At 65.7% G+C, this 227485-nt stretch carries 228 protein-coding genes, 5 tRNA genes and 3 pseudogenes (2 of these 236 only partly in view); 172 read left to right on the plus strand and 64 right to left on the minus strand.

What is annotated here, in order from left to right; genetic code table 11:
- The 3 genes in view from TBD_RS01045 to cysC are tightly spaced (at most 56 nt apart) and all read left to right on the plus strand, a layout consistent with a single transcriptional unit that may run on beyond the window.
- On the plus strand, positions 1–1040 hold the final stretch of the coding sequence (locus TBD_RS01045) for a VanZ family protein (RefSeq protein ID WP_011310721.1). It extends 1282 nt beyond the left edge of the window; only the last 1040 of its 2322 coding nucleotides appear in the window; its start codon lies beyond the left edge, outside the window; the stop codon is at positions 1038–1040.
- The gene (locus TBD_RS01050; protein ID WP_011310722.1) at positions 1027–1986 is read left to right on the plus strand and encodes a hypothetical protein; all 960 of its coding nucleotides are present in this window, start codon (positions 1027–1029) and stop codon (positions 1984–1986) included. The genes TBD_RS01045 and TBD_RS01050 overlap by 14 nt, the downstream gene beginning before the upstream one ends.
- A 56-nt stretch (positions 1987–2042) precedes the next feature.
- Positions 2043–3677, plus strand: coding sequence for an adenylyl-sulfate kinase (gene cysC, locus TBD_RS01055; RefSeq protein ID WP_011310723.1), 1635 nt, complete (start codon positions 2043–2045; stop codon positions 3675–3677).
- Positions 3678–3753: 76 nt separating this feature from the next.
- Here cysC and TBD_RS15030 read toward each other — a convergent pair whose 3' ends face one another.
- From TBD_RS15030 to ubiE, 5 genes are all read right to left on the minus strand, one after another.
- Entirely contained in the window at positions 3754–4500 is a 747-nt protein-coding gene (locus tag TBD_RS15030; protein WP_011310724.1) for a PEP-CTERM sorting domain-containing protein, read from the minus strand.
- A gap of 202 nt (positions 4501–4702) precedes the next feature.
- On the minus strand, positions 4703–6130 hold the full coding sequence (locus tag TBD_RS01065) for a sodium:solute symporter family protein (RefSeq protein WP_011310725.1): 1428 nt from the start codon (positions 6128–6130) through the stop codon (positions 4703–4705).
- Between the two features lie 9 nt (positions 6131–6139).
- Positions 6140–7708: a ubiquinone biosynthesis regulatory protein kinase UbiB gene (gene ubiB / locus TBD_RS01070; RefSeq protein ID WP_011310726.1), complete on the minus strand. Its 1569-nt coding sequence runs from the start codon at positions 7706–7708 to the stop codon at positions 6140–6142.
- Positions 7705–8283, minus strand: coding sequence for a ubiquinone biosynthesis accessory factor UbiJ (locus TBD_RS01075; protein ID WP_041432173.1), 579 nt, complete (start codon positions 8281–8283; stop codon positions 7705–7707). Before TBD_RS01075 ends, ubiB begins: the two co-directional genes overlap by 4 nt.
- Positions 8280–9014: a bifunctional demethylmenaquinone methyltransferase/2-methoxy-6-polyprenyl-1,4-benzoquinol methylase UbiE gene (gene ubiE, locus TBD_RS01080; RefSeq protein ID WP_011310728.1), complete on the minus strand. Its 735-nt coding sequence runs from the start codon at positions 9012–9014 to the stop codon at positions 8280–8282. The genes TBD_RS01075 and ubiE overlap by 4 nt, the downstream gene beginning before the upstream one ends.
- Positions 9015–9148: 134 nt before the next feature.
- Here ubiE and phoB point away from each other — a divergent pair, with 134 nt between their 5' ends.
- Both phoB and phoR read left to right on the plus strand, forming a co-directional pair.
- A complete protein-coding gene (gene phoB / locus TBD_RS01085) occupies positions 9149–9841 on the plus strand; it encodes a phosphate regulon transcriptional regulator PhoB (protein ID WP_011310729.1) in 693 nt (230 codons plus the stop codon).
- A gap of 28 nt (positions 9842–9869) precedes the next feature.
- Positions 9870–11219: a phosphate regulon sensor histidine kinase PhoR gene (gene phoR / locus TBD_RS01090; RefSeq protein WP_011310730.1), complete on the plus strand. Its 1350-nt coding sequence runs from the start codon at positions 9870–9872 to the stop codon at positions 11217–11219.
- On the opposite strand, the gene TBD_RS01095 is transcribed toward phoR, so the two are convergent.
- From TBD_RS01095 to nadA, 4 genes are all read right to left on the minus strand, one after another.
- The gene (locus TBD_RS01095) at positions 11182–11610 is read right to left on the minus strand and encodes an HIT family protein (protein WP_011310731.1); all 429 of its coding nucleotides are present in this window, start codon (positions 11608–11610) and stop codon (positions 11182–11184) included. The genes phoR and TBD_RS01095 overlap by 38 nt on opposite strands.
- A gap of 164 nt (positions 11611–11774) precedes the next feature.
- Positions 11775–15554 (minus strand): DUF3683 domain-containing protein, encoded by a 3780-nt coding sequence (locus TBD_RS01100; protein WP_011310732.1) that lies wholly within the window; start codon positions 15552–15554, stop codon positions 11775–11777.
- A gap of 141 nt (positions 15555–15695) precedes the next feature.
- Positions 15696–16631 (minus strand): DUF808 domain-containing protein, encoded by a 936-nt coding sequence (locus tag TBD_RS01105; RefSeq protein ID WP_011310733.1) that lies wholly within the window; start codon positions 16629–16631, stop codon positions 15696–15698.
- Positions 16632–16644: 13 nt separating this feature from the next.
- Positions 16645–17733: a quinolinate synthase NadA gene (gene nadA, locus TBD_RS01110; protein WP_337998336.1), complete on the minus strand. Its 1089-nt coding sequence runs from the start codon at positions 17731–17733 to the stop codon at positions 16645–16647.
- A gap of 113 nt (positions 17734–17846) precedes the next feature.
- Between nadA and hda the strand changes: the two genes are divergently transcribed.
- On the plus strand, positions 17847–18500 hold the full coding sequence (hda, locus tag TBD_RS01115) for a DnaA regulatory inactivator Hda (protein ID WP_011310735.1): 654 nt from the start codon (positions 17847–17849) through the stop codon (positions 18498–18500).
- On the opposite strand, the gene trxA is transcribed toward hda, so the two are convergent.
- The 5 genes from trxA to lptM form a co-directional block, all read right to left on the minus strand.
- Positions 18501–18878: a thioredoxin gene (gene trxA / locus TBD_RS01120; RefSeq protein ID WP_011310736.1), complete on the minus strand. Its 378-nt coding sequence runs from the start codon at positions 18876–18878 to the stop codon at positions 18501–18503.
- Positions 18879–19057: 179 nt separating this feature from the next.
- The gene (locus TBD_RS01125; RefSeq protein WP_011310737.1) at positions 19058–19324 is read right to left on the minus strand and encodes a hypothetical protein; all 267 of its coding nucleotides are present in this window, start codon (positions 19322–19324) and stop codon (positions 19058–19060) included.
- 359 nt (positions 19325–19683) lie between these two features.
- A complete protein-coding gene (locus tag TBD_RS14395) occupies positions 19684–20400 on the minus strand; it encodes a hypothetical protein (RefSeq protein ID WP_011310738.1) in 717 nt (238 codons plus the stop codon).
- Positions 20401–20700: 300 nt separating this feature from the next.
- A complete protein-coding gene (gene lysA, locus TBD_RS01135; RefSeq protein WP_011310739.1) occupies positions 20701–21945 on the minus strand; it encodes a diaminopimelate decarboxylase in 1245 nt (414 codons plus the stop codon).
- Positions 21942–22157, minus strand: a complete 216-nt coding sequence (lptM, locus tag TBD_RS15265; protein ID WP_425314936.1) for an LPS translocon maturation chaperone LptM — start codon at positions 22155–22157, stop codon at positions 21942–21944. Before lptM ends, lysA begins: the two co-directional genes overlap by 4 nt.
- Between lptM and cyaY the strand changes: the two genes are divergently transcribed.
- Together cyaY and TBD_RS01145 are read left to right on the plus strand one after the other, a co-directional pair.
- Positions 22093–22416, plus strand: coding sequence for an iron donor protein CyaY (cyaY, locus tag TBD_RS01140; protein WP_041432844.1), 324 nt, complete (start codon positions 22093–22095; stop codon positions 22414–22416). The genes lptM and cyaY overlap by 65 nt on opposite strands.
- A 6-nt stretch (positions 22417–22422) precedes the next feature.
- Positions 22423–23001: a MarR family winged helix-turn-helix transcriptional regulator gene (locus TBD_RS01145; RefSeq protein ID WP_011310741.1), complete on the plus strand. Its 579-nt coding sequence runs from the start codon at positions 22423–22425 to the stop codon at positions 22999–23001.
- Here TBD_RS01145 and argH read toward each other — a convergent pair.
- Positions 22998–24389, minus strand: coding sequence for an argininosuccinate lyase (argH, locus tag TBD_RS01150; protein ID WP_011310742.1), 1392 nt, complete (start codon positions 24387–24389; stop codon positions 22998–23000). The two genes, TBD_RS01145 and argH, sit on opposite strands and share 4 nt — an antisense overlap.
- A 17-nt stretch (positions 24390–24406) precedes the next feature.
- Between argH and TBD_RS01155 the strand changes: the two genes are divergently transcribed.
- The 4 genes from TBD_RS01155 (at position 24407) to TBD_RS14705 (ending at position 27757) form a co-directional block, all read left to right on the plus strand.
- Positions 24407–25483, plus strand: coding sequence for a sensor histidine kinase (locus tag TBD_RS01155; protein WP_011310743.1), 1077 nt, complete (start codon positions 24407–24409; stop codon positions 25481–25483).
- Positions 25410–26174: a LytR/AlgR family response regulator transcription factor gene (locus TBD_RS01160; protein ID WP_011310744.1), complete on the plus strand. Its 765-nt coding sequence runs from the start codon at positions 25410–25412 to the stop codon at positions 26172–26174. Before TBD_RS01155 ends, TBD_RS01160 begins: the two co-directional genes overlap by 74 nt.
- A gap of 281 nt (positions 26175–26455) precedes the next feature.
- Positions 26456–27013 (plus strand): NUDIX domain-containing protein, encoded by a 558-nt coding sequence (locus tag TBD_RS01165; protein ID WP_011310745.1) that lies wholly within the window; start codon positions 26456–26458, stop codon positions 27011–27013.
- Between the two features lie 48 nt (positions 27014–27061).
- Entirely contained in the window at positions 27062–27757 is a 696-nt protein-coding gene (locus tag TBD_RS14705; RefSeq protein WP_148202990.1) for a hypothetical protein, read from the plus strand.
- Between the two features lie 55 nt (positions 27758–27812).
- Here TBD_RS14705 and metH read toward each other — a convergent pair whose 3' ends face one another.
- Positions 27813–31496 (minus strand): methionine synthase, encoded by a 3684-nt coding sequence (gene metH, locus TBD_RS01170; protein WP_148202991.1) that lies wholly within the window; start codon positions 31494–31496, stop codon positions 27813–27815.
- Between the two features lie 95 nt (positions 31497–31591).
- Between metH and TBD_RS01175 the strand changes: the two genes are divergently transcribed.
- Positions 31592–31978 carry a rhodanese-like domain-containing protein gene (locus tag TBD_RS01175; protein ID WP_011310748.1) on the plus strand — a complete coding sequence of 129 codons (387 nt, stop codon included), beginning with the start codon at positions 31592–31594 and terminating at the stop codon, positions 31976–31978.
- A gap of 85 nt (positions 31979–32063) precedes the next feature.
- Here the strand turns inward: TBD_RS01175 and TBD_RS01180 are convergent, their stop codons facing one another.
- Genes TBD_RS01180 through TBD_RS01190 form a run of 3 tightly spaced genes read right to left on the minus strand, consistent with a single transcriptional unit; the run spans position 32064 to position 34847 of the window.
- Positions 32064–33095: a VIT1/CCC1 transporter family protein gene (locus tag TBD_RS01180; RefSeq protein ID WP_011310749.1), complete on the minus strand. Its 1032-nt coding sequence runs from the start codon at positions 33093–33095 to the stop codon at positions 32064–32066.
- Positions 33092–34579, minus strand: a complete 1488-nt coding sequence (locus TBD_RS01185; protein ID WP_011310750.1) for a YifB family Mg chelatase-like AAA ATPase — start codon at positions 34577–34579, stop codon at positions 33092–33094. The genes TBD_RS01180 and TBD_RS01185 overlap by 4 nt, the downstream gene beginning before the upstream one ends.
- A 4-nt stretch (positions 34580–34583) precedes the next feature.
- Complete coding sequence (locus tag TBD_RS01190) at positions 34584–34847, minus strand: accessory factor UbiK family protein (protein WP_011310751.1); 264 nt, start codon at positions 34845–34847, stop codon at positions 34584–34586.
- A 234-nt stretch (positions 34848–35081) separates the two neighbouring features.
- Here TBD_RS01190 and TBD_RS01195 point away from each other — a divergent pair, with 234 nt between their 5' ends.
- The 3 genes from TBD_RS01195 to TBD_RS01205 all read left to right on the plus strand — a co-directional run bounded on the left by TBD_RS01195 (position 35082) and on the right by TBD_RS01205 (position 37672).
- The gene (locus tag TBD_RS01195; protein ID WP_011310752.1) at positions 35082–35852 is read left to right on the plus strand and encodes a TorF family putative porin; all 771 of its coding nucleotides are present in this window, start codon (positions 35082–35084) and stop codon (positions 35850–35852) included.
- Positions 35853–35916: 64 nt separating this feature from the next.
- Positions 35917–36255 (plus strand): P-II family nitrogen regulator, encoded by a 339-nt coding sequence (locus TBD_RS01200; protein WP_011310753.1) that lies wholly within the window; start codon positions 35917–35919, stop codon positions 36253–36255.
- Between the two features lie 10 nt (positions 36256–36265).
- Positions 36266–37672: an ammonium transporter gene (locus TBD_RS01205; RefSeq protein ID WP_011310754.1), complete on the plus strand. Its 1407-nt coding sequence runs from the start codon at positions 36266–36268 to the stop codon at positions 37670–37672.
- A gap of 112 nt (positions 37673–37784) precedes the next feature.
- On the opposite strand, the gene folE is transcribed toward TBD_RS01205, so the two are convergent.
- Entirely contained in the window at positions 37785–38405 is a 621-nt protein-coding gene (gene folE / locus TBD_RS01210; RefSeq protein WP_011310755.1) for a GTP cyclohydrolase I FolE, read from the minus strand.
- Positions 38406–38828: 423 nt separating this feature from the next.
- Here folE and TBD_RS01215 point away from each other — a divergent pair, with 423 nt between their 5' ends.
- The 9 genes from TBD_RS01215 to TBD_RS01255 all read left to right on the plus strand — a co-directional run bounded on the left by TBD_RS01215 (position 38829) and on the right by TBD_RS01255 (position 46156).
- Entirely contained in the window at positions 38829–39218 is a 390-nt protein-coding gene (locus TBD_RS01215; protein ID WP_011310756.1) for a DUF4398 domain-containing protein, read from the plus strand.
- Positions 39219–39234: 16 nt separating this feature from the next.
- Positions 39235–40230: an OmpA family protein gene (locus TBD_RS01220; RefSeq protein WP_011310757.1), complete on the plus strand. Its 996-nt coding sequence runs from the start codon at positions 39235–39237 to the stop codon at positions 40228–40230.
- 128 nt (positions 40231–40358) lie between these two features.
- Positions 40359–41210, plus strand: coding sequence for a hypothetical protein (locus TBD_RS01225; protein WP_011310758.1), 852 nt, complete (start codon positions 40359–40361; stop codon positions 41208–41210).
- Between the two features lie 2 nt (positions 41211–41212).
- Positions 41213–42262 (plus strand): homoserine O-succinyltransferase MetA, encoded by a 1050-nt coding sequence (gene metA / locus TBD_RS01230; protein WP_011310759.1) that lies wholly within the window; start codon positions 41213–41215, stop codon positions 42260–42262.
- On the plus strand, positions 42259–43353 hold the full coding sequence (locus TBD_RS01235; protein ID WP_011310760.1) for an MlaE family ABC transporter permease: 1095 nt from the start codon (positions 42259–42261) through the stop codon (positions 43351–43353). Before metA ends, TBD_RS01235 begins: the two co-directional genes overlap by 4 nt.
- A complete protein-coding gene (locus TBD_RS01240; protein WP_011310761.1) occupies positions 43353–44120 on the plus strand; it encodes an ABC transporter ATP-binding protein in 768 nt (255 codons plus the stop codon). Before TBD_RS01235 ends, TBD_RS01240 begins: the two co-directional genes overlap by 1 nt.
- Positions 44110–45057 carry an MlaD family protein gene (locus TBD_RS01245; protein ID WP_011310762.1) on the plus strand — a complete coding sequence of 316 codons (948 nt, stop codon included), beginning with the start codon at positions 44110–44112 and terminating at the stop codon, positions 45055–45057. The genes TBD_RS01240 and TBD_RS01245 overlap by 11 nt, the downstream gene beginning before the upstream one ends.
- Positions 45054–45731, plus strand: a complete 678-nt coding sequence (locus TBD_RS01250) for an ABC-type transport auxiliary lipoprotein family protein (protein ID WP_011310763.1) — start codon at positions 45054–45056, stop codon at positions 45729–45731. The genes TBD_RS01245 and TBD_RS01250 overlap by 4 nt, the downstream gene beginning before the upstream one ends.
- Positions 45728–46156, plus strand: a complete 429-nt coding sequence (locus tag TBD_RS01255; RefSeq protein WP_011310764.1) for a DUF4426 domain-containing protein — start codon at positions 45728–45730, stop codon at positions 46154–46156. The genes TBD_RS01250 and TBD_RS01255 overlap by 4 nt, the downstream gene beginning before the upstream one ends.
- Here TBD_RS01255 and TBD_RS01260 read toward each other — a convergent pair.
- The 3 genes from TBD_RS01260 to TBD_RS01270 are packed head-to-tail and all read right to left on the minus strand — an operon-like array spanning position 46147 to position 49005.
- A complete protein-coding gene (locus TBD_RS01260; protein WP_011310765.1) occupies positions 46147–46818 on the minus strand; it encodes a sulfite exporter TauE/SafE family protein in 672 nt (223 codons plus the stop codon). The two genes, TBD_RS01255 and TBD_RS01260, sit on opposite strands and share 10 nt — an antisense overlap.
- Positions 46815–48203: an AmpG family muropeptide MFS transporter gene (locus tag TBD_RS01265; RefSeq protein ID WP_011310766.1), complete on the minus strand. Its 1389-nt coding sequence runs from the start codon at positions 48201–48203 to the stop codon at positions 46815–46817. The genes TBD_RS01260 and TBD_RS01265 overlap by 4 nt, the downstream gene beginning before the upstream one ends.
- Before the next feature lie 22 nt (positions 48204–48225).
- Positions 48226–49005 carry an exodeoxyribonuclease III gene (locus TBD_RS01270; RefSeq protein ID WP_011310767.1) on the minus strand — a complete coding sequence of 260 codons (780 nt, stop codon included), beginning with the start codon at positions 49003–49005 and terminating at the stop codon, positions 48226–48228.
- 30 nt (positions 49006–49035) lie between these two features.
- Between TBD_RS01270 and pyrE the strand changes: the two genes are divergently transcribed.
- Positions 49036–49674 (plus strand): orotate phosphoribosyltransferase, encoded by a 639-nt coding sequence (gene pyrE / locus TBD_RS01275; protein ID WP_011310768.1) that lies wholly within the window; start codon positions 49036–49038, stop codon positions 49672–49674.
- Entirely contained in the window at positions 49613–50260 is a 648-nt protein-coding gene (locus tag TBD_RS01280; protein ID WP_011310769.1) for a DUF4124 domain-containing protein, read from the plus strand. The genes pyrE and TBD_RS01280 overlap by 62 nt, the downstream gene beginning before the upstream one ends.
- Positions 50261–50311: 51 nt before the next feature.
- Here TBD_RS01280 and gatB read toward each other — a convergent pair whose 3' ends face one another.
- From gatB to gatC, 3 genes are read right to left on the minus strand one after another with little or no spacing between them, the layout of a single operon-like run.
- A complete protein-coding gene (gatB, locus tag TBD_RS01285; protein ID WP_011310770.1) occupies positions 50312–51739 on the minus strand; it encodes an Asp-tRNA(Asn)/Glu-tRNA(Gln) amidotransferase subunit GatB in 1428 nt (475 codons plus the stop codon).
- Complete coding sequence (gatA, locus tag TBD_RS01290; RefSeq protein ID WP_011310771.1) at positions 51736–53193, minus strand: Asp-tRNA(Asn)/Glu-tRNA(Gln) amidotransferase subunit GatA; 1458 nt, start codon at positions 53191–53193, stop codon at positions 51736–51738. The genes gatB and gatA overlap by 4 nt, the downstream gene beginning before the upstream one ends.
- Positions 53194–53229: 36 nt before the next feature.
- The gene (gene gatC / locus TBD_RS01295) at positions 53230–53517 is read right to left on the minus strand and encodes an Asp-tRNA(Asn)/Glu-tRNA(Gln) amidotransferase subunit GatC (RefSeq protein WP_011310772.1); all 288 of its coding nucleotides are present in this window, start codon (positions 53515–53517) and stop codon (positions 53230–53232) included.
- Between the two features lie 101 nt (positions 53518–53618).
- Between gatC and TBD_RS01300 the strand changes: the two genes are divergently transcribed.
- The 12 genes from TBD_RS01300 to TBD_RS01355 all read left to right on the plus strand — a co-directional run bounded on the left by TBD_RS01300 (position 53619) and on the right by TBD_RS01355 (position 64354).
- The gene (locus tag TBD_RS01300) at positions 53619–54662 is read left to right on the plus strand and encodes a rod shape-determining protein (protein WP_011310773.1); all 1044 of its coding nucleotides are present in this window, start codon (positions 53619–53621) and stop codon (positions 54660–54662) included.
- Between the two features lie 31 nt (positions 54663–54693).
- The gene (mreC, locus tag TBD_RS01305) at positions 54694–55539 is read left to right on the plus strand and encodes a rod shape-determining protein MreC (protein ID WP_011310774.1); all 846 of its coding nucleotides are present in this window, start codon (positions 54694–54696) and stop codon (positions 55537–55539) included.
- Positions 55536–56036, plus strand: a complete 501-nt coding sequence (gene mreD / locus TBD_RS01310) for a rod shape-determining protein MreD (protein ID WP_011310775.1) — start codon at positions 55536–55538, stop codon at positions 56034–56036. Before mreC ends, mreD begins: the two co-directional genes overlap by 4 nt.
- A 96-nt stretch (positions 56037–56132) precedes the next feature.
- Entirely contained in the window at positions 56133–58025 is a 1893-nt protein-coding gene (gene mrdA / locus TBD_RS01315) for a penicillin-binding protein 2 (RefSeq protein ID WP_011310776.1), read from the plus strand.
- Positions 58012–59112: a rod shape-determining protein RodA gene (gene rodA / locus TBD_RS01320; protein WP_011310777.1), complete on the plus strand. Its 1101-nt coding sequence runs from the start codon at positions 58012–58014 to the stop codon at positions 59110–59112. The genes mrdA and rodA overlap by 14 nt, the downstream gene beginning before the upstream one ends.
- Positions 59113–59129: 17 nt before the next feature.
- The gene (locus TBD_RS01325) at positions 59130–59990 is read left to right on the plus strand and encodes a septal ring lytic transglycosylase RlpA family protein (RefSeq protein WP_011310778.1); all 861 of its coding nucleotides are present in this window, start codon (positions 59130–59132) and stop codon (positions 59988–59990) included.
- A gap of 14 nt (positions 59991–60004) precedes the next feature.
- Positions 60005–61120, plus strand: a complete 1116-nt coding sequence (locus tag TBD_RS01330) for a D-alanyl-D-alanine carboxypeptidase family protein (RefSeq protein WP_041432191.1) — start codon at positions 60005–60007, stop codon at positions 61118–61120.
- Positions 61117–61965, plus strand: a complete 849-nt coding sequence (locus TBD_RS01335) for a D-amino acid aminotransferase (protein ID WP_011310780.1) — start codon at positions 61117–61119, stop codon at positions 61963–61965. Before TBD_RS01330 ends, TBD_RS01335 begins: the two co-directional genes overlap by 4 nt.
- On the plus strand, positions 61962–62228 hold the full coding sequence (locus tag TBD_RS01340; protein ID WP_011310781.1) for a YbeD family protein: 267 nt from the start codon (positions 61962–61964) through the stop codon (positions 62226–62228). The genes TBD_RS01335 and TBD_RS01340 overlap by 4 nt, the downstream gene beginning before the upstream one ends.
- On the plus strand, positions 62225–62881 hold the full coding sequence (gene lipB / locus TBD_RS01345) for a lipoyl(octanoyl) transferase LipB (RefSeq protein WP_011310782.1): 657 nt from the start codon (positions 62225–62227) through the stop codon (positions 62879–62881). The genes TBD_RS01340 and lipB overlap by 4 nt, the downstream gene beginning before the upstream one ends.
- Before the next feature lie 49 nt (positions 62882–62930).
- On the plus strand, positions 62931–64046 hold the full coding sequence (locus tag TBD_RS01350) for an anthranilate phosphoribosyltransferase (protein ID WP_011310783.1): 1116 nt from the start codon (positions 62931–62933) through the stop codon (positions 64044–64046).
- Positions 64046–64354, plus strand: coding sequence for a non-heme iron oxygenase ferredoxin subunit (locus tag TBD_RS01355; RefSeq protein ID WP_011310784.1), 309 nt, complete (start codon positions 64046–64048; stop codon positions 64352–64354). Before TBD_RS01350 ends, TBD_RS01355 begins: the two co-directional genes overlap by 1 nt.
- Here TBD_RS01355 and TBD_RS01360 read toward each other — a convergent pair whose 3' ends face one another.
- Together TBD_RS01360 and TBD_RS01365 are read right to left on the minus strand one after the other, a co-directional pair.
- The gene (locus TBD_RS01360; protein WP_011310785.1) at positions 64355–64903 is read right to left on the minus strand and encodes a TlpA family protein disulfide reductase; all 549 of its coding nucleotides are present in this window, start codon (positions 64901–64903) and stop codon (positions 64355–64357) included.
- Positions 64890–65453 (minus strand): hypothetical protein, encoded by a 564-nt coding sequence (locus tag TBD_RS01365; RefSeq protein ID WP_011310786.1) that lies wholly within the window; start codon positions 65451–65453, stop codon positions 64890–64892. The genes TBD_RS01360 and TBD_RS01365 overlap by 14 nt, the downstream gene beginning before the upstream one ends.
- A 38-nt stretch (positions 65454–65491) precedes the next feature.
- Between TBD_RS01365 and lipA the strand changes: the two genes are divergently transcribed.
- Positions 65492–66427: a lipoyl synthase gene (gene lipA, locus TBD_RS01370; protein WP_011310787.1), complete on the plus strand. Its 936-nt coding sequence runs from the start codon at positions 65492–65494 to the stop codon at positions 66425–66427.
- Here lipA and TBD_RS01375 read toward each other — a convergent pair.
- The 6 genes from TBD_RS01375 to TBD_RS01400 form a co-directional block, all read right to left on the minus strand.
- On the minus strand, positions 66424–67215 hold the full coding sequence (locus tag TBD_RS01375; RefSeq protein ID WP_011310788.1) for a PEP-CTERM sorting domain-containing protein: 792 nt from the start codon (positions 67213–67215) through the stop codon (positions 66424–66426). The two genes, lipA and TBD_RS01375, sit on opposite strands and share 4 nt — an antisense overlap.
- A gap of 149 nt (positions 67216–67364) precedes the next feature.
- Entirely contained in the window at positions 67365–68150 is a 786-nt protein-coding gene (locus TBD_RS01380; protein WP_011310789.1) for an ABC transporter permease, read from the minus strand.
- A complete protein-coding gene (locus tag TBD_RS01385; protein WP_011310790.1) occupies positions 68143–69048 on the minus strand; it encodes an ATP-binding cassette domain-containing protein in 906 nt (301 codons plus the stop codon). Before TBD_RS01385 ends, TBD_RS01380 begins: the two co-directional genes overlap by 8 nt.
- Entirely contained in the window at positions 69042–69644 is a 603-nt protein-coding gene (locus TBD_RS01390) for an alpha/beta hydrolase (RefSeq protein WP_011310791.1), read from the minus strand. Before TBD_RS01390 ends, TBD_RS01385 begins: the two co-directional genes overlap by 7 nt.
- A complete protein-coding gene (locus tag TBD_RS01395) occupies positions 69641–69958 on the minus strand; it encodes a (2Fe-2S) ferredoxin domain-containing protein (RefSeq protein ID WP_011310792.1) in 318 nt (105 codons plus the stop codon). The genes TBD_RS01390 and TBD_RS01395 overlap by 4 nt, the downstream gene beginning before the upstream one ends.
- On the minus strand, positions 69955–70350 hold the full coding sequence (locus tag TBD_RS01400) for a nucleotide pyrophosphohydrolase (RefSeq protein ID WP_011310793.1): 396 nt from the start codon (positions 70348–70350) through the stop codon (positions 69955–69957). The genes TBD_RS01395 and TBD_RS01400 overlap by 4 nt, the downstream gene beginning before the upstream one ends.
- A 201-nt stretch (positions 70351–70551) precedes the next feature.
- Between TBD_RS01400 and TBD_RS01405 the strand changes: the two genes are divergently transcribed.
- The 17 genes from TBD_RS01405 to TBD_RS01485 all read left to right on the plus strand — a co-directional run bounded on the left by TBD_RS01405 (position 70552) and on the right by TBD_RS01485 (position 91417).
- Complete coding sequence (locus tag TBD_RS01405; protein ID WP_011310794.1) at positions 70552–71175, plus strand: XrtA/PEP-CTERM system exopolysaccharide export protein; 624 nt, start codon at positions 70552–70554, stop codon at positions 71173–71175.
- Between the two features lie 91 nt (positions 71176–71266).
- Positions 71267–72790, plus strand: a complete 1524-nt coding sequence (locus tag TBD_RS01410; protein ID WP_238376475.1) for an XrtA system polysaccharide chain length determinant — start codon at positions 71267–71269, stop codon at positions 72788–72790.
- 8 nt (positions 72791–72798) lie between these two features.
- The gene (locus TBD_RS01415; protein ID WP_011310796.1) at positions 72799–73719 is read left to right on the plus strand and encodes an XrtA-associated tyrosine autokinase; all 921 of its coding nucleotides are present in this window, start codon (positions 72799–72801) and stop codon (positions 73717–73719) included.
- A 73-nt stretch (positions 73720–73792) separates the two neighbouring features.
- The gene (locus tag TBD_RS01420; RefSeq protein WP_041432194.1) at positions 73793–75226 is read left to right on the plus strand and encodes a TIGR03016 family PEP-CTERM system-associated outer membrane protein; all 1434 of its coding nucleotides are present in this window, start codon (positions 73793–73795) and stop codon (positions 75224–75226) included.
- Between the two features lie 74 nt (positions 75227–75300).
- Positions 75301–76326: an XrtA/PEP-CTERM system-associated ATPase gene (locus tag TBD_RS01425; protein WP_011310798.1), complete on the plus strand. Its 1026-nt coding sequence runs from the start codon at positions 75301–75303 to the stop codon at positions 76324–76326.
- Positions 76327–76342: 16 nt separating this feature from the next.
- Positions 76343–77458, plus strand: a complete 1116-nt coding sequence (gene wecB, locus TBD_RS01430; protein WP_011310799.1) for a non-hydrolyzing UDP-N-acetylglucosamine 2-epimerase — start codon at positions 76343–76345, stop codon at positions 77456–77458.
- Positions 77455–78288 (plus strand): XrtA system polysaccharide deacetylase, encoded by an 834-nt coding sequence (locus TBD_RS01435; RefSeq protein WP_011310800.1) that lies wholly within the window; start codon positions 77455–77457, stop codon positions 78286–78288. Before wecB ends, TBD_RS01435 begins: the two co-directional genes overlap by 4 nt.
- Positions 78285–79349: a FemAB family XrtA/PEP-CTERM system-associated protein gene (locus TBD_RS01440; RefSeq protein ID WP_011310801.1), complete on the plus strand. Its 1065-nt coding sequence runs from the start codon at positions 78285–78287 to the stop codon at positions 79347–79349. The genes TBD_RS01435 and TBD_RS01440 overlap by 4 nt, the downstream gene beginning before the upstream one ends.
- Before the next feature lie 4 nt (positions 79350–79353).
- Positions 79354–80574 (plus strand): TIGR03087 family PEP-CTERM/XrtA system glycosyltransferase, encoded by a 1221-nt coding sequence (locus TBD_RS01445; protein WP_011310802.1) that lies wholly within the window; start codon positions 79354–79356, stop codon positions 80572–80574.
- Complete coding sequence (gene xrtA, locus TBD_RS01450; RefSeq protein ID WP_011310803.1) at positions 80571–82118, plus strand: exosortase A; 1548 nt, start codon at positions 80571–80573, stop codon at positions 82116–82118. Before TBD_RS01445 ends, xrtA begins: the two co-directional genes overlap by 4 nt.
- Positions 82115–83263, plus strand: coding sequence for a TIGR03088 family PEP-CTERM/XrtA system glycosyltransferase (locus TBD_RS01455; RefSeq protein ID WP_011310804.1), 1149 nt, complete (start codon positions 82115–82117; stop codon positions 83261–83263). The genes xrtA and TBD_RS01455 overlap by 4 nt, the downstream gene beginning before the upstream one ends.
- A gap of 24 nt (positions 83264–83287) precedes the next feature.
- The gene (locus tag TBD_RS01460; protein WP_011310805.1) at positions 83288–85207 is read left to right on the plus strand and encodes an XrtA/PEP-CTERM system amidotransferase; all 1920 of its coding nucleotides are present in this window, start codon (positions 83288–83290) and stop codon (positions 85205–85207) included.
- Entirely contained in the window at positions 85204–86424 is a 1221-nt protein-coding gene (locus TBD_RS01465; protein WP_011310806.1) for a TIGR04063 family PEP-CTERM/XrtA system glycosyltransferase, read from the plus strand. Before TBD_RS01460 ends, TBD_RS01465 begins: the two co-directional genes overlap by 4 nt.
- The gene (locus TBD_RS01470; protein ID WP_011310807.1) at positions 86417–87658 is read left to right on the plus strand and encodes a glycosyltransferase; all 1242 of its coding nucleotides are present in this window, start codon (positions 86417–86419) and stop codon (positions 87656–87658) included. Before TBD_RS01465 ends, TBD_RS01470 begins: the two co-directional genes overlap by 8 nt.
- Positions 87655–89040: a phenylacetate--CoA ligase family protein gene (locus TBD_RS01475; protein ID WP_011310808.1), complete on the plus strand. Its 1386-nt coding sequence runs from the start codon at positions 87655–87657 to the stop codon at positions 89038–89040. The genes TBD_RS01470 and TBD_RS01475 overlap by 4 nt, the downstream gene beginning before the upstream one ends.
- The gene (locus tag TBD_RS01480; protein ID WP_011310809.1) at positions 89037–90134 is read left to right on the plus strand and encodes a hypothetical protein; all 1098 of its coding nucleotides are present in this window, start codon (positions 89037–89039) and stop codon (positions 90132–90134) included. The genes TBD_RS01475 and TBD_RS01480 overlap by 4 nt, the downstream gene beginning before the upstream one ends.
- On the plus strand, positions 90131–91417 hold the full coding sequence (locus TBD_RS01485) for a putative O-glycosylation ligase, exosortase A system-associated (protein WP_011310810.1): 1287 nt from the start codon (positions 90131–90133) through the stop codon (positions 91415–91417). Before TBD_RS01480 ends, TBD_RS01485 begins: the two co-directional genes overlap by 4 nt.
- An 18-nt stretch (positions 91418–91435) precedes the next feature.
- Here the strand turns inward: TBD_RS01485 and TBD_RS01490 are convergent, their stop codons facing one another.
- Entirely contained in the window at positions 91436–93256 is a 1821-nt protein-coding gene (locus TBD_RS01490) for an asparagine synthetase B family protein (RefSeq protein WP_011310811.1), read from the minus strand.
- 123 nt (positions 93257–93379) lie between these two features.
- Here TBD_RS01490 and TBD_RS01495 point away from each other — a divergent pair, with 123 nt between their 5' ends.
- Genes TBD_RS01495 through TBD_RS01525 form a run of 7 tightly spaced genes read left to right on the plus strand, consistent with a single transcriptional unit; the run spans position 93380 to position 100272 of the window.
- The gene (locus tag TBD_RS01495) at positions 93380–94303 is read left to right on the plus strand and encodes a sulfotransferase family protein (RefSeq protein WP_011310812.1); all 924 of its coding nucleotides are present in this window, start codon (positions 93380–93382) and stop codon (positions 94301–94303) included.
- Entirely contained in the window at positions 94303–95496 is a 1194-nt protein-coding gene (locus TBD_RS01500; protein WP_011310813.1) for a hypothetical protein, read from the plus strand. Before TBD_RS01495 ends, TBD_RS01500 begins: the two co-directional genes overlap by 1 nt.
- Positions 95493–96422 (plus strand): glycosyltransferase family 2 protein, encoded by a 930-nt coding sequence (locus TBD_RS01505; protein ID WP_011310814.1) that lies wholly within the window; start codon positions 95493–95495, stop codon positions 96420–96422. Before TBD_RS01500 ends, TBD_RS01505 begins: the two co-directional genes overlap by 4 nt.
- Positions 96423–96426: 4 nt before the next feature.
- The gene (locus tag TBD_RS01510) at positions 96427–97578 is read left to right on the plus strand and encodes a glycosyltransferase family 4 protein (RefSeq protein ID WP_011310815.1); all 1152 of its coding nucleotides are present in this window, start codon (positions 96427–96429) and stop codon (positions 97576–97578) included.
- Positions 97571–98434 carry a glycosyltransferase gene (locus TBD_RS01515; RefSeq protein WP_011310816.1) on the plus strand — a complete coding sequence of 288 codons (864 nt, stop codon included), beginning with the start codon at positions 97571–97573 and terminating at the stop codon, positions 98432–98434. The genes TBD_RS01510 and TBD_RS01515 overlap by 8 nt, the downstream gene beginning before the upstream one ends.
- A gap of 36 nt (positions 98435–98470) precedes the next feature.
- Positions 98471–99232, plus strand: a complete 762-nt coding sequence (locus TBD_RS01520) for a hypothetical protein (protein ID WP_011310817.1) — start codon at positions 98471–98473, stop codon at positions 99230–99232.
- A 14-nt stretch (positions 99233–99246) separates the two neighbouring features.
- Positions 99247–100272: a glycosyltransferase gene (locus tag TBD_RS01525; RefSeq protein ID WP_011310818.1), complete on the plus strand. Its 1026-nt coding sequence runs from the start codon at positions 99247–99249 to the stop codon at positions 100270–100272.
- A gap of 17 nt (positions 100273–100289) precedes the next feature.
- On the opposite strand, the gene TBD_RS01530 is transcribed toward TBD_RS01525, so the two are convergent.
- The 9 genes from TBD_RS01530 to TBD_RS01570 form a co-directional block, all read right to left on the minus strand.
- Positions 100290–103388: a sulfatase-like hydrolase/transferase gene (locus TBD_RS01530; protein WP_041432199.1), complete on the minus strand. Its 3099-nt coding sequence runs from the start codon at positions 103386–103388 to the stop codon at positions 100290–100292.
- Positions 103385–104350, minus strand: coding sequence for a sulfotransferase family protein (locus tag TBD_RS01535; protein WP_081429984.1), 966 nt, complete (start codon positions 104348–104350; stop codon positions 103385–103387). The genes TBD_RS01530 and TBD_RS01535 overlap by 4 nt, the downstream gene beginning before the upstream one ends.
- The gene (locus tag TBD_RS01540) at positions 104347–105276 is read right to left on the minus strand and encodes a glycosyltransferase family 2 protein (protein ID WP_011310821.1); all 930 of its coding nucleotides are present in this window, start codon (positions 105274–105276) and stop codon (positions 104347–104349) included. The genes TBD_RS01535 and TBD_RS01540 overlap by 4 nt, the downstream gene beginning before the upstream one ends.
- Positions 105277–105402: 126 nt before the next feature.
- Positions 105403–106359 (minus strand): glycosyltransferase family 2 protein, encoded by a 957-nt coding sequence (locus tag TBD_RS01545; protein ID WP_011310822.1) that lies wholly within the window; start codon positions 106357–106359, stop codon positions 105403–105405.
- A gap of 1 nt (position 106360) precedes the next feature.
- Positions 106361–107158 (minus strand): polysaccharide deacetylase family protein, encoded by a 798-nt coding sequence (locus TBD_RS01550; RefSeq protein WP_041432854.1) that lies wholly within the window; start codon positions 107156–107158, stop codon positions 106361–106363.
- On the minus strand, positions 107155–108621 hold the full coding sequence (locus TBD_RS01555; RefSeq protein WP_011310824.1) for a lipopolysaccharide biosynthesis protein: 1467 nt from the start codon (positions 108619–108621) through the stop codon (positions 107155–107157). The genes TBD_RS01550 and TBD_RS01555 overlap by 4 nt, the downstream gene beginning before the upstream one ends.
- A gap of 139 nt (positions 108622–108760) precedes the next feature.
- Positions 108761–109411, minus strand: a complete 651-nt coding sequence (locus TBD_RS01560; protein WP_011310825.1) for a class I SAM-dependent methyltransferase — start codon at positions 109409–109411, stop codon at positions 108761–108763.
- Positions 109408–110436 carry a glycosyltransferase family 2 protein gene (locus TBD_RS01565; RefSeq protein ID WP_011310826.1) on the minus strand — a complete coding sequence of 343 codons (1029 nt, stop codon included), beginning with the start codon at positions 110434–110436 and terminating at the stop codon, positions 109408–109410. The genes TBD_RS01560 and TBD_RS01565 overlap by 4 nt, the downstream gene beginning before the upstream one ends.
- A 4-nt stretch (positions 110437–110440) precedes the next feature.
- On the minus strand, positions 110441–111550 hold the full coding sequence (locus TBD_RS01570; RefSeq protein ID WP_011310827.1) for a glycosyltransferase: 1110 nt from the start codon (positions 111548–111550) through the stop codon (positions 110441–110443).
- Positions 111551–111787: 237 nt separating this feature from the next.
- Between TBD_RS01570 and aroB the strand changes: the two genes are divergently transcribed.
- Positions 111788–112867, plus strand: coding sequence for a 3-dehydroquinate synthase (aroB, locus tag TBD_RS01575; RefSeq protein WP_011310828.1), 1080 nt, complete (start codon positions 111788–111790; stop codon positions 112865–112867).
- Between the two features lie 10 nt (positions 112868–112877).
- On the plus strand, positions 112878–114008 hold the full coding sequence (locus tag TBD_RS01580; RefSeq protein WP_011310829.1) for a deoxyguanosinetriphosphate triphosphohydrolase: 1131 nt from the start codon (positions 112878–112880) through the stop codon (positions 114006–114008).
- A 60-nt stretch (positions 114009–114068) separates the two neighbouring features.
- Here TBD_RS01580 and TBD_RS14930 read toward each other — a convergent pair whose 3' ends face one another.
- Positions 114069–114761 carry a ComF family protein gene (locus TBD_RS14930; RefSeq protein WP_011310830.1) on the minus strand — a complete coding sequence of 231 codons (693 nt, stop codon included), beginning with the start codon at positions 114759–114761 and terminating at the stop codon, positions 114069–114071.
- Positions 114762–114815: 54 nt separating this feature from the next.
- On the opposite strand from TBD_RS14930, the gene TBD_RS01590 reads away from it, so the two are divergent.
- From TBD_RS01590 to TBD_RS01645, 13 genes are all read left to right on the plus strand, one after another.
- A complete protein-coding gene (locus tag TBD_RS01590; RefSeq protein WP_011310831.1) occupies positions 114816–115283 on the plus strand; it encodes a hypothetical protein in 468 nt (155 codons plus the stop codon).
- A 53-nt stretch (positions 115284–115336) separates the two neighbouring features.
- Entirely contained in the window at positions 115337–116290 is a 954-nt protein-coding gene (bioB, locus tag TBD_RS01595; protein ID WP_011310832.1) for a biotin synthase BioB, read from the plus strand.
- Entirely contained in the window at positions 116287–117447 is a 1161-nt protein-coding gene (bioF, locus tag TBD_RS01600; RefSeq protein ID WP_011310833.1) for an 8-amino-7-oxononanoate synthase, read from the plus strand. Before bioB ends, bioF begins: the two co-directional genes overlap by 4 nt.
- A complete protein-coding gene (bioH, locus tag TBD_RS01605; RefSeq protein WP_011310834.1) occupies positions 117434–118177 on the plus strand; it encodes a pimeloyl-ACP methyl ester esterase BioH in 744 nt (247 codons plus the stop codon). Before bioF ends, bioH begins: the two co-directional genes overlap by 14 nt.
- Positions 118174–119094: a malonyl-ACP O-methyltransferase BioC gene (gene bioC / locus TBD_RS01610; RefSeq protein WP_011310835.1), complete on the plus strand. Its 921-nt coding sequence runs from the start codon at positions 118174–118176 to the stop codon at positions 119092–119094. Before bioH ends, bioC begins: the two co-directional genes overlap by 4 nt.
- A complete protein-coding gene (gene bioD / locus TBD_RS01615) occupies positions 119091–119774 on the plus strand; it encodes a dethiobiotin synthase (RefSeq protein ID WP_011310836.1) in 684 nt (227 codons plus the stop codon). Before bioC ends, bioD begins: the two co-directional genes overlap by 4 nt.
- Before the next feature lie 117 nt (positions 119775–119891).
- Positions 119892–120377: a DUF2244 domain-containing protein gene (locus TBD_RS01620; protein WP_011310837.1), complete on the plus strand. Its 486-nt coding sequence runs from the start codon at positions 119892–119894 to the stop codon at positions 120375–120377.
- 57 nt (positions 120378–120434) lie between these two features.
- Complete coding sequence (gene coxB / locus TBD_RS01625) at positions 120435–121583, plus strand: cytochrome c oxidase subunit II (RefSeq protein ID WP_011310838.1); 1149 nt, start codon at positions 120435–120437, stop codon at positions 121581–121583.
- 21 nt (positions 121584–121604) lie between these two features.
- Positions 121605–123185, plus strand: a complete 1581-nt coding sequence (ctaD, locus tag TBD_RS01630; protein WP_011310839.1) for a cytochrome c oxidase subunit I — start codon at positions 121605–121607, stop codon at positions 123183–123185.
- Complete coding sequence (locus tag TBD_RS15200) at positions 123182–123304, plus strand: hypothetical protein (RefSeq protein ID WP_011310840.1); 123 nt, start codon at positions 123182–123184, stop codon at positions 123302–123304. Before ctaD ends, TBD_RS15200 begins: the two co-directional genes overlap by 4 nt.
- 3 nt (positions 123305–123307) lie before the next feature.
- On the plus strand, positions 123308–123856 hold the full coding sequence (locus TBD_RS01635; RefSeq protein ID WP_011310841.1) for a cytochrome c oxidase assembly protein: 549 nt from the start codon (positions 123308–123310) through the stop codon (positions 123854–123856).
- Entirely contained in the window at positions 123849–124046 is a 198-nt protein-coding gene (locus TBD_RS01640) for a DUF2970 domain-containing protein (protein ID WP_011310842.1), read from the plus strand. The genes TBD_RS01635 and TBD_RS01640 overlap by 8 nt, the downstream gene beginning before the upstream one ends.
- A gap of 30 nt (positions 124047–124076) precedes the next feature.
- Positions 124077–124943 carry a cytochrome c oxidase subunit 3 gene (locus TBD_RS01645; protein WP_011310843.1) on the plus strand — a complete coding sequence of 289 codons (867 nt, stop codon included), beginning with the start codon at positions 124077–124079 and terminating at the stop codon, positions 124941–124943.
- A gap of 28 nt (positions 124944–124971) precedes the next feature.
- Here TBD_RS01645 and TBD_RS01650 read toward each other — a convergent pair whose 3' ends face one another.
- Complete coding sequence (locus TBD_RS01650; RefSeq protein ID WP_041432202.1) at positions 124972–125172, minus strand: twin transmembrane helix small protein; 201 nt, start codon at positions 125170–125172, stop codon at positions 124972–124974.
- Between the two features lie 108 nt (positions 125173–125280).
- Between TBD_RS01650 and TBD_RS01655 the strand changes: the two genes are divergently transcribed.
- The 13 genes from TBD_RS01655 (at position 125281) to ccoS (ending at position 135522) form a co-directional block, all read left to right on the plus strand.
- On the plus strand, positions 125281–125958 hold the full coding sequence (locus tag TBD_RS01655; RefSeq protein ID WP_238376477.1) for an SURF1 family protein: 678 nt from the start codon (positions 125281–125283) through the stop codon (positions 125956–125958).
- A gap of 28 nt (positions 125959–125986) precedes the next feature.
- Entirely contained in the window at positions 125987–126550 is a 564-nt protein-coding gene (locus TBD_RS01660) for an SCO family protein (RefSeq protein ID WP_041432858.1), read from the plus strand.
- A gap of 8 nt (positions 126551–126558) precedes the next feature.
- Positions 126559–127542 carry a COX15/CtaA family protein gene (locus TBD_RS01665; protein ID WP_011310847.1) on the plus strand — a complete coding sequence of 328 codons (984 nt, stop codon included), beginning with the start codon at positions 126559–126561 and terminating at the stop codon, positions 127540–127542.
- Position 127543: 1 nt separating this feature from the next.
- Positions 127544–128440 (plus strand): heme o synthase, encoded by an 897-nt coding sequence (gene cyoE, locus TBD_RS01670; RefSeq protein ID WP_011310848.1) that lies wholly within the window; start codon positions 127544–127546, stop codon positions 128438–128440.
- An 84-nt stretch (positions 128441–128524) separates the two neighbouring features.
- Complete coding sequence (locus TBD_RS01675; RefSeq protein WP_011310849.1) at positions 128525–128989, plus strand: RrF2 family transcriptional regulator; 465 nt, start codon at positions 128525–128527, stop codon at positions 128987–128989.
- A complete protein-coding gene (locus TBD_RS01680; protein ID WP_011310850.1) occupies positions 128986–129579 on the plus strand; it encodes an SCO family protein in 594 nt (197 codons plus the stop codon). The genes TBD_RS01675 and TBD_RS01680 overlap by 4 nt, the downstream gene beginning before the upstream one ends.
- Positions 129580–129706: 127 nt before the next feature.
- Positions 129707–131161: a cytochrome-c oxidase, cbb3-type subunit I gene (gene ccoN, locus TBD_RS01685; RefSeq protein WP_011310851.1), complete on the plus strand. Its 1455-nt coding sequence runs from the start codon at positions 129707–129709 to the stop codon at positions 131159–131161.
- A 17-nt stretch (positions 131162–131178) separates the two neighbouring features.
- Positions 131179–131925, plus strand: coding sequence for a cytochrome-c oxidase, cbb3-type subunit II (gene ccoO, locus TBD_RS01690; protein ID WP_011310852.1), 747 nt, complete (start codon positions 131179–131181; stop codon positions 131923–131925).
- A 23-nt stretch (positions 131926–131948) separates the two neighbouring features.
- Positions 131949–132134, plus strand: coding sequence for a cbb3-type cytochrome oxidase subunit 3 (locus TBD_RS01695; protein ID WP_011310853.1), 186 nt, complete (start codon positions 131949–131951; stop codon positions 132132–132134).
- Entirely contained in the window at positions 132131–133051 is a 921-nt protein-coding gene (ccoP, locus tag TBD_RS01700) for a cytochrome-c oxidase, cbb3-type subunit III (protein ID WP_011310854.1), read from the plus strand. Before TBD_RS01695 ends, ccoP begins: the two co-directional genes overlap by 4 nt.
- 73 nt (positions 133052–133124) lie before the next feature.
- Positions 133125–134561, plus strand: a complete 1437-nt coding sequence (gene ccoG, locus TBD_RS01705) for a cytochrome c oxidase accessory protein CcoG (protein WP_011310855.1) — start codon at positions 133125–133127, stop codon at positions 134559–134561.
- Positions 134558–135340, plus strand: coding sequence for a FixH family protein (locus TBD_RS01710; RefSeq protein WP_011310856.1), 783 nt, complete (start codon positions 134558–134560; stop codon positions 135338–135340). The genes ccoG and TBD_RS01710 overlap by 4 nt, the downstream gene beginning before the upstream one ends.
- Positions 135337–135522 carry a cbb3-type cytochrome oxidase assembly protein CcoS gene (ccoS, locus tag TBD_RS01715; protein WP_011310857.1) on the plus strand — a complete coding sequence of 62 codons (186 nt, stop codon included), beginning with the start codon at positions 135337–135339 and terminating at the stop codon, positions 135520–135522. Before TBD_RS01710 ends, ccoS begins: the two co-directional genes overlap by 4 nt.
- A gap of 205 nt (positions 135523–135727) precedes the next feature.
- On the opposite strand, the gene rpoH is transcribed toward ccoS, so the two are convergent.
- Both rpoH and TBD_RS01725 read right to left on the minus strand, forming a co-directional pair.
- Complete coding sequence (rpoH, locus tag TBD_RS01720) at positions 135728–136573, minus strand: RNA polymerase sigma factor RpoH (protein ID WP_011310858.1); 846 nt, start codon at positions 136571–136573, stop codon at positions 135728–135730.
- Positions 136570–137277 (minus strand): hypothetical protein, encoded by a 708-nt coding sequence (locus tag TBD_RS01725; RefSeq protein WP_049750200.1) that lies wholly within the window; start codon positions 137275–137277, stop codon positions 136570–136572. The genes rpoH and TBD_RS01725 overlap by 4 nt, the downstream gene beginning before the upstream one ends.
- A 740-nt stretch (positions 137278–138017) precedes the next feature.
- Between TBD_RS01725 and TBD_RS01735 the strand changes: the two genes are divergently transcribed.
- Positions 138018–139037: a recombinase family protein gene (locus TBD_RS01735; protein WP_011310860.1), complete on the plus strand. Its 1020-nt coding sequence runs from the start codon at positions 138018–138020 to the stop codon at positions 139035–139037.
- Here the strand turns inward: TBD_RS01735 and TBD_RS15205 are convergent.
- On the minus strand, positions 138994–139416 hold the full coding sequence (locus TBD_RS15205; RefSeq protein ID WP_337998339.1) for a winged helix-turn-helix domain-containing protein: 423 nt from the start codon (positions 139414–139416) through the stop codon (positions 138994–138996). The two genes, TBD_RS01735 and TBD_RS15205, sit on opposite strands and share 44 nt — an antisense overlap.
- Positions 139402–139671, minus strand: a pseudogene (locus TBD_RS15210) (response regulator); the annotation flags it as partial. The pseudogene TBD_RS15210 and the gene TBD_RS15205, both read right to left, overlap by 15 nt.
- A gap of 88 nt (positions 139672–139759) precedes the next feature.
- Between TBD_RS15210 and TBD_RS01745 the strand changes: the two are divergent.
- Positions 139760–139951 (plus strand): DUF3562 domain-containing protein, encoded by a 192-nt coding sequence (locus tag TBD_RS01745; protein WP_041432208.1) that lies wholly within the window; start codon positions 139760–139762, stop codon positions 139949–139951.
- 317 nt (positions 139952–140268) lie between these two features.
- Here TBD_RS01745 and TBD_RS01750 read toward each other — a convergent pair whose 3' ends face one another.
- Positions 140269–142089 carry a GGDEF domain-containing protein gene (locus TBD_RS01750; protein WP_011310863.1) on the minus strand — a complete coding sequence of 607 codons (1821 nt, stop codon included), beginning with the start codon at positions 142087–142089 and terminating at the stop codon, positions 140269–140271.
- A gap of 69 nt (positions 142090–142158) precedes the next feature.
- Here TBD_RS01750 and epsA point away from each other — a divergent pair, with 69 nt between their 5' ends.
- From epsA to TBD_RS01810, 12 genes are all read left to right on the plus strand, one after another.
- Positions 142159–142992 carry an XrtB/PEP-CTERM-associated transcriptional regulator EpsA gene (epsA, locus tag TBD_RS01755; protein ID WP_238376479.1) on the plus strand — a complete coding sequence of 278 codons (834 nt, stop codon included), beginning with the start codon at positions 142159–142161 and terminating at the stop codon, positions 142990–142992.
- 224 nt (positions 142993–143216) lie between these two features.
- A complete protein-coding gene (locus tag TBD_RS01760) occupies positions 143217–144074 on the plus strand; it encodes a PEP-CTERM sorting domain-containing protein (protein ID WP_011310865.1) in 858 nt (285 codons plus the stop codon).
- 66 nt (positions 144075–144140) lie between these two features.
- Positions 144141–145550: a hypothetical protein gene (locus TBD_RS01765; protein ID WP_011310866.1), complete on the plus strand. Its 1410-nt coding sequence runs from the start codon at positions 144141–144143 to the stop codon at positions 145548–145550.
- 182 nt (positions 145551–145732) lie between these two features.
- Positions 145733–147385, plus strand: a complete 1653-nt coding sequence (locus TBD_RS01770; RefSeq protein ID WP_041432861.1) for a ShlB/FhaC/HecB family hemolysin secretion/activation protein — start codon at positions 145733–145735, stop codon at positions 147383–147385.
- Positions 147386–147491: 106 nt separating this feature from the next.
- The gene (locus TBD_RS01775) at positions 147492–157868 is read left to right on the plus strand and encodes a filamentous haemagglutinin family protein (protein WP_041432862.1); all 10377 of its coding nucleotides are present in this window, start codon (positions 147492–147494) and stop codon (positions 157866–157868) included.
- A gap of 194 nt (positions 157869–158062) precedes the next feature.
- Positions 158063–160030, plus strand: coding sequence for a bifunctional metallophosphatase/5'-nucleotidase (locus TBD_RS01780; RefSeq protein WP_011310869.1), 1968 nt, complete (start codon positions 158063–158065; stop codon positions 160028–160030).
- Positions 160031–160193: 163 nt separating this feature from the next.
- Entirely contained in the window at positions 160194–161861 is a 1668-nt protein-coding gene (locus TBD_RS01785; protein WP_011310870.1) for a DUF2341 domain-containing protein, read from the plus strand.
- A 10-nt stretch (positions 161862–161871) separates the two neighbouring features.
- Complete coding sequence (locus TBD_RS01790; protein ID WP_011310871.1) at positions 161872–162279, plus strand: ExbD/TolR family protein; 408 nt, start codon at positions 161872–161874, stop codon at positions 162277–162279.
- A 3-nt stretch (positions 162280–162282) separates the two neighbouring features.
- The gene (locus TBD_RS01795) at positions 162283–162951 is read left to right on the plus strand and encodes an energy transducer TonB family protein (protein ID WP_011310872.1); all 669 of its coding nucleotides are present in this window, start codon (positions 162283–162285) and stop codon (positions 162949–162951) included.
- 19 nt (positions 162952–162970) lie between these two features.
- Positions 162971–164557: a putative porin gene (locus tag TBD_RS01800; RefSeq protein ID WP_011310873.1), complete on the plus strand. Its 1587-nt coding sequence runs from the start codon at positions 162971–162973 to the stop codon at positions 164555–164557.
- A gap of 4 nt (positions 164558–164561) precedes the next feature.
- Positions 164562–165350 carry an ankyrin repeat domain-containing protein gene (locus TBD_RS01805; RefSeq protein ID WP_238376481.1) on the plus strand — a complete coding sequence of 263 codons (789 nt, stop codon included), beginning with the start codon at positions 164562–164564 and terminating at the stop codon, positions 165348–165350.
- An 89-nt stretch (positions 165351–165439) separates the two neighbouring features.
- Positions 165440–166018, plus strand: a complete 579-nt coding sequence (locus tag TBD_RS01810) for a hypothetical protein (RefSeq protein WP_238376482.1) — start codon at positions 165440–165442, stop codon at positions 166016–166018.
- A 443-nt stretch (positions 166019–166461) separates the two neighbouring features.
- On the opposite strand, the gene TBD_RS15270 is transcribed toward TBD_RS01810, so the two are convergent.
- Positions 166462–166560: a DUF1232 domain-containing protein gene (locus tag TBD_RS15270; protein WP_202943210.1), complete on the minus strand. Its 99-nt coding sequence runs from the start codon at positions 166558–166560 to the stop codon at positions 166462–166464.
- A gap of 551 nt (positions 166561–167111) precedes the next feature.
- Here TBD_RS15270 and TBD_RS15060 point away from each other — a divergent pair.
- Positions 167112–167618 carry a hypothetical protein gene (locus tag TBD_RS15060; RefSeq protein WP_238376525.1) on the plus strand — a complete coding sequence of 169 codons (507 nt, stop codon included), beginning with the start codon at positions 167112–167114 and terminating at the stop codon, positions 167616–167618.
- Positions 167588–167800, plus strand: a complete 213-nt coding sequence (locus TBD_RS15065) for a hypothetical protein (RefSeq protein ID WP_238376512.1) — start codon at positions 167588–167590, stop codon at positions 167798–167800. Before TBD_RS15060 ends, TBD_RS15065 begins: the two co-directional genes overlap by 31 nt.
- A 155-nt stretch (positions 167801–167955) precedes the next feature.
- Here the strand turns inward: TBD_RS15065 and TBD_RS14415 are convergent, their stop codons facing one another.
- Positions 167956–168465, minus strand: a complete 510-nt coding sequence (locus tag TBD_RS14415; RefSeq protein ID WP_011310879.1) for a hypothetical protein — start codon at positions 168463–168465, stop codon at positions 167956–167958.
- Positions 168466–168615: 150 nt separating this feature from the next.
- Between TBD_RS14415 and TBD_RS01830 the strand changes: the two genes are divergently transcribed.
- The 4 genes from TBD_RS01830 to TBD_RS01845 all read left to right on the plus strand — a co-directional run bounded on the left by TBD_RS01830 (position 168616) and on the right by TBD_RS01845 (position 173111).
- On the plus strand, positions 168616–170538 hold the full coding sequence (locus TBD_RS01830; RefSeq protein ID WP_011310880.1) for a hypothetical protein: 1923 nt from the start codon (positions 168616–168618) through the stop codon (positions 170536–170538).
- Positions 170531–171250 carry a PEP/pyruvate-binding domain-containing protein gene (locus tag TBD_RS01835; RefSeq protein WP_011310881.1) on the plus strand — a complete coding sequence of 240 codons (720 nt, stop codon included), beginning with the start codon at positions 170531–170533 and terminating at the stop codon, positions 171248–171250. Before TBD_RS01830 ends, TBD_RS01835 begins: the two co-directional genes overlap by 8 nt.
- Before the next feature lie 134 nt (positions 171251–171384).
- Entirely contained in the window at positions 171385–172119 is a 735-nt protein-coding gene (locus TBD_RS01840; RefSeq protein ID WP_202943211.1) for a hypothetical protein, read from the plus strand.
- A 668-nt stretch (positions 172120–172787) separates the two neighbouring features.
- Positions 172788–173111 (plus strand): hypothetical protein, encoded by a 324-nt coding sequence (locus TBD_RS01845; RefSeq protein WP_041432217.1) that lies wholly within the window; start codon positions 172788–172790, stop codon positions 173109–173111.
- Between the two features lie 251 nt (positions 173112–173362).
- Here the strand turns inward: TBD_RS01845 and TBD_RS15275 are convergent.
- The 5 genes and pseudogenes from TBD_RS15275 to ftsY all read right to left on the minus strand — a co-directional run.
- Positions 173363–173443 (minus strand): annotated as a pseudogene (locus TBD_RS15275) (hypothetical protein); the annotation flags it as partial.
- Between the two features lie 8 nt (positions 173444–173451).
- Positions 173452–173856: pseudogene (locus TBD_RS15280) on the minus strand (antitoxin Xre-like helix-turn-helix domain-containing protein); the annotation flags it as partial.
- 929 nt (positions 173857–174785) lie between these two features.
- Positions 174786–175712 (minus strand): permease-like cell division protein FtsX, encoded by a 927-nt coding sequence (ftsX, locus tag TBD_RS01850; protein WP_011310887.1) that lies wholly within the window; start codon positions 175710–175712, stop codon positions 174786–174788.
- Positions 175709–176371, minus strand: a complete 663-nt coding sequence (gene ftsE / locus TBD_RS01855) for a cell division ATP-binding protein FtsE (protein ID WP_011310888.1) — start codon at positions 176369–176371, stop codon at positions 175709–175711. The genes ftsX and ftsE overlap by 4 nt, the downstream gene beginning before the upstream one ends.
- Positions 176372–176377: 6 nt before the next feature.
- Positions 176378–177421, minus strand: a complete 1044-nt coding sequence (gene ftsY / locus TBD_RS01860; protein WP_041432218.1) for a signal recognition particle-docking protein FtsY — start codon at positions 177419–177421, stop codon at positions 176378–176380.
- Positions 177422–177544: 123 nt separating this feature from the next.
- Here ftsY and TBD_RS01865 point away from each other — a divergent pair, with 123 nt between their 5' ends.
- From TBD_RS01865 to TBD_RS01885, 5 genes are read left to right on the plus strand one after another with little or no spacing between them, the layout of a single operon-like run.
- The gene (locus tag TBD_RS01865) at positions 177545–178906 is read left to right on the plus strand and encodes a M16 family metallopeptidase (protein ID WP_011310890.1); all 1362 of its coding nucleotides are present in this window, start codon (positions 177545–177547) and stop codon (positions 178904–178906) included.
- A complete protein-coding gene (locus TBD_RS01870; RefSeq protein WP_011310891.1) occupies positions 178896–180203 on the plus strand; it encodes a M16 family metallopeptidase in 1308 nt (435 codons plus the stop codon). The genes TBD_RS01865 and TBD_RS01870 overlap by 11 nt, the downstream gene beginning before the upstream one ends.
- Positions 180193–180765 carry a 16S rRNA (guanine(966)-N(2))-methyltransferase RsmD gene (gene rsmD, locus TBD_RS01875; RefSeq protein ID WP_011310892.1) on the plus strand — a complete coding sequence of 191 codons (573 nt, stop codon included), beginning with the start codon at positions 180193–180195 and terminating at the stop codon, positions 180763–180765. Before TBD_RS01870 ends, rsmD begins: the two co-directional genes overlap by 11 nt.
- Before the next feature lie 2 nt (positions 180766–180767).
- The gene (gene coaD, locus TBD_RS01880) at positions 180768–181250 is read left to right on the plus strand and encodes a pantetheine-phosphate adenylyltransferase (protein WP_011310893.1); all 483 of its coding nucleotides are present in this window, start codon (positions 180768–180770) and stop codon (positions 181248–181250) included.
- Positions 181251–181267: 17 nt separating this feature from the next.
- Positions 181268–181519: a YfhL family 4Fe-4S dicluster ferredoxin gene (locus TBD_RS01885; RefSeq protein WP_011310894.1), complete on the plus strand. Its 252-nt coding sequence runs from the start codon at positions 181268–181270 to the stop codon at positions 181517–181519.
- Between the two features lie 15 nt (positions 181520–181534).
- Here TBD_RS01885 and TBD_RS01890 read toward each other — a convergent pair whose 3' ends face one another.
- Together TBD_RS01890 and mutM are read right to left on the minus strand one after the other, a co-directional pair.
- Entirely contained in the window at positions 181535–183493 is a 1959-nt protein-coding gene (locus tag TBD_RS01890; protein WP_011310895.1) for a dynamin family protein, read from the minus strand.
- A 69-nt stretch (positions 183494–183562) separates the two neighbouring features.
- Positions 183563–184375, minus strand: a complete 813-nt coding sequence (gene mutM, locus TBD_RS01895) for a bifunctional DNA-formamidopyrimidine glycosylase/DNA-(apurinic or apyrimidinic site) lyase (protein WP_011310896.1) — start codon at positions 184373–184375, stop codon at positions 183563–183565.
- A gap of 195 nt (positions 184376–184570) precedes the next feature.
- On the opposite strand from mutM, the gene TBD_RS01900 reads away from it, so the two are divergent.
- The 55 genes from TBD_RS01900 (at position 184571) to TBD_RS02165 (ending at position 224402) form a co-directional block, all read left to right on the plus strand.
- Positions 184571–186349: a tetratricopeptide repeat protein gene (locus TBD_RS01900; protein ID WP_011310897.1), complete on the plus strand. Its 1779-nt coding sequence runs from the start codon at positions 184571–184573 to the stop codon at positions 186347–186349.
- A 14-nt stretch (positions 186350–186363) separates the two neighbouring features.
- A complete protein-coding gene (lolB, locus tag TBD_RS01905) occupies positions 186364–186909 on the plus strand; it encodes a lipoprotein insertase outer membrane protein LolB (RefSeq protein ID WP_238376483.1) in 546 nt (181 codons plus the stop codon).
- Positions 186906–187742 carry a 4-(cytidine 5'-diphospho)-2-C-methyl-D-erythritol kinase gene (gene ispE, locus TBD_RS01910; RefSeq protein WP_011310899.1) on the plus strand — a complete coding sequence of 279 codons (837 nt, stop codon included), beginning with the start codon at positions 186906–186908 and terminating at the stop codon, positions 187740–187742. Before lolB ends, ispE begins: the two co-directional genes overlap by 4 nt.
- Positions 187743–187749: 7 nt before the next feature.
- A tRNA-Gln gene (locus TBD_RS01915) sits at positions 187750–187824 on the plus strand.
- 70 nt (positions 187825–187894) lie between these two features.
- Positions 187895–188845, plus strand: coding sequence for a ribose-phosphate pyrophosphokinase (locus TBD_RS01920; protein WP_011310900.1), 951 nt, complete (start codon positions 187895–187897; stop codon positions 188843–188845).
- Between the two features lie 90 nt (positions 188846–188935).
- On the plus strand, positions 188936–189541 hold the full coding sequence (locus TBD_RS01925) for a 50S ribosomal protein L25/general stress protein Ctc (RefSeq protein WP_011310901.1): 606 nt from the start codon (positions 188936–188938) through the stop codon (positions 189539–189541).
- Between the two features lie 38 nt (positions 189542–189579).
- Complete coding sequence (gene pth, locus TBD_RS01930) at positions 189580–190188, plus strand: aminoacyl-tRNA hydrolase (RefSeq protein WP_011310902.1); 609 nt, start codon at positions 189580–189582, stop codon at positions 190186–190188.
- Positions 190185–191276, plus strand: a complete 1092-nt coding sequence (ychF, locus tag TBD_RS01935) for a redox-regulated ATPase YchF (RefSeq protein WP_011310903.1) — start codon at positions 190185–190187, stop codon at positions 191274–191276. Before pth ends, ychF begins: the two co-directional genes overlap by 4 nt.
- A 71-nt stretch (positions 191277–191347) precedes the next feature.
- Positions 191348–191432 (plus strand) — tRNA-Tyr (locus TBD_RS01940).
- A gap of 79 nt (positions 191433–191511) precedes the next feature.
- Positions 191512–191585, plus strand: a tRNA-Gly gene (locus tag TBD_RS01945).
- A 36-nt stretch (positions 191586–191621) separates the two neighbouring features.
- A tRNA-Thr gene (locus TBD_RS01950) sits at positions 191622–191696 on the plus strand.
- Between the two features lie 157 nt (positions 191697–191853).
- Entirely contained in the window at positions 191854–193044 is a 1191-nt protein-coding gene (gene tuf / locus TBD_RS01955; protein WP_011310904.1) for an elongation factor Tu, read from the plus strand.
- 65 nt (positions 193045–193109) lie between these two features.
- A tRNA-Trp gene (locus tag TBD_RS01960) sits at positions 193110–193185 on the plus strand.
- Between the two features lie 30 nt (positions 193186–193215).
- Positions 193216–193563, plus strand: a complete 348-nt coding sequence (gene secE, locus TBD_RS01965; protein WP_011310905.1) for a preprotein translocase subunit SecE — start codon at positions 193216–193218, stop codon at positions 193561–193563.
- Positions 193560–194129 carry a transcription termination/antitermination protein NusG gene (nusG, locus tag TBD_RS01970; RefSeq protein WP_187147200.1) on the plus strand — a complete coding sequence of 190 codons (570 nt, stop codon included), beginning with the start codon at positions 193560–193562 and terminating at the stop codon, positions 194127–194129. Before secE ends, nusG begins: the two co-directional genes overlap by 4 nt.
- Before the next feature lie 91 nt (positions 194130–194220).
- The gene (gene rplK / locus TBD_RS01975) at positions 194221–194652 is read left to right on the plus strand and encodes a 50S ribosomal protein L11 (protein ID WP_011310907.1); all 432 of its coding nucleotides are present in this window, start codon (positions 194221–194223) and stop codon (positions 194650–194652) included.
- Position 194653: 1 nt separating this feature from the next.
- Positions 194654–195349, plus strand: a complete 696-nt coding sequence (rplA, locus tag TBD_RS01980) for a 50S ribosomal protein L1 (RefSeq protein ID WP_011310908.1) — start codon at positions 194654–194656, stop codon at positions 195347–195349.
- A gap of 277 nt (positions 195350–195626) precedes the next feature.
- Complete coding sequence (gene rplJ / locus TBD_RS01985) at positions 195627–196148, plus strand: 50S ribosomal protein L10 (protein WP_011310909.1); 522 nt, start codon at positions 195627–195629, stop codon at positions 196146–196148.
- Between the two features lie 65 nt (positions 196149–196213).
- Complete coding sequence (gene rplL, locus TBD_RS01990) at positions 196214–196597, plus strand: 50S ribosomal protein L7/L12 (RefSeq protein ID WP_011310910.1); 384 nt, start codon at positions 196214–196216, stop codon at positions 196595–196597.
- 228 nt (positions 196598–196825) lie between these two features.
- Positions 196826–200905: a DNA-directed RNA polymerase subunit beta gene (gene rpoB / locus TBD_RS01995; protein WP_011310911.1), complete on the plus strand. Its 4080-nt coding sequence runs from the start codon at positions 196826–196828 to the stop codon at positions 200903–200905.
- Between the two features lie 21 nt (positions 200906–200926).
- On the plus strand, positions 200927–205123 hold the full coding sequence (gene rpoC / locus TBD_RS02000) for a DNA-directed RNA polymerase subunit beta' (RefSeq protein WP_011310912.1): 4197 nt from the start codon (positions 200927–200929) through the stop codon (positions 205121–205123).
- A 165-nt stretch (positions 205124–205288) separates the two neighbouring features.
- Positions 205289–205666, plus strand: a complete 378-nt coding sequence (gene rpsL, locus TBD_RS02005; RefSeq protein ID WP_011310913.1) for a 30S ribosomal protein S12 — start codon at positions 205289–205291, stop codon at positions 205664–205666.
- A gap of 88 nt (positions 205667–205754) precedes the next feature.
- Positions 205755–206225, plus strand: coding sequence for a 30S ribosomal protein S7 (gene rpsG, locus TBD_RS02010; RefSeq protein WP_011310914.1), 471 nt, complete (start codon positions 205755–205757; stop codon positions 206223–206225).
- 30 nt (positions 206226–206255) lie between these two features.
- On the plus strand, positions 206256–208346 hold the full coding sequence (gene fusA, locus TBD_RS02015; protein WP_011310915.1) for an elongation factor G: 2091 nt from the start codon (positions 206256–206258) through the stop codon (positions 208344–208346).
- A gap of 28 nt (positions 208347–208374) precedes the next feature.
- A complete protein-coding gene (gene tuf / locus TBD_RS02020) occupies positions 208375–209565 on the plus strand; it encodes an elongation factor Tu (protein ID WP_011310904.1) in 1191 nt (396 codons plus the stop codon).
- A 13-nt stretch (positions 209566–209578) separates the two neighbouring features.
- Positions 209579–209887, plus strand: a complete 309-nt coding sequence (gene rpsJ, locus TBD_RS02025; protein ID WP_011310916.1) for a 30S ribosomal protein S10 — start codon at positions 209579–209581, stop codon at positions 209885–209887.
- 126 nt (positions 209888–210013) lie between these two features.
- Positions 210014–210658, plus strand: coding sequence for a 50S ribosomal protein L3 (gene rplC, locus TBD_RS02030; protein WP_011310917.1), 645 nt, complete (start codon positions 210014–210016; stop codon positions 210656–210658).
- The gene (rplD, locus tag TBD_RS02035) at positions 210658–211275 is read left to right on the plus strand and encodes a 50S ribosomal protein L4 (protein ID WP_011310918.1); all 618 of its coding nucleotides are present in this window, start codon (positions 210658–210660) and stop codon (positions 211273–211275) included. Before rplC ends, rplD begins: the two co-directional genes overlap by 1 nt.
- Positions 211275–211580, plus strand: coding sequence for a 50S ribosomal protein L23 (rplW, locus tag TBD_RS02040; protein ID WP_011310919.1), 306 nt, complete (start codon positions 211275–211277; stop codon positions 211578–211580). Before rplD ends, rplW begins: the two co-directional genes overlap by 1 nt.
- 11 nt (positions 211581–211591) lie before the next feature.
- On the plus strand, positions 211592–212419 hold the full coding sequence (gene rplB, locus TBD_RS02045) for a 50S ribosomal protein L2 (RefSeq protein WP_011310920.1): 828 nt from the start codon (positions 211592–211594) through the stop codon (positions 212417–212419).
- A gap of 15 nt (positions 212420–212434) precedes the next feature.
- Positions 212435–212710 (plus strand): 30S ribosomal protein S19, encoded by a 276-nt coding sequence (gene rpsS, locus TBD_RS02050; protein WP_011310921.1) that lies wholly within the window; start codon positions 212435–212437, stop codon positions 212708–212710.
- A 10-nt stretch (positions 212711–212720) separates the two neighbouring features.
- Positions 212721–213050, plus strand: coding sequence for a 50S ribosomal protein L22 (gene rplV / locus TBD_RS02055; protein ID WP_011310922.1), 330 nt, complete (start codon positions 212721–212723; stop codon positions 213048–213050).
- Positions 213051–213061: 11 nt separating this feature from the next.
- Positions 213062–213766: a 30S ribosomal protein S3 gene (gene rpsC, locus TBD_RS02060; protein WP_011310923.1), complete on the plus strand. Its 705-nt coding sequence runs from the start codon at positions 213062–213064 to the stop codon at positions 213764–213766.
- Positions 213750–214166 carry a 50S ribosomal protein L16 gene (gene rplP / locus TBD_RS02065; RefSeq protein ID WP_011310924.1) on the plus strand — a complete coding sequence of 139 codons (417 nt, stop codon included), beginning with the start codon at positions 213750–213752 and terminating at the stop codon, positions 214164–214166. Before rpsC ends, rplP begins: the two co-directional genes overlap by 17 nt.
- Before the next feature lie 3 nt (positions 214167–214169).
- Positions 214170–214364, plus strand: a complete 195-nt coding sequence (gene rpmC / locus TBD_RS02070; protein WP_011310925.1) for a 50S ribosomal protein L29 — start codon at positions 214170–214172, stop codon at positions 214362–214364.
- On the plus strand, positions 214361–214624 hold the full coding sequence (rpsQ, locus tag TBD_RS02075; RefSeq protein WP_011310926.1) for a 30S ribosomal protein S17: 264 nt from the start codon (positions 214361–214363) through the stop codon (positions 214622–214624). Before rpmC ends, rpsQ begins: the two co-directional genes overlap by 4 nt.
- Positions 214625–214806: 182 nt before the next feature.
- The gene (gene rplN / locus TBD_RS02080) at positions 214807–215175 is read left to right on the plus strand and encodes a 50S ribosomal protein L14 (RefSeq protein ID WP_011310927.1); all 369 of its coding nucleotides are present in this window, start codon (positions 214807–214809) and stop codon (positions 215173–215175) included.
- A 9-nt stretch (positions 215176–215184) separates the two neighbouring features.
- Positions 215185–215508: a 50S ribosomal protein L24 gene (gene rplX / locus TBD_RS02085; RefSeq protein WP_011310928.1), complete on the plus strand. Its 324-nt coding sequence runs from the start codon at positions 215185–215187 to the stop codon at positions 215506–215508.
- Between the two features lie 2 nt (positions 215509–215510).
- A complete protein-coding gene (gene rplE / locus TBD_RS02090) occupies positions 215511–216050 on the plus strand; it encodes a 50S ribosomal protein L5 (protein ID WP_011310929.1) in 540 nt (179 codons plus the stop codon).
- Between the two features lie 7 nt (positions 216051–216057).
- The gene (gene rpsN / locus TBD_RS02095) at positions 216058–216363 is read left to right on the plus strand and encodes a 30S ribosomal protein S14 (RefSeq protein ID WP_011310930.1); all 306 of its coding nucleotides are present in this window, start codon (positions 216058–216060) and stop codon (positions 216361–216363) included.
- A 12-nt stretch (positions 216364–216375) separates the two neighbouring features.
- Positions 216376–216771 (plus strand): 30S ribosomal protein S8, encoded by a 396-nt coding sequence (rpsH, locus tag TBD_RS02100; RefSeq protein ID WP_011310931.1) that lies wholly within the window; start codon positions 216376–216378, stop codon positions 216769–216771.
- 12 nt (positions 216772–216783) lie between these two features.
- Entirely contained in the window at positions 216784–217314 is a 531-nt protein-coding gene (rplF, locus tag TBD_RS02105; RefSeq protein ID WP_011310932.1) for a 50S ribosomal protein L6, read from the plus strand.
- A 17-nt stretch (positions 217315–217331) separates the two neighbouring features.
- Positions 217332–217685 carry a 50S ribosomal protein L18 gene (gene rplR, locus TBD_RS02110; RefSeq protein ID WP_011310933.1) on the plus strand — a complete coding sequence of 118 codons (354 nt, stop codon included), beginning with the start codon at positions 217332–217334 and terminating at the stop codon, positions 217683–217685.
- A 15-nt stretch (positions 217686–217700) separates the two neighbouring features.
- The gene (gene rpsE / locus TBD_RS02115; protein WP_011310934.1) at positions 217701–218216 is read left to right on the plus strand and encodes a 30S ribosomal protein S5; all 516 of its coding nucleotides are present in this window, start codon (positions 217701–217703) and stop codon (positions 218214–218216) included.
- A 3-nt stretch (positions 218217–218219) separates the two neighbouring features.
- Entirely contained in the window at positions 218220–218405 is a 186-nt protein-coding gene (rpmD, locus tag TBD_RS02120) for a 50S ribosomal protein L30 (RefSeq protein ID WP_011310935.1), read from the plus strand.
- Positions 218406–218840, plus strand: a complete 435-nt coding sequence (gene rplO / locus TBD_RS02125; protein WP_011310936.1) for a 50S ribosomal protein L15 — start codon at positions 218406–218408, stop codon at positions 218838–218840.
- An 18-nt stretch (positions 218841–218858) separates the two neighbouring features.
- On the plus strand, positions 218859–220172 hold the full coding sequence (gene secY, locus TBD_RS02130) for a preprotein translocase subunit SecY (RefSeq protein ID WP_011310937.1): 1314 nt from the start codon (positions 218859–218861) through the stop codon (positions 220170–220172).
- Positions 220172–220390, plus strand: coding sequence for a translation initiation factor IF-1 (gene infA, locus TBD_RS02135; protein WP_011310938.1), 219 nt, complete (start codon positions 220172–220174; stop codon positions 220388–220390). Before secY ends, infA begins: the two co-directional genes overlap by 1 nt.
- A 44-nt stretch (positions 220391–220434) precedes the next feature.
- Positions 220435–220548 carry a 50S ribosomal protein L36 gene (gene rpmJ, locus TBD_RS14425; protein ID WP_026240735.1) on the plus strand — a complete coding sequence of 38 codons (114 nt, stop codon included), beginning with the start codon at positions 220435–220437 and terminating at the stop codon, positions 220546–220548.
- A gap of 90 nt (positions 220549–220638) precedes the next feature.
- A complete protein-coding gene (gene rpsM / locus TBD_RS02140; protein ID WP_011310939.1) occupies positions 220639–220995 on the plus strand; it encodes a 30S ribosomal protein S13 in 357 nt (118 codons plus the stop codon).
- A gap of 9 nt (positions 220996–221004) precedes the next feature.
- Positions 221005–221397, plus strand: a complete 393-nt coding sequence (rpsK, locus tag TBD_RS02145) for a 30S ribosomal protein S11 (RefSeq protein ID WP_011310940.1) — start codon at positions 221005–221007, stop codon at positions 221395–221397.
- 15 nt (positions 221398–221412) lie between these two features.
- Positions 221413–222042: a 30S ribosomal protein S4 gene (gene rpsD / locus TBD_RS02150; RefSeq protein WP_011310941.1), complete on the plus strand. Its 630-nt coding sequence runs from the start codon at positions 221413–221415 to the stop codon at positions 222040–222042.
- Positions 222043–222084: 42 nt separating this feature from the next.
- Positions 222085–223065: a DNA-directed RNA polymerase subunit alpha gene (locus tag TBD_RS02155; RefSeq protein ID WP_011310942.1), complete on the plus strand. Its 981-nt coding sequence runs from the start codon at positions 222085–222087 to the stop codon at positions 223063–223065.
- Positions 223066–223148: 83 nt separating this feature from the next.
- On the plus strand, positions 223149–223538 hold the full coding sequence (rplQ, locus tag TBD_RS02160; protein ID WP_011310943.1) for a 50S ribosomal protein L17: 390 nt from the start codon (positions 223149–223151) through the stop codon (positions 223536–223538).
- A gap of 135 nt (positions 223539–223673) precedes the next feature.
- A complete protein-coding gene (locus TBD_RS02165; protein ID WP_011310944.1) occupies positions 223674–224402 on the plus strand; it encodes an SAM hydrolase/SAM-dependent halogenase family protein in 729 nt (242 codons plus the stop codon).
- Positions 224403–224478: 76 nt separating this feature from the next.
- On the opposite strand, the gene TBD_RS02170 is transcribed toward TBD_RS02165, so the two are convergent.
- The 4 genes from TBD_RS02170 to uvrA form a co-directional block, all read right to left on the minus strand.
- Complete coding sequence (locus TBD_RS02170; protein WP_041432239.1) at positions 224479–225741, minus strand: glycerate kinase type-2 family protein; 1263 nt, start codon at positions 225739–225741, stop codon at positions 224479–224481.
- 88 nt (positions 225742–225829) lie between these two features.
- Positions 225830–226129 carry a hypothetical protein gene (locus tag TBD_RS02175; protein WP_011310946.1) on the minus strand — a complete coding sequence of 100 codons (300 nt, stop codon included), beginning with the start codon at positions 226127–226129 and terminating at the stop codon, positions 225830–225832.
- A gap of 115 nt (positions 226130–226244) precedes the next feature.
- Positions 226245–226982, minus strand: coding sequence for a pseudouridine synthase (locus tag TBD_RS02180; protein WP_011310947.1), 738 nt, complete (start codon positions 226980–226982; stop codon positions 226245–226247).
- A gap of 1 nt (position 226983) precedes the next feature.
- On the minus strand, positions 226984–227485 hold the final stretch of the coding sequence (gene uvrA, locus TBD_RS02185; protein ID WP_011310948.1) for an excinuclease ABC subunit UvrA. The gene runs 2321 nt beyond the window's last position; only the last 502 of its 2823 coding nucleotides appear in the window; its start codon lies off the right edge, out of view — the gene reads right to left on this strand; its stop codon occupies positions 226984–226986.

The raw sequence follows: 227485 nt of genomic DNA on the forward strand, positions 1-227485 counted from the left end.
CGGACTGGTTCCTCGCGTGGGCCGGTGGTCTGGCCGGTTACGCGCTGGCCCGCCGGTTTGCCCGCGCGCCGCGCGTCGTGGCCGCGCCGCATGTCTCGCGGGGCGAGGAAGCGCACACGAATCCGGCGAGCCAGCCGGTCGGCTGGCATTTCGTGTTCTCGACCGCCGGCCTCGCACTGCTCCTGTGGCTACTCGGCCAGGCCGCCTTCGTGCCGTACAACGTGCGCGAGCTGTTGCAACACGATAGCCCGGTACTCTCGGCGCTGCTTCTCGCGGTCGCCTGCTACTGGCTCGCGGTCTGGCCCCTGTGGCTCGCACGCCGCCGCGTCTCGGCGCTTGCGCGTCTGCTTCAGTTGCCGTTCGGCTTGTTCGTCTACGGGCTCGTCGCCTTTCTGCTGCTGCGCTTCGCCGTTCCGGAGGAGAGCCTGCACGATCTGGTCGGAAGCCCGATTCTCGGGTGGGGCCAGTGGGAAACCGGCGTCCGATGGATTGCGCTCGCAAGCGTGCCCGGTGCCATGCTGTATCTCGCCGCGCAGAGCATTCGGCGCTGGCGGGGGCGGACGCTCGGCGCAATCCATTTCTGCGCCGTGCTCCCGGTGCTGGCCATCGCCTACTGGGCTGTCGTTCACCGTGCCGCCACCGACAACCTCGTCGAACTCATCGCCACGCCGCGGCCACTCGCTTTCGCCGCACTTTGCGGCGCGCTCTGGCTGCTGTTTTTCGCGGCCGCGTCGGTCGCATCGCCGCAGTCCGCGTCCATGCGCTTCGGCAGGCCCATCGTGGTGGCGCTTTCGCTGCCGCTCGCCGCGTTACTGGTCCATTTCGGTCTCGCCGACGAGATCGACAAGTATGGTCAACGGTTCTCTGCGCTGCAGTTCCTGTTAAGCGCGGACCGTCAAAATTACGCGGCGCCGGCCTACATCTGGTTGCGCTATGCGGGCGTGCATGTGCTTGTCATCGCCGGGCTTGCGTTCATACAATGGCCGCACTTCAGAACCGCCCGACGAACTCACGCCCAAGGCTCCGATGTCCCTTATTGACGTTTTCAACGGCGATGCCGACGGCATCTGCGCGCTTCACCAACTGCGCCTCGAGCAACCGGGCCAATCCGAGCTCGTGACCGGCCCCAAGCGCGATATCAGTCTGCTCAAGCGCGTGACCGCAGACACGGGCGACCAGATCACCGTGCTCGATATCGCGCTGTCGAAGAATCGCGAAGCGCTCGACCGGCTGCTCGCCGTCGGGGCCCGCGTGCGCTACTTCGACCATCACCAGCCGGGTGACGACCTGCCTCGCCATCCCGGCTTCGAACCGCACATCGACACCGACGCCAACGTCTGCACGAGCCTCCTGGTCAATGCGTACTTGCACGGCCGACGCCTGCCCTGGGCGGTGGTGGCCGCGTTCGGCGACAACCTGGCGGACGCGGCACGGCAGGCAGCCGCGCCGCTCGGGCTGGGCGAGGCGCAGTTGCAAAGCCTGCAGTCGCTTGGTGAGTGCCTCAATTACAACGGTTACGGCGAGACGCTCGACGACCTCTTTTTCGACCCCGCCGACCTCTACCGCCAGCTGCGGCCCTTCGACGACCCTTTGGCCTTCGTCGCCGAATCGACCGCCTACCGGACGCTGAGGACGGGCTTCGACAGCGACATGGCGCAGGCGCGCGCGGTGGGCGCCGCCGAGGACCGCGCGGCGGGGCGCATCTTCATGCTGCCGGCCGAGAAATGGGCACGACGCATTTCCGGCGTCTTCGGCAACGCGCTCGCCACCGCGTCGCCCCGACAGGCCCACGCCGTGCTCACGGCCAAGCCAGGCGGCGGCTACGTCGTCAGCGTGCGCGCGCCGCTTGCGAACAAGACCGGCGCCGACCAGTTGTGTAGCCAGTTCGAGACCGGCGGCGGGCGTAAAGGCGCGGCCGGCATCAACCACCTTCCCGAGTCGGAACTCGACCGATTCATTGCTGTTTTTTTCCAGATTTACAACTAGCTCGTGCGCCTCCTCCCCACGAGCGTGCGCCCTATTCCATCGGACCTTGGAGCAGCATGGTGAATCAACTGATCGAGCCCTACGGCGGCACCCTCGTCAATCTGATCGATCCGGAGAAGCGTGAAGCTCTCAAACACGAGGCGCTGAGCCTGCCGTCGCTCGACCTCGATTGGCAGCAGCAGTGCGAGCTCGAAATGCTGATGACCGGCGCCTATTCGCCGCTGACCGGTTTCATGACGCGCGCGCAATGCGCTCGCGTCGAGTCGGCGCAGCAGCTGGACGACGGCAGCTTCTGGCCGTCTCCGATCACACTGACGAGCCGGGATCGCGCGCTCGCCGACCGTCGGCCGGGCGAGCGCCTCGCGTTGCGTGACGGCGAAGGCTACATGCTCGCGATCCTGACGCTCAGCGATGTGTGGAAAGACGGCGAGCGCTGGCATCTGGCGGGCGAAGTCGAGGGCGCGGCCTTGCCTCCACATCCCGACTTCGTCAGCCTGCGCGCGACGCCCGCCGAATTGCGCGCGCTATTCGTTCGCCGCGGCTGGCGCCGGATCATCGCCTGGCAGGCGCGCCAACCGATGCACCGTGCGCAATACGAGTTCTGTCTGAAGAGCGCGATCGAGAACGAGGCCAACCTGCTGCTGCATCCGCAGGTCGGCGGCGACATCACGGAGGCGCCAGCGTATTTCGGCCTGGTGCGCAGCTTTCTCGCGATCCGCGACCGCTTTCCGGCGGCGACCACGCAGCTCTCATTGTTGCCTGCGCCGCCACCCGAGGCGAGCGGGCGCGCACTGCTGTTGCGCGCGATCGTCGCGCGCAACTTCGGCTGCAGCCTGCTGATCGCGGGCGGCGAGCATCAACCCGACGGCGGCGATTGCCGGCGCGGCGAGGACCTCACGCAGAACCGGGTCGATCCCTCGGTCGCCGAACGCGCGGAAAAAATCGGCGTGCGGCTCATCGCCTACCCACGCATGGTCTACGTCGAGGATCGCGCCGAGCATCTTCCGGAAGCCGAAGCCCCGCAGGGCGCACGCTTGCTCACGCTTTCCGGCGAGGAATTCCAGCGCCGCATGCGCGCCGGCCTCAAGATCCCCGAGTGGTACAGCTTTCCCGAAGTGCTGGCCGAACTGCACCGGCAGACGCCGCCCCGCGAGCGCCAGGGGTTCACGGTGTTTTTCACCGGCCTGTCGGGCGCCGGGAAATCGACGCTCGCCCGCGCGCTGGCCGCGCGGCTCATGGAAATGGGCGGGCGCTGCGTGACCTTGCTCGACGGCGATATCGTGCGCCGGCATCTGTCGTCGGAGCTGGGCTTTTCGAAAGCGCACCGTGACGTCAACGTGCGCCGGATCGGTTTTGTCGCGAGCGAGATCACCAAGAACCGCGGTATCGCGATCTGTGCGCCCATCGCGCCTTACCGGCAGACGCGCCGTGACGTGCGGGCGATGATCGAGGCGGTCGGCGGCTTCGTCGAAATTCATGTCGCGACGCCGATCGAAACCTGCGAGTCGCGCGATCGCAAAGGTCTCTACGCCAAGGCGCGTGCCGGCCTGATCCCGGAATTCACAGGGGTGTCCGACCCCTACGAGGTGCCCGAGACGCCCGAACTCGCGATCGATACGACGGGGCTTGCGATCGATGAAGCCGTGCAGCAGATCCTGCTCAAGCTCGAACACGAAGGCTATCTGCGCTGAATCGGCGCGAGACGACCCGGTGAAAAGAAGACGGCGACCCGCGGGTCGCCGTCTTCTTTCTGGGCCAGCGTGAGACTTAGACGCGGGTCTTGCGGCGGCGTGCGGCGGCGAGTCCGGCCATGCCGATGCCGAGCAGCGCGAGCGAAGCGGGCTCGGGCACGCCAGGCAGGCTGCCCTGCTCGAGCAGCGCGTAGTGGATCGTCCCGCCGGCGTTCAGCACCTCGCCGAAGCCGTCGCCCCAGAACTGCACTTTCGTGAAGTTGCCCGAGTCGTCGAAGGCGGCGACGAAGACACCGGCGCCGCCGTTGGTCAGGTAGCCGTCCCCGAGGGTGGTCGAATGACCGACGAGAATAGGCGCGCCGTCGTCGAACGAAATGTAAAGATCGGACGGCTGGCAGCAGGTCGACCAGTCACCGACTTCGAAGCCGATCGCGTTGACCGCGGTGTCGAAAGTCAGCGTCATGCCGCTGCCGATCGCGCCGATGCCCGGCCCGGAGCCGGCTGGGTCGATGCTGACCATATGGCCGCTGGTCTGCCGGCTCGGACTCGAGTTATAGAGCGTGTAGACCGACGAGAACATGGAGCTACCGTCGTTCATGCTCACGACATAGTCACCCTGATCCGAGGACGTCCCGCTCAAGGCGCTCGACCAGACGTCGTGGGTGGCAGTGCCGCCCGCGGCGGCAACCGTGCTGTTGAAGTTCGCAAGGCCGCCGTCGAAGTCGTCGTAGACGGTCACGATCGTCGCATTGGCGAGACTCGCGGCCACCGACGACGCGGCAAACAGGGCGATCGGGGCGAAGCGCTTGAAGCTTGGTTTCATTATGGCCTCCTTGAACGATGGGAAAGACGGGCAACTCAGGCGGGGCTCATGGAGCGCACGACCCCTTGCACATCTGGCTCAAAGCATCACGCGTGCCATGTCCTGTAGCGCGCGGCAATGTCCAGTCTAATCAATGACCTATGTGGAGTCAGCGGCAGGTGTGGCGGCGCGGATGGGCCGGCCTTGTAAAAACCGCCGACAGTCAGTGACGGCGTTTGGGGACGGCCAGGCTGCCCAGCACCATGCCCAGCGCGCTCGCGATCAGGCCGGCGAACTGCGGTGGCAACGCGGCGTCCGGCGCAACGAACTCCACCGCGACCCAGACGACGAAACCGAGCGCGATCGCAAGCCCGGCGCCGACGTTGCTCGCGCGTCGCCAGTAAAGCCCGGCCACGAGCGGAACGAAGGCACAGGCAAGCGTGACCTTGTAGGCGTTCGCGACCATTTCGTGAATGCTGGTGCTCGATTGCAGCGACCACAGCGAGTAGGCGACGACGAGTACGCTGAAGGCGACAACGACGGCGCGCGTGATCCACAGCAGCTGCGTTTCGTTCATGCCGTGCCGGGGCATGAATTCCCGGATGACGTTTTCCGAAATCGTGACCGAAGGCGCGAGCAGCGTGCCCGACGCGGTCGACATGATCACCGACAGCAGCGCGCCATAAAAGATGATTTGCGCATAGAGCGGCAGATGGCTCTTGACGAAGGCGGGCAGCACGCGCTGCGCGTCCTCGGCGAGCGCCGCCTGCGTCATCGCCGGATCGACCAGCGTCGCGGCATAGGTGAGATAGATCGGTACCGCGGCGAACAGGAAATACAGCAGGCCACCGACGAGCGTGCCCCATACCGCGATGCGCTCGGTTTTCCCGGCGTTGGCACGCTGGAAGACGTCCTGCTGCGGAATCGATCCGAGCCCCATGGTAAGCAGACCGGCCACGAAGGTCAGGATCGCCGCCCATTCCAGCGGTGGCCAGAATTCGAACTTGCCCGCCGCTGCGGCGTGCGCGACGACCGGGGCGACGCCGTCGACCTCGGGCATGTCGCCGACGAGCTTCGCGATCCACAGCAGACCGAGCACGATGACGGTCATCTGGACCAGGGTGGTCAGCGCCACCGACCACATGCCGCCAAACAGCGTGTACAGCAGCACGACCGACGCACCGATCACGATGCCCTGCGGCTGGGTGACGAGGCCTTCGGAGAGCACGTTGAACACCAGCCCCAGCGCGACCACCTGTGCCGACACCCAGCCGAGGTAGGACAGCGCGATCGCGGACGAAATGACCACCTCGACCGGGCGGTTGTAGCGCTGGCGAAAGAAGTCGCCGAGCGTCAGCAGTTGCATGCGGTACAGCGGACGCGCGAAGAACAGACCGAACAGGATCAGTGCGAGCGAGGCGCCGAAGGGGTCGGCGATCGTCGCGCCGAGGTTCTCGTCGAGGAAGGTCGCCGGAATGCCGAGCACGGTTTCGGCGCCGAACCAGGTCGCGAAGACCATCGCGACGACGACGACCATCGGCAGGGCCCGTCCCGCGGTGATGTAATCGCCGGCGCCATGGACCTTGGTCGCGCCGTACAGTCCGATACCGATCGACACGACGAGGTAGAGAGCGACAAAACCGATCAGCACGCCTTGCCCCTACTGCAGGATGGAATAGAGCACGAGCCCCGACAGCACGGTGAGCAGCACGGCGATCGCCCCGAGCCATGTGTTGCGCGTCTGCTGCTGGCGCAGCATCAGCACGAGATCCGCTTCCACCAGCGCGAGACGGTTGTCGGCGAGCGCGGCGTGAGCCAGCCGCGGCAGCTGCGGCAGCAGGGTCGCCCATTTCGGCGCCTCGGCTTCGAGGCTCTTGAGCAGCGCCCGCCAGCCGATCTGCTCGTTCATCCAGCGCTCGAGGAATGGCTTTGCGGTCTTCCACAGATCGAGATCCGGGTCGAGCTGACGCCCCAGTCCTTCGATGTTGAGCAGCGTCTTCTGCAGCAGCGCGAGCTGCGGCTGGATTTCCACGTTGAAGCGGCGCGAGGCCTGAAAGAGCTGCAGCAGCACGCGGCCGAACGAGATGTCCTTGAGCGGCCGATCGAATACCGGTTCGCACACGGCGCGCACGGCCGCTTCGAGTTCGTCGACGCGCGTGTCGGGCGGAACCCATCCCGATTCGAGATGCGCGAGCGCGACGCCGCGGTAATCCCTGCGGAAGAAGGCGAGGAAATTGCGCGCGAGGTACTGCTTGTCGATCTCGGTGAGCGTTCCCATGATGCCGAAATCGAGCGCGACATACTGGTCGACGCGCGCGACCTCGCCGGCCGCCGGGCTGCCGGCGAGGTCGCGAGCCGGCCGTACGAGGATGTTGCCCGGATGCATGTCGGCGTGGAAAAAGCCGTCGCGGAACACCTGGGTGAAGAAAATTTCGACACCGGTCGCGGCCAGTCGCCCGAAGTCGACGCCGGCTTCGCGCAGGCGCTCGATCTGACTGACCGGAATGCCGTCCATGCGGTCCATCACCATGACGTCCGCACTGCAGTAGTCCCAGTACACCTCGGGCACCGCGAGCAGCGGCGAGTCGCGGAAGTTGCGCCGCAGCTGCGAGCAGTTGGACGCCTCGCGCATGAGGTCGAGCTCGTCGGCCAGATGTTTTTCGAACTCGGAGACGACCTCGCGCGGACGCAGCCGCTTGCCGTCGGCGAACAGCTTCTCGACGAGCGCCGCCGCGAGGTACATGAGCGAGACGTCGTGCGCGATGACCGGCGCGATGCCGGGGCGCAGGACCTTGACCGCCACCTCGGTACCGTCGTGCAGCCGCGCGAAATGCACCTGGGCGACCGAAGCCGAGGCGACCGGGGTGGCGTCGAACTCGGCGAAAGCCGAAGACAGCGGCGTGCGGTAGGCGGCCTCGATCGTCGCGATCGCCTGCACCGAGGGAAAGGGCGGGACGCGGTCCTGCAGGCGCGACAGCTCTTCGACGATGTCCGCAGGCACGAGGTCGGGGCGGGTCGACAGGAGTTGCCCGAACTTGACGAATATCGGTCCGAGCGACTCGAGCGCGCGGCGCAGGCGCACGGCGCGCGGCTCGCGCAGCGGTCGCCAGAACAGCGTGATGCGCACGAGCCAGCGCAAGGGGCGTACGCGCTCGTGTCCGAGGAAGAACTCTTCGAGACCGAAGCGCAGGCCGGTGCGGATGATGCGCGCGAGACGCAGGAGTTTCATCGGGCCTCGGCTTCCAGGCGACGCAGGCGCGCGGCGAGGCGCTCGCTGTCGTCGGCGAGGGCGTCCACCTGCCGATTGAAGCGTGCGACGTCGACGCCCCGGGCCATCACCTCCGCCTCTTCGACGGCATATTCGCCGACATTGCGCCCCAGCGCAGTCGCCGCGTCGCCGAGCGCAGCGAGGGCGCCCCGGCCCAGGTGGTGCAGCCGGGCCGCGGCGACGTCGCCGACCCAAGGGACGAGGTCCGACTCGACGTCCCACTCGAGTTGCCGGAAGACGCGGTCGAGCGTCGCGAGCAGCGCCGGGTCGCCGCGGTAGTCGGCAAAACGGAAGGCTTCGCGGCCGGCGAACGGCAGGCGTGCCACAAGCGCAGCGGTCGGCGCGATGACCGCGTCGGGAGCGTCGATGGCCGCCTGCGAAAAATAGCCGTCGTCGGCGATGCGGGCGTCGTAGCGGACGACGCCGAGGTCGAAGCGCACGCCCGCGCCGGCATGGCGGGCGAGGGCCGCGGGCGCGCCCGGCGACTGACGCAGCAGATGATTGAGGCTGCGTTCGACGAGGCCTGCAGCGATCAAACCTTGTAGCCTTTGTGCAGGGCGACGACGCCGGCCGTCATGTTGTGGTAGCTGACGCGGGCGAATCCCGCGCTTTCCATCATCGCCTTGAGTTCTTCCTGGCCGGGATGCATGCGGATCGACTCGGCGAGATATTGATAGCTCGCGGCGTCGTTCGCGACGAGCCTGCCCATGAGCGGAAGCAGCTTGAACGAGTAGAGGTCGTAGGCGGCCTCGAGCGGCTTCCAGACCTTGGAAAACTCGAGCACGAGCAGGCGGCCGCCCGGCCTCAGCACGCGGTGCATCTCGGCCAGCGCCTGGTCCTTGTGCGTCATGTTGCGCAGGCCGAACGCGACCGACACGCAATCGAAGTAATCGTCGGGAAAGGGCAGGCGTTCGCCGTCGCACTGCACCGCGGGCGGCGTTCTGCCCTCGTTGAGCATGCGGTCGCGGCCTTCGCGCAGCATCGAGAAGTTGATGTCGGTCAGCAAAACCGTGCCGCTCGCGCCGACTTCCTTGAGGAAGAGGCGCGTGAGGTCGGCCGTGCCGCCGGCCACGTCGAGCACCTTCATGCCGGGCCGCAGCCCTGCCTGCGCGACGGCGAAGCGCTTCCAGAGGCGGTGCAGGCCCGCCGACATCAGGTCGTTCATGATGTCGTATTGCGCCGCGACCGAATGGAAGACCTCGGCCACCTTGGCGGCTTTCTCGGATTCGGCGACCTCCTGGTAGCCAAAGTGGGTGGTTTTTTCCATGGCAGTCGGGCTGAGCGGACAAGCCCGCGATTCTACCAGCGCGGGCGCGGGAACGCCCCGCCGCGGCGCGTGACGTCATAAATCAGTCATACTGCCGTCATAGCATGGCCACCATTCAAAATGCTGGAGCGACGATGGCTGCCAATATTCTGCTGGTCGAGGACGAACCCGGGATCCAGGAGCTGCTGAAATTCAATCTCACGCAGGCGGGTCATCAGGTCACCGCGGCGGGGGATGCCGAGCACGCGCTGAAATTCCTCAAGACGACGCTACCCGACGTCATCCTGCTCGACTGGATGTTGCCCGGCATGTCCGGCATCGACCTGTGCCGGCGCCTGCGCGGCGACGCGCGCTATCAGCCGGTTCCGATCATCATGCTGACCGCGCGCGGCGAGGAGCGCGACAAGGTGCTCGGCCTCGACACCGGCGCCGACGACTACATCACCAAGCCGTTCTCGCCGCGCGAACTGGTCTCGCGGATCAAGGCCGTGTTGCGCCGCCGCGCGCCGCAGATGACCGAGGAAGCGGTCGAAGTCGCCGGCCTGCGGCTCGACCCGGTAAGCCATCGCGTCCAGGGCAAGGGCATCGCGCTCGAGCTCGGTCCGACCGAGTTCCGCCTGCTGCATTTCTTCATGACCCATCCCGAGCGCGTCTACACGCGGCCGCAGCTGCTCGATCAGGTCTGGGGCGACGACGTGTTCGTCGAAGAGCGCACGGTCGACGTCCACATCCGTCGCCTGCGGCTCGCGCTCGAGCCCTCCGGGCACGCCGCGCTCGTGCAGACGGTACGCGGCTCCGGCTATCGCTTTTCGACCGAAGTGGGCTGATAATCGCCCCTGTTTCCTTACGGCGATAATGATGGGTTTCTGGTGGCGACCGCTCAGCGTATTGGCCAGCGTGATGCTGGTCGCGCTGATCCTGTGGGCGGGGTCGGGCTGGGTCGCGGCGCTCGGCTTTCTCGCCGGCATCCAGGCCTTCGTCATGCTGCGCCGCCTGTGGCAGGAATACCGTCTGTCGCGCTGGCTCGAAAACCCGGACGAGGTCGATCCGCCCGACGCGACCGGTACCTGGGGCGACATCTTCTACCGCCTGCAGAAACTCCAGCGCCGCCAGCGAGCGAGCCGCAGCGAGCTCACCAATGCGCTCGAACAGTTCGAACACGCCGCGCAGGCGGTGCCCGACGCGATGGTCATCCTCAACGGCACCGAGCAGATCGAATGGTGCAACCCGGCGTCGCGCAGCTACCTGGGGCTCGATTGCGAGCGCGACCAGGGCCAGTTCGTCCGTTACCTGATGCGGCAGGCGCATTTTCTCGACTTTCTCGACGCCGCCGACTATTCGCGCCGCCTCGTCTGCAAGTCGCCGGTCAACCGCGAGCTCACGCTCTCGGTCCAGCTCGTTCCCTTCGGCGAAGGCAAGAAGCTGCTGGTCGCGCGCGATATCACCGACCTCGAGCGGGTCGACGCGATGCGGCGCGACTTCATCGCCAACGTCTCGCACGAACTGCGCACGCCCCTGACCGTCGTCGGCGGCTTCGTCGAAACGCTCGCCGAGACAGACGATCTGCCGCCCGCCGAGAGCCGCCGCTATTTCGACCTCATGCTCGACCACACGCGGCGCATGCAGCGGCTGCTGGACGATTTGTTGATACTCTCGCGGCTCGAAAGCGCCGATCACAGCCTGAGCGACGAGCCCGTCAACGTGCCGGAGATGGTGCAGGCGCTGAAGTCCGAGGCCGAGTCGCTGAGCCGGGGACGGCATCGCGTCAGCGTGCAGGCCACGAGTGGCACGTGGCTCAAGGGCAGCCAGCAGGAAGTCCGCAGCGCATTCGGCAACCTGGTCTCCAACGCGGTGCGTTACACGCCTGAGGGCGGCGCAATCACCCTCGGTTGGCACGAGCGCGACGGCGAGGCGGTTTTTTCCGTGAAGGACACCGGGGAAGGCATCGCCGCCGAGCACATTCCGCGGCTGACCGAGCGTTTCTACCGGGTCGACCGCAGCCGCTCGCGCGAGACCGGCGGCACCGGCCTTGGCCTTGCGATCGTCAAGCACGTGCTGACCCGTCACCACGCGCGTCTCGACATCCAGTCGACACCCGGGCGCGGTAGCGCCTTCTCCGCGATCTTCCCGGCTCAGCGCGTCCTCGCGGCGCCCGAGAACGCCCAAGTCATTCCGTTTCCTGCGCGCGACCAAGGCGCCGCCTGAGCGCCGCGCCAAGCCGCGCGTCCAGGTCGGGCGCTGCGGCGCGCGGCGTATCCCGTTGCCTCACGCCCCACACCGCATTCGGGAAATGCGGGTCGTCGGTAAAACGCGGGATCACATGCCAGTGCAGATGCGGCACCAGGTTGCCGAGCGAGGCGAGATTGACCTTGTGGGGCGCCACGACCTCGCGCAGCGCGGCTTCGGTCGCGAGTACGACCTGCAGCAGGCGCTGCTGGTCGGCTGGCGCGAGATCGCTCATTTCCTTCACGTGGGCGGCGAGGATCACGCGGAGGAAGCCGGGATAGTCCGGCTCGTCGGCGAGGACGACGCGGCAGAAATCGTCCTGCCACAGGATCGTCCCGCCCGGGGTGTCGCATAGCGGGCAAGCGGGCATGTCGGGACTCCACAAACAAAACGCCCCGCATCATGCGGGGCGTGAACAGGACTGGCAAGCCTTAGGAGTATCGCCGGCGTGCCCGCCACCGACCAGCGCCAGGCGGCCAGCAGCATCGCCGACTCTCGGGCGCCGCGATAACACTCGATCAGCCGCGTAGAAGCTTACAGCAGCACCCGCTCGATCCCGCCGTTGCCGACGCGGGCGAGGTAGTTCGTCATCCAGTTCTCGCCGAGCAGCCTCTTCGCGAGTTCGATCACGATGTAGTCGGGTTCGACGTCGGCGTCTTCGGTGTAGCGCGACAATCCCTGCAGGCACGACGGGCAGCTGGTGAGAAGTTTTACCGGCGTCGTGGTGCGCTGGCCCGCTTTGATCGCCGCGACCCCGGCGCGGATTTCCTCTTCCTTGCGGAAGCGGATCTGGGTCGAGATGTCGGGGCGGCTGACGGCGAGCGTGCCGGACTCGCCGCAGCAGCGGTCGGACAAGACGACGCCGTCGCCGAGCAGCGCGTTGGCGACTTTCATCGGCGCGTGGGTCTTCATCGGCGTATGGCAGGGGTCGTGGTAGAGATATTTCTCGCCGGCGACGCCTTCGAGCTTCACGCCTTTTTCCATCAGGTATTCGTGGATGTCGAGCAGGCGGCAGCCGGGGAAGATTTTCTCGAATTCGTATTTCAGCAGCTGATCCATGCAGGTGCCGCAGGACACGAGCACGGTCTTGATGTCGAGGTAATTGAGCGTATTGGCGACGCGGTGGAACAGCACGCGGTTCTGCGCGGTGATCGCGTCGCCCTTGTCTGACTGGCCGCCCGCGATCTGCGGGTAGCCGCAGCAGAGGTAACCGGGCGGCAGCACGGTCTGCGCGCCGAGCTCGAACAGCATCGCCTGCGTCGCGAGCCCGACTTGCGAGAAGAGGCGCTCGGAGCCGCATCCCGGGAAGTAGAAGACTGCGTCGGACTCGTCGGAGAGCTTGGCCGGGTTGCGCAGGACGGGGACGATCGAGGGGTCCTCGAGTCCCAGCAGCGCGCGCGAGGTCTTCTTCGGCAGGCCGCCCGGCATCGGCTTGTTGACGAGATGGATGACCTGCGCAACCGCCTGGGAGCGACCGGTGGTCGCCGGCGGATGGCGGGTCTGGCCCTGGATCAGTCCCATGCGCTTGAACAGCTTGTGGCCGACGCGCTGGCTGCTGTAGCCCCACTCGATCAGCGGCTTTCTGAGCGCCTTGATCGTCGCCGGGTCGGTCGCGTTGAGGAAGGCCATCGACGCCCAGGTGCCGGGGTTGAATTTCTTCTTGCCCTGGCGGCGCAGCAGGTTGCGCATCGCGATCGAGACGTCGCCGAAGTCGATGTCGACCGGGCAGGGGTACTTGCACTTGTGGCAGATCGTGCAGTGGTCGGCGACGTCGCCGAACTCGTCGAAGTGCTTCAGCGAAACGCCGCGCCGAGTCTGCTCCTCGTAGAGGAAGGCCTCGATCAGGAGCGAGGTGGCGAGGATCTTGTTGCGCGGCGAATAAAGCAGGTTGGCGCGCGGAATGTGGGTGTTGCAGACCGGCTTGCACTTGCCGCAGCGCAGGCAGTCCTTGATCGAATCGGCGATCGCGCCGGTCTCCGAGGCCTCGAGGATGATCGATTCGGCCTCGAGCAGGTTGAACGAGGGCGTGTAGGCGTTGCGCAGGTCCGCCCCGGGCATGAGCTTGCCCTTGTTGAAGCGGCCGGCCGGATCGACCTTGTTCTTGTAGTCGACGAAGGTCGCGATCGTCGCGTCGTCGAGGAACTCGAGCTTGGTGAGGCCGATGCCGTGCTCGCCCGAGATCACGCCGCCGAGTTCGGTCGCGAGCGCCATGATGCGGGCCACTGCTGCGTTGGCGGTCGCGAGCATCGCGTAATCGTCGGAGTTGACCGGGATGTTGGTGTGCACGTTGCCGTCGCCGGCGTGCATGTGCAGCGCGACGAAAACGCGGCTCTTCAATATGTCCTTGTGGATGCTGTCGCAGGTTTGCAGCACCGGCGTGTATTCGCGGCCGATGAAGAGCTGGTGCAATTCGCGCCGCACTTCGCGTTTCCACGACACGCGAACTTCCTTGTCGCGCAGCGCGGTGAACACGGTGCCGGCCTCGTAGGGCGCGTCGAGATCGGCGAGGTAGCCCGCCCAGCGCTCGCGGACGGCGGCGAGCAGTGCCTGTGCCTGGCGCTGCTTTTCGGCTGTCTGTACCGGGTCGGCGACCGTGTCTTCGTCCTCATGCAGGGGGAGCGGGGCGGCGAAGAATTCGGCGAGGGCGTCGATCAGCGCGAGCTTATTGCGGATCGACAGCTCAATGTTGATGCGCTCGATACCGTCGGTGTAGTCGCCCAGCCGCGGCAGCGGGATGACGACATCCTCGTTGATCTTGAACGCGTTGGTGTGCGCCGCGATCGCGGCGGTGCGGGCGCGGTCGAGCCAGAATTTTTTGCGCGTCTCGGCCGACACGGCGATGAAGCCTTCGCCGCCGCGCGCATTGGCGATTCGCACGATCCGCGACGCCGCTTCGCCGACGGCGGTTTCGTCGTCGGAGACGACGTCGATCAGCAGCACCATGTTCGGCCGCGCGGCGCGCGGCGACTTGGTCGCATAGCCGACGGCCTTGAGGTAGCGGGCATCGAGGTGCTCGAGGCCGGCGAGCAGGACGTCGGGATGGGCGTCGCAGTAATCCTTGATTTCGACGATCGCGGGCGTCGCCTCGCGCGCGTTGGCAAAGAATTCCAGGCAGAGCGTCCGGGTGTGCGCCGGCATCTTGTGCAGGATGAAGCGCGCCGAGGTGATGAGCCCGTCACAGCCTTCCTTCTGGATGCCGGGCAGTCCGGCGAGGAACTTGTCGGTGACGTCCTTGCCGAGCCCCGCCTTGCGGAAGCGGCTGCCGGGAATCGTGAGGATTTCGGGCGAGCCCTTGGGCGTCGCCCCGTCGGCCGCATAGCGGCGGACCTCGAAGGTCGCCGCCGGGGCGTCGTGGATCTTGCCGCGGTTATGGTTGAGCCGTGTCACTTCGAGCCAGTCCGCCTCGGGCGTGACCATGCGCCAGGACACCAGGTTGTCGAGCGCCGTGCCCCACAGCACGGCTTTCTTGCCGCCCGCGTTCATCGACACGTTGCCGCCGATGGTCGACGCGTCGGCCGAGGTCGGATCGACGGCAAACACGAGGCCAGCCGCGTCGGCGGCTTCCATCACGCGCTTGGTCACGACGCCCGCGCCGCAAAGGATCGTCGGCACGCCGAATTCGCAGCCGGGCAGATGCTGCATCTCGACGCCGCTCATCACTTCGAGCTTTTCGGTGTTGACGACCGCGGCCTTGTCCGTGAGCGGCACCGCGCCCCCGGTATAGCCCGTGCCGCCGCCGCGCGGGATCACGGTCAGCCCGAGCTCGATCAGCCCGGCGACGATGCCGGCGATTTCGGCCTCGGTGTCGGGGGTGAGTACGACGAAGGGGTATTCCACGCGCCAGTCGGTCGCGTCGGTGACGTGCGAGACGCGCGCGAGACCGTCGAAGGAAATATTGTCGCGGCGCGTCACGCCGACAAGGCGGCGCAGCGTGCGGGCGCGCAGGTCGGCCGTGTCGTCGAACCACTCGGCGAATTCCCGCACCGCGCGTTCGGCAGCCGCGAGCAGTTGGCCGACCAGTTCGTTGCCATGACGCCGCAGCTCGATCTCGTGCAGCCGGTGCCGCAGCGCGTCGATCAGCATCTGCCGGCGTTTCGGATTGGCGAGCAGGTCGTCTTCGAGATAGGGATTGCGCCGCACGACCCAGATGTCGCCGAGCACCTCGAACAGCATGCGTGCCGAGCGTCCGGTCCGGCGCTCGCTGCGCAGCGTGTTCAGCCCGTTCCACGCGTCGGCGCCGAGCAGGCGGATGACGATCTCGCGGTCGGAAAACGAGGTGTAGTTGTACGGGATTTCGCGGAGGCGGGAATTCATGGCGGGGCGGTGCTGCAAAACCGGTATTTTACGGGATATCGACGGCCCCGTCGGCCTGCACGCGGCGTCAGAAACCCTGTCGGACGCAGGGTGGGACTTCGCTTCGTCGAATGCGGGCGCGAATTTTCGCCGCGTGAACGCTCAGGCGGCCGACCGGCGCCTGAGGCGGCGCACGATCGTCACGACGCCGAGAATCAGGGCCCCCGCGAGGATCCCGACCAGTGCGTCGATGACGAGGGGAGCGAGGACGCCCAGCGCCCCGCCGATCCCGGGCAGCGCCGAAGCCTGATGGGCGAGCGCCTCGACGCCATGGTGCGCGGCCGGAATGCCATGCACGAGGATGCCGCCGCCGACCAGGAACATCGCGGCCGTTCCGACGATGGCGAGCGTTTTCATCAGGTAGGGGGCCGCGCGCAGAATGCCGCGCCCGAGCGCTCGCTGAAGGCCGCCCGTTTTTTGGCTCAGGTGGAGGCCGGCGTCGTCGAGCTTGACGATGCCGGCCACCAGACCGTAGACGCCGACGGTCATCAGCAGCGCGATGCCGGCGAGCACGGCGACGCGGGTGCCGAACGCCGCCGCGGCGACGGTGCCCAGCGTGATGACGATGATCTCGGCCGAGAGGATGAAGTCGGTGCGGATCGCGCCCTTGATCTTGTCGCGCTCGAGCGCCACGAGGTCGACCGCCGGGTCGGCGAGCGCCTGCGTGAGTTCGGCATGGTGGGCCGCGTCTTCACTTCGGCTATGGAGAAACTTGTGCGCGAGTTTCTCGAAACCCTCGTAGCAAAGGAAGGCGCCGCCGAGCATCAGCAGCGGGGTGATCGCCCAGGGCGCAAGCGCGCTGATCGCGAGTGCGGCCGGGACGAGGATCAGCTTGTTGCGGAAAGAGCCCTTGGCCACGGCCCATACCACCGGCAGTTCGCGTTCGGCCTTGAGGCCCGCGACCTGCTGCGCGTTGAGTGCGAGGTCGTCGCCGAGCACGCCCGAGGTCTTCTTGGCGGCGACCTTGGTCAGTACCGACACGTCGTCGAGGACGGTGGTGATGTCGTCGAGCAGGGCGAGAAGGCTGGTTCCGGCCATACGCTGTCTATGCTCAGTCGCCGAGCTGGATGCGGCCGGCTTTTTCGGCCGCGGCGAAGTCCAGCATTTTCTGGATCGAGCGCCGCGCGCGCTGGCCGACCGATTCTTCGACGTGGATCTCGTTGGCGCTGCGCTTGCCGACTGCCGCGGATTCGAGCACGGCGGCGAGTTTTCGCAGGCCGTTCATCGCCATCCACGGGCAGTGCGCGCACGAGACGCAGGTCGCGCCTTCGCCGGCCGTGGGCGCCTCGATCAGCGTCTTTCCGGGCGCGGCCGCGTGCATCTTGTGAAAGATGCCGTTGTCGGTCGCGACGATGAATTCGGGGTTGGGTAGCGTGCGCACCGCTTCGATCAACTGCGTGGTCGAGCCGACGATGTCGGCCAGCGCGATCACCGACTCGGGCGACTCCGGATGCACGAGTACCGCGGCCGCCGGGTGCGCCGCGTGCAGCGATTTGAGGGCCTCGGCTTTGAAGGCCTCGTGCACGACGCATGAGCCCTGCCACAGGATCATGTCCGCGCCGCTGACGCGACGCACGTATTCGCCGAGGTGGCGGTCGGGCGCCCACAAGAGTTTGTGGCCCTGCTGGTGCAGGTATTTCACGATCTTGACCGCGATACCAGAGGTCACGACCCAGTCGGCACGCGCTTTGACTTCGGCGCTGGTGTTGGCGTAGACGACCGAGAGACGATCGGGGTGGGCGTCGCAGAAGGCCGTGAATTCGTCGGCCGGACAGGCGAGGTCGAGCGAGCATTCGGCGCCGAGATCGGGCATCAGGACGCGCTTCTCGGGGTTGAGGATCTTCGCCGTCTCGCCCATGAATTTCACGCCCGCGACGGTCAGCGTGCGCGCCGGGTGGGCGTGGCCGAAGCGCGCCATCTCGAGCGAATCGGAGACGCAGCCGCCGGTTTCCTCGGCCAGATCCTGGAGGTCGGCCGAGGTGTAGTAGTGGGCGACGAGCACCGCATCCTGCTCCTTCATCAGCGTCTTGATGCGGGTCTTGAGCGAGGCGCGCTCTTCGGCGTCTAGCACTTCCTCCACCATGGGCGGGGCTTGAATGACGGGTTTCACCGGAACAGGAAAGGCGGGAGTCACGGGCACGGCCTGGCGTTCGACAAACGAAGAATCGCAAGTATAGCCTTGCGTCGCCGACGCCTTCACGTTGCGGCGTCGCGGTTTTTGCAGCCGCCGCTTTTGCCTTATCCTTCGGCCCCATGCAGCAGCTTCTCCTCGATGTCCGTCCGCCCGCGCGTCCCGACCTCGGCCACTTCGTCGTCGGGCGGAATGCCGAGTTGATGAACCAACTCGCGGCGATGATCGAGGGCGCCGCTGTCGAGCGTTCGGTCTACGTCTGGGGGGCGCCCGGCACTGGCAAGACGTACCTGTTAGCGGCGTGGGCGCGCGCCTGCGAGGCGCGCGGCCTCACGGTCGACTACGGCGCGCAGCAGCCGGCGCAGGCCGTCGTCGCCGATCAGCTCGAATCCTGGGACGCCGACCGCCAGCACACTGGGTTCGCGACCTTCAACCGGGTGCGCGAGGCCGGGGGGCTATGGCTCGCGGCAGGATCCGTCCCGCCGGCCGAACTGCCGGTTACGCCGGAACTGCGCACGCGCCTCGGCTGGGGGCTTGTGTTTCAGATCCACGGCCTCGACGACGCGGAGAAGCGCGCCGCACTCGTCCACCATGCCGAGACGCTCGGTTTCCGTCTCGATACGCAGGTCGCGGATTACTTGCTGAACCACACCTCGCGCGATATGCAAAGCCTGCTACGCGTCCTCGAGGCGCTGGATCGCCTCAGCCTCGAAACGCGTCGAGCGATCACGCTGCCGCTGCTGCGGCAACTGCTTGCCGCAGTCCCGCGGTCCTGATCAGGCTTCGCCCTGCTGGGACTGCTGGTCGGCGATGTCCTTGTGGACCTGTGCCATGTCCAGCCCCATCACCTGTTCGATCAGGGAATCGAGCGCGTTCGCCGGCAGCGATCCGGCTTCAGAGTAGAGGATGACCTGCTCGCGAAACACCATCAGCGTGGGGATCGAGCGGATCTGGAAGTACCCGGCGAGATCCTGCTCGACCTCGGTGTTGACCTTGGCGAAGACGATGTTGGGGTGCTTTTCCGACGCTGCTTCGAAAATCGGCGCAAAGCCGCGACACGGGCCGCACCACGGCGCCCAGAAGTCGACGATCACGACGTCGTTGCCGTTGATCGTGGTTTCGAAGTTGTCCTTGGTGAGTTCGATGACAGCCATGGGGATTCCTGCAGAATTTTGACGATGCCGGGACGGCAAATAAAAAGCGCGAGGACGAAACCTCGCGCCGAGTGCCACCCTATCACGGATGGCGGGCCTCCGACAATCGGAGGCGGATTATCGGGTAGGGCGACCCTGCGGCCCTACCCTAGGTCCAGCCGAAGCCGGCTGGCCTGAAATCATTTGGCGAACACCTGATCGAAAGGGCCCGGCTTCGCTGCCGCAGGCCGTTCGTGGCGCGCCATGTTGTGGCTCTGCCTGAGATTGCTCCGCACTTCGGCCCGGTTCACCGCCATGATGAGTTCGGTGGCCAGCACGCGCGCCTGATGAGGGCTCAGGTTGAGCGTGCATTCATGCCGCTGAAGTGACAGCACGATGCAGTCACGGCCTTGGGCATCCTCTTGCAAGGTGATGTCCAGGACGCTGCCGGGTTCCAGTTCGATCATCTCAAGCTCTCCTCATTGTTTTGTACGGATACCAGCAGAGTCCGTGCCAAGCGCGCCTGGCGCCGGCCTGCCCGAAAAGCCATTCAAATCAGGTGGTGGAAAAGCCGATGTTGACCAAGGCAGGCGCTCGCGTGATGAGGCTTCGTCAGAGCCGGCAGCAAAGTCGTCAATCCGGAATGCGCGGCGCGGGAAGTCGCCGAGCAACGGACCTTAGAGCTGGAGCGGCGTATGCGTGAGTGGGGTGGATAGGCGATACAGGCGAGGCGGTTTGTGGCACGAGGCCGAACGCGGGCCTTGGGTGCGGGCAATAAAAAACGGGGGACGCGCCCCCGTTTCAGATTGGGCAGTGCCCGACCTGTTTAAAGCCCGAACGGCTTGATGACCGGTACCGCCGGTGCGGGAGCAGGCGCGGGCGCAGGGGCCTGTGCGGGCTTGGCGGGAACCGCCTTCTTCGCAACAGGCTTCTTCGCCGCCGGTGCTTTTTTGGCGACCGGCTTCGCGGCTGGCTTCTTGGCAGCGGGTTTGGCGGGCGCTTTCTTTGCCGGTGCCGCTTTTTTGGCCGGTGCAGCTTTCTTGGCTACGGGCTTTTTGGCCGCTGCGGTTTTTTTGGCCGGTGCTGCCTTTTTAGCCGGTGCAGCTTTCTTGGCTACGGGCTTTTTGGCCGCTGCGGTTTTTCTGGCCGGTGCTGCCTTTTTGGCCGGTGCAGCTTTCTTGGCTACGGGCTTTTTGGCCGCTGCGGTTTTTCTGGCCGGTGCTGCCTTTTTAGCCGGTGCGGCTTTCTTGGCTACGGGCTTTTTGGCCGCTGCGGTTTTTCTGGCCGGTGCGGCTTTCTTGGCTACGGGCTTTTTGGCCGCTGCGGTTTTTTTGGCCGGTGCTGCCTTTTTAGCCGGTGCAGCTTTCTTGGCTACGGGCTTTTTGGCCGCTGCGGTTTTTTTGGCCGGTGCTGCCTTTTTAGCCGGTGCAGCTTTCTTGGCTACGGGCTTCGCGGCTGCCTTCTTGGTTGCGGGCTTAGCGGCAGACTTCGCTGTCGCCTTCTTTGCCGCGGGTTTGGCGGCGGGTTTCTTGGCTGTTGCCATCTAACACTCCTTAGAAGTTGAACACATTCAGTTACCACTACAGCTTGATGCCACGTGCAGTCAGAATTTGCACTTCCAAAGCGTGGTACCGACAGGCAACCAACCTGCCCGAAACCCGCGAGAGACGGGCGATACCGAGGCTCCGCTTGGTGAGCCTCATTCTAGTTACTTTTGCAAGTGGTTCAACGGATAGTCAAGACCCGGCCGAAATAATCGGCCGGTCGCTGTAGCGGTCAAGCAAACAGTATCGGGTCGATACGAAATTGCGGCGCCGGACGTTGTCGTCCATGCCGCGGAAGCTCAGTCCAGAAGCCGCTCTCCGGCCATCAGGCCTTCCTGCGTTTCGCGCTCGCGAATCAGATGAATTTCTTTCTTGTCGACGAGAATTTCCGCCGCGCGGGGGCGCGAATTGTAGTTCGACGACATGCTCATGCCGTATGCGCCCGACGAAAGCAGCGCGACGAGGTCGCCCTCGTCGAGCGAAAGCTCGCGTGCGGATCCCAGGAAATCGCCGGTCTCGCAGATCGGGCCGACGACGTCGTAGCGCCGCTTGGGCAGCGGGCGCGCGATCACCTCGACGATCTCGTGATAAGCCTCGTACAGTGCGGGCCGCATGAGGTCGTTCATTGCGGCGTCGACGATCGCGAAGTTCTTGTCTGCGCCCAGCTTCAGGTATTCGACACGCGCGAGCAGAAGGCCGGCGTTGCCGACGAGCGAGCGGCCGGGCTCGACGATCAGCGTTTCTCGCCGGCCGGCAAAGCGTTCGGCGAGAACGCGGCCGTAGCCGGCGAGGTCGGGCGCGGTTTCTCCGCGATAGGAGATTCCGACGCCGCCGCCGAGGTCGATGTGTTCGAGCGCAATGCCTTCGGCCGCGAGCGCGTCGACGAGTGCGAACACGCGGTCCGCTGCGTCGGCAAGCGGGGACAGGTCGAGCAGCTGCGAGCCGATGTGGCAGTCGATGCCGGTCACCCTGATGTGCGGAAGTGCGGCTGCCGTGCGATAGAGCGCCGGGGCCTCCGCGATCGGGACGCCGAACTTGTTCTCCTTGAGCCCCGTCGAGATATAGGGATGGGTCTTCGGGTCGACGTCCGGATTGACGCGGAAGGAGACCGGCGCGACCTTGCCGAGCTCTCCCGCCACGCGGTTCAGCCGGTGCAGCTCGCTCGTCGATTCGACGTTGAAGCAGAGAATGCCCGCCTCGAGCGCGGCGCGCATCTCGTCCACGCGTTTGCCGACGCCCGAGAACACGACTTTTCGCGGATCGCCCTGCGCCGAGAGTACGCGGGCGAGCTCGCCGCCGGAGACGATGTCGAAACCGGCGCCCATCCGGGCGAACAGGTTCAGGAGGGCCAGGCTCGAGTTGGCCTTGACTGCGTAACAGATCAGATGCGGCGTCGCGGCGAACGCTTCTTCATAGGCGCGGTACGCGGCTTCGAGGGCGGCACGCGAGTAGACGTAGAGGGGGGTTCCGCAGCGCTCGGCGAGCGTGTCCAGGGCCACGCCCTCGAGATGGAGGCGGCCGTCGATGCGATGGGGAGCGTTCAAGGTGAAGTCCGTTGCGGGGCGGGAGGATTTTCGGGAAGATACAGGTCACCCTTGGAGCCGCAGGCCGACAGACCGAGCCCGCAGAGCAACAGGGACACTATATATAAGGTGCGCAGCTTCATGCGCGAGATGGTAGCACGGGGCATCATGACGGAAATTGAATCGAACGAAGCCGAGTTCAACCACGCCGCGGCGGCGACGCTGGCGCGCATCGAGCGCGCCCTCGAGGATGCCGATCTCGATTTCGAAACGCCTGCCGACGGGATCGTCGAAGTCGAATTCGACGACGGCAGCAAGATCATCATCAACCGTCACGGCGTGGCACGTGAGATCTGGGTCGCCGCGCGCTCGGGCGGTTTTCATTTCAAGCGGCAGGCCGGCGACTGGATCGACACCAAGAGTGGCGAGCCGCTTTACGACAAGCTGGCCGCGCTCGTAGCCGCTCAAGGCGGGACCACGATCCGCTTCTGAGGCGCCTTGAAAAGCCAGGCGCTCACCCTGTTCGATCTGGTCGAGCGGCTCTCGCTGCTGACCCGTGCCGATCTCCGGCAGGCCGGGGCGGCACAGGGGCTGCAGCCCGTGCACCTGCAGGTGTTGTTCTATCTGAATCAGGCCAACCGTTTCAGCAACACGCCGCAAGCGCTCACCGAGTATCTCGGCCTGACCAAGGGCACTGTGTCGCAAACCCTTCTGGTACTCGCTCGGCGCCGGCTCATCTCCCGTTACGCCGATCCCCGCGACGGCCGCGTGGTCCGCCTGATCCTGACCGAGGGCGGCACGACCCTGCTGAAGACGCTCAGTGCCGGGAGCGCCTGGCGCGACATCGTCCAGACCGCAAGCCCCGCGCGCGTCAGCTCGGCGATGGTCGTGCTGCGTCAGGTGCTGTCGCAGGTGCAGGCGCAGAGCGGCAAGCGCACCTTCGGTCTATGCGGAAGCTGCCGCTACAACCGGCGGCTCGGGCCGCGCAGCTATTTTTGCGAACTGATGCAGGAAAAACTCGGCAGCCCCGAGGTGCGGCGGATCTGCCGCGAGCACGCGCCGCCGCCAGCCGATTAAAGTCGCCCGCGGGCGCGCGCGACCGCTGCGCGGACCTGCGCGGGCGCGGTGCCGCCGAAATGGTCGCGGGCGGCGAGCGAGCCTTCGAGGGTCAATAGTGCGTAGACGTCGTCGCCGATGATCGGGCTGAACGTCTGCAGTTCGTCGAGCGGCAAGTCGGCCAGGTCGCGCCCGGATTCGTCGGCGACGCGCACGGCACGCGCAACGACTTCGTGCGCATCGCGGAAGGGCAGGCCTTTCTTGACCAGGTAGTCGGCGAGGTCGGTGGCGGTCGCGAAGCCTTGCATCACGGCCGCGTGCATCGCGTCGGGCTTGACCGTCACGCCGCGCAGCATGTCGGCGTAGATCGCAAGCGTGTCGGCCAGGGTGTCGACCGTATCGAATAGCGGTTCCTTGTCTTCCTGATTGTCCTTGTTGTATGCGAGCGGCTGGCCCTTCATCAGGGTCAGCAACGCGACGAGGTGGCCGTTGACCCGCCCGGTCTTGCCGCGCACGAGTTCGGGCACGTCAGGATTCTTCTTCTGCGGCATGATCGACGAGCCGGTGCAGAAGCGGTCGGCAAGGTCGATGAAGCCGAAGCGCGGGCTCATCCACAGGATCAGTTCTTCCGAGAGGCGCGACAGATGCGTCATCACGAGCGCCGCCGCGGCCGCGAATTCGATCGCGAAGTCGCGGTCGGAGACGGCGTCGAGCGAGTTCTCGCACACGGCCTCGAAGCCGAGTTCGCGCGCGACGTAGGCGCGATCGATGGGGTAGCTCGTGCCCGCGAGCGCCGCGGCGCCGAGCGGGAGGCGGTTGACGCGCCGTCGGCAGTCGGCCATGCGCTCGGCGTCGCGGGCGAGCATCTCGAAATAGGCGAGAAGATGGTGGCCGAAGGTCACCGGCTGCGCGACCTGCAGGTGGGTGAAGCCCGGCATTACGGTGTCGGCGTGCGCCTCGGCAAGGTCGACGAGCGAGGTCTGGCACGCCTTGAGGCCCGCGAGGATGCGGTCGATCGCGTCGCGCAGATAGAGCCGGATGTCGGTCGCGACCTGATCGTTGCGGCTGCGTCCGGTGTGCAGGCGCTTGCCGGCGTCGCCGATCTTCGCCGTCAGCGCCGCCTCGATGTTGAGGTGCACATCCTCCTTATCCAGCGACCAGGCGAAGCGCCCGGCGCGTATCTCTTCGAGCAGCTCGCCCATGCCGCCGCGGATCGCCGCGAGGTCGTCGGCGCTCAGGACGCCGACGTGGTGCAGCATCGCCGCGTGCGCGAGCGAGCCCTGAATATCGAACTCGGCGAGCCGATAATCAAAAGGAATCGACGCCGTGTAGCGTTTGACGATTTCGGAAACAGGCTCGGAAAAGCGGCCCGACCAGGCGCCTTGCGGCGGCGTCGACGACGTGCTCATGGGGACAGAAACGCACAGTGAAAAGAAGGAATCATAACAACCGCGAGGTCGAACTGCCGAACTTCTGCCGCCTCGGGGTCAGCCTGCGGATCGCACTGACCGCCGAAGCGGCGCTGGCCGCGAGCGTCGCAGCACGGGCCGCCGACGCCGCGGCCTTCGCCGCCGAATTCGTCGCGCTCTCGGCCTTCGCCCAGCCGGCACTGCTGCTTGCGCTGCTTGCGCTGTGTGGCGCCGGACGCGGGCTGCGCAGCCAGCCCTATCGGCGTGGCGTCGTGATGGCGCTCGGACTCGGCGCCGCGGTGCCTTTCCTGGTCGCGCTGTGGCTCGCACCGATACTCGCGGGGTCGGTACCCGTCTCGCCGCTCGGTGTCCTCGTGTTTGCGCTGGGGGTCGGCGGGGGGCTGCTTGGCTATTTCAACCTGCGCGCCCGCGCGCTGTCGCCCGCAGTCACCGAGGCGCGGCTGCAGGCGCTGCAGGCGAGGATCCGCCCGCATTTCCTGTTCAACAGCCTCAATGCAGTGCTCGCGCTCGTCCGCAAGGACCCGCGGCGCGCAGAGCATGCGCTCGAAAACATGGCCGACCTGTTCCGCGCCTTGATGGGCAACGCGCGCCAGCTCGCGCCGCTCGAGGACGAGGTCGCGCTCACGCGTGCCTATCTCGAACTCGAACAGTTGCGCCTCGGCGACCGCCTGCGCGTGGTCTGGCACACCGGGAAGATGCCGGCGGACGCACTGATTCCGCCGCTGGTCATCCAGCCCCTGGTCGAGAACGCGGTGTATCACGGCATCGAGCCGCTCGCCGACGGCGGCGAAATCAGCCTCAATCTTTACCGCAGCGCCGACAAGGTCCACGTCGTCGTGCGCAACCCGATCGCCTCCGACGGTAGCCATCACCGCGGCAATCGCATCGCGCTCGCCAACATCCGCGAGCGCCTGCTGCTGCACTTCGACCTCGATGCCCAACTCAAGTTGAAGCCGCTCGGCTCCGTTTATCAGGTACACATCGTCATCCCCTATACCCGTGAACGGACCCAACCCGCCACTTCGCGTCCTCATCGTCGACGACGAGGCGCCGGCACGCGCGCGGCTCGGTGACGTCCTGGCCGACTGCGCCGGGCGTCTGCCGGTCGAGGTCGTCGGCGAGGCCGAGAACGGTCTCGCGGCGTTGGCGCTGGCGCAGCAGACCGCGGTCGACGCCGTGCTGCTCGATATCCGCATGCCGGTCATGGACGGCCTCGAGTGCGCCGCGCATCTGAACCGGCTCGCCGCGCCCCCCGCGATCATCTTCAGCACGGCCTATGACGCCTACGCCTGCCAGGCCTTCGACCTCAATGCCGTCGACTATCTGCTGAAGCCGGTACGGGCCGAGCGCCTCGTTCGCGCACTGTCGCGCGCGCATCGCCTGAGCGCGAAGACTCTCGATCAGTTGCGCGAGGCGCACCCCAAGGCGCGCACCCACCTGTCGCTGAACGAAAAAGGCCGCATCGTGCTGATTCCGGTCGCGGACATCCTTTACCTCAAGGCCGAGCTCAAGTACGTCACCGTGCGCACGGCCGCCCGCGAGTTCCTGATCGAAGAATCGCTGACCCAGCTCGAAGCCGAGTTCGGCGAGCGTTTTCTGCGTATCCATCGCAACTGCCTCGTCGCGCGCGACCGCGTCCGCGAGGTCGGCAAATCACCGGGCGAAGACGAGGGCCACTTCCTGCGGCTCGACGGGCTAGACGAGCGGCTCACCGTCAGCCGTCGCCAGTACACGGCGCTGCGCGAAACGCTCCGAGCTTTCTGAGCGCGCTGCCTCGTGGGGGTTGCGGGCGAGATCGACGACCCGCGTCCGTACCGCCGGATTTAGCACCACGGGAAAAATAAAAACCCAGTTAAATCAACGGCGTGTTGTCCATCTACAACTAAAGTTGTATAGCCAGTCAGTTGCGTCCCTCGTAGGATGAGCGTGCTTGCAGTTCAGGCTGCAGGCAGGAAGTTCTCCGCAATGAGGGACGTGTGTCCTCACTCTAGCCGGGTTCGCAAGAACCCGGATTTTTTTTGCCCGCTCTGGGTATCATAAGCTGCATGGAAAACGACAGCCCCGACCTCGTCGAGCGCGAACTCGACAGCGAAACGGTATTCAAGGGGCGCTTGATGCACGTCAAGCGCGACCGTGTGCAGCTCCCCGACGGCAAGGAATCGACGCGCGAATACATCGTCCACCCCGGTGCCGTCGTCGTGATCCCCGTGTTCGACAATGGCGACCTCCTGCTCGAACGCCAATTTCGTTACCCGCTCCGCCGCGACTTCATCGAGCTGCCCGCCGGCAAGATCGACCCGGGCGAGGACGACCTCACCTGCGCCAAACGCGAACTCGAAGAGGAAACCGGTTACACCGCGTCCGAGTGGCGCGAGGTTACGACCATCTACCCGTGCATCGGTTATTCGGATGAGCGCCTTGCGTTCTACCTGGCGGAAGGGCTGCGGGACGGCACCCACGGCCGTGACCACGACGAATTCCTCGAAGTGTTCCGCCTGCCTTTCGCCGAAGCGATGCAGTGGGTGAGGGACGGTCGCATCTGCGAGACCAAGACCGTGATCGGGTTGTTCTGGCTGGAGAAGATGCTGGAGCAGGGATGGTAAAACACGTTCTAGTTGGTTTCCCGTTTCTTTCTTGGCGGTCTTCTCTCTATGACTAAATATCTTCTAGCAGTGCCGTTGCTGTGGGCATGCAGTGCGCTGGCAAGCGACATTGTCGTCTATCCACACGGGACGGCGAATCCGGGAATCTACGTTCCGGGATTCAGGACGTACTCAACAGACTCGTACATCACCTCGCGCCAAAACGTCTCGCTACTAAAAGAACTTGGGCACGTTATCCCGCAATTGCGAATCGCTGGATTTAGCTCGGCATCGCCGGGTGAAACCGCCTTGCTCTGTCGTTTGAGCTTTCCGGTGTATCTCCCGGGGAAGGTTGCTCACGAGGTTTATCTAGCCGAGTCCATGCGTGCCGAGCTGTCGGAGGCTGGTCTTTACGCTGACACAGCTCCAGTTGCGTTGCTTGGACACTTGGTCTCGATGGATTTCAATTCATTTGGGACGGGGAAATGGGTGCTTGAGGCTCGATTTTTTGTCGAAGGTAAAGAGCCTGTAACCATCAAATATGAGCACGGCTTTCCTCTCGGAGTACTGGCTGTTCAAGCATGCCGAGATGTCACCCATGCTCTGGTTCCTGCAATGCAGGGTTTTTTGTTCACTGTATACAGCGATCCGAAGTTTCAAAATTTGTTGCGTCCCACGGGTAGCCCCACGACCACATTGGGTCGCCCGCAAGAAGAACTTGCAGGTTCCCTACAGTCCTCAGATTCCGGCGGCCAACGACCTTAACGCCAGCGAAATGCGTGTTCGGTTCGCTGGAGAAGCGGGCTGACAAGCCTGTGCTTTACTCCGGCTGGTAGCCGAGGTTCGGCCCCAGCCACCGTTCCGCCGTCTTCACATCCCATCCCTTGCGCCGCGCGTAGTCCTCGACCTGATCGCGCTCGATCTTCGCCACCGCGAAATACTGGCTGTCGGGGTGCGAAAGGTAGAAGCCCGACACGGCAGCGCCCGGCCACATCGCGAAATTTTCCGTCAACTCGACGCCGATCGCGTTCGTCGCGTCGAGCAGTCCGAAGAGCGCCGCTTTCTCGCTGTGCTCCGGGCAGGCCGGGTAGCCGGGCGCCGGACGGATGCCGCGGTACTTCTCGGCGATCAGGTCATCGTTGGGCAGCGCTTCGTCGGCGGCGTAGCCCCAGAATTCCCGGCGCACGCGCAGATGCAGGTGCTCGGCGAAGGCTTCGGCCAGGCGGTCGCACAGCGACTTGAACAGGATCGCCGAGTAGTCGTCGTGCGCGGCCTCGAAGGCCTTCGCCCGCTCGTCCTCGCCGATGCCGGCGGTCACGACGAAGGCGCCCAGATAATCCTTTAGCCCACTCGCCTTCGGCGCGACGAAGTCGGCGAGACACAGGTTGGCGCGACCCTCGGGCTTCTTCGCCTGCTGGCGCAGGTTGTGCCACGTGGTCAGGGCTTGCGAGCGAGATTCATCGGCGTACACCTCGATGTCGTCGTCGACGGCGTTGGCGGGAAAGAGGCCGAAGACCGCGCGCGCCTCGACCCAGTTCTCCGCGACCATCCTGTTCAGCATCGCCTGCGCATCGGAGAAGAGCTTCGTCGCCTCGGCGCCGACCACTTCGTCGTCGAGAATCTTCGGATACTTTCCGTGCAGTTCCCAGGACGCGAAGAACGGCGTCCAGTCGATCGTCTCGACCAGTTTCGCCAGGTCGTAGGCCTTCAATACATGCACGCCGGGCTGGTTCGGAACAGGCGGCGTGTAGCTCGCCCAGTCGATGCCGAACTTGTTGGCGCGCGCATCGGCCAGCGTCAGCCGGGCGGTATCCGACTTGTGCTTGAGGTGGCGCGCGCGCGTCTGCGCGTAGTCGGCACGGACCTCGGCCGCGAATGCGTCGCGCAATTCGCCCGACAGCAATTGGGTGCACACGCCGACCGCGCGCGACGCGTCCTTCACGTAGACCACCGGGTGCTCGTAATTCGGCTCGATCTTGACCGCCGTGTGCGCGAGTGACGTCGTCGCCCCGCCGATCAGGAGCGGTATCGTGAAGCCCTGGCGCTGCATTTCCTTCGCCACGTGCGCCATTTCCTCGAGCGAGGGCGTGATCAGGCCGGAGAGACCGATGATGTCGGCCTTGTGTTCGCGCGCGGCGTCGAGAATCTTCTGCGCCGGCACCATGACCCCCAGATCGACGATTTCGTAGCCGTTGCAGCCGAGCACGACGCCGACGATGTTTTTGCCGATGTCGTGGACGTCGCCCTTGACCGTCGCCATGACGATCTTGCCTGCGCTCTGCGAATCGCCGGCGCGCTTGTCGGCCTCGATGTAGGGGATCAGGTGCGCGACGGCCTGCTTCATTACGCGCGCCGACTTCACGACCTGCGGCAGGAACATCTTGCCGGCGCCGAAGAGGTCGCCGACGACGTTCATGCCGGCCATCAGCGGGCCTTCGATCACGTGCAGTGGGCGTTCGGCCTCGAGGCGGGCGGCTTCCGTGTCCTCGACGATGTACTGGGTGATGCCCTGGACCAGCGCGTGGGTGAGCCGTTCGTTGACTGGCAGGCTGCGCCAGGCGAGGTCCTCGACCTTCTCCTTGGCGCCGCCCTTCACGCCTTCAGCGAAGGCGACGAGGCGCTCGGTCGCGTCGGCGCGGCGGTTCAGCAAGACGTCCTCGACGCGTTCCTTCAGCTCCGGGTCGAGGTTCTCATAGACGCCGAGCTGGCCGGCGTTGACGATGCCCATGTCCATGCCGGCCTGGATCGCGTGGTAGAGGAAGGCGGTGTGGATCGCCTCGCGCACCGCGTCGTTGCCGCGGAACGAGAAGCTCACGTTCGACACCCCGCCAGAGACGTGCGCATACGGCAGGTTCTGGCGGATCCAGCGCGTGGCTTCAATAAAATCAACAGCGTAGTTGGCGTGCTCCTCGATGCCGGTCGCAACCGCGAAGATGTTGGGGTCGAAGATGATGTCCTCGGCCGGGAAGCCGACCGTCTCGGTCAAGAGCTTGTAGGCGCGGGTGCAGATCTCGGTCTTGCGCGCATAGGTGTCGGCCTGGCCGGTCTCGTCGAAGGCCATCACGATTACCGCTGCGCCGTAGCGCAGGCACAGCTTCGCCCGCTCGATGAATTCGGCTTCGCCTTCCTTCATGGAAATTGAATTAACGATGCCCTTGCCCTGGATGCACTTCAGGCCGGCCTCGATGACGTTCCACTTCGACGAGTCGATCATGATCGGCACCCGCGCGATATCGGGCTCCGAGGCAATGAGATGGAGGAAGCGCACCATCGCCGCCTCGGCGTCGAGCATGCCCTCGTCCATGTTGATGTCGATCACCTGGGCGCCGTTCTCGACCTGCTGGCGCGCCACCGACAAGGCGTCGTCATAGCGGCCTTCGAGGATCATCCGCGCGAAGGCCTTGGAGCCGGTGACGTTGGTGCGCTCGCCGACGTTGACGAAGAGCGAATCTTTCCCAACGTTGAACGGCTCGAGCCCCGACAGGCGCATCGCCGGCTCGAGCACGGGCGGCACGCGCGGCGCGACGCCCTCGACGGCCTTGGCGATGGCCGCAATGTGCGAAGGCGAGGTGCCGCAGCAGCCGCCGACGATGTTGAGCAGCCCAGCGCGTGCCCACTCGCCGATGTGCTTCGCCATTTCGGCGCCGTCCATGTCGTATTCACCGAAGGCGTTGGGCAGGCCGGCGTTGGGGTGGGCCGAGATGAAGACCTCGGCCTTGTTCGATAGTTCTTCGACGTATTGCCGCAAGAGATCCGGCCCAAGCGCGCAGTTCAGGCCGATCGACAGCGGGCGCGCGTGGCGCACCGAATTCCAGAACGCTTCGCCGGTCTGGCCAGAGAGCGTGCGGCCGGACGCGTCGGTGATCGTGCCCGAGATCATCACGGGCAGTCGCATGTTATTGATCTCGAAATATTCCTCGATCGCGAACAGCGCAGCCTTGGCGTTGAGCGTATCGAAAATCGTCTCGACCATCAGGATGTCGGCGCCACCCTTGACCAGGCCGTCGATCGCCTCGAGGTAGGCTTCGCGCAGTTGGTCGAACGTAACATTGCGGAAGCCCGGGTCGTTGACGTCGGGCGAGATCGTCGCCGTGCGTGACGTCGGCCCGAGCACGCCGGCGACGAAGCGCGGCTTGGCCGGGTTCTGCGCGGTCGCCTCGTCGGCGGCTTCGCGCGCGAGTTTGGCGGCGGCGAAGTTGAGCTCCGGCACCAGGTGCTCCATACGGTAGTCGGCCATCGAGATCGCGGTCGCGTTGAAGCTGTTGGTCTCGAGGATGTCGGCGCCGGCCGCGAGGTACTTGGCGTGGATTTCCTTGATGATCGCGGGCTGCGTCAGGCATAGCAGGTCGTTGTTGCCCTTGAGGTCGTGGGCAAAATCGGCAAAGCGCTCACCCCGGTAGTCCGCCTCGCCGAGCTTGTACGACTGGATCATCGTTCCCATCGCGCCGTCGAGGACGAGGATGCGCTGGGCGAGCAGGGAATGCAGCAGGTCGGTGCGGGACATGGTCGTGAGGCTGGCAGGGCAATCGCGCATTATATTCGCTTGGCCTGCGGCCCTCCGACGCGCTATGGTGCAGTATCGCGCCGCGGAATCGTCCGATGAAAAACCTCGAACCCAAGGAAGCCTACGCCTACCTGCAGTCCCACCCCGAGGCGGTCTTTGTCGACTGCCGCTCGGAAATCGAATACCTGTTCGTCGGCCATCCTGCCGGCGCCATCCACATTGCCTGGCAGGACAGTCCCGATTGGGATGTGAATCCCGACTTTCTGGGCCATACCCGCATCGCCGCATCGGTGAACCGGCCGGTCGTCCTGATCTGCCGCTCGGGGCGGCGTTCGGCCGACGCGGGGCGTTATCTCGAAAAACACGGCTTCCCCGAGGTCTACAACGTCGCGCACGGCTTCGAGGGCGACATGGACGCGCATCGCCACCGCAATACGGTCAATGGCTGGCGTTTCGATGGCCTGCCGTGGGAGCAGACCTGAGGCGCCGCGGTCACCGCGAATTCCCTCTGCTCGTTGCTCCCGTCTGCTTGCTGGTCGCCTGCGTTCGCGGCCAGCCGCCGGCGATTCAGCCCAGCGTCACCCCCAGCCAGGCGCCGATGAAATACGTCGCGAGCCCGGCGCCGCCGCCGATCGCGAGCATGCGCAAGCCGCTCAGCGGCGCGCGGCGTCCGGTGAAAAGGCTCATGCTCGCGCCGACGGCGAAAAGCCCCAGCGCCGTGAACGCGACCGATAGCGCGAGCGAATTGCCGGCGCCGAGCAGGAACGGGAGCAGGGGTACCGCGGCACCAACGCTGAACGCGGCGAACGACGCCAAGGCCGCGGTCCACGGCGAGCCCAGTTCGTCGGGGTTGAGGCCGAGTTCCTCGCGCGCAAGCGTGTCGAGCGCGCGCTCCGGGTTCTCCATCAGCGTGTCGGCGACCCGCTTCGCCTCGCCTTCGGGCATGCCCTTGGCGGCATAGATCAGCGCGAGTTCGGCCGCTTCTTCGGCAGGATACTTTTCCAGTTCGTCGCGTTCGAGGCCGATTTGATACTCGAACATCTCGCGCTGCGAGCGCATCGACACGTATTCGCCGGCGGCCATCGAAAACGCACCGGCGAGCAGGCCGGCGACGCCGGTCAGCAGAATGACCTCGGACGCCTGCGCGGCGCCGGCGACGCCGTAAATCAGCGCGGCGTTGGAGACCAGCCCGTCGTTGACCCCGAACACGCCGGCACGCAGGGCGTTGCCGGCGGCGCCGGTGCGGTGGCGCTTGCCGATATCGTCGCGTTTGGACGGTGTCGCGTGCGGCGCGTGCTGCGTATACAGACTCATGCCGCGCACCTTCATCGCGGCGAGTACACCGTGCATCGCACGCGGCGTGAACAGACGCGTCAGGGACGCGACGACGCGGGTGCGCAGGTCGGGGCGGAAGGGCGCGGGGGGCGGCGCGCCGTCCGCAGCGAGGACGCGCAACCAGATTTCCGCCTGGTCGTCGGCGGCCTGCGCGAGTTCACCGAACAGCGCCGCGCGCGGCGTGCCCTGCTCGCATTCGGCGACGACCCGGTAAAGCCAGGCCGAACGCTTTTCTTCATGCCACGATTCAAGCGGGTCGCTCATGCCTGTCGCCGGTATTGGATCGCCTCGGCGAGGTGGGTCGTGGTGATCGCGTCGCTGCCCGCGAGATCCGCGACGCTGCGCGCGAGCCGGAGCACGCGGTGATAAGCCCGGGCCGAGAGCTTGAGTCGTGCGATCGCCTGCTTGAGCAGCGCCTCGCCGGCGCCGTCGAGCGCGCAGAAGCGCTCGACGTCCTGCGTGCCGAGCGCGGCGTTGGCCTTGCCCTGGCGCTGCATCTGGCGCGCACGCGCGGCCTCGACGCGGGCGCGGATTTCGGCGCTCGACTCGCCCTCGGCGCTCGCCAACAACTCGTCTTCGGTCAAGGCCGGAACGCTGATCTGGATGTCGATGCGGTCGAGCAGCGGCCCCGAGATGCGGCCGCGGTATCGCGCGATCTGGTCGGGCGTGTCGCGGCAGGCCTGGCTCGGATGGCCGAGATAGCCGCAGGGGCAGGGGTTCATCGCGGCGACCAGCTGAAACCGCGCCGGAAAGTCGGCCTGCCGCGCGGCGCGCGAGATCGTGATGTGGCCGCTCTCGAGCGGCTCGCGCAGCACTTCGAGCACCTGGCGCGGAAACTCGGGCAGCTCGTCGAGGAACAGCACACCGTGGTGGGCGAGCGAAATTTCGCCCGGACGCGGGTTGTTGCCGCCGCCGACCAGCGCGACCGCCGAGGCCGTGTGGTGAGGCGCGCGGTAGGGGCGGCGGCCCCAGTGCTCGGGGCGGAACCCGCCGTTGAGCGAAGCGACCGCCGCAGCCTCGAGTGCCTCGGCCTCGTCCATTGCCGGCAGGATCCCGGGAAAGCGCGCGGCGAGCATCGACTTGCCGGTCCCGGGCGGGCCAGCCATCAAAACCGAGTGGCCGCCGGCCGCCGCGACTTCGAGCGCGCGCCGCGCGCCGGCCTGGCCTTTGACGTCGGCGAAATCGGGATAGGTTGCGGCAGGCGAATCCGCGTCGGCAGCCGCTTCGCACAGCGTGCCCTGACCCGCGAGCCACGCGCAGACCTCGAGCAGGCTCGTCGCGCCATAGGTTTCGACGCCCCGCGCGAGCGCCGCCTCGCTGGCCGACTGCGCCGGCAAAACGAGCTTGCAACCGGCTGCGCGCGTCGCCAACGCCATCGCGAGCGCTCCGCGGACCGGGCGCAGTTCTCCGGTCAGCGCGAGTTCGCCGGCAAATTCGGCCTCCTTGAGTTTGTCGCCCGGCGCCTGCCCGGATGCGGCGAGGATCGCGAGCGCGATCGGCAGATCGAAGCGCCCCGATTCCTTGGGCAGGTCGGCGGGCGCGAGATTGACCGTGATCCGCCGCGCCGGAAACTCGTAGCCGGCGTTCTGGATCGCCGCGCGCACGCGGTCGCGCGCCTCCTTGACCTCGGTCTCGGGCAGGCCGACGAGCGTGAACGCGGGCAGGCCGTTGGCGAGGTGCGCCTCGACGACAACCTCCGGCGCGTTCATGCCGGCGAGCGCGCGGCTCTTGACGACGGCGACGCCCACGGCTTCAGCCTTCGTCCGCCTGCCGCTCGTGTTTTTCCAGATCGGCCAACCGGGCCTCGAGTTGGCCCAGCTTTTCGCGCGTGCGCGCGAGCACCGCGGCCTGCACGTCGAACTCCTCGCGGCTCACCAGATCGAGTTTGGTCAGCATCGACGTCACCCCGGCCTTGAGATTTCGCTCGAAGTCTTGCGCCGGGGACTGGCGCAACACCTCGCCGAGCCGGGCCAGCAGGTCGTTGAGGAAAGGGGAATCGGGAAATTTCGGGTTCATCGGCCACCTCCGTGTGATGCGCGAGTGTAGCAAGCGACGTCGCGCGCCGCGTGCAGCGGGCAATGGCACAGGCACGGTGCAGGGCATTTTGCAGATGCACTTTGCGGGTGCATCGCGTGCCTGAATAATGTGCGCCACTTCTGTAAGTCAATGATAAGTAACATGAAATTGCTCTGGCATGGCTCCTGCTGGATACCCGGTGCAATCCTGCACGCGCCACTCACGGAGAGATAAATGAAAAGACTTGCACACGCCCTGCTGCTGACCGGCCTGTTAGGCATCCCGGCGCTTGCCGCGGCGGCCGAGGACGGCGGGCCGCACAGCCTCAGCGCCAACGTCGGACTCACGAGCAACTACCTGTTCCGCGGGATCTCGCAGACCGGCGGCGACCCGGCCATCCAGGGCGGGCTCGACTACACGCACGCCAGCGGTTTTTATCTCGGCACCTGGGGCAGCAACGTCGGCTGGATCGAGGACTACCAGCGCTACGACTCGGGCAACCTGGAACTCGACCTGTACGGCGGCTTCCGCGGCAACATCGGCGCCAGCGACTTCACCTACGACGTCGGCGCGATCCAGTACTTCTACCCCGGCGAACGTGCGGGCGCGGTCGACGCCGACACCACCGAACTCTATGCCGGCCTGGGCTGGAAGTGGGTCTCGCTCAAGTATTCCTACGCGATCAGCGACGAGGTCTTCGGTTTCGCCGACGCCGACGGCTCCAGCTACCTCGACGTCTCGGTCAACGTCCCGCTCGGCGAAACCGGTCTGACGGCCGGCGCCCACTGGGGGACGTTCAACTTCGAGAACAACGGCGCGCAGGATTACGACGACTGGAAAGTCAGCCTGGCCTACGACATGGGCAAGCTGAGCGAGGTCGCATCGGGCGTGACGGTTGGCGTCATGTACACCGACACTGACGCCGACAGCGACGTGTGGACCGACACCAACGGCGAGTTCCTCGGCAAAGACACGACCACGGTCTGGATTTCCAAGACCTTTTGAACCTGAAGACGCGGGCGATGCACCGAATCGCCCGGTTTCTTCACTTGCCAAACTGGGAGCAGACATGAAATTCGTAACGGCCATCATCAAGCCGTTCAAGCTGGACGAAGTGCGCGAGGCCTTGTCGGCCATCGGCGTCACCGGCCTGACGGTCACGGAAGTAAAGGGGTTCGGGCGGCAGAAGGGACACACCGAGCTGTATCGCGGTGCGGAATACGTCGTCGACTTCCTGCCCAAGGTCAAGCTCGAAGTCGCGATCAAGGCCGATCTGCTCGAGCGCGTCATCGAGGCGATCGAGCACGCGGCGAACACCGGCAAGATCGGCGACGGCAAGATCTTCGTCAGCAGCCTGGAACAGGTCGTGCGCATCCGTACCGGCGAGTCCGGCCCGGACGCACTGTGAGGAGCCGGACATGAAAAAACTCTTTGCTTCGTTCGGCCTGATCCTCGCGCTGCTGGCGCCGGGCCTCGCGGCCGCGCAGGACGCGGCCGTGCCGATGGATGGCGCCGCAGCAGTCGAAACGGCGCCGGCGGCTGTAGCGCCGGCAGCCGCAGTTCCGGCCGAAACAGCCGCGACGCCGGTCCCAGACAAGGGCGACACGACCTGGATGATGGTCTCGACGTTGCTCGTCGTCCTGATGATCGTCCCGGGCGTCGCACTCTTCTACGGCGGGCTCGTGCGCGCCAAGAACATGCTGTCGGTGCTGACGCAGGTGATGGCGATCTTCTGCCTGATATCGGTGCTGTGGGCGGTCTATGGCTACTCGCTGGCGTTCGGCGACGGCGGCGGCATGAACTGGGCGATCGGCGACCTCTCCAAGCTCTTCCTCGCCGGGATCACGCCCGACAGCACCGCCGCGACCTTCTCCGACGGCGTCGTCATTCCCGAATTCACCTTCGTCGCCTTCCAGCTGACCTTCGCCGCGATCACGGTCGCACTGATCGTCGGCGGGCTCGCCGAGCGCGTGAAATTCTCGGCGCTGCTCGTGTTCGCGGTGCTGTGGTTCACCTTCTCCTACCTGCCGATCGCGCACATGGTGTGGGCGACCGGCGGCTATCTGTTCGAGAAGGGCGACCTCGACTTCGCGGGCGGGACCGTGGTCCACATCAACGCGGGCGTCGCTGCGCTCGTCGGCGCGATCGTACTCGGCAAGCGCATCGGCTACGGCCGCGACGCGATGCCGCCGCACAACCTGCCGATGACGATGATCGGCGCGTCGCTGCTGTGGGTCGGCTGGTTCGGCTTCAACGCCGGCTCCAACCTCGAAGCGACCGGCGGCGCGGCGCTCGCCTTCATCAACACGATACTCGCGACCGCCGCGGCAGGGCTGGCGTGGATGTTCGCCGAGTGGATGGTGCGCGGCAAGCCTTCGTTGCTCGGCGTCGCGTCGGGCGTGGTTGCCGGGCTCGTCGCGATCACGCCCGCAGCGGGCCTGGTCGGGCCGATGGGCGGGATCGTGCTCGGCGCGGTCGCCGGCGTCGTCTGCCTGTGGGGCGTCAGCGGGCTCAAGTCGGCGCTCGGCTACGACGACAGCCTCGACGTCTTCGGCATCCACGGCATCGGCGGCATCATCGGCGCGATCGGCACCGGCATCTTCGTCTCGCCGACGCTCGGCGGCGTCGGGGTCGACGGCTACACGCTCGCCGGCCAGGTCATGACACAGGCGAGCGGCGTGCTGATCACGATCGTGTGGTCGGCGGTCGTCAGCTTCGTCGCCTTCAAGCTCATCGACGTGACCCTCGGCTTGCGCGTCGCCGAAGAACAGGAGCGCGAGGGACTCGACACCGCGTCGCACGGCGAGCGCGCGTACTCCGTCTAGCCGTTCTTTCTCCTGCTGGAGGTCTGGGGCGCTCTGCAGGGCGCCCCTTTTTATTGAGTCGGGCAGCGGACGGCGGCACGGCCGAAGCGTGGACGTGCGCGCCGACGATGCCTCAGGTATTGCTCAGCGGCCCCGCGCCGGTGCGGCCGATCATCGCCAGAAACTCGCGGCGCGTCGCAACGTTGGAGCGGAAGACGCCGAGCATGCGGCTCGTGACCATCGCCGCGCCCGGCTTGTGCACACCGCGCGTCGTCATGCACTGATGCGAGCCCTCAATCACGACGGCGACGCCTTGCGGCTGCAACACGTTGTTGAGCGTGTCGGCGATCTGCACGGTCATTCTTTCCTGGATCTGCAGGCGCTTGGCGTAGAGGTCGACGAGGCGCGCGAGCTTCGAAATGCCGACGACGCGGTGCGTGGGAAGGTAGGCGACGTGGGCCTTGCCGATGATCGGCGCCATGTGGTGCTCGCAATGGCTTTCGAAACGGATGTCGGTCATGACGATCATTTCGTCGTAGCCGTCGACTTCGGAAAACGTGCGCGCCAGCACTTGCGCCGGGTCGTCGGGATAGCCGGCGAAGTATTCCTCGTAGGCGCGGACGACGCGGGCCGGCGTGTCGATCAGGCCTTCGCGCGACGGGTCGTCGCCGGCCCAGGCGATCAGCGTGCGCACGGCTTCTTCGGCCGCTTCGCGCGTGGGCCGCTGGGGTGTGTCGGAAGGAGGCTGAGTCATGATGTCCTTTCGCGTGCAGTCTTGTCCGTGGGGGTGGGGGCGTGGCGCGGTGCTGTTTCTTGTAATAGCCGAACCGCTCGGCGCGCGCGGGCAGGCTGCTGGGGCGGCTACCCAGGCATCTTGCCTTCTCCTTATTTATGCTGACGAAACCTCCCGTCTTCCATCGGCGGAGCGATGAAAACACTGTCGGCAAATTCCTAAAATTCGATTTGCTGCCGTTCTGAATCGACGTTACGGATTTCCCGTGTGCAGAGACAATTTCGACGCCCCGTGTCGGCTTATAAGCGTCGGATTGACTGAGAGAAACGCCGGGCCAAAGTCGCGAATTCACGCCGTCATTGCAAAACCCGACTCGGGTGCTAGCTTGATACAGGTGAAATTCGCACAAACACCATGAAAATCCGTGTTCATAGGAGGGTAACTATGAATGACCATGCCTGCCGGACGGGCGCAAGGCCCCGTTCACTTCCTCTGGCCCTGGCGGCGGCGGCGCTGTTCACCGCATGCGCCAGTACCCCTAACCCCAATACGCAGTTCGCGGTCTCGCGCGCCGCGCTCGATGATGCGCGCAGCGCGGACGCGGCCGAGTTCGCGCCGCTGCAACTGAAGTCCGCGATGGAGAAGATGGATTCCGCCGAGCGGGCCCTGCGCGCGAAGGAGCCGGAACTCGCGCGGCGCCTGGCCGAGCAGGCTGAGGTCGATGCGCGACTCGCCGCCGCGATGGCGCGCTCGGCCAAGAGCCAGCGCGCCGCGGACGCCGTGCAGGAAGACATTCGTGTGTTGCGCCAGGAAATCGAGCGCAAAGCGCAATAAAAGTCGGGAGCCGATCATGCAGAAAAATCGACATCACCATGGCCTGTTGCTTGCCCTCGCGCTGCTCGCCGGCTGCGCGACAGTGCCCGAGAACGATGCGCTGACCGAGGCGCGCAGCCTTTACGACAGTGCGCGAACCGATCCCCAGGTCGTGAAACTCGCGCCGGTTGAACTGGACGAGGCGGGCGAGTCGCTGAGCCGCGCCGAGGCCGCCGCCTCGCAGCGCGAGAGCGGCGACGTCATCGAACAACTGGCTTACGTGGCGAAGCAAAGGGCGGCGATCGCGCAGGAAACGGCGAAGCGCAAGGCCGCCGAGATCAGCGTCACCGAGGCGAGCGCCGAACGCGACCGCGTGCGCCTCGAGGCGCGCACCGCCGAAGTCGCCGCTGCCCGGCAGCAGGCGACACAGGCCGAGCTAACGGCGCAGCAGCAGGCGGAACGCGACCGCGCGCTGATCGCAGAGCGTGAGGCCGAAGTCGAGGCCGCACGGCAGCAGGCCGCGACGGCAGAGGAGGCGGCGCGGCAGCGGGCGGATGCCCTGGAAGCAGCCCGCCTCGAGATCCAGCGCGCGCAGACACGGATCGCCGAACAGGAAGAGCAGCTCCAGGCCCTGAACGCGAAGAAAACCGACCGTGGCCTCGTCGTCACGCTCGGCGACGTGCTGTTCGGCGTGAACAAGGCGGACCTCACGCCGGGTGGGATGCGCAACGTGCAGAAGCTCGCCGATTTCCTCAAGCAGTACGAGACGCGCAAGCTTCTGATCGAGGGCCACACCGACAGCACTGGCGGCGACGCGCTCAATCAGGCGCTTTCCGAACGGCGCGCCGAGGCCGTGAAGACCGCGCTGATCGGCATGGGCGTCGACGGCGAGCGCATCGCGACGCGCGGCTACGGCAAGGCCTTCCCGGTGGCGAGCAACAACACGGCAGCGGGCCGGCAACTCAATCGCCGGGTCGAAGTCGTGCTGTCGGAGAACGGCGGCGAGGTGCCGGAGCGCAAGGCCGGCGAGTGACGGCAGGCGGGCCACGGCGCGGCGGCGATTGCGCCGCGCCGGCTCCCCGGCGACGCGTAAGCTCGGCCGGCCTTTTGTATTGCAGGGCTTTTCGGTAGGCTTCGCGCTAGTCCTACAAAAAGCCCGCCATGCACTTCACCCCCGAAAGCTTCCGCGCCTGGCCGACCAAGCGTGTCACCCTGCTGGGCATGTCCGGCGTCGGCAAGACGCACATCTCCGGCATGCTGCGCGGCCACGACTGGTTCCATTTTTCCGGCGACTACCGCATCGGCACGCGCTACCTCGACGAGCCGATTCTCGATCTGATCAAGCAGCAGGCGATGCAGGTGCCCTTCCTGCGCGACCTGTTGCGACGCGACTGGATCGACATCAAGAACAACATCAAGATCCACGATCTCGGTCCCGTCCTCACCTTCGTCGGCAAGCTCGGCGGACCGGAGTGGGGCGGGCTTCCGCTCGACGAATTCACGCGGCGGCAGGCGGCGTACCGCGAAGCCGAGATCGCCGCGATGCGCGACGTGCCGGGCTTCATCCGCAAGGGCCAGGAGATCTACGGCTATCCGCACTTCGTCAACGACGTCGGCGGTAGTCTGTGTGAGCTCGACGAGCCCGGCGTGATCGAACTGCTCGCCGAGCACACGCTCATCCTCTACATCCAGACGACCAGCCGCGAAGAGGAGGAAACGCTGATCCGTCGCGCGCAGTCCGACCCCAAGCCGCTGTATTTCCGACCCGCCTTCCTCGAGGAGAATCTGCCGCGCTATCTCGAGGAAAAAGGCCTCGCCTACGTCGCGCAGATCGAACCGAACGATTTTGCGCGCTGGATTTTTCCGCGCCTGTTTCATTCGCGCATTCCGCGCTACGAGGCGATCGCAGGCCCGCACGGCTACACGGTGACGTCCGAAGAGGCCGCACAGGTGCGTGACGAGCGCGATTTCCTCGCGCTGCTCGAAGCCGCGATCGCGCGCAAGGGGAGCTGACCGTGCCGCTCGTCGCGCACAACGCCCTGCCGACCTTCGAGCGCCTGCGCCGCGACGGCATCACGGTGCTGTCGACCGAGCGCGCCGCCAACCAGGAAATCCGCGAATTGCACGTCGGCCTGCTGAACATGATGCCCGACGCCGCGCTCGAAGCGACCGAGCGGCAGTTCTATCGGCTGGTCGGCGAATCGAACCCGATCGCGCAGTTCTACATGCACCCGTTCACGCTCGAGACGCTGCCGCGCGGCGACAAGGCGCGTGCGCATATCGGGCGCCATTACGAAAAATTCGAGGACATCCGCGCCGCCGGCCTCGACGCGCTGATCATCACCGGCGCCAACGTCAGCCACGCCAACCTTGCCGACGAGGCCTTCTGGCAGCCGCTCATCGAGGTCATCGACTGGGCGTGGGACAACGTCACCTCGACGCTGTGCTCGTGCCTCGCGACGCACGCGGTCATGCAGTTCCGCTACGCGCAGACCCGCGTGCTGCAGCCGCGCAAGATCTGGGGAGTGTTCGAGCATCGCGTGACCGACGTCCGCCACCCGCTCGTCGCCGACGTCAACACCCGCTTCGACGTGCCGCACTCACGCTGGAACGACGTCTCGCGCGCACAGTTCGAGGCCGCCGGCGTCAAGGTGCTGGTCGAGAGCGAAGAGGCGGGCGTCCACCTCGCCGTCAGCGGCGACGGGCTGCGCACGGTGTTCTTCCAGGGGCACCCCGAGTACGACACCGTGTCACTGCTGAAGGAATACAAGCGTGACCTGCTGCTCGCCACGACGGGCGCGCTTGCCGAGCCGCCCTTCCCGCGCCGTTATTTCGATCGCAAGGCGCAGGCGTTTCTGGCCGAATTCGCGCGCCGCACGCGTGTCGGCGAGACGCTCGTCTTCCCCGAAGCGGAGGTCGTTCCGCTGCTCGACAATACCTGGCACGACACGGCCGAAGCGGTGATCGGCAACTGGATCGGCTGCGTCTATCAGGTCACCCATCGCGAACGCGGCCTGCCCTTCATGCCCGGCGTCGACCCCGACAACCCGCTGGGCCTCGCGTGACCGAGGCCCACGCGCACTTCGACGAAGCGGAGGGCGCCCTCGTCGCCCGCGGCGCCTGGCACGCGGACGCCGCGGCGGCGCTTCCCGACCTTTCCGGCAAGCGCGTGCGCGTCATCGACGGCGCAGGGGTAACGCATCTCGACACCAACGGCGCCTGGTTGCTGCTCGCCGCAGCACAGCCCAAGGCCGACGCGCCCGCGCCTGACTTGCGCGACTTCCAGCCGCGGCACCTGAGCATGCTGCGGCTCGTCGCCCAGCATCGCGCCGCGACGCCGCCGCTGCCCGCGCCGCGGCAGGAGGGCGTGCTCGCGCTCACCGGGCGCGGTGCGCTGACCGTGTGGAGCCACCTCGTCGGCCTGCTCGATTTCGTCGGGCGCCTGGCGCTCGAACTGGCGGGCCTCGTCGGCCAGCCCGGGCTCTGGCGCTGGCGCGAACTCGCCGCGCAGGTGCGCGACGTGTTCGTCGGCGCGATTCCGATCGTCAGCGGCATGATGTTCCTGCTCGGCGTCGTGTTTGCCTACCTGCTCGGCGACCAGGCGCGCCAGTTCGGCGCCAACATCTTCGTCGTCGACGGCCTGCTGCTCGCGGTGCTGCGCGAGATTTCCCCGGTCATCGTCGCGGTGCTCGTCGCCGGCCGCACGGGCGCCGCGATCACGGCCCAGCTCGGGACGATGAAGGTCGCCGAGGAAATCGACGCGATCGCGACGCTCGGCCTGTCGCCGCTCGCGGTGCTCGTGATTCCGCGCGTCCTTGCGTTGATCGTGGCCATGCCTTTGCTGGTGTTCATCGGCGACATCGCCGGCCTCGTCGGCGGCATGCTCGTCGTGCAGCAACAGCTCGCGATCTCGCCGCCCATCTTCCTGGACCGCCTCTACGACGTGATCCTGCTGAAGACGCTGATGGTCGGTCTGGGCAAGGCGCCGGTATTCGCGCTCTTCATCGCGCTGATCTCCTGCCGCATGGGCCTCGCGGTGAGCCGCGACGCGCGCAGCGTCGGCGTCAACACGACGTCGACGGTCGTGCAGAGCCTGGTCGCGGTCATCATCCTCAACGCGGTCTTCGCCGTGGCCTTCGTGCGGCTGGGGATCTGATGGACGCGCCCGTGATCGACGTGCGCGACGTCTCCACCACGCTCGGCGGACAGCGCATCCATCGCGGCCTGAGCCTGTCGGTTCGACGCGGGGAGGTCGTCGCCCTGATCGGCGGCAGCGGCTCGGGGAAGTCGGTGCTGCTGCGCGAAATCATCGGCCTCATACGCCCGCAGGCCGGCGCCATCGAATTGTTCGGCCAATCGGTATGCGATGCGAGTCCGTCGCAGATGAACGCGCTGCGCCGCCGTTTCGGCGTACTGTTCCAGGACGGCGCCCTGTTTTCGTCGCTGTCGGTCGAAGACAACGTCGCCGTGCCGCTGTTCGAGCACAGCGACCTGCCGCACGCGACCTGCCGCCAGCTCGCGCGGCTCAAGCTCGCGTTCGCAGGACTGCCGCCGGGCGCCGCGCGCAAACGGCCGAGCGAACTGTCGGGCGGCATGAGAAAGCGCGTCGCGCTCGCGCGCGCCCTCGCGCTCGACCCCGAACTGCTGTTCCTCGACGAGCCGACTTCGGGCCTCGACCCGATTTCCGCACGCGCCTTCGACGACCTGATCCGGCTGCTCGCGGACAGCCTCGGCCTGACCGTGTTCCTCGTCACACACGACTTGGATACACTGTTTTCGATCATCGACCGCGTCATCGTCCTGGCCGACGGGCGCGTGCTCGGCAGCGGAACCATCGACGAACTGAGGACGATCGACGACCCGTGGCTCAAGGATTATTTCGCCACGCGAACGCCTAAGGGAGAAGCCATCCATGGAAACTGAAGGGCGCTACACGCTGGTAGGCAGCCTGGTGCTGGCGGTGCTCGCCTCGATGACGCTTGCGATCGTCTGGCTCGCGGGCGGCGCCGACAAAATCGCCTATCAGAGCTATACGATCTATTTCAGACACCAATCGCTCGATGGCCTCGCGGTCGGCAGTGCGGTCAAGATGCGCGGCATCAAGGTCGGCGTCGTCGAGGGCTTCCGTTTCGCCGACGGCGACGACGAGGCCGTGCGCGTCACCGCAAGGATCGACGAAGACGTGCCGGTCCATGCCGGCGCCGCCGCCTACATCAAACGCAACCTCGTGACCGGCATCGCCGCAGTCGAGATCGACAACGGGCCGGGGAAAGGCCCGTTGCTCTCCGAGCCGCCCGCGGGCGAGCGTTACCCGGTCATTGCCGAAGGCAGTTCCGACCTCGACAAGGTCGCGACGGCGGTGTCGAAGCTCGCGGTGAGCGGCGCGCAGGTGCTCGACAAGATGAATACGCTGCTGTCTGACGAGAACCAGCGCTCGGTCAGCCGGACGCTCGCCAACCTCAACGAGTTGTCGGGACATCTGGCGGCCAACAAGCAGAGCCTCGACGCCGCCGTGCAGGGCATACGTGACGCGGCCGACGAGTTCCGTTTCGCCGGCGCGAGCATCAATCAGGCGGCCACGCGCGCCGAGGGCAGCATCACCGTCGTCGGCGAGAACGCGCAGGCCGCGATCACAGAAGCGCGCGACGCGATCCAGAAACTGGAGCGCGACGCGACCCAGATATCGGATCGCCTCGAGCATTTCACCGAGACCGGAACGCTCGAATTGACCAATGTGAGCCGCGACGTTCGCACGAGTGCCGACACGCTGACGACGACCGGCCAGCGCCTGTCGAACCCGCGCGGCATCCTGTTCGGCCCGAGCGTCGAGCAGCTCGGTCCCGGAGAAGAATTGCCATGAAAAAAATACTCGGCGTCACGGCGCTCGCGCTGGCGCTCACCGGTTGCATCAGTTTCGACGGCCGCGGTAGCGCGGCGCCGACGATCCACTACGTCCTCGACGATGTCGTGCCGGCGGACACGGCGGCACCGCCCGCGGGCAGGGCTGCCGACGCCGGCGTCACGCCACGCACGCTTCTCGTGCTCGACACGACGAGCAGCGGTTTCTATAACAACGACCAGCTCGTCTTCAGCCGCACGCCGGGCACGCGCGGCTACTACCAGTTCGCACGCTGGACCGAGCGCCCGGGCAAGCGCTTCGCCGATCTCCTGCGCAGCAGACTCGACCGGCTCGGAGGCTACCGCGTGGCGGCGGCGAGCGGGCAGGTCCGCGGCGACCTCCTGCTCGATACCGAATTGATCGAGTTCTATCACGATGCGCGCAGCCAGCCGGGGGAGGTCCATCTGTTGCTGCGCGCGGACCTGCTCGACCTCAAGCGGCGCACGCTGCTCGACCGACGCGTGTTCGAGCAGCGCGTTCCGGTCGCCACCTACGATGCCGCGGGGGCCGCTGCGGCGTCGGGCGTCGCGGTCGGCCACACGCTAGACCAACTCGCCGCCTGGCTCGCGAGCTTCGGTCAAACTGCCTACAATCCAGAACGTAACGCCCCAACGATAAGAGGAGAGTCGCCATGAAACGCCTGCTAGCCGCCCTCAGCCTTTCTTTCTTCGCCGCAGCCGCACACGCCGAAATCTCGCAGAAGTTCGGCTCCCTCGAGATCCATTACAACGCCCTCACGACCGACGAGCTCCTGCCGGAAGTCGCACGCACCTACAAGATCGAACGCAGCAAGACGCGCGGGCTGCTGACGGTGTCGGTGCTCAAGCCGAACAAGGTCGGCGTGCGGATGCCGGTGCCGGCAAAACTCAAGGTCTACGCGACAAATCCGTCGCAGCAGTTGACCCACATCGACATGCGTGAGGTCAAGGAAGGCACGGCGGTCTACTATCTCGGAGAATTCCGCGTCAGCCCGCCGGCGACGCTCAAGTTCAACGCGACCGTCGAGGTCGCGGGCGAGCCCAAGCGCGAGCTCAGCTTCGAGCAGAGCTTCTACAGGTAACGCATCACCAGGACAGCGAGCCCCCAGACGCCGAAGCCGGCGACGGTCAGGCCGGCGAGGCGCCGCACCCAGCGCTGCTGCATGAAAGGCTGGATCTGCCGCGCGAACAGGCCCATGCCGAGAAGATTCGGCAGGGTGCCGAGGCCGAAGGCGAGCATCAGCGCGGCGCCCGAGGTCGCGCTCCCGGCGGCGAGCGCCGAGACGAGAATCGAATAGACCAGCCCGCACGGCAGCCAGCCCCACGCCATGCCGGCGAGCACTGCCTGCGGCAGGGATTTCACCGGCAACAGCTTCTGGAACAGCGGCCTGACGCGTTTCCAGACCGCGCCGCCGGCGCGTTCGAACACCAGCACCCACTGATTGAATCCCGCGAGATAGAGACCGAGCAGCACCATGACGAGCTGCGCCAGCACGTAGAGCATCGTTTGCGCGGGCAGGAAGCTCGCGAGCTTGAGCGAGGCGCCGAGCGCGCCGGCGATCGCGCCGAACAGCACGTAGGACGTCACGCGTCCGAGGTTGTAGGCGAGATGAAGACGGAAGGGCGGCGTGCTGCCGTCGGCGCGGAAGGAAAACGCGGCGACGATGCCGCCGCACATGCCGACGCAGTGGACGCCGCCGAGCAGCCCGGCGAGCAGTGCGCTCAACAGGGAAAACTCGATCATGGACGCTGCGCGCCTTCGGCCGCGGGGCGGCTGCGCGCGACCAGCCAGATCAGCAACAGTACCGGCACGCCGACGAGCGCGGTGCCGGTGAAGAAGTTCGCCCAGCCGTAGGCGTCGACGAATTCACCCGAAAAGCCGGCGATGAACTTGGGCAGGAGCAGCATTACCGAGGTGAAGAGCGCGTACTGCGTCGCCGAATACGCCTGGTTGACGAGCCCCGAGAGGTAGGCGACGAAGGCCGAGGACGCGATGCCGGCCGAGAGATTGTCGGCCGACACCGTGAACACGAGCGCGCCCATGTCGTGGCCGCGCCCGGCGAGCCACACGAACAGAAGGTTGGTCGCGGCCGAGAGCACGGCGCCGAGAAACAGCGTGCGCATCACGCCGAGCCGCATCGTCAGCAGGCCGCCGAGCGCCGCACCCGCGATCGTCATGACGACGCCGTAGACCTTCGACACGGTCGCGACCTCGTCCTTGGTGAAGCCCATCTCCTGATAGAAGGGGTTGCTCATGACTCCCATCACGACGTCGGAAATGCGGTAGACCGCGATCAGCGCGAGCATCAGCACCGCCTGCCACTTGTAGCGCTCGATGAAGTCGATGAAAGGCGAAAGCACGGCACCGTAGAACCACGCCGCCGCGGTCAGCAGACCGCCCGACAGGCCGAGCGCTGCGGCCTTGTCCCGTGCATGCGTCTCGCGCAGGCCGGTTTCGCGCGGCACCTCGCGCTCCGGCTCGCGAATGATCAGCGTGGTCAGGATGCCGACCGCCATGAGCGCGGCCATCACGCTGTAGGCGACCTGCCAGGGTCGGAAGTCGTAGTGCGCCTCGGAGGGGTCGACGCTCGCCGCGATCCATAGCGCGCCCGCGCCGGCGGTGATCATCGCGATGCGATAGCCGGCCTGATAGCTTGCGGCCATCGCGCCCTGCTTTTCGGTTTCGACCGCTTCGATGCGGTAGGCGTCGAGCGCGATGTCCTGCGTTGCCGAGGCGAACGCGACCGCCAGCGCGAAGAACACCGTGTGCGTGAGATTCACGACCGGATCGGTGTTCGCCATCCCGAGCAGCGCGAGCGCGATGCAGACCTGCGACAGCAACAGCCACGCGCGGCGCCGGCCGAGCCGCGCCGTCAGCAGCGGCAGCGGCAGCCGGTCGACCAGCGGCGACCACAGGAACTTGAAGCCGTAGGCGAGCCCCACCCAAGACAGATGCCCGATCGTCGCCCGCGCGATCCCGGCCTCCGAGAGCCAGAACGACAGCGTGCCGAGCACGAGCAGCAGTGGCAGCCCGGCCGAGAAGCCGAGAAACAGCATGCCGACAACACGCGGGTGGGCGTAGACCTTGAGCGCGGCGAGCCAGGGGTGGCTGGCGGAGGGGCTGGGCATGGTTGCGTCGGTCTGTGTTCAGCTACAGCGCATGGTCGTAATCGACGACCAGCGGGGCGTGGTCGGAAAACCGCTGTTCCTTGTACACGAAAGCCGAGCGGGCCTTCGCCGCGATGCCCGGCGTCGCGATCTGGTAGTCGATGCGCCAGCCGACGTTCTTGGCCCAGGCCTGGCCGCGGTTGCTCCACCAGGTGTAGGCCTCGCCGGTGTGCGCGGGGTAGAGGCTGCGGTAGACGTCGACCCAGCCGAGTTCGTCGAACAGGCGCGTCATCCAGGCGCGTTCCTCGGGCAGGAAGCCCGAGTTCTTCTGGTTGGATTTCCAGTTCTTGAGGTCGATTTCCTGGTGGGCGATGTTCCAGTCGCCGCAGATGATGATCTCGCGGCCGCATTTGACCAGTTTCTCCAGATGGGGAAAGAAGGCATCGAGGAAGCGGAATTTCGCCTGCTGCCGCTCTTCGCTGCTCGAGCCCGAAGGCTGATAGAGCGAGATGACCGCGAGATCTCCGTAATCGGCTTCGATGTAGCGGCCCTCGGCGTCGAATTCGGGCAAGCCGAGACCTTCGACGATGCGCTGCGGCGCCTGGCGCGTGTAGACGCCGACGCCGCTGTAGCCTTTCTTCTCGGCGCAGTGAAAGGCCCCGCTGAGCCCGTCGCACTGTCGCACTTCCGGCTTGAGGTCGGTCGCCTGGGCTTTCAGTTCCTGCACGCAGACGACGTCCGCGCCCTGCGTCGGCAGCCAGTCGAAGAAGCCCTTGGTGGCCGCCGAACGGATGCCGTTGAGGTTGGCCGATATAATTCGCATCGCGTTTATCTACTCAAGAAAAGTCCGGAAATGTCCGATTACAGAGCCGAGTTCGTCGAGTTTGCCGTCGCCTCGCAGGTGTTGTGTTTTGGCGAGTTCAAGACCAAGGCGGGCCGCTTGAGCCCGTATTTTTTCAACGCGGGATTGTTCAACGACGGCGAGAAGCTCAAGCGTCTCGGCGAATTTTACGCGAAAGCCATCGTCGACTCGGGCATCGCGTTCGACGTGATGTTCGGCCCGGCTTACAAGGGAATTCCGCTCGCCGCGAGCATCGTGATCGCACTCGCCGGAATGGGTCGGAACGTGCCGTTCGCGTTCAATCGCAAGGAGGCGAAGGACCACGGCGAAGGCGGCACGGTGGTCGGTGCGCCCTTGCAGGGGCGCGTGCTGATCGTCGACGACGTGATCTCGGCGGGCACGTCGGTGCGCGAGTCGGTCGACCTGATCCGAGCGTCGGACGCTACACCCGCCGGCGTCGTGATCGCGCTGGATCGGATGGAACGGGGCCAGGGCGACAAGTCCGCGGTCCAGGAAGTGCGAGAGCAATACGATATTCCGGTCGTGGCCGTGGTCACGCTGGACAACCTGGTGGAGTTTCTGGAACGTGATGCGAACCGACGTACGGAATTGCAGGCCGTGGCGAATTACCGCGAAAACTACGGCGTCTAGGCTGCTGGCTGTCGCCCTGGCGCTGGCAGCGGGCGGCGCGCAGGCCGGGATGTACCGCTGGGTCGACGGCAACGGCCGCGTGCAGTACAGCGACACGCCGCCGACGACATTCCAGACGAGCGGCGGCGTCGAGATGAGCAAGCAGGGCAACGTCGTCAGGCGCACCCAGTCCGAAGCCGAGCGCCGCGCCGAAGCCGAGCGCGTCGCCGAGCAGAAGCGCGTCGCGAAGATCCAGCAGCGCCAGGCGCAACTCGATCGCGCGCTGATGTCGACCTACACGAGCGAGGCGGAAATCGACCTCGCCCGCGACCGTGCGCTCGAGCATCACAAGCTGGCGATCAAGGGCGCGCGCATCCGCGCCGAGACGGTCGAGCGCAACCTCGCGGAATTGCGTGCACGGATCGCCGGCATCGAAAAAGCCGGCCGCCCGGTCGGGCCGGGCCTCAAGGATCAGCTGGCGCAGGCGGGCCGGGAAAGCGCGGACCTCGCCCACACGGTCGACAGCAACGAGGAAGCGATGACCAAGGTGCGCGAGAAATACGCCGCCGACAAGGCCCGTTTTCGCGAGCTGACGGGCCAGCCCTAAGGCGCGGCGCCTTCGCGCCCGCGGCAAGCGCGCAGCTCGCCGGGTCGTCCCCTACTGCAGCTTGGCTTTCAGCAGTTCGTTGACCTGTGCGGGATTGGCCTTGCCGCGGCTCGCCTTCATGACCTGGCCGACCAACGCGTTGAACGCCTTGTCCTTGCCCGCACGGAATTCCTCGACCGACTTTTGATTGGCGGCGAGTACCTCGTCGACGATCTTCTCGAGTTCACCTGCGTCGGACATCTGCTTGAGCCCGCGTGCCGCGATGATTCCGTCGACGTCGCCGGCGCCTTCCCACAGCCCTTCGAACACCTGCTTGGCGAGCTTGCCGGAGAGCGTGCCGTCCTGAATCCGGGTGATGAGCGTGCCGAGTTGCACGGCCGAAACCGGGCTCTCGCCGATGTCGAGCTCGGCCTTGTTGAGCGCGGCGGACAGTTCGCCCATGACCCAGTTAGCGGCGAGCTTGGGCTGCCCGGATTGCTGGGCCGCAGCCTCGAAGTAGGCGGCAAGCGCGCGCGAGCCGGTCAGCACCGAGGCGTCGTAGGCCGAGACGCCGTAGTCTTGCTGGAAGCGCGTCCGCATCGCGGCCGGCAGCTCGGGTAGGGTCGTCCGCACGGCGTCGATCCACGCCTCGTCGAGCTTCACGGGCAGCAGATCGGGATCGGGGAAGTAGCGGTAGTCGTGCGCCTCTTCCTTGCTGCGCATCATGCGCGTCTCGCCGGTGTCGGGGTCGAACAGCACCGTGGCCTGCTGGATGCGGCCGCCGTCTTCGAGCGTCTCGATCTGCCAGCGCACTTCGTAGTCGATCGCCTGCTGCAGGAAGCGGAACGAATTGAGGTTCTTGATCTCGCGCCGGGTGCCGAATTCGGCCTGCCCGAGCGGGCGCACCGAGACGTTGGCGTCGACGCGGAAGCTGCCTTCCTGCATGTTGCCGTCGCAGATGCCGATCCAGGTCACGAGCGTGTGCAGCGCGCGCGCGTAGGCGACGGCTTCGGCCGACGAACGCATCTCGGGTTCGGAGACGATCTCCAGCAGCGGCGTGCCGGCGCGGTTGAGATCGATGCCGGTCATGCCGTGGAAGTCCTCGTGCAGCGACTTGCCGGCGTCCTCCTCCATGTGCGCGCGCGTGAGATGAATCGTCTTCTCGACGCCGTCGACGACGATCGTGAGCGCGCCGCCCTCGACGATGGGCTTGGCGAGCTGGCTGATCTGGTAGCCCTTGGGAAGATCGGGGTAGAAGTAGTTCTTGCGGTCGAACACGTTGACGCGGTTGAGCGTCGCGCCGATCGCGAGGCCGAACTTGATCGCGCATTCGACCGCCGCCTTGTTGAGCACGGGAAGCACGCCGGGCAGTGCGATGTCGACGGCGCTGGCCTGGGTGTTGGGCGCGGCGCCGAAGGCCGTGCTGCTGGCCGAGAAGATCTTGGACTGGGTGGCGAGCTGGGTATGCACTTCGAGCCCGATGACGGTCTCCCACTTCATGCGAGCGCCTCCGGTTGGCGCGCGTGCCAGTCGGTGACGCGCTGGTACTGATGGGCGACGTTCAGCATCTTCGCTTCGGAAAAATAATCGCCGACGAGCTGCAGGCCGATGGGCAGGCCCTGCGAATCGAAGCCGCAGGGCAGGCTCATGCCGGGCAGGCCCGCGAGGTTGGCCGGAATCGTGTAGAGGTCGTTGAGGTACATCTCGACCGGGTCGTCGGATTTCTCGCCGAGCTTGAATGCCGTGCCCGGCGCGGTCGGGCCGAGGATGACGTCGCAGGTCTTGAATGCCTCGGCGAAGTCGTGCGCGATCAGGCGGCGAATTTTTTGCGCCTGCAGGTAGTAGGCGTCGTAGTAGCCGTGGCTCAGCACGTAGGTGCCGATCATGATGCGGCGCTTGACCTCCGCGCCGAAACCCTGCGCACGGGTCTTGGCGTACATGTCGTTGAGGTCCGCGTACTCGGGGGCGCGGTAGCCGTAGCGCACGCCGTCGAAGCGCGAGAGGTTGGACGACGCCTCGGCGGGCGCGAGCACGTAGTAGACGGGGATCGCGAGCCGGGAGTTGGCGAGCGAGATCTCGACCGTCGTCGCGCCGAGCTTCTTCAGTTCATTGACCGCGGCGTCGACCGCAGCGGCGACCTCGTTGTTGAGACCCTCGGCAAAAAATTCGCACGGCAGGCCGACGCGTAGGCCCGTGAGCGGGAGATCGAGGTCGCGCGTGTAGTCTTCCTTTTCGCGCTCGAGGCTGGTCGAGTCCTTCGGATCGAAGCCCGTTATCACGTTCAAAAGCCGCGCACAGTCTTCGGCCGACGGCGCCATCGGGCCCGCCTGGTCGAGACTCGAGGCGAAGGCGATCATGCCGTAGCGCGAGACCAGGCCGTAGGTCGGCTTGAGCCCGGTGATGCCGCACAGCGCGGCCGGCTGGCGGATCGAGCCGCCGGTGTCGGTGCCGGTCGCGGCGGGTGCCATCCGTGCAGCGACGCAGGCCGCGGCGCCGCCCGACGAGCCGCCGGGCACGTAGCCGGCGTTCCACGGGTTCTTCACCGCGCCGAAGAACGAGGTTTCGTTCGACGAGCCCATGGCGAACTCGTCCATGTTGGTCTTGCCGAGGCTCGGCATGCCGGCGGCCTTGCAGCGCTCGATGACGTGGGCGTCGTAGGGCGCGACGAAGTTCGCGAGCATTTTCGAGCCGCAGGTCGTGAGCCAGCCGTCGGTGCAGAAGATGTCCTTGTGCGCGATCGGCACGCCAGTCAGCGGTCCGGCGGCGCCGCCGGCGATCAGCGCGTCGGCAGCCGCCGCCTCGGCGAGCGTCTTCTCCGGGTCGACCGTAATGAAGGCGTTGATCGTCGGGTTCAGCGCGGCGATGCGGTCGAGATATTGCTGCGCGAGCTCGCGGCTCGACACCTGTTTCGCCGCGAGTTGTGCAGCGAGGGCGGAAAGGGAGGGTGCGGGCATGGCGTTACGGATTCGGCACGGCGGAATGGGAGACGCTCACTCGATCACTTTCGGCACGAGATACAGGCCGTTTTCGACCGCCGGTGCGACGGCCTGGAATGCGGCGTGACGGTCGATCTCGTCGACGGCGTCGACGCGCAGGCGCTGGTAGACCTCCTGCGCATGCGCCATCGGCGTAACCTGGTCGGTGTCGACCGCCTGCATCGCGGCGATCAGGCCGAAAATCGTGTTGAGCTGGGTCTGCGTCGTGTGCGCCTCAGCGTCGTCGATTTCTATGCGCGCAAGACCGGCGATGCGCTTGACGTCGTCCAGACTGAGGGACATGGAGGCACCTAGATGACTTACGGGAACGAAGCCCGTTAGGGTATCATAGCCCCCTTGTTTTTTCTGCCCTTTTATCCGTTCGAACCGGGATCGCAGCCACTATGTTCAAGTTCTTGACCAGCTATTTCTCGACCGATCTCGCGATCGACCTCGGTACCGCCAACACGCTGATCTACGTGCGTGATCGTGGCATCGTCCTCGACGAGCCGTCGGTGGTGTCGATCCGCACCGACGCGTCGGTCGGCGGCAAGCGCACGGTCCAGGCGGTCGGTGCCGAGGCCAAGCAGATGCTCGGACGCACGCCGGGCAACCTGCAGGCGATCCGGCCGATGAAGGACGGCGTGATCGCCGACTTCACCGTCACCGAGCAGATGCTCAAGTATTTCATCAAGAAGGTGCACGACACGCGCATGCTGCGGCCGAGCCCGCGCATCATCATCTGCGTGCCCTGCGGCTCGACCCAGGTCGAGCGGCGCGCGATCCGCGAGTCGGCGATCGGCGCCGGCGCCCGCCAGGTCTATCTGATCGAGGAACCGATGGCGGCGGCGATCGGCGCCGGCATGCCGGTGGCGGACGCGACCGGGTCGATGGTCGTCGACATCGGCGGCGGCACCACCGAGGTCGGCGTGATCTCGCTCGGCGGCGTCGTCTACGCCAACTCGGTACGCGTCGGCGGCGACCGCATGGACGACGCGATCATCAATTACATTCGCCGCAACTACGGCATGCTGATCGGCGAGGCGACGGCCGAACTGATCAAGAAGAAAATGGGCTCGGCCTTCCCTGGCGCCGAAGTGCTCGAAATGGAAGTCAAGGGCCGCAGCCTCGCCGAAGGGGTGCCGCGCAGCTTCAACGTCTCGTCGAACGAAATCCTCGAAGCCCTGACCGAACCGCTCAACGCGATCGTCAGCGCGGTCAAGCTCGCGCTCGAGCAGACGCCGCCCGAACTCGGCGCCGACATCGCCGAGAAGGGCATGGTGCTGACCGGCGGCGGTGCGCTGCTGCGCGATCTCGACCGCCTGCTGATGGAAGAGACCGGTCTGCCCGTCATCGTCGCGGACGACCCGCTGACGTGCGTGGTGCGCGGGTCGGGCCGCGCGCTCGAGGAAATGGACAAGCTCGCGTCGGTGTTCACCAACGAGTGAAGAAGCGCGCCGCTGCTGACCGGGTCGGCTGATGGCGATGCCGGGCCAGCTCATGTTCGCGCGCCGGCTCGGGCCGACGGCGCGCCTGTCGATCTGGCTGCTGCTGGGTCTCGCCTGTATTGTCATCGACGTCCGCTACCATGCGCTCGAAGGCCTGCGCAGCGGATTTTCCCTGTTGCTCCAGCCCGTGCGTCAAGCCATGCGGGCACCGGTCGACGTCGCGGTCGAACTCGGCGGCTTCTTCACCCGCCACCGCCTGCTGCAGAAGGAACGCGATGCCCTGCTCGACGAACGCGCACGCCTGCGCGTCAGCGAAAACCGGGCGAACGAACTGAGCCGTGAAAACCGCGAGCTGCGCGCGCTGCTGCAGTTGCGCAGCCGCCCGGGCCAGCAGCTGGTCCATGCGGCTCTGCTCTATCGAGGCCACGACTGGTTCGCCCAGCGCATCACGCTCGATCAGGGCGCCGACGCCGGCTTGCGTCGCGGCCTTCCGGTCGTCGACGCCGTCGGGCTGGTCGGCCAGGTCACGCGGGTCTATCCGCACTCGAGCGACGTCACGCTGGTGAGTAGCCCCGATCACCTCACGCCGGTCTACGTCGAACGCACGGGTCAGCGCGGCCTCGCCGCAGGCGGCGGCCGCGGGCGCCTCGAACTGCGCTACATGCCGGTTCACACCGACATCCGCCCGGGCGACCGCCTGCTTACGTCCGGCATCGACCGCGTCTATCCGGCCGGCATTCCGGTGGGCCGCATCGTCAGTGTGTCGCGGCTGAAGACGAGCCCCTATTTGAACATCGAGGGCGCACCGCTGGCCGGGCTCGATCGCTCGCGCGCGGTGCTCGTCCTCGTCGCCCGACCCCTGGAGCGTGCGCCATGAACGTCGCCGCCGAGACGAGCGGCCGCTGGCGCCGCATCCTGGGCAGCCTGACGCTCGCCGTGCTGGTCGAGCAGCTGCCGTGGTCGGGCCTCGCCATGGTATTGCGCCCCGACTTCGTGCTGGTCGCGCTGCTGTTCTGGGTACTGCACCAGCCGCAGCGCGTGGGCTTCGGCATTGCGTTCTTCCTTGGCCTGATCGCGGATTTCCAGGACGGCGCAGCGCTCGGCCAGCATGGGATCGCCTACGTCGTCGGCGTTTATCTGGTGCTCTACCTGCGTCTGCGGCTGCTGCAGTTCGACCCTTTCCGGCAGGCCGCGCAGCTGTTCCCGGTGCTTCTGGCGGTACAGCTGGTCGTGCTGCTGGGTGGCTGGCTCGCGGTCAATCCGCCGGCCGGGCTGGCCATCCTGATGCCGGTATTCGGCAGCACGTTCCTGTGGTATCTGTCTGCCCTCGTTCTGCGGCTGTGGCACGGCAAGGGCGCGCAGGATTCTCACTGAAGCCGGAGTCACGCTGATGCCTCGCCGTATCGCCCGGGCTCCGCTGCACTTCGACGCTTGCGTGCGGTGTCGCGCCCGCCCCTCGCGGGAACGGGCATGAGAATCGTCACCCCGCTGAAGAATCTCGACCGCGAGCTTGCCCGTTTCCGCGGGCGCGTGAAGTTCGGCGCGGCCTTCGCGCTGCTGCTGGCCGGCGTGCTGCTCGCGCGCGCCTTCCACCTCCAGGTCGTCGCGCATGAGCACTACATCGAGCGTGCCGAAAGCAACCGCATTTCGCTGGTGCCGGCGCCGCCGAACCGCGGCCTGATACTCGACCGCAAGGGCCGCGTGCTCGCCGAAAACTATTCGGCGTACACGGTCGAGCTGACGCGCGCGGAGGCCGACGACATGGAGGCCACGCTCGCCGAGATCGGCAAGCTGATCGAGATCACCCCGGGCCAGCTTCGCCGCTTCCGGCGTCTGCTCGCCGAATCGCACGAGTTCGAGACCGTCCCGCTCAAGAGCAAGCTGACCGACGAGGAGGTCGCGATTCTTGCCGCCAACCTTTATCGCCTGCCCGGCGCGGAGGTGCGCGCCCGCCTGTTCCGCAATTACCAGGGCGGGCCGGGCATGGCGCACGTCGTCGGGTTCATCGGCCGCATCAACGACCGCGACCTCAGGCGTGTGCGCGAGTCGGGGCTCGACAAGGACTACAAGGGCACGGTCCATATCGGGAAAACGGGACTCGAGCAGAGCTACGAGACGCTGTTGCACGGCCGCGCGGGTTTCGACCGCATGGAGACCGACGCGAGCGGCCGCGCCGTGCGCATGATCTCGCGCATCCCGCCGGTGCCGGGAAAAGATCTGCGTCTGCATCTCGACGCGTCGCTGCAGGAAGTCGCCGAGCACGCGTTCGGCGACTATCTCGGCGGCCTGGTCGCGCTCGACCCCAACACCGGGGGCGTCCTCGCGCTCGTGAGCAAGCCGGGTTTCGATCCCAATCTGTTCGTCGACGGTATCGATCCGGAAACCTGGAAGTCGCTCAACGAGTCGCCCGAACGGCCGATGGTCAATCGCGCCCTGCGCGGCATCTATCCGCCCGGCTCGACGATCAAGCCGCTGATGGCCCTGGCCGGCCTCGAACTCGGCCTGCGCGAGCCCGACGACAGCATCGACGACCCGGGGTTTTTCCGCCTACCCAACAGCCAGCACCGTTTCCGCGACTGGAAGCCCGGTGGTCACGGCATCGTCGATCTGCGCCGATCGATTTCGCAGTCGTGCGACATCTACTATTACCGTCTCGCGGTCGACATGGGCATCGACCGCATGCACGACTACCTTACGCAATTCGGCCTCGGCCAGAAGACCGGCATCGACCTGCAGGGCGAGTCGTCGGGGCTGTTGCCGTCGCGCGCGTGGAAGCAGCGGCGCTGGAAGCAGCCCTGGTACCCGGGCGAGACCGTGATCGCCGGCATCGGCCAGGGCTATCACCTGACCACGCCGCTGCAGCTCGCGACGATGACGGCCATGCTTGCCAACGGCGGCAAGCGCATCCAGCCCCGGCTGGTCGACGCCGTACGCGACCCGCATACGCGGGCCTGGCAGACGCAGGCGCCGGTCATGCTCGGTGAGGTGGCGATCGACCCGGAGAATCTCGCGGTCGTGCGCCAGGGCATGATGGACGTCACCCGCCCGGGTGGTACCGCGGCGGCGTCGGCGGCCGGCGCCGCGTATGGCATCGCCGGCAAGACCGGCACCGCGCAGGTCGTCGGCATCAAGCAGGGGGCGCGCTACGACGCGACGCGGCTCGCCCGCGAGCACCGCGACCACGCACTCTTCGTCGCCTACGCGCCGGCCGAGAACCCCGTTATCGCGGTCGCCGTGATGGTCGAGAACGGCGGTTCGGGCAGCGGCACCGCAGCGCCGATCGCGCGCGCCGTGTTCGACTACTACCTGACCGGGAAACGACCCGGCACCATGAAGCTGGAGACCGACGATGCAGCGGACTAGGCACTGGATCCTGCGCCGGCTGAGCCACCTCGACCTCATTCTGCTCGCGCTCGTGCTGCTGCTGCTCGGGATCAGCGTCGCGGTCGTCGCGAGCGCGTCGGGGCAGAGCCCGGCGCGCATCAGCGGTCACCTCGTCAACGTCGGGCTCGCGCTGTCGCTCATGATCGTCATGGCCAACATCCCGCCGCACCTCCTGTCCAAGGTCGGGCCGGTCCTCTATGTCGCCGGCGTCGTGCTGCTCGTTGCAGTCGCCGTGTTCGGCGAAATACGCAACGGTTCGCGGCGCTGGCTCAATCTCGGCGTCATGGCGTTCCAGCCGTCCGAACTGCTGAAACTCGCGGTGCCGCTCATGCTCGCCTGGTATTTCCAGCGCAACGAGTCAGGGCTGCGCGGCAAGCATTTTCTCATCGGCGGTGCGCTGCTTGCCGTGCCTTTCGTGCTGATCCTGCGCCAGCCCGACCTTGGCACGGCGCTGATGATCGGCGCATCGGGCTTCTATCTGCTGTTCTTCGCCGGACTTCCGTGGAAGATCATCCTCGGCGGCGGCGTGCTCGCCGGCGCGAGCCTCCCAGTCCTCTGGGGGTTTTTGCACGACTACCAGCGGGAACGCGTCCTCACACTGCTCGACCCTGCGTCGGACCCGCTCGGCGCCGGCTATCACATCATCCAGTCGACGATCGCGATCGGCTCGGGCGGCCTTTTCGGCAAAGGCTGGAGCCAGGGCACGCAAAGCCAGCTCGACTTCATCCCCGAACGTACGACCGATTTCGTCTTCGCCGTATTCGGTGAGGAGTTCGGCTATGTCGGCACGATCCTCCTCGTCGCGCTCTACCTTTCCATCGTCGCGCGCGGGCTCGTCATCGCGGCGCGAGCGCCGACGCTCTTCGGCCGGCTCATGGCCGCCACCCTGAGCCTCAATCTGTTCACCTACGTGTTCGTCAACATGGGCATGGTCTCGGGCATCCTGCCCGTGGTCGGCGTGCCGCTGCCACTGATGAGCTACGGCGGCACCGCGCTCGTCACGCTGCTCCTGGGCATGGGCATCCTGATGAGCGTGGCGACCCATCGCCAGCTCAATAAAACCTGACGGGATAAAATACCGCCATGAAAATCCTCCTGATGTCGGGCGCCGCCGCATTGGCGCTCACGCTCGCAGGCTGCGGCACCACGCCGCCCGCCAGGCAGACGCCGCCTGTGCAGACACCTACCGAGCAGGCACCGAACAAGACCTCGAAAGCCGGGGGCTATTACCTCGACGACGGTCCCGAGGCCAACCCGCCGCCCGATCTCGACGCCGTGCCGGATGCCGTGCCGCGCGCCGAGCCCCTGCACCGTTTCGCCAACCGCACCTATACCGCGCTCGGTGCGACCTATACGCCGATGGCTCAGCGCCGCGCCTATCGCGAGGAAGGCGTGGCGTCCTGGTACGGGCGCCGCTTCCATGGCAAGAAGACCGCGTCCGGCGAGCCTTACGACATGTACGCGATGACCGCCGCGCATCCGACGCTGCCGATCCCGAGCTACGCCCGAGTGACCTCGCTCGCCAACGGCAAGTCGGTCGTCGTGCGCATCAACGACCGCGGGCCCTTCCACAGCAAGCGAGTGATCGACCTCTCGTATACCGCCGCGCACAAGCTCGGTTACGTCAAGCAAGGCAGCGCGCGCGTGCGGGTGGAGAGCCTCGATACTGAAAGCGAGGAAGGCGACGCCCCAGGCGAGGCGCTGCTCGCCCAAGGCATCTATCTTCAGGTCGGGGCGTTTTCGCGTGCCGATAACGCGCTCGCGCTCCTCAACCGCCTGCAGCGCGAACTCCAGCTCGACGCGGGCCTCGGCCGCGTCGTGCTTAAGCGCTCGCTGCACCATGTGCAACTCGGGCCTTATCCGAGCGACGCCGCCGCGAAGGCCGACCGCGCGCGGGTTAGGGAACGTCTCGACCTTTCGGCAGTCCTCGTCAGACGCGAATGATTTTGAAGCCCCCGATGAAATTCCTGTGGTTGACGCTCGCCTGGCTGCTATCCGCTTCGGCAATCGCCGCGCCGACCGGTATTGCGGCCCGCGCGTGGGTCATCGTCGATCAGACGAGCGGGCGAGAACTCGCCTCGCATCAGCCCGACCTGCCGCTCGCGCCCGCGTCGCTGACGCAGTTGATGACGGTCTACGTCTTGCTGGGTGACATCCGCCGCAACGCGCTGCGTCTCGACGCGGAAGTCCGCGTCCCGGACGCCGCCGCCGAGGCCGACGGCGCGCGCGTGTTTCTCAAGCCCGGCGAGCGCGTGCGCGTCGACACGTTGCTGCGCGCGATACTCGTGCAGTCGGCGAGCGATGCGACCGTGACGCTGGCGACGGCGACCGACGGCAGCGAGGCCGCGTTCGTCGAGCGCATGAATCGCGAAGCTGCGCGGCTCGGCATGAAGCGCACGCACTTTGCCAACGCCACGGGTCTCGCCCAGCCGGGGCACGTTTCCAGCGCGCGCGACCTTGCTGTGCTCGGACGCGCACTGCTCCGCGAGCATCCCGCGCAGCAGGCCTTGTTTGCGCAGAAAGAGTTCACGCTAGACGGCCTGACCTACTACAACGCCAACCGCCTGCTCTGGCGCGACGGCACCGTGACCGGGCTGAAAGTCGGCCGCAATCCCGAGTCCGGCTATTCGGCCGTGGCGTCGGCGCAGCGGGGCGAGCAGCGCCGCGTCGCCGTCGTGCTCGGCGCGCGCTCGGATGCCCAGCGCACGCAGGACGCGCTGCGCCTGCTCAACTACGGCTTCGAGAAATTCGATAGCGTGCTGCTTTATCGTGCGCGCCAGCCGGTCAAGGTGGTCCGGCTCTATCGCGGCACCCGCCAGTCGGTGGGCATCGGTTTCGAACAGGATTTCCATCTGCTCGCACCGCGTGGCAGCCTGCCGCGCGTGAAGGCCGAGATCGTGACCCAGCGCCCGATCGTCGCACCGATCCACAAGGGCCAGCGCATCGGACTGCTGCGCCTGACGCTTGACGGCAAGCCGCTCGGCAACCGTCCGCTGGTCGCACTGCACGACGTCGCCGTTGCCGGCATCTTCGGGCGCGGCTGGGATTCGCTGCGTCTGCTCTTCGACCAATGAGCGTCTATCTAAACGGCCGCTTCCAGCCGCTGGCCGAGGCGACGATCCCCGTGCTCGACCGCGGCTTCGTTTTCGGCGACGGTGTCTACGAACTGGTGCCGGTGTATTCGCGCAAGCCCTTCCGGCTCGACGCGCATCTGACGCGCCTGCAGCACAGCCTCGACGGCATCCGTCTGAGCAACCCGCACACCCCGACGCAGTGGCGGGACCTGATCCAGCATCTGATCGCCGAGCAGGACTTCGACGACCAATCGGTCTACATCCAGGTGACGCGGGGAACCGCGCCGCGCGACCATGCCTTCCCCGTGGGCGTGCCGCCGACCGTGTTCATGTTCGCGCAGGCCCTCGTCACCGCGACACCTGCGCAGAAGGCGGTGGGGGTCTGCGCGGTCAGCGCGGTCGACAACCGCTGGCTGCGCTGCGACATCAAGGCGATTTCGCTGTTGCCGAACATCCTTCTACGCCAGCAGGCGACCGATGCCGGCTGCGCGGAAACCGTGATGTTCCGCGACGGTTTTCTGACCGAGGGCGCGGCGAGCAATATCTTCGTCGTGAAAGACGGCGTGCTGCTGACGCCGCCCTCGTCGAACCTGATGCTCACCGGGGTGACCCACGACGTCGTGCTCGAACTCGCCGCGACGCTCGGCGTGCCGGTCGAGATTCGCGCGATCGCCGAAGCCGAGGTGCGCCGCGCCGACGAGCTGTGGATGACATCGTCGACCAAGGAAATCATGCCGATCGTGATGCTCGACGGCGCGCCGGTCGGCGGCGGGGCGCCCGGGCCGCTGGCGCAGAAATTCGACGCCGCCTACGCCGCGTTCAAACGCGAGGTCATGCGCGCATGAGCGAAGAAGAGACCCTGCTTCGCTTCCCGACCGACTTCCCGATCAAGATCATGGGCGAGCGGCGCGACGATTTCGCCCAGGTCATGGTCGAACTCGTGCGTCGTCATGCGCCCGACTTCCGCCCCGAAACGGTCGAGATGCGCGCGTCCAGAAGCGGCAATTACCTCTCGGTCACCTGCGTCGTACGCGCCACCTCGAAGGCGCAGCTCGACGCCCTGTACCGCGAGATCACCGCCCACCCCTGGGTCAAGATGGCGCTGTGAACGGGGCGGCGCCGATCATTCCGGACGTTCGGGTGGAGCCGGACCCCAGCCTCGTCGTGCGCCAACTCGGCCGGGTCGCCTACGAGCCGACCTGGCGGGCGATGCAGGCCTTCGCGGCACAGCGTTCGGCGGGCACGGCGGACGAGCTGTGGCTGCTCGAGCATCCGCCGGTCTACACGCTCGGGCAGGCGGGCAAGCGCGAGCATCTGATTGCCGCGACCGACATTCCCGTCGTCCCGATCGACCGCGGCGGCCAGATCACCTATCACGGTCCCGGACAGGTCGTCGCCTACGTGCTGGTCGACCTGCGGCGGCGTGGCTACGGCATCCGCGAACTCGTCGCGCGCCTGGAGCAGGCGGTGATCGACCTGCTCGCGGCGTCGAACGTCGAGGCGACGCGGCGCGCCGGCGCGCCTGGCGTCTACGTCGACGGCGCCAAGATCGCCGCGCTCGGCCTGCGCGTGAAGCACGGCTGCACCTACCATGGCCTCGCGTTCAATGTCGACATGGACCTCGAGCCGTTCGCCGCAATCAACCCCTGTGGCTATCCCGGCATGGCGGTCACGCAATGCCGCGATCTCGGCCTGAATTGGTCTGTCGAGCAAACGGAGCGGGCGCTCACCGACGCACTGCAGCGCGCGATCTATTCTTGACCGATTTGGTCGACTATTAGTAGTCTATGGACTTCTAATGGAGTGATGCATGAGCACCGACACCCTGCCGTCCGACCCCAAACCGCTGATGCGCTCGATCATCCAGCGCATCGCCACCGGCCCCGACCTGTCCAAGGACATCAGCCGCACCGAGGCGCACCTCGGCACCAAGGCGATCATCGACAACCTCATCGACCCGGTGCAGGTCGGCATCTACTTCATCGCGCTGCGCATGAAGCGCGAGACGCAGGATGAAAACCGCGGCGTGCTCGACGCCGTGCTCGAGACGACCCGCCGCGTGACGGCCGAAGTCGACGAAGTGGTCGACATCGGCGACCCGTACGACGGCTACAACCGCTGCCTGCCGGCCGCGCCCTTCCTCGGCCCGCTGCTGGCCGAGTTCGGCGTGCACGTCGTCAGCCACGGCCTCGACAAGGTCGGCCCCAAGTACGGCGTCACCGTGCGTCACGTGCTCGAGGCCGCCGGCGTGCCGGTCGACCTCGGCCCGGCCGAGGCCGCGGCGCGGTTGGCCGACCCGGCGCTCGGCTGGGCCTACCTCGACCAGGCGCAGTCCAACCCCGGCCTGCACAACCTCACGACCCTGCGCGCACAGATGATCAAGCGCCAGGTGCTGACCACGGTCGAGGTGCTGTCGAAACCGATCCAAGGCAGGAAGAAAACCCATTTCGTCACCGGCTACGTGCACAAGCCGTATCCGCCGGTGTACGCCGACCTCGCGCGCGAGGCCGGCTTCGACACCGCCTGCATCGTGCGCGGCGTCGAAGGCGGCGTGATTCCCTCGCTGCGCCAGATCGGCAAATACTTCCACTATCACGACCGCGGCGCCGAGATCGAGGCGGTGATCGACCCGGTCGCGCTCGGCATCGACCAGCCGGTGCGCGCGGTGCCATTGCCCGGCTCCGTCGCCGGCGAAGCGGGCGAGGACGAGATCGTCGCCGCGATCGACCTCAAGGCCGCGGCGCACGCCGCCGCCGAGGCCGGCATCCTCGCGCTGAAGGGTGACAAGGGGCCGACCTACGATTCGCTGGTGCTGGCGGGCTCGATCGTATTGCACCACATCGGCCGCGCGGCAAGCGTCGCCGACGCCGCGACGCAGATCCGCGCCGTGCTCGATTCCGGCCGCGCCGTCGTCAGGGTCAAGTGATGAGCGGATTCGTCGCCATCGCCGCCGCCGACGAGTTGAAGCCGGCGCAGATGAAGCGCGTCGTCGTCGACGGCAGGAAACTGCTGCTGTGCAATTCGAACGGCACGCATTACGTCGTCGACGAGATGTGCAGCCACGAGGACTACTCGCTGTATCTGGGCTGCATCAAGGACGGCAAGATCAAGTGCTCGTTGCACGGCAGCTACTTCGATCTCGTCACCGGCCAGCCGACCTGCGAGCCCGCCGACGAGCCGATCAAGACCTACGAGGTGAAGGTCGAGGGCGGCCAGGTCTGGGTGAAGGTCTGATCATTTTCTAAGTTGATCGCGGATCACCCGGACCAGGTCGGGGTGATCGAACTCGCGCCCGCCGATCGCGCGGGCGACGATGCGACCGCGCGGGTCGACCAGGTAGGTGGTCGGCAGGCCGGCCACCTTCCACGCCTGCATCGCTCGGCTGGTGGTGTCGAGCAGGATGGGAAAGCTGGGAACCGCCCCGAGCTGGCTGGTGAACGCCTCGATGGTGTCGGCGTCCTCGCCGACGTCGACCGCCAGCACGACGAAGGGCTCGCCGGCCAGCGCCTGTTTCAGCCGCTCCATCGACGGCATTTCGCGGCGGCACGGCGGGCACCAGGTCGCCCAGAAATTGACCAGCACCACCTTGCCGCGCAGCTTCGCCAGATCGTGCGGCTTGCCGTCGAGGTCGGTGAGCTTCAAGGCGGGCGCGGGCTTCGGCGCCTGCATGGTTAGGCTGTGCGCCAGCGGCGGCAGGTCGGCCGCCGTGGCGGGCGGCGCGAGGCCCAGTACGGTGAGGCCCAGCACAGCGAAGCTGGCGGCGAGGGGATTACGAAGCGTCATCGGCACATTGCACCTGTTCGAGGGTTCCAGAAAGCGTCTTTCCGCCGCTGCGCCAGACGAAGCGCAGGTCGAAGCGGCCGCCGCGCGGCACGCCATAGCTCGTCATACCCTGGTTCCAGTCCCCCGGTGCAAAGCTCTGCGTGGCCGGGAACTGCGCCCAGTTGAACGCGATGCGCGCCGGCTCGGCAACGCCGGCCTGCTTCCATAGCCCTTCCCATTGCGCCTTGCTGCGGATCGCGCGCGGCGGCTGTTGCGGCAGCAGGTAGCGCCAGTCGGCCAAGCGGTGTTCGATCGGCGCCTGGCCGATGTTGCGCACCACGGTCATGAACACGCATTCGGCCACGTAGCGTTCCGCCGCCTCCGCCGAAAACCCGCGTGCCTGGTAGAACGCGCGCGCCTGGTCGGGACTGATCTGCGTCAGCCGCACCTGGATGCCATCGGTCTCGGTCTGCCAGGTCGACAACCCGGTTTCGGCGTCGACCTCGGTTTCGGTCGCGGCGAGCGCGCTCGCACTCCACGTCAGCAAGAGGGTCAGGGCGATCCGGTGCATGGGCTAAAATTCCGTTTCAACGCAGGTTCGAGCAGATTATGGCAGACCCCCTCCAGCACAAAGGCGCGGCGAAGACGTCGCGCATCCCGATCAAGATCGTGCCGCAAGAGCGGCAACGCCTGCCGCCGTGGATCCGGGCGAAGGCGCCGAGCCTACCGAACGTCGGACGGCTCAAGGGCATCCTGCGCGAAGCCAAGCTGCACACGGTGTGCGAGGAGGCGTCGTGCCCGAATCTCGGCGAGTGCTTCGGCCACGGCACGGCGACTTTCATGATCCTTGGCGACCTCTGCACGCGGCGTTGCCCGTTCTGTGACGTCGGCCACGGCACGCCCTTGCCGCCGGACGCCGACGAGCCGCGTCATCTCGCCGAAACGATCGCGCTGATGGCCTTGAAGTACGTTGTCATCACGAGCGTCGACCGCGACGACCTGCGTGACGGCGGCGCCGGGCATTTTGCCGAGTGCATCGCGGCCGTGCGCGAAAAATCGCCGGCGACGCGGATCGAGATACTGACTCCCGATTTTCGTGGCCGCCTCGACAAGGCGCTCGCGGCGCTCGACCGTGCCCCGCCCGACGTCATGAACCACAACCTCGAAACCGTGCCGCGCCTCTACAAGGCCGCGCGCCCGGGCGCCGACTACGCGCATTCGCTCAAACTGCTGCAGGATTTCAGGACGCGCCACCCCGACATCCCGACCAAGTCGGGCCTGATGCTCGGGCTGGGCGAAACCGACGACGAGATCCTCGAGGTCATGCGCGACCTGCGCGCGCACGGCGTAGACATGCTGACCCTAGGCCAGTACCTGCAGCCCTCGCGGCACCATCTGGCGGTGCTGCGCTTCGTCACCCCCGAGCGCTTTGCGCAGTTCGAGCAGGAAGCATTGGCGATGGGTTTCCGGCACGCGGCCTGCGGGCCGATGGTGCGCTCGAGCTACCACGCCGACCAGCAGGCCGCCGCGGCAGCGGCAGGTTAGGCCGGGTCGGCCGCCGGCGCGGGGCGGCGGCGCGCCAGCGCGAGTGCTGCGCCGCCGAGCAGCACGAGTCCCCAGATCGAAGGCTCGGGAATAGCGTGCCGCCCGGCGCCGCCGCCATGGGGCATGCCGGCGAACGTATCGGGTGTCACGGTCTCGCGCGGCACGGTGTTGACCGAGGGGCCGGACGGCTCGCGCGATTCAGGCGGCGGTGGCATGTCGGGCGGCGGCTCGCGCGGGATTTCGGGGTCGCGTGAGTTGGTCGTGGTCGGTGGGGGGAGGACGTTCACCTCCGGCCGGCCGGGGCCGTTCGGACCGGCAGGTGCTTGGGGCGGCAGCGGTGACGGCGCCGCTTCCGGCGGCATCGGCATCGGTGCGAGCGGGCGCCGGGGCGCAGGCTCCGTAGGGGCGCCGGGTGCACCGCCTGTGTGCCCGGGGAACGCGAACCCGGGCGGCGGCGACGCGGGTGGCAAGGCGTACGGCGCGGGCTCCGTCAGCGCGACGATCAGGGTCTGGCCGTCGTGTTCGATCGGGATCACGTCGGGCCCGGCGGTCGCGGGACTCGCGGCCTGTGAGGGTCGGGCCTTTGCGGCCGGACGCTGGGGCTTGGATTCGTCCGGCACGTCGAGCGCGGTCCCGACCACGACGCTTCCGACTAGGGCTGCCGTGACGGCCGCCCCGGCGACGATCGTGCCCGCCGGAGTGAGAAGCGTGGAGATCAGCATTGCGAGCATGCCGGCGCGGCGCGCGCGACGACGGGATGCGGTTTTTTTATCGGTTTTGTTTTGCATACGTGGCGTCCTCGAGCTTCCGAGTACGTCGTTGCAATTCGCGTTCCAAAGGCGGCCCGGCGCGGTGCGCCGCGGAAAACCGGGCTTTGCCGCCGCGACGGCAAGTCAGGCCTGTGCTGGAATCGTCGCTATCGTCTGTCGATCGACAGTTATTTGAGCAGGCGCCGGCGTGTCAGCGCGAGCGCGACGACGTAGCCGACCGTGCCGTAGCCCAGCAGCGCGAGCGTATGCAGGACGATGTCGTCCGGCCGGTTGCCGGCCACGAGCGGGCGCGCGAGGTCGATCGCATGGGTCAGCGGCAGCCAAGCCGACACCGCCTGCAGCGCCGGTGGCAGTTGCGAGACGGGGAAGAAGACGCCGCACAGCAGCACCATCGGCGTGATCACGAGCGTGAAGTAATAAAGGAAGAAATCGTAGCTCGGCGAGACCGCGTTCATGACCAGCCCCATGCCGCCGAAGCAGAAGCCGACCAGCGCGACCACGGGGATGATCCATAGCGTCATCCAGAAGTGGCCGTAAAGGCCCAGGCCCCAGATCACCGCGAGGATCGCGAGGCCGGACAGCAGACTTTTTGCCACCGCCCAGCTCAGCTCGCCGAGCATCACGTCGTCGAGCGTGAGCGGCGCATTCATGATCGCGTCCCAGGTGCGTTGCACGTGCATGCGCGAAAAGCCCGAGTACAAGACCTCGAAGGTCGCCGCGTTCATCGTGCTATAGGCGACCGTGCCGGCGGCGAGGAAGGTCAGGTAGGGCATGCCGCCGACGTCGGGTAGCAGGCGGCCGAGTCCGTAGCCGAGGCCGAGCATGTAGAGCATCGGGTCGGCGAGATTGCCGAGGATCGACGGAATCGCGAGCTTTCGCCAGACCAGGTAATTGCGCTGCCATACCGGAATGAAGCGCCACGACAGACGCGGAAGGCGCAGATGACTAGTCACGCAGATCCCTCCCCGTGAGCTTGAGAAACACGTCCTCGAGGTTCGAGGGGCGGTGCAGGTAGCGCAGCGCGGGCGCCTGCTTGAGTTCGGCGATCACGCGTTCGCCTTCGTCCGTATAACAGAAGAGCGTCTCGCCGACGGTTTCGAAGCGTTGGCACACGGCGCCAGCGCGTTCGCGCGTCCAGTCTTCGAGGCCCTCGCCGAAAATCTCGACGACCGCCGGCTCGATGTGCGATTCGATGAGTTCGCGTGGCGCGCCCTCGGTCATGACGCGGCCGTGGTCGAGGATCGCGAGGCGGTCGGTCAGGCGCTCGGCCTCGTCCATGAAGTGCGTCGTCAGCACGATGGTCTTGCCGGCATTGGTCAGGCGCCGCAGGCCCTGCCAGATCAGATGGCGCGCCTGCGGGTCGAGCCCGGTCGTCGGCTCGTCGAGAAACAGGATGTCCGGGTCGTGCACGAGCGCGCGGGCGAGCGTGAGCCGGCGTTTCATCCCGCCCGAGAGCTGCACGATGCGGGCGTCGGCCTTGTTCGCGAGGCCGGCGAGTTCGAGCAGCTCGGGCACGCGCGCCGCGATCGCGGCTTTGCTCATGCCGAAGTAGCGCCCGTAGGCGAGCAGGTTTTCGCGGACCGAAAAGTCCGGATCGAGATTGTCCATCTGCGGCACCACGCCGACTTTCATCCGCGCCTCGCGTGCATGTGCGGGCACCGCGAAGCCGGCAAGCTCGATGCTGCCGCCGTCGGGTGTGATGAGGCCGAGGAGCAGCCGCAGGGTCGTCGTTTTGCCCGCGCCGTTCGGCCCGAGCAGGCCGAAACATTCGCCGCGCCGTACGTGCAGGTCGAGGCCGCGCACGACTTCGACGTCGCCGTAGCGCTTGGTCAGGCCGTGGACCTTCAGCACGGGCAGGCCTCGAGAAAAGCCTGTTTGAGTTCCTTGAGCTTGCCGTGGAAGAAATGCCCCGCGTCGGGGATCGCCTTGGTCGTCAGCTGCTGTTTCTCGGCCCACAGGCGGATCGCGGGTGGCGGGATCAGCTCGTCGGCCTCGCCGAAGATCACGACCGTATCGGCCGGCACCGCGTCGAACTCGTACATCGTCACCGCCGGCGCGACCAGAATCAGGCGTTTCGCCGGCAATTCCTGGCGCAGCCGATGCTGCACGAAGGCGCCGAAGGAGAAACCGGCGAGCGCCCAGGGCAGGCCCGGGTAGCTCGCTTCGACGAAGCGGGCGACGGCCAGCAGGTCATCGGTTTCGCCCATCCCGGCGTCGAAGGCGCCGTCGCTCATGCCGACGCCACGGAAGTTCGGCCGCACGCTGACCCATCCCGCCTCGTTCGCCGCCTTGGCCAGCGTCGTCACGACCTTGTTGTCGAGGCTGCCGCCGTGCAGCGGATGGGGGTGGGCGACGAGCAGCAGCCCCTGGCGATTGTTTTCCGGGTCGTCGATGACCGTTTCCAGCCTGCCCGCAGGCGCCGGAATACGCAGCTTGTAGCGTTTCACCTGAGCCGCAGGCGCTCGACGATCCGCCCTTCCTTGAGGTGGGCCTCGAAGATCTCGTCGATGTCGCTCTCGTCGACGTAGGTGTACCAGACGCCTTCGGGATAGACGACGAGGACCGGCCCCTCGTCGCAGCGGTCCATGCAACCGGCGGTGTTGATGCGGCATTTGCCTTCGCCGTTCAGGTTGGCCTGCTTGATCTTCTTCTTCAGGTAGTCGCGCATGTGCTGGCCGCCGGCGGCGCCGCAGCATTTGGCCCCATCGTCGCGCTGGTTGGTGCAGAAAAAGACGTGGTGCTTGAAGTATGGGTCAGTCATTCCGAAAAGTCCGAATCCCCAGGAGGGCATGAATGTTTGAGGGCGTTGCCGTAGGCCTTGTCGACCGGATATTTGCGCGCGTTGAGCGCGAGCTTGTCGGCGGCTGCCTCGAGCAGGTCGATTTCGAGGACATCCGCGAGCCGCGTCAGGTAGATGAGCACGTCGGCAATCTCCTGCCGCACCGCTTCGTGCTGCTCGGCGCCGAGTTCCCGGCTTTCCTCGGGCGTGAGCCACTGGAAGGGCTCGAGCAGTTCCGCGGCTTCCACCGACAGCGCCATCGCCAGGTTCTTCGGCGTATGGTAGCGGTCCCATGCCCGCGCCTGCGCGAACTCGTGAATGCGCCGGCGCAGCGTGTCGAGGTCGTCGATGTCGTGTTCAGGCATGGGCAGCATGATACCGCGCCGGACGGCGGGCTCACGACACTGCTGTCGAGGCGCCGACGCCGCCCGTCGCGTGCCGAGGCAGCCGGCCTTGTTCGTAGGGGCTTCCTGTGCTGGTCCGTGGTTTGCTAGCAGCCTCTTCCACAAACACCAGTTTTTTTTAATTCGCTGGTGCATAATGCCGGCGAATTAATACCTACAACGGGGATGGAGATGATCACGATCAAAAAGCACCTCTCGCGCGCGAGCCTGCTGCTCGCAGTGGTCGCCGTCGCGGGATGCTCGGGTACGCCGACATACCCGCCTGCGCCCGAGCGCACCGGGCAGTACGACTGGAATTACCTGGTCGGCCCGGGCGATTCGGTCAACGTCTTCGTATGGCGCAACCCCGAAGTCTCGGGCACCTTCCCGGTGCGTCCAGACGGCAAAATGACCATGAACCTCGTCGAGGATCTGCAGGCGTCCGGCAAGACGCCGACGCAGCTCGCGCGGGACATCGAAAAGGCGCTCGGCAAGTACATCCAGGAACCGATCGTCACTGTCATCGTCGGCGGCGGCATCGGGCCGTTCGACCAGCAGATCCGCGTGGTCGGCGAAGCCGCCAAGCCCCAGGCGCTCAATTACCGCGAGAAGATGAGCCTCGTCGACCTCATGATCGCGGTCGGCGGACTCACCGATTTCGCTGCCGGCAACAAGGCCTACATCCTCCGCACCGTCGACGGCAAGCAGGAGCGCCTCGGCGTCCGTCTCGAAGATCTGCTGCGCGGCGGCGACGTCTCCGCAAACGTCGACATGCGCCCCGGCGATGTCCTCGTCGTGCCTGAAAGCCTGTTCTAAACGTGTCCGCGCCGCTCGCGCGGCGCTCGTGCCCGAGCCCACGCTGGCCGGCGCTTTTTGATGGCTGAGGGTCCTGCGTATGGATCAAGTTTTGCAGCAAGTTCTCGGCTACGCCAAGGCGGCGTGGCAACGCCGCTGGTGGGGCATCGCGGTGGCCTGGCTCGTATGTATCGTCGGCTGGACCTGGGTCATGATCATCCCGGACCGCTACCAGGCGTCGGCGCGCGTCTACGTCGACACGCAAACCCTCCTCAAGCCGCTGTTGTCGGGGCTTGCTGCCGAGCCCAACGTCGAGCAGCAGATCAAGCTCATGACGCGCCAGCTGGTCAGCCGGCCGACGCTGGAGAAGGTCGCGCGGATGACCGATCTCGACGTGAGAGCCAACTCGCCCGAGCAGACCGAGGCGATGCTCAACGGGCTCGCGAGCAAGATCTCGATCGCCGACGCTGGGCGCGAGAACCTCTACACGATCAGCTACCAGGACGCGAACGGCGAACTCGCCAAGAAGGTCGTGCAGTCGCTGCTCACGATCTTCGTCGAGTCGAGTCTCGGCAAGACGCGGCAGGACATTTCGAGCTCGCAGCGCTTCATCGAGGAGCAACTGCAGCAATATCAGCAGAAGCTGACCGACGCCGAGAACGCGCTCAAGGAATTCAAGCAGAAGAACATCGGCATGATGCCGGGGCAGGGTGGTGACTACTACGCCAAGCTCGCCGAGGCGAGCGCCCAGTTGCGCCAGGCGCAACTCGACCAGCAGGAGGCGGTCAACCGCCGCAACCAGCTCAAGCGCCAGCTGGCCGATGAGGAGCCCGAGCTGACCGCGGCCGCCGCGGCCGTGGCGACCGACAGCGAAATCGACGGGCGGATCCAGGCCCTGCAGAAGCAGATGGACCAGTTGCGTCTGCAATACACCGAGCTGCATCCCGACATCCAGGCGACCAAGCGCCTGATCGAAAAGCTCGAGGCGCAGAAGAAGGCCGATCTCGCGCAGAAGAAGGCCGATCCGGCCGGTGCGCGTATCCAGAACCCGGTTTATCAGCAGCTCACGATCGCGATCGCCGAAGCCGACGCGACGGTGGCGTCGCTGAGCGCGCGCGTGGCCGAGTACCAGCGGCGCTACGGCGAATTGCGCAACGCCTCCAACATGATTCCGCAGGTCGAGCAGGAATACACCCAGCTGATGCGCGACTATGACGTCTATCGCCAGAACTACGACGCGCTGCTGAAGCGCCGCGAGTCGGTGACGATGTCGGGCGAAGTCGAGAGCAAGACCGATACCGTCGATTTCCGGGTCATCGATCCGCCCTTCGTGCCGAGCCAGCCGGCCTGGCCGAATCGCCCGCTGCTGCTGTCGCTGGTCACGCTGGGCGGCCTCGGAGCGGGTATCGCGGTGTCCTTCCTCTTGAGCCAGCTGCGGCGCACGGTCACCGACCGTCGCGTGCTGCGCGAGCTGACCGGCCTGCCGCTGCTCGGCGCGGTCTCGCGCGTCGAGACCGAGCAGTCTCGGCGTCGCCGGCGCAAGGGCCTGCTGACCTATCTGGCCGCGCTCGGTAGCCTGATTGCGGCTTACGGTGCGGTGATGGTCCTGCAGCTTGTCGTGACGCGCGCGGGTTAGGAGGGAGCATGAGCATTATCGAAAAAGCCGCCGGCAAGATTGGCGGGGGCGCCCCGACCGGCGCGCAGGACGCCAACCTGATCGAAGGCGCGATGGCCAAGCAGCGCAGCAGCAGTCACGCCAATCCCTTCGTCGCCACGCCGGTCGAGCCGATGTTCAGCACGCCTGACCCCGATCCGACGCTCGAGGGCAACAGCCAGGTGCAGTCGATCAACCTCGCGCGGCTGCACCGCATGGGCGTCGTCTCGCCCGATGCGGAAAAAAGCCAGATCGCCGAGGAGTTCCGCATCATCAAGCGGCCGCTCATCGCGAATGCCTTTGGACAGGGCGCCGCGCGCGTCAAGAACGGCAACCTCATCATGGTGACGAGCTCGCTGCCGGGCGAGGGCAAGAGCTTCTGCGCGATCAATCTCGCGATCTCGATGGCGATGGAGATGGACCGCACCGTGCTGTTGATCGACGCCGACGTCGCCAAGCCGCGCGTGCCCGAGTATCTCGGCATCCATGCCGACAAGGGCCTGCTCGACGTGCTGCAGGACAAGGATCTCAAGTTGTCCGACGTGCTGATCAAGACCGACATCGCCAAGCTGACCGTGCTGCCGGCCGGCCGCACCTACAAGCGCGCGACCGAATTGCTCGCGAGCGCGGCGATGACCCGTCTGGTCGAGGACATCGGCAACCGCTATCCCGACCGCATCATTCTCTTCGACTCGCCGCCGCTGCTCGCGACCAGCGAATCGAGCGTGCTCGCTACCCACATGGGACAGATCGTCATGGTCGTCGAAGCGGAAAAGACCTCGCAGGAGGCCGTGCGCGAAGCGCTGAGCCACATCCAGTCCTGCGAAGTGATCGGGATGCTCCTCAACAAGACCACGCCGACCCCGGGTGCCGATTACTACTATGGCTACTATGGCAGCTACGGCAAATAAGCGTCGCTGCCGGGGCCGGCAGGGAGGCGCGCCGCGGGCGAGCCGCGTATGGCTTTGGTCGGCGTGTCTCGCGTTGGGCCACGCGCCGTCGAGCCATGCCATAGACTGGCGCTTCGAGCCGACGCTGACCACGGCGGCGACCTATACCGACAACGCCAATCAAAGCGCGACCGATCCCGACAACGCGCTGATCCTCAGCGGCACGCCTGGCTTCACGCTGCGCTCGGAAGGCTCGCGTCGGGTTCAGGCGTCGCTGCACTACGGGGCGACCGCCGTCATGCGCTTCGGCGACGACGAGAGCGACGACCTCTATCACAACCTCAACGCCGTCGGTAAAGCCGAACTCGTCGAGGATTTCCTGTTCGTCGATGGCACCGCCCGTGTGTCGCAGGAACTGATCTCGCTGCTCGGCTCGCCCGCCGACGCCGAAGTCAACGACGCCAACCGCGCGACCGTCGGCGCCTATTCGATCAGCCCCTACGTGCAGAAGCGCCTCGGCACCTGGGCCTACGCGCAGGCACGCTATACGAAGAGCGGGGCGATGTTCGAGAACGACGTCGCGGCCGATTCGAACTCGAACGCGTTCAAGGCGAGCCTGAGCAGCGGCACGCGCTTCGACGACCTGAGCTGGTCGCTCGACTACTCGATCCGCGAGACCGACTATCGCGACAGCGCCGACACGACCTTCGAACGCACGAGCGCGACGCTCGGCTATGCGTTGTCACGCAAGTTCCGCGTGTTCGGCACGGTCGGCGAGGACAGCAACGAATACCTGAGCGCGACTGACACCGACGGCTCGTTCTATCGCGTCGGTTTCGGCTGGGCACCGACGCGCCGGACCAGCTTCGAAGCCTCGGCAGGCGAGAGCTACTTCGGTCCGACCTTCGGTCTTTCGGCGAGCCACCGGACGCGGGACACACGCTGGGACCTGCGTTACTCGGAGGATGTGAGCGATATTTCGCGGATGGTGACCGATTACAGCAATTTGCAGGCGGTGAACGCGTCCTGCCCGGCCGGGACGGTACTTCCCGAGACCCCTAACCTACTTGATCTCATCAACGCGCGGTGCGACCTGGATCTTTTCTTCGGTAGCTCGCTCGCCAACAACGTATTCATCGCCAAGCAGTTGACCGCGGGGGTGTCCTGGGACGTCGGTCTGCGCACGACGATGTCGGTGCGCCTCTCGGACCTCACCCGCGAGTTCCAGACGACCACTCAGGGCGAGGACCGCGTGCAGTCCGTCTCGGGCCTCGTCAACTATCGCCTATCGCCGAGAACATCCGCGAACGGCGGCCTTTCATTCATTCGCAACAGCCTCGATAGCACTGCCACGGGCGGCGCCGCGCGCGAGGACGACATCATGAGCTTCGATCTCGGCCTCAACCATCGCTTCACCGAGCAGTTCAACGGTGCGCTGACCTACCGTCATATCGAGCGCGACTCCAACGCGGCGAGCGCGGATTATGAAGAAAACCGCATCACGGCCTCGGTCACCATGCGCTTCTGACCGCGGCCCGACTGGTACCCGCGTGCTGCGCTTCCCCGCACGCGCCGGAGTGCCTCACTGAGAAACCGATCGCGATGTACGAAGACTATTACCGCTTCAGCGCCAAGCCCTTTCAGCTCAATCCCGATCCGCGGTTTTTTTACGGCTCCAAGGGGCACAAGCGGGCGATGGCCTATCTCGACTACGGCCTCTCGCTCGGCGAGGGCTTCATCGTCATCACGGGCGAGGTCGGCGCCGGCAAGACGACGCTCGTGCGCAACCTGTTCCGTCAGCTCGAGGCACACAACCTCGTCGCCGCGCAGCTCGTCTCCACGCAGCTCGACGCCGAGGACACGCTGCGCAGCGTCGCCGCCTCGTTCGGGCTCGAGCACGAGGGGCTCACCAAGTCGGCGCTGCTGAAGAATCTCGAAAGTTTTCTCGCCGCGGCGGCGCGCCAGGGAAAGCGCGCGCTGCTCGTCGTCGACGAAGCGCAGAACCTCACGCCGCGCGCGGTCGAGGAATTGCGCATGCTGTCCAATTTCCAGAACGACGAACGCTCGCTGATCCAGACCTTTTTGCTCGGGCAGCCCGAGTTTCGCGGCATACTGCAGAGCCCGGACATGCAGCAGCTGCGTCAGCGCGTCGTCGCCTCGTATCACCTGGGGCCGCTCGACGCGGACGAGACGCGCGGCTACATCGAGCACCGGCTGCGCACGGTGGGGTGGCAAGGCATGCCGGGCTTCGACGACGACGCGTTTGCCGCCCTGCATCGCTTCAGCGGCGGCATCCCGCGCCGGCTCAACACGACCTGCGACCGCCTGCTCCTGTTCGGCTTCCTCGAGGAAAAGCGCCATTTCGGCGAGGCCGAGGTCGACGAGGTGATCGCCGACCTCAGGAGCGAAGTCGCCCACCAGGACTTCGACCGCGGCGCCAAGCCCGACGCGCGTGCGGCTGATGCCTTCTATGCCGAGGACGGCGGGCGGCTCGCCCAGCGCATCGAACAGCTCGAGCGCTCGGTCAATCGCATCCTCCCGATCGTGCGCAAGATCCTCTACACCGTGAGCGAGCGCGAGGCGGCGAACGACGACACGCCGCCGGGCCCGCACGACCCCGCGCGCTGAAGGGCGTGATCCCCCAATGACCCAGATTCTGTGCGTCGCGGGCGCCCGCCCCAATTTCATGAAAATCGCGCCGGTCATGGCGGCGCTCGCCGAAGCCGGCATCGCCGCGCAGTTGCTCCATACTGGCCAGCACTACGACGCGGCCATGAGTGAGGGCTTCTTCGCCGACCTCGGCATTCCGCAGCCCGACCATCATCTCGAAGTCGGCTCGGGCAGCCACGCCGTGCAGACGGCCGAGGTCATGAAGCGCTTCGAACCCGTGCTTGAACGCGTCCAGCCGCAGGCCGTGCTGGTCGTCGGCGACGTCAACTCGACGCTGGCCTGCGCGCTCGTCGCGGCCAAGCGCGGCGTGCGCGTGATTCACGTCGAAGCGGGCCTGCGCAGCTACGATCGGGCCATGCCCGAGGAAATCAACCGCGTGCTGACCGACCAGATTTCGGACCTGCTGTTCACGACCGAGAAGAGCGCGCTCGCGAATCTGCAGCGCGAGGGGATCGACGCCGCGCGCGTCGAATTCGTCGGCAACGTCATGATCGATACGCTGTACCGCAACCTCGAACGTGCGGTGCCCGCGTCGGGCACGCTCGGCGCGCCGCTCGCGGACTACGCCGTCCTGACCCTGCACCGACCGTCCAACGTCGATCACGCGGCGACACTCGCGGCCTTGCTCGACGTCGTCGCCGAGATCAATCGCACGCTGCCGGTGGTCGTCCCGCTGCATCCGCGCACGCGCGGCAGCATCGAGAAATTCGGCTTCACCTCGAAGCTCGACGGGCTCCGGGTCCTGCCGCCGCTCGGCTACCTGGAGATGCTCGGGCTCATGCGCGAAGCGAAACTCGTGTTGACCGATTCGGGCGGCATCCAGGAAGAAACGACCGCGCTCGGCGTCCCCTGTTTGACGCTGCGCACGAGCACCGAGCGGCCGATCACGATAGACGAGGGCACCAATACGCTCGTCGGACCCGATCCCGCCGCGATTCGCGCCGCCTTCGCCGACGTGATCGCGGGACGTGGCAAGGCCGGCCGCATTCCCGAGTACTGGGACGGCCGCGCTGCGAGGCGCATCGCGCACCATCTGCAGGGCTGGCTGCCGCAGCAGAAAGGCGTGCGCGCGGGGGGTGTCGGCCGATGAAGAACGCCCTGTCGGTCGACGTCGAGGATTACTTTCAGGTATCGGCGTTCGCGCCGCACATTCCGCGCGAGCAATGGAACACGCTGCCGTGCCGAGTCGAACGCAACGTCGATCTGATCCTCGACCTCTTCGACGAGAGCCGGTCGAAGGCGACCTTCTTCACGCTCGGCTGGATCGCAGAGCGTTATCCGCAGGTGGTGCGCCGCATCGTCGACAACGGCCACGAACTCGCGAGCCATGGCTACGGACACGAGCGCGCGAGCGACCTTACGCCGGCCGCGTTTCGCGAGGACATCACGCGCGCCAAGCGTATCCTCGAGGACCTCGGCGGGGTCGCCGTGCGCGGCTACCGCGCGCCGAGTTTCTCGATCGACCATCGCAACTGGTGGGCGGTCGCCGAACTCGAAGAGGCCGGTTACGTCTACAGCTCGAGCATCTATCCGGTGCGGCACGACCATTACGGCATGCCCGACGCGCCGCGTTTCCCGCATCGCCCGAACGGCGAGCGCGGCATTCTCGAGGTCCCGCCGACGACGCTGCCGCTCTTCGGCCGCAACCTGCCTGCAGCCGGAGGGGGCTGGTTTCGCCTGCTGCCCTACGAGATGTCGCGCTGGATGCTCAAGCGCGTCAACGCCCGCGACGGCGCGCCGTGCATGTTCTACTTCCACCCCTGGGAAGTCGACCCCGAGCAGCCGCGCCCGTCCGGCGTGTCGATGAAGGCGCGCTTCCGCCACTACGTCAATCTACAGCGCACCGCGGGCCGCCTGCGCCGCCTGCTGAACGACTTCGAATGGGACCGCGTTGACCGCGTGTTCCTTGGCGAGCCGTGAACAGCCGCGCGCAACCCTTCGTGCACGAGGCAGCCGCGCTCTCGGTACGCACCCTCGACGCGGCCGAAGCCGCGCGCTGGGACACCTACGTCGCGGCGCATCCGGGCGCGACCTTCTTCCATCGTGCCGGCTGGAAGCGCGTGATCGAGGACGCCTTCGCGCACCGGACGCATTTCCTGCTCGCCGAGCGCGCGGGGGAAATCGTCGGCGTGCTGCCGCTGGCCGAGATCAAGAGCCGCCTCTTCGGACACAGCCTGGGCTCGCTGCCGTTCTGCGCCTACGGCGGCATTCTTGCCGACGACGACGAAGCGGCGCGCGCGCTCGATGCCGCGGCGCAGGCGCTCGCGACGCGGCTCGGCGTCGGCGCGCTCGAATACCGCAACCAGGTCGCGCAGCATCCCGACTGGCCGACCAAGGATCTCTACGTCACGTTCAAGAAGGCGATCGCGCCCGAGGTCGAGGCGAACATGAACGCGATCCCTCGCAAACAGCGCGCGATGGTGCGAAAGGGCATCAAGGCAGGTCTCGTCGGCGAGATCGACGGCGATACGAGGCGCTTCTTCGAGGCCTATTCGGCGAGCGTGCACCGCCTCGGTACGCCGGTCTTTTCGCGCCGCTTCTTTCGGCTGCTCAAGGACGCGTTCGGCGACGATTGCGAAGTGCTGACGATCACGCTCAAGGGTGAGGTGATCGCGAGCGTGATCTCGTTCTATTTCCGCGACGAAGTGCTGCCGTATTACGGCGGCGGCACCGACGCCGCGCGTGCCGTCGCCGGCAACGACTTCATGTACTGGGACCTGATGCGCCGGGCCTGCGAACGTGGGCTCAAGGTCTTCGACTTCGGTCGCAGCAAGCGCGGCACCGGCGCCTTCGATTTCAAGAAGAACTGGGGCTTCGAGCCGACGCCGCTGCATTACGAGTATTTCCTCGTCGCGGATTCGACCGTTCCCGAGATCAACCCGCTCAATCCGAAATACCGTCTTTTCATCGAGGCCTGGAAGCGGATGCCGCGTGCGCTCGCCAACGCGATCGGCCCCCATATCGTGAAGAACCTGGGCTAGGTACATGGACGGCCTGTTGTTCCTCGCGCACCGCATCCCGTTTCCGCCCAACAAGGGCGACAAGATCCGTTCCTTCCATCTGCTGCGTCATCTGAGTACGCGTCACGCGATCCACCTCGGCGCCTTCGTCGACGACCCCGACGACTGGCAATACCGGGACGCGCTGAAACCCTATTGCGCGTCGATCAAGCTCGTTCCGCTGCATCCGCGTCGCGCCCGCCTGCGCAGCGTGAGTGGACTCCTGACAGGCGAGGCGCTGACGCTGCCGTATTACCGCAGTGCTGCGCTCGCGCGCTGGGCCGAAGCGCTGGCGCGCGAGGGCACGGTCACCGGCGGGCTCGCGTTCTCCTCGGCGATGGCGCAAAGCATGCCGCCGACGCTTGCGCGGCGCGTGCTCGACATGGTCGACGTCGACTCCGACAAATGGGCGCAGTACGCGCCGACCCGGCGCTGGCCGCTGTCGTGCATCTACGCACGCGAGGCGCGCAAGCTCGCGGCGTGGGAAGCCCGCGTCGCCGAGACATTCGACGCCACGCTGCTCGTCTCGCCCGAGGAAGCGCGCCTGCTGCAGCAGCGCGCGCCGGCCGCGCGCGACCGGATCGCGGCCTTCGAGAACGGCGTCGACGCCGATTATTTTTCGCCCGAGCGCGATTATCCGAATCCGTATGCCGCCGACGTGCGCGCCGTGGTATTCACGGGCGCGATGGATTACTGGCCGAACGTCGACGCGGTGACCTGGTTCGCCGAGCATGTTTTCCCGGCCGTCCGCGAGGCCGTGCCGACGGCGCAATTCACCATCGTCGGCAGCCGCCCGAGCGACGCCGTGCATGCGCTCGGCCGCCGGCCCGGCGTCGTGGTCACCGGCAGCGTCGCCGACGTGCGGCCGTGGATCGCCCACGCGGCGTGTGCGGTCGCGCCGCTGCGCATCGCCCGCGGCGTGCAGAACAAGGTGCTCGAGGCGATGGCGATGGCGCGCCCGGTCGTCGTGACGCCGCAGGCGGCCGAAGGTATCCGCGGCGCACCCGGCCGCGAGTTCGATCTCGCGCTCGACGAGCCGGGGCTCGTGCGCAGCGTCGTCGCCCGCCTGCTTTCGCCGGCTGCGAACCTGCTCGGGCGCGACTGCATCCTCGCCCGCTACGACTGGGGCCGCAACGTCGCTGCCGTCGATGCCTTGTTCACGGCGCCGCCCGCCGTCCTGCCTGACTCGGAGACCTGCCCCGCATGAGCGCCGTGCCCGATTCCCTGCCTGCCGTGCGACCCCATGCCTGGGCGTCGGTGGCGGCGCTGACCCTCGGCGTCGCCGTGATCGTCGCGGGCATGTTCTGGCCGACGCTCCATTCGATGATCGAGATCTGGGAGCGCTCCGAAACCTTCGCCCACGGCTTTCTGATCTTCCCGATCAGTGTCTGGCTGATCTGGCGACAGCGCGATACCCTGGCGCGGATCGCGCCGCAGACCGACCCGCGCGGCCTGGTGCTGCTCGCGGCCGGCGGCGCTGCCTGGCTGCTCGCCGAAGCCGGCAGCGTCAACGTCGTCGCCCAGTACGCGTTGATCGTGATGCTGATCGCGACGGTCTGGACGCTGCTCGGTTGGGCCTTCGTGTGGGCGGCGTTCTTTCCGCTCATGTTCCTGTTCTTCGCAGTGCCGGTCGGCGAATTCCTGATCCAGCCGCTGATGGGCGTGACCGCCGACTTCACGGTCGCGCTGCTGCAGATCACCGGCGTCCCGGTGTACCGCGAAGGCATGTTTTTCAGCGTCCCGAGCGGCGACTGGTCGGTTGTCGAGGGCTGTTCCGGCTTGCGTTACCTGATCGCGTCGGTCACGCTCGGCGCGCTCTACGCCTATCTGACCTACCGTTCCTGGCAGCGGCGGCTGCTCTTCACCGTGGCCGCGATGATCGTGCCGGTCTTCGCCAACGGCGCGCGCGCCTACATGATCGTGATGATCGCTCACCTGTCCGACATGAAGCTCGCGCTCGGCGTCGACCACTACATCTACGGCTGGGTGTTCTTCGGGATCGTGATGCTGCTGCTGTTCTGGATCGGCAGCTTCTGGCGCGAGGACGAGACGCAGGCGCCGGCCGACGGCGCCGTGATTGCGCCGGCGTCGCCGCAAGCCCGTGGGATCGGCGTGCTCCCGGCGGCCCTGCTCCTCGTGCTCGGCGCGGTGCTGTGGCCGGCTTATGCCCGCTGGCTCGACGCCCGCCCGCTGCCGGACATGCCGGCGCTGCAGATCGAGGCCGAGGGCGGCTGGGAGCGCGGCGCAGCGTTCACGAGCTGGCTGCCGCACTGGGTCGGCGCCGACCGTCAGCTGCGCGCGTTTTACATCCAGGCCGGGCGCCCGGTTTTCCTCGAACTCAATTACTACGCGACCCAGCGCCAGGACGCCGAGCTCGTCAATTCGCAGAACTTCATGATCCGGCAGAAAGATCCGGTGTGGTCGAACGTCGGCGAAGCGGTCGTCGCGGTCGAGATCGGCGGGATCGAACGCCCCGTGCGGCAGGCCCGAATGCGCGGCGGGAACGGCCAGCGCCTGCTCGTCTGGCAGTGGAACCTGATCAACCAGAAAGCCGTCGTCAACGACCATCTCGCCAAGCTCGTGCTCGCCTGGGACCGCGTCCGCCTGCGCCGCGACGACGGCCTCTCGGTGCTGATCGCGACGCCCTACGAGGAAGGCCGTATCGACGACGCGGCAGCGACGCTCGCGCGCTTCGCGGCGGACATGGGCCCGGCGCTGGAAAAAACGCTCGATCGGGTCGACGGGAAGTGACGGTCCATATCGTGCACGTCGTCCACCGCTTCGACACCGGCGGCATGGAAAACGGCATGGTCAATCTTTTCAACACGCTTCCGCCCGAGCGTTTTCGCCACACGGTCGTGGCGCTCACCGATTACAGCGCCTTCCGCCATCGCATCACCGCGCAGCGCGTCGATTTTCACGCACTCAACCGGCCGCCCGGCCACGACGTCGGCTGGGCGCTGCAACTCTGGCGCCTGTTGCGCCGGCTCAAGCCCGACCTCGTGCATACGCGCAACCTCGCCGCGCTCGAAGCGCAGTTCGTCGCGGCGGCCGCCGGCGTGCGCGCGACTGTGCACGGCGAGCATGGCCGCGATGTCTTCGACCTTCACGGCCGCAACTGGAAGTACAACCTGCTGCGCCGGGCGGCGCGGCCGCTGGTGACCAACTATCTCGCCGTGAGCCGCGACCTCGAGGCCTGGCTGCGCCGCGACATCGGCGTGCCGGCGCATCGCCTGCACCAGGTTTACAACGGCGTCGACAGCGTGAAATTCCATCCGCGCAGCGGGCCGCGGCCTGACTTCGCCCACCCCGAGAGCATAGTGTTCGGCTCGGTCGGGCGCATGGTCGAGGTCAAGAATTACCCGCTGCTGGTGCGGGCGTTCATCCAGCTCATGCGCCAGCAGCCGGACCGCGCCGAGCGCGCGCGGCTCGCGATCGTCGGCGCCGGCCCGGCGCGCGAGGCCTGCCTCGAGATGCTGCAAGGCGCCGGCCTCGATCACCTTGCCTGGCTGCCGGGCGAGCGCGACGACATCGCGGCGGTCATGCAGGCGCTCGACGTCTTCGTCCTGCCGTCGAAAAACGAGGGCGTCTCCAATACCATCCTCGAAGCCTTCGCGAGCGGCCTGCCGGTCATCGCGACGGCGGTCGGCGGCAACGTCGAACTGGTCGAACACGGCGTCAGCGGCCTGCTCGTGCCGTCCGACGACCTCGACGAGATGGTACGGGCCTTGCTCTTCTACCTCGACTCGCCGGCCCGCATCGGCGCGCACGGCAAGGCGGCGCGCGAGCGTGCCGAGCAGCGCTTCAGCATCCCGGCGATGGCGCGGGCCTACGCCGACGTTTACGAACAGACGCTTGGCAGGCGACGCCAAACGGCCGTCGACCGGCCCGAATAATCGACAGAACAGGATTCGACACGCATGTGCGGCATCACCGGGATTTTCGACACCAGCGGCGTCAACGCGATTTCACGCGACCTGCTGCAGCGCATGAACGAGACCCAGCACCACCGCGGTCCCGACGAAGGCGGCCTGCATCTCGAACCTGGACTCGGGCTCGGGCATCGGCGCCTGTCGATCATCGACCTGTCGAGCGGTCAGCAGCCCTTGGCGAACGAGGACGGCAGCGTCGTCGTCGTGTTCAACGGCGAGATCTACAACTTCCAGGAACTCGTCCCAGAGCTCGAGGCGCTCGGCCATGTCTTCCGCACCCATTCCGACACCGAAGTCATCGTCCACGCGTGGGAGGCCTGGGGCGAGGCATGCGTCGCGCGCTTTCGCGGCATGTTCGCGTTCGTGCTGTGGGATCGCAACCAGGAAACGCTCTTCGTGGTGCGCGACCGCTTCGGCGTCAAACCGCTCTATTACGCCTTCCTCGACACCGGCGAGTTCATTTTCGGTTCCGAGCTCAAGTCGCTGATGGTCCACCCGAGTCTCGGGCGCGAGGTCGACCCGCTCGCGGTCGAGGACTACTTCGCCTACGGCTACGTGCCCGAGCCGCGCACCATCTTCAAGCGCGTGCACAAGCTGCCGCCCGGCTTCACGCTGACGCTGAAGCGCGGTGCGCCGCGCGCGCTGCCGAAGCAATACTGGGACATGCCCTTCGCGCCGGTCGCGGTGAAGGACGAAGCCGGCGCGATGGACGAGCTGGTCGAACGCATGAAGGAATCGATCCGCCTGCGCATGATCGCCGACGTGCCGCTCGGCGCCTTCCTCTCGGGCGGCGTCGACTCGAGCGCCGTCGTCGCGATGATGGCGACCCAGTCGTCGACGCCGGTCAACACCTGCTCGATCGGCTTCGACGACCCGGCGTTCAACGAGATCGAGTACGCGCAGCAGGTCGCCGACCGCTACCACACCCGGCACCACGTCGAGACCGTCGCCGCCGACGACTTCAGCCTGGTTGGCAAGCTCGCCCAGGTCTACGACGAGCCCTACGCTGATTCGTCGGCGCTGCCGACCTATCGCGTCTGCGAACTCGCGCGCAAGCACGTCAAGGTCGCGCTGTCGGGCGACGGCGGCGACGAGCATTTCGCCGGCTACCGGCGTTACCGCTGGTTCCGCTACGAGGAACGCATGCGCTCCATCATCCCGCTCGGTCTGCGCCGCCCGCTGTTCGGAACGCTCGGCCTGCTCTACCCGAAGGCCGACTGGGCACCGAAGATGTTTCGCGCCAAGACGACTTTCGAGGCGCTCGCGCGCGACACTGTCGAAGGCTATTTCCATGGCGTCTCGCTGCTCTCGAACGCCCAGCGCGCCCAGCTTTTTTCGCCGGCGTTCCGGCGTGAGCTGCAGGGCTACCAGGCGGTCGACGTGCTGCGACGCCACGCCGCGGTGGCGCCGACCGACGACCCGCTGTCGCTTGTGCAGTATCTCGACATGAAGACCTATCTCGTCGGCGACATCCTGACCAAGGTCGACCGCGCGAGCATGGCGCATGCGCTCGAAGTGCGCGAGCCGCTGCTCGATCACGAGCTGATGGGCTGGGTCTCCGGTCTTCCGGTCGACCTCAAGCTGCGCGGCAGCGAAGGCAAGTACCTGCTCAAGAAGGCGATGGAGCCCTACCTGCCGCACGACGTGTTGTACCGGAAGAAAATGGGCTTCTCGGTACCGCTCGCGGCCTGGTTCCGCGGCCCGCTCGCGGCGACGATCCGCACGGTCGTGCTCGGCGAGCGGCTCGCCGGGACCGGCATGTTCAACTGCGAATTCCTCCGCGAGGTGGTCGAGGCGCACCAGTCCGGCCGCCGCGATTTTTCGGTGATCCTGTGGACCGTCCTGATGTTCGACGCCTTCCTCGGCCAGGTGCTGGGCCTCGACGACACGGCGCGCGAGGCGGCATGAAGATCCTGCACGTATTCGACCACACGCTGCCGCTGCATTCCGGCTACACCTTCCGCAGCGCGGCGATCCTGCGCAACCAGCAGAAGCTGGGCTGGCAGACCTTCCACCTCTCTGGCCCCAAGCAGGTCGATTGCAGCGTCGCCGAAGAGGACGCCGACGGCCTGCATTTCTACCGCACGCCCAGACCTGAAGGCGTGCTCGCGCGGCTGCCCGGCGGCGATCCCTTCGCCGTCATGGCCGCGATCGAGAAACGCCTGCTGCCGCTCGCGCGCGAGCTGCGTCCCGACGTCCTGCACGCCCACTCGCCCGTGCTCGACGCGATGCCGGCGCTTCGCGTCGGCCGCAAACTCGGCATTCCGGTGGTGTACGAAATCCGCGCGTTCTGGGAAGACGCCGCGGTCGACCACGGCAGCACGACCGAAGGCAGCCTGCGCTATCGCCTCACGCGCGCGCTCGAAACGCGCGCCGTGAAGCAGGCCGACGCCGTCACGGTGATCTGCGAGGGGCTGCGCGCGGATCTGGTCGCGCGCGGCATCCCCGCCGGCAAGATCACGGTCATTCCGAACGCGGTCGACGTCGACAAGTTTGCGGTCGGCGGCCAGGCCGACCCCGAACTCAAGATGAAGCTCGGCCTCGGGGCCAGCCGCGTGCTCGGCTTCATCGGCTCGTTCTATGCCTACGAAGGCCTCGACCTGCTGATCGGCGCCTTGCCGGCGATCACCGCGCGTGCGCCCGACGTGAAGGTGCTGCTCGTCGGCGGCGGCCCGCAGGACGCCGCGCTCAAGGCGCAGGTGATGGCCCTCGGCCTCAAGGATCGCGTCGTCTTCGCCGGCCGCGTCCCGCACGCCGAGGTCAACCGCTACTACGATCTCGTCGACGTGCTCGTCTACGCCCGACATCCGATGCGGCTGACCGAACTCGTCACGCCGCTGAAGCCGCTCGAGGCCATGGCGCAGGGCCGGCTCATGGTCGCGTCCGACGTCGGCGGCCACCGGGAACTGATCGACGACGGCAAGACCGGCGTGTTGTTCCGCGCCGGTGACGCCGACGACCTCGCGCGCAAGGCGGTCGCGCTGCTCGACAACGCATCCGACTGGGAACGCATCAAGGCGAACGGCCGGCGCTTCGTCGAGACCGAGCGCAACTGGGCGGCGAGCGTCGCCCGTTATCGCGGCGTCTACCAGCGTCTCGTGCAGACGGAGGCGGTGCTTGACTGAAGCGCGCGGCGGCGGCGCCGAGATCGTCGTGTTCAGTTCGCTGTTCCCGAGCGCGGCACGCCCGGGTGCCGGGCTTTTCATCCGCGAGCGCATGTTCCGCGTCGCGCAGCGTCGCCGGCTCGTCGTCGTCTCGCCGCAGCCATGGTTTCCCGGGCAGTCGCTGATACGTCGCGTGCGTGCGGGCTACCGTCCGCCGGTTGCCACGTTCGAGGTCCAGCAGGGGATCGACGTCCACCATCCGCGTTTCCTTTCGCTGCCCGGTGTGCTGCGCCGGCTCGACGGTCTGTCGATGGCGCTCGCCTGCCTGCCGCTGCTGCGCCGCCTGCGCCGCGACGGCGCACGACTCATCGACGCGCACTTCGCCTATCCCGACGGCGACGCGGCGACGCGCCTCGGGCGCTGGCTCGGCCTGCCGGCGACCGTGACCTTGCGCGGCACCGAAGTGCCGCACAGCCGCAACCCGGTCCTGCGGCGCCGGCTGCGCCGCGTCGTGCGTGACGCCGCGCGCGTGTTTTCGGTGTCGGATTCGCTGCGGCGTCTCGCGCTGGAGCTCGGCGCCGACCCGCGGAAGACCGAGGTCGTCGGCAATGGCGTCGACGTCGGCGTGTTCCACCCGGTCGATCGTGCCGCAGCCCGCGCGCGCTTCGGCCTGCCCGACGATGCGCGCGTCCTCGTCTCGGTCGGGGGGCTCGTTGAGCGCAAGGGCATGCACCGGGTTCTCGACTGTCTGCCGGCGCTGCGCGCGCAATGGCCGGACCTGCATTACCTCGTGGTCGGCGGCGCGAGTGCGGAAGGCGACATGCGTGCCGAACTCGAGGCGCGGACCGCACGCCTGGGCTTTGCCGGCCGCGTCCACTTTCCCGGCACCTTGCCGCCCGCCGAGCTCAAATGGGCGCTCTCGGCCGCCGATGTGTTCGTGCTCGCGACGCGCAACGAGGGCTGGGCCAACGTCTTTCTCGAGGCGATGGCCTGCGGCCTGCCCGTCGTCACGACCGACGTCGGCGGCAATCGCGAGGTCGTCGGCAGCGCCGAACTCGGTCGGGTCGTGCCCTTCGGCGACGCGTCCGCATTGACCGCGGCGCTAACCGACGCGCTGCGCACGGACTGGGACCGCGAGGCGATCATCGACTACGCCCGGCGCAACCAGTGGGACGCGCGGATCGAGCAGCTGCTGCGCGCCTTCGACACGATCGTCGGGATCCGCTCCGGCGACGCGGAGTTCGCGCCGCGATGAGCGTGCCGGCCTGGTTCGCGCGCGGCGTCTTCCGCCTGCAGGAGGCGCTGGTGCGGCGCCCGACCTTCGCCACGCTGCGTGAACTCGAGCGCACGCAATGGCTCACGCCCGCGCAGATGCGCGACTACCAGACGGCCCGGCTCAATGCGCTGCTGCAGATCGCGCTCGCCCACAGCCCGTGGCACGCGGCGCGCATCGAGGCCGCCGGGCTCGGCGACAGCGTCAGGGCCGGCCAGATGCAGCTCGACGCGCTCGCGCGTCTGCCGACCATGGACAAGCGCGACGCCCGCGAGAACGTCGAGCAACTGGTCTGGCGCGGCGTGCCCGGCGGCGTTTTTCCCTATACGACCGGTGGCTCGAGCGGCGAGCCGCTGATTTTCCACTTCGGCCGTGCGCGCCAGGCCGCCGACGCCGCGGGGCGCCTGCGCGCACGGCGCTGGTGGGGCGTCGAGCCGGGTGCGCGCGAGGTCTATCTATGGGGGGCGCCGGTGGAGCTGAAGAAGACCGACCGCATCAAGACGCTGCGCGACCGGCTCGTGAACCAGTTGCTGCTGAACGCCTTCGAGATGTCGCCCGCGCGCATGGACGACTACCTGCGTGCGATCGCGGCGTGGAATCCGCAGGCGATCTATGGCTACGCGAGCAGCCTCGCCCTGCTCGCCGCGCATGCCGAAGCGCGCGGGCTGCGCCCCCGGCTGCCCGCGCTGCGCGTCGTCAGCAGTACCGGCGAGCCGTTGTTTCCGCACCAGCGCGAACTGATCGAACGCGTGTTCGGCGTCGCGGTCTCGGTCGAATACGGCGCGCGCGACGCCGGCCTGATGGCGCTCGAGTCACCCGACGGCGTGCTGCTGCAGATGAGCGAGACCCATCTCATCGAGGTACTCGACGGCGCCGGCAATCCGGCCGAGGAGGGCGAGGCCGTCGTCACCTCCCTCGTCTCTGCGGCGCAGCCCTTCATCCGCTACCGTACCGGCGACGTCGTCCGGCACAGCGGCCGTGCCGATCCGGGCGGCCGCGGCCTGGCCGTGCTCGACGCCGTCGTCGGGCGGCAGACCGATTTCATCGTCGCCGCCGACGGCCGCATCATGCACGCGCTCGCGCTGATCTACGTGCTGCGCGCGATCCCCGGGGTCGCGCAGTTCAAGCTGGTCCAGCACGCGGTCGACCGCATCGAGGTGGAGGTCGTGCCGGGACCGCAATGGGACGCCGGTGCGGCCGACGCGCTGATCCAGGGCCTGCGCGCCCGCCTCGGCGAGTCGCTCGCGGTCGACCTGAAACTGCAGGAGGCGATCGCGCCCGAGGCGTCGGGCAAGCACCGCTACGTGGTCAGCCACGTTCGGCTCGACGGCGCACTTGCGCAGGCGGGAGCCGCGCGGACATGAGACCGAGCGCACGCCTCGATGCGTCGATGCGCCACAAGGCGCGGCGCGCGCGCGCGCTGCGCTGGATCCTGCAGGACCTCGCCGGGGTCGCGCGCCAGCCTGAGCAGGCGCATCGCACCCACCTGCGGGCGACGCTCGAATGGCTGTGCCGTGCGCAGGACGCGTCGGCGACGCCTGGCTTGGCCGCGGGCGGCTGGACCTTCGAAGCGGGCTGGCAGGCGCCGAGCGTCGACGCCACGGGGCGACTGATCGAAACCTTCCTGCCGGCGGCCGAATATCTGGCCTGGCCGGAACTCACCGAGCGCGCACGCCGCATGCGCGACGCCTTGCTCGAGACGCCCGAGCCCGCGTCGCTCGGGCGCCTCCACGGCCTGGTGGCCGCGCACGTGCAGCTTGGCGACGCCGAAAGTCTGGCGCGCGCCGTGCGCGACGCGCGGGGCCTGTACGTCGACACCGGCCGCACGCCGGCGTGGCACGCCGATGCGGCCCACGTGCTCGCGCGGCTCGCGGTACTCGCCGACGAAGCCGTTTTGCGCGAAGCAGCGCGCGCGCACCTGCAGGCTGCGTGCTGCGCGCAGACGCCGAGCGGCTGGTTCGTCGACGTCGCCGCGCCGACGCCAACCGCGGCGCTCGCCCGTGCGCTGCGAAGTCTGGCCGAAGCGAGCCGGCTGCTTGGGGATGCGGCCGCGCTCGAGGCGGCCCTGCGCGTCGCCCGCCCGCTCGGCGACGCCCTGCGCGCCGACGGCTCGCTATGTGCCGCCTTCGATGACGGATGGACCCCCGGTGCGCGTCACGCCTGCGTGCCCGGCAGCGCGCAAGTGGCCGCCGCGTGGCTGCGGCTGGCGCAGCTGGGCGAGGGCACGGCCTGGCGCGATGCGGCCTGGCGCCTGCTCGCCTGGGTCAAACGCTGCCAGCGCACCGAAGGTGAGCGGCTCGCGCTGCGCGGCGCGCTGCCGAATGCGGCGCCGATCTGGCGCGGTCCGGCCGCATTCGGTTTCCACACGCTCGGCGCAAAATACTTCGCCGACGCGCTGATGATGGATATGGTCGGAATCGCCATCCCGCCCGCTGTACAGAAAGCCGAATCTGCATGAGAGATATTTTCGTCGTAAGCGTCATTTTCGGGTTGCTGCCTTTCGTCCTCAGACGTCCCTGGCTCGGCATCCTGCTCTGGTCGTGGCTCGGCTACATGAACCCGCACCGGCTGGCCTGGGGCTTCGCCTACAACCTGCCGTTTTCGATGATCGTCGGCCTCGTCACGATCGCCGCCTTCATGGCGTCGAAGGAAAAGAAGGAGATGCCGTGGACGCGGGAGACGATTTTTCTCCTGATCTTCGTCGCCTGGATGCTCTTCACGACGCTCTTCGCGTTCTATCCCGACGTCGCCTGGATGCAGTGGGACAAGGTGTGGAAGATCCAGCTCATGATCTTTCTCACCGCGCTCATCATCAACGATCGCGACAAGCTGCACTGGCTGCTCTGGGTGATCGTGCTGTCCTTCGGTTTCTACGGGATCAAGGGCGGCATCTTCACGATCATCAACGGCGGAGCCTACCGCGTGCAGGGGCCGAGCGAGACCTTCATCACGGGCAACAACGAACTCGCGCTGGCGCTCGTGATGACCATCCCGTTGATCCGCTACCTGCATCTGCAGGACACCCGCAAGTGGATGAAGACCGGGCTCGCCGCCGCGATGGTCCTGACCGGCGTCGCGGCGATCGGCAGCCAGTCGCGTGGCGGACTCGTGGCGATGGTCGCGATGGGTATCTTTCTCTGGCTCAAGAGCCGCAACAAGATCGTGACCGGCCTCTACATGGCCGTCGCGGTCGGCATCATCGCGGCGGTCATGCCGCAGGAATGGTACGACCGCATGAACACGATCAACACCTACCAGGACGACCAGTCGGCGCAGGGTCGGATCAACGCCTGGCACACCGCGTTCAACGTCGCCAAGGACCGCGTCACCGGCGGCGGCTTCGAGATGTGGCGGCCGCCCGTGTTCCGCCAGTACGCGCCGGATCCCTACAACGTGCGCGACGTGCACAGCATCTATTTCGAGATCATGGGCGAGCAGGGGTTCATCGGCTTCGCGCTGTTCATGCTGCTCGGGCTCCTGGCCTGGCTGCGCGCGCAGCAGATCATCAAGCGCTGCAAGAAAGATCCGGACAAGAAATGGGCCGCCGATCTGGCCGCGATGATCCAGGTCAGCCTGATCGGCTACGCGGCAGGCGGCGCCTTCCTCGGCATGGGCTATTTCGACCTGCCCTACCACCTGATGGTCATTCTGGTGCTGGTCGCCAAATTCTCCGGCGTGCTGCAGAAACAGCCGGTGCCCGTGGGGGGATTCGGCAAGCGGCGCGAGGCCGCGGCGGGGTAGCGCAGCGTGGAACCGGCGCTAGTGCGCGTTCGCCTGCAGCCAGCGCTCGAGCATCATCACGACCCAGATCATGACGCCGTAGTAGCTCGCGTGCGGGCCACGCTGCATCGCGAGCATGTGGTCGAGGTAGCCCGGCTGGACCCAGCCACGGCGCTTGAAGTCCGAGAGACTGTCGTGCACGAGTTCGGCGAGCGGCGCGTGTTGTGTGCTCCATACGCCGAACGGCAGGCCGAAGCCGTGCTTGCGCTTGTTGATGATCTCTTCCGGCAGCAGGTCGCGCAGGGCTTCCTTGAAGAACCAGCGCAGCGCTTGTCCGCGTACCTTCCAGTCGACCGGAAGATGGTTCGCGAGCGCGACCAGGCGGTCGTCGAGCAGCGGGTAGGCGACCTCGACCCCCGCCGCCTCGGTCATCGTGCCGACCTTGCGCAGGTCGTTGTCGGCGAGCGTGAACTTGAGGTCGAGATGCATCATGCGGTTGATGTAGTGGTCCGACGCCGTGCGCGCGTAGACCTCGGTGAGCGCTGCATCCGCCGCCGAAGGATCGACCGCGGCGACGAAATCGGCGGCGAAGATCTGGTCGAGCGGCGTGCGGTGCAGGAAGTTGTAGCTTTCCATGCGCAGCGGCAGCCCCATGTTCGCCTGGCGGACGTAGCTCTTGAGCTTGGACAGCGGAAAGTGATCGGACACGCCCGGAAGCGTCGCCAGCGGCTCGATCAGGCCGTGGCGCAGCGGCGCCGGCACGCGGAAATAATTTTCGAACAGCTTCTGCTTCGCGTAGCGCGCGTTGCCGCCGAATATCTCGTCGCCGCCGTCGCCGGCGAGCATGCGTCCGAAGCCCGCTTCGCGCGCGGCGCGGGCGCAGAAATAGGTCGGGACCGCGGAGTCGTTGCCGAAGGGCTCGTCGTATTCGCGCGCGATCAGCGGAATCGCGGTGACGATGTCGGCCGGCTTGAGGTAGTACTCGTGGCGCCGGCTGTCGTACCGCGCGGCGGCACAGCGGGCATACGCCATTTCGTCGAAGCCCTCGGCGTCGAAACCGATCGAGAAGGTATCGACGGGCCCGCCGCGCGCCGCCGTCAGCGCGCCGACGACCGTCGAACTGTCGGTGCCGCCCGAGAGAAACGCTGCGGTCGCCGGCCCGTCGGCGTCGCGCACGGCCGCGTCGAGGACGCGACGGAAGGCGTCGCGCTGCACGTCGAAGCCCGCGTCGTGCGGCGTGTAATCGGCGTGCCAGTAGAAGCGCGTCGCGAGCCGTCCGTTCTCGAGCGTGACGATCTGTCCGGGCAGCAGCTTGTGCACGCCGCGGTAGAGGCTGCGCGGCGCGGGGATGTTGTGGAAGTACAGGTAGTCGTAGATCGCCTGCGGCTCGATGTTGCGGCCGACGGCAGGGTGGGCGGCGACGTGCTGGACGCTGCTGCCGAAAACGAGCTGGTCGCCGCGATGCGCGTAGCCCAGGCGTTCCGCACCCATGCGGTCGAGCACGAGGCAGGCCTTCTTCGCCTGCGGCTCGAGCACGGCGAAGGCGAAATTCCCCTGCATGCGCGCCGGCAGGCCGGCGCCGTGGCTGCGCCAGCCCTGCGCGACCGCGGCGGCCGGGCCGGTTTCGCGGGCGACGCGCGCGAGGTCCGCGTCGACGAAGCGCGGGCGTCCCATGAGCGCCACCGCGTGTCCATCCTCGACCGCGATGTCGGCCTTGCCGAAGCGCGACTGCGCCGCCAGTCCGAGTTCCGCGCTGTGGTATCGACGCAGGCCGGCCGCGTCGGCATCGCCGCCCGCGATCTGCCGGATCAGGTCCTGATGCGCGCCGTCGGCGCCTAGCCAGCCAAAAATGCCATCCATCGTGTGTGCGGTCGAAGCGATACGGGATAATGGGCGCCAATATAAACGAGCCCGGCAGGTTGGCACGAATCCTGTCGGACCCGTCCGCCTGGACGGGGCATCGGCGACATAAACGGGAGGCGCATGCGTTCGCGCGATTTTTTCGAGAAGGTGGGGAAGACGCTGGCATTCCATGCGCGCCGCGCGCAGCGTCGGGCGCGTGGACTGCGCTGGGATCTTGCGCCGCGCGCCGCGGTTCGCCCGATCATCGTGATCGGCTGTTCGCGCGCGGGCACCACGCTCGTCTACAAGACGCTGTCCGAATCGCACGAGATCGGCAGCCTGCAGCGCGAGACTCACGATTACTGGGCGAGCCTGCATCCTCCGGCCGCCAAGAACTGGGACACCCATGCCCTCGACGCGGGCGACGCCAGCGCCGCCGAGCGCGCGACAGTCAGCCGCTACTTCCACACCTGGACCGGACGCGACCGCTGGGTCGACAAGAACAACCAGAACGGCCTCTGCGTGCCCTATCTGCACGCGCTTTTCCCCGACGCGGTGTTCGTCTTCGTCAAGCGTAGCCCGGGCGACAACCTCAATTCGCTGATTGAGGGATGGCGCAAGCCCGACGAATTCGCGACCTGGTCGCGCGAGCTGCCGGCGGAAGTGGCGGTGGAAAACGGCGAACTGCGCGAGTGGTGCTTCTTTCTCGCCGACGGCTGGCGCGACTACCTGAACGCCGCGGTCGAAGACGTCGCGGCCTTCCAGTACGCGGCGATCAACGGCGCGATCCTCGACGCGCGCGCCGCGATCCCGGCAGCGCAATGGGTCGAGGTGTTCTACGAGGATTTTCTGCGCGACCCGCGGGCGACCTTCCGCGGCATCTTCGAGGCCTGTAGCCTGGCTTTCGATGCGCGCCTCGAGGCGCATTGCGCCGCGGTGCTCGACATTCCCTACAACGCGTTCTCCGAAATCCGCCTCGACAAATGGAAGGACGGGCGCAACCGCGAGCGGATCGAGCGCGTGCTGCCGCAGCTGGCGCCGCTGGCGGCGCGGCTCGGCTACTGATGGAGTTGCTGGCGTTCGCCCTCGCGGGGCTCGTGCTGCTCTGGGGCGGCGTGCTGCTCGCCTTCGCGCGCCCGCTCGTCGCGCGCTGGCGCGAGCCGGTGCTGCGCCAGCCCGTGCTCGTGATCGAGAGCGACGACTGGGGCGCCGGGCCGCTCGAACAGGCCGACGCGCTGCAGGCGCTCGCGTCCCTGCTGCGGCGCGTGCACGACCGGAGCGGTCGCCGTGCGCTGATGACGCTCGGCGTCGTGCTCGAAGTGCCGGACGGCCCGCGCGTCGCCGCCAGCGGATGTCGCGAATATCACGCGTGCACGCTCGCCGACGCCCGTTTCGCGGCGGTGCGGCAGGCGATCCAGGCCGGCGTCGCCGACGGCGTCTTCGTCCCGCAGTTGCACGGCCAGTGTCATTACTGGCCGCCGGCGCTGCTGGCCGCGGCGCGCCTCGACGAGGGGGTGCGCGCCTGGCTCACCGCAGCCGAGCCCGGGCCGACCGAAGTCCTGCCCGCCGCGCTGCAGACCCGCTGGGTCGACGCCGCGCGCCTGCCCGCGGCAGCGCTTCCGGCGGCGGCCATCGCAGCCGCGGTCGCCGAAGAGTGCGCGAACTACGCGTCGATCTTCGGGACGCCGCCGAAGGTCGCGGTCGCGACGACCTTCGTCTGGACCGAAGCCGTCGAAGAGGCCTGGGCACGCTGCGGGGTCGAGGCCGTCGTGAGCCCCGGCGCACGCGCAACCGGCCGCGACGCGCAAGGCCGGCCGGCCGGCGTCGACCGGGCGATGCTGAGCGGGCAACGCGCCCGCGCGGGCCAGATCTATCTCGTGCGCGACGTGTACTTCGAACCGGTGCGCGGGCACGCCCCGCAGCAGCTCGTCGCCGGCCTGCTCGCGCGCGCTCGCCAGGGAAGGGCCTGCCTCGTGGAGACGCACCGCTTCAATTTCCTGCAGGCGCGCGATGCGAGCCTCGCCGCGCTCGAAGCCGGCCTTGCCGCCGCGCTTGCGGCGTGCCCGGCGCTGCGCTTCGCGACGCCGCTCGAACTTGCCCGCGCGCTGCGCGAGCGCGACCCGGCCTGGGTCGACACCCGCTGGCGGCCGCGACTCGCGGCGTGGCGCGCGCGCCTCGACGAGATCCCGCGCTTTCGCCGGGCCGCGCGGCTGAGCGGGCTGCAGTTTCCGCTGGCCTTGCTGCGAGGCGAGCGGTGACGCCGCGCTTTTCGGTCGTCATTCCGGCGTACAACGCCGCGGCGACGCTCGCGCGCGCGATCGAATCGGTGCGCGCGCAGAGCTGGCCCGCGCACGAGATCATCGTCGTCGACGACGGGTCGAGCGACGCGACCGCGGACGTCGCTGCAGGCTTCGGCGACGACGTGCGCCTGATCCGACAGCCGAACCAGGGCGTCGCCGCCGCGCGCAACCGCGGCGCGCGCGAGGCCAGCGGCGACTGGCTCGCGTTCCTCGACGCCGACGACTGGTACGCGCCGGACCGGCTGAGGCTGCACGCCGAATGGATCGCCGAAGACCCGACGCTCGATTTCCTGACCGGAGACTACGAATACCGCGACGAGGCGGGGACACCGCTCGGAACGTCGATGGCCCAGCACGACGCCGGGCGCCGCATGCTCGACAAGGCAGGCGGCGCGCGGCGCGTCGTGATGGACGCAGCGGACGAGATCGCGGCCTTCGTCGCCGACCATTTCGGCGATACCCACACGCTGTCGCTGCGTCGCGAACGCTTCATCGCGCTCGGCGGCTATCCCGTCGGCTTCAAGGTCTGCGAGGACGTGCATCTGCTGACGCGTCTGGTCGCGGTGAGCCGGCGCATCGGCGTGAGCTGCGCGTGTCTCGCCGTCTACCTGATCCACGGCGGCAGCGCGACGCGGCGCGATCCGGTCGCGGCGCAGCGCGAGAACGTGCGCACGCTCGCCGACCTCGCGCGGCTCGCCGAGAATTTCCCGCTGCCGGTGAGGCAGGGCGTGGCGGCGCGCATGGCCGATGCGCGCTACAACCTCGGATGCGCCCTGGTCCGCGAGGGGCAGCGCCTCGCCGCGGTCAGGGCGGTGTGGCCGTCGTTCGCGGCGCGCCCGGGCAGGCAGAGCCTGCGCAGGCTGTTGTCGATGCTGAAAGGATGAGTGCGTGAGTCGTATCCTCGTCTTGAGCGAACTCTTCCTGCCGACCAAGGGCGGCACCGCGGTCTGGGCGGCCGAGGTCTACAAGCGCCTCGGCGGCAAGGAGATCCATATCGTGACCGCCGACGTGCCGGGCGCGGCGGTGGTCGACGCCGCGCATCCCAACACCGTGCACCGCCTCGACCTCAGGCGCGTGCCCTGGCTCAGGCCTGAATCACTCGCGATGTACGCGCGTTTTTTCGGGAAGTCGCTCGCGCTCGCGTTTACCCATCGCTTCGACGCCGTGCATGCGTTCCGCGCGCTCCCCGAGGGTCTTGTCGCCTGGCTGGTCGCACGGCTGACGCTGCGGCCGGTCACGATCTACGCGCACGGCGAGGAGCTCACGACCTGGGGGCGCGGCGGCAAATACAAGGCCATGCGCTTTGCGCTCCGGCACGCCGACCGCGTCATCGCCAACAGCGAGCACACGCGCGCGACGCTGTTGCAGATGGGGGTCGACGCGGCGCGCGTCGCCGTGATCTCTCCCGGTGTCGACGTCGCCGTCTTCAGGCCGGGGCTCGACGGCGCCGCGCTGCGGGAGCGAGCGGGCATCGGCGCCGATGAGACGCTCGTCTTCTCGGTCGGTCGGCTGTCGCGTCGCAAAGGCTTCGACCAGGTCGTTCGCGCGCTCGCCCGGCTACGCGACGACGGCGTCGCGGTGCGCTACGTGATCGGCGGGATCGGCGAGGATGCCGGCTATCTCGACGAACTGATCGCGGCGCACGGGCTTTCCGACCGCGTCCATCGCATCGGTGAGGTGAGCGAGGCCGAGCTGCCGCGCTGGATGAACACCTGCGACGTGTTCGCGATGCCCAACCGCGAGATCAATGGCGATAATGAAGGCTTCGGCATGGTGTTCATCGAGGCGGCGGCGTGCGGGACGCCGAGCCTCGCCGGCGAGGCCGGCGGCACCGCGGCCGCGGTACTGGACGGCGGGACGGGGCTGCGCGTCGACGGCGCCTCGGTCGACGCGGTCGCCGACGGCCTGCGGGCCCTGCTCACGCAGCGCGAGCATCGCCTCGCGCTCGGACGCGCCGCCCTGCAGCGCGTGCAGCGCGAATTCGCCTGGGAGCGCGTCGCAGAAAAGACCCGCGCATTGGACAGAGGACAGCATGAGTGAACCGAAGCCCGCGTGGCCGGTCGCGGTGTTCGCGCACAACGAGGCGCGCAACATCGTCGCCTGTCTCGACAGCCTGCAGGGCGCCAGCCATCCGATCGACTGCCACGTGCTCGCCAACGCGTGCAGCGACGACACCGAAGCGCTGGTGCGCGACTATGCCGAGCGGCACCCGAACGTCCACCTCGCGTCGATCGCGCTCGGTGACAAGGCCAACGCCTGGAACGTCTTCGTGCACGAGCTTGCGCCGGCCGGTGCGCCGTACTATTTTTTCATCGACGGCGACGTTCGCGCGACGCCCGGTTCGCTCGATGCGCTGGCGCACCAGCTCGCACGCCATGCCGATGCGAACGGCGCGTCGGCGCTGCCGTGCAGCGGACGCGGCGTCGAGGCCTTCCGCCGCGACATGCTGAAAGACCGGGGTGTCGCAGGCAACCTCTATGCGCTGCGCGGCAGCTTCGTCGATCGCATCCGCGAGCGCGGCATCGCGATGCCGGTCGGAACCATCGGCGAGGATGCCCTGATGGGCGCGATGCTGAAATGGGATTTGCGCGGCGACACGCGCTGGGATGACAGCAAGGTCGTCGTCGCCGAGGCGGCGGGGTTCACCTTCGATTCGGTCTCGCCCTGGCGCTCGCGCGAATGGCGCAAGTATTTCCGCCGCCGCGTGCGCTACAGTGTGCGGGCTTACCAGAACCGCATGCTCGGGCGCGCGATCCAGCCGGCCGGGTTCGAGGCGTTGCCGCGCCACGTACGCGAGCTGTACCGCCGCTATCCCGAACTGCTGAGCGTCGGCTGGCGCGGCGTCGACACCGTGTTCGACTGGTTTGCCGTCCGTGAAATCAAGGCCTCGCGCTGAGCGGCGCCGCATTCGAACCGAGGAGAAGAAGTCGTCATGATCCGCGCCGAGAAGATTCTTCTGACCGCACTGGCGGCATGGCTCCCGTTGCCTGCCGCGTTCGCCGCCTGGGCGCCGAGCCCCGCCGAGATGGCCGCCCTGCCGCCGTATTGTGCGGCGCGCTTCAACGAAGGCTCGCCGGCTTTCCGCAGCTGGCGCACGAGCATGGGAAGCGATTTCGTTCACCTGCATCACTACTGCGCCGGCATCAACTTCCTCAACCGCGGGCGCGGCAGCTTCGGCGCGGGCCGCAAGGACACGCTCGGTGCAGCCGTCCGCGAATTCGACTACGTGCTCGGCAACGTCAGCAGCGGGTTTTACCTGCGCTCCGAGATCCTGATGAACCGCGGCGTCGCGCTGACGCTGTTGAAACGCGACGGCGAGGCGATCGGCAACCTGCTCGAAGCGATCCAACTCGACCCGCGCCAGCCCCGCGCCTATTCGGCGCTCGCAGACCTCCACGTCAGGCAGAAAAATCCGGGCAAGGCGCTCGAAGCGGTCAGCGAGGGCCTGCGGCACAACCCCGATACCAAGTCGCTGCAGCGCCGCTATACCGAGCTGGGCGGCAAACTGCCCTATCCGGCGCCGATCGCCGCAGCCCCGTCGCCCGCGGGGCCGAGCGAAGAAGCGGCCGACGCCGTGGACGCGGCCCCGCCCGCACCCGACGCCGCGGCGGCTGCTGCGCCGGCCGACGAAGCGCCTGCGCCGGCGAAGATCGGATCGCCGACCAATCCTTACTGCCGGTTCTGCCCCGATTAGGCCCGGCCGCGGCGATGCACGTCCCGTGGAAAGTCAGGAACGCCGCGCGGCTCACGCGCAACGGCCTCGCGTTCGCGCAGCACAAGGCCGGCGCCGCGCTGCGGCGCCCGCAAGGGAAGAAGGTCGTGTTTTGCTGCAATTTCCACGGCACGTCGGGCGCGACGATCGCCATCGCGCGCATCGCCGACCTGCTGGCCAGCCGCTACGCCGTGAGTTTCGTCGCCGGCCCGGCGAGCGACTACAACGCAATGCTCGGCACGGCCGTCACGCTGGTGTCGCCGCGCGTGCTGCAGCAGGAGACCTTCGATCTCTACGTCTGCGACGGCCACATGGACGAGTCGTTCTTCGCCTGGCTCGCGGCGCATGAGCGCCTGTGTCTGCTCACGATCCACGGCGTGCTGCGCAAGGATAACAAGCTGGAAAAGGTGCACTTGGCGACCCGCTCGCATCTCGTCAGCGAAATCCAGTTCATGCATCACGCGGTCGACCGCTCGCGCTACTTCGTCATCCCCAATTACTGCGAGCGGATCGCAAAGAGGCAGCGTACGCGCAACGTCGGCATCGTCGGCCGCCTCGACGATCCCAAGAAGAACGTCGCGGCCGCACTCGAGGTCGCGCGGCGCTCGTCGGCTGCGCAGATTCATCTTTGGGGCGGCGCCGACAGCCACGCGCCCGACGGCAGGGTCAGCGTCCACGCATGGAGCCGCGACAAGAATCGCATCTATGACTCCTTCGACGTGCTCGTTTCGATGTCCGAAGAGGAGTCGATGGGGCTTACCGTGATCGAGGCGATGTCGTGCGGGATTCCGTGCGTGCTCGCCGACATTCCGGGATTCCAGATCTACCGCGGCTGCCCCGGCGTCGCGCTGGTGCCGCTTGGCGATCGCGACGCCGCCGTCGAATGGGTCGACCGGTTTCTCGACGCGCGCGCCGAACTCGCGCCGGCCCTCATCGCCCGCTGGCAAGCGCATTACTCGCGGGATGCGGTCGCCGCACAGTGGTTTCGCGAAGTCGAGGCGCTGACTTCACACGCCGCCTGATCGCACTGCGGGGGCGTTCAGCCGCCGCTGTCGAGGAAGCTTTGCAGCCGTGCCCAGAGTTCGGCCTTGACGTCGGGATGCGCGTCCGACACGTCGTGCTGGCAGGCCGGGTCGCTCTCGACGTCAAAAAGCCGCAGCAGGCAGCCGTTTTCGAGCGGCTGATAGACGAGCTTCCAGCGCCCGCGCCTCAGCATCCTGTCCTTGGCCTGCAGCGTGATCGGCGCGTACTGGGTCTTGATCGCGAGCGTTCCGCTTTCGCGGTTGGGAACGCCCATGAGTTCGAGCACGTCGGGGTAGCGCAAATGCTGCTCGGGCAGGCCCGGCACGTCGGCGAGCCAGATGCCGGTTTCGTTGAAGGCGTCGAGATCGGGGCAGGGGCCCGCCGGCGCCAGACAGCCGACGAGTGACGCGCCGTCCATGCTCGCCGGCGCCGGCAGGCCGGCGAGTTCGAGCAGGGTCGGGGCGAGATCGATCGAGCGCACGACCTGGGCGACCGTGCCGCGCCCGGGCCGCCTCGGGTCGTGAATCACGAGCGGGATGCGCGGGCTGAAGTCGCCGACCGCGGAGTTGCCCTGGCCCCAGGTGTCGTGTTCGAAGAATTCCATGCCGTGGTCCGAATAGACGGCGACGATGGTGTCGTCGGCGAGTCCGCAGGCCTCGAGGTGGGCGAGCATCTTGCCGATCTCGGTGTCGAAGGCGGCGACGCAGCCGTCGTAGAGATCGATGATCTGGTCGAGGTCGAATTCCTCCTTGGGCGCGCCCTGCCGGCGGATGATCTCGAACGGATCGGTCAGCCGCGCCATCGCGAATTTCGACTCGCCGGCGTAGCCCGGGTCGGCGAAGCGGGTATACCACGGCCATTCGGATGCGAAAGGCGGATGCGTGGTCGAATAGAAGACGTTGAGCAGGAAGGGCGCGTCGCTTTCGGCTAGACGCGAGACGAGCCGCCGCGCCCGGCTTCCCAGCGGCCCGGTGAGCGGGACGCCGCCGAGATAATAGAGTTCGGGCAGGAGCAGCCGGCCGAGCCGGTTGTGGGTGAACAGCGAAACGAAGAGCCGCAGGTCCTTGGGGCCCTGTCGGATCAGATATTTCAGGTTCCACTGGTCTTCGGGCAAATCGGTGTAGTCGAAGCCGAAGGAAAACTTGCCCATGTCGGCCCCGCACCAGTCCGAGATCGCCGCGCTGCGGTAGCCGGCCTGCTTGAGCAGCACAGGCAGTGCGTCGACCTTCAGACGCGTGCTCTCGTCGTCGACGAAATTGTCGCGGATGCCGTGGGTGTGCGGCCAGGTCCCGGTCAGCATCGAGATCAGGCTCGGTGCGGTGCGGGCGCAGGGCACATAGCAGTTGGCGAAGAGCGCGCTCGTTGAGGCCAGGCGGTCGAGGTTCGGCGTCAGCGCGCGACGATAGCCGAGCGCGCCGAGCCGGTCGGCGCGTAGAGTGTCCGAGCCGATCATCAGGATGTTGGGCGGCCGGCCCGGCCCGCGAGGCGGCCGCCTGCGCGACGGCCCGGCCGGCGGCTCCCAGGCCGCCCAGGCGATCGTTCCCAGATAGAGCAGCATGCTTCCCCACAGGGCCACGAGGTCGTCGAGGCGCATCGCGCGCGCGAGTTGCACCGACGCGACCGCCAGCAGGAGCACGAGCGCGCCGCCGCCGATATATTCGGCGGCGCGGATGCGTTGTGGCGTCGCCACCCGCCACAGGCCATAGAGCCGGCTCACGCGGTAATGCATCGACGCCACGAGGAGGCCAGGATTGAACCGCAGCTTGCGCACGAACTGCAGCGCGAAGCCGGCGAGCAGGCCGAGCAGGGCGGCGACGGTCGCGAGCGCGCTCGACCAGGTCGTGCTCAGCGCGCTCGCGAGCATGAAGTACACGAGCACGCCGCCGCCGGCGGTGAACAGCATCACGGCGAAGGCCCAGGCCGACAGCCGGGCGAGCGCGAACAGCGTGTAGCGCCGGTAGTGGGTGAGGATTTCCTCGCGGATGCGCGGACCGGTCTGCGAGAAGTCGAGCAGCGACTTGGCGAGGAGCGCGGCCGTCCCCGCACCGGCGACGGCGATCGCCGGGACGAGGCCGGCCCAGCGTGCGTCGCCCGCGGCCAACCACGCGACCAGCCCCGCCGCGACGGCGACGAGGCCGAGCGCTTCGACCTGCAAGCCGCCGCGGTCCTGCGGCAAGGCGAGGCGCTTGCGCCGATGGCCCGATTCCCGGTGTCCGCGGATTTCGCCGAGTGCGGCGGCCGTCCGCACCCAGTAGAAGCGACGCTGCGCCCAGGTCCGGCTGAACACGCCGTGAAAGGCGTATTCGCCGAGCTTGCGCCACATGTAAAGCGGAACCGAGCCGCCGCCCTGGATGCGCGCGCTCGAGCGCGTGCGCTGATAGCTTTTCTTGAGCAGGTAGCGCAGGCGCAGCCGCTCGGTGTCGACGTAGTGGTATTGCACGATCGCCGGCGCGTACTGGCAGCGCGCGCCGCGCGCGAGGACGCGCAGCACGTATTCGCTGTCCTCGCCGCCGCCGAGATCGTGCCCGCGCGGCCCGAGCTCGGTCGAGAACGCGCCGCCGAGGTCGAACACGGCTCGACGCAGCGTCAGGTTGCCGCCGCCCGGTATCGGTCCGCGCTCGGCGGTGATCGCCGCGGGTTCATCACCTTGGTCGTAACGCGGCACCGGCAGCGGATAGATCCGGTACGGTCCCTCGTCGTGCACCCACGCGGGCTCGCTGCCGTCCCAGTCGGGCAGGATGCGGCCGCAATACAGCCCGGCTTCGGGCCAGCGCCGCGACGCCTGTTCGATCGCCACCAGAAAGGCCTCGTCGACGCGATGGTCGTCGTCGACGAAGGTCGTGAGCTCGGTTTCGATCAGCGGAAGCGCCGTGTTCAAGGCGTGGGATTTGCCGGGGGTGGCGACTTCGACGACGTCGAGCGGCAGCAGATTCTCCCGGGCCTGCACGGCCTGGTAGCGCTGCATGCGCGCGACCGTGTCGTCGCTGCAGGCGTTCGCCGCCACGAGGATGCGCACCGGCATCTCGGGCCGTTGCGCACGGTTCAGCGAGGCGAGCGTGCGCTCGAGCAGATCGGCGCGGTTGTGCGTGCAGATCAGAACCGTGAGCGCGCTCACGCTGCTTTGGGTTTCCGGTGCTGCCAATAGCGTGCGAGCGTTTGGTTGTGCAGACGGTACGCGGCCTTCTCGACGAGCCGCGGCGGCCGTGCCGGCGTCAAAAGCTCATAGCCGAGTTCGCGTAGCGTATTCCCGGCGACGCTCTCGAACGCGCGGATCTGCGCGCGAGTCATTTCGACGCGCCATTTTCCGGCGTTGTCCGCGCGCAGCGGCTTGTGCACGAGCGGCGTCTTGCCGGGATCGTCGACGGGCTCCACTTCGAACATCTCCGGCGAATAGTCCTCCCCGAGGAAGGCGCACAGGGTCCGCATGGTTTCCTCGGGCTGCGCGAGCAGGTCTTCGTAGCGCAGTTCGAGATATTGGTCCGGCGGCAAGCCGCGGGCCTGGATGCGGCCTTTCTCGATGTAGCTTTCCCAGTATTCGGCGGCGAAATAAGCGTTGTAGACGCCGAAGTCATGACGTCGTCCGAACAGCGACAGCGCGACGTCGCGGCCGTCGCGTATCAGGTGCACGAAGCGCGCGTTCGGAAACCATTCGAGCAGTTTCTGCATGTGCATGACGTAGTAGGGCGTCTTGTCGCCCCAGCGCGCCTTGCCCTCGCCGCGCGCATTCTTCTCGAAGAGGCCGCCGACGATCGCCGGCATCGTGTGCCGGCCCTGTGCGTGAAGCTCCTCGGCGAGGCTCGCGGCGTCGAAGCGCATGCCGTGCAGGTCCGTCTCGAGAAAATCGCGGCTCTGCGCGTGCATCGCGTCGAGCACGGCGCGTATGTTTTCGATGCGGGACAGGTCGCCGAACTGCGCCCGGTTGCGGTAAAGCGGAATGAAAAAATGCGATTCGCCAGTCGGCAGCGAGATGCGTGGCAGGTTGCGCAGCCGGTATTGCAGCATCGTCGTGCCCGAGCGCGGCGCGCCGACGATGAAGACGGGGCCGTCGTTGTCCGACGTTAGGGGCGTGGTATTCATGAGGGCTCGGTGCGGCGCTGGTAGCCGACGATCAGGCCGAAGGCGTGCGACGCGTTCATCGCCTGCCGGACCGGGTTGGGGGCGCCCGGCAACAGGTGCCAGAGCGTTTTGAGGCAATGGCTGACGAACTGGCCGAGCAGAAAAGGCGGCACGCCAAGCACGGTGCGCGGAAAATCCGGCAGGCGGAACTGGCCGTGGCGCAGGCCCGCGCGGTAATGCAGCTTCACGAAATAACGGCGCTTGAGCTTCCACGGGTCGACCGCGTGCCATACCGCCATGTCCGGGCGGTAGCGGATTTTTGCGCTGAGGGCGAGCAGCGCGCGCAGCATCATCGCGTCTTCGCCGCCGCCGACGTCGGTGCCTTCGCGGTTGTAGCGCGGGTCGAAGTTGAGCTCGGGGTGGGCGCGAAAGAACGCCATCGCGTATGCGATGTTGCCGCTCCACAGCGGCGTCGCGCTGTCGGTGACCCAGAAGTCGGCCGGGCCATGGTCGAGGCGGCCGAGAAACCCCGCGACCTCGTCGTCGAGCCAGGGCGGACGCCGGTGGGGACTGAAGTCGATGTCGATGCGCCCGCCGACGCAGTGCGCGCCTTCGTCGACGATCGCCGCGCACGCCGCGGCGAGAAAGCCGGGCTGGGGCAGTTCGTCGTCGTCGATGAAAACCAGGATGTCGCGCTCGCGTGTTTCGGCAAGCGCGCGGTTGCGCGCCGGGACGATGCCGGGCGCGGTTTCGGTGACGACGTGGAGCGGGGCACCCGGGGCCGCACGCAGGCGCTCTAGGACGGCGAGCGTGTCGTCGGGGCTGTTGTTGTTGACGGCGAGGATTTCGAAAGGCAGCGGGCAGGTCTGCGAACGCAGCGCCGCGACCAGTTTTTCGAGGCGCTCGGGTCGGCGGTAGGTGCAGAAGGCGACGGTGACGGCGAACATGTTCAGGCCTGCGGCAGGGCGACGCCCGGCGGCGCAGCCTCCGCCGCGCGCTCGGCTTCGCGCGAAGCCCGGCGCCCGGCGGAGGCTGCGCCGCACGTAGGCGAGGCAGCGGTCATCGGCGTGCGCTCAGGATTGTTCATCGGATGTCCGGGCATGGCGTTCGCGCGTGTCGATCAGCCGGCGATGCCACGACTCGGGCAGCCAGGCGGGCAGCATGTATTTCCAGTCCGAGAGTGTGCCATAGCCGAGCCGCATCACTGCGCGGAAGATCGTGCGCGCCGCGGGCAGGTCGCGCCGCCAGTAGCAGGCGTAGCCGCGCCTGAGGAGTTCGCCGGCGGTCAGCGTGCGCACGCGTGTGTGTCCGAGTTCAGCGGCGAGCGCGGGATGGCTCTCTAGATACGCACGCTGGGCGTCGAGGTGGTGCAGTGCAGCGCGCACCGGGTCGTCCGAGGCCTGGCCTGCGCCGTGGAAATGATAGAAAGCCAGCACGCGCGGCACGCGGACGATGGCGCCGCTCAGCGCAACGCGCAGCCACAGCGCGTAGTCCTCGGCATTCGTGAGCCGGGGATCGAATCCGTCGGCGGCCGTCACCGCGTCGCGCCTAACGAGCGCAGCATGGATCGGCCAGCGGCAGCCGGCAAAGAGTGTTTCGGCCTTGTCGGGATTCTCGTAATCGGGCGGCACGAAGGGCGCGCCGGCCTTGTCGCCGCGGCCGACGTTCTGCCAGCCGCAGTAGGCGAGCACGGCATCGGGTCGCGCCTGCAGCGCGTTGACCATGGCGTCTAGAAAATCCGGCGCCCAGGTGTCGTCGGCGTCGAGGAAGGCGACGTGGCGGCCCCGTGCCGCGGCCAGCCCCGCGTTGCGCGCCGCACTGACCCCGCCGTTCGGCTGGCTCAGGACGCGGATACGCGGGTCGCGCTGGGCCTGCAGCCAGGCCAGCGTGGCGTCGCGCGAGCCATCGTCGACGGCGACGAGTTCCCAGTCCGCGAAGGTCTGCGCGAGTACGCTGCCTACGCTTGCCGGCAAATGCGCCGCGGCGTCGTAGCACGGCATGACGATCGAGACGAGCGGCTTGGCGGCCACCTCAGACGCCCCTCAGACGGCGCAGCGCGTAGCGTGCGAGGTCGGGCCAGCCGACGTCGTGGCTCGCGAAATAGAGCTTGCGCGCGAAGCGGCCGACGGTGTCGGTGTTGAATACGGTCAGGCGCCGCAACCGATGGGGCGCGTTGTCGCGCAAGGCCCAGCCGGTCCGCGTCGTGCATGCGGCGGTGTAGCCGGCCGCTTCGACGGCGTCGGCGCAGCGTGCGTCCCAGGCGCCGTAGGGGTAGGCGAAACTGCCGACACGTTCGCCCAACAGATCTTCGAGCGCGCGCTTCGAGTCCGCCAGTTCGTGCGTCAGGCTGACATCGTCGAGATCGGTCAAGCGGCTGTGGTTGACCGTGTGTGACCCGATTTCCATGCCCTCGGCGCGCATCTCGCGCAGTTCGTCGCCGTTGAGCAGGCGCGCCGCGGGCCGTCCGTCGTCGCGCCAGGCGGGCGTCGTGCCGACCGAGCCCGAGACGATGAAAAAGCTGGCGCGCATGCCGCGTTTCTTGAGTTCTTCGCAGGCCCCGAGGTTGTCGACATAGCCGTCGTCGAAGGTGATGACCGCGGTGCGCCCGGGCCGACTGGGCGGCGAGGCGACGAGTTCGCCCATGGTCGGTGTGGCGTAGCCCTCGGCCGCGAGAAAATCGAGCTGTTCGCAGAACCGACGCATCGAGACGGCCCAGGGCCACGCCGGCGTGCCCTTGCCGGGCGCGACCGCGTGATACATGAGCATGACAGGGCCGTGCTGGCCGGCCTGGTCGTGAAGTGCGCGCGAGACGGGGTCGATCCAGCTCATGCGGCGGCGCGGCACAGTTTGAGTTTGCTTTTCCAGCGGCTCGTCTCTGTGGCGAGCGCCGGAATCGGCAGGTAGAGGAAGGAGACCGCGTAGACCGACCCGCCGACGCCGGCCATGACCAGCACGTAGAGCGGGTCGGACGTCTTCAAGCCCGGCGGAATGGTTTGCTCGGCCAGCCACAGCGCGCCGAGCAGGATCGCGTTGAGCAGCGCGGCCGGCATGAAGGCGCGCGCGAGGTCGGCCCAGCGCGCCTCGAGCGCGCGCTTGGCGAGCCAGAACATGTGGACGCTCATATAGAGCAGCGCGAGAGCGAGGCCGGCGGCGACGCCGTTCATGCCGTAGGGCAGACCGGCGACGATGGCGACTGCCGCGACCGCGACCATGATCGTCTGCGCGACGAGTTCCTTGTCGAGCCAGCTGCGCGCCGCGAGAACGGCGCCCGACAGGTTCTCGATCATCATCAGCGGCGCCGCGAGGCTCAGGATCATCAGGGGCGCGGCGGAATCGCGCCAGCGCTCGCCGAAGAGCGTGACGACGAGCGGCTCGGCGAGCCACAGGAAGCCGACATAGAACGGCAACGCGTAGACGGCGACGAGCGTGAGGCTGCGGAAAAACAGGTAACGCGAGCGGTCGAGGTTGTCCTGTTCCTTGGCGAGCGCACGGAACAGCACTTCGTACACCGAACCGGTGATGAACCCATGCGGCCGGGCCGCCAAGCTCTCGGCCTTGTTGAACAGGCCGACGCCGGCCGGCCCGAGGCTGCGCGAGAGAATGAAGGTGGGGAGCTGGCTGCGCACGTAGTGCACGACGTTGTTGCTCGACGCCAGCAGGCCATATCGCATCAATTCGCCGGCGCGGGCGAAATCGAAGCACCAGCCGGGCCGCCAGCGTGCGTACCAGGCGAATTGCAGCGCGCCGGCGAGCGCGCTGAAGAGGCCGGCGAGGATCAGACTCCACGGGCCCTGGCCGAGCCACGCCAGACTCAGCGCGACCGCGTTGTAGACGACGAGGTTGCTGAGCTGGACCGCGGTCTTCGCCTTGAAGCGCATGTCGCGGTGCAGCATATTGCTCGGCACGTTGAAGAAGGGACGGATCAGGAAGGAGAGCGCCGCGACGCGCAGCAGGTCGGCGTAGAGCGGGTTGTCGTACCAACGGCCGAAGGCCGGCGCGAGCGCGAAAAAGAACGCGACGATGACAAGGCCGATCAGCATCTGCAGCGTGAAGAGCAGGTCGAAGTCGCGTTTGCCGGCGTCCTTGGCGCGCACGATCGCCTGTCCCATGCCGCCGCCGGCGACGAAGCCGGCAAGACTGGTGAAAATCAGGATCGTCGCGACCATGCCGAATTCGGCCGGCATCAACAGGCGCGCGAGGACCAGACCCAGCGCGAAATTGATGAGCTGGCTGCCGGTGTTGCCGATGAACACCCATTTGGCGCCGTGGCGGATACTGTCTCCGAGGCTCATCGCGCCGCATCCATGGGTTCGGTTCGGCCGGATCGCCGAAGGCTCGCGGTTCCGGGGTCGAATACGTCGATTATTGTTCTCATGTCTCGATGCGCGGCGACACGCGCCGCAATGCAGGGCTTGGCGACTTTAGCAAAGCTCATGCCGGTCGAACCGTCGCGACGAAGGCGAACTGCAGATAGCGGCAGTCGTCGAGTTTGCCGAGGCTCAGCATGCACGCGAGCCGGGCCTTGATCGAGGCGGTCGGATTGATGCCGACGATCTGCTGCGGCGCGTAGCCCGCTTCCGCCAGCGTGCGCGCAAAGCTCTTGTGCGTGAAGAAGCGCCTATGGGTGCGGTCGAGCACGCCGTCTTCGGCGTAGCGCCAGTCCGCGTTCCAGAGCAGATCGAGCAGTACCGGGAAATAGCGGACGTTGGGGACCGAGCCGACCAGCACCGCGTTCGGCGCCATCACGCGGGTCAGTGCGCGCAAGGTGGCGTCGGGGTCGTCGAGGTGTTCGAGCACGTCGTTGCAGACGACACAGTCGAAGTGGCGGGTCGGCAGTTCGTCGAGCCGCGCCTCGAGCCTGCCGTGAAACACGCGGTCGAGACGCGCAGCCGCGCTGCGGGCCGCCTCGGCGTCGGGCTCGACCCCCCACACCTCGGCCGGCTGACGGTGCTTGAGCGCGCCGCCGAAGGCGCCCGAGGCGCAGCCGAGTTCGAGCACGCGGCTGCGATCCGTCGGCACGAAGCGCAGCATCTCGGGGCGGGCGTGAGAAAAATAGTCCGCGGGTGGGGGCGGCGTATTCATCGGCGCGTGATCTGAGCGGGGCGCAACAGGGAGAGCAGGGCGTCGAACTCGCTCCAGTTGCGCGCAAGCAGTGCTTCCGGAACGCGCAAGGCCATGCGGGCCAGGACGAGCGGCAGCCAGCGCCGGTTGTGGCGCCAGGTAAAACGGATCAGACTGCGATAGTAATGGCGGCGCACGATCCCGCCGGTCGTGCCGCCTTCATGGTGATAGATCACGCTCGCCGGCGCGTAGCCGAGCCGCGTCTCCGGCGGCAGGCGGAAGGCCCAGTCGAGCTCCTCGTAATACAGAAAGTAGCCCTCGTCCATGAGCCCCACCGTTTCAAGAACGTGGCGGCTCACGAGCATGGACGCGCCGATCACGTAGTCCATCGGCTCGGGCCGTGGGTCGGGAGGTTGCAGGGGCCAGTCCCTTCCCGCGCCTATATGTCGCGTCGCGCCGGTCGCGCGTCGCAGACGCCCGCCGCCGAGCGCGAGCACCTTCGTCGGGCGGTGGATGCTCAGGAGCGTCGAGCCGACGATGCCGATGTCCGGATCGGATTGCTGCACCGCCACCAGTTGCCGCAGGCTGTCCGCGGCCACGACCGTGTCGTTGTTCAGAATCCAGACATAGTCGGCCCCCTGTGCAAGCGCGTGGCGGATGCCCACGTTGCAGCCCCCCGCGAAGCCGAGGTTGGCGCCGGTCTGGATCAGGATGAGCGGGGCGGGCGGGCGGGTCCGGCTCGGCGTTTCATCGCGCTGCGCTTCGCACAGCTCGACCGGCTTGGTCACGGGTGGGTCGACGAGCGGATGCAGTTCCGCTGCCGACGGTGGCGGTGCGCTCTGTCGGCCCCCGGCCCACGCGCGCAGCCTCGACACCGAGTCGTCGGACGACGCGTTGTCGCAGACGATGACCGAGTAGCTCGGGTAGTCGAGGCGGAATAGGCTTTCGAGGCAGGTCAGCGTGTAGGCCCAGCGGTTCCAGTTGAGCAGTACGATCGCGACCGATGGCGGTGCGGCTGTTTGGGGCGTGCGTGTGCTTTCCGCCATGGTCCTAGCTCGTCATCCCGGTTTCGAGCAGGCCGGCGGCCTGCCGCATGAACGCCTCGCGCGAGTAGACCTTCGCCAGCGCTTCACGCGATCGATCGATTCTCGCCTGCCGCAGTCGTGCGTCGCCGAGCAGCCGGACGCAGTGACGTGCGAAGGCGCCGTCGTCCGACGCGACGTCGAGGCCGTCGATCAGATCGCCCGCGAAGGCGTTCGCGCAATGCGGCGTGGTGACGCAGGCGCGGCCGTAGGCCAGCGATTCGACGACCTTGATGTTGGTGCCGCCACCGGCGTAGATCGGCGCGACCGTGAAGGCCGCGTCGCGGTAGGCCGCGTTCAGGTCGTCGACGTAACCCGGCGCGAACACGTCGGGATGGCCCTCCCATAGCCGTCGCGCAGCCGGGGGGGCGGCGCCGGCGAGCAGCAGGCGCGCCTCGGGTTCGGCGGCTTTGATTGCTGGCCATATGTACTGGAGAAAGCGATCGACGCCGTCGCGATTGGGGCCGTACCAGAGCGCGCCGACGAAGAGCAGCGTCCTACTCGCGGCCTGCGGAAAAGGCTCTGCCGGCGGCGTGTAGGGGATGTTCGGGAGGACGGCCGAACGCAGTTCGGGATGCTGCGCCTGGTCGCGCGGGCTGACGAAGAAGAAAGCGTCGAAGCGTCCGAGCTGGCGCCGCCCGAGCCAGGCCGCGTAGCGCGACTTGAGGCGCGGCCCGAGCGCGAGCCTGCGGCCACTGTAGTGATAGCCCCAGTCGTCGAGGTCGACGACGGTCCGCACACCTTTTGGCACGACGAGCTTGCTGAGCGGGTTGAGGTAACGGCTGACGATCACGCGATAGTCCCTGACGTCCAGGCCGTTTTTCTTCAGCGCGCGATCCAGGGCCATGTCAGGGGAGAATTTTCCGATGCCGAGCGGGCGCTGCTGCCACAGGCCGTGCGCGAGGACACCGGGCGCCGGGGCGACTAGACGGCTCGGGCCGGCAGTCGGCTCGAGCAGCAGGACGTCGACGTCGGAGAGCTGCTGCAAGGCCGCGTGCAGCAGGGCCGTGCGCTGCTGCGCGCCCGACTGGGGAGAGAACGGCGACGCGGGCGAAACCAGCAGGATGCGGTCGGGCATGGGCGTGGCCGGCCCCGGGGCCGGGCAACGAGTATTCGGCGAAAGTGGCGAGATCATAACGCCCATTTCGTCGGTGTGCGCGGCGACCGATACTGGCCGGGCGCCGTGAGACACAACGGGGGAGCGGGGCGGTCGAAACCGCAGCGGACTTCGGCGCGCGACGGCCGCCGCCGTCCGTGCGGGGGCAAGGCGCGGTGCCATTGGTTACAATCGCGCAACCCCTATCGATTCACCACCATGCAAACCCTTACCGTCGATCTCGGCGACCGTTCCTATCCGATCCACATCGGCGCCGCCCTCTTGACCCGCGCCGACCTGGTCCTGCCGCACCTCGCGCAGAAACGCGTGATGGTCGTGACCAACACGACCGTCGGCCCCTTGTACCTCGCGCAGTTGAAGGCCGCGCTCGAGGCGGCGGGCGTGCGCGTGGCCGAGGTCGTCCTTCCTGACGGCGAGGCCTATAAGAACTGGGAAACGCTGAACCTGGTGTTCGACGCGCTGCTGCGTGAGCGTGCCGAGCGCAAGACGACGCTGATCGCGCTCGGCGGCGGCGTGATCGGCGACATGACCGGGTTCGCCGCGGCGTGCTACCAGCGCGGCGTGCCTTTCATCCAGATTCCGACGACGCTGCTGTCACAGGTCGATTCCTCGGTCGGCGGCAAGACCGGGATCAACCATCCGCTCGGCAAGAACATGATCGGCGCCTTCTACCAGCCCAAACTCGTGCTCGCCGATGCCGCCACCCTGGGCACGCTGCCCGCGCGCGAACTCTCGGCCGGCCTGGCCGAAGTGATCAAGTACGGGCTGATCTGGGACGTCGAATTCCTCGCCTGGCTCGAGGCCAACATGGACCGGCTGCGTGCGCTCGACGCCGAGGCGATTTCGCATGCGATCTACCGCTCCTGCGAGATCAAGGCCCAGGTCGTCGCCGAGGACGAGCGCGAAGGCGGCCTGCGCGCGATCCTCAACCTCGGCCACACCTTCGGTCACGCGATCGAGACCGGCATGGGCTACGGCGCCTGGCTGCACGGTGAAGCGGTGGCCGCCGGCATGGTGCTCGCCGCCGAAACCTCGCAACGTCTGGGCTGGCTCGGCGAAGCCGACGTCGCGCGGACCCGCGCGCTGATCCGCGCCGCGGGGCTGCCGGACGTCGCGCCCAATCTCGGTGTCGACGCCTATCTCGAGTACATGGGCCACGACAAGAAAGTCGAGGGCGGAAAAATGCGCTTCGTGCTGCTGAAAAAACTCGGCGAGGCCGTGATCACCGACGCCGTCCCCGCCGACGTGCTCACCGCCGTGCTGACCCCGCCGCACTGAGGAGAACCCAATGGAGCCGTCCTTCGCCCCCTATGCCGCGCATTCCAGCCAGACCCGGGGACGCGTGCACCGCGAGGCACCGGCGGCCCCGCGCTCGGAGTTCCAGCGCGATCGAGACCGCATCATCCACTCGACCGCGTTCCGCAGGCTCGAGTACAAGACCCAGGTTTTCGTCAATCACGAAGGCGACCTCTTCCGCACGCGTCTGACGCACAGCATCGAGGTCGCGCAGATCGGCCGCACGATCGCGCGCCTGTTGAACCTGAACGAGGACCTCGTCGAGGCCGTCGCGCTCGCCCACGACCTCGGGCACACGCCCTTCGGCCACGCCGGCCAGGATGCGCTCAATGCCTGCATGCGCGAGCACGGCGGCTTCGAGCACAACCTCCAGTCGCTGCGCGTGGTCGATCTGCTCGAGGAGCGCTACGCGGAATTCGACGGGCTCAATCTCACCTTCGAGGCGCGTGAAGGCATCCTCAAGCACTGTGCCCTGTCCAACGCGGAGAAGCTCGGCGAGGTCGGGCGGCGCTTCATCGACAAGAAGCAGCCGTCGCTCGAGGCGCAGGTCGCCAACCTCGCGGACGAAATCGCCTACAACAACCACGACGTCGACGACGGCCTGCGCTCGGGCCTGATCACGCTCGAGCAGTTGAGCGAGGTCACGATCTTCGGCCGCCACCTCGCCGAAGTGCGCAGGAAGCATCCGACGCTTCAGGGACGTCGCGTCGTGACCGAGACGGTGCGGCGCATCATCAACGCGCTGATCCTCGACCTCGTCGACACGACGCGCACCAACGTCGTGAACAGCGGCGTCGAAACGCTCGACGACGTGCGCAACGCGCCGCCGCTTGCCGCGTTCAGTCCCGCGATTCTCGAGCAGCACCGCGAACTCAAGCGCTTCCTGCTGCATCACCTCTATCGTCATTACAAGGTGGCGCGCATGAGCACCAAGGCGGGGCGCATCATCAGCGACCTCTATGCCGCATTCACCGGCGACGCACGGCTGCTGCCGCCCGAGCACCAGGCCAGGGAATCCCTCGAAGGAACGCGCGCGGTCGCCGACTACATCGCGGGCATGACCGACCGCTACGCGATGCGCGAACATCGCCGGATCTACGCGGTCGAGGAGATTTACGACTAAAGGGCCGTCCCGCGCGCTAGCGGCCGCCGCGGCCCCTTCTTTCCTGCCGCGGGCGGGCGTTCAGCCGCGATACGGAAGCGTGCGTGCCGCGACCCAGCAGCTCACCTCGCGTGCGCCGGCCCGCTTCAAGGTCGCGGCGAGTTCGTTCAGGCTCGTCCCCGTCGTCATGACGTCGTCGATCACGGCGACGTGCATCCCGCCCAGATCCGTCGAGCAGGCGAAGGCGCCACGCAGGTTGCGGCGTCGCGCGTCGTGTCGCAGGCCCATCTGCGGCGGGGTGTCGCGAATGCGCCGGCAACTGTCGCGGTCGAGCGGTAGCTGAAGGCGCTTCGCCACGTCGCGCGCGATCTCGGTCGCGTGGTTGAACCCGCGCTCGCGGATACGCCCGGCGTGCAGGGGCATCGCGAGCAGGCGGTCAGGGCGGGGCTGCGTCCTGCACGCCTCGGTCAGGCATTCGCCGAGTAACGGCGCCACGGCGAGCGCGCCGTGATATTTGAGCCGCGGAATCATGCGGTCGAGCGGAAACGCGTAAGCCAGCGCCGCGATGGTGCGGTCGAAGGCCGGCGAATGCTTGAGGCAGGCGCCGCATACCGCGCCACCGGGGGTCGGCGTCGCGCAGCGCGGGCATTGCGGCGCGCGGTGCCAAGGCAGGCTGTCGCGGCAGCCGGGGCAGAGCGTGCGTGCGCCGGCCGTATCGCCGCAGAGCAGGCAAGTCCGGGGGGCAAGGTGATCGAGAAATGAGCGGATGTTCAATTTCCGGCCCCATTAAATTTGACAGTGGCGGGTGCCGCCCCGAGAATTCGCCCCATGAATGCCCAACGCGTCATCCCCGCCGGCGCCTCGCGCCGAGCCGCCCAACTCTTCAACATCTTCACGGTCATCGCGCTGCTGTTGTCCATCACTGCCCTCGCGCTCGGCAAGCTGCTCGCCAGTCAGCACGTCGGTTTCCTGCCTTTCGTGCTGTCGCTGCCGCCACTGATGATCTGGCTCGGTGGGTCGATTTTTGTGTACGCGAGCATCGCGCATCACCCGAACCCGCGCGCCGTGCATTTCAACAGATGGGCAGGCTACCGGTTTTACGGCGTGATGGGCAGCCTGGTCGTGATCGGACCGGCGATCTACGGCCTTCTGAACGGCTGGCGCGGGCTCATGCTCGTGTTCGGTCTGGCGTTCCTGATCATCGTGCCCTGGGCCGTGGTCGATATCGTCCGGGCGGCGCGTGAGCCCTGGACCGACGTGACGATCGATGCGGAACCGGGGCCGGGCGGCACGTGAGACTCGATGACCGACAACAACAAGCAATGACGCGCCAATGACTAGGCAACACGATGAATGACATGACTCCCCCCGTTCCGCGCCGCTCGGTCTCCGAGATCGAAGCGTTGTTTGCCCTGCCCTTCGCCGACCTGATGTATCAGGCGCAGGGCGTGCACCGTGCACACTTCGACCCAAATCGCATCCAGCTTTCCACGCTGCTGTCGATCAAGACCGGGGGCTGCTCCGAGGACTGCGGCTATTGCCCGCAGTCGGTCCACTACGACGCCGGCGTCGAAAGCCAGGGGCTGCTCGACCTCGGCGACGTGCTCAAGGCCGCCCGCGCGGCGAAGGACGCCGGGGCCTCGCGCTTCTGCATGGGCGCCGCATGGCGCGGTCCGAAGCAGCGTGAACTGGAACCGGTGCTCGCGATGGTGCGCGAGGTCAAGGCGCTCGGGCTCGAGACCTGCGCCACGCTCGGCATGCTCAAGGACGGGCAGGCCGAGCAGCTCAAGGAGGCCGGACTCGACTACTACAACCACAACCTCGACACCGCACCCGAGTTCTACGGCGAGATCATCACCACCCGCGACTACCAGGACCGCCTCGACACGCTCGAGCGCGTGCGTCGCGCCGACCTGCACGTGTGCTGCGGCGGCATCGTCGGCATGGGCGAGTCCCGCACCCAGCGCGCGGGCCTCATCGCGCAACTGGCCGCGCTCGATCCGCAGCCCGAGTCGGTGCCGATCAACCTGCTGGTCCGCGTCGAGGGCACGCCGCTCGCGGAGACCGAGGCGCTGGAGCCGCTCGAATTCGTGCGTACCATCGCCGTGACCCGGCTTTGCATGCCGAAGAGCTTCGTCCGGCTGTCGGCGGGTCGGCAGCAGATGAGCGACGCGGTGCAGGCCCTGTGTTTCCTCGCCGGCGCCAATTCGATCTTCTACGGCGAAAAGCTCCTGACCACGGGCAACCCCGAGTGGGAGCGCGATCAGCGTCTGTTCGACAGCCTGGGCGTGACGGCGTTGTGACCGACGGCGCGCTGACCCGCCTGGAACACGGGCTGGCGGCGCTGAAGGCCGATCATCTCGCGCGGCGGCGACCGCTGCTCGACGGTGCGCAGGGCGCGCACGTCACGATCGACGGCCGCCGCGTCGTCTCGTTCTGCAGCAACGACTACCTCGGACTCGCCAACGATCCGGCGCTCGTCGCCGCCGCCCACGCGGCGCTCGACGGGTGTGGGGTCGGCGCCGGCGCGGCGCATCTGATCAGCGGCCATCATCGCCTGCATCTCGAGTTCGAGACGGACTTCGCGCAGTGGGTCGGCAAGCCCGCGGCCCTGCTGTTTTCGACCGGCTATCTCGCCAACCTCGCGGTGGTCACGGCGCTCATTTCCCGCCGCGGCGAAGTCTTCGCCGACAAACTCAACCACGCCTCGCTGGTCGACGCGGCCAAGCTCTCGGGCGCGCGTTTCAGCCGCTATCGACACGGCGACCTCGCGCAACTCGAAAGCCGCCTCGCCGCGAGCACGGCACGCGACCGCATGATCGTGTCCGACCTCGTGTTCAGCATGGACGGCGACGTCGCGCCCGTCGACGCCTTGCTCGATCTCGCCGAGCGCTACGATGCCTGGCTCTACCTCGACGACGCGCACGGCTTCGGCGTGTTGAACGGCGGTCGTGGCGGGCTCAGCGAGCGGGCGCGGGCGAGTACGCGCGTGATCTATCTGGCGACGCTCGGCAAGGCCGCGGGCGTCGCGGGCGCGAGCGTCGCGGCGGACGGCAGGGTCATCGAGTGGCTGATCCAGACGGCGCGCCCGTACATCTATACGACCGCAGCGCCGCCGCTGCTCGCCGCGGCGCTGCGCGAAAGCCTGCGCCAGATCGCCGCCGGAGCCGCGCGCCGAGGCCGCCTGCAACGCCACGTCGCTCGGTTGCGCAGCGGACTCGGGGGACTGAAGAACGCGGTGCTCGCCGACTCCTTCACGCCGATTCAGCCGCTCATCGTCGGCGCCAACGCCGACGCCCTCACGTTGTCGCAGGCCTTGTTGCAACGCGGAATCCTCGTGCCGGCGATCCGCACGCCGACCGTGCCGGCGAATACCGCGCGGCTGCGCATCACGCTGTCCGCCGCGCACAGCGACGCCGACGTCGCCCGACTCGTCGAGACCGTTCATGAGCTCGCCTAAGCCGGTTCTCGTGCTGGTGCATGGCTGGGGCATGAACGCCCGCGTCTTCGATGCGCTCGCCGACCGCCTCGATGACCGCTTCGACGTGCGCGGGTTCGACCTGCCGGGCCATGGCGGACGCGACGCGCAAGCGGTCAACACGCTCGAGGCCTGGGCCGACGCGCTTGCCGATGCACTGCCCGACGACGCCAACCTGCTCGGCTGGTCGCTCGGCGGCCAGGTCGCGTTGCGCGCCGCGCTCGATCACCCGAGGAAGGTCGCGCGCCTGATCCTCGTCGCAACGACGCCGCGGTTCGTCCAGCGCGCGGACTGGGCGAGCGCGATGGACGCCGCCGATCTCGCCGCCTTCGGGGAGGCGCTCCTCGCGGACCCGGCCACAACGCTGCAGCGGTTCCTCAGTCTGCAGACCCGCGGCACGCCGGGGCAGAAGGCGCTCCTGCAGCATTTGCGGCAGGCGCTCCGCGAGGCGCCCGAGCCCGACCGGGTCGCACTGGCGGCGGGGCTCGCGATCCTCCGCGATACCGACTTGCGCGGCGACGTGTTGCGGCTGACCCATCCGACGCTGGTGCTGCACGGCGCGCTCGACACGCTGACGCCCGCCGCCGCGGGGGCCTGGCTTGCGGCTAATCTGCGCGCAGCGCGCCACGTCGAACTCGAGCGGGCTGCGCACGCGCCGCATCTGTCGCATCCCGACGATGTCGCGCGCGAGATCGAACGGTTTTGCCTATGACCGAAGCCGAGCTTGATTACGCCGAGGTCCGCCGCGCCTTCGACCACGCGGCCGCCGCCTACGACGCGCATGCCGTGCTGCAGCGCGAAGTCTGCGACCGCCTGCTCGAAAGGCTCGATTACACGACGATCCAGCCCGCGCGGGTGCTCGACGTCGGCAGCGGGACCGGCTACGGGACCGCGCACCTGAGGGCGCGCTACCCCGAGGCCGAGCTGTGCGCGCTCGACATCGCACCCGCGATGCTCGCCGCGACGCGCAGCCGCTTTCCGCGCCCGACCTGGACGCAGCGCGCGCTCGGGCGCCTCGGCTCCGCGGCGCCGCGCCCGGTCGAGCTGATCTGCGCGGACATGGGGCGGCTGCCGCTCGCGGCCAACAGCTGCAACCTTGTCTGGTCGAGCCTTGCGCTGCAATGGGCGCAGGATCTGACGGCAAGCTTCCGTGGCTTCCACCGCGTCCTCGCGCCCGGCGGCTTGCTGATGTTCGCGACCTTCGGGCCGGACACGCTGAAGGAGTTGCGCGCGGCGTTTTCCGCAATCGACGACGCGCCCCACGTCAATGCCTTCGTCGACCTCCACGACATCGGCGACATGCTGATCGACGCCGGCTTCGCCAATCCCGTGATGGAAATGGAAATGCTGACGCTGACCTACGGCGACCTCAAGGCGTTGATGCGGGACCTCAAAGGCATCGGCGCCCACAACGCGGCGGCGGCCCGGCGCCGCGGCCTGCTCGGCAAGTCGGCCTGGGCGCGGCTCGAGCAGGCCTACGAAGCGACGCGCAGCGAGGGCCGCCTGCCGGCGACCTTCGAGGTTGTCTACGGCCACGCGTGGGCCGGCGACAAGACCCACCTCGAGGACGGGCGCCAGGTCATCCAGTTCGCGATCGGCGAGCGCCTGCGCAAGCGCGGTCGCGCATGAGCGCGCGCGGCCTGTTCGTCACAGGGACCGACACCGGCGTCGGCAAGACCCGCGTGGCGGTTGCCCTGATTCACGCGCTGCGCGCGCAAGGACTGAACGTCGCGGCGATGAAGCCGGTGGCCGCGGGCTGCGCGCCGGGCGCGTTGAACGAGGATGTGAGCGCGCTGCTGCAGGCTGCCAACGTCGCGGCCGAGCTGCGCGACGTCAACCCCTACAGCTTCGAGCCGGCGATCGCGCCGCACATCGCGGCCGAGCTCGCCGGTGTGACGATCGACCTCGACGTGATCGCCGCCGCCTACGGCAGGCTCGCCGCGGCCGCCGACGTCGTCGTCGTCGAGGGGGCCGGGGGCTGGCGCGTGCCACTCAACGCCAGCGAGGACATGGCGACGCTTGCCCAAAAGCTCGGTCTGGCTGCCGTGCTGGTCGTCGGCCTGCGCCTCGGCTGCGTCAACCACGCCGTGCTGAGCGCGGCGTCGATCGTGTCGGCCGGGGTGCCCTGGACCGGGTGGATCGCGAATCGAATCAAACCGGCGATGCCCTACGAGGCGCAGAATGTCGCTGCCTTGCAGGCGCGCCTGCCGGGTCCCTTCCTCGGCGTCCAGCCGTTTCTCACGGTGCCGACAGCAGACCAGGGCGTGCCGCAATGGCTGACGCCCCCGACTATCAGTATCTTAGAATAGTCTTTAATAATTATAATTAAATCAACGACTTAAATCGTATTTGAGACTTGTTCGCGGTCGCGGCACCGTGTTACTGTTCGCGACAAAATGCCGCACCCGGCTTCCCAGGTACCTGACATGAAACAGGTGGATCCGGAAGACTGTGTAGGCGAGGCGGCGGGCGCCTTCGTGTTTCGATCGCGTCCCAACTGTTCGCTGACCTCGGCCCAGGAACAGCTCGCCCTGTGGAGCCTCGCGGCCCCGTGCGGTGCGGCGGCGATCGCCTTTGCCCTCGCGGGCTACTGGATCATCCTGCTCTACGCGGGATTGCAAGTGGGCGTGCTCGCATGGGCGTTCAGAGCGCTGCGCGAGCGCAAGGACGATTACGAGCGCCTGACGATCGACGGCGACAGGGTCGTGCTGGAATGGCGCAGCCGCAAACGCGAAGGCCGGCGCGAGCTGAATCGGCAGTGGACGCGGGTGCGCTGCACCTGCGCGGCCCCCGGGCGGAATTGCCGTGTTGGCGTCTGCTGTTACGGGCGCGAAACATTGGTCGGACAGTATCTGAGTGACGAAGCCCGGCTCCGGCTGGCCGCGACGTTACGCAGCAAGTTGCAGGCATAGGTTGGCAACGGCGCCCGCAACGACTACCCATAACAATGTGAAGAGGATGGGGACGCGATGAAAAGCACGTGGCGATGGACAAGCGGGACCGCTGTGGGGCTGCTGACGCAGCCTGCGCTGGCGGAGTACGGTTATAACCTGCAGCAGCCGGCCAGTCAGGTGGCCCATGACGTCTTCCAGCTGCACAACCTGATCATGCTGGTGTGCGCGGGAATCTTCGTCGTCGTGTTCGGCGCGATGTTCTACGCCCTGATCAAGCATCGCAAATCGGCCGGCCATCCCGCCGCGCATTTTCACGAGAACACCACGGTCGAAATCATCTGGACCGTGATCCCGTTCATCATCCTGATGGGTATGGCCTATCCGGCGGCCAAGGTCGTGATCGACATGAAGGACACGTCGAACCCCGACCTCACAATCAAGGTCACCGGTTACCAGTGGAAGTGGGGCTACGACTACCTCAACGAGGACATCAGTTTCTACAGCACCCTCGCCACGCCGCGGGCCCAAATCACCGGCGCCGCGCCCAAGGGCGAAAACTATCTGCTCGAAGTCGACGAGCCCGTCGTGGTGCCGGTCGGCAAGCGCGTGCGCATGCTGATCACCGCCAACGACGTGTTGCACGCGTGGTGGGTGCCCGCGCTGGGCGCCAAGCAGGACGCGATTCCGGGGTTCATCCGCGACATCTGGTTCAAGGCCGACGCGGTCGGAACGTATCGCGGGCAGTGCGTCGAGCTCTGCGGCAAGGACCACGGTTTCATGCCGATCGTCGTCGAGGTCGTGTCGCAGGCCGACTACGAGGCCTGGGTCGCCGGCAAGAAGAGCGCCGCGAAGCGCGCCGAGGCCGACAACACGCGTGAGTTCAGCGTCGCCGAACTGGTCGAGCGCGGCCAGAAGGTCTACGAAAGCAACTGCGCCGCCTGTCACCAGGCCGACGGCAAGGGGCTCGCGGGTTCGTTTCCCGCGATCAGCGGCTCGAAAGTCGCCACCGGCCCCATCGCCGACCACATTGCGCTCGTGCTGAATGGAAGACCGGGCACGGCCATGGCCGCTTTTGCGAAGCAGCTGTCCGACGCCGACATCGCGGCCGTCGTCACCTACCAGCGCAACGCGTGGGACAACAAGACCGGCGATCGGGTGCAGCCGGCCGACATCGCGAGCGCACGGGGCGGGGCCAAGGTCGCCGCCGCGTCCGCCGCACAGTGACCATCCAGGGGAGAGCCGAGAATGTCTGACGCAGTCCACGCCCACGAAGACCACGGACACCACGCGCACCCGAGCGGGATCATGCGCTGGCTGACGACCACCAACCACAAGGACATCGGGACCCTCTATCTGTGGTTCTCGCTGATCATGCTGTTCTCCGCCGGGAGCATGGCGCTCATGATACGCGCCGAGCTGTTCCAGCCGGGTCTGCAGCTTACGCAGCCGGATTTCTTCAATCAGCTCACGACGATGCACGGGCTGATCATGATCTTCGGCGTGATCATGCCGGCCTTCTCGGGCTTCGCGAACTGGCAGGTGCCGCTGATGCTCGGCGCCCCGGACATGGCCTTCCCGCGCATGAACAACTGGGCGTTCTGGATCCTGCCGGTCGCGGCGATCCTGCTCTTGAGTTCCTTCGTGCTGCCGGGCGGTGCAGTCGCGGGTGGCTGGACGATGTATCCGCCGCTCTACATCCAGGGCGGCATCTCCTACGATCTCACGATCCTCGCCGTGCACATCATGGGCCTGTCGTCGATCATGGGCTCGATCAACATTATCACGACCATCCTCAACATGCGTGCGCCGGGCCTCACGCTGATGAAGATGCCGCTGTTCGTGTGGACCTGGCTGATCACCGCCTACCTGCTCATCGCGACCATGCCGGTGCTCGCGGGGGCGGTGACGATGCTGCTGACCGACCGCAATTTCGGTACGCACTTCTTCAACGCGGCCGGTGGCGGCGACCCGGTCATGTTCCAGCATATCTTCTGGTTCTTCGCGCATCCCGAGGTCTACATCCTGATCCTGCCCGCATTCGGCATCGTCTCGCAGGTGATTCCGACCTTCTCGCGCAAGCCGCTGTTCGGCTACGCCTCGATGGTGTACGCGACCGCCTCGATCGCGATCCTGTCGTTCATCGTCTGGGCCCACCACATGTTCACGGTCGGCATGCCGGTCGCCGCGCAGTTGTTCTTCATGCTCTCAACCATGCTGATCGCGGTGCCGACGGGAGTGAAGGTCTTCAACTGGACCGCGACGATGTGGAAGGGCTCGCTGACTTTCGAGACGCCGATGCTGTTCGCGATCGCCTTCGTCTGCCTGTTCACGATCGGTGGCTTCTCGGGCCTCGTGCTCGCGATTGCGCCGGTCGACATCCAGTTGCACGACACCTATTACGTGGTCGCGCACTTCCACTACGTGCTCGTCTCCGGCGCGCTATTCTCGATCTTCGCCGGCATCTACTACTGGCTGCCGAAATGGACCGGCCACATGTACGACGAGCGGCTCGGCAAATGGCACTTCTGGCTGTCGGTGATCGGCATGAACATCGTGTTCTTCCCGATGCATTTCCTCGGGCTCGCTGGCATGCCGCGGCGCATTCCCGACTACTCGCTGCAGTTCACCGAGTTCAACCAGATCGCGACGGTCGGTGCCTTCATGTTCGGATTCAGCCAGCTCATCTTCCTGGTCGTGGTCCTCAAGGCGATCCGCGGCGGCGTGAAAGCCCCGGCCCAGGTGTGGGAGGGCGCGGAAGGCCTCGAGTGGACGGTGCCGTCGCCGGCGCCGTATCACACCTTCGTCACTGCGCCGGTGGTCAAATGAGCGCGGAGCTCACGGGAATGGCCGACGACCGGCGCAAGGGCAAGCTCCGCACGGCCTTGCTGCTCGCGGCCTTCGCGCTCGGCCTGTTTGTTTTCACGCTTTATACGGGGCTCAAATAGGCCATGGTTCGCGGCAACGGGCGCATGCTGACCAAGCTCGTCGTCGTCGCGGTCGTGATGTTCGGCTTCGGCTTCGCGCTAGTGCCGTTTTATTACAAGATCTGCGAGGCGACCGGGATCAACGCCGGGGGCGAGCAGAGCCTGGCGAAGAACACGCAGATCGACACGAGTCGCTGGGTGACGGTCGAACTCGACGCGAACACCAACGGCGCATTGCCGTGGCGTTTCGCTGCCACCGAGCGTCGCGTCCGCGTTCACCCCGGTCAGCTCGTGCAGATCGAGTACGAAGTCGTCAACACGAGCACGCGTGCGATCGTCGGCCACGCGGTGCCGAGCTACGGCCCCGCGCGCGCGGCGAATTTCTTCAGAAAGATCGAGTGTTTCTGTTTCACGCCGCAGACACTCGCCGCCGGAGAAACACGGCGGATGCCGGTGATGTTCGTCCTCGACCCGACGATGGACCCCGAGGTGCATACCGTGACCTTGTCGTACACGTTTTTCGAGTCCGAGAAGGACGCGCAGGCCGCGCGCGGGAACCCGGGGCGTGCCTGAGCGCGGCAACCTCAAGGCCGCGCTCGCCGTGTTCTGGAGTTTCTTCGGTGTGCGCAAGCGCCGGGACTACGACACCGACGCGCAGAACCTGACGCCGGCCCAGGTCGTGATCGCCGGGCTGATAGGCGCCGCGGTGTTCGTGCTGTCCTTGTTGCTGCTGGTGTATGCGGTGATGCAGTTCGTGACGTGAACCAACCACAAGACGAGAAGAGGGGATGAGATGAGTCTGGCACAAACTGACAAGTATTATCTGCCGCAGCCTTCGATCTGGCCGTTCGTCGGCTCGGTCGCGCTGCTGTTGATGGCGGTCGGCGGCACGATGACGATGCGCGAAATCGACAACGGCGGATGGGTGCTGCTCGCCGGGCTCGCCGTCCTGTTCTACATGATGTTCGGCTGGTTCGGCGAGGTGATTCGCGACAGCGAGGCGGGACGCTACAACAGGCAGGTCGATTCCTCCTACCGCTGGTCGATGAGCTGGTTCATTTTTTCCGAAGTGATGTTCTTCGCGGCCTTTTTCGGTGCGCTGTTCTATACCCGTGTGCTCTCGGTGCCGTGGCTCGCCGACGCCGAGACCGGCAGCTTGCTATGGAAGGGCTTCGAGGCGACCTGGCCGACCGCCGGGCCCGGGCTTGCCCAGGACGGATTCGCCTTCACGCCCATGGGCGCATGGGGGATTCCCGCGATCAATACGCTGCTGCTACTGAGCTCCGGCGTGACGGTGACCTGGGCGCACTGGGGCCTGAAGAAGGGCAATCGCACCCAACTCATCCTCGGCCTCGCGATGACGGTTGCGCTCGGCGCCACGTTCCTCGCGTTGCAGGTGTACGAGTACCACCACGCCTATACCGAGCTGGGCCTGACGCTGGGGGCCGGCGTTTACGGCGCGACCTTCTTCATGCTCACGGGCTTCCACGGATTTCACGTGCTGGTCGGGACGACGATGCTGATCGTGATGCTGTTGCGTTCGATCGCTGGCCACTTCACCGCCGAACACCATTTCGCGTTCGAGGCCGTGTCCTGGTATTGGCACTTCGTCGACGTCGTGTGGGTGCTGCTGTTCATTCTGGTGTACTGGCTGATCTAGTGCGCGGCGCGGCGCTGTTCCGCCACGGTCAGCGCAGCCCGTTTTCCGGTATGAGGCCCAGGTAGTGGCCCAGCATGAGCAGGGCGAAAAGAATGAACGAGAGCGCGATGCGCACGGTGAGCATCTTGACCGTGCGGTCCGACTTGCCTTTGTCCTTGACGAGGTAGTAGAGGGCGCTCGCGAGGCTGGCCAGAATGAGAACGATCAGGAGTAGGGCAAGGACGCGCATGGTGGGATCCGCACGGGAAAATCGAAGTCTAGCCGGATTGTGGAGCATGCCTACTTGTCGAGTTTAGGGATGGGCAGATGGCAGTTCACGCCCGGCCGGTGGCCGACGGTGGCGGCTCTGTTTTTTTTCGCCTTGACGCTCTGGCTCGGCAACTGGCAGAGCGGGCGCGCTGAAACCAAGCGTGCGCTGCAGGCGCGTTACGACGCGGCTCTTGCCGAGGCGCCGCTGCGGCTCGGCGCCGCAACGGTCACCTCAGACAGCGTGCGCTATCGCAAAATCGAGGTTGAAGGCGTCTTCGACGCGGCACGGACGATACTGCTCGACAACCGGATCGCGCAGGGCGTCGCGGGCTATCACGTGCTGACGCCCCTGCTGCCGGGAGCCGGTTCACCTGGTGTCCTCGTCAATCGCGGCTGGCTCCCGGCCGGCCGGTCGCGCGCAGAGGTCCCGCAGCCCCCCACGCCCGCCGGCCCGGTGAAACTGCAAGGGATCGCGGTCGACCCCGAGACCCGCTACGTCGAACTCGGCAAGGCCACCACCGAGGGCCGGGTCTGGCAGAACCTCGATTTCGAGCGCTATGCCCGGCAAAGCGGCCTGCGCCTGCAGCCTATCCTGCTGTTGCAGACGACGGAACTCGACGACGGTCTTTACCGCGCGTGGCCGCGGCCCGACGCGGGCGTCGACATGCACGTCGGCTACGCCTTCCAGTGGTACAGTCTGGCGACGACGGTCGCCGTGCTGTGGGTCGTGATGAATGTCAAGCGTCGCCCCGCGCGCGGCGACTGAGTACGTGACCATCGCAAAACGCATGACCATGCAACCGACCCCCCGCGCCAAACTGCTGTTCCTGATCGGCATATTCGTCGTGCCGGTGCTGCTCGCTTATCTCGCCTATTTCGGCCTGCGGCCGACGGCGCACAGCAATTACGGCGATCTCTTGCCCGTCACACCGTTGCAGCACACGGGAGGCGTTTCCGGCGAGGGCGGGGCGTTCGACCTGACATCGCTGCGCGGCAAATGGCTGATGGTTCACGTCGGCCCCAGCCGCTGCGACGCCGCGTGCCAGCAGCAGCTTTACCTGATGCGCCAGATACGTATCGCGCAGGGCAAGGAACAATCGCGCATCGAACGGCTCTGGGTGGTGACCGATGGCGGCGCGCTCTCGCCCGCGCTGCTGCAGGAGCACCCCGGTCTTCACGTCTGGCGGCCGGACAGCGTGGCGTTCGTCGCGCAGTTCCCGGCGACCGTTCCCCGCTCCGCGCACATCTATCTCGTCGACCCGCTCGGCAACCTCATGATGCGTTTTCCCGTGCAACCCGCCCCCAAGGAAGTCATGAAGGATCTCAGGTTGTTGCTCAAAGCTTCGCAAATCGGTTGAGCGCGCACATGTCCGCCTATCGCAACCTCGCCCTGCTCGCGCTGATACTGACCCTCGGCGTCGTCAGCCTCGGCGCTTTCGTGCGCCTGTCGGACGCCGGGCTCGGCTGCCCCGACTGGCCCGGCTGTTACGGCAAGCTGACGCCGCATCACGCGGCCGAGGCGATCGACGCGGCGATCGCCGCACAACCGGACGGCCCGGTCACACACCTGAAAGCCTGGAAAGAGATGGTGCACCGCTATTTTGCCGGCACCCTCGGCATGCTGGTGCTCGGTCTGGCAGTCCTCGCGTGGCGCAGGCGTCGCGATACGCGCGGAGGACCGGCGCTGCCCCTGCTGCTGCTCGGGCTGATCGTGTTCCAGGCGCTGCTCGGGATGTGGACGGTCACGCAGTTGCTCAAGCCCCTGGTCGTGACCGCGCATCTGCTGGGCGGCATGGCGACCCTGTCGCTGCTGCTGTGGCTATGGCTGCGCGAGCGCGGCGACGCGAGCGCCGGCGATTCCGCACGCGTCGATCGCTTGCGTGGGAGCGCGGTTCTCGCGCTGGCGCTGGTCACGATCCAGATCGCGCTCGGCGGCTGGGTCAGCAGTAATTACGCAGCCCTCGCGTGCACCGATTTCCCGCTCTGCCAGGGAGCGTGGGCGCCAGCGATGGACTTCGCGCATGGCTTCACGCTGCAGCGCGAACTCGGTGAAACCGCTTCCGGAGAATTGCTCCCGCTCGCGGCGCTGACCGCGATCCACTGGACCCATCGCGTCATGGCACTGATCGTCGCGCTCTACCTCGCATGGCTGATCTCGCGGCTGCTGCGCACGCCGGGCTACGCCGGGCTCGGGATCGCGCTCGCTGCGCTCCTCGCACTCCAGGTGACGCTCGGAATCAGCAATGTGTTGCTGAGTCTGCCGCTGGGCCTCGCGGTCGCCCATAACACGGGCGCAGCGCTGCTGCTTGCAGCCGTTGTGTTGTTGAATTATCGCTTGAGGGGGAAATGACATGGAGTCCTTGATGATCCAGGGCGCCGCGTGTCGCTGCCAGCAGTTCCTCGCCCTGTGCAAGCTGCGTGTGGTGAGCCTGATCGTGTTCACGGCCGTGATCGGGATGTTTCTGGCGGTGCCGGCCTGGCCGAGTTGGACCACGATCTGGGCCGGGACTCTCGGAATCGGGCTCGTCGCGAGCGCCGCGGCCGCGTTCAACTGCCTGATCGAGCAGAAAATCGACGCCGTCATGGCGCGCACCCGCGCGCGCCCGTTGCCGCGAGGCGAACTGACCGGCACACAGACGCTCGTGTTCGCCGGCGTGCTCGGCGGAAGCGGTCTGCTTCTGCTCCATACCGTCGTCAATCCGCTCACGATGTGGCTGACGCTCGCGACCTTCGTCGGCTACGCGGTGATCTATACGGTTCTTCTCAAGCCCGCGACGCCGCAGAACATCGTCATCGGAGGCGCCTCGGGCGCGATGCCGCCGGTGCTCGGCTGGGCTGCGGCGACCGGGGAGATTCACCACGACGCCTTGCTGCTCTTTCTCATCATCTTCGCCTGGACGCCGCCGCATTTCTGGGCGCTGGCGCTGTATCGGCGCGAGGAATACGCGAGGGCCGGACTGCCGATGCTCCCGGTCACGCACGGCGAGGCCTATACGCGCCTGCATGTCCTGCTCTACACGCTGCTGCTGCTCGCCGTGAGTCTGCTGCCGGTCGGCACCGGGATGGCCGGCGCCCTCTACCTCGTCGGCGCGGTCCTGCTGGGAGCGCGTTTCATCCAGTACGGCTGGGCGCTCCACCGCGAATACAGTGACGCGCTGGCGCGCCGGACCTTCCGGTATTCGATCTGGTATCTTGCCGCCTTGTTCGCGATCATGTTGCTCGACCACTATTTCCCGATACCGGTATGATTTTTATGAGGATTTAAGCAATCTCTGGATATTCGGACAAGATTGTTTTATATTGTGCTTCTTCAATTGATCGTTGGGGCACGTATGATCCTCTCGCGAACGAGCCAGTACGCGGTGCAGGCGCTGATTTACATGGCGACCCAGCCCGACGCGACGCCGGTGCTGAACAAGGATATCGCCGCCAAACTGGGTGTGCCCGCCCCCTACCTCGCCAAGATCCTGCAGAGCCTCGCCAAGGGTAATCTGCTGTTTTCCTTCCGCGGCCGTCTGGGCGGCTTCTGCCTGCGCGAAGGGGGCGAAAAGATCACGCTCATGCAAATTTTCCTGCTGACGGAAGGCCCTGCGTTCACGCAGAGTTGCCTGCTCGGCCTGAAAAAATGCAGCGACGAGACCGCGTGTCCGCTGCATTTCCGCTGGGTTCCGGTGAAGAAGAAGATCATCGACCTGCTGCACGAGACGACGCTCGACAAGCTGGCGAAAGCCGTCGAGTCCGGGAAATACCGCCTCGCCGACGTTCCCGGCCTGCTGTTCGAACAGGTCAAGGCGTGACGCACTGGCTGCGCTACGCCCTCGTGGCGGCGGTCGTGGTCGTCGCCGGTTGCCAGCCGAAGCCGCAGGCGCCCGCGTTTCAGGCGACCGATATCACCGGCGCCGAGTTCGCGCGCGATTTCACGCTGACTGACCACAACGGGCAGGTGCGCAGCCTCGGCGATTTTCGCGGGAAGGCCGTCGCGGTCTTCTTCGGCTACACGCATTGTCCGGACGTCTGCCCGACGACGCTCTCGGATTTTGCCGCGGCGTTGTCGCAGCTCGGCCCGCAGGCGGAGCGCGTGCAGGTCATCTTCGTGACGGTCGATCCCCTGCGCGATACGCCGGATCTGCTCAAGCAGTTCGTGCCGGCTTTCCATCCGAGCTTCCTCGGTATGTACGCCGACGGCCCCACGCTCGAGCGCCTGGCGAAGGAATACAAGATCGTCTATCAGAAGACGGCGGAGAAGGCGGCCGACGACTATCTGATCGATCACAGTGCCGGCACCTACGTCTATGATCCGGCAGGCAAGCTCAGGCTGCTCGTCCCCTACGGCAGCAGCCCAGACGCGATCGCCCAGGACCTGAAAACGCTTCTCAGCACGTCCTGAAGGAGGCGGGCGCTTGTCGCGCCGGTCTCGTCTATCATATAATCCTTCGGTTTTAATATAAGCATATGCTGTTAAAGGACGCCGTGGAGTCGGCCGGCGTCGTTTCGGGTCAATTGGAGAGCGGTCGATGTCGGTAAGCACATATTCCGGAGCAGAGCAGTACAACTTTGATATCGTTAAGAAATTTGCCGTCATGTCGCTCGTCTGGGCGGTGGTGGGCATGTTCGTCGGCGTCTACATCGCCTCCGAACTCGCTTGGCCGTTTCTGAATTTCGATAGTCCCTATTTTTCGTTCGGCCGTTTCCGGCCCGTGCACACGAGCGCGGTGATCTTCGGCTTCGGCGGCTCGGCGCTGTTCGCTACCTCTTATTACGTGGTGCAGCGTACCTGCCAGACCCGCCTGATTTCCGACGGCATGGCGAGCTTCACGTTCTGGGGGTGGCAGACCGTCATCGTCCTCGCGGCGCTTTCCTACGTCATGGGCTACTCGCAGGGCCGTGAATACGCCGAGATGGAATGGCCGATCGACCTGCTGGTCGAGGTCGTCTGGGTCACCTATCTGATCGTGTTCGTCGGCACCATCATGCGCCGCAAGCAGCCGCACATCTACGTCGCCAACTGGTTCTACCTGTCGTTCATTCTGGCGACGGCGCTGCTGCACACCTTCAATAACCTGGCGATGCCGATCGACCTGTTCTCGATGAAGTCGTACAGCCTGTTCTCCGGCACCCAGGACGCGATGACCCAGTGGTGGTACGGCCACAACGCGGTCGGCTTCTTCCTGACCGCCGCCTTCCTCGGCATGATGTACTACTTCGTGCCCAAGCAGGCCGGCCGCCCGATCTACTCCTACCGGCTGTCGATCGTGCACTTCTGGGCGCTTTCCTTCATGTATATGTGGGTCGGTGGTCACCACCTGCACTGGACCGCGCTGCCTGACTGGACCTCCTCACTCGCCGCCGCGTTCTCGATCCTGCTCTTGATGCCCTCCTGGGGCGGCATGATCAACGGCATCATGACGCTGTCGGGTGCCTGGGACAAACTGCGTACCGATCCGGTCATGCGCTTCATGATCGTCGCACTGTCGTTCTACGGCATGTCGACCTTCGAAGGCCCGATGATGTCGCTCAAGGAAGTCAACGCCCTCTCGCATTACACCGACTGGACCGTCGGCCACGTGCACTCGGGCGCGCTCGGCTGGGTCGCCATGATCTCGTTCGGCTCGCTGTACCACATGATGCCCAAGCTGTGGGACACCAAGATGTACAGCCGCAAGCTGGTCGAATGGCACTTCTGGCTCGCGACCATCGGCATCGTCCTGTACATCGTCGCGATGTGGATCTCGGGCATCACCCAGGGTCTGATGTGGCGTGCGTTCGACGAGTTCGGCAACCTCCAATACTCGTTTGCCGAGTCGGTTGCCGCGATGATGCCTTTCTACGCGATGCGCGCGATCGGCGGGATGTTCTTCCTCAGCGGCGCCGCGATCATGGCCTTCAACATGTTCATGACCATTCGTCAGGGCAAGCGCGAAAGCGCGGCGCTGGAGGCCAAGCTCGCAGCCAAGATGGCTCACGCATGATTCTGGAAAGATAGACAATGAATTTCAATTTCAAGCACGAATGGGTTGAAACCAACATTGGCCTGATGGCCGTGTTGACCATGCTCGCGATCAGCGTCGGCGGCCTCGTCGAGATCGCACCGCTGTTCTTCATCGACAAGACGATCGAGAAGGTCGACGGCGTGCGGCCCTACACGCCGCTCGAGCAGCGCGGCCGCGACATCTACCAGCGCGAAGGCTGCTACACCTGCCACTCGCAGATGATCCGCCCGTTCCGCGACGAGAAGCTGCGCTACGGCCATTACTCGCTGGCGGCCGAATCGCAATACGACCACCCGTTTCAGTGGGGGTCGAAGCGCACCGGTCCGGACCTCGCCCGCGTCGGCGGCAAGTACTCGAACGAATGGCACGTGCAGCACCTCGTCGCGCCGCGCTCGATGGTCCCCGAGTCGGTGATGCCGAACTATCCGTGGCTGCTTTCCACGCCGCTCGACATCTCGGACACGGCCGATCGCATGAAGGCTTTGCGCAAGGTCGGCGTTCCCTATTCGCTGAGCCAGGCCGAGTACGACACGAACGTCGGCAAGTTCGGCGAGACCGTCGCCAAGCAGTTGCACATCCCGGACGCGCAGAAGAATCTCGTTGCGCAAGCGAACTTCGGCAACTACGACGGCGACCGTTCGGGGGTCTCTGAAATGGACGCGCTGGTCGCCTATCTGCAGGTCCTTGGCACCATGGTCGATTTCAGCAAGCATACCGACGACGCGTTCGTCGACGCCCGCTGAGCGGCGCGGCCGGGGCTTCGGATATGGAATGGTTGATGTGGTTTTCGAAAGCCGAGAACACCAAGCCCCTGGCCTTGATCATCTTTTTCGTCACCTTTATCGGCATTCTGATTTACGTCTACGGTAGCCGGAAGCGGAGCAAGCGGCTCGAGTCGTACCGCGACATACCGTTCCTCGACGATCAGGAAGGGCCGAAGGACAAGCAATGAGCGAGCAGAAACTACAATCCCAAACCGTACAAACGACTGGTCACGCCTGGGACGGCGACCTGCAGGAATACAACAACCCGCTGCCGGTGTGGTGGGTCTACACCTTCTACGCGACGGTGATCTTCGCCATCGTTTACTGGATCATTTATCCGTCGTGGCCTGTGGGCAAGGACTGGATCGGCGGCGCGTCGCAGATCAGCTACGTCAATAGTGCCGGCGAGACCAAGACGCACAGCTGGAACACCCGCGCGCTGCTGCTCGAGGATCTGAACCAGGCTGCCGCCGAGCAGAAGCCCTACTTCGACAAGGTTTCGGCGATGTCGTACGCGCAGATCGCCAAGGATCCGGAAATGAACGGGTTCATCCTGTCCGCAGGCAAGGCCTTGTTCGCCGACAACTGCGCGCCCTGCCACCAGGCGGGCGGGCAGGGCGTGCCCGGATTCTTCCCCAACCTCGCCGACGACGACTGGCTCTACGGCGGCTCGTTCGACAAGATCCACCAGACCATCACCGGCGGTCGGCGCGGCTACATGCCCACCTTCAACGAGGTCCTGTCGGGTGAACAGATCGACCAACTGGCCCATTTCGTCGCGAGCCTGTCCGGCACCGAGCACGACGGGGCGAAGGCGACCGCAGGGCGAGCGCTGTTCCAGGGTGAGGCCGCCGCCTGTTATTTCTGCCACGGGACCGACGCCAAGGGGCGGACCGAAATCGGTGCACCGAACCTGACCGACAATATCTGGCTGTGGGTCGATGCGCCGGCCGGCACCGGGGCCGCGGCCAAGGTTGGGGCGATCCGCAGCGTCATCGCCAACGGCGTCAACAAGGGCGTGATGCCGGCCTGGGGCGACCGTCTGACGCCCGAACAGATCAAGGTCCTGACGGTCTACGTACACGAGTTGGGCGGAGGTCAGTAAGACTCAGGCCGATGACGACCAAAGCCCCCGATCTCGGGGGCTTTTGTTTCCAGAGCAGCGAATCGCATACGCCATGCAAAAAGGTCTAGAAGAACAGGTCGGTCTCTACCAGAAGCGGATCCCGATCTTCACGCGTTCCGTGAAGGGGCCTTTCCGGCGCTTCAAGACCTCGGTGCTGGTGCTCGCCTACGCCGTGTACTTCCTGCTGCCGTGGCTGCCGTGGTCGCGGCTCGATGCGCCGGCGCAGGCCGTGCTGTTCGATCTTCCCGGACGGCGTTTCCTGATCTTCGGGCTGACCGTCTATCCGCAGGACGTGGTCTGGCTGGCGCTGCTGCTGTTCATCGCGGCTATCTTGCTGTTTTTCGTGACCGGGCTCTTCGGTCGCGCGTTCTGCGGCTACTTCTGCTTTCAGACCCTGTGGACCGATTTCTTCATCTGGATCGAGCACAAGATCCAGGGCGAGCGCCCGGCACGGGTGCGCCTCTATCGCCAGCCCTGGGATCGCGAAAAGCTGCTGAAGGTCGGAGGGACGCACGCGTTATGGCTGCTGGCCGCCTTTTGGACCGGCATCACCTTCGTCGCCTACTTCGCGTACGCGCCGCAGCTCGTGGTGGATTTCTTCGCCGGCGCCGCCGCACCGGCGGCCTACATCACGGTCACCATCCTGACCCTGTCGACTTACGCCGCGGCGGGCCTCATGCGCGAGCAGATCTGCACCTACGTCTGCCCCTACGGCCGCTTCCAGAGCGTGATGTACGAAGCCGAAACGCTTGCCGTGCATTACGACGCGAGGCGGGGCGAGGGCACGCGCGGCCGCGCCCCCGCGCGCGCGGGACAGCGCACGCTTGCCGAGCGCCATGAAAAGGGCGTGGGCGACTGCGTCGACTGCGGACTCTGCGTACAAGTCTGCCCGGTTGGCATCGATATCCGCGACGGCCTGCAATACAAGTGCATCTCCTGCGGCCTGTGCATCGACGCGTGCAACACGATCATGGACTCCTTCAGTTTTCCGCGCGGCCTGATCCGCTACGACTCGGAGAAGAACCTCGCCGCCGCCACGCCGACGAAGCCGAAGGCGGACTGGAAGCGTTTGAAGACGATCGGCTACGGGCTCGCCCTCGTGCTGATGAGTGCGTATCTCGTCTACAGCATCAGCACGCGCGGCAGCTTCGATCGCGCCGTCAACCAGATCCGCCAGCCGCTCTACGTCGTGCTCTCGAACGGCGACATCCGCAACCGTTACCAGATCCGCATCACCAACAAGTCGGGGCAGGACGAGACCTATGCGATCAGCGCACGCGGCATCCCGAGCGGGGCGCTCGACCTCGGCAACTTCCGCGAGATCACCGTGAAGCCTGGCCACAGCGGAGTCGTCCAGGCGAGCGTCCGGCTGTCGCCCGAGGCCGCCGCGAGGACCCAGAACTTCGAACTCGTCATCGCGCCGCGGGGCAAGCCGGGTGAGGCGCGGACCGAGAGCGTGCGTTTCGACAGCCCGAGGCCACGCGGATGAGCACGCTCACGACCCTTTTCGGCGGCCTCGCCGCGGTCTTCGTGCTGTTCGCCCTGGGCGGCCTGATTCGCGGCCTGCCGCTCGCGCTGCGTGCCGCACTCGCGGGTCTCGTCCCCCTGATCGCCTATTTCGCCCTGACGATCGGCAAATGGCCGGGGCTCGACGTCGTCGCGATCCACATCTCGGTGTTCCTCGCAGCCGCACTGGTGCTTTTCGCCCTGACGCAGTTCCGGCGCCGCGGCGCCGGGCGCATGCATTGGGCGCCGAAGTTGCTCACGGCCTTCTTCCTCGGGCTGGTCGTCATCAATGCCACCTTGCTATATATCGCGACCAAGGGGCTGCCGGAACCGGTCGCGCGCTGGTGGTTGGGCGGGAAGGGCGACAGCAAGTCCGTGTATAGCGGTTTTTCCGGGGTCGTCCCCCACGGGCAGGGGGCGGCGAAGGGCATTTCGTCGGAACTCAGCGAACAGCATCGCGCGTCGCAACTCGGGTGGCAGATCACGGTGAACGGGCTCGACGGCGACGGCCGCACGCGGCCCGTCGAGGTACGCGTGCGGGACCGCACGGGACTTGCGGTCGAGCGGCTCGTCGCCGAACTGCGCCTCCTGCGTCCCGGGGCCACCGGGCCGACGGCCTCGCTGCCCCTTGCGTCGGCCGAGCCAGGCGTCTACATCGGTGCGCTCGTATTGCCCGCCGGCGGGCGCTGGTTCGTCGAGCTCCGGCTCCTGCAAGAGGACGAGGTGCGTTTCCGCACCACGCAGGAGATCACCGTGCCATGAGCGGCGTGCTCGGCTTTCTTTTCCTGCTTTCGGGCGTCTTCGTCCTGCTGATCATCGTCGGCGTGTTCTGGTCGATCAAAAGCGGCCAGTTCGATGACCTCGAAGGTCCGGCCGAACGCATCCTCATGGACGACGACGATCCCTTGCTGCCCGGCCGCCGCTTGAGCGACAAGGACGACTGATTTAAAATTCACCAACTTCGACGGAGTACACGCAATGAAACAGCTTCTGACCTTTCAAGGTTTTCCGATGGTGGTCGTGGTCGCCCTGATCGTCTGGTCGTGGATCAGCATCCTCTCGGTGGTGATCGCATCGTTCTTCTGAACGCGCCTTCTGCCAACAAAAAGCCCCGCATCGGCGGGGCTTTTTGTTGGCAGAACCTCCCGTTCAGGCAGGGATCGACGCACGCATCTTCTGCAGCGCGCGCGCTTCGATCTGGCGGATGCGTTCGGCCGAGACGCCGTATTGCGCCGCGAGTTCATGCAGCGTCGCGACGTCGCCTTCGCTGAGCCAGCGCGCCTGGATGATGTGGCGGCTGCGCTCGTCGAGTTCTTCGAGTGCGCTCGTGAGGCCGCTTTCGCGCAGTCGTTCGGTCTGCTCGCGCTCGAGGCGCTGGGCGGGGTTCTCTTCCGCGCTCGCGAGATAGGCGATCGGGCTGTAGTCGTCCTCGCCGTCGTCGACCATCGGATCGATCGAGACGTCATGGCCCGAGAGCCGCGTTTCCATCTCGAGCACGTCCTTGCGGCTGACGTTGAGTTCCTGCGCCATCGCGTCGGCCTGCTGCACGGTCAGCGCGTTGAGCGACTGCTTGAGGCTGCGCAGGTTGAAAAAGAGCTTGCGCTGGGCCTTGGTCGTCGCGAGCTTGACCATTCGGTAGTTCTTCAGCACGTATTCGTGGATTTCAGCGCGGATCCAGTGCAGCGCGAAGGACACGAGCCGCACGCCGCGGTCCGGATCGAAGCGCTTGACCGCCTTCATCAGGCCGACGTTGCCTTCCTGGATCAGGTCCGCGTGCGGCAGCCCGTAGCCCAGATAGTGCCGAGCGATGCTCACCACGACGCGCAGGTGCGACAACACCAGCCGGCGCGCCGCTTCAAGGTCTTGTTCGTCATGCCACGCGCGCGCCAGCTTCTGCTCTTCCTCGAGGCTGAGCATCGGATAGTGGCTCACGGTCTGGATGTAGCTGTCCAGACTGTAGGCGGCGGGAATCGGTAAAGACATTGTCTGCGTCATGCGTGTGACCTCCTTGCGGCGAATTTTAGCACTCGCGCATTGGGAGTGCTAATGCGGGCCCGGGTTCCCGCATCTCGGTAATAGGCCTCCTCCATCTCATGCCTGGGCAGCATATCTGGGAGGCTGTCGCGGGATGGCCTTTGTTTTCCCGGCTGACGAACTGTCCTGACGCGGAAGGCTATTTCTTGATCCTTGATGGACCAATTGATGCAGTACAGTCCATCGTCGTTCACTCTGCGCCTGAACAGCAAAAGGTCACCGATATAGGGGAATACCTGCACGTCTGAGCTACCGGGGACATCTGGGTTCTCGATCCTGACCCGGGGCAGCATTTTCAGATAACCCAGGCGCTCGGCGACTTCAATCATGCCCCTGATGGGCGGTAGCTGGACTTGGTGCATACCAGGGAATCCAAACAGGGGGTGAGGTGTGGGCCATGGGGCTAACATCCGCTGTTCGTGCAAATCGACCACAGCCGGGTCGTATAACGCAAGAAGGGCCGCAGCTGTCTCTGGTAGTGATAGGCAGTGGACCTCGCGGCCCAGCTTGCTTGAATTGAGTGTGCAGGCGTGGGATATGGAGGGCGCCTCCTGTGGGGTGGCGAGGATCGACGGCGTGTAGTCGGAACCGCAGCGCGGCACTGCTTGCCGCTTGAGGATGGTCGACATACGCGTAGGGGTGACGCCTTTCTTGCGGGCGCGCATAACGTATCTCCAATAGACTTGGTAATTGCGCATGGCCGAAGCTGGCCAGGCGGCCTGAATCAGCGCGAATTGACCTTGACTTTTGCCGGTGCGTTGAAGATACTGAGAGTGCGAGTCAGCAGTACATCATGCACACGCATGGCAAGAGCCGGGCCTTTCGAAAGAGGGGTTCGGTTTTTTGTTACATGACGTTCTCCTCGGTACTCTCCATACGGGATGCGGGCTCGATAGCCTCAGATTACTGGCTAGTCAATTTGAGGCTGCTCAGCCACGCCGCAATATCCTCCGTGTAGGCGAATTTGCCCCTCCGGTGTGGAATATTGAAAGTCTCCACCGGCAACAGTCCTCGGTTAAGCGCTTGGCGAAACGCCTCGTTGCTTGGGTAGCCCAGCAACCGGGTTAGCTTCTCGCCACCAACTATCGGGCCGTAAGCGCTGGTCAACCATTGGAAGCCAGCCCTCATTTCTCCCGCTGATGGAGTCGTGGCTATTGAGGCACAGTCACGCTTAGTCATGCGTCGTCCCGTTCAACGTTCTAATTTGCACAGTAAACTAGGACGCCCGCGAGCGCAAGAAATAAAATTACGCAAGCAATTGTTATTTAATGGTTTTTTGCTGTTGCGTTACTAATTAATACTGCCAGTTAATAGGGCCGTTGATGCTGTAGCGTGTTAGGAACGCAGCGAGCCGAGACAGGTGTGGGGCGGCGGTACTTGATAAGGGCGCTAAAACGCGCTGGGGATGCCGGGTTTTTCCGCCGATCTTGATTGCGTACCCGGAAGCATCCGGTCGCAGGTTGAGGAAAACTATCGGGTCTGGAGACGCGCATGGATTACAAGCTCTGCGCAGCCTGCGGTCAACTCTTCAGGCCGCGCCCTCAGACTCCAACCCAGACATACTGCCCAGCGCAGGACTGCCAGCGAGAGCGGCGCCGACGCTGGCGGCGAGCTAAACGGCATCACGATCCCGACTACTGCGACAACCAGGTATGCGGAGCGCCGGGGTATCAGCATCGTGCGTACCTATGCTGACGAGGGCAAGAGCGGTCTGCGCATCGATGGACGCCGAGCGCTGCAGCAACTGATCAAGGATGTTGAAGGCGGGACGGCCGATTTCCAGATCATTTTGGTTTACGACGTCAGCCGCTGGGGTCGCTTCCAGGATGCCGACGAAAGCGCCTACTACGAGTGCATCTGCCGCCGCGCAGGCATACAGGTCGCTTATTGCGCCGAGCAGTTCGAGAATGACGGCTCTCCCGTGTCTACCATCGTCAAGGGCGTTAAGCGTGCCATGGCCCGCGAGTACAGCCGTGAGCTGTCCGCCAAGGTGTTTGCAGGCCAATGCCGCCTGATCGAACTCGGCTACCGCCAAGGCAGCCCAGCCGGCTTCGGTCTACGCCGGGTCCTCATCGATCAGCAAGGTTCGTCAAAGGGCATGCTAGCGCGTGGCGAACAGAAGAGCCTGCAGACCGATCGCGTCGTCTTGATGCCGGGGCCCGGGGACGAGATTCGCATCGTCCACCAGATCTATCGGTGGTTCATCGATGAGGGGCTGGGCGACTCCGAGATCGCCATGCGCCTCAACAGCATACGGGTGCGCACCGATTTTGACCGGTACTGGACGCGGGCCACGGTGCATGAGGTGCTGACCAACGAGAAATACATCGGGAACAACGTCTACAACCGCATTTCCTTCAAGCTCAAGAAACTCCGCGTGGTCAATACGCCTGACATGTGGGATCAAAAAGGAAGGCGCGTTTGAGCCCGTCATGCCGGCGGACATTGTCTCTACGAGACGGTAACCCGGACTCTGTGCGAATGTGGCGCGGTGGGGGTGGGTTTTCTTCGAGCTTACGGCGCAGCCCTGTCATGTAGACGCGTGGATAGTGGGTATCCTCGGTATGGCTGGGGCCCCAGACTTCGCGCAGCAGCCGGTGGGTGATTACCCGGCCGGCGCGGGCAATGAGCACGGCGAGCAGCCGGTATTCGATGGGAGTGAGGTGGACCTCCGCGCCGCTCCGGGTGACCTGGCGCCGGGCCAGGTCCACCGTGACCTCGCCGAATGTGACCAGCGGCCCTTCGCTGCCGGTGACGTGCGTGCGACGCAGTAGAGCGCGCACGCGCGCCAGCAACTCCGCCACCCCGAAAGGCTTGGTCAGATAGTCGTCCGCGCCGGCGTCGAGCCACTTTGTCCGTTTCGTCGACCCGGGCCGACAGGATGAGGATAGGGATGGCTGACCATTGCGCAGGTCGCGCACCACGTCGACGCCATCGCGATCTGAGAGACCGAGGTCGAGGATGACCAGATCGGGCTTGCGCGTGCCGGCCTCGATCAGCCCTCGTTCGCCGGTGGCGGCGTCCACCACGTGGCAGCCTTCGGCCTCCAGCGAGGTGCGGACGAAGCGGCGTGTCCTATAGGTACAAAGCCGATAAAGATGCGGCTAAGACTCGCCACGAAGGTGATAAGAAGACATACAGGCCGACGTGGACGGCCTGGCTTTTCCCGGTAGATCCGTCTGCCCCAGCGCCGAATGGCGCCCCGAGGAAGAAGTGCGCAAGTTTTATGCCGAGGCATTCGAGCGGATGAGCACCGGTGCGCGCGTCAAGGATTTTCTTATCGTGCTGACCTCCCGAGAGGTGCGCGAATTGCTTGAGGGAAAGGTAAACCGGCGGTGACAAGTCTGACAGCAGATGCCGCAATCCGGCTTGAAATGAAGCTGGACAGTCGCCTCAGTAGGTACGAAGGCGGCGGAACTCAAAGAACGGAATTTAGGGCGTCAACGAACGCTTTTTCCTCAATCGCCGTTGGCAAACTTGTGGACAAACGGAAGGCTTCCGTTCCGCGACATCGAGCGATGCCCATAAATAAGGCACTCACGCTCACACCAGTCGTCACCTCTCGTGGCGGATGGCATGCGCCGAAAGCGGAAAAGCGGCCTTCGGGCGGCTGTTTCCGCCAAGGACCGGATATACGGCGAGACCATACATTTCTTTCACGCGCAATTCGCCTCGGGCACCGTGGGTTCCAGTACTAACGTCCGCCGGAAGGGAACGCGGCGCTGGTCGATGAAGAGGCTGTTTCCCTCGACGCGCTTCGCCATGCGTTTGGCGTCCGAGGCTGCGCGCGCTACCTCCTGGTGATGATGGAAGTGCGTCGGGTCGACGAAGACCGCTCCGATCGACAGTGTCACGAGGCCGTGAAAGGTCATGACGCCGCGCCTGTCCTCGGTGTGGTAACCGGACGACAGGACGTGTTCGGGGAGGAACAGGGCGAGCCGTTCCTCGTCGAAGCGGGACAACACGGTACGGCAACGCTCCTCCCAGTCCAGGCTCTGGAACAGGACGACAAAATCGTCACCGCCGATATGCCCGACGAAGTCCAGTTCAGGGTTGGAGCCATCGCAGAGGATGTGCGCGAGGAGCTGAATGATGTCGTCGCCGCGCCGAAACCCGTAGACGTCGTTGTAAGGCTTGAAGTGATCGAGATCGAAATAGGCGGCGACAAAGGTCTGCGAATTCGTCAGTAGCCGCTCCAGGTGTTCCTGAATCGGGACATTGCCGGGCAGCCCCGTAAGTGGATTGGCATAGCGCGCGGCGACGATCTGCATTTCCGTCACCTCGCGCATCAGATCGAACCCAGATCCCAGGCCCAGGTAACGGCCCTCGTCCGTGATGATGAAGCCTTGCGTGAAGGCAGCCTTGCCTTTCTGAATGACGAGTTCGGAGAGTTCGCTCATACGGGTGGCCTTGTCGACAATCAGCGGATCGGCATCCATCAGGGCCGAGCAGGGCTTGCGACCGTGAAGTTCCCGCCCGTAGAGGCTGATGAAACGGTCCAGCAGCGCGGGGCGGTGAATGATGCCGACGGGAATCTCATTGTCGACTACGGCCAGAGCGTGCAGGTCGGGGCGAAGCATCATGAGTTCGAGCACGTCCTCGCTCACCGTTGCGGGACTTACGGCGGGCGCTGGAACGACGAGCCGGTCCGCCGACGCGTGAAGCGTTTCCCGCATCGGTGACCATGGCAGGACGCTTACCACGCCAGATTGCAGGCAGGCCTCGACCTCGCGCGGAAGAAGACGGATCGGATCCGCCGACGGGCGACCGATGAGGTAGCCCTGTACATAGCGCATTCCGAGGTCCTTGAGCACGGCGAGTTCGGACAGATTTTCCACGCCCTCGGCAATCACGCACGAATGCGCGCCCTCGGCGAGCTGGCGAATCGAACGCACAAACTGGATCTTGTGAGGATCCTGATGAATTCCGGAAATGAAGTGTTTGTCGATCTTGACGTAGGCGGGCTTCAATTCTGACCACAACCGAAGGCTGGAAAAACCTTCGCCCAGATCATCGATCGCGATGTCGATCCCCTCTGAGCGCAGCGCGCGGACCGCGTCGCGAAGGCTGCCATAGTCGACGTGCGCGGAATGTTCAGTGATCTCGAAAACCAGACGGTCATTCGCGAGGTCGGCCCCCTTGAGCGCCGCGACAACGGCCGCGGGTGCGAAGGCGGGGTCGAGCAGGCTTGCCGGCGACAGATTGACGAACAGTTGTCCGGGAAGACCGAGCGTAGTGAAGGTCGCGAAGGCCGAGCGTACGCATGCCCATTCAAGCTGTGTGCCGAGCCCGTGCGTTTCAGCCACCCGGAACAAGGTCTGCGGCGCATGCAGCGGGCTGTCCGACGGTCCGCGGGAGAGTGCCTCATATCCGCTGACCACCCCCTTCGACATGTCGAGGACCGGCTGAAGCAGAGTTGTCAGGCGTGCCGTTGCAAGAATTTCTTCCAGATGGGAGCGCATATCGTCGGGGCTCATGAACGAAAACGGAGGGTCAAATCGCGCGAAGCGTACGGAGCTTGCGTTACCGAGATGTGAATTCGTTCGATGCCTGTAACGGCCGTGTCATTCCGGATGTCTAGGCTCGCCTCCCCGGGGGGCAATATGAATAATGCAATCGAACTCGGGGATGAGGATTGCGGACATCTCGCGCGTATTCTGCTCGCGTCGCGTCGCGTCAATCTGCGTCATAACTTTTTCAGTTGGGTGCACGGGCCTGTGCAATCGCTCATTCCGCACGAGATCCTGCTTTGCGGGATCGCGGACGAAGGCGGCTATCTCCTGCACCAACGGTTCACGGCCTGCCGCTACTTCAAGGACGATCACTATCATCGGGTGATCCATCCTGCGGACGGGCTCATTCATCAGCTCACCCACGAATGGGGCGCAAAACGCGAACCGCGCCTTATCGCTGCGCTGACTGACGATCCAGACGGCTGGCATCGCCGTCTGCTCGACCTCGAGTTGAAGAACCTCGCATTTCATGGGCTGTGCCGGGTCGACGGCCAAATGTGGGGATATGCGAGCTTTTCACGCCTGCGTGTGCCATTCGATGCGCGCCTTGCGCTCTTCATGGAGCTTCTATTGCCGCATCTTCTGGTGACGCTTGCGCGCGTACTCGCCAACGAAGCGCGAACTCGCTCGCTTGGCGATCGCCACGCCGGTCTCATCACGGCGCGGGAGGCGGAAGTCCTGGCCTGGGTCCGCGATGGGAAGACCAACGAGGAAATCGCCGCGATCCTCGGACTATCGATGCTGACCGTGAAGAACCATCTGCGTCACGCGATGCAGAAACTGGTCGTGCGTACGCGCGGGCAGGCAGTCGCACGCGCGATCGCACTTGGGTTTTTGCGTGCGCAATCGAGCCGAAGGCCGGAATAGAAGCCAGCGCCGGGCGGCACACTCCTTCGCCGAATGAGCCGTCCGGCTCAGTTTTCCCCCCGGCTTCTCTTCATCTCGTGTCATTCGCGCCGCCTAAAGTCGCCTCGTCCGCACGTGCGGGCTCTATTTCCGGTTGGTCCGCATGCAGTCCGCGGGCCTTCCCCACAGGGGGGCGGAAAGCTTCACCACTTTCTGGGACTTTTACTTAAAAGAGGAGCGCTTACATGAATTTCAAACTCAACGCACTGGTGGCCGCAGCTTTACTGGCTTCCGGTTCCGCACACGCTATCACCGCAACGGATGACGTCGCCACTGGCAATGCCTATCTGCTGCTGACCGTGCTCGATGCAAACTACAACGGCGGCGTGGGTCGTTCCTATACCCGTTCGCTCGAGGTCGCGATGAACGAGTTCGGCACGGGTAACCGTACCACCGGCGGCTTCACGACCAACGTCGACAGCCTGGGCAGCAGCAACCAGACGTGGAGCACGGGCGCGCTGTGGGGCACTTTTACGGCGGGCATGGATGCAGCCACGATCGCTGGGCTGCAGTGGGACGTGACGGCGCTGGATGGCTTTGGTACTTCGTCGGCTGACCAGAAGCGTGTCCTGACCACTTCGGCGACCAATCTGGTTGATGCGCAAGCAGCTGCTGGTGTCGCCACCAACAATACTGAACTCACTTTCGCTGTGATCAACCAGGATGTTTACTGGGATGCGGCTATCGGCGCCATGGGCACCGATACCGAGATCATCGTTGACGATACGTCTTCGATGGCGTTTGCGATCAGTGCTGCAGTGCACAGCACCAACTTCTCCGGGAAGACCCCGGATTTCAGCACTGTGGGCAACGTTGGTGACAGCATGGGTTTTTACTACCTGACCCGCAGCGGCAGCAGCAATACGGCTGAGGCAACCGCTGTGGCGTATGGCGTGAATGGCGATGCCACCTTCACTTTCGCCGCCGACGGTTCCCTGACCTTTGCGCCCACCGTGGCCGCCGTTCCCGAGGCTTCGACCTACGGCATGATCCTGGCCGGTCTGGGCCTGGTCGGCTTTATGGCGCGTCGCCGCGTCGCCTGATGCACCTTGCCCCGCCGCATGGCGGGACTTTCCATCGTTAATCGATTACGTCAAAGGGATAGACCAATGAAACTGCATCAAATCGCCGTCGCCGTTGCCGTTCTGGCGGCCGGTTCTGCTTCGGCCGCCACCGTCACGTTCACCGTGTCAGGCGCCACCGCGCTGAACAAGTCATTCGAAAAAACCGCGCTCGACATGTGCAACACGACCGTCGCCTCCGCCACGTATAGCACGGCCGGCGGTGCCAAGCCCGCCGTTCGCTATCAGTGCACCGCCAAGTCGGGCCTGGGCATCGCGGGCGTAAATGCCGGCGACACGCTGATCATCAATAAAGAGCAGGGGGGTTCCAGCCATGGCGTGAAGCCAGTCAACAACAGCACGCCCGTGACCGTCGCCACCACCACCTGCACTACCTCCACGGTTGATCCGGTATTCCCTAATCGTACGCACTGGACGGGTTGCGGCGCCACGACCGCGGTGCCCACCGCGGGCGTGTCCGACGTCGAGCCCAAGCTGGTCTCCACGGCCGCGGCCGATTACGCCAACCTGAACAATGCGGGTATCGTCGCCCAGGTGTTCGGCATGGCCGTGTCGGACAACGTCTATCGCCAGTTGCAGGCCATCCAGGGTCTGAGCGACGTCAATGCCACCACCTTCGACCCCGCCAACGCCCCCAGCCTGCCGGCCTCGTTCGTGCGCGGCGCATTCGCTGGCGCCGCGGCCGACTGGACCGCGGTCAGTGACCAGATCGTCGCTGACAGCGACCGTAGCGGGGAGAACCATCCCAATCAGACCGCTTGGGACGACGCAGGTGTGAACACCACCGAAATCAAAGTCTGCCGCCGCGCCACCGGCTCCGGCACGCTGGCTTCCTTCGAAGCCACAGTGATGGCGCAGCCCTGCGGTACCAGCCCGACCTATGGCGGTGCTACGGGTTTGTCTTCCTTCTCGGGTGATAACACCACGCTCAATGACACCAACAAGGCGTTCCTCGGTGAGACGGATGTCTATACCGTGGTCGAGCACGGCCAGCAGGAAGGCGTCGACACCTGCCTGACCCAAGCCTACTACCAGGGCGAGATGGCGATCGCCATCATGGGCACCGAGCGCCAGAGCGGCGACACCGGTTCCAAGATCTCGGGTTCGGACGACAACGATGGCGTACAGGACAAGTGGCATTACGTGAAGATCGGTCAGGTGTACCCGAGCGTCGAGAACTTCGTCGCCGGCGACTACGACTTCTACTGGGCCGAGGCCAGCTTCAACCGCCGCAAGACCGGTTACACCAACACCGAGACCAACCTCATGAACTACTTCGCCAACAAGATGGGCGACCCGGTTGCGATCGTCGACATTCCGCTGCCCGGTCTGGCCGCGCTGACCTCGAACGGCTACACGTTCGACTATGGCGTCTCGCCGGTCGCGCGTGCCTCGCGCGGTGGCAACACCTGCTCGATGGGCGTGCAGACGTACTGAGTCAAGGGGTTCGATTCCGCGCCGGGGCAAGTCGACCGGCGCGCATTCCCAACCCCCCGCGCAAGCGGGGGGCTTTTCGTTTAGGCATGGCGTGTTTTTCGCGAGGGAAGCGTTTGCGTTTCAGTGTTTCCCTGGCGGCGAGTGCGTCGATGGGTTGGATGATCTTGATGGTTGGCGTGTACATGAATGATAGGTCTGGCCGAGCGGCCGTTTGGCTGTTGTTGGGGTTGTGTTGGGCGCCAGCGGTTGGGGCGGTCGAAACGACACCGACCACCGCGTCGTCCTCCGCAGTGCCGGCGTCTGCCGGCAAGGATGATGCAGCGTCGGCGACCGCCCGGGCAGATGGTGCGCCTCGATTTGACGTATTCGAATACCGCGTGGAAGGCACGACGTTGCTGCCCGCCATCGCGATCGAGCGGGCGGTATATCCACATTTTGGTGAGAAAAAGACGATCGCCGATGTCGAGCAGGCGCGCGAGGCGCTGGAGAAGGCCTACCACGGCGCCGGCTACCTGACCGTGCTGGTGAGCATCCCGCAGCAGAAAGTGGATGAAGGCGTCGTGCGCCTGACGGTGACCGAGGCGCCCGTACAGCGGCTGCGCGTCGTGGAGTCGCGCTACTTCAGCCTCGGTGAAATCAAGGCCGGCGTGCCGCAGCTGGCCGAGGGCACGGTGCCGAACTTTCCGCAGATGCAGAAGGAACTGGCGGCTCTCAACAAGTCCGCGGATCGCCGCATCACGCCCGTGCTGCGCGCGGGCAAGACGCCGGGGACGGTCGAGGTCGACCTCAAGGTGCAGGACCGGCTGCCGCTGCATGGCGAGGTTGAGGTCAATGACCGCTACAGCCAGGACACGACGCGCACGCGTCTGACCGCGAGCCTGCGCTGGGATAACGTGTGGCAGAAGCAGCATGGGCTCGGCATCACGGTGCAGACGGCGCCTGAGAACGTCGACGAGAGCAAAGTATTCTCGGCGAGCTACACATGGCCACTCGCGTCCGGCAACTACCTCGCACTGTATGGCGTGCGGTCGGAATCCGACGTTGCCGCCGTGGGGACGCTGAACGTGCTCGGCAACGGCAACATTCTCGGCGCACGCTACATTATCCCGCTGCGCAGCCGCAGCGAGGAGTTCTTCCACACGGCGACGCTGGGCGTGGACTACAAGGATTTCGAGCAGTCCGTCGCGCTGCTTGGCGGCGGCGATTTCAACACGCCGATCCGCTACCTGCCGTTCACGCTTGGTTGGGACGGCACGCGGCTGGGCCAGGGGCGCAGCACCAAGGTCGGCGTGGCATTCAATTTCCACGTGCGTGGGCTTGTGGCGGACGAACAGGAGTTTGCGGACAAGCGCTTCAAGGGGCGCCCCGACTACGCTTTTCTGCGCGGCACGTTCTCGCACGATGAGACCTGGCCCACAGGTTGGGGCGCTGCGCTGCGGGGCAGCTGGCAGTTGGCGGCACAACCGCTGATTTCGAACGAGCAATTCGCCGTCGGCGGCGTCGATACGGTGCGGGGCTACCTCGAATCCGCCGCGCTGGGCGACGACGGCGCGGCGCTGAGCGTGCAGGCCAGCACGCCGAATCTTGCGAAGCACCTTGGCGATGCCATCGACGGTCTGCATGTACTGGCCTTCGTCGACGGCGGGTACGTGCGCGTGCGCCAGCCCATTACAGCCGATGACCGCCACACGCTGGCCGGCGCGGGCCTCGGGCTGCGGCTGAAGGGATGGGGCGGCGCATCGGCGGGGATCGACTGGGCCGTCGCGCTGAAAGATCTCGGCGACACCGAACGTGGCGACAGCCGCGGCCACTTCCGCCTGGGCTACGCCTGGTGATTGAGCCGATCGGCTCATCCATATGACACGCGCATGACGTGAGGCGAGGCTAAGGTTCTCCCCCGTGCGCCGCGCGCTTCCCGCGTGGTTCGACAAGGAGAATCTGATGAATCGCGACCACTATCGGCTGGTGTTCAACCCCACTTTAGGCATGATGGTGCCGGTGGCGGAAATGGCGCGCCGCTCTGGTAAATCAGGCCAGCGCAAGGCCGCGAGCGGGGCAGCGTTGGCGCTGGCGGGGGTGTTGTCGGCGGGGCCGGTGCAGGCCGAGTTGCCAGTGGCAGCGGCGAACTTTGTCACGGCCGGATCGGCACTATTGCCGACTCAGGTCGGTAGCCGGTTGCTGGTCAATCAGACCAGTGACAAGGCCGTACTCAACTGGCAGAGCTTTAACGTTAGCACCGGGCACGAAGTGCAGTTCCGTCAGATCGATGGAGCGGGACAACTGGTGCCAGGGGCGAATTTCACCTCGCTCAACCGTATATGGGACCTCAACCCGAGTGTGATCGCCGGCAGCATCACGCAGGCAGTCGGGCAGAAGGCCAATGTGATCCTGGTCAACACCAACGGCATCGCCTTTATGGGCGGGTCGCAGGTGAACCTCAACACCTTCACGGCGAGCACACTGAACATTGCCGACAGCTTCATTCTGAATTCGTTTCTCGGCGACCCGACCAAGCCGCAGTTCGAAGGTACGACAGGGTTCATCAAGGTATTCGAGGGCGCGCAGATCACCGCGGGCAGCCAGGGGCGCGTGATGCTGATCGCGCCGACCGTGGTCAACAAGGGCAAAGTGACGGCCCCGGATGGCCAGGTGATTGCGGCGGCTGGCGCCAAGGTCTATCTGCGCTCGGCCACGGGCGACGACGACAACGTGCGCGGTCTCCTGGTCGAAGTGGAGCGCCCCGCCGGTTTGGCCGATGCCGATAGCGCCAATGCTGACGTCAAGGATGGGGTGCTCGATGGCCAGGCCGTCGACCTGACGAACGCGGCGGAGGACAAACTGGGTCACGTCACGAACCTGGGCGAACTGACCGCGCAGCGTGGCAACGTCACCATGGTCGGATTCGCGGTCAACCAGCTCGGCATTGCGCGCGCGACGACGTCGGTTGTGGCCAACGGCTCGGTGTATCTGATGGCGAAGGACGGCATCACGACCAACGCCGGCCTGCTCACGGCCACCAATATCGGCGCGACGAGCGCGGGTCGGGTCGTGTTGGGGGAAAACAGCCTGACCGAAATCCTGCCGGACGTAGCCGACCCCACGACAGGATTGGATGGCACGACGGGCACTGGTCTGGCAAAGATATCGCAGGTGAAGATACTGGGTCGGGATATACGCATGGCGGGCGGCGCGACCATCGACGCGCCTGCGGCCGCGGTCGAATTCAGGGCGACCGATAATCCCAGCGATCCAACCGTTCTGAGGGATGCCGGCCAGAATGCCTCCGATACTGCGCGGATCCATATCGCGAGCGGCGCGCGTATCGACGTGGCCGGCCTGGAGAACGTGGCCGTGTCCGTGGCGCGCAATAGCGTCGAGGTGGAGTTGCGCGGCGACGAACTGAAGGACTCGCCGGTCAATCAGCAAGGCCCGCTGCGCGGTGAGAAGGTGTATGTGGATATCAATCGCGCGTTGGCCAATTCCGACGCCGGCAAGGCGACGCTGATTGCGCGGGACAGCCTCGAAAGCTATCAGGCCAAACTGGAGCGGGGCGTCGCCGAGCGCTCGACCGCCGGCGGCACCGTGCACGTCCTCTCGGAGGGCGAGACCATCCTGGAGCACGGCGCGGTATTCGACCTGTCCGGTGGCAGCGTGAAATACACCGCCGGCACTGTGAAAACCACGCTGCTGACCACCAACGGTAAACCGGTTGACATCGCGGACGCCGGCGGCCAAACGCGGTACGACGGTATCGCCACGCGGTTCGTGAAAAACTACGGACGCTGGAACGTCAAGGAAGTCATCGATCTCGGGCAGAGCTATCGCTACGATCCCGGTTACGTCGAAGGACGGGACGCCGGCGCGCTGAACGTGGTGGGCATGAAGGCGGTGGTGATGCAGGCCGACGTCCAGGGGCGCACGACGACCGGTGAATTGCAGCGCGACGCGGGCGTGTCCCCGGCAGGTGCGCGCTTGGCCATCGGTCGGGATGTGGTGGATTTCAGCACCAACCGCCACGACTACAAGCTGAACCAGCGTGTCGAAATTGCCGACAACGGCGCCACCCTGCCGGCCGATTTCAAGTTTGGCGACGAACTGGCGCAAACCCTGAAAGACACGCTGGTGCTGAAACCCGCGCTGATGGGCAAGGACAACGTGGCGCAGCTGGAGATCTTCAGCAACCAGGCGGCCGAAGTGCGCGATGCGTTGCGCATGCCGACCGGCGGCAGCGCGGCGATTACCGCCCAGGGCGTCGCGGTCAATGCGGATATTCACACCGACGCCGGCAAGATTGCACTTACTGCGGAACGGAACTACTTCAACGTCGACGCACCGTCGCTGGACGTGACGGTGGGGGACGGCGTCAGCCTGTCCGCGCGCGGCGGCTGGGTGAACGATTTACCTGGTACCGGCGAAAAATCCTTGGATGCCGTGGCGGTCGACGGCGGCTCGATCAGGCTGGCCGCCGCGGGCAATGTGGTGTTGGGGGACGATACGTTGCTTGATGTTGGGGGCGGCGTGCGCGTCAAGCCCGACGGCAAGATCAAGGCCGGCAACGGTGGCGATGTGACACTGGAAGCCGGCCAAGCCCTCCGATTGGGGGGCGAGGTGCACGGCGAAGCACTCGGCAAGGGCGGGACCTACACCCTCAAAACGAAGAAAATCCAGATCGGCGGCGCAACGGACGCCGACACGCTTAATCTCGACGCGGCATTCTTTGAGCGCGGCGGCTTCGCCAACTTCAATCTGACCGGATTCGACGGTGTCGATATCGCCGACGGTACGACGCTGCGCCCGACGGTCGTGAGCCGCGAACTGCTTGCAGGCTATACCCTGCAACCGACCGGCAGCGACATCAGCGCGTTCAGCCAGTTGTTGAAACAGGATGACCGGGTGCGTCAGGCCGCGAACGTGAGTTTCGCTGCGTCCAATACCAACGCAAAAATTCGGTTGGGCGAAAGCGCCAGGATTCTGGCGGATGACCGGGCAAAGGTCAGCTTCAGTGCGCATACCCGCGTCGAACTGCTGGGTGAGGTGCAAGCGGCGGGCGGTCGCGTGTCCGCCATTGCAACGCGGGGCGCAAACGATCCGTTCGATGCGACTGCAGCCGTCTGGCTGGGGTCGAACGCCGTGCTGGACGTTTCGGGCGTGGCGCGCACCTACACGGACAGCCGTGGTTTGACGCAGGGCGTGGTACTTGCGGGCGGTACTGTCACGCTGGGCGGGAGTGTGGCCGCCGACGGCGCTGTGAAAGGGGGCCAGGCGTACGTGGTCACGCAGGCAGGATCGCGTATCGATGTTTCGGGCGCGGCACCGGTGCGGCTGGACGTGCGGAATGAAGCCGGCTTGTTGGGCCGCGACGTGGGCAGCGATGCAGGCGCCGTGACGATCCGGACGGTGGAGGGCGCGTTGCTCGATGGCATGATCGTCGCCAACGGCGGCGGCCCGACGAACCGTGGCGGGTCGTTCTCGCTCACCTTGCCCGCGATAGACCAGACGACGCGCTTGAATGCCGGCGCGCCCGATCATACGCGCGTGTTGGCCCTGGCGTCGACGACTGCGCCTCAGGCCGCGGGACTCACGGCCGGGGACGCAATTCCGATCGAACGCAACGGCAATACGCGGATCGGCGCGAAGGCTCTCGAGGCCGCCGGGTTTGATCGCATGCACTTCAGCAGCGAGAGCGGGACCATCCGCCTGGAGAACGGCCTGAACGTGGGGGCTGAACCGGACATTCCACGCGCAATCCCCCTCAGGGAACTGACGCTCGACGCGCCCCGCATCGAAACGGCAGGCGGCGACGTCGCGCTCGCGGCCGAGACCGTTCGCATGGGCAACTACGGCGCATTTGGCGACACCGCAGGCGCTGCGCCGACGGCGAAGGGCACGCTGACCGTCAACGCGCGCCAGATCGAACTGGCAGGCAAGCTCGCGCTCGAGGGGATGGCGCAGGCCGCGCTGAACGGCAAGGACGAAATCCGCCTGCTCGGGGGCATACCTGAAACCGTGACCGTCGACGGTCGCGTATTCGACAAGCGGCCGTATGGCGAACTCAAGACCACCGCCAATATGGTATTCCACGGGGCCGTGGTCGCGCCCGCCAGCTACGTGCAATACCAAATACTTGCGCCCGGCAAGACCCTGCGCTTCGAGCAAGGCGGCGATGCGCCGCGACAGCCCTGGTCAGCGTTCGGCAGCCTGACAGCGACGGCAAAGGATATCGTCCAGGGCGGCAATCTCTGGGCACCGCTCGGCAAGATCGATTTGCAGGCCGAAAACACGCTGACGTTCGAGAACGGAAGTTTGACCTCGGTGGCCGCCGACGCGAACAGCGTACTTCCGTTCGGCAAGCTGCAAAACGGCCGTACCTGGACATTCGACCTGGGCGCACCCGACACCTACAGCATCGAACTGGCGGATGTCGCGGAGCAGAAATCCATACTTGCCGCGGCTTCGAAGGTGGACATGCAGGCGGGCGCACGCGTCGATCTCTCCGGCGGAGGAGACGCCCAGGCTTACGAATTCACTGTCGGCCCCGGCGGGTCGCGCGACATCCTCGCCGACAAGAACACCTACGCCATTCTCCCTGGGTTCACGGGAGGGGTTGCGCCGACCGACGCGGAGGAAAAAATCGATCGCGCGAGCGGCGAGGCGGTCTATCTCGCAGGCGTGGCAGGACTGAAGGACGGGGTCTATACGCTGTTACCCGCGCATTACGCGCTACTGCCGGGGGCCTACGCTATCAAACTGGATACCGGCATCAAGGACGTGATGCCGGGGCAGGCCTACAGCCGCCAGGACAGCGTACGCATCGCCGCGGGCTATGTGACGGACACGCGCGTTGGCGCACCTAAGGACGCGAACTGGCAGGGCATACAGGTCATGACTCACGATCAGGTGCGCGCGCGGTCGGAATTTACCCTGACGCGTGCGTCCGAGTTCTTCGCGGACAGCCGCAGCCGTCCGCAGGATGCCGGATTGCTGTCTGTGAGCGCCAGCGGTAGTGGCAGCGACGCGCTGAAGCTGGGTGCCGTATACGACCTCGCGGCGGGATCGGGTGGGCGGGGTGCTCAGGTGGATCTCAGTGCGCTCAAGCTCGCGGTGACCAGCGGCGCGCCCGCCGGACTCGATCCGGAGACCGTCGTTCTCGATGCCGCCAAGCTCAACGAGCTGGGGGCGGAAAGCGTCTTGATCGGCGGTACCCGGACTACGAGCGGCGACACCACCACGCTGAGCGTGGCCGCGGAGTCGTTGACGCTCGCGAACGATGCCGATCATGCGCTGAAGGCCGGCGAAGTCATGCTGGCGGCGACGAACACGCTTGCGCTTGAGTCAGGCAGTGCGATCGATGCGCAGGGCGCGTCGGGCGATGCCGGCCGCTACGAAACCGGCGGTAACGGTGCATTCGTGCGCGTGGCGTCGACTCGCGCCAGCTTCGCACGCACCGGCAGCCCGGATCGCAGCCAGGGCACGTTGACCGGCGCGTCGGACAGCACATTGATTGCCACCGACTCGATTACGCTCGACGCGACGAAGGACAATGCATTCAACGGCAGGACCCGGTTCGAGCGGCACAAAACCGAGAACGGTGCCGAGGTTACAACTCCCGTCGCCGGCCATCTGGCCGTGGGTGCCAGCCGAATCAATTTCGGAGATGCTCCCGTGGGGAGCGACGGCCTCACCTACACGCAAGGCGAGCTGAACGCCATCGACCTCGCCGGACTGACTCTCATCAGTTATACGACCTTTGATCTCCATGGCGATGTGACCGTCGGCAAGCTCGACGGGGGCAAACCTGTACTGCAAAGTCTGACTCTGCAAGGTGCCGGTCTGGCAGGTTTGAATAACGCAGGCAAGACCGCACGACTCAACGCGAACCAACTGACGCTGGCCAACCCGAACAACGCCGCATCGTTTGCCGCAGGCCGCGCGCTGGGCAGCGGCAATCTCGAGGTGAAAGCCGATACGCTTACGCTGGGCTCCGGCGACAAGCAGATCCAGGGATTTGGTGCGGTCACGATCACGGCCAATGAACTCGTGGGCTCCGGAACAGGCACGCTGGAGGTGGACGCGCCTGTGATGCTGAACGTCGCCCGCATCAGCGGCCAACGCGGCGCCGATCAGGCCTTCAACGCGACGAACGCGCTGATCGTGGCGCAACACACTGCCGACCGCGTGTTGGCACCGGTGACTGCGCTGGGCGCCAAGTGGGCGTTGCAAGGCTCCTCGCTCGATTTCGACAGCCACGCCGGGCTGCCCTCGGGCACATTCAAGCTGACAGCCACGGCCGGCGATATCGAGCTGGGCGAAAACGCAGAGATCGACGTAGCCGGACGCTCGATCCAGTTCTTCGACGTCACCAAACCCAGTTGGGGCGGCACCGCGGAATTCGTCAGCGAAACCGGAAATGTGGATTTTGCGGATGGATCGAACGTGGACGTGTCCGCTGCCGCGGGCGGTGTCGCGGGCACGCTGATCGTGCGCGCGGCGAATGGTACGTTCACACTCGCCGATGGCAGCGGCAGCGGCAGCGTCAACGGCTCGGCGCCGGGGGACGGGGGGGGCTTGCGCGGCGAGGGCGCCCGCGCCGACGTCGACGTGAAATCGCTCGACACAGTCGACGATGCAGGGAACCCGGTTGCAAGTTTCTCGACGTTCAACACCGCGTTCAACACCGGTGGATTCGACGGGGGGCGTAGTCTCCGCGTGCGCAGCGGCGACGTAACCATTGCCGAGACCGATAAGATCAAGGCCCTCGATATCCGCATCGCTGCCGACGGGGGCAAGCTTGACGTGGCGGGCGAACTCGACGCGTCGGGCACGGATGCAGGCCGCATCGAATTGTTCGCGAAAGGTGACGTGAACGTGACAGGCACCGCCAGCCTCTCGGCCAAGTCCCGCGGCGCGAACGAGGACGGCGGCGACCTCGAGATCGGTACACGTGAAGGCAACCTTGATTTGGCGGAAGGCAGCACCATCGACGTTGTGGGTGGCGCCGGCGGCCAAGGCGGTACCGTGTTGCTGCGTGCGCCGCGAAGCGGCGTCGACGTCAACGTGACTGCGCTCAAGAGCGCGGGTCTGGCCGGCGCCCGCGCGGTGTCCGTCGAGGCGTTCAGGGTATACAACGAGGGCGAGATCAACGAAATTGGAACGTTGGACAACGGCAACGTCAGCCTGGCGGCGGCGGATCTCGATACGATCAAGGCTGACAACGCTGCGTTCGCGGGCCATCTCGATGCCGAGAGCAACTATGTGGATCACTACGCGGCGATCAGGGACCGCCTTGGTCAGCCGACGCTCCACGTTCTGGCGGGCGCGGAGGTGCACGCGACGGGCGATCTCACGCTTGGCGAGAACTGGAACCTGAAGGACATGCGGGACAACGGCGAAGCGGGCGTCCTCACTTTGCGTGCCGAGGGACATCTCAACATCAATGGCAATCTGTCGGACGGCTTCAGCGTTGCAACGCCCTGCGCCGCGGCTACGTGCGTGGGCCGCAGTCCGACGTCGGCGGCGTTGCTGGGCGACGATTCCTGGTCGTACCGTTTGACCGCGGGCGCGGACCGGGCCGCTGCCGATCCTATGACGGTGAAGCCCGGCGACAGGGACTTCACGCTCGCCGCCGGCAAACTGATCCGCACCGGCAGTGGCGACATTCGGGTGGCGTCCGGGCACGACATCAGGCTCGTCGGCACCGAGGCAGTGATCTACACGGCAGGTCGCAACACCGGGACATTGGGCGGCTTCACGTCACCGACGCCTGCGGCGTCGACCTATTTTTCGCACGGGGGCGGTGACGTCAGCCTGGCCGCCGCAGGCAGCATCGTGGGCAGTCCGTCCGCGCAGCTATTTAACAACTGGCTATTCCGCCAGGGCAGGCTGAATGCCGATGCGTCGGCCTATACAACACAGCCCGCGTGGTGGGTCCGCTTCGACCTGTTCCAGCAGGGCGTGGGTGCGCTCGGGGGCGGCGATGTCATGCTCGTTGCCGGAGGTTCGGTCCAGAACGTGTCGGCTCATGCGCCGACGCAGGCGCGCCTAGCGTCCAGCACGCCGGATGCCGGCGCCTTGACGAAAACCGGTGGGGGCACCGTGCGCGTGGAGGCGGGCGGTGACGTGCTGGGTGGCCAGTACTATGCAGACCGTGGTGACGTGGTACTGAAGGCCGGCGGCGAGGTGGGCAGCGGACAAGTGGCCTTCGACAAGCCGATATATACCCTGCTGGCGGTAGGCGACGGCGAGGCACGCGTGAGCGCGATGAAGGACGTTCACATCGGCACGGTGTTCAATCCCCATCTGTTCAATCAGTCGAGATCGGCATCGAACAGCAAATCGACGTTCAACGTGGCGGGTACGAGCGGGCGCGACACTGCCTTCTCGACGTATACGGACCAAAGCGGCGCAATTCTGCATAGCCTGACCGGCGCGGCAACGCTGCATAGCACCGATGCCATCAGCGGGAAACAATTGCACGACTCGGTTTATCTGTACGCCCTGAACGACAAGTCGTCCATCGATGCCTACGGCCTTGATCTCCTCCCGCCCAGCCTGAGCATGGTCGCCTTCCAGGGGGATGTGGCGGTCGAAGGCGGCACACGGGTGATGCTGCCCGCCGCCGATGCAACTCTGGAACTGCTCGCGCGCGACTCGGTTCGCCTGCACCAGACGCTGGTGATGAGCGACCGCGATCCCGCAAGCATTCCAAGCCCGGCATTGCCGGCCAATCCTCGGGTGGATTCCGTCAACAACCCGAAAAACCTGGTCGCTGAGCTGAGCAGTATCGACAAAGCCGATCCCACCCTCCACGCGGCCGTGCCCGTACATGCGGCCGACCCGCAGCCCGTGCGCGTCCATGCGATGGAAGGGGATGTCGTCGGTAGGTCCGTCGCTTCGGGGGGCGCCGCGACGATTCTGGATGTCTCCAAGGCTTTTGATGTGCGGGCGGGTCGCGACGTGGTGAACGTCAGCATCGAGGCGCAGCACGTCAACGCAGACAATGACCGGAGCCGGGTGCAGGCGGGCCGCGACATCCTTTTTGCGACCGGCGCTGTACGTACCGAAGGCGACCATATCCATGTGGGGGGCCCGGGCGTGCTGGACGTGATCGCAGGGCGCGACGTCGATTTGGGCACCTCGGGCGGCATTCTGAGCCGGGGCAATACGGTCAATCCCGAACTTCCGGAGCTTGGTGCGGATATTCGAGTCGCCGCAGGGGTCGGCGACCGCGGGATCGACTACAGTGGCGCGGTCGACCGTTTGCTGGCCAAACTCGACGCGGGTGCGCCTGACGACGCGACGCTGTGGCAGGCGCGCTGGATGACTGGGGACGACAGTCTGACCGCGGATTCCGCACGCGCTGCGGTTCAGGGCGTCAAGTCGCAAGGCGTCTTGGTGTATGAAGAACGCGTACGGGCCATGCTGTTCACCGCGCTGCGCGAAACCGGACGCGACTTCAACGACGCGGACAGCGACTACGCTGGCCACTATGCGCGCGGCTATGCGGCCCTTGAGCTGGTATTCCCCGGCATCGGCGACAAGTATCCGGATGGCGAATTCAAGAACTATCAGGGGGGCATCAACCTGTTTGCCAGCCGGATTCAAACCCAAAGCGGCGGGAATATCGAGTGGGTCGTGCCCGGTGGAGACATGGTCGTGGGGCTGGCGAACACGCCGGAGGCGCTCCTGAATCTTGAAGGCGGCGAGACCGGAAAACACGACGCCTTGGGTATTGTCGCCGCGAAGGAGGGCGATATCCAGGGATTCACGCGCGGCGACATGCTGGTCAACCAGTCGCGCATCCTGACCATTGGAGGAGGCGACGTGTTGTTGTGGTCCAGCGAGGGCGACATCGACGCCGGCAAGGGCAAAAAGACCGCGGTCACGGTGCCGCCTCCGCTCATTCTGGTCGACGGCAAAGGCAACGTGACCCAAGTGTTGCAGGGCGCTGCGAGCGGCAGCGGTATTGGTGCGTTGCAACCGTTGGGTGGGACTGCGGGCGACGTCAACCTGATCGCCCCCAAAGGCACCGTCAACGCCGGCGATGCCGGCATCCGCGCCGGCAACCTCAACATCGCCGCGCAGGTGGTTTTGGGCGCAGACAACATCAGCGTCTCGGGCAACTCGGCCGGCACGCCGGTAGCGGACACCAGCGCGGTGACGGCCGCCTCGTCCGGTGCGAGCAACGCGGGCGACGACGTGTCATCGACAACCGCATCGCTGTCGCAGAACCTCGCGGATGCGGCGCGCGCGGCAGAGCAACTCAAGCAGGCGTTCAAGCCGACGTTCATTTCCGCGGAGGTGATCGGGCACGGGGAGTGACGCTGCATGGGTGACGGATGGCCGGAGATCGCGCCATGCCGTCATCCGTCCCGAGCGGGGGGCCGTATCGACCCACATATTCGGCTCATTCGCAACAGTTTTTTCAAAGCGCGTTTTGTCATCTTGATTCTCCAGAGTGACGGCTGAACCGTGCGAGTCCCTCGCATGCCCGCTGTCCACCCTGGAGAAAAAACATGATGCATCGGCTCCACCCCCTCGCCGTCGGCGTGCTGTTGTCGCTTTCCGTCCAAGCCCAGGCCGCCTGTCTGGAACCCAGCGTTGTGATCGGCACCGTCGATTCCGCCGTGGCCAATAAGGAAATCGGCGCGGCCTGCATGAACGACCTCATCATCGATTCCGCTTCCGAAGGCGCCAACTGGGGCAGCCATGGCGAATTCGTGAGCGCGGTGTCGCGGCTCACGCAGGACTGGCTGAAGGCGGAGTCCATCAGCGCCACCGAGCGCAGCCGGATCGTGAGCGCCGCGGCCCGCTCGGACGTCGGTTCGACGCTGCTCGTCAAGATTGCGGCGATCAACGATTTCCATGGCCAGCTGTTCAGCCCGGGAAGTTTTGCCGGCAAGCCGGTGGGCGGCATCGACGCCCTGGCGGCTTATATCGACGCCATCCGCGCCAAATCGCCCAACCACGTAACGGTTTCCGCGGGCGACCTGATCGGCGCGACGCCGCTGGTTTCGGCGCTGTTCCACGACGAGCCGACGATCGAGGGCATGAACATCCTGGGCCTGGACTTCAACGCCGTCGGCAACCACGAGTTCGACGAGGGGCGCGACGAGCTGCTGCGCATGCAGAACGGCGGCTGCCATCCGACCGACCCCAACTCGTGCCAAGGCGATGCAGTCGGCACGCCGGTCCCGTTCGAGGGCGCCCGCTTCAAATTCCTGGCGGCCAACGTCACCGAAAAGACCGACGGCAAGACGCTGTTCCCTGCGTACGCGATCCGAAATTTCAAGGGCAACAAGGTCGCCTTCATCGGCATGACGCTCGAGGACACGCCCAGCATCGTCACGCCCAGCGGCATTTCGACGCTGGATTTCCACGACGAGGCCGACACGGTCAACGCGCTGATCCCCGAACTGAAGGCGCAGGGCGTGGAAAGCATCGTGGTGCTAGTCCACGAAGGCGGCGTGGATACCACGACGGCGAACATCAACGACTGCAGCAACGTCTCTGGCGCGATCCTCGGTATCGTCCAGCGTCTGGACGACGCGGTGGATCTGGTCGTCAGCGGCCATACGCACCAGGCGTATCGGTGCAGCCTGTCCAACCGCGCAGGCCGCACTATCCCGGTGACGAGCACCAACGCCCAGGGGCGCTCCGTCACCGAGATCGATCTGGTCATCGACACCATGACGCGCGACGTGGCCAGCATTGCCGTCGACAACGTGGTGGTCGACCGCAGCAATGCCGCCGTGCCTCCCATGGCGGCGCTGACCGCGCTGGCCAACGGCTACAATGCGTTGGCCGCGCCGCTGGCCAATACGCCCCTTGGCGGCATCACGGCCGCGATCACCCGCAGCGCCAATGCGGCGGGCGAGTCCGCGCTGGGCGACGTCATCGCCGACGCGCAGCTCGAAGCGACTGCCGCTCCGGAACTGGGCGGTGCGGTGATTGCCCTGATGAACCCGGGCGGCATACGCGCCGACTTCACCTACCCGAGCAGCGACGCGCTGGAAGGCGACGGCGTCGTGACTTATGGTGAAGCGTTCGCCGTGCAGCCTTTCGGCAACTCACTGGTGACCAAAACCTTCACGGGCCAGCAGATTTATGATCTGCTGGAGCAGCAGTGGGGCGCGTTCCAACCGTTCGCGCGCATCCTCCAGGTGTCGGAAGGCTTTAGCTACCAGCACACGTTCGACACCGCGGCGGCGAACTTCGCAGCACAAAAAGGCGCCCACTACGTCTGCGACGGCAGCGTCAAGCTCCATGGCGTGGCGATCGACAAGCTCGCCAGCTACCGCGTGACCATGAACTCCTTCCTCGCCTCGGGCGGCGACAATTTCACCGTGTTCACTCAGGGGACGGGCCAACTCGGTGGCGCCCTTGACCTCGACGCGATGCAGCAGTATTTCAAGTCGCACGATCCCGTCGCACCCAGCGCGCAGGACCGCGTCGTCAAGGTGAGTGTCTGCCCGGCGCCATGATGCGGTAGCCGGCTGCGGGAAGGCGAGCGTGGGGCTCGCTTTGTCTGTCCCGCGTTGCGCCGGCGCGGAAGGGGAGATGGTCCGTTTGGGCCATGTCCGCTTCCAGTCCCTGTCATCGCCCCCCCGTAGGATCAGCCGCTTGCCCGATTCCGGTTGAAGCCCTATGCATGTCCTTGCCGTTGCGATTGCCTTGTTGCTTTCCCTGTTTTCCGCCGCGAGCCACGCGTGGTGGAACGAGGACTGGAGCGCGCGCAAGAAGATCACGCTGACGAATCCGGCGGGCGAGATCGTCGACGCGCCGGTGCTGATCCGGCTGCACACCGGCAATTTCGATTTCCTTTCGGCCAACGAGGACGGCAGCGATCTGCGCGTCGTCGGGGGGGACGACGCGACCGAGCTCAAGTTCCACATCGAGAAATGGGATGGCCTGAACCAGCTTGCGCTGGTGTGGGTAAAGATGCCAAAACTCGCCGCGACGACCGAGGCCTGGCTGTATTTCGGCAACCCGGAGGCGGCCGCATCCTCGGATGCGAAGGGCACCTACGACGCGGGAAGCGCGGTCTTCCACTTCAACGAGGCGGGTGGCAACCCCACCGACAGCGCCCCGGCCGGGGCGAACGCCACGGCCTTCACTGGCACCCGGATCGCCGCCTCGTTCGCCAACGGCGGCGCCAAGTTCGATGCGACGCAAATCCTGACGTTGCCGGCGCTACCCGTGGCCGGCGGCTGGAGCGCGTCGATGTGGCTGAAGCCGGCCGCGCTCGACGGCGCGTTGATGCAAGCGGGCGGATATTCGGCCGCTCTGACGGGAGGCGTCCTGAACGTGCAGGCAGGCGCAGCGACCGTCGCGGCAGCCGTGCCGCTCGAGGTCGGAAAATGGCAGCACGTCGCCGTGGTCGTCGAGGGCGGCACGCTCAGGCTTTATGTCGCCGGCAAGCCAGCGGGCGAGGCGGCCGGCGCGGCTCTGCCCGCGGGGCCGCTTACGGTCGGCAGCGGCTACAACGGCGAGGCCGACGAAATTCAGCTCGCCGGTGCCGCACGCTCCGCTGCCTGGATCGCGGTCGCGGCGGCGCAGGGTCCCGACGGCACGCTGGTCGCGCTGGGCGAGGACGAGAGCAGCGAAGGCGGGGGGGGCGGCATCTGGGCCACGCTGTTCCGGGCGCTCACGCTCGACGGCTGGATCGCGATCGGCGTGCTCGCCGTGATGCTGGTGGTCGCGGTGTGGGTCATGATTGCCAAGGCGGTGTACGTGAACCTCGTCGACGCGGCGAACCAGTCCTTTTTGGAGAAATTTCGCGAGCTGTCGTCCGACCTCGGCGCGCTCGACAAGTCGACACAGATGGCCGACGCGTTCCGGCATTCCTCGCTCTATCGCCTGTATCACATCGCCGCGCAGGAGCTGTCGCACCGCTTCAAGGACACCGACGCCAGCCATCTGGCAGAGCACGACAAGAACCTCACGCCGCAGGCGCTCGATTCGATCCGCGCCAGCCTCGACACCGGCATGGTGCGCGAATCGGGACTGCTGACGCGATTGATGGTGCTGCTGACGATCGCGATTTCGGGCGGCCCGTTTATCGGTCTCTTGGGCACGGTGCTGGGCGTGATGATCACGTTCGCGGTTATCGCCGCGACCGGCGACGTCAACGTCAACGCAATCGCACCGGGCATCGCGGCGGCACTCATGGCGACGGCCGCGGGCATGGCGGTCGCGATCCCGGCGCTGTTCGGTTACAACTATCTCAACTCGCGCATCAAGACGATCACGTCGGACATGCGCGTGTTCATCGACGAGCTCGTGACCAAGCTCGCCGAAAACTACTCGCGCTAGGACGGACGCCATGGCCAGCGCGCACGACGACAACGAACCTTACGACGAGATCAACATCACGCCGATGCTCGACCTGGCATACGTGCTGCTCGTCATCTTCATCATCATGACCACGGCCTCGGTGCAGGGCATCGAGGTCAACCTGCCCAAGGCCAGCGACCAGCCCGCACTCGCCAAGCCCAAGACCAAGGCGATCACGATCAGCGACAGCGGCCAGGTCTATCTCGACACCTATCCGGTCACGCTCGACGAACTGCGCACCCAACTGACCGCGGCCAAGGCCGCCGTTCCCGACCTGCCGGTCGTCGTCAAGGGCGACACGGTAGTGCAGTACGGCAAGGTCATGGAGGTGCTCGATCTGCTCGGCCAGGTGGGCATCACGCAGATGGGTCTGGTGACCCAGAAGCTCGCGAAGTAGGGCATGGAGCAGGGCAAACGCAAACCGGCCTGGATGCGGTGGGGCGGGGTGGCCGTGGGCCTCGTCGCCGCGGTAGTGATCGCAGTCTGGCTGAAGGACATGCTGACGCCGAAGGGGCCGGTGCAAAAAATGGAAGTGCGGCAGATCACGCTGGTAAAGCCGCCACCGCCACCGCCACCGCCACCGCCGCCACCGCCACCCGAGGAGAAGCCTCCCGAGCCCGAGATCAAGGAAGAGGTGAAACTGGAGGAGCCTCAGCCGACGCCGGACGAGCCCCAGCAGGCCGACGCGCCGCCGCCCGACGGCATCGCCGAGGGCCCGGCGGGCGGCATGTCGACCGACATCGCGCGCGGCGTTCCCACGCTGCCGGGCAGCGGAAACGGCAACCCCTGGGCCTGGTACGACGCGCTGGTTAACGACGCGGTGAACAGCGCGTTCCAGGCGGCGCTGGTGCGGGAAAAGGCGCTGAAAAACAAGACCTACAAGGTGATCGTGAAGGTGTGGATCGACGGCAGCGGGCAGGTGACGCGCGTGGCGCTGGCGGGCAGCACCGGAGATGCGCACGCCGACGAAGTGCTGAAGCAGGCGTTGACGGGCATGCGCGCGCTGCGCGACTACCCCCCCGTGGACATGCCGCAGCCGATGAAGATACGCGTGACGTCACGCGCATGAACGTGAACAAGAGAACGGTATGACGATACGAAGAACGGCGGTCGCGCTCGCGGTCGCGGCAATATGTACGGGCAGCGCATGGGCAGCAGCACCGGAAGACGAGCGCGCGCGCGTCGAACTGCTGCATGAGACGACGCTGAACCTGATCCAGCTGCTGGTCGAACAGGGGGTGTTGAAGCAGGAAGCGGCCGACGCGATGCTGAAGAAAGCACAGCAGCAGGCCGCCGAGAAAACCGCGCAGGCCCAGGCCGCCGAGGCAGAGGCGACTAAGGGTGTGGTGCGCGTCACCTTCGTGCCCGAGACCGTCAAGCGCGAAATCCGCGAGCAGGTGCGCCAGGAAGTCGTGGCGCAGGCAAAGCTCGAACGCTGGGGCGACGTCAACGCGGTGCCCGAATGGCTCGACCGCCTGAAGTGGGAGGGAGACTTCCGTCTGCGCTATCAGGGCGACCTATTTTCGGAGAACAACGCACCTGAAGCGACGTTTCAGGCGATCGGCCAGAATGTCAGCAACACGCTCGAGGACCGTCAGCGTGAACGCGTCCGCCTGCGCCTGGGGCTGAGCGCCAACGTCGCGGGCGGTGTCGACGCCGGCATCCGCATCACGACGGGCAATACGTCCGATCCGGTGTCGACCAACCAGACACTGGGCAACTACGACAACAAATACAGCCTGGTACTCGATCGCGCCTACCTCAAATTGACGCCGGTCGACGACCTCGCGTTGTGGGGCGGCCGTATCCCGAATCCTTTCTTCTCGACCGATCTGGTATGGGACGACGACCTCAACTTCGAGGGCGCCGCCGTGAGGTACGCGCCGGGGGCACCAAACCTCGCGCGCGCGTTCAAGCCTTTCGTCACCGCGGGCGTGTTTCCACTGCAGGAAATCGAACAACGGACTGGCGTCGCGGCGCAGGACAAGTGGTTGTACGGCGCCCAAGCCGGACTGGAGTGGGCGCCGTCGACGCGTGCGCGCTTCAAGTTCGGCGCGGCGTACTACGCCTATCGGAACATCGCCGGCGTCTTGAATACCACGCCCACGACGACCGGACTGTATGACCTCACCGCGCCGCAATCGCGCCAGAAGGGCAATTCGCTGTTCGTCATCGACAGCGACGCGAACAACGACAACACGCAGGACGACCCGGTCCATGGGCTTGCCGCCGACTATCGCATCGCGAACGTCACGCTCGTCGCCGACCTAGCGGAGTTCCACCCGGTCCACGTCATCGGCACGTTCGATTGGGCGCGCAACGTCGGATACGACCAGACCGAAATCCTGACGCGCACCGGCCAGAATATCGAGCCCGAAACCGACGCTTACTTGGTCAAACTCACGATCGGGCATACCAAATTCAGCTACGTCGACGACCACGAATGGCAGGCGTTCGTCGGCTACCGCTACGTCGAACGCGACGCCGTGCTCGACGCGTTCACCGATTCGGATTTCCACTTGGGCGGCACCAACCACAAGGGCTTCATGATCGGCGGTTCGTATGCGCTCTTCAAGAACACCTGGCTGTCGGCAAAGTGGATGTCGTCGGACGAGATCAGCGGCCTGCCGCTCGCTATCGACGTCTTCCAGCTCGACCTCAATGCAAAGTTCTAAGGCCTTGATTCTCCTCGTGGGGCTAGCGCCGGCCTACGCAGTTGCGCAGCCGCTGGCCGACACCGAGCTGGGATGGCTGGTCACCGAATCGACCGAGCGCCCGCCGCGCGTGGCGAGGCTGCGCCCGCCTCCGGAGCGATTCACGGTCATCGCCGCCGACGGCAACTTCGTGCCGCCCCGCGTCCAGCGGGGCGAGGAAGCCGAACTGATGGACGCGGCGCTCCGCGGCGACCTCGCAGCGGTGCGGGCTCGGCTCACGGCGGGGGCGAATCCGAACGTCGGCGACTACTGGCGGGACGTACCGCTGGTGGGAGCCGCGCGCCGGGACGACCTGGAACTCGCTCAGATCCTCCTCGATGCGGGTGCCGTGCCTAACGTCAAGGGGCGTGGCCATACCCCACTGGGCATCGCGGCGAAAAACGGAAACGTGCGCCTGGTCGAACTGCTACTACGTTTCGGTGCCGATCCCGACCGCAAGAGCGACGACGGCGACACCCCGGTGCACGGTGCGGCGCTGATCGGTCACGCCTCAGTCATCGACGCGCTCGCCCGAGCCCGGCCCGACTTGTTCACTTTCAACCGCGAGGGGCTCTCTGCGCTTGCCGTGGCTGCGGCCAATGGCCAATATGCCGTTGCCGAGGCGCTGGTCCGCGCAGGGGCGCCGCTGGATTGGGGCGACAAGAAATTCCATTCGCCGTTGTGGTGGGCATTTTCGGTGGGAGATCTGGAGATGGCACGGCTGTTGTTGAGGCTGGGCGCCGCGCCGGGCCAGTTGCCCGTGGGGAGCTTGTGATGAAACGTGTGGCATGGATGGTGCTCGCGACAGCGATAGCGTCAGCGTCAGCGTCAGCGTATGCGGGGAACGACAGTCGCGAAAAGCAGATGCTGCGCCGAATGCAGCAACAGGTTCAGCAGCTCGATCAGGCGCGCGCGCAGGCCGAGCAGGACAGGGCAGCAGCGCTCGCCGACAATGAGGCGCTGACGCGCGAGATCGCGGGGGAAATCGTCACCGCACGCCGCGAGCGCGCCGCGCGCGGGAGGCTCGAACGCGAGTTGGAAGCGGCGCGGAAAGAGCTGGACGCATTGCGAGCTCGACTGGGCGACACCGAGAAGCAGCTCGCCGACAGCCAGGCCCGACAGCAGGTGGATGCGCAAGCGTTGAGACAGCTTCACACGGTGAAGGAGCGTACCGCGCGCGAACTGTCCGGGGTGTCGCGCGACCTAACGGTATGCCGTGCGCACAACGGACAACTCTATGGACTCGGCCGTGAGATGATGCAGAGGTATCGCGAAAAAACCTGCGCGGACGCGGTGGCGCAGATCGAACCGTTCACCGGTTTGAAGCGCGTGGAGGTCGAAAACCTGCTTGAAACGTGGCGCGACCGGCTCGATGGCGAAAAAATCGGCGTGCCCGTTTCGGCTGAGCCGAACGGCGCATCATTGCCCTCCTCGGGTCGCTGACGGCCGTATGGCAGGAGGGCAAAGGCGCGTAAAAGTTGAAGTCCCCTGAGGCGCCAACTCGGGGTTGCGCAGGCCCTCCATTTTTTTTGGTGCGCTCGTCTCGGTAACAGAACTGGTAAATGTGCGCGGGAGCCTCTCCAAAGATCTGATCTGAGGGTGCACGAAGCGTCAGGTCAACCACTACGTTGGTCAGGGTCGTCCGAAAAATTCTCCGTCGCGCAATCCCGACCCCCGGCGCGCAGATCAGACCCCGAATGCTTCGTATGCCCAGCCCATGACGAGCGCCGCCAACACTGACCAGATAACGACAATCACGGCCCCTGCGACTCGGCTAACAGGCTTTCCATTTTGAATGGCTTTTTGCGCCCGTGCTCGACACTCAGCTAACACGGCGTCAGGAATCTTTTTATTGCCAAGGTAATACCCAAGGTATCAGGACGAGGTCATCGAGGTACCCAATGACAGGTATGAAAATCGGGGATGAGATCAATGGGGCTAAACGCATAGGCGACGATTCCGGCCACAAGGAGCTTGGCATACAAGGCGTCCTGGGGTCCCGTGAAGCCAAGTAAAGCGCAAAAGTCTCAGACTTGAGATGCCGCGCACGTTGTTTCAGTTCTTCAAGCCGCAAGGAATGCTCCTCTGCCAATAAGCGCCCACCAGGTAATGGAGAGGCCCGCGGGGTCCGACATTTTTAATAAAGAGACAGGCAAATGGGGGTGGCCAGCCTCGGCCGAGGACGCGAGGGTCGGTAACCCAACCGCAGGCCGGTCATTAGCCAAGCGGACGCGCAGGCTTGAAGCTTAAGGCGGCTTACAGAACCCACGGCTACAGGCTTTCAAGCCACCGCTACTCGCCGGGATGTTGTGACGCATCCGGGCAGAGATGAATCTCAGTGGTGGAATGGACGATCTCTTCGTGGATGGCCAAGCGCTTGCGGATGGCGTCCGGGGTGAGCGAGGCGGCGTGTGTCACGACCGCGAGTACGCCCGAGTATACCTGCTTGCCCACCTGCCACATGTGGAGGTATGCGTCTTTGAACAGCCGCTGATCAGGGGTTAGCCAAACGGCTGTTTTCCGATCCGACGAACGCGTGCCCCCTGAAAATAGCCGCCCGCGACTCAGCAAGACAATCAGACTCCCATCAACCACGAAGGAGTCTGACATCGAAGCCAATCAATCTCGGGGGCCTTGGAACAAAGGCAAGCTGGTCGGCCAAAAGCCACCACTGAAGCCCAAGGACATCTGGGCCATCCGCATCCACCTCCAAAACGAACATCGCGCTCGTGACTTGGCCATGTTCAACTTGGCGATCGACAGCAAGTTGCGTGGCTGCGATCTGGTGAATCTGCACGTTCGGGACGTAACGCACGGCAACCAGGTATTGCCCCGAGCGATGGTGGTGCAGCGAAAGACCCAACGTCCAGTGCAGTTCGAACTCACCGAACCGACAAGGTCTGCCGTGTCGGCATGGGTCGAAAAGGCGAATTTGAGGCCGGAGCACTATCTGTTCCCTGGTCGCCTGGGGCGAAATCGCCTCATGTTTCGACCCGCCAGTACGCCCGCATCGTGCATCGGTGGGTTGCCGCCATTGGACTAGATTCGACGGTCTATGGCACGCACACCATGCGGCGAACCAAGGCGACACTGATTTGCAAGCGAACCAAGAACCTGAGGGCCATCCCGCTCTTGCTCGGTCATACCAAGCTGGAGAGTACTGTTCGATACCTTGGGATCGAGGTCGATGACGCTCTGGAGATCTCGGAGCAAACTGAGATCTAACAGTGCAATGTAAGCCGCACGCTACGCTCCTTGATGGGCGCCGTGCGGCCTTTTTTGAGCAATGTGCCAAATGCGTGCGGTCGGTCAGGAACGGTCCGTTTAGCGTGGTCACGGGAATAGCCGTTCGCCGGCCAAAGCGCCCGCGTCGCGTTTGCCTACTTTGAATCCATGGCTTTGGCTGGTCGCCCGGTCTTGATCACTTCCAGGCGGCGTATTGCGGTAACCACCGAGGAATCACTCAGTTCCGCCAGGCCGGCCACGGCTGCACGCAGAATCTCGCTTTTCTTGGCCGACACGCCCGCATTCAAGCAGCGCTTCTTCAACTCTGCGATTAGCGCGTACTCCGTTTCAGGCATGGTGAAGCTGTCGCGCACCAGCTTGACCTTCTTCGCCTTGACCGGCTTGTCGGCCTTCTTGCTGGCAGCCGGCTTTGCCGCTCGTGCGGATTGCTTCGCCGCAGCGGGTTTGGTGGCCGCTGCAGGGAGTTTGACCTTCCTGCTTGGCGTGGCTTTTGGCCTCTTTCTGGTGGGGGCAGTTTTGGCGGCGCTGGCGGTCCGTCGGGTGGTGGCTGGTTTGGCTGCTTTCCGCTTGGCTGCCACAGCTGTACCGGTATTTGTGGCAGGGGGCGCTGCGGCGTCGGCAGGCTTGTTGGTGTCGTCGATCATGATGGAACCCTTTGTGTGAAAAACAAGGTATTCAGTATATACACTTATCGTCGGGGTTCAATCGACGGCAAGCGTCTTTATTGCGTGCGGCATCCACGCGTCCGAGAGGGAGTACCAAATCTTTAATGTGACAATCCTATCCTTATTAATATGTCAGAAAAAACCCGGATTCTCGATTCGCTGAACGAACAGGCTCTGCTGCTGCCGAGCTTGGTCAACCGCGCCCTCGCCGCGAACGACCGCGTCAAGTACCGTTTCACCCTGCTGCAGGCTGCGCAGGCGCATGCCGAGCGGCCGGATGCGGTGATATCGAGCCTGCGCGCCGAGCGTCTGGCCGCCGGGGTGCCCGATGGTAATCTGGACCGCGTGGTTGGCGACTCGGAACGGCTTGGGAAGGGGCGCTACCGCGTCCCGGAAGCCGCCCGCATCGTTCGTGATGCATTCTCCGATGTCACTGAAATGCTGGAGCCCCTGCGCGTGGCCGAGAGCGGAGACAGTGCGGCATTCACCCAGCGCCTGCAGGCTTTCACTGTCCAGGATTTCGCCGGCGATGAACTGGCGGCCGATCAGATCCATGCCATCACCTCCGGAGACCGCGCGGCCGGAGACAGCCTCCACCTGCTGGTGATGGACATGCACCGGGCGTTGAATGCGCTGCAGGCGAGCCTCGCCAGCGAAACCATCAGCGGTTGCCGTGCCTACGGCATCCGCGACACCGACCGGGCGCTGATCGCAGCGTTCATGGAAGGCATCAATCGCACTGCGCCGCTCAAGTTCGACCATCCGGGCCTGCCTGCCACGGCGACCCGAGTAGGTGACAAGCTGGTCCTGCAGAACGACATCGGCACCACCGATGCGCATGTGCTGGTGATCCACGTCACGGGCCGGACTGTCACTGTCACCTACACCGACGTCCATTTGCCGCGCTTGCTGTTCTTCCAGAGTCTTTTCGACGGCTATCCGGTCAAATGGGAGGACACGCGCTCGCGCAAGGACGCGGGGATGGAGGACGGCGTCTACCACCTCTGCGTAGGGAGCCACACTGCGCGCAACAATACCCAGCTACGCGACTACCTCGGCCATCTCGGTTCGCGGCTGGTATTCCTCATCGACTGGAACCGGGCGCGCAAGCGGCTGCGCCTGTTCGTTCCGCGCAAGGCGGCGACAGACGTGCTCAAGTGGGCGGCCGACGGCAACATAGGCCACATGGCCTGGCTCAAGGCCGGCGGCGAGCAGTTAATCTTCGACGCCATGAGTTTTGCGTACGGTGGCCAACTGAAACCGGGAGACCGGCTTGACGATCTGCTGACGGAAAGCCGCGCAGAGCAGTTTCTGCGCTTCAACCTGAAGCAGGCGCTCGAAGGGATGGCCCAGGGCCGGCCGGCTTCGCTGGCCGCGGACGAGATCCGCACCGAGCTGGCGTCGCAGGTACGTTCCACCGAGGATGCCATGCTAGACACAGCACTGGAACATGCCGGCCTGATCGTCGAACTGGCTGACACCGTGCGCGCCGCACTGGAAGCGGCACAGGCCGGGCGGCAGCACGAGGTCGCCGCGATGGCTGAGCGCGCCAAGGACTGGGAAACCGCGGCCGACCGCGAGCTGAACAATGCACGCAGCACCCTACTGGAGGGCGACAGCTTCGTGCTGCAGTTGATGAGCGAAGCCGACGACATCGCCGACGATCTCGAGGAAGCGGTGTTCCACATCACGCTCTCGCCCACCGCGCCGGGCACGTCGATTTCTGCTCTGGGCAAGCTGGTGGATCCGGTCGCCAATGCCAGCCGCGAACTGGTCAAGGCGCTGGCCGCTTCGCGCCATGCCCGCCGCGGCGTACCCCGCGAGGACATGGACGATTTTTTGCAGGCGGTCCACGCCATCCGCACCATGGAGCATGCGAGCGACCTGGCCGAGCGCGACGTGAAGCGCACCCTGGCAGGCGACCCGCGTCCATTCTCGGAGGTGTTCGGCATCGTCGAGGCAGCGCGCAATCTCGAGGAGGCAGCCGACGGCCTCATGCACGTGGCCCTGCTGCTGCGCGATCATGTGATGGGCAAGGTGATTCATGCCTAAAGGAAAAAGCAAGTCCGCCGCACGGCTGCCCGTGTTCGACCTGAACGGTCGAGACGGCGTGCCGGACGTGCGCATCGTCGGCTTCAAGGCACACAACCTGATCCGCATGGCCGCGATGGGTTTGCCGGTGCCGCAGGGCTTCGTCATGGGCACTGACTGGTGCGGGGCCATCCGGAACGGCGAGGGTGTGAAGGTGCATTTGCCCGATGCGCTGCAATCCGGCATCCGCGACCTGGAACGAGCCACCGGCCTTGGGTTCGGCAGCGCGCGCCGCCCTCTGCTGGTTTCGGTGCGCTCGGGCGCACCGGTTTCCATGCCGGGCATGATGGAAACGGTGCTTAATGTCGGACTGAATGATGTGTCGCTGGCAGGGCTGTTGCGGCTGACCGGCGATCACCGTCTGGTGTGGGATTCCTATCGCCGCCTGATCCAGGCCTTTGCCGAGATCGTAGCCGTTATCCCGGCCGAGCCGTTCGAGGCTGCGCTGGATGCCACCCTGCGCCGGGCCGGCGCAGACGTTGCGCGCCAGCTCGACTTCCAGGCCCTGCGCGACCTGGCGCACATCTACCTCGACCTCTACCACGGCCACACCGGCCGGGAATTCCCCCAGGATCCATTCGAGCAGCTGTGGATGGCGTGCAGGCGATTGAAAGCTCTGCTGGGAAAAGTGATTTCGAACTGCATCAAGTTCTGGAAGGCGCTCGAAACATAATCAACGGCAACGCCATATTTCTACACGACATCTATCAAAGCAAGGTATGGAATGAGGTCTATGGATCGAAAGCCTAACCCGGCGGTCAAGGCGCTCCCTCCGGTCGCTGGGACGGACGCGAAATGAGAGGCACCGTGAAATCCGCACCTCACACTGCGGTCAACAGGGACGCTCAAAATAGCCGGCTTCGCCAGCTGTTTGGGTGCCCGTTACCTTCAACGTTGGGCAGCAAGATGATCCTCCCTACGTCACGAACGGTTTGGTTTGCCTTCGCGAGTTTCACTCTGTATTTCGGGGCGTTTCTTGTTCAAAAGGTTGTCCCAAGTTTCGGTGGAACTGCGTTCGTATTTCTTCTGACCCTTTCCCTTCTGATCGTTGTCCCTATCCTCGTCCTGCTCGCTGTTTGGGGCACTGTTGCGCTAGCGCGAGAGCGCTTGCGAAAACAACCTATGAGCGCTCGATCGCGAGCAGCTGGCCGCATCGCATTCGCTGGAATTGCTGCCTGCGCGATTTCTCTGGTGCTAGGAAGCCTCCTTCCGAACTCGCTACCTAGTGGTTCGTACTACAGAACCTTTGATCGTGGCGCTTCGTTGGACCCAGCATCGGCGAGCTACGTTAAAGGTGACATTGCGCCTCGGCAGAAAATGCTTGCAGACGTCGTGGGCCAATTGCCAGGCAAGAGCCGGTACGCACTGGAGGTGATGTTGGGTCCGTCGCTCGATACGTCGTACTTCAAAGACTCGGGGCGCGACCTCATCTACATAACAGGCCCTCAACGGGACTCCCTCTTCGCAATAGACTCGGAATGGTTATTGATTTGGGTGGACGACAAGGGCATCTATGAACGCCATGCCATCGTCACAGACTAATATGTTGCCGCCCAACAGGGCGCTCCAGCGGCACGCGCCGCCGGCAAGCCGGCTCCGCGCCCCTGAGCTAGCACGTTGGGCGCCAAATCCGCTCACATTGGCCTCCGTCGCAGCGCGTTCAGCGTAAGAAATACTCAAACATTTTAGGCAAGGGAGAGGTGGAGTATGTGTGGAAGTTTATAAAAGTCGGGATTGCTCTTTTTCTTATATTCCTAGGCGCGTCTTGCACTGCATCCAGGAACATCAACAATCATATGAGGGAATGTGGCACTGAGTTGCAGCTAAGCGAAAGAATACGTGCTAAGCAATTCCAAACCAAGGAACAGATAGAGCTAGAGATGAAAACCTGTGTAGAGGAAAAACTAGGTTTTCCTGAAAACATCTTTTCTTTGTGGAATCCAGTACATGTCAAATTCAACCAGCAGTAGGGTTTTTCGTTACCAGAGATCGTCCAAAATGTCGCCCAACATGGCGGTCGAGAGGGACGCTCCACCAGCGGGGCGGGCTTCGCCCATTTTCGCCCCGCTAGCTCCGCGCCCCTCACCTCTACGTTAGAACTCATACGACAGGCCAGTCACATGCGAACGCTTGCAGTCATACTTACATGCCTTGCTCCGGTCATTTCCTACGCCGGCGTCCTTGACCGGCTAGGTGGGAGATGGGACACGATGCCGATCGACAAACCAATCTGCGTGAACGACGACTATCAACACACGATGGTCGTGTCCGACGATAGGCAGCAGGTTACGTTCAAGCATGTAACACCGATTGACGGGCCGAACGGGAAAGTTCAGGAGTACACGTACAAGGTTCTCTACGAAGAAGGTGACAGCGTTACCCTGTATCTCGAAGGAGAAACTCGGAAGCATTCCAACGGTGATAGAGCTATTTGGGTACTCATACTGGAGCGTCCTGATTTCTACCGCTGGCGTATCTACGGAACGCCGGCTGAGTGGCGGAACACTGTCGTTGGTAAGCGGTGCAAGGAATGAGTTCTAACCTTTCGTTCGAGAGGGACCTCGCGCGAAAGGCCGCGCGAGGCCCCCAACTTCACGTTAAGCTACACAGCACACACCTATGCTCTCACTCTCTGAAAATCTAAAGCTAGAACGTTGCCCACACTGTGGCACCGCCAATCCGAACCTTGACGCATCTGCCGCGACCATTTCAATAACGCGTCTGAACGTCCTCCGCCAAGCTGGCAGAGCGAGAAGACCCTGCTGCTGACCGAACTCGTGAGTGGTCAGGCGACAATCCCGTATTCGATTCTGCCGAGGACATCAGCCACCAATTCAGAGCCGACTTCCGTATCCACCAGAGAAGCGGGCGTCTCGCCACTAGCGACCTATTGCTGTTATTCAACCAAGCAAGGCCATTGGACAGATCACCAAAAACGTCCTCGGCCCGTGCGACAGCCTTTGCCAGGCGGAGCAGACGTTCTGAGTCGGCGGGCGACAAGCGCTGTTTGCACCTGCGTCCGGCCCAGGCGCGCGCGGAAAGACCCAACATCGCCGCAAGCTCGGAATTTGATGCGCCTACGTTGGTAGCAAACGCATCAAGCGTCTTTGAAGGGAAGCCCCGACGGATTGCGGAGACCCAGTCAAACGGATTGAATCGCTTCATCTGCAAGGAGCTGGCGCCGCCCAACAAGGTAATTGCCCTAGGCGTTAGATCAATGGGTACCGGAGTCGTACTTTCCGAACCTCGCCGTGCAGCTTTGATGCCCAAGCTGATCATTGCGTTTCCGATTCCTGCATCACAGTGTTCATACGCATAGCGCTACAACACGATCAATTTCGGTCTTTCATCACTCTCGATGGCATTCTTCCTCTGTTGACCGGCCTCGAGTGCGTCACATGTCCTGGACAGCTGGTCGCGTGCAGGACGCCGCTTCTCCCTATAGCGTTTGCTGAAGTCAGGGGGCGTGATGATCAATAGTCCTTGAAGATATCGCAAGATCACGTCACCTTCACCTTAATCGTCCAGTCGCGCCGTCTCTATTGGCGGCAGCCATGTCGTGGGGGGCGGTGTAATTTCGAAGCCCAGATCAGTAGAGGTGGCCGGGGATCCCCATATGGGCAGATATGCGGTTCACTGGAGGGTCACGTGAGCCGGCCCGAATCTCGTGAACCTCCTTCCGTCGACTTTAATCCTCACGGCTAGTTTAGGTGTCCGATTCAGGGAGGCGGCGTCTCTCGTTTTGCTTGCCCGACGTATTTATTGCTGCCTGTCACTCAGTGAGAACTGACGCATGGCAAGGCGTCGAGTTCTGGTTCGACGGTTCAACGAGGAGACTACGACGCCAACAGCCACGATCACTCGTAAGGTCCAGGTCACTCTCCCTGCCACGGTAAGACCTTCACTGGGCGTCAAGGGCCGGCGACCGGATGGAATTCGTCCGGGTCGGGCCCTGGCCGCCGCCGCCGCTTCGAACTCATCGCTGTTACCCAGCCGGTGACAACCGTGAAAGGCATGATTCAAAACCGGCGACTGCGGTTGCCGTCGATGTGATGAGCGAAGCCATTGCCAACCGGAGAGCTGAGTTTACGACCATTTTATTGAGAAGATCGGGCTCGATAAGAAGAGTGACAGAGTCGTTTACGACTCTCCAATTGTTCGGTGCCGGACAGGCACGCTTGCCGGCCGCACGAATGCTAGCGTGGCATTCACGACTTAATTAGGCCGGAATACCCGGCTTCGACCCGATGCAACGCGCGGGTGACGGCGAGCCACGCGCCCAGCCACCCGAACAGCGCCGTGACCGCGAGTACGGCCGTGACTTCCGCGGCTCTCGGCCCGACGAGGTGGAAGCTCGAGCCGTAAAGCGCCGCGAGGCGTTCGACACCGGGACGCAGGATTTCCCCGGAGAACGCCAGAATGCCGAGCGTCGCTGCGCCGCCCAGTCCGCCCTGCAGCGCCCCGACGTAAAGGAAGGGCCGGCGGACGTAGCGGTCGGTCGCGCCAATGAGCCGGCTGACCTGGATCTCATCGCGACGCGCGAGCACCTGGGCGCGGATCACGTTCCCGGAGATTGCGGCCAGGGCGACGGCGAACAGCCCGGCGAGCACCCAGACGCCGGTTCGGCCGAGTTCGAGCGCGGTCTGCAGGCGCTCGGCCCAGGCGCTGTCGACGTGGGTCTCCGCAACGCCGGGCAAGTTCTTCAGATCAGCAGCCACGCGCGCAAGTTCCGCACGGGTCGTATCCCGCGGGCGTACGAGCCAGGCATCAGGGAGTGGATTTTCCGTGAGCCCAGCCGTCACGTCGCCGAGTTCCTGGGTCGCGCTCAGCGCGACCAGCGCCGCGTCCTTGGGAACGAAGCGGGCCTGCGCGATGTCGGGGCCCCGGAGGCGCGCCGCGACGGCATCCTTCTGCGCCGCAGAGACGTCGTCGGCGAGGAAAACGCTGATTTCCGGCTGCGCCGGGAGCGTGCCCGCGAGGCGCTCGAAGTTGCCGATCACGAGGTAGAGGCCGCTCGGCAGGCTGATCGCGACGCCCATTGCCAGCGCGGCGAGCAGCGTCGACAGCGGCTGCGCGGCAAGGCGGCGCACCGCCTCGACGAGCGCATGCTTCTGATGGCGCAGCCAACCGATCATGCCGCGGCCTCGGCGACCTTGCCCTGATCGAGATGCAGCGTGCGTTCTCCGCCGTCGCCGATCGCGCGTTCGTCGTGGGTCGCGATCACGAGCGTGGTGCCGACGCGGTGGAAGTCGCGGAACATCGCCATGATGTCGGCGGCGTAGCCGGCATCGAGGTTGCCGGTCGGTTCGTCGGCGAGAAGCAGTCCCGGGCGTGAGACGAGTGCGCGGGCGATGCAGAGCCGCTGCTGCTCGCCGCCGGAGAGGCTCACCGGCCTGGCTTTTTCACGGTTGAGCAGGCCGACTTTGTCGAGCACGGCGCGTGCACGGCGCAAGGCCTCGCGCCGGTCGAAGCCCGCGATGTCGAGCGGCAGCACGACGTTTTCGATCACGCTGCGGTCGAACAGGAGCTTGTGATCCTGGAATACCAGGCCGATGTTGCGCCGAAGATAGGGGACGGCGCCGCGCGAGAGGCGGCCGACGTTCTGGCCGTTCACCGAGACGACGCCGCTGGTCGCGCGCTCGATCGCCGCGATCAGCTTCAGCAGTGTGCTCTTTCCGGCGCCCGAGCGGCCGGTGAGAAACACGAGCTCGCCTTTCTCGATGCTGAAGCTGGCGCCGGAAAGCGCTTCGTGCCCGCCCGGATAGCGTTTGGTGACCTGGCTGAACTGGATCATGCCCGGTCAGGCCGCGAACACGGCCTCGACGAAGTCGCGGGCATCGAACGGCCGCAGATCGTCGACGGTTTCGCCGACGCCGATGTAGCGGACCGGCAGCGGACGCGCCTGCGCGACTGCGGCGATCGCGCCGCCCTTGGCGGTGCCGTCGAGCTTGGTCAGTACGAGTCCGCTGACACCGAGCGCGTCGTCGAAAGCCTTGACCTGCGCCACGGCGTTCTGTCCGGTGTTCGCGTCGAGCACGAGCAGGATCTCGTGCGGGGCGCCCGGGATCGCCTTCTCGATGACGCGCTTGACCTTGCGGATCTCTTCCATCAGGTGCAACTGCGTCGGCAGCCGGCCGGCCGTGTCGGCGAGGACGACGTCGATATTGCGCGCGCGGGCCGCCTGGATTGCATCGAAAATCACCGCGGCCGAGTCGCCTTTTTCCTGGCTGACGACGGTGACCCCGTTGCGCTCGCCCCAGACCTGAAGTTGTTCGCGTGCGGCCGCGCGGAAGGTGTCGCCGGCGGCGAGCAGAACCGAGAGGCCTTGCGCCTGGTAGAGCTTGGCGAGCTTGCCGATGGTCGTGGTCTTGCCGGCGCCGTTGACGCCCGCGAGCATGAGGATGAAAGGTTTGTGCGTTTTGACGTCGAGCGGCGCCTGCAGCGGAAGCAGCATGTCGATCAGCGCCTGCTTCAGCGCGGTCTGCAGTTCCGACGCCTCGGTGAGATTTTCGCGGCGGACCTTTTTCTGCAGCGTGTCGAGCAGGGCCTGGGTCGCGTCGACGCCGATGTCGGCCGTGATCAGGATGGTCTCGAGTTCCTCGAACAGCTCGGCGTCGATCTTGCGTCCAACGCCGAAGAGCCCCGCGAGCTGGCCGCCGAGCCGGTCGCGCGTCTTGGCGAGACCTTGCTTGAGCCGTTGCGCCCAACTCACACGTGCCGGGGGCGTGGCTTCGGCGGCCGGCGCGTCCGGCGCAGCGTCAGTGGCTTGTGCGTCGGCCGCATCGTTTTGTGCGTCGGCCGGCGTCTCGGTGGAGGGCGGTTTGGACTTGAAGAAACTAAACACGGATCGAGGCGGTCTGCAGAGCAGTTTGACGGACTGCGGTATCTTATCATTCGTGCACGCGGCTCCGCTTCGATGCGCGAAGTTCATGAGCGCCGTTCCGGCTCATCCATCAGAGAGGAAGACATGCATAAGTTATGGGCATTCTGCCTGGCGTTGCTGGCAGGCTCGACACACGCGGCGGCATTGACCGACGTCACGCTGGACAATGGGATGCGCGTCATCGTCCACGAGGATCATCGCGCGCCCGTCATGGTTTCGCAGGTGTGGTACCGCGCCGGCGCGGTGGACGAATTCAATGGCACGACCGGCGTTGCCCACGTGCTCGAACACATGATGTTCAAAGGCACGCCCACGGTGCCGCCCGGCGAATTCTCGAAGCGGATCGCGGCTGCGGGCGGGCGCGAGAACGCGTTCACGAGCCGCGACTATACCGCCTACTTCCAGCAGATGCAGAAGGATCGGCTGGCGTTGTCGATGGAGCTCGAGGCCGACCGCATGGCCAACCTCGTGATCAGCGACGAACTGTTCGGCAAGGAGCTGCAGGTCGTGATGGAAGAGCGCCGGCTTCGCACCGAGGACCAGCCGCAGGCCGTGGTCTACGAGCGGCTGATGGCGACCGCCTATCAGGCGCATCCCTACCGCCGCCCTATCATCGGCTGGATGAGCGACCTCCAGAGCATGACGGCGGCTGACGCGCGCGACTGGTACGCGCGCTGGTACGCGCCGAACAACGCCACCCTCGTGGTCGCCGGCGACGTCGACCCTGACGAGGTGGTCGCGCTGGCGAAACGCCATTTCGGCGCCTTGCCCGCACGCGCGCTTCCCGAGCGCAAGCCGCAGGGCGAGCCCGAGCAGGTCGGCATGAAGCGCATCGTCGTGAAGGCACCGGCGCAGCTGCCTTACCTGCTGATGGCCTGGCACGCGCCGACGCTCAAGGATTGGGAGCGTGACACCACGCCCTACGCGCTGCAGATTCTTGCCGGCGTTCTGTCCGGCAACGACTCGGCGCGACTGCAGAAATCACTCGTCAAGACGCAGCAGCTCGCGGTCAACGCCAGTGCGGGATACGACATGGTCGCGCGCGGCCCGGGACTCTTCATGATCGACGCGACACCCGCACCCGGCAAGTCGGTCGCCGCGCTGGAAAAGGCGATCCGCGCCGAACTGCTGCGCATCCAGACCAAGGGCATCAGCGACGCCGAGTTGCAGCGCGTCAAGGCGCAGGTCATCGCCGCCGACGTCTACCAGCGCGACTCGCTTTTCTACCAGGCGATGCAGCTGGGCGAATACGTGAGCACGGGCCTGCCGCCCGAGGCCCTGCTGCGGCGCGTCGAGAAGCTGCGCGCGGTCAGCGCCGAGGACGTCCAGCGCGCGGCGCAGGAGTGGTTGCGCGAAGACCGCCTGAGCGTGGCCGAACTCGACCCCCAGGCGCTCAAACCGCAGCCTGAACGCACGGCCGTGCCGGGAGTACGTCATGTCAATTAAGCGTTTCTTCGCCGTTCTCGTGCTGATCCTGGCGGCGCCGGTGCAGGCCGGGGTCGACATCCAGCATTGGCAGACCCCCGAGGGCGCGCGGGTCTTCTTCGTCGAAAGCCATGAGCTGCCGATCCTCGATATCTCCGTCGACTTCCGCGCCGGCAGCGCGCGTGACCCGGTCGACAAGAGCGGTCTCGCGCGGCTCACCCACGCCCTGCTCGACCAGGGCGCGGGCGGCCTCAGCGACACCGAGATCGCCCATCGGCTGGCCGATGTCGGTGCCGTGCTGGGCGGCAATTTCGACCGCGATCGCGCGGGCGTGACCTTGCGTACGCTCTCGTCGATGGCCGAAAAGACGGCCGCGCTGGACACACTCGTCCGCGTGCTGCAGCAGCCGGACTTTCCGCTTGCGGTGATGCAGCGTGAACGGCGGCGCCTCATTTCGTCGATTCGCGAAGCCGAGGCCGACCCCGGAACCGTCGCCGAGAAGGCGTTCTACCGCGCGCTATACGCCGACCATCCCTATGCGCGCGACGAGAACGGCGTGCCGGGCAATCTCGAGAAGCTGACCCGCAACGACGTGAGCGCGTTCTACCGCGCGCATTACGGCGCCCCAAACGCGGTCATCTCGCTGATCGGCGCGATCAGCCGCAGCGAGGCCGAGGCGATCGCGACGCGCCTCGCCGAGGGTCTGCCGGCGGCAGCGTCGCTCGCCGATCTGCCGCTGCCGGTCGCAGCGACCGCGTCGACCGTGCGTTTTGCGCACCCGTCGACGCAAAGCCATGTCCTGATGGGCGCGGTCGGCGTGGCGCGCAGCGACCCCGACTATTTCCCGCTTTTCGTGGGCAACTATGCCCTCGGCGGCGGCGGGTTCGACTCGCGCCTGATGCGCGAGGTGCGCGACAAGCGCGGCTTCGCCTACAGCGCCTACAGTTACTTCCTGCCAATGCTGCAGGCCGGGCCGTTCCAGCTGGGGCTGCAGACCAAGCTCGAGCAGACCGACGAAGCGATGGAGGTCGCACGCTCGACGCTGCAGCAATTCATCGCCGAGGGGCCGAGCGAGGCCGAACTCGTGCAGGCCAAGGCCAACCTCACCGGCGGTTTCCCGCTGCGCATCGACAGCAACAAGAAGATCCTCGAATACCTTGCCGTGATCGGTTTCTACAACCTGCCTCTGGATTATCTCGAGACCTGGACCGACAAGGTCAATGCGGTCGACACTGCGGCGGTCAGACAGGCCTTCGCGCGCCATCTCGACCCGGAGCGTCTGGTTACCGTCGTCGTCGGAGCCGAAGGTGCTCGCTAAGCAGGCCGCGCCGAAGCGCGCGCACGGCGCCGCCAATCGCGTCCGCATCGTCGGCGGACGCTATCGCAGCCGGCTGCTCGCGTTTCCCGACGGCACCGGCTTGCGACCAACGCCCGACCGCGTGCGCGAAACCCTGTTCAACTGGCTGGGACAGGATCTGGCGGGCTGGCGCTGCGTCGACCTGTTCGCCGGCAGCGGCGCGCTCGGTTTCGAAGCCGCTTCGCGCGGCGCCGCGCGTGTGCTGATGATCGAGCGCGACGCGAACGCGGTCGCCGCGTTGGAGAAGAACCGCGGCGCGCTCGGCGCCGCGGTCGACATCGTCCGCGCCGACGCGCTCGCCTGGCTCGGTGGCAACCGCGAAACCTTCGATCTCGCCTTCGTCGATCCGCCCTTCGACAGCGACATGGCGGCGTTGGCGCTCGCCGGCCTTGCGCCGCATATCGCATCGGGCGGATACGTCTACGTCGAGCAGGGGGCGGAGACGGCCGTTCCGCCGGGGTTCGTCGTCCACCGCAGCGGGCGCGCCGGACGTTCGCATTTCGCGCTGCTCATGAAGGAATAGCGATGCTGACCGCCGTCTATCCAGGCACCTTCGACCCCATCACGCGCGGCCACGAGGACCTCGTGCGACGCGCCGTCCGCCTCTTCGACCGCGTCGTCGTCGCGGTCGCGGAGTCGAGGAACAAACGCCCGTTCTTCAGCATGGACGAGCGTGTCGCGATGACACGCGAAGTCCTCGCCGACGTGCCGCAGGTCCGGGTCGAGGGCTTCTCGGGGCTTCTGATCGACTTCGTCGCCGAGCAGGGCGCGATCGCCGTGCTCCGCGGTTTGCGCGCCGCGTCGGACTTCGAATACGAGTTCCAGCTCGCGGGGATGAACCGGAACCTGAAGCCGGACATCGAGACGCTGTTCCTGACCCCGTCCGAGCAATACATGTTCATCTCGGCGAGCATGATCCGCGAGATCGCGCAGTTCGGCGGCGACGTCACGCCCTTCGTTCACCCGTTGGTCGCGCGGCGATTAAGTGAGAAAATAAGAGAAAACTGATTTAGTCGGAGAATGCGATGGCCCTGATGATCACGGACGAGTGCATCAATTGCGACGTCTGTCTGCCGGAATGCCCCAACGAAGCGATTTCTCAGGGTGACGAGATCTACATCATCGACCCGAACAAGTGCACCGAGTGTGTCGGTCACTTCGACACGCCGCAGTGCGTCGAGGTCTGTCCGGTCGACTGCATTCCGAAGAACCCGAGCTATCCCGAAACGCCCGAACAACTGCAGGAAAAATTCCTGCGCCTGACGGTGGAAAAGTAGGCCCTTGCGGGCGGTTCAGGCCGTCCGCGCCCGCGGCGCCTCGTCGTGCACGGCGAGCGCCGCACCGATCCCCGCGTTGATGCGCGCCAGATTTTCGAGCTGGTCGCCGACCCCCGCCATCGAGGTTTCGAGTTCGACGATGCGCTCGTCGAGCGTCTCGGTCGCGGCGTGGATGCGGCTGACGTTTTCGAGCCGCCGCCTGAGCTGGATCTCGTGTTCGCGGACCTGCGTCTCCATGGGCGCGATGAGCGCCTTGAGCCAGGCTTCGGTCTCGTTGTTCGCGAGTTCGAAGACCTGCACGACCTTGCTCGCTAGGGTCTCGAAAAACCGCGCCGTCAACTGGCTCTGGCCCACCGTCAGCATCTTGAACACGGTATTGAAGCGCTCGTCGAAGATGCGTTCGAGACGGACCATTTCCTTGCGGTACTTGCCGAGGCCGTAGTCCGGCGGATTGACCGCTGCGAGTCCGTGCTCGTCGCTGAATTTCCGGTACATCGCGGTCATCATGCGGATTTCGCTGATGCTTGCGGCGGATGCCTCGAGGTTGTCGTCGACCTGGCGGAAGAACCGGCCCATTGCGTCGCGCAGGCCGCCGCTGAAGCGGCTTTTTTCCATGGCGTGGCGGGTGTCGCGCACCGCGCGACGCAAGGCCGACATGCCGAGCTGCCGCCGCAGCGTCTCGACCTGCGACGCGAACACGTTGCGCAGCGCGTTGAATTGCTGCAGTCCCCGCTCGAACTGCCGCTTGTCCTCGTTGGCCTTGGCCATCATGTGCTGGATCGCGTCCCGGTTCTTGCCGCGCAGCCCCTGAAGTTCGTCGATCTGATCCTGAAGGATGGCGAGCCGGGTTTCCAGCAGTTCGGTCGTCTTGATCACCACGTCTTCGACGGCCGCACTCGCCGATTCTGCGACGAGCGCCTGCTTACAGGGAATCAGTTCCTGGGTCAGCGCCGCCTCGAGCTCGGGCAGGCGGCTTTTGGCGAGCAGAGCGTCGTCGCTGCGTACTTTCGCGACCAAAGCCTTTTGCGCCGATACGGGATAGACCTGGCCTGGCGCCACGTCGAGCAGGGCCGCGGTGGTCGCGGCCTGTCGGGCGACTTCGGCGTCGATCTCGGCCGCGGTCTTGAGATCGTCCCACAGGCCGTCGATCTTGTTCAGGACCACGAGGCGTGCGCGGCTCGTACCGTGCGCGGCTGCGATGTGCTCGCGCCAGATCGCGATGTCGGACTTGGTGACGCCGGTGTCGGCGGCGAGCAGAAACAGCACCGCGTGCGCGGCGGGCAGCATGTTGAGCGTCAGTTCCGGCTCGGTGCCGATCGCGTTGAGCCCGGGCGTGTCGAGGATCACGAGCCCCTGTTTGAGGAGCGGATGCGGGAAGTTGATCAAGGCGTGGCGCCAGCGCGGGATGGCGATGCTGCCGTCACGCTCGAGGCTGCGCAGCGTCTCCTGATCGTCGGGGTCGATCAGGCCGTACGCCGTCGCCGTCGCCCGGTCCGCCGGAATCGTGTCGGCCAGATGTCGCAGCGTTTCGCTCATGTTCGCCGCGGAGTCGAGATCGAGCGGGAGTTCGGTCCAAGCGTCGTCGTCGCGCTTGAAGTCGGCGATGCTGCCGGCCTGTGCTTTCGTCTCGATCGGCAACAGGCGCAGCGAAGGCCGGCGTGCGGGCGTGTACGCGAGCTCGGTCGGGCACATGGTCGTGCGTCCGGCCGCGGACGGCAGCACGCGCCGGCTGTAGTCGGAAAAGAAGATCGCGTTGATCAGCTCCGATTTGCCGCGCGAGAACTCGGCGACGAACGCGACGTTGAGCGTGTCCGCCTGCAGGCGGCCCAGCAGTTGATCGAGCCGCAGCGCCGACTCGGCGTCGCCGAGCTCATGGGCGTGCAGCCAGTCGCGCAAAGCCACGACACGCAGGCGGACGGCGTCGCGCCAGCTGCTGTAATGCTCGAACTCGTCAACGAGGGTCGTGGATTTCATCAGGCGGATCGGCCGCGCTCAGGACAGGAGGTTAACGACACGCCGGGATCAAACTTGATTTGCCGGCCATCAGCGCTGGCACGTCGGGCAGTAGAAGCTCGCACGCTGCGCCTGGACGATGCGGCGGATCGGCGTTGCGCACCGCCTGCACGGCGCGTCTTCGCGGTCGTAGACCCGCGTCTGCAACTGGAAATACCCCAGTTCGCCGCTGCTTTGGACGTAGTCCCGCAGCGAACTGCCGCCTGCTGCGATGGCCGCAGTCAACACCTGTTTGATCGCGTCGGCCAGCCGCGCGCACGCCGCCCGGCTTAGGCGGTGGGCGGCGACGCCCGGGCGGATTCCGGCGTGGAACAAGGATTCCGAAGCGTAGATGTTACCGACGCCGACGACGACATGGGCATCCATGATGAGCGGCTTGATCGCGGTCTTGCGACGCTGGCACTGCGTGTGCAGATAGGCCGCGTCGAACGCCGTGCTCAGGGGTTCCGGACCGAGGCCGGCGAGGAGCGGATGTCCGGGCGCGTTCTCGGTCAGCAGCACCGCGCCGAAGCGGCGCGGGTCGCGCAGGCGCAGGATCGTTCCGTCGTCGAAGCGCCAGTCGACGTGGTCGTGGCGCGCAGCGGGCTCCGCGGGCTCGGTGAGGCGCAGGCTCCCCGACATGCCGAGATGGACGAGCTGGGTGACAGCGCCGAAGTCGAACAGCAGGTATTTGCCGCGCCGGGCGAGGCCGTGGAGCGTGAGGCCCCGCAATTGCGTGTCGAGGTCGGGCGGGATCGGCCAGCGCAGACGCGGCTCGCGAACGATGACGCGGGTCAGCACGCGACCCTGCAAACGGGGCGACAGGCCGGCGCGGGTGGTCTCGACTTCGGGTAGTTCAGGCATACAAGGCGGGCGGGCAGGGTGCGCCGGAAGCCGGAGGGCTCGGCGCCCGCTATTGTATCCGGCACGCGGCGGGCAAGCGTTCTGGAAGCGTCGGTCGCGTTTCCCGGGGGCCTCGGCCGGGCTCGAATGAACCTTGCTTGCGGACAGCCCTCGAACGCTTAGAATCGTGGCAAGCCACTCCACCAAGGCATCCAGATGACTCCCCTCAAGCTGCTCCCTCTCTATGCCGCGCTGGCGCTCACGGCGGCGTGTGGCCAGTTGGCCCCCAGGCCCGACGCGCCGACGCTTGCGAAAGCGCAGGCCCCGGCGGCCGAAGCGGATGCCGCGGACGAAGCCGAGGCGGCCCCCGACGCCGAAGCCGAGGCCCGTGCGAAAGCCGAGGCCGCGCTGCCGCGCCAGCCGCTGACGCCTGAACTGCTGCTCAAATTCCTCGTCGCCGAGGTTGCCGGTCAGCGCGGGGCGATCGGAATCGCCCAGACGACGTATCTCGATCTGGCCCGCCAGACCCGGGACCCGCGCGTCGCGCAGCGTGCGGCCGAAGTCTCGGCGTTCGCGCGCGACCCCGCGGGCGCGCTCGAGGCGACGCGGCTCTGGGCCGAGGCGGACAAGGATTCGCTGCGCGCGCAGCAGACCTTGGCGGCTTTGTTGCTGAGCGAGGGCAGGCTCGCCGAGGCCGAGCCTGTTCTGCGTGCGCTGTTGCAGGAAAAGCCGGCCGAGGGTTTTCTTCACCTCGCCGCCGCGATCGGGAAAATGCGTGATTCGGCCGCTGCGCTCGAACTGGTCCGGCGCCTCGCGGCAGACCATCCGCAACTGCCCGAGGCGCAATTCGCGATCGCGCAGGCCGCGGCAAGTGCCGGACAGTTCGACACGGCGCTCGCCGCGCTGCAAAAGGCCGACAGCCTGCGCCCGGGTTGGGAGCCGGGCGCCCTGCTGCACGCGCAGATCCTCGCGCGGACCTCGAACGCCGCCGCGCTGGCCTTCATGCGCACGTTTTTGGCCGAGCACGGCGACGCGCGCGAGGTCCGGCTGGCTTACGCGCGGACGCTGGTCAGCGCGAACCAGTTCACCGAAGCGCGCGCGGAGTTCGCCCGCCTGACGCGCGATTTCCCGCGCAACGCCGAAGTCAGCCTCGCGGCAGGGCTCCTGTCGCTGCAGTTGGGCGACCTCGACGCCGCGCACGCGCTTTTGACGCAGACGCTCGAATACAACCCGCGCGATCCCGATACGATCCACTATTACCTCGGCCAGACCGCCGAGCAGATGAAGCGCGCCGATGCCGCGGCGATGCACTACGAGCAGGTCCGGAGCGGCAACCATTTCGTGCCGGCGCGTGCGCGTCAGGCGGCGCTCCTCGCGCAGGCGGGCAAGCATGAGGAGGCGCGGGCGCTGCTCGCGGCGACTCAAGGGCAGAACGACGCGCAAAACGTGCGCCTGATTCAGGCGCAGGCCGAACTGCTGCGCGAAAGCAAGGCGTACGCCGCCATCTTCGACGTGCTGTCGGAGGGGCTCAAACGCTATCCCGACGCGCCCGATCTCCTGTATGACCGGGCGATGGCCGCCGAGAAGCTCGACAGGCTCGACATCCTCGAGGCCGACCTGCGCCGCGTCATCGTGCTGCGCCCCAACGATGCCCAGGCGTACAACGCGCTCGGCTACACACTGGCCGATCGCACCGAACGGCTGGCCGAGGCGATCGAACTGCTCGACAAGGCGCTCGCACTCGCGCCGGAAGATCCTTTCATCCTCGACAGCGTGGGCTGGGCGCAGTACCGCTCGGGCAACCTCGCGCGCGCGCAGCAGTATCTCGAGCGCGCCTACAAGGTACGTCCGGATCCCGAAATCGCTGCGCACCTGGGTGAGGTGCTGTGGGCGCAGGGCCAGCGTGACGAAGCCGGCAAGCTCTGGCAGGCGAGCCTGCAGACCCATCCGGGCAACGAGGTGCTGCTCGAAACGCTGCGCCGCCTCAAGCGCTGATGCGACGATTGGCCGTGATCGCGTCCCTCGCGTGGGCGTTGGGCGGTTGCGCGACCGTGGCACCGCCTCCGCAGGCCGCGATTCCCGTGCCCCTCGCGGACGCCTGGACCCTGCAGGGCCGGCTCGGCGTGCAGACCGAGCGCGAGAGCCTGTCCGGCCAGATTCGCTGGCAGCACGGCGGCGGCGTCGACCAGGTGCTCCTGACCTCGCCGCTCGGCCAGGGCGTCGCGCGCATCGTGCGCGACCCTGAAGGCGTCAGCCTCGAACTGCCGGGACAGCCCGTTCGCCGCGCCACTGACGTCGACACGCTCACGCGCGACGCCCTGGGGTACGAACTGCCGGTCGCCGGGCTGGCCTGGTGGATCCAGGCGCGCCCCGACCCGCTGCGCGAGGCGGCCGTCGCGCTCGGCGACGACGGCCGCCCGGCTCGGATCGTCCAGGACGGCTGGACCATCGACTATCTGCAATACGGCGCCGACGCCCGGCCTCGCAAGCTCGTCGTGAGCCGTGCGGGCCTCGAAATCCGTCTGGTCGCCGATAGCTGGCAGTCGGCGCCATGAGCCAGGCGTTTCCCGCGCCGGCGAAGCTCAATCTTTTCCTCCACGTCGTCGGTCGCCGCGACGACGGATACCATCTGCTGCAGAGCGTGTTTCGTCTGATCGACCGCGCCGACACCGTGCACCTGGAATTGCGCGATGACGGCCGAATCGTGCGCGAAGGCGCTTTGCCGGGCGTGAGCGAAGATCAGGATCTGACCGTCCGCGCGGCCCGACTCCTGCAGCCCTACGCGCGCCCGGGCGCCGGGGTCGGCATCCGTCTCGACAAGCGGCTGCCGATGGGCGGGGGCCTCGGCGGCGGCAGTTCCGATGCGGCGACCGTGCTGCTCGCGCTCAACCGCCTGTGGGAGGTCGATCTGCCGCGCCAGCGCTTGCAGGCGCTCGCCCTGCGACTCGGCGCCGACGTGCCGGTCTTCGTTTTCGGTCAGACGGCGTTCGCGGAGGGGGTCGGCGAACTGTTGCAGCCGATCGGCGCGCCGGTCGCGTGGTACGTCGTGCTGACGCCGCCGGTGCACGTGCCGACCGCGGCAATTTTTGCCGCGCCGGAATTGACACGCAACACGCCTGCCCTCAAAATAGCGCCCTTTTCCGCGGGCATGGGTCATAACGACCTCGAGCCCGTGGTCGTCGGCCGGTACCCGGAAGTCGGTCGCCACCTGCAGTGGCTCGGTCAGTTCGGGGAGGCGCGGATGACCGGTTCGGGCGCCTGCGTTTTCGCATCGTTCGCAACCGAGGATGCCGCGCGCAGCGTGCTGCAGGCGCTGCCCGATACGATGCAGGGTTTTGTGGCGCGAGGTCTGGACAAGCACCCCTTGTACGACTTTGTGCCTGAGTAGTAGCCATTGGGGAGTCGCCAAGTGGTAAGGCATCGGATTTTGATTCCGACATTCGTAGGTTCGATCCCTACCTCCCCAGCCAGATAGAGCGAACAGCCGCCCGGTGGCGGCTGTTTTTGTTGTGTCGGACCAGCCGAAAGCCGGAGACTCGCGTGTCCATAGACAATCTGATGGTGTTCAGTGGGAACGCGAACCCGCGTTTGGCCAGCGACGTGGTGCGCCATCTCAATATCCATCTCGGGCGCGCGACCGTTTCGCGCTTCTCGGACGGCGAGGTCATGGTCGAAATCCTCGAGAACGTGCGCGGCAAGGACGTCTTCGTCCTGCAGTCGACCTGCCAGCCGACCAACGACACCCTGATGGAGGTGATGGTCATGGTCGACGCGCTCAAGCGCGCCTCGGCTGCACGCATCACCGCGGCCATCCCGTATTACGGCTACGCGCGCCAGGACCGGCGCACGCGGTCGGCGCGTGTCGCGATCACGGCCAAGGTCGTCGCCAACATGCTGCAGGGCGCCGGGGTCGATCGCCTGCTGACGATGGACCTGCACTCGGACCAGATTCAGGGCTTTTTCGACATTCCGGTCGACAACATCTACTCGAGCCCGATCCTGCTGGGCGACATCTGGAAGCGCAACCACCCGAACCTCATGGTGGTCTCGCCCGACGTCGGTGGCGTGGTACGGGCCCGCGCGATCGCGAAGCGCCTCGAATGCGATCTGGCGATCATCGACAAGCGCCGCCCCAAGCCCAACGTCGCGAAGGTCATGCACATCATCGGCGACGTCAAGGACCGCACCTGCATCATCATGGATGACATGGTCGACACGGCGAACACGCTGTGCGAGGCGGCCAGTGCGCTCAAGGAACATGGTGCGCAGAAGGTCATGGCCTATTGCACCCACGCCGTGCTGTCGGGCAGCGCGGCCGAGCGCGTCACCAACTCGGCGCTCGATGAGCTCGTCGTGACCGACACGATCCCGCTGCGCGACGACGCGCGGGCGTGCAAGAAGATCCGGCAATTGTCGGTGGCTGAGCTGCTCGCGGAAACGATCCGCCGCATCAGCAACGAGGATTCCGTCAGTTCGCTCTTCATCGAATAGCGAAGTGGAATGCCCCTGGTCGCGGGGGCTCAACCATGCGTCGGCGCGCATCGCCGATGCATCATCAGGCAGTCATTGAGGAGAAGTTTCATGGAAATCGAAGTCATCGCCAGCAAGCGTGAATTGCAAGGTACGGGTGCGAGCCGCCGTCTGCGTCACGCCGGCAAGGTCCCCGGGATCGTCTACGGCGGCAGCACCGCGCCCGTGCAGATCGAGCTCGACCACAACGCGCTGTATCACGCGCTGCGCAAGGAGGCCTTCCACGCTTCCGTGCTGAGCCTGAGCGTCGACGGCGCCAAGGAATCGGTTCTGCTGCGCGACGCGCAATGGCATCCCTACAAGCAGCAGGTGCTGCACGTCGACTTCCAGCGCGTCGACAAGGACCACAAGATCCACGTCAAGGTCCCGCTGCACTTCCTCAACGCCGAGGTCTCGCCCGGCGTCAAGCTCGGTGGCGGCAAGCCGCACCACATCGTGAACGAACTCGACGTGCAGTGCTTCCCCGGAAGCCTGCCCGAGTTCATCGAGGTCGACATGGGCGCGCTCGAAGTGGGCCATTCCATCCATGCCAACGATCTGGTTCTGCCTGCAGGCGTCGAGCTCGTCGCTCACGTCAAGCAGGAAAACCCGGCGGTCGCCGTGATCCACGCGCCGAAGGGCGGGGTCGAAGAAACGCCGGCGGCACCTGCGGCCTGACGGGCCTGCGCATCCCCTCGCGGGATGCGCACCTCTGCATGACAGCGCCCAGTCTTGCCCCGCCGCGCCTGATCGTCGGCCTCGGTAATCCGGGGCGCGACTACGAAGAAACCCGGCACAATGCCGGGTTTTGGTTTTGCGCGCGCCTCGCGCAGGCCTGGGGTGCCGCGCTCGCGCACGAGTCGCGATTCCACGGCATCGTTGGCAGGCACGGCACGCGCTGGATGCTATTGCCACAGACCTTCATGAACCGCTCCGGACAGGCGGTCGGCGCGCTCGCGCGCTTTCATCGCATCGCGCCGGCCGAGATTCTGGTGGTGCACGACGAACTCGATATTCCGCCCGGACAGCTGCGCCTCAAGTTCGGCGGCGGCATGGGCGGGCACAACGGCCTCAAGGACATCACCGCGCATCTCGGCACCCAGGACTACTGGCGTTTGCGCATCGGCATCGGGCATCCGGGCGACCGCAGCGAGGTCGTCAACTACGTGCTGAAGCCGCCGCGGCGCGAGGAGCAGGCCGACATCGACGCCGCGATCGAGCGTGCGCTCGGACTCCTTCCCCTGATCGAAAAGGGCGAGTGGAACGCCGCGACCCAGCGCGCCAACAGCAAACCTGCATCACCCAAATCCCAGGAAACCCCATGAGCCTCAAATGCGGCATCGTTGGCTTGCCCAACGTCGGAAAATCCACCCTGTTCAACGCGCTGACCCAGGCGGGCATCGCGGCGGAAAACTACCCGTTCTGCACCATCGAGCCGAACACGGGCGTCGTCGAGGTGCCGGACCCGCGGCTCGACGAGCTCGCGAAGGTCGTCAAGCCGCAGCGCGTCGTTCCTGCGATCGTCGAGTTCGTCGACATCGCGGGCCTGGTCGCCGGGGCATCGAAGGGCGAGGGCCTCGGCAACCAGTTTCTCGCCAACATTCGGGAGACCGACGCGATCTGCCACGTCGTGCGCTGTTTCCATGACGAAAACGTGATCCACGTCGCCGGCAAGGTCGACCCGCTGTCCGACGTCGAGACGATCGCGACCGAACTCGCGCTCGCCGATCTCGCGAGCGCCGAAAAAGCACTGGCCCGTTACGAGAAACCCGCCCGTGCCGGAGACAAGGAGGCGCAGCACATGGTCGCGGCGCTGAAACCGGTCGTCGCGGCGCTAAACGAGGGTCGCCCGGCGCGCGCCGCCGGCCTCGACGCCGAAGGGCTCGCGCGCATCAAGCCGCTGTGCCTGATGACCGTCAAGCCGACGCTCTATGTCGCCAACGTCGACGAGGACGGCTTCCACGACAATCCGCTGCTCGACGCCCTGACTGCCTTTGCGGAAAAAGAGGGCGCCCCGGTGGTGCCGGTCTGTGCCGCGCTCGAAGCCGAACTGCAGGAGCTTTCGCCGGAGGAGCGCGTGGAATACCTGAACGAGCTCGGCTGGGACGAGCCCGGTCTCAATCGCCTGATACGCGCGGCCTACGCGCTGCTCGGTCTGCAGACCTATTTCACGGCCGGCGTGAAGGAGGTGCGGGCGTGGACGATCCACAAGGGCGACACCGCACCGCAGGCGGCCGGCGTCATCCACACCGACTTCGAGCGGGGCTTCATCCGCGCGCAGACCATTTCCTTCGACGACTTCATCGCCTGCCAGGGCGAGCAGGGCGCGAAGGAGGCCGGCAAGATGCGCGCCGAGGGCAAGGAATACGTCGTCAAGGACGGCGACGTGCTCAATTTCCTGTTCAACGTCTGAAATCGCGAGTTTTTGCCGGCGAGTGTTTGACAGCATCTTCCCGGCACACATATAATCTCGCGCTTCGTTTGGGTGGGGTTCCCGAGCGGTCAAAGGGATCAGACTGTAAATCTGACGGCTCTGCCTTCGAAGGTTCGAATCCTTCCCCCACCACCAGTTTTGCAGCAGGAGCAGGGCGAAGCGGGCGGAGCGTGGTTGTCGGCGCTTGTGCGGCTTTCAACCACGGCCACCCCATGCGGGTGTAGCTCAATGGTAGAGCTGAAGCCTTCCAAGCTTAAGACGAGGGTTCGATTCCCTTCACCCGCTCCAGTTTTTGTGTGGGCTTGTGCGGTAATAAGTCCAAAAGCCCATGTAGCTCAGTGGCAGAGCACTCCCTTGGTAAGGGAGAGGTCGGCAGTTCAATCCTGCCCATGGGCACCAGGTTTTGGTGTCCGCCGATCCGGGACGTGCACCCGCTTCCGGGTGTCCGCGGCCGGTTCGGCGCACCGGGTTTTGGGTGCCGTGAAGCACGGCGTACCGGGTATTGGTTGTCGAAGTCGACGCATCGTTACTTGTGCAAATTTGAGGGGTACTTGACATGGCTAAGGAAAAATTCGAGCGGACCAAACCGCACGTAAACGTAGGCACGATTGGTCACGTTGACCACGGCAAGACCACCTTGACCGCGGCGATCACGACCATTCTGTCGAAGAAATTCGGTGGTGCGGCGAAGAAGTACGACGAGATCGATTCCTCGCCTGAAGAGAAGGCGCGCGGCATCACCATCAACACCGCCCACGTCGAGTACGAGACCGCCAGCCGTCACTACGCCCACGTCGACTGCCCGGGCCACGCCGACTACGTCAAGAACATGATCACCGGCGCTGCCCAGATGGACGGCGCCATTCTTGTCGTCTCCTCTGCCGACGGTCCCATGCCCCAGACCCGCGAGCACATCCTGCTTGCCCGTCAGGTCGGCGTGCCCTACATCATCGTCTACATGAACAAGGCCGACATGGTCGACGACGCCGAGCTCCTCGAGCTCGTCGAAATGGAAGTGCGCGAACTGCTGTCCAAGTACGACTTCCCTGGCGACGACACCCCCATCATCGTCGGTAGCGCCCTGAAGGCCCTCGAAGGCGACCAGAGCGACATCGGCGAACCCAGCATCATCAAGCTCGCCGAAGCGCTCGACACCTACATCCCCGAGCCCGAGCGCGCCATCGACAAGCCCTTCCTCATGCCCGTCGAAGACGTCTTCTCCATCTCCGGTCGCGGCACCGTCGTCACCGGTCGTGTCGAGCGCGGCGTCATCAAGGTCGGCGAAGAAATCGAGATCGTCGGCATCACCCCGACCGTCAAGACCACCTGCACCGGCGTCGAGATGTTCAGGAAGCTCCTCGACCAGGGACAGGCTGGCGACAACGTCGGCGTGCTGCTGCGCGGCACCAAGCGTGAAGAAGTCCAGCGCGGCCAGGTTCTGGCCAAGCCCGGCTCGATCAAGCCGCACACCAAGTTCTCCGCCGAGATCTATGTGTTGAGCAAGGACGAAGGCGGTCGTCATACCCCCTTCTTCAACGGCTACCGTCCGCAGTTCTATTTCCGCACCACCGACGTCACCGGCTCGATCGAACTGCCGGCCGGCACCGAGATGGTCATGCCTGGCGACAACGTCAGCATCAAGGTCTCGCTGATCCAGCCGATCGCGATGGACGAAGGCCTGCGTTTCGCCATCCGCGAAGGCGGCCGCACCGTCGGTGCCGGCGTCGTTGCCAAGATCGAAGAGTAAAGGCGGCAAGCTGCAAGGCCGGGTTGGGCGTCCATGCATGCGCCCGGCCCGGCCTTAAGTAATACAGGCCAATAGCTCAATTGGTAGAGCGTCGGTCTCCAAAACCGAAGGTTGGGGGTTCGAGACCCTCTTGGCCTGCCACAGGATAAGCCGTAAGGCACACAGCATTTCATGGCTGACAAAATCAAGCTGCTGATAGCGGTACTGCTGGTCATCGCCGGGGTGACCGGCTTTTATTTTTTTGACGGCGCGCCAACCGTGGTGCGCGTTCTGTCCGTGATCGCGGGCGTGGTGCTGGGCGGTCTCGTCGCGGGGCTGTCTGCGCCCGGCAAGCATTTTTTCCGGTTTGCGCTGGATTCGCGTGACGAGGCCAAGAAAGTTGTGTGGCCCACGCGCAAGGAGACGATCCAGATGACCGGGGTCGTCATGGCATTTGTCGTCGTGATGGCGCTCTTTCTCTGGGCGGTGGATGGCGTTTTGTTATGGCTGGTGAAACTGGCCATGGGACAGGGGAGTTGAGTATGCGGTGGTACGTGGTTCATGCCTACTCCGGCTTCGAGAAAAGCGTGGCGCGCGCGCTGGAAGAGCGGATCGAGCGCGCCGGGATGCGCGACCGTTTCGGCGTCATCGTCGATGAAAAAACCGGCAAGCCGCGCCCCGCGATCATGGTGCCAGTCGAGGAAGTCGTCGAGATGAGGGCGGGACAGAAAAAGACCGCCGAGCGCAAGTTCTTCCCGGGTTACGTCCTCGTGCAGATGGAGATGGACGACGACACCTGGCACCTGGTCAAGAGCACGCCCAAAGTCACCGGTTTCGTCGGCGGCACGGCAACCAAGCCGGCGCCGATCTCGGAAAAGGAAGTCCAGGCGATTCTCGACCAGATGCGCGAAGGCGTCGAGAAGCCCAAGCCCAAGGTGTTGTTCGAGGTCGGCGAGCAGGTCCGCGTCATCGACGGGCCGTTCACCGATTTCAACGGCAACGTCGAGGAAGTGAATTACGACAAGAGCAAGCTACGCGTGTCGGTCATGATTTTCGGCCGGGCGACGCCCGTCGAACTGGGTTTCGGCCAGGTCGAAAAGAGCTGACCCGGAAGGGGTCGGCGGAAATCCGGTTCGCCGGAGAGGAGCGCGAGTAGGGCGACCGAAAGCGCGTTGGTACTCACGTTAAGGAGCCATCATGGCAAAGAAGATTGTCGGCTACATCAAGCTGCAAGTGCCGGCGGGTAAAGCCAACCCGTCGCCCCCCATCGGTCCTGCGCTCGGTCAGCGCGGCCTGAACATCATGGAATTCTGCAAGGCGTTCAACGCCAAGACCCAGGGCATGGAGCCCGGTCTGCCGATTCCGGTCGTGATCACTGCGTTCGCGGACAAGAGCTTCACCTTCATCATGAAGACGCCGCCCGCGACCGTCTTGATCAAGAAGGCGATCAAGCTCGACAAGGGCAGCTCGAAGCCGCATACCGACAAGGTCGGCACGATCACCCGCGCCCAGCTCGAGGAGATTGCCAAGACCAAGGAGCCCGATCTGACCGCGGCCGACATGGACGCGGCGGTGCGCACCATCGCTGGTACCGCCCGCTCGATGGGCATCGTGGTGGAGGGAGTCTGACATGGCTAACGTATCCAAGCGCCTGCGCGCACTCAAGGAAAAAATCGACCGCTCGCGCAACTACCCGGTCGTCGATGCGCTGCAACTGGTCAAGGACAGCGCCACGGCGAAGTTCGACGAGTCGATCGACGTCGCAGTCAACCTCGGCGTCGACGCGCGCAAATCCGACCAGATGGTGCGCGGCGCCGTCGTGCTGCCCAAGGGCATCGGCAAGACCGTTCGCGTCGCCGTCTTCGCCCAGGGCGACAACGCGCAGAAGGCGCGTGACGCCGGCGCCGACATCGTCGGCTTCGACGACCTGGCCGCCGACATCAAGGCCGGCAAGATGGATTTCGACGTCGTCATCGCGACGCCCGATGCCATGCGCGTCGTCGGCCAGCTTGGCCAGATCCTCGGTCCGCGCGGCCTGATGCCGAACCCGAAGGTCGGCACGGTCTCCCCCGACGTCGTCGGCGCGGTCAAGAACGCCAAGGCGGGCCAGGTGCAGTACCGCACCGACAAGGGCGGCATCGTGCACTGCACGATCGGCCGTGCCTCGTTCAGCGTCGATGATCTGAAGGAGAACCTGGTCGCGCTGCTCGACGCGCTGCAGCGCGCCAAGCCCGCGAGCTCCAAGGGCATCTACTTCAAGCGCCTGTCGGTGTCGAGCACGATGGGGGTTGGCGTTCGCGTCGACCAGGGCAGCGTCGCTGCCTGAATGTTGAACGCCGCCCGGATACGGGCGGCCGCATGAACTTTGGGCCGCTGGCCGCGCAATCGGCCGGCGGGTTGTCAAAGACCGTAGGTATCCGCGAGGGTTTAATTCCGGCGGATCGCGAATGGGCGAGGGCTTTGGTATCGCGCTCCTCTGTTCGCATTGCGCAGAACCTACGCAGATGGCGTTCCCCAGCAGGAATTTCCTGTCAAGGTCGCCAGCCGGAGCCGCCCGTGGACACAAGCGGGCAAGGCTTCGTAACTGAGAAGGAGGTAAGACCTTGAGTCTGAATCTTGAAGAGAAGAAGGCCGTTGTTGCTGAGGTGGCTGCGCAGGTTGCGGCCGCCCAGACGGTTGTCGTCGCCGAGTATCGTGGCATCGCCGTGGAAGACATGACCCAATTGCGCGTCAAGGCGCGCAAGGAAGGCGTGTATCTGCGCGTGTTGAAGAACACGCTGGTGCGCCGCGCGGTTGCGGATACGCCTTTTGCGGGCATCGCCGACCAGCTGGTCGGTCCGCTCGCCTACGGCATTTCCAAAGACCCCGTCGCTGCCGCGAAGGTCATGCACGAGTTTTCCAAGACCAACGACAAGTTCGTCGTCAAGGCCGGTGCCATGCCCAATTTCCTCATGTCCCCCAAGGACGTCGGGAATCTGGCCAGCATGCCCAGCCGCGAGGAACTGTTGTCCAAGCTCCTGGGCACCATGCAGGCGCCGATCGCGCAGTTCGTTCGCACGCTCAACGAAGTCCCGACCAAGTTCGTTCGTGGACTTGCCGCGGTGCGCGACAAGCAGGCCGCGTAAGCGACGCCTTACCGAAACAACACATCGTTTTTTTAATCTGAGCATCATTGACAGGAGTTATACAAATGGCTGTTGCAAAAGCTGACATCCTCGACGCCATCGCCGGCATGACCGTTCTTGAGCTGTCCGAGCTCATCAAGGAAATGGAAGACAAATTCGGCGTTTCGGCCGCTGCCGCTGCCGTCGCCGTGGCGGCCCCCGCCGCCGGCGCCGGCGCCGCCGCCGCTGCCGAGGAGCAGACCGAATTCACCGTGATGTTGAATTCGGCCGGCGAAAAGAAGGTCGAAGTGATCAAGGTCGTCCGTGCCGCCACCGGCCTGGGCCTGAAGGAAGCCAAGGATCTGGTCGACGGCGCGCCGAAGGCCGTGAAGGAAGGCGTCTCCAAGGCCGACGCCGACGCACTGAAGAAGCAGTTGGAAGAAGCTGGCGCCAGCGTCGAGGTCAAGTAAGTCGACGCGGTTCGGGCGGCGGCCGCAGGCCTGCCGCCGCTTCCGGTGACGCACTTATTTCGCCAAGACTTCCTCTGTGGTGTGTTGCGGGCAAGCCCGCAGCAGACGCAAGCAGCAAATACCCGGAACCCGGACACGGCTTCCGGGTCGTTTGCTTTTTGCGTGTGCCTCACACTGAGCCGGCCGTAGCCGACGTGCCCGCCCGCCCCTGATCGTCAAGGAGACCCCATGGCTTATACCTTTACCGAGAAAAAACGTCTGCGCAAGAGTTTTGCCAGCCGGACCAACACGCTTCCGGTGCCTTTTCTTCTGGCGACCCAGCTTGAGTCCTATCGGGCTTTCCTGCAGGAGGGCCGTTCGCGCGACGAGCGCCTGAACGAGGGCCTGCAAGCCGCGTTCACATCGATTTTCCCGATCGAAAGCCATTCCAAGAACGCCAGGCTCGAATACGTCAGCTATCAACTCGGCGAGCCGGTCTTCGACATCAAGGAATGCCAGCAGCGCGGCCTCACCTATTGTGCGCCGCTGCGCGCCAAGGTGCGCCTGGTCATCATGGACAAGGAGGCGTCCAAGCCGACGATCAAGGAGGTCAAGGAGCAGGAGGTCTACATGGGCGAGATTCCGCTCATGACGCCGACCGGCTCGTTCGTCATCAACGGCACCGAGCGCGTCATCGTGTCGCAGCTGCACCGCTCGCCGGGCGTATTCTTCGAGCACGACCGCGGCAAGACGCACAGCTCGGGGAAGCTCTTGTTCTCGGCGCGCGTCATTCCCTACCGCGGCTCGTGGCTCGACTTCGAGTTTGACGCCAAGGACATCCTGTTCTTCCGCGTCGACCGTCGCCGCAAGATGCCGGTCACGATCCTGCTCAAGGCGCTCGGCTACACGCCGGAGAGCATTCTGGACGCGTTCTTCAATAAGGACACGTTCTACATCAACACCCTCGGCATCCAGTTCGAGCTCGTTCCCGAGCGGCTGCGCGGCGAGATCGCGCGTTTCGACATCTGCGGCAAGGACGACAAGGTCATCGTCGCCAAGGACAAGCGCATCACGGCCAAGCACATCCGTGAACTCGACGCCGCCGGCGTCAAGAAATGGGCCGTGCCGGGCGAATTCGTCGTCGGCCGCGTGCTCGCGCACGACGTCGTCGACAAGGACACGGGCGAGCTCGTCGCGCGCGCCAACGACGAAATCACCGAGGAGTTGCTGAAGAAGCTGGCGGCCGCCGGCATCGACAAGTTCCAGACCCTCTACACCAACGACCTCGACCACGGCGCATTCATCTCGCAGACGCTGCGTACCGACGACACGACCGACGAGTATGCCGCCAAGGTCGCGATCTACCGCATGATGCGCCCGGGCGAGCCGCCGACCGAGGACGCCGTCAACGCGTTGTTCGTCAACCTGTTCTTCAGCGACGAGCGCTACGATCTGTCGGCCGTCGGGCGCATGAAGTTCAACCGCCGCATCGGCCGCGACGAGCTGACCGGAACCGGCACGCTGTCGACCGAAGACATCGTGGCCGTGATCAAGATCCTGGTCGAACTGCGCAATGGCCGCGGCGAGATCGACGACATCGACCACCTCGGCAACCGTCGCGTGCGCTCGGTCGGCGAACTCGCCGAGAACCAGTTCCGCGCCGGCCTCGTGCGCGTCGAGCGCGCGGTGCGCGAGCGCCTGAGCCAGGCGGAATCGGACAACCTGATGCCGCACGATCTGATCAATGCCAAGCCCGTCTCGGCCGCGATCAAGGAGTTCTTCGGGTCGAGCCAGCTCTCGCAGTTCATGGACCAGACCAACCCCTTGTCCGAGATCACCCACAAGCGCCGTGTCTCGGCGCTCGGCCCGGGCGGTCTGACCCGCGAGCGCGCCGGTTTCGAGGTGCGCGACGTGCACCCGACTCACTATGGCCGCGTCTGCCCGATCGAAACGCCGGAAGGTCCGAACATCGGTCTGATCAACTCGCTCGCGCTGTTCGCGCGCACCAACTGGTACGGCTTCATCGAGACGCCCTACCGCAAGGTCGTCGACAACAAGGTCACCGACGAAATCGAATACCTCTCGGCGATCGAGGAGTCCAAGTACGTGATCGCGCAGGCAAACGCCGAGCTCGACGCCAAGGGCAAGTTCAAGGACGACCTCGTGTCGTGCCGGTTCAAGAACGAATTCACGCTGTCGGCCCCCGACCGCATCGAATACATGGACGTCGCGCCGGCACAGATCGTGTCGGTGGCCGCCTCGCTGATCCCCTTCCTCGAGCATGACGACGCGAACCGCGCGCTCATGGGCTCGAACATGCAGCGGCAGGCCGTGCCCTGCCTGCGTCCGGAAAAACCCTTCGTCGGGACCGGCATCGAGCGCACCGCCGCGGTCGACTCCGGTACCGTCGTCATCGCCCACCGCGGCGGCCGCGTCGACTATGTGGACGCCGGGCGGATCGTGATCCGCGTGCACGACGAAGAGGCGCGCGCGGGCGAGGTCGGCGTCGACATCTATTCGCTGATCAAGTACACGCGCTCGAACCAGAACACCAACATCAACCAGCGACCGCTGGTCAAAGTGGGCGACGTGATCGCACGCGGCGACGTCATTGCCGACGGCGCCTCGACCGACATGGGCGAGCTCGCGCTGGGCCAGAACATGCTGGTCGCGTTCATGCCGTGGAACGGCTACAACTTCGAAGACTCGATCCTGATCAACGAGAAGGTCGTCGCGGAAGACCGTTACACCTCGATCCACATCGAGGAACTGTCGGTCGTTGCGCGTGACACCAAGCTCGGGCCCGAAGAAATCACGCGTGACATTTCCAACCTCGCCGAGCGCCAGCTCGCGCGGCTCGACGAGTCGGGCATCATCGCGATCGGTGCCGAGGTCGAGGCGGGCGACGTGCTCGTCGGCAAGGTCACGCCCAAGGGCGAGACTCAGCTCACGCCGGAAGAGAAGCTCCTGCGCGCAATCTTCGGCGAGAAGGCGTCCGACGTGAAGGACACGTCGCTCAAGGTGCCGTCGGGCATGTCCGGCGTCGTCATCGACGTTCAGGTCTTCACGCGCGAAGGCATTGAAAGGGATAAACGCGCCCAGTCGATCATCGACACCCAGCTCGCCGAGTACAAGAAGGACCTGACCGACCGCATGCGCATCGTCGAGGACGACACCTTCGCGCGCCTCGAGAAGCTCCTGCATCTCAAGGTCGTGAACGGCGGACCGAAGAAGCTCGCCAAGGGCAGCAAGATCAGCAAGGAATATCTCGATTCGCTCAATCGCCACGACTGGTTCGACATCCGGCTGGCCGACGACGAGGCGAGCCGTCAGGTCGAGTCGCTGAAGGACAGCCTGACGCAGAAACGCGTCGAGTTCGACGCGATGTTCGAGGAGAAGAAGCAAAAGCTGACCGCGGGCGACGAGCTGCCGCCCGGCGTGCAGAAGATGGTCAAGGTCTATCTGGCGGTCAAGCGCCGCCTGCAGCCTGGCGACAAGATGGCCGGCCGTCACGGCAACAAGGGTGTCGTGTCGAAGATCGTTCCGGTCGAGGACATGCCCTTCATGGCCGACGGCCGCCCGGTCGACATCGTGTTGAATCCGCTCGGCGTGCCGTCGCGGATGAACATCGGCCAGATTCTCGAGACCCACCTTGGCTGGGCGTCGAAAGGGCTCGGCGAAAAGATCGGCCAGATGATGGCCGCGCAGACTAAATCGGTGGTGAAGGAGTTGCGGCACTTCTTCAAGGAGGTCTACAACCAGTCGGGCAAGGCGGAGGACATCGACAACTTTACCGACGACGAAATCCTCGAGCTCGGCCAGAACCTGCAAAAGGGCGTGCCCTTCGCCTCGCCCGTGTTCGACGGCGCGACCGAAGAGGAGATTCGCCGCATGCTCGCGCTCGCCGGCCTGCCCGAGGGCGGCCAGGTCACGCTCTACGACGGTCGCACCGGCGAAGCCTTCGACCGTCAGGTCACCGTCGGCTACAAGCATGTGCTGAAGCTGCACCACCTGGTCGACGACAAGATGCACGCGCGCTCGACCGGCCCGTACTCGCTCGTGACCCAGCAGCCGCTGGGCGGCAAGGCGCAGTTCGGCGGCCAGCGCTTCGGCGAAATGGAAGTGTGGGCACTCGAGGCCTATGGTGCCTCCTACGTGCTGCAGGAAATGCTGACCGTGAAGTCCGACGACGTGAACGGCCGGACCAAGGTGTACGAGAACATCGTCAAGGGCGATCACAAGATCGAGGCCGGCATGCCCGAGTCCTTCAACGTGCTGGTGAAGGAAATCCGAAGCCTGGGCATCGACATCGATCTGGAACGTTATTAATTTTGGGGTGAGGACACAGCCATGAAAGCACTGTTGGATCTATTCAAGCAGGCCACCCACGAGGAAGAATTCGACGCCATCAAGATCGGCCTGGCGTCGCCGGACAAGATCCGCTCCTGGTCGTACGGCGAAGTGAAGAAGCCGGAGACCATCAACTACCGTACCTTCAAGCCGGAGCGTGACGGCCTGTTTTGCGCCAAGATCTTCGGTCCGGTCAAGGACTACGAGTGCCTGTGCGGCAAGTACAAGCGCCTCAAGCACCGCGGCGTGATCTGCGAGAAGTGCGGCGTCGAAGTGACGCTATCGAAGGTGCGTCGCGAGCGCATGGGCCACATCGAGCTCGCCAGCCCGGTCGCCCACATCTGGTTCCTGAAGTCGCTGCCGAGCCGGCTCGGCATGGTGCTCGACATGACGCTGCGCGACATCGAGCGCGTGCTCTACTTCGAAGGCTTCGTCGTCGTCGAGCCCGGCATGACGCCGCTCAACCGCGGCCAGCTGCTGACCGAGGAGGACTACCTCGGCAAGCTCGAGGAGTACGGCGACGAGTTCAAGGCGCTCATGGGCGCCGAGGGTGTGCGTGAGCTGTTGCGTTCGCTCGACGTCGCCAGCGAAGTCGAAACCCTGCATTCCGAAATCAGCAAGACCGGCTCCGACACCAAACTCAAGAAGCTGTCCAAGCGCCTCAAGATCCTCGAGGGTTTCCAGAAGTCGGGCATCAAGCCCGAATGGATGATCCTCGAGGTGCTGCCGGTGCTGCCGCCGGAGCTGCGTCCGCTGGTGCCGTTGGACGGCGGCCGCTTCGCGACCTCCGACCTCAACGATCTCTACCGCCGCGTCATCAACCGCAACAACCGCCTGAAGCGGCTGCTGGAGCTGAAGGCGCCCGAGATCATCGTGCGCAACGAAAAGCGCATGCTGCAGGAAGCGGTCGATTCGCTGCTCGACAACGGCCGTCGCGGCAAGGCGATGACCGGCGCCAACAAGCGTCCGCTGAAGTCGCTGGCCGACATGATCAAGGGCAAGAGCGGCCGCTTCCGTCAGAACCTGCTCGGCAAGCGCGTCGACTACTCGGGCCGTTCGGTCATCGTCGTCGGCCCGACGCTCAAGCTGCATCAGTGTGGCCTGCCGAAGAAGATGGCGCTCGAACTCTTCAAGCCCTTCATCTTCAACCGCCTCGAGGTATTGGGGCTCGCGACCACGATCAAGGCCGCGAAGAAGATGGTCGAGGACGAAGAGCCGATCGTCTGGGATCTGCTCGAAGAGGTCATCCGCGAGCATCCGGTGATGCTGAACCGCGCGCCGACGCTGCACCGCCTGGGCATCCAGGCGTTCGAGCCCGTGCTGATCGAAGGCAAGGCGATCCAGCTGCATCCGCTCGTCTGTGCGGCGTTCAACGCCGACTTCGACGGCGACCAGATGGCCGTCCACGTGCCGCTGTCGCTCGAAGCGCAGGCCGAAGCCCGTACCCTGATGCTGGCGTCGAACAACGTGCTGTCGCCCGCCAACGGCGAGCCGATCATCGTCCCCTCGCAGGACATCGTGCTGGGTCTCTATTACATGACGCGCGAGAAGGTGAATGCGAAGGGCGAGGGCATGATGTTCGCCGACGTGACCGAAGCGCGCCGCGCCTACGACAACCGCGAGGCCGAACTGCATGCGCGCGTGACGGTGCGCATCAAGGAAGTGACGCTTGACGAGAACAAGAACCGCGTCGAGACCGTCAAGCGCGTCGAGACCACGCTCGGTCGCGCGCTGCTGTCCGAAATCCTGCCGCCGGGGCTGCCCTTCAGCTTCGTCGACAAGGCGCTGAAGAAGAAGGAGATCTCCAAGCTCATCAACGCCAGCTTCCGCCGCTGTGGCCTGCGCGAGACGGTGATCTTCGCCGACAAGCTGATGTACACCGGCTTCACGTTCGCGACCCGCGCGGGCATGTCGATCGCGATCAAGGACATGCTGATTCCGCAGGAGAAGGGCCAGATCCTCGGCGCGGCCGAAGCCGAAGTGAAGGAAATCGAATCGCAGTACACCTCGGGCCTCGTCACCCAGGGCGAGCGCTACAACAAGGTCGTCGACATCTGGGGGCGCGCGGGCGACGCCGTCGCCAAGGCGATGATGGGACAGCTCGGCGGCGAGAAGGTCACCGACCGTCAGGGCAAGGAAGTCACCCAGGAGTCGTTCAACGCGATCTACATGATGGCCGACTCGGGTGCGCGGGGCTCCGCTGCCCAGATCCGCCAGCTCGCGGGTATGCGCGGCCTGATGGCGAAGCCGGACGGCTCGATCATCGAGACGCCGATCACGGCGAACTTCCGCGAAGGCCTGAACATGCTTCAGTACTTCATCTCGACGCACGGCGCGCGCAAAGGCCTCGCCGACACCGCGCTGAAGACCGCGAACTCCGGCTACCTGACGCGCCGCCTGGTCGACGTGACGCAGGATCTCGTGGTGACCGAGGACGACTGCGGCACCAAGAACGGCCTGCTCGTCAAGGCACTGGTCGAGGGTGGCGAGGTCGTCGAGGCGCTGCGCGAGCGCATCCTCGGGCGCGTCGCGGCGAGCGACATCATCAATCCGGAAACGCAGGAAACCGTTTTCGAAGCCGGTACCCTGCTATCCGAGGACGTGGTCGACACCATCGAGGCGCTCGGCATCGACGAGGTGCGCGTGCGCACGCCGTTGACCTGCGAGACGCGCTACGGCCTGTGCGCCAACTGCTACGGACGCGACCTCGGCCGCGGCTACCTCGTCAACGTCGGCGAGGCGGTCGGCGTGATCGCCGCGCAGTCGATCGGCGAGCCGGGCACCCAGCTCACGATGCGCACCTTCCACATCGGTGGTGCGGCCTCGCGAGCCGCGGCGGCGAGCCAGCTCGAAGCGAAGTCGAACGGCGCCGTGCAGTACACCGCGACGATGCGTTACGTCACCAACGCGCGCAAGGAACTCGTGGCGATCTCGCGCAGCGGCGAAATTCTCATCGCCGACGACAGCGGCCGCGAGCGGGAGCGCCACAAGGTGCCGTACGGCGCGACGCTCATGGTCACCGACGGCGCCAAGATCAAGGCCGGCGCCGTGCTCGCGACCTGGGACCCGCATACCCGTCCGATCATCACCGAGTACGCCGGCCGCGTGCGCTTCGAGAACGTCGAGGAAGGCGTGACGGTCGCCAAGCAGGTCGACGACGTCACCGGCCTGTCGACGCTCGTGGTCATCGATCCCAAGCGCAAGAGCACGAGCACCAAGGGCGTGCGCCCGCAGGTCAAGCTGCTCGATGACGCCGGCAACGAATTGAAGATCGCGGGTACGGACACGCTCGTCAACATCACCTTCCAGATCGGCTCGATCATCACCGTGAAGGACGGTCAGGACGTGGCCGTGGGCGACGTGCTCGCGCGTATCCCGCAGGAAACGTCGAAGACCCGCGACATCACCGGCGGTCTACCGCGTGTGGCCGAGCTGTTCGAGGCGCGTTCGCCAAAGGACGCCGGCGTGCTGGCCGAAGTCACCGGTACTGTGTCCTTCGGCAAGGACACCAAAGGCAAGCAGCGCCTGGTCATCACCGACCTCGACGGCGTCGCGCACGAGTATCTGATCACGAAGGAGAAGCATGTCACCGCCCACGACGGCCAGATCGTCCAGAAGGGCGAAATGATCGTCGACGGCCCGGTCGATCCGCACGACATCCTGCGTCTGCAAGGCGTCGAGGCGCTCGCCTCCTACATCACCGACGAAGTCCAGGACGTCTACCGTCTGCAGGGCGTGAAGATCAACGACAAGCACATCGAGGTCATCGTGCGTCAGATGCTGCGTCGTGTCGTCGTCGCCGATCCGGGCGACACCGGCCTCATCCCGGGCGAGCAGGTCGAGCGTTCGGAAGTGCTGCAGATCAACGACGAAATGATCGCCGCGGGCAAGGAGCCGGCGGTCTACGATCCGATCCTGCTCGGCATCACCAAGGCGTCGCTGTCGACCGACTCGTTCATCTCGGCGGCTTCCTTCCAGGAAACGACCCGCGTCCTCACCGAGGCGGCGATCATGGGCAAGAAGGACGAGCTGCGCGGGCTGAAGGAAAACGTGATCGTCGGCCGCCTTATCCCGGCGGGCAGCGGCCTCGCCTACCACAACACCCGTCGCCGTCAGGCCGCGGGCGAGGACATGGGAGCCGACCGTTTGCTCGAGGGCGGCGAAACCCCGGCGGCCGAGAATCAGGAAGTGGCTTGACGCGGGAGGGGAATCCCTCTAAACTCACGCGTCTTTTTCCGGCCATACGTGGGATCCGGAAACGCAGGACTGTAGCCCGGGACGGTGCCGCGCCAGAACGCGGTCGGCACCGTCCCGCTTGTTTTACAAACGATACGCTCACTTTAATTTTTCGGAATTTTTGACATGCCAACGATTAACCAGCTGATCCGCAAGCCGCGTCAGGCGCCGGTGGAAAAGAGCAAGGTTCCGGCCCTGAAGGCCTGCCCGCAACGCCGTGGCGTGTGCACCCGTGTGTACACGACGACTCCGAAGAAGCCGAACTCCGCGCTGCGCAAGGTCTGCAAGGTCAAGCTCACCAGCGGCTTCGAGGTCATCAGCTACATCGGCGGCGAAGGCCATAACCTGCAGGAGCACTCGGTGGTGCTCGTGCGCGGCGGCCGGGTCAAGGATCTGCCGGGTGTGCGTTACCACACCGTCCGCGGCAGTCTGGATACGGCTGGCGTGAAGGACCGCAAGCAGTCGCGGTCGAAGTACGGCGCCAAGCGCCCGAAAAAGGCGTAATTGAAGTCTGGCGCCCGCGGAAGGCCTGATCGGGCCGGCGTGACCCATCTGGCGTCCGAAAAGCTTAACTAGATAGAGAGACAGGAATATGCCCCGTCGTCGCGAAGTCCCCAAACGTGAAATTCTGCCTGATCCGAAATTCGGCAATCAGGAAGTTTCCAAATTCATGAACGTCGTCATGTCGAGCGGCAAGAAGTCGGTCGCCGAGCGCATCGTCTACGGCGCCTTCGAGCAGATCACGACCAAATCCGGCAAGGATCCGCTCGAGGTGTTCAGCACCGCGCTGAACAACGCCCGTCCTCTGGTCGAAGTGAAGAGTCGCCGCGTCGGCGGCGCCAACTACCAGGTGCCGGTCGAGGTGCGTTCGAGTCGTCGTACCGCGCTGGCCATGCGCTGGCTGAAGGACGCGGCGCGCAAGCGTGGCGAAAAGTCGATGGGCGCACGCCTTGCTGGCGAGCTGCTCGACGCGGCCGAAGGCCGCGGTGGTGCGGTCAAGAAGCGGGAAGAAGTGCACCGCATGGCGGAGGCCAACAAGGCTTTCTCGCATTTCCGCTTCTAAATCCAACGTATTGATTGGCAGGTACCCAAAGTGGCACGCACGACTCCTATTGAGCGCTATCGCAATATCGGCATTTCGGCCCATATCGACGCCGGCAAGACCACCACGACCGAACGCATCCTGTTCTACACCGGCAAGTCGCACAAGATCGGTGAAGTGCACGACGGCGCGGCGACCATGGACTGGATGGAGCAGGAGCAGGAGCGTGGGATCACCATCACCTCGGCGGCCACGACCTGTTTCTGGAAGGGGATGGACGGCAAGTTCCCCGAGCATCGCATCAACATCATCGACACTCCTGGCCACGTCGACTTCACGATCGAAGTCGAGCGTTCGATGCGGGTTCTCGACGGTGCGTGCATGGTCTATTGCGCGGTCGGTGGCGTGCAGCCGCAGTCCGAGACCGTCTGGCGTCAGGCCAACAAGTACGGCGTGCCGCGCCTGGCCTTCGTCAACAAGATGGACCGCTCGGGTGCCGATTTCTTCAAGGTCTACGAGCAGATGCGTGCGCGTCTCAAGGCCAACCCGGTGCCGATCCAGGTGCCGATTGGTGCCGAAGACAAGTTCGAGGGCGTGGTCGATCTCGTCAAGATGAAGGCTATCTACTGGGACGACGCGAGCCAGGGCATGAAGTTCGACCTGCGCGACATCCCGGCGAATCTTGTGGACACGTGCAAGAAGTGGCGGGAAGCCATGCTCGAGGCGGCTGCGGAGTCGTCCGAGGAGTTGATGAACAAATACCTCGAGGAGGGCGATCTTCCCGAGGCGGACATCATTGCCGCGCTGCGCGCGCGGACCATCGCCAGCGAAATCGTGCCGATGATGTGCGGCACCGCGTTCAAGAACAAGGGCGTCCAGGCGATGCTCGACAAGGTCATCGAACTGATGCCGGCGCCGACCGACATCCCGCCGGTGAAAGGCGAGCTCGAGAATGGCGAGGCGGGTGAGCGTCAGGCGACGGATGAGGAGAAGTTCTCGGCGCTGGCGTTCAAGGTGGCGACCGATCCTTATGTCGGTCAGTTGATTTTCTTCCGCGTCTATTCGGGTGTGGTGAATTCCGGCGACACGATTTACAACCCGGTCAAGGGGCGCAAGGAGCGCATCGGCCGCATCCTGCAGATGCACGCGAACCAGCGCGAGGAGATCAAGGAAGTGCGTGCCGGTGACATCGCTGCGGCGGTCGGTCTGAAGGATGTGACCACTGGCGACACGCTGTGCGACCTCAACGCGCCTATCACGCTCGAGCGCATGGAGTTCCCTGAGCCGGTCATCCACGTCGCGGTCGAGCCGAAAACCAAGGCCGACCAGGAAAAAATGGGTATCGCGCTCGGCCGGTTGGCGCAAGAGGACCCGTCTTTCCGTGTGCGTACCGACGAAGAATCCGGGCAGACGATCATTTCGGGCATGGGCGAGCTTCATCTCGAGATTCTGGTCGATCGCATGAAACGCGAATTCGGCGTCGAAGCCAACGTCGGTGCGCCTCAGGTCGCCTATCGTGAAGCGATCCGCAAGGAAGTCGAGCAGGAAGGCAAACACGCCAAGCAGTCGGGCGGTAAGGGCCAATACGGTCACGTGTGGATCAAGATGGGTCCCAACGAGGCTGGCAAAGGCTTCGAATTCATCGATGCGATCAAGGGTGGTACCGTCCCGCGCGAATTCATTCCTGCTGTCGAGAAGGGCTTGCGGGAGGCGCTCAACAACGGTGTCCTCGCAGGCTTCCCGGTCGTCGACGTCAAGGTCACGCTGTTCGACGGTTCCTACCACGATGTCGACTCGTCGGAACTCGCGTTCAAGCTTGCCGCGATCCTTGCGTTCAAGGACGGCATGCGCAAGGCAAGCCCGGTCCTGCTCGAGCCAATGATGGCCGTCGAGGTCGAGACGCCCGAAGACTACATGGGTGACGTCATGGGTGACTTGAACCGTCGCCGGGGCATCATCCAGGGCATGGACGACGCCGCCGGCATCAAGCTGGTCAAGGCCGAGGTGCCGCTCGCCGAGATGTTCGGCTACTCCACCGATCTGCGCTCGATGTCGCAGGGTCGCGCGACCTACTCGATGGAGTTCAAGCACTACTCGGAGGCGCCGAAGAGCGTCGCCGAAGCGATCATCGCCAAGAAATAATTTTGAGATCTCATTAGGGTACTGAAAAATGGCTAAGGAAAAATTCGAGCGGACCAAACCGCACGTAAACGTAGGCACGATTGGTCACGTTGACCACGGCAAGACCACCTTGACCGCGGCGATCACGACCATTCTGTCGAAGAAATTCGGTGGTGCGGCGAAGAAGTACGACGAGATCGATTCCTCGCCTGAAGAGAAGGCGCGCGGCATCACCATCAACACCGCCCACGTCGAGTACGAGACCGCCAGCCGTCACTACGCCCACGTCGACTGCCCGGGCCACGCCGACTACGTCAAGAACATGATCACCGGCGCTGCCCAGATGGACGGCGCCATTCTTGTCGTCTCCTCTGCCGACGGTCCCATGCCCCAGACCCGCGAGCACATCCTGCTTGCCCGTCAGGTCGGCGTGCCCTACATCATCGTCTACATGAACAAGGCCGACATGGTCGACGACGCCGAGCTCCTCGAGCTCGTCGAAATGGAAGTGCGCGAACTGCTGTCCAAGTACGACTTCCCTGGCGACGACACCCCCATCATCGTCGGTAGCGCCCTGAAGGCCCTCGAAGGCGACCAGAGCGACATCGGCGAACCCAGCATCATCAAGCTCGCCGAAGCGCTCGACACCTACATCCCCGAGCCCGAGCGCGCCATCGACAAGCCCTTCCTCATGCCCGTCGAAGACGTCTTCTCCATCTCCGGTCGCGGCACCGTCGTCACCGGTCGTGTCGAGCGCGGCGTCATCAAGGTCGGCGAGGAAATCGAGATCGTCGGCATCACCCCGACCGTCAAGACCACCTGCACCGGCGTCGAGATGTTCAGGAAGCTCCTCGACCAGGGACAGGCTGGCGACAACGTCGGCGTGCTGCTGCGCGGCACCAAGCGTGAAGAAGTCCAGCGCGGCCAGGTCCTGGCCAAGCCCGGCTCCATCAAGCCGCACACCAAGTTCTCCGCCGAGATCTATGTGTTGAGCAAGGACGAAGGTGGTCGTCATACCCCCTTCTTCAACGGCTACCGTCCGCAGTTCTACTTCCGCACCACCGACGTCACCGGCTCGATCGAACTGCCGGCTGGCACCGAGATGGTCATGCCTGGCGACAACGTCAGCATCAAGGTCTCGCTGATCCAGCCGATCGCGATGGACGAAGGCCTGCGTTTCGCCATCCGCGAAGGCGGCCGCACCGTCGGTGCCGGCGTCGTTGCCAAGATCGAAGAGTAATTAAGGCGCCATAATGCAAAACCAGAAAATCCGCATCCGCCTGAAGGCGTTTGACTACAAACTGATCGACCAGTCGGCGCTCGAGATCGTGGAAACCGCCAAGCGCACCGGCGCGGTGGTCAAGGGCCCGGTTCCGCTGCCGACTTCGATCGAGCGTTTTGACGTGCTGCGCTCGCCGCACGTCAACAAGAGCTCGCGCGACCAGTTCGAGATTCGCACGCACCGTCGTCTGATGGACATCATGGATCCGACCGACAAGACGGTCGACGCGTTGATGAAGCTGGATCTGCCGGCCGGCGTCGACGTCGAAATCAAGTTGTAAAAAGCGGGCGGCGTACGTATAATGCCGCCCCTTCAGTCGTATCGAAAAGTCGCCGGTCAATTGTAATCGGCACCTACAACCCTTGTCCGGCGCTGCGGCGCCGGGCTTGAGATAGGAAATACAAAGATGAGTATCGGGCTCGTTGGCCGCAAGGTCGGCATGACCCGCATTTTTACCGAGAACGGGGCATCCGTTCCGGTGACTGTGCTGGAAATGTCCAACAATCGTGTGACGCAGGTTCGCACGCCAGAAAACGACGGCTATTCCGCGGTTCAGGTTGCCTACGGCAGCCGCCGCAACAGCCGTGTCAATAAATCCGAAGCCGGTCATTACGCCAAGGCGGGTGTCGACGCGGGCGAGCTGTTGCGTGAGTTCCGCGTTGCGGCCGACGTCGCTGCGCAGTACCAGCCGGGTGCTGCCGTGTCGGTCGAGGTGTTCCAGGCCGGGCAAAAGGTCGACGTGACGGGTGTCACGCAGGGCAAAGGCTTCGCCGGCACGATCAAGCGCCACAACTTCAAGTCGCAGCGCGCGAGTCACGGCAACTCCCGTTCGCACAACGTACCGGGTTCGATCGGCATGGCGCAGGACCCCGGTCGCGTGTTTCCGGGCAAGCGCATGTCGGGTCACATGGGTGCCGTATCCTGCACCAAGCAGAATCTCGAGGTCGTGCGCGTCGACGCTGAGCGGGGTCTGGTGCTGTTGAAGGGCGCGGTGCCGGGTTCCAAGGGTGGTCATGTCGTGGTGCGCCCGGCAGTGAAAGGGGGTGCCTAATGGATTTGACGGTCATTAACGATCGGGGAGAGCAGGTCGCGAGCGTCGCCGCGTCCGACGAAACCTTCGGTCGCGATTACAACGAGGCGCTGGTCCATCAGGTTGTCACCGCCTTTCAGGCCAATGCGCGCAGCGGTAACCGTGCGCAGCAGACGCGCGCCGAGGTCAGTGCATCGACGCACAAGCCGTGGCGGCAAAAGGGCACTGGCCGTGCGCGTTCCGGTCGTGCGTCGAGCCCGATCTGGCGCGGGGGTGGTGTGACCTTCCCGAACAAGCCGAACGAGAACTTCACGCACAAGGTGAACCGCAAGATGTATCGCGCCGGTCTGGCCGCGATCCTCTCCCAGCTTGCGCGTGAAGGCAAACTCAAGGTCGTCGAAAGCCTCGGCATTGAGTCGCCGAAGACCAAGTTGCTCGCGGGCAAGCTGAAGTCGATGGGCTACGGCAAGGTCATGATCATCGCCGACGCGATCGACGACAACCTGTGGCTGTCGTCGCGGAACCTGCCGAACGTCTACGTGGTCGAGCCGCATCAGGCGGACCCGTGGAGCCTGGTCAAATTCGGTAACGTGCTGATCACCAAGGCGGCGATCAAGCAGTTTGAGGAGATGGTGTGATGGGTGCGATCAGTCAGGAGCGTCTGCTCAAAGTCATTCTCGCGCCCGTGATCTCTGAGAAGAGTACGCGCGTGGCCGACAAGCTGAATCAAGTTGTGTTTCGTGTGTTGCCCGACGCGACCAAGCAGGAGATCGGCGCGGCTGTCGCCAGCCTGTTCAAGGTCGAGGTGGCGGGTGTGCAAGTGCTGAACGTCAAGGGCAAGGTCAAGCGCTCCGGGCGCGTCATGGGTCGCCGTGACAGCTGGAAGAAGGCGTATGTCACCCTGAAGCCGGGTCAGGACATCGACTTCGCGTCCGGTCAGTAAGGGAGATCACCATGGCACTGATTAAAGTCAAACCCACCTCTGCCGGTCGCCGCGCCGTCGTCAAGGTCGTCACGCCCGGGCTGCACAAGGGCAAGCCGCTTGCCGCACTGCTCGAGCCGAAGAAGCGTGGCTCCGGCCGCAACAACAACGGCCACATCACGGTCCGCCACAAGGGCGGCGGCCACAAGCAGCACTACCGCGTTGTCGATTTCCGTCGCAACAAGGACGGCATCCCGGCGAAGGTCGAGCGTATCGAGTACGATCCCAACCGCTCGGCACACCTGGCGCTGCTGTGCTACGCCGACGGCGAGCGTCGCTACATCATCGCGCCGCGGGGCATCGCGGTTGGCGCGCAGCTCGTGAACGGCGTCGAGGCCCCGATCAAGGCGGGCAACTGCCTGCCGCTGCGCAGCATTCCGGTGGGTAGCACCGTGCACTGCGTCGAGATGATGCCCGGCAAGGGAGCTCAGATCGCGCGTTCGGCGGGTACCTCGGTCCAGCTGCTGGCGCGCGAGGGCAGCTACGCTCAGCTCCGTCTGCGTTCGGGCGAGATCCGCAAGGTGCACGTCGACTGCCGCGCGACGCTCGGCGAGTGCGGCAATGAAGAGCACAGCCTGCGTTCGATCGGCAAGGCCGGCGCGAGTCGCTGGCGCGGTATCCGCCCGACCGTCCGTGGTGTCGTGATGAACCCGGTCGATCACCCGCACGGCGGTGGCGAGGGGCGCACGGCTGCCGGTCGGCATCCGGTCAGCCCGTGGGGTACGCCGACCAAGGGCTACCGTACCCGCAGCAACAAGCGCACCTCCAACATGATCGTCCGCCGCCGTCACGCGCGCTGATTGAGGTAGAAAGATATGGCACGTTCTATTAAAAAAGGCCCGTTTGTCGACGGGCATCTGCTGAAGAAGGTCGAGGCGGTTCGCGGCTCCAACGACAAGCGCCCGATCAAGACCTGGTCGCGTCGTTCGACCGTGTTGCCCGACTTCATCGGCCTCACGATCGCCGTGCACAACGGGCGCCAGCATGTGCCGGTCTTCGTGACCGAGAACATGGTCGGACACAAGCTGGGCGAGTTTTCGCTGACGCGTACCTTCAAGGGCCACGTCGCGGACAAGAAGGCGAAGAAATAAGGAGCGCATGATGGAAGTTTCTGCGATTTTGCGTGGTACCCGCCTGTCCGCACAGAAAGGCCGTCTGGTCGCCGACCAGATCCGTGGCCTGCGCGTGGAGAAGGCGCTGAATATTCTGGCGTTCAGCCCCAAGAAGGGCGCCGGCATCATCAAGAAGGTGCTCGAGTCGGCGATCGCCAACGCCGAGCACAATGAAGGTGCCGACATCGACGCCCTGAAGGTCAAGACGATTTATGTCGACCAGGGCTCCGTGCTGAAGCGCTTCACCGCCCGCGCCAAAGGCCGTGGCAACCGTATTAGCAAACCGACCTGTCACATCACCGTGACGGTCGGCGATTAAGGAAGCGCGCGATGGGACAAAAAATACATCCGATTGGATTCCGCCTCGGTGTTCAGCGCATCTGGACGGCCAAGTGGTATGGCTCGAACCGTAATTTCTCCGACACGCTGCTCGAAGACATCAAGGTTCGCGATTACCTGAAGAAGAAGCTCTCGCACGCCTCGGTCTCGAAGGTGCTCATCGAGCGTCCGGCGAAGAACGCGCGGATCACAATCTTCAGTGGTCGCCCCGGTGTCGTGATCGGCAAGAAGGGTGAGGACATCGAGGTGCTGCGCGGCGAACTCGCGCGACTGATGTCGGTGCCGGTGCACGTCAACATCGAAGAAGTGCGCAAGCCCGAGACCGATGCGCAGATCGTCGCCGACGGCATCGCCCAGCAGCTCGAGAAGCGTGTCATGTTCCGCCGTGCCATGAAGCGCGCGATGCAAAACGCGATGCGCCTCGGCGCCCAGGGCATCAAGATCATGAGCTCGGGTCGTCTGAACGGCGCCGAGATCGCGCGTACCGAGTGGTACCGTGAAGGCCGCGTGCCGCTCCATACCCTGCGTGCCGAAATCGACTACGGTTTCGCGGAAGCCAAGACCACCTACGGGATCATCGGGATCAAGGTTTGGGTATACAAAGGCGATGCATTGACCCGCGGTGAGCAGCCTGCAGCTGCCGAACAGGAAAAGCGCGGCAAGAAATCAGGAGTGAAACATGCTGCAGCCAGCTAGAAGAAAATTCCGCAAGGAACAGAAAGGCCGCAACACCGGCCTCGCAACCCGCGGTGCCGACGTGAGCTTCGGCGACTTCGGCCTGAAGGCCGTTGGCCGGGGCCGCCTGACCGCGCGCCAGATCGAGGCGGCGCGTCGCGCGATGACGCGCCACATCAAGCGCGGCGGCCGGATCTGGATCCGCATTTTCCCGGACAAACCGATTTCGCGTAAACCCGCCGAAGTGCGGATGGGTAACGGCAAGGGCGCGCCCGAGTACTACGTGGCGGAAATCCAGCCGGGCAAGGTGTTGTACGAGATGGACGGCGTGAACGAACAGCTGGCCCGCGAGGCGTTCCGCTTGGCAGCGGCGAAGCTGCCGATCGCGACCACGTTCGTCACGCGCCTGATCGGGAGTTAAGCGATGAATGCAAAAGAAATGCGCGGCAAGGAAGCCGCGGAGTTGAAGCAGGAGCTCGAATCCCTGCTGCGCGCCCACTTTGCGCTGCGCATGCAGGTGGCCACCCAGCAATCGAACAAGACCGCTGATCTCGGCAAGTTGCGCCGCGATATTGCGCGGGTCAAGACCATTATGCGCGAGAAGGCGGGTCAAGCATGAGTGAAATCAAGAAGGTGGTGCGCACGCTCACCGGGCGTGTCGTGAGCGACAAGATGAACAAGACGGTGACGGTGCTGGTCGAGCGTCGCGTCAAGCACCCGGTGATCGGCAAGGTGATCCGGATGTCGAAGAAGTACCACGCGCACGACGAAAACAACGAGTGCCACGAGGGCGATACGGTGCAGATCGAGGAGTCGCGCAAGCTGTCGCGCACCAAGGCCTGGACCGTCAGCAAGCTGGTCGAGCGCGCGCGCGTATAAGCGCTTGCACGAGTTGCACGAACCCGGTATAGTGCCGGGTTTTCCGGTTGGTGAGCCGGTAGGTGTGTTCCCGGTTCGCTGACTCAACATTCCGCTCTGGCGGAATTTCTCCCGAACGGGTTCCAAAACTGGCCGCCGCTGTGTTTGATTAACGCGTGGTGGATAAAGTTGGAGGCAATTAAATGATTCAGATGCAGTCCGTATTGGACGTGGCTGACAACACGGGTGCGCGCTCGGTTATGTGCATCAAAGTGTTGGGCGGCAGTCATCGCCGCTACGCCGGCGTGGGCGACATTATCAAGGTCAGCATCAAGGACGCTGCGCCGCGTGGACGTGTCAAGAAGGGCGACGTGTACAACGCCGTCGTCGTGCGTACCGCCAAGGGTGTGCGTCGCCCGGATGGTTCGCTCGTCCGCTTCGACGGCAACGCAGCGGTGCTGCTCAACAACAAACTCGAGCCGATCGGTACCCGCATCTTCGGGCCGGTCACCCGTGAATTGCGTACCGAGAAGTTCATGAAGATCGTCTCGCTGGCGCCCGAGGTTCTGTGAGAGGCAATCATGGCACGTATTCGTAAAAGCGATCAGGTCATCATCCTGGCCGGCAAGGACAAGGGCAAACGCGGCACCGTGTTGCGCGTGCTCGACGATGGCCATCTGGTGGTCGAGGGTGTGAATCGCGTCAAGAAGCACCAGAAGCCCAATCCGATGCGCAACATCCAGGGCGGCATTGTCGAGAAGGAAATGCCGATCGACGCGTCCAACGTCGCGCTGTTCAATCCCGCGACACAAAAGGCCGATCGCGTGGGTTCCAAGGTGCTGGAGGACGGCCGCAAGGTGCGCGTGTTCAAGTCCAACGGCGAAATGGTTGACGCACAGGGGTAATCATGGCGCGTTTTCAAGAGTTTTATCGTGAGACGGTGGTGCCGAAACTGATCGAGCAGTTCGGCTACAAGTCCGTCATGGAAGTCCCTCGCATCCAGAAGATCACCCTGAACATGGGTGTGGGCGAGGCGGTGGCCGACAAGAAGGTCATGGACCACGCGGTCGCCGACATGCAGAAGATCGCGGGGCAGAAGCCGGTCGTTACCAAGTCGAAGAAGTCGATCGCGGGCTTCAAGATCCGCGAGAACTACCCGGTTGGCTGCATGGTCACCCTGCGCCGCGGGCAGATGTACGAGTTCCTCGATCGTCTCGTGACTGTCGCGCTGCCGCGTGTTCGCGACTTTCGTGGTGTTTCCGGCAAGTCCTTCGATGGCCGTGGCAACTACAACATGGGCATCAAGGAACAGATCATCTTCCCGGAGATCGAGTACGACAAGATCGATGCGTTGCGTGGGATGAACATCACGATCACCACCACCGCGAAGACTGATGATGAAGCGCGCGCATTGCTCGCCGCCTTCAGTTTCCCGTTCAAGAATTGAGGTAGGCATGGCCAAGTTATCCTTGATCAACCGTGAAGAAAAGCGCGCGCGCCTGGTGAAGAAGTACGCTGCCAAGCGGGCCGAGCTCAAGGCTGTGATTGCCAACGTGCAGACCAGCGACGAAGACCGTGCGGCCGCCTACAAGGCGCTGCAGGAACTGCCGCGCAACGCGAGCCCGGTGCGTCAGCGCAACCGCTGCCAGTTGACCGGGCGTCCGCGGGGTGTTTTCAGCAAGTTCGGCCTCGCACGCGGCAAGCTGCGTGAGTACGCGATGCGCGGCGAGATTCCCGGCATCGTCAAGGCAAGCTGGTAAGGGGGAGACGATATGAGTATGAGTGATCCCATCGCGGACATGCTGACCCGCATCCGCAATGCGCAGCAGGTAGAGAAGATGGCGGTGTCGATGCCGTCGTCCAAGGTCAAGGTGGCTATCGCCAAGGTCCTGAAGGACGAGGGCTACATCGAAGACTTCGCGGTTCGAGGCGAAGCCGGCAAGCCGGAACTCGAATTGCAGCTCAAGTATTACGCCGGCCGCCCGGTCATCGAGCACATCGAGCGCGTGAGCAAGCCCGGTCTGCGCATCTACAAAGGTGCCGGGGATCTGCCCCGCGTGAAGAACGGCCTCGGCGTCGCGATCGTCTCGACTTCGAGCGGCGTGATGACCGATCGGCACGCACGCGCCAAGGGCGTCGGTGGCGAAGTCCTGTGCTTCGTTGCGTAAGGGGAAACGGATATGTCACGTGTAGCGAATAATCCCATTACGGTCCCGAAGGGCGTCGAAGTGACGCTCGGTGACGGTATCGCCGTCAAGGGCCCGCTCGGCTCGATGAGCCAGCCGATGTCGTCGGACGTCACGGTGGCGCTGAACGATGGCGTGCTGACCTTCGCACCCGTAGGTTCGAGCATCCAGGCGAACGCGATGGCCGGTACCCTGCGCGCATTGGTGAACAACATGGTGCAAGGCGTCTCCAAGGGCTTCGAGCGGAAACTCACCCTGGTCGGCGTCGGCTACCGCGCGCAGGCCCAGGGCGACGCACTCAACCTGAGCCTCGGTTTCTCGCATCCTGTCGTCCACAAGATGCCGGCCGGCATCAAGGTCGAGACGCCGACGCAGACCGAAATCGTCATCAAGGGCATCGATCGCCAGGCCGTCGGACAGGTCGCCGCGGACGTGCGCGCGTATCGTCCGCCCGAGCCCTACAAGGGCAAGGGTGTGCGCTACAGCGACGAAGTGGTCATCAAGAAAGAGACCAAGAAGAAGTAAAGGCTTAAGGACACAGAATGAACACCAAGCAATCACGGATTCGCAGAGCGCGCAAAACCCGCGCCAAGATCGCGGCCGTCAAGGCGATTCGCCTGGCGATTCACCGCACCAACAGCCATATCTACGCGCAGATCATTTCGGCGGATGGCGGCACGGTGATGGCCAGCGCCTCGTCGAACGACAAGGACTTGCGCGGCCAGCTCGCCAACGGCGGGACGACGGCCGCGGCCGCCGCCGTCGGCAAGCGCCTCGCGGAAAAGGCGAAGGGCTTGGGTATCGAAAAAGTGGCTTTCGACCGCGCCGGCTTCAAGTTCCACGGGCGTGTCAAAGCCCTGGCTGAAGCGGCCCGCGAAGGCGGTTTGGCATTTTAACGAGGCAGAATCAAGATGGCCCGTACAGCACCTACCAGTAACGAAGAGCGCGGCGACGGCTTGCGCGAGAAGATGATTTCGGTCAACCGCGTCACCAAAGTGGTGAAGGGCGGCCGGATCATGGGTTTTGCCGCGCTGACCGTGGTCGGCGACGGGGACGGCGGAATCGGCATGGGCAAGGGCAAGTCCCGCGAGGTGCCGGTTGCCGTGCAGAAGGCCATGGAAGAGGCACGTCGCAAGCTGGTCAAGATCAGCCTGAAGAACGGCACTTTCCACCATACGGTGGTGGGCCAGCATGGCGCCTCGCGCGTGCTGATCCAGCCGGCATCCGAAGGTACCGGCATCATCGCCGGTGGCGCGATGCGCGCGGTGTTCGAGGTCATGGGCGTGCAAAACGTCTTGGCCAAGTGTCTCGGTTCGACCAATCCTTACAACGTCGTGCGCGCGACGATCGATGGTTTGATGAAAATGTCGACGCCGTCCGAGATCGCCGCGAAGCGCGGCAAGTCGGTCGAAGACATCACGGGGTAAGCCATGAGCGAGCAGAAGAAAATCAAGGTCACGCTGGTCAAGAGCCTGATCGGCACCAAGGCGCCCCATCGCGCCTGCGTGCGCGGGCTTGGCCTGCGTCGGATGCACCATACGGTCGAGGTGCTCGATACGCCCGAGAACCGCGGCATGATTACCAAGGTCGCCTATCTGGTGAAGTGCGAGGCTTAAATGGAACTGAACAACATTAAACCGGCCGACGGTGCCAAGAAAGACAAGCGTCGCGTCGGACGCGGCATCGGCTCGGGCCTCGGCAAGACCGCGGGTCGCGGTCACAAGGGTCAGAAGTCCCGTGCCGGTGGCTTCCACAAGGTCGGCTTCGAAGGCGGTCAGATGCCGATGCATCGCCGGCTGCCCAAGCGCGGCTTCGTCTCCCTGACCAAGGGGGATACGGCGCGCGTTCGTTTGTCGGATCTGGCCGGCGTCGGCGTCGCCGAAATCGATTTGCTGGTATTGAAGCAGGCGGGTGTCGTGAGCGGCGCTGCGAAAGCTGCGAAGGTCTATCTCGCGGGTGAGCTCGGCAAGGCGATCAAGCTGAGCGGTGTCGCGGTGACCAAGGGTGCGCGTGCGGCCATCGAAGCGGCCGGCGGCAGCGTCGCCGAGTAAGCGAGCGAGGATCGCGCGGTGGCAACGCCCAAGACAGGCCTGAACAAATTCGGCGATCTCAAACGTCGCCTGCTGTTCCTGCTCGGCGCACTGATCGTCTACCGTATCGGGACCTTCATCCCGGTTCCGGGTATCGATCCCCTCGTGCTCGACCAGCTGTTCAAGTCGCAGCAAGGCGGCATCCTGGGCATGTTCAACATGTTCTCGGGTGGCGCGCTTTCCCGTTTCAGCGTCTTCGCGCTCGGGATCATGCCGTATATCTCGGCGTCGATCATCGTGCAGCTCATGACGACGGTCTCGCCGCAGTTGGAGGCCTTGAAGAAGGAAGGCGAGGCCGGGCGGCGCAAGATCACGCAGTACACGCGCTACGGGACGCTGTTCCTTGCGGTATTCCAGGCGCTGGGGATTGCGATCGCGCTGGAAGCGCAGGCTGGGCTCGTGCTCGACCCGGGAATGGCCTTCCGTCTGATCACGGTCGTGACGCTGACCGCCGGCACGATGTTCCTGATGTGGCTCGGCGAGCAGATCACCGAACGCGGCCTCGGCAACGGCATTTCGATCATCATCTTCGCCGGTATCGCTGCCGGGCTTCCGTCCGCGATCGGCGGCACGCTCGAGCTGACTCGCACCGGCGCGTTCTCGATTCCGCTGGTGCTGATGCTGTTCGTCGGCGTGCTGCTCGTTACCGCCCTCGTGGTGTTCGTCGAACGCGGGCAGCGCAAAATCCTGGTCAACTATGCCAAGCGGCAGGTCGGCAAGATGGTCGTGGGCGGGCAGAGCTCGCACCTGCCGCTGAAGCTGAACATGGCCGGCGTGATTCCGCCGATCTTCGCGTCGAGCATCATCCTGTTCCCCGCGACCCTGGCCGGGTGGTTCGGCAGCGGCGAGAACATGGGATGGCTGAAGGATGTCGGGGCGACGTTGTCGCCCGGGCAGCCCGTATACGTGCTGTTGTACGCGCTCGCGATCATCTTCTTCTGCTTTTTCTATACGGCGCTCGTGTTCAATCCCAAGGAAACGGCGGACAACCTCAAGAAGAGCGGCGCGTTCGTGCCGGGAATCCGGCCCGGTGACCAGACCGCGCGCTACATCGACAAGATTCTGACGCGGCTGACCTTGGTCGGTGCGATTTACATCACGCTCGTCTGCCTGCTGCCCGAGTTTCTGATCCTGAAATGGAACGTCCCCTTCTATTTCGGCGGCACGTCCCTGCTGATCATCGTGGTGGTGACGATGGACTTCATGGCGCAGGTCCAGGCCTACGTGATGTCGCACCAGTACGAAGGACTGCTCAAGAAGGCGAATTTCAAGAACGGTCTGGTGGGGCGGTGATGTCGAAGGAAGATGTCATTCAGATGCAGGGCGAAGTGATCGAAAACCTGCCGAACGCCACCTTTCGAGTCAAGCTGGAAAACGGACACGTGCTACTGGGTCACATTTCGGGGAAGATGCGCATGCACTACATCCGCATCCTCCCGGGCGACAAGGTCACGGTCGAACTCACGCCGTACGACTTGACCAAGGGTCGGATCGTTTTTAGAGCCAAATGAATTTGACCGGCAGCTTCGCTGCCGGTGAGTGAACGGAGAAAACCATGAGAGTGCAGGCGTCTGTCAAAAAAATGTGCCGTAAGTGCAAGGTCGTGCGCCGCAAGGGTGTCGTGCGCGTGATTTGTGACGACCCGCGTCACAAGCAGCGTCAGGGCTGAACACGCTGACGCCCTCGGCCTCGAATTCGAGCCAACCCGAAGGCGGGTTGGCGTGTTATAATTTTTTGTTTTGCGTTTGGAGCTTTGCGAATGGCTCGTATTGCTGGGGTTAATATCCCGAATCACCAACACGCGGTTATTGCACTGACCGCCATTTACGGCATCGGCCGGACGACCTCCGGCAAGATCTGCGAGGCGGCGGGCATTGCCCAGACGTCGAAGATCAAAGACCTCTCCGAGGCCGAAATGGAGCGCCTGCGCGAAGGGGTGTCGAAATTCACGGTCGAGGGCGACCTGCGCCGTGAAGTCACGATGAACATCAAGCGTCTGATGGACCTGGGCTGCTACCGCGGCTTCCGTCACCGCAAAGGTCTGCCGGTGCGCGGCCAGCGCACCCGCACCAACGCGCGCACTCGCAAGGGTCCGCGCAAGGCCATCAAAAAGTAAAGGTTAATCATGGCGACTAAAACAGCAGCGCGTGTCCGCAAGAAGGTCAAAAAGAACGTCGCAGAAGGTATTGCGCACATCCATGCCTCGTTCAACAACACCATCGTGACGATCACCGATCGCCAGGGCAACGCCCTGTCGTGGGCGACGGCAGGCGGCGCGGGCTTCAAGGGCTCCCGCAAGTCGACGCCGTTCGCGGCCCAGGTCGCCGCGGAAAACGCCGGCAAGATGGCGCAGGAATACGGCGTCAAGAACCTGGAAGTGCGGATCAAGGGCCCCGGCCCTGGCCGCGAGTCGACGGTGCGCGCGCTGAATGCGCTCGGCTTCAAGATCGTTGCGATCTCCGATGTCACGCCGATCCCGCACAACGGTTGCCGTCCCTCCAAAAAGCGTCGTATCTAATTTCCAGGGAAAATCATGGCTCGTAATCTTGATCCCAAATGTCGTCAGTGCCGCCGGGAAGGCGAGAAACTCTTTCTGAAGGGCGAGAAGTGTTTCACTGACAAGTGTGCCATCGAGCGTCGCGCCTACGCCCCCGGGCAGCACGGCCAGAAGAGCGGTGCGCGCCTGTCGGGTTATGGCGTTCAGCTGCGTGAAAAGCAGAAGATCCGCCGCATCTACGGCGTGCTCGAAGGCCAGTTCCGCCTGACCTACAAGCGTGCGGACAGCCGCAAGGGCGTGACCGGCGAAAACCTGCTGTCGATGCTCGAATCGCGTCTCGACTCGGTGTGCTACCGCATGGGCTTCGGCGCCTCGCGCACCGAGGCACGGCAGATCGTCCGCCACAACGGCATCGTCGTGAACGGCCGTCGCGTCAATATCCCGTCGTATCAGGTACGCCCAGGCGACGTCGTCGAGGTTGCGGAAAAGTCGAAAGCGCAATTGCGCATCAAGGCGGCCGCCGATGCGACCGCGACGCGCGGCTATCCGGAATGGATCGAAGTCGACGCGAAGGCGCTCAAGGGGACTTACAAGGCACACCCGCAGCGTTCGGAACTGCCGTCGACCATCAACGAGTCGCTGGTCGTCGAACTGTACTCCAAATAAGCTGGCCGGTCGGATCGACCGGGTCTTAAGGAAACGCACTTTATGCAAAGCGCCACGGAATTTCTCAAGCCGCGTATCGTGGAGGTCGACCGTGCCTCCCCTCTGCACGCCAAGGTCATCATGGAGCCTTTCGAGCGCGGCTATGGCCATACGCTCGGCAACGCGCTGCGTCGCATCTTGTTGTCTTCCATGGTGGGTTATGCGCCGACCGAGGTCGCGATCAGCGGCGTCGTTCACGAATATTCGACGATCGAGGGCGTGCAGGAGGATGTCGTCGACATCCTGCTGAATCTCAAGGGCATCGCGTTCAAGATGCATGGCAAGGCGGAAGCGATCCTCAAGGTCTCCAAGAGTGGCGAAGGCGTCGTCACCGCGGGTGACATCGAGGTTGGCCACGACATCGAGGTGTTGAACCCGGACCACGTCATCGCGCACCTGACCAAGGGCGGCAAGCTCGACATGGAAATCAAGATCGAGGCTGGCCGCGGCTATCAGCCGGCGACCGCGCGCAAGGTGTCGGAAGAGACGCGCGCTGTCGGCTCGATTCTGGTCGACGCCTCGTTCAGCCCGGTGCGCCGCGTCGCCTATGCCGTCGAAAGCGCACGCGTCGAGCAGCGTACCGACCTCGACCGTCTCGTAATCGACATCGAAACCAACGGCGTCGTCGAGCCGGAGGAAGCGGTGCGCACGGCCGCGCGTATTCTGGTGAGCCAGCTGTCCGTGTTCGCCGACCTCGAGGGCACGCCGGCCGAGTCCGAGTCGCCGCGTTCGCCGCAGGTCGACCCGCTGCTGCTCCGCCCGGTCGACGATCTCGAACTGACCGTGCGTTCGGCCAACTGTCTGAAGGCCGAGAACATCTATTTCATCGGCGACCTGATCCAGCGTTCCGAAACCGAGCTCCTGCGCACGCCCAACCTCGGCCGCAAGTCGCTCAACGAGATCAAGGATGTGCTCGCGTCGAAGGGTCTGTCGCTCGGCATGAAGCTCGAAAACTGGCCGCCGGCGGGGCTCGAGCGTCCCTGATTCATCAACTTCAAACCAAGAATAAAGCGCGGGTCGCCGTGGCAGGCGACCTTGCCCAAGAATACTGACCGAAAGGAACCGCCATGCGTCACCGTCAATCCAACCGCAAGCTCAACCGCACCACGAGCCACCGTTTGGCCATGTTCCGCAACATGACCAACTCGCTGTTGAAGCATGAAGTCATCAAGACCACCCTGCCCAAGGCGAAGGACCTGCGTCGTTTCGTCGAGCCGCTGATCACGCTCGGCAAGGAGTCGACCGTCGCCAACCAGCGCCTCGCTTTCGACCGTCTGCGCGACCGCGAGATGGTGGTCAAGCTTTTCGGTGAACTCGGTCCCCGCTACCAGGCGCGGCCCGGTGGCTATCTGCGCATCCTGAAGTACGGTTTTCGCAAAGGCGACAATGCGCCGATGGCGCTGGTCGAGCTCGTCGACCGTCCCGAGAGCGACGCGGCCCCGGTCGACGCCGAGTAAGACCGGCGAACGCCAAGAAAAAAAAGCCGGTTAATCCGGCTTTTTTTACGCGCAGATGCGGGGGTCTCGGGCCGGGGAGGTTGCCGCCCGCGCGCCGTCTCGGCATAGTCGTGGCTTTCATCGCGGGAGTCGAGCGTGATCGTTCTCTTCACCGATTTTGGCAGCCGGGACCCTTACGTCGGGCAGCTCAAGGCGCGTCTCGTCGAGCGTGCACCCGGGCATCCGGTCCTCGATCTGCTGCACGAGGTACCTGACTTCAACGCTCACGCCGGGGCGCATCTGCTGGCTGCGCTCGCCCCGAACTTTCCGTCCGGAAGCGTCTTTCTGGCCGTCGTCGATCCCGGTGTTGGCACGCCGCGCGGCGCGGTCGTCGTCCAGGCGGGCGGGCGCTGGTTCGTCGGGCCGGACAATGGCTTGACGTCGGTCGTCGCGGCGCGTCAGGCCGACACAAGGGTGTGGCGTATCGTCTGGCGGCCCGAAGCGCTGGCGCCGACTTTCCACGGGCGTGATCTGTTCGCGCCAATCGCAGCCGACATCGCCCGCGGCGAATTCCCCGCCTCGAAACTGGAGGAAGTCGACGCGCTTGCGGTCGAGTTCGACGCCGGCGATCTTGCGCGCGTCGTCTATATCGACCACTACGGCAACGCCTGGACCGGGCTGCGTTCCGTCCCGAGCGACGCGCGGGTATCGGCCGCGGGCGGCGTTTTCCGACACGGCGCAAGCTTCGGCGACGTCGCGAAAGGCGAGGGGCTGTGGCTAATGAACAGCGTCGGCCTGCTCGAACTCGCGGTCAACCGCGGAAGCGCCGCGGCCGTCTACGGCCTCGAGGTCGGCGACCCGGTGCGCGTGCAGCGGCCGAACTGACCGAGGCGAGACTCTGACCAGGGCAAACGTTCGCCGTCGTCCTGGCTGGGCGGAGAGGCGGCCGGACTCAGCGCGGCTAGACCCCGAGCAGCACCGCGCGGTAGTCGTTGACGTTGGTGCGGGTCGGGCCGGTGACGACGAGGTCGCCGAGCGCGGAAAAAAAGCCGTAACTGTCCTGCGCCGCGAGGCAGGCATGCGGATCGAGTCCTTGAGCGCGGGCGCGCGCCATCGTGTCCGGAAAGAGCAACGCGCCGGCGTTGTCCTCGCTGCCGTCGACGCCGTCGGTGTCGGCGGCGATGGCGGCGACCGGGGCGTGATCGAAGGCCGTCGCGAGGGCGAGCAGAAATTCGGTGTTGCGGCCGCCGTGGCCTGCATGGCGGGCGAGACGCACGGTCGTTTCGCCACCCGAAATCAGCGCGAGGGGACCGCGCGCCCGCAGCGTACGGACGAGCGCGGCGTGCTGCTTCGCGACGGTTCGTGCGTCGCCGCTGACCCGGTCGGATAGCAGCACGACGCGGATTCCCTGGCCCTCTAAGTAGTCGGCGGCGGCCTGCAGGCTACGGCCGGCGCTCGCGATCACGCGATTGTCCACGCGCGTGAAGCAGGGGTCGCCGGGTTTTGGCGTGTCCTCGATGCTGCCCGCCGCGCAGGCGTCGAGGTGGCGTTGCACGGACGGCGGTGCGGCGACCTCGAAACGTCGCAAAGCGTCGAGTGCGTCAGCGCACGTCGTCGAATCGGGCGCGCACGGCCCCGACGCGATGTGCGTCGGATCGTCGCCGACGACGTCCGAGACGATCAGCGCGAGCACCTGCGCGCCCGCTGCCGCCCGGGCGAGGCGTCCCCCGGACAGCCGCGTCAGGTGCTTGCGCACCGTGTTGATCTCCTGGATCGTCGCGCCGGCGCCGAGCAGCGCCTTGGTGAGCTGACGCAATTCCTTCAGCGTCACGCCGTCGACGGGCGCGGCGAGCAGACTCGACCCCCCGCCTGAGATCAGGGCAAGCAGCAGATCGTCCGCGCCGAGTTCCCCCGCCATTTCAAGCATGCGCAGGGCTGCGGCTTCGCCGCGGCTGTCGGGCAGGGGATGGCTGGCCTCGACGACTTCGATGCGCGTCGTCGCGCAGCCATGCGCGTAGCGGGTCACGACCAGCCCCGAGAGCGCCGCGTCGGCGGGCCAGCTGGCTTCGACGGCCGCCGCCATCGCCGCCGCGGCCTTGCCGCCCCCGAGGACGAGGGTCCGGCCCCGCGGCGGCTGCGGCAGATGAGCCGGGAGCACGGCCGCGGGCGCCGCGGCGGCGACGGCGGCCCGAAAGGAGCCGAGCAGGAGTTCGCGTGGATTCACCGGACCGCGCAACGGGCGAGCGCGAAGTCGCCTGCACCGGCGGCGGGAGGGCGGCCTCGGCGCGTTCGCGCCCGGCGGTTGCAGCGGTTCAGTTCGCCGCTTCCCGCGCCTTGTTGACGGCCTCTCTTGCCGCCTCGACCGTGACGTCGGCGGCTTCGCCGGCGGTGTCACGGGAAGCGCGTCCCGCGGCTGAGCCCGCGTCGACCGCGACATCGGCTGCGGCTTCTGCCGCAGCGGCGGCCGAACGTGCTGCTACGGCCGCCGAATCGGCTGCCGCGCGCGCGGCCTCTCGGGCCTGCTCCAGGGCCGGCGCCGTGGCGTCTTCGGTTTTTTCACACGCGCCGAGCGCGAGGGCAGCGAATAGTGCGACGGGAAGTGTTGACCGCATGGTAGAGCTCCCTTCAGTCGGATGGAAAATGATGCGGGGCCGCGACGCACGGAGCTTTTATTCATAGCGGGTACGGCCGCCTAAAACAAGCGCTCGCGAGGCTGCTGGCGGCGTGCTAGAAATGCTCGCCCGGCGCCAGATAACGCCAGCGGCCGAGCGGCAGGTCGCCGAGACGCACTGCACCGATGCGAACGCGCTTCAGGCCGACGACCCTGAGCCCAACGAGTTCGCACATGCGACGGATCTGGCGCTTGCGGCCTTCCTTGAGGCTGAAGCGAAGCTGGTCGGCGTTTTGCCAGGCGACCTTCGCCGGCCGCAGCCGAACGCCGTCGAGGCTGAGGCCGTGGTTGAGGAGTGCGAGACCGCGCGCGTCGAGCCGCCCCTCGACCCGTACGAGGTATTCCTTTTCGACGTCGGAGTGGTCGCCGATCAGTTGCCGCGCGACGCGGCCGTCCTGGGTCAGGACGAGCAGGCCGGTCGAATCGATGTCAAGGCGGCCGGCCGGCGCGAGGCCCTTCAGGTGCGCGGGCAGGAAGGCCGGCCCCGGGCGCCGTTCGTCTCGCCACTGCGTCTCGCCGCGGATCAGCGCGACTGCCGGCTGGTAGCCCGGCTCGGGCTGCCCTGAGACGTAGCCGACCGGTTTGTGCAGCAGGATCGTCACGCGTTGCTGCTGCTGACGGCTGGCTGCGTTGTCGAGCCGGATTGCGCAGGCCGGATCGACCTTGGTCCCGAGTTCGCTGACCCGCTTGCCGTCGACGAACACGAGCCCGCGTTCGATGAAGGCGTCGGCCTCGCGCCGCGAGCACAGGCCGCGCTCCGACATGAGCTTGGACAGACGGACCGGCTCGGCCATCTCAGCGCCTCGACAGCACCGGTTGAAGATACTGCCCGGTGTGGCTCGCCGGGTTGTCCGCGACGGCTTCGGGCGGGCCCTCGGCGATGATGAGGCCGCCGCCCGCGCCGCCTTCGGGGCCGAGGTCGATCAGCCAGTCGGCGGTCTTGATGACGTCGAGGTTGTGTTCGATGACGACCACGCTATTGCCCGCTTCGGAAAGACGCTGCAAGACCTTCAACAGCAGATCGATGTCGGCGAAGTGCAGCCCGGTCGTCGGCTCGTCGAGGATATACAGCGTGCGGCCGGTGTCGCGCTTGGAAAGCTCGAGCGCGAGCTTGACCCGCTGCGCTTCGCCGCCCGACAGCGTCGTCGCCGACTGGCCGAGCCGGATGTAGCCGAGCCCGACGTCGAGCAGCGTCTGCAGCTTGCGGCTGACGACGGGTACTGCCGCGAAGAATTCGTGCGCCTGCTCGATCGTCATCTCGAGAATGTCGCGGATCGTCTTGCCCTTGTACTGCACT

The sequence above is a fragment of the Thiobacillus denitrificans ATCC 25259 genome (assembly GCF_000012745.1).
Classification (GTDB): Bacteria; Pseudomonadota; Gammaproteobacteria; order Burkholderiales; family Thiobacillaceae; genus Thiobacillus; species Thiobacillus denitrificans_B.

Coding starts and splice junctions, on each gene's coding strand:
- TBD_RS01050 (WP_011310722.1), top strand. CDS start 1,027: ATGTCCCTTATTGACGTTTTCAACGGCGATGCCGACGGCATCTGCGCG.
- cysC (WP_011310723.1), top strand. CDS start 2,043: ATGGTGAATCAACTGATCGAGCCCTACGGCGGCACCCTCGTCAATCTG.
- TBD_RS15030 (WP_011310724.1), bottom strand. CDS start 4,500: ATGAAACCAAGCTTCAAGCGCTTCGCCCCGATCGCCCTGTTTGCCGCG.
- ubiB (WP_011310726.1), bottom strand. CDS start 7,708: ATGAAACTCCTGCGTCTCGCGCGCATCATCCGCACCGGCCTGCGCTTC.
- ubiE (WP_011310728.1), bottom strand. CDS start 9,014: ATGGAAAAAACCACCCACTTTGGCTACCAGGAGGTCGCCGAATCCGAG.
- phoB (WP_011310729.1), top strand. CDS start 9,149: ATGGCTGCCAATATTCTGCTGGTCGAGGACGAACCCGGGATCCAGGAG.
- phoR (WP_011310730.1), top strand. CDS start 9,870: ATGATGGGTTTCTGGTGGCGACCGCTCAGCGTATTGGCCAGCGTGATG.
- TBD_RS01095 (WP_011310731.1), bottom strand. CDS start 11,610: ATGCCCGCTTGCCCGCTATGCGACACCCCGGGCGGGACGATCCTGTGG.
- TBD_RS01100 (WP_011310732.1), bottom strand. CDS start 15,554: ATGAATTCCCGCCTCCGCGAAATCCCGTACAACTACACCTCGTTTTCC.
- TBD_RS01105 (WP_011310733.1), bottom strand. CDS start 16,631: ATGGCCGGAACCAGCCTTCTCGCCCTGCTCGACGACATCACCACCGTC.
- hda (WP_011310735.1), top strand. CDS start 17,847: ATGCAGCAGCTTCTCCTCGATGTCCGTCCGCCCGCGCGTCCCGACCTC.
- trxA (WP_011310736.1), bottom strand. CDS start 18,878: ATGGCTGTCATCGAACTCACCAAGGACAACTTCGAAACCACGATCAAC.
- TBD_RS01125 (WP_011310737.1), bottom strand. CDS start 19,324: ATGATCGAACTGGAACCCGGCAGCGTCCTGGACATCACCTTGCAAGAG.
- TBD_RS14395 (WP_011310738.1), bottom strand. CDS start 20,400: ATGGCAACAGCCAAGAAACCCGCCGCCAAACCCGCGGCAAAGAAGGCG.
- cyaY (WP_041432844.1), top strand. CDS start 22,093: ATGACGGAAATTGAATCGAACGAAGCCGAGTTCAACCACGCCGCGGCG.
- lptM (WP_425314936.1), bottom strand. CDS start 22,157: ATGCGCGCCAGCGTCGCCGCCGCGGCGTGGTTGAACTCGGCTTCGTTC.
- argH (WP_011310742.1), bottom strand. CDS start 24,389: ATGAGCACGTCGTCGACGCCGCCGCAAGGCGCCTGGTCGGGCCGCTTT.
- TBD_RS01165 (WP_011310745.1), top strand. CDS start 26,456: ATGGAAAACGACAGCCCCGACCTCGTCGAGCGCGAACTCGACAGCGAA.
- TBD_RS14705 (WP_148202990.1), top strand. CDS start 27,062: ATGACTAAATATCTTCTAGCAGTGCCGTTGCTGTGGGCATGCAGTGCG.
- metH (WP_148202991.1), bottom strand. CDS start 31,496: ATGTCCCGCACCGACCTGCTGCATTCCCTGCTCGCCCAGCGCATCCTC.
- TBD_RS01175 (WP_011310748.1), top strand. CDS start 31,592: ATGAAAAACCTCGAACCCAAGGAAGCCTACGCCTACCTGCAGTCCCAC.
- TBD_RS01180 (WP_011310749.1), bottom strand. CDS start 33,095: ATGAGCGACCCGCTTGAATCGTGGCATGAAGAAAAGCGTTCGGCCTGG.
- TBD_RS01190 (WP_011310751.1), bottom strand. CDS start 34,847: ATGAACCCGAAATTTCCCGATTCCCCTTTCCTCAACGACCTGCTGGCC.
- TBD_RS01195 (WP_011310752.1), top strand. CDS start 35,082: ATGAAAAGACTTGCACACGCCCTGCTGCTGACCGGCCTGTTAGGCATC.
- TBD_RS01200 (WP_011310753.1), top strand. CDS start 35,917: ATGAAATTCGTAACGGCCATCATCAAGCCGTTCAAGCTGGACGAAGTG.
- TBD_RS01205 (WP_011310754.1), top strand. CDS start 36,266: ATGAAAAAACTCTTTGCTTCGTTCGGCCTGATCCTCGCGCTGCTGGCG.
- folE (WP_011310755.1), bottom strand. CDS start 38,405: ATGACTCAGCCTCCTTCCGACACACCCCAGCGGCCCACGCGCGAAGCG.
- TBD_RS01215 (WP_011310756.1), top strand. CDS start 38,829: ATGAATGACCATGCCTGCCGGACGGGCGCAAGGCCCCGTTCACTTCCT.
- TBD_RS01220 (WP_011310757.1), top strand. CDS start 39,235: ATGCAGAAAAATCGACATCACCATGGCCTGTTGCTTGCCCTCGCGCTG.
- TBD_RS01225 (WP_011310758.1), top strand. CDS start 40,359: ATGCACTTCACCCCCGAAAGCTTCCGCGCCTGGCCGACCAAGCGTGTC.
- TBD_RS01240 (WP_011310761.1), top strand. CDS start 43,353: ATGGACGCGCCCGTGATCGACGTGCGCGACGTCTCCACCACGCTCGGC.
- TBD_RS01245 (WP_011310762.1), top strand. CDS start 44,110: ATGGAAACTGAAGGGCGCTACACGCTGGTAGGCAGCCTGGTGCTGGCG.
- TBD_RS01250 (WP_011310763.1), top strand. CDS start 45,054: ATGAAAAAAATACTCGGCGTCACGGCGCTCGCGCTGGCGCTCACCGGT.
- TBD_RS01255 (WP_011310764.1), top strand. CDS start 45,728: ATGAAACGCCTGCTAGCCGCCCTCAGCCTTTCTTTCTTCGCCGCAGCC.
- TBD_RS01260 (WP_011310765.1), bottom strand. CDS start 46,818: ATGATCGAGTTTTCCCTGTTGAGCGCACTGCTCGCCGGGCTGCTCGGC.
- TBD_RS01265 (WP_011310766.1), bottom strand. CDS start 48,203: ATGCCCAGCCCCTCCGCCAGCCACCCCTGGCTCGCCGCGCTCAAGGTC.
- TBD_RS01270 (WP_011310767.1), bottom strand. CDS start 49,005: ATGCGAATTATATCGGCCAACCTCAACGGCATCCGTTCGGCGGCCACC.
- pyrE (WP_011310768.1), top strand. CDS start 49,036: ATGTCCGATTACAGAGCCGAGTTCGTCGAGTTTGCCGTCGCCTCGCAG.
- TBD_RS01280 (WP_011310769.1), top strand. CDS start 49,613: ATGCGAACCGACGTACGGAATTGCAGGCCGTGGCGAATTACCGCGAAA.
- gatB (WP_011310770.1), bottom strand. CDS start 51,739: ATGAAGTGGGAGACCGTCATCGGGCTCGAAGTGCATACCCAGCTCGCC.
- gatA (WP_011310771.1), bottom strand. CDS start 53,193: ATGCCCGCACCCTCCCTTTCCGCCCTCGCTGCACAACTCGCGGCGAAA.
- gatC (WP_011310772.1), bottom strand. CDS start 53,517: ATGTCCCTCAGTCTGGACGACGTCAAGCGCATCGCCGGTCTTGCGCGC.
- TBD_RS01300 (WP_011310773.1), top strand. CDS start 53,619: ATGTTCAAGTTCTTGACCAGCTATTTCTCGACCGATCTCGCGATCGAC.
- mreC (WP_011310774.1), top strand. CDS start 54,694: ATGGCGATGCCGGGCCAGCTCATGTTCGCGCGCCGGCTCGGGCCGACG.
- mreD (WP_011310775.1), top strand. CDS start 55,536: ATGAACGTCGCCGCCGAGACGAGCGGCCGCTGGCGCCGCATCCTGGGC.
- mrdA (WP_011310776.1), top strand. CDS start 56,133: ATGAGAATCGTCACCCCGCTGAAGAATCTCGACCGCGAGCTTGCCCGT.
- rodA (WP_011310777.1), top strand. CDS start 58,012: ATGCAGCGGACTAGGCACTGGATCCTGCGCCGGCTGAGCCACCTCGAC.
- TBD_RS01325 (WP_011310778.1), top strand. CDS start 59,130: ATGAAAATCCTCCTGATGTCGGGCGCCGCCGCATTGGCGCTCACGCTC.
- TBD_RS01330 (WP_041432191.1), top strand. CDS start 60,005: ATGAAATTCCTGTGGTTGACGCTCGCCTGGCTGCTATCCGCTTCGGCA.
- TBD_RS01335 (WP_011310780.1), top strand. CDS start 61,117: ATGAGCGTCTATCTAAACGGCCGCTTCCAGCCGCTGGCCGAGGCGACG.
- TBD_RS01340 (WP_011310781.1), top strand. CDS start 61,962: ATGAGCGAAGAAGAGACCCTGCTTCGCTTCCCGACCGACTTCCCGATC.
- TBD_RS01350 (WP_011310783.1), top strand. CDS start 62,931: ATGAGCACCGACACCCTGCCGTCCGACCCCAAACCGCTGATGCGCTCG.
- TBD_RS01355 (WP_011310784.1), top strand. CDS start 64,046: ATGAGCGGATTCGTCGCCATCGCCGCCGCCGACGAGTTGAAGCCGGCG.
- TBD_RS01360 (WP_011310785.1), bottom strand. CDS start 64,903: ATGACGCTTCGTAATCCCCTCGCCGCCAGCTTCGCTGTGCTGGGCCTC.
- TBD_RS01365 (WP_011310786.1), bottom strand. CDS start 65,453: ATGCACCGGATCGCCCTGACCCTCTTGCTGACGTGGAGTGCGAGCGCG.
- lipA (WP_011310787.1), top strand. CDS start 65,492: ATGGCAGACCCCCTCCAGCACAAAGGCGCGGCGAAGACGTCGCGCATC.
- TBD_RS01375 (WP_011310788.1), bottom strand. CDS start 67,215: ATGCAAAACAAAACCGATAAAAAAACCGCATCCCGTCGTCGCGCGCGC.
- TBD_RS01395 (WP_011310792.1), bottom strand. CDS start 69,958: ATGACTGACCCATACTTCAAGCACCACGTCTTTTTCTGCACCAACCAG.
- TBD_RS01400 (WP_011310793.1), bottom strand. CDS start 70,350: ATGCTGCCCATGCCTGAACACGACATCGACGACCTCGACACGCTGCGC.
- TBD_RS01405 (WP_011310794.1), top strand. CDS start 70,552: ATGATCACGATCAAAAAGCACCTCTCGCGCGCGAGCCTGCTGCTCGCA.
- TBD_RS01415 (WP_011310796.1), top strand. CDS start 72,799: ATGAGCATTATCGAAAAAGCCGCCGGCAAGATTGGCGGGGGCGCCCCG.
- TBD_RS01425 (WP_011310798.1), top strand. CDS start 75,301: ATGTACGAAGACTATTACCGCTTCAGCGCCAAGCCCTTTCAGCTCAAT.
- wecB (WP_011310799.1), top strand. CDS start 76,343: ATGACCCAGATTCTGTGCGTCGCGGGCGCCCGCCCCAATTTCATGAAA.
- TBD_RS01435 (WP_011310800.1), top strand. CDS start 77,455: ATGAAGAACGCCCTGTCGGTCGACGTCGAGGATTACTTTCAGGTATCG.
- TBD_RS01445 (WP_011310802.1), top strand. CDS start 79,354: ATGGACGGCCTGTTGTTCCTCGCGCACCGCATCCCGTTTCCGCCCAAC.
- xrtA (WP_011310803.1), top strand. CDS start 80,571: ATGAGCGCCGTGCCCGATTCCCTGCCTGCCGTGCGACCCCATGCCTGG.
- TBD_RS01460 (WP_011310805.1), top strand. CDS start 83,288: ATGTGCGGCATCACCGGGATTTTCGACACCAGCGGCGTCAACGCGATT.
- TBD_RS01465 (WP_011310806.1), top strand. CDS start 85,204: ATGAAGATCCTGCACGTATTCGACCACACGCTGCCGCTGCATTCCGGC.
- TBD_RS01475 (WP_011310808.1), top strand. CDS start 87,655: ATGAGCGTGCCGGCCTGGTTCGCGCGCGGCGTCTTCCGCCTGCAGGAG.
- TBD_RS01480 (WP_011310809.1), top strand. CDS start 89,037: ATGAGACCGAGCGCACGCCTCGATGCGTCGATGCGCCACAAGGCGCGG.
- TBD_RS01485 (WP_011310810.1), top strand. CDS start 90,131: ATGAGAGATATTTTCGTCGTAAGCGTCATTTTCGGGTTGCTGCCTTTC.
- TBD_RS01490 (WP_011310811.1), bottom strand. CDS start 93,256: ATGGATGGCATTTTTGGCTGGCTAGGCGCCGACGGCGCGCATCAGGAC.
- TBD_RS01495 (WP_011310812.1), top strand. CDS start 93,380: ATGCGTTCGCGCGATTTTTTCGAGAAGGTGGGGAAGACGCTGGCATTC.
- TBD_RS01500 (WP_011310813.1), top strand. CDS start 94,303: ATGGAGTTGCTGGCGTTCGCCCTCGCGGGGCTCGTGCTGCTCTGGGGC.
- TBD_RS01515 (WP_011310816.1), top strand. CDS start 97,571: ATGAGTGAACCGAAGCCCGCGTGGCCGGTCGCGGTGTTCGCGCACAAC.
- TBD_RS01520 (WP_011310817.1), top strand. CDS start 98,471: ATGATCCGCGCCGAGAAGATTCTTCTGACCGCACTGGCGGCATGGCTC.
- TBD_RS01525 (WP_011310818.1), top strand. CDS start 99,247: ATGCACGTCCCGTGGAAAGTCAGGAACGCCGCGCGGCTCACGCGCAAC.
- TBD_RS01535 (WP_081429984.1), bottom strand. CDS start 104,350: ATGAATACCACGCCCCTAACGTCGGACAACGACGGCCCCGTCTTCATC.
- TBD_RS01540 (WP_011310821.1), bottom strand. CDS start 105,276: ATGTTCGCCGTCACCGTCGCCTTCTGCACCTACCGCCGACCCGAGCGC.
- TBD_RS01550 (WP_041432854.1), bottom strand. CDS start 107,158: ATGAGCTGGATCGACCCCGTCTCGCGCGCACTTCACGACCAGGCCGGC.
- TBD_RS01555 (WP_011310824.1), bottom strand. CDS start 108,621: ATGAGCCTCGGAGACAGTATCCGCCACGGCGCCAAATGGGTGTTCATC.
- TBD_RS01560 (WP_011310825.1), bottom strand. CDS start 109,411: ATGAATACGCCGCCCCCACCCGCGGACTATTTTTCTCACGCCCGCCCC.
- TBD_RS01565 (WP_011310826.1), bottom strand. CDS start 110,436: ATGGCGGAAAGCACACGCACGCCCCAAACAGCCGCACCGCCATCGGTC.
- TBD_RS01570 (WP_011310827.1), bottom strand. CDS start 111,550: ATGCCCGACCGCATCCTGCTGGTTTCGCCCGCGTCGCCGTTCTCTCCC.
- aroB (WP_011310828.1), top strand. CDS start 111,788: ATGCAAACCCTTACCGTCGATCTCGGCGACCGTTCCTATCCGATCCAC.
- TBD_RS01580 (WP_011310829.1), top strand. CDS start 112,878: ATGGAGCCGTCCTTCGCCCCCTATGCCGCGCATTCCAGCCAGACCCGG.
- TBD_RS01590 (WP_011310831.1), top strand. CDS start 114,816: ATGAATGCCCAACGCGTCATCCCCGCCGGCGCCTCGCGCCGAGCCGCC.
- bioB (WP_011310832.1), top strand. CDS start 115,337: ATGAATGACATGACTCCCCCCGTTCCGCGCCGCTCGGTCTCCGAGATC.
- bioH (WP_011310834.1), top strand. CDS start 117,434: ATGAGCTCGCCTAAGCCGGTTCTCGTGCTGGTGCATGGCTGGGGCATG.
- bioC (WP_011310835.1), top strand. CDS start 118,174: ATGACCGAAGCCGAGCTTGATTACGCCGAGGTCCGCCGCGCCTTCGAC.
- bioD (WP_011310836.1), top strand. CDS start 119,091: ATGAGCGCGCGCGGCCTGTTCGTCACAGGGACCGACACCGGCGTCGGC.
- TBD_RS01620 (WP_011310837.1), top strand. CDS start 119,892: ATGAAACAGGTGGATCCGGAAGACTGTGTAGGCGAGGCGGCGGGCGCC.
- coxB (WP_011310838.1), top strand. CDS start 120,435: ATGAAAAGCACGTGGCGATGGACAAGCGGGACCGCTGTGGGGCTGCTG.
- ctaD (WP_011310839.1), top strand. CDS start 121,605: ATGTCTGACGCAGTCCACGCCCACGAAGACCACGGACACCACGCGCAC.
- TBD_RS15200 (WP_011310840.1), top strand. CDS start 123,182: ATGAGCGCGGAGCTCACGGGAATGGCCGACGACCGGCGCAAGGGCAAG.
- TBD_RS01635 (WP_011310841.1), top strand. CDS start 123,308: ATGGTTCGCGGCAACGGGCGCATGCTGACCAAGCTCGTCGTCGTCGCG.
- TBD_RS01645 (WP_011310843.1), top strand. CDS start 124,077: ATGAGTCTGGCACAAACTGACAAGTATTATCTGCCGCAGCCTTCGATC.
- TBD_RS01650 (WP_041432202.1), bottom strand. CDS start 125,172: ATGCGCGTCCTTGCCCTACTCCTGATCGTTCTCATTCTGGCCAGCCTC.
- TBD_RS01660 (WP_041432858.1), top strand. CDS start 125,987: ATGCAACCGACCCCCCGCGCCAAACTGCTGTTCCTGATCGGCATATTC.
- TBD_RS01665 (WP_011310847.1), top strand. CDS start 126,559: ATGTCCGCCTATCGCAACCTCGCCCTGCTCGCGCTGATACTGACCCTC.
- cyoE (WP_011310848.1), top strand. CDS start 127,544: ATGGAGTCCTTGATGATCCAGGGCGCCGCGTGTCGCTGCCAGCAGTTC.
- TBD_RS01675 (WP_011310849.1), top strand. CDS start 128,525: ATGATCCTCTCGCGAACGAGCCAGTACGCGGTGCAGGCGCTGATTTAC.
- ccoN (WP_011310851.1), top strand. CDS start 129,707: ATGTCGGTAAGCACATATTCCGGAGCAGAGCAGTACAACTTTGATATC.
- ccoO (WP_011310852.1), top strand. CDS start 131,179: ATGAATTTCAATTTCAAGCACGAATGGGTTGAAACCAACATTGGCCTG.
- TBD_RS01695 (WP_011310853.1), top strand. CDS start 131,949: ATGGAATGGTTGATGTGGTTTTCGAAAGCCGAGAACACCAAGCCCCTG.
- ccoP (WP_011310854.1), top strand. CDS start 132,131: ATGAGCGAGCAGAAACTACAATCCCAAACCGTACAAACGACTGGTCAC.
- ccoG (WP_011310855.1), top strand. CDS start 133,125: ATGCAAAAAGGTCTAGAAGAACAGGTCGGTCTCTACCAGAAGCGGATC.
- TBD_RS01710 (WP_011310856.1), top strand. CDS start 134,558: ATGAGCACGCTCACGACCCTTTTCGGCGGCCTCGCCGCGGTCTTCGTG.
- ccoS (WP_011310857.1), top strand. CDS start 135,337: ATGAGCGGCGTGCTCGGCTTTCTTTTCCTGCTTTCGGGCGTCTTCGTC.
- rpoH (WP_011310858.1), bottom strand. CDS start 136,573: ATGACGCAGACAATGTCTTTACCGATTCCCGCCGCCTACAGTCTGGAC.
- TBD_RS01725 (WP_049750200.1), bottom strand. CDS start 137,277: ATGCGCGCCCGCAAGAAAGGCGTCACCCCTACGCGTATGTCGACCATC.
- TBD_RS01735 (WP_011310860.1), top strand. CDS start 138,018: ATGCCGGGTTTTTCCGCCGATCTTGATTGCGTACCCGGAAGCATCCGG.
- TBD_RS01750 (WP_011310863.1), bottom strand. CDS start 142,089: ATGAGCCCCGACGATATGCGCTCCCATCTGGAAGAAATTCTTGCAACG.
- epsA (WP_238376479.1), top strand. CDS start 142,159: ATGCCTGTAACGGCCGTGTCATTCCGGATGTCTAGGCTCGCCTCCCCG.
- TBD_RS01760 (WP_011310865.1), top strand. CDS start 143,217: ATGAATTTCAAACTCAACGCACTGGTGGCCGCAGCTTTACTGGCTTCC.
- TBD_RS01765 (WP_011310866.1), top strand. CDS start 144,141: ATGAAACTGCATCAAATCGCCGTCGCCGTTGCCGTTCTGGCGGCCGGT.
- TBD_RS01770 (WP_041432861.1), top strand. CDS start 145,733: ATGAATGATAGGTCTGGCCGAGCGGCCGTTTGGCTGTTGTTGGGGTTG.
- TBD_RS01775 (WP_041432862.1), top strand. CDS start 147,492: ATGAATCGCGACCACTATCGGCTGGTGTTCAACCCCACTTTAGGCATG.
- TBD_RS01780 (WP_011310869.1), top strand. CDS start 158,063: ATGATGCATCGGCTCCACCCCCTCGCCGTCGGCGTGCTGTTGTCGCTT.
- TBD_RS01785 (WP_011310870.1), top strand. CDS start 160,194: ATGCATGTCCTTGCCGTTGCGATTGCCTTGTTGCTTTCCCTGTTTTCC.
- TBD_RS01790 (WP_011310871.1), top strand. CDS start 161,872: ATGGCCAGCGCGCACGACGACAACGAACCTTACGACGAGATCAACATC.
- TBD_RS01795 (WP_011310872.1), top strand. CDS start 162,283: ATGGAGCAGGGCAAACGCAAACCGGCCTGGATGCGGTGGGGCGGGGTG.
- TBD_RS01800 (WP_011310873.1), top strand. CDS start 162,971: ATGACGATACGAAGAACGGCGGTCGCGCTCGCGGTCGCGGCAATATGT.
- TBD_RS01810 (WP_238376482.1), top strand. CDS start 165,440: ATGCTGCGCCGAATGCAGCAACAGGTTCAGCAGCTCGATCAGGCGCGC.
- TBD_RS14415 (WP_011310879.1), bottom strand. CDS start 168,465: ATGATCGACGACACCAACAAGCCTGCCGACGCCGCAGCGCCCCCTGCC.
- TBD_RS01830 (WP_011310880.1), top strand. CDS start 168,616: ATGTCAGAAAAAACCCGGATTCTCGATTCGCTGAACGAACAGGCTCTG.
- TBD_RS01835 (WP_011310881.1), top strand. CDS start 170,531: ATGCCTAAAGGAAAAAGCAAGTCCGCCGCACGGCTGCCCGTGTTCGAC.
- TBD_RS01845 (WP_041432217.1), top strand. CDS start 172,788: ATGCCGATCGACAAACCAATCTGCGTGAACGACGACTATCAACACACG.
- ftsX (WP_011310887.1), bottom strand. CDS start 175,712: ATGATCGGTTGGCTGCGCCATCAGAAGCATGCGCTCGTCGAGGCGGTG.
- ftsE (WP_011310888.1), bottom strand. CDS start 176,371: ATGATCCAGTTCAGCCAGGTCACCAAACGCTATCCGGGCGGGCACGAA.
- TBD_RS01865 (WP_011310890.1), top strand. CDS start 177,545: ATGCATAAGTTATGGGCATTCTGCCTGGCGTTGCTGGCAGGCTCGACA.
- TBD_RS01870 (WP_011310891.1), top strand. CDS start 178,896: ATGTCAATTAAGCGTTTCTTCGCCGTTCTCGTGCTGATCCTGGCGGCG.
- coaD (WP_011310893.1), top strand. CDS start 180,768: ATGCTGACCGCCGTCTATCCAGGCACCTTCGACCCCATCACGCGCGGC.
- TBD_RS01885 (WP_011310894.1), top strand. CDS start 181,268: ATGGCCCTGATGATCACGGACGAGTGCATCAATTGCGACGTCTGTCTG.
- TBD_RS01890 (WP_011310895.1), bottom strand. CDS start 183,493: ATGAAATCCACGACCCTCGTTGACGAGTTCGAGCATTACAGCAGCTGG.
- mutM (WP_011310896.1), bottom strand. CDS start 184,375: ATGCCTGAACTACCCGAAGTCGAGACCACCCGCGCCGGCCTGTCGCCC.
- TBD_RS01900 (WP_011310897.1), top strand. CDS start 184,571: ATGACTCCCCTCAAGCTGCTCCCTCTCTATGCCGCGCTGGCGCTCACG.
- ispE (WP_011310899.1), top strand. CDS start 186,906: ATGAGCCAGGCGTTTCCCGCGCCGGCGAAGCTCAATCTTTTCCTCCAC.
- TBD_RS01925 (WP_011310901.1), top strand. CDS start 188,936: ATGGAAATCGAAGTCATCGCCAGCAAGCGTGAATTGCAAGGTACGGGT.
- pth (WP_011310902.1), top strand. CDS start 189,580: ATGACAGCGCCCAGTCTTGCCCCGCCGCGCCTGATCGTCGGCCTCGGT.
- ychF (WP_011310903.1), top strand. CDS start 190,185: ATGAGCCTCAAATGCGGCATCGTTGGCTTGCCCAACGTCGGAAAATCC.
- tuf (WP_011310904.1), top strand. CDS start 191,854: ATGGCTAAGGAAAAATTCGAGCGGACCAAACCGCACGTAAACGTAGGC.
- secE (WP_011310905.1), top strand. CDS start 193,216: ATGGCTGACAAAATCAAGCTGCTGATAGCGGTACTGCTGGTCATCGCC.
- rplK (WP_011310907.1), top strand. CDS start 194,221: ATGGCAAAGAAGATTGTCGGCTACATCAAGCTGCAAGTGCCGGCGGGT.
- rplA (WP_011310908.1), top strand. CDS start 194,654: ATGGCTAACGTATCCAAGCGCCTGCGCGCACTCAAGGAAAAAATCGAC.
- rplL (WP_011310910.1), top strand. CDS start 196,214: ATGGCTGTTGCAAAAGCTGACATCCTCGACGCCATCGCCGGCATGACC.
- rpoB (WP_011310911.1), top strand. CDS start 196,826: ATGGCTTATACCTTTACCGAGAAAAAACGTCTGCGCAAGAGTTTTGCC.
- rpoC (WP_011310912.1), top strand. CDS start 200,927: ATGAAAGCACTGTTGGATCTATTCAAGCAGGCCACCCACGAGGAAGAA.
- rpsL (WP_011310913.1), top strand. CDS start 205,289: ATGCCAACGATTAACCAGCTGATCCGCAAGCCGCGTCAGGCGCCGGTG.
- rpsG (WP_011310914.1), top strand. CDS start 205,755: ATGCCCCGTCGTCGCGAAGTCCCCAAACGTGAAATTCTGCCTGATCCG.
- tuf (WP_011310904.1), top strand. CDS start 208,375: ATGGCTAAGGAAAAATTCGAGCGGACCAAACCGCACGTAAACGTAGGC.
- rpsJ (WP_011310916.1), top strand. CDS start 209,579: ATGCAAAACCAGAAAATCCGCATCCGCCTGAAGGCGTTTGACTACAAA.
- rplC (WP_011310917.1), top strand. CDS start 210,014: ATGAGTATCGGGCTCGTTGGCCGCAAGGTCGGCATGACCCGCATTTTT.
- rplD (WP_011310918.1), top strand. CDS start 210,658: ATGGATTTGACGGTCATTAACGATCGGGGAGAGCAGGTCGCGAGCGTC.
- rplW (WP_011310919.1), top strand. CDS start 211,275: ATGGGTGCGATCAGTCAGGAGCGTCTGCTCAAAGTCATTCTCGCGCCC.
- rplB (WP_011310920.1), top strand. CDS start 211,592: ATGGCACTGATTAAAGTCAAACCCACCTCTGCCGGTCGCCGCGCCGTC.
- rpsS (WP_011310921.1), top strand. CDS start 212,435: ATGGCACGTTCTATTAAAAAAGGCCCGTTTGTCGACGGGCATCTGCTG.
- rplV (WP_011310922.1), top strand. CDS start 212,721: ATGGAAGTTTCTGCGATTTTGCGTGGTACCCGCCTGTCCGCACAGAAA.
- rpsC (WP_011310923.1), top strand. CDS start 213,062: ATGGGACAAAAAATACATCCGATTGGATTCCGCCTCGGTGTTCAGCGC.
- rplP (WP_011310924.1), top strand. CDS start 213,750: ATGCTGCAGCCAGCTAGAAGAAAATTCCGCAAGGAACAGAAAGGCCGC.
- rpmC (WP_011310925.1), top strand. CDS start 214,170: ATGAATGCAAAAGAAATGCGCGGCAAGGAAGCCGCGGAGTTGAAGCAG.
- rpsQ (WP_011310926.1), top strand. CDS start 214,361: ATGAGTGAAATCAAGAAGGTGGTGCGCACGCTCACCGGGCGTGTCGTG.
- rplN (WP_011310927.1), top strand. CDS start 214,807: ATGATTCAGATGCAGTCCGTATTGGACGTGGCTGACAACACGGGTGCG.
- rplX (WP_011310928.1), top strand. CDS start 215,185: ATGGCACGTATTCGTAAAAGCGATCAGGTCATCATCCTGGCCGGCAAG.
- rplE (WP_011310929.1), top strand. CDS start 215,511: ATGGCGCGTTTTCAAGAGTTTTATCGTGAGACGGTGGTGCCGAAACTG.
- rpsN (WP_011310930.1), top strand. CDS start 216,058: ATGGCCAAGTTATCCTTGATCAACCGTGAAGAAAAGCGCGCGCGCCTG.
- rpsH (WP_011310931.1), top strand. CDS start 216,376: ATGAGTATGAGTGATCCCATCGCGGACATGCTGACCCGCATCCGCAAT.
- rplF (WP_011310932.1), top strand. CDS start 216,784: ATGTCACGTGTAGCGAATAATCCCATTACGGTCCCGAAGGGCGTCGAA.
- rplR (WP_011310933.1), top strand. CDS start 217,332: ATGAACACCAAGCAATCACGGATTCGCAGAGCGCGCAAAACCCGCGCC.
- rpsE (WP_011310934.1), top strand. CDS start 217,701: ATGGCCCGTACAGCACCTACCAGTAACGAAGAGCGCGGCGACGGCTTG.
- rpmD (WP_011310935.1), top strand. CDS start 218,220: ATGAGCGAGCAGAAGAAAATCAAGGTCACGCTGGTCAAGAGCCTGATC.
- rplO (WP_011310936.1), top strand. CDS start 218,406: ATGGAACTGAACAACATTAAACCGGCCGACGGTGCCAAGAAAGACAAG.
- infA (WP_011310938.1), top strand. CDS start 220,172: ATGTCGAAGGAAGATGTCATTCAGATGCAGGGCGAAGTGATCGAAAAC.
- rpmJ (WP_026240735.1), top strand. CDS start 220,435: ATGAGAGTGCAGGCGTCTGTCAAAAAAATGTGCCGTAAGTGCAAGGTC.
- rpsM (WP_011310939.1), top strand. CDS start 220,639: ATGGCTCGTATTGCTGGGGTTAATATCCCGAATCACCAACACGCGGTT.
- rpsK (WP_011310940.1), top strand. CDS start 221,005: ATGGCGACTAAAACAGCAGCGCGTGTCCGCAAGAAGGTCAAAAAGAAC.
- rpsD (WP_011310941.1), top strand. CDS start 221,413: ATGGCTCGTAATCTTGATCCCAAATGTCGTCAGTGCCGCCGGGAAGGC.
- TBD_RS02155 (WP_011310942.1), top strand. CDS start 222,085: ATGCAAAGCGCCACGGAATTTCTCAAGCCGCGTATCGTGGAGGTCGAC.
- rplQ (WP_011310943.1), top strand. CDS start 223,149: ATGCGTCACCGTCAATCCAACCGCAAGCTCAACCGCACCACGAGCCAC.
- TBD_RS02175 (WP_011310946.1), bottom strand. CDS start 226,129: ATGCGGTCAACACTTCCCGTCGCACTATTCGCTGCCCTCGCGCTCGGC.
- TBD_RS02180 (WP_011310947.1), bottom strand. CDS start 226,982: ATGGCCGAGCCGGTCCGTCTGTCCAAGCTCATGTCGGAGCGCGGCCTG.